The organism is Streptomyces sp. NPDC033178 (genome assembly GCF_055577685.1).
Window position 1 is genome coordinate 125627 of sequence record NZ_JBVIPT010000004.1, and the last position, 229205, is coordinate 354831.

General features: G+C 69.5%; 197 protein-coding genes, 7 tRNA genes and 3 pseudogenes (1 of these 207 cut by a window edge). 115 read left to right on the forward strand and 92 right to left on the reverse strand.

All coding sequences use genetic code 11. The features are described 5' to 3' along the window. The 3 genes and pseudogenes from ACZ5VQ_RS11270 to ACZ5VQ_RS11280 form a co-directional block, all read right to left on the reverse strand. A partial coding sequence (locus ACZ5VQ_RS11270) for a tetratricopeptide repeat protein (protein ID WP_469104679.1) occupies positions 1 to 1762 on the reverse strand: 1762 nt, incomplete at its 3' end. Then, positions 1759 to 2184, reverse strand: coding sequence for a hypothetical protein (locus ACZ5VQ_RS11275; protein ID WP_469104680.1), 426 nt, complete (start codon positions 2182 to 2184; stop codon positions 1759 to 1761). The genes ACZ5VQ_RS11275 and ACZ5VQ_RS11270, both read right to left, overlap by 4 nt. A 1312-nt stretch (positions 2185 to 3496) precedes the next feature. After that, a pseudogene (locus tag ACZ5VQ_RS11280) lies at positions 3497 to 4458 on the reverse strand (IS481 family transposase). A gap of 56 nt (positions 4459 to 4514) precedes the next feature. Here ACZ5VQ_RS11280 and ACZ5VQ_RS11285 point away from each other — a divergent pair. Further along, a pseudogene (locus ACZ5VQ_RS11285) lies at positions 4515 to 5479 on the forward strand (tyrosine-type recombinase/integrase); the annotation flags it as partial. A gap of 77 nt (positions 5480 to 5556) precedes the next feature. On the opposite strand, the gene ACZ5VQ_RS11290 reads toward ACZ5VQ_RS11285, so the two are convergent. Beyond that, positions 5557 to 5629 (reverse strand) — tRNA-Arg (locus ACZ5VQ_RS11290). 231 nt (positions 5630 to 5860) lie between these two features. Next, positions 5861 to 5951: transfer RNA gene (locus tag ACZ5VQ_RS11295), tRNA-Ser, on the reverse strand. Positions 5952 to 6330: 379 nt separating this feature from the next. Between ACZ5VQ_RS11295 and ACZ5VQ_RS11300 the strand changes: the two genes are divergently transcribed. Next, positions 6331 to 6789, forward strand: coding sequence for an SSI family serine proteinase inhibitor (locus ACZ5VQ_RS11300; protein ID WP_469104681.1), 459 nt, complete (start codon positions 6331 to 6333; stop codon positions 6787 to 6789). Positions 6790 to 7067: 278 nt separating this feature from the next. Further along, on the forward strand, positions 7068 to 11732 hold the full coding sequence (locus tag ACZ5VQ_RS11305) for a response regulator (protein WP_469104682.1): 4665 nt from the start codon (positions 7068 to 7070) through the stop codon (positions 11730 to 11732). A gap of 146 nt (positions 11733 to 11878) precedes the next feature. On the opposite strand, the gene ACZ5VQ_RS11310 is transcribed toward ACZ5VQ_RS11305, so the two are convergent. The 8 genes and pseudogenes from ACZ5VQ_RS11310 to ACZ5VQ_RS11345 all read right to left on the reverse strand — a co-directional run bounded on the left by ACZ5VQ_RS11310 (position 11879) and on the right by ACZ5VQ_RS11345 (position 20242). Further along, positions 11879 to 13522 (reverse strand): long-chain fatty acid--CoA ligase, encoded by a 1644-nt coding sequence (locus tag ACZ5VQ_RS11310; RefSeq protein WP_469105005.1) that lies wholly within the window; start codon positions 13520 to 13522, stop codon positions 11879 to 11881. Between the two features lie 179 nt (positions 13523 to 13701). Continuing rightward, a complete protein-coding gene (locus ACZ5VQ_RS11315) occupies positions 13702 to 14247 on the reverse strand; it encodes a SigE family RNA polymerase sigma factor (RefSeq protein WP_362071171.1) in 546 nt (181 codons plus the stop codon). A gap of 366 nt (positions 14248 to 14613) precedes the next feature. Beyond that, positions 14614 to 15786 carry a lipid-transfer protein gene (locus ACZ5VQ_RS11320; protein WP_469104683.1) on the reverse strand — a complete coding sequence of 391 codons (1173 nt, stop codon included), beginning with the start codon at positions 15784 to 15786 and terminating at the stop codon, positions 14614 to 14616. 128 nt (positions 15787 to 15914) lie between these two features. Next, positions 15915 to 16295: pseudogene (locus ACZ5VQ_RS11325) on the reverse strand (MaoC family dehydratase); the annotation flags it as partial. Positions 16296 to 16312: 17 nt separating this feature from the next. Beyond that, positions 16313 to 17374 carry an acyl-CoA dehydrogenase family protein gene (locus tag ACZ5VQ_RS11330; RefSeq protein ID WP_469104684.1) on the reverse strand — a complete coding sequence of 354 codons (1062 nt, stop codon included), beginning with the start codon at positions 17372 to 17374 and terminating at the stop codon, positions 16313 to 16315. Position 17375: 1 nt separating this feature from the next. Then, positions 17376 to 18395, reverse strand: coding sequence for a bifunctional MaoC family dehydratase N-terminal/OB-fold nucleic acid binding domain-containing protein (locus ACZ5VQ_RS11335; RefSeq protein ID WP_469104685.1), 1020 nt, complete (start codon positions 18393 to 18395; stop codon positions 17376 to 17378). Beyond that, a complete protein-coding gene (locus ACZ5VQ_RS11340) occupies positions 18392 to 19690 on the reverse strand; it encodes an acyl-CoA dehydrogenase family protein (RefSeq protein ID WP_469104686.1) in 1299 nt (432 codons plus the stop codon). The genes ACZ5VQ_RS11335 and ACZ5VQ_RS11340 overlap by 4 nt, the downstream gene beginning before the upstream one ends. 240 nt (positions 19691 to 19930) lie before the next feature. Next, a complete protein-coding gene (locus ACZ5VQ_RS11345) occupies positions 19931 to 20242 on the reverse strand; it encodes a hypothetical protein (protein WP_469104687.1) in 312 nt (103 codons plus the stop codon). 383 nt (positions 20243 to 20625) lie between these two features. On the opposite strand from ACZ5VQ_RS11345, the gene ACZ5VQ_RS11350 reads away from it, so the two are divergent. After that, positions 20626 to 21495 (forward strand): bifunctional DNA primase/polymerase, encoded by an 870-nt coding sequence (locus ACZ5VQ_RS11350; protein ID WP_469104688.1) that lies wholly within the window; start codon positions 20626 to 20628, stop codon positions 21493 to 21495. Positions 21496 to 21659: 164 nt separating this feature from the next. Here the strand turns inward: ACZ5VQ_RS11350 and ACZ5VQ_RS11355 are convergent. Together ACZ5VQ_RS11355 and ACZ5VQ_RS11360 are read right to left on the reverse strand one after the other, a co-directional pair. Continuing rightward, a tRNA-Ser gene (locus ACZ5VQ_RS11355) sits at positions 21660 to 21746 on the reverse strand. Positions 21747 to 21787: 41 nt separating this feature from the next. Then, positions 21788 to 23281: a S1C family serine protease gene (locus ACZ5VQ_RS11360; protein WP_469104689.1), complete on the reverse strand. Its 1494-nt coding sequence runs from the start codon at positions 23279 to 23281 to the stop codon at positions 21788 to 21790. A gap of 279 nt (positions 23282 to 23560) precedes the next feature. Here ACZ5VQ_RS11360 and ACZ5VQ_RS11365 point away from each other — a divergent pair, with 279 nt between their 5' ends. From ACZ5VQ_RS11365 to ACZ5VQ_RS11375, 3 genes are all read left to right on the forward strand, one after another. After that, complete coding sequence (locus ACZ5VQ_RS11365; RefSeq protein ID WP_362071219.1) at positions 23561 to 24373, forward strand: glycerophosphodiester phosphodiesterase; 813 nt, start codon at positions 23561 to 23563, stop codon at positions 24371 to 24373. A 208-nt stretch (positions 24374 to 24581) separates the two neighbouring features. Continuing rightward, positions 24582 to 25124: an ATP-binding protein gene (locus ACZ5VQ_RS11370; RefSeq protein WP_469104690.1), complete on the forward strand. Its 543-nt coding sequence runs from the start codon at positions 24582 to 24584 to the stop codon at positions 25122 to 25124. 362 nt (positions 25125 to 25486) lie between these two features. After that, positions 25487 to 26452 (forward strand): DUF5926 family protein, encoded by a 966-nt coding sequence (locus ACZ5VQ_RS11375; protein WP_189841593.1) that lies wholly within the window; start codon positions 25487 to 25489, stop codon positions 26450 to 26452. Positions 26453 to 26695: 243 nt separating this feature from the next. Here the strand turns inward: ACZ5VQ_RS11375 and ACZ5VQ_RS11380 are convergent, their stop codons facing one another. Both ACZ5VQ_RS11380 and ACZ5VQ_RS11385 read right to left on the reverse strand, forming a co-directional pair. Further along, positions 26696 to 27253, reverse strand: a complete 558-nt coding sequence (locus ACZ5VQ_RS11380) for a hypothetical protein (protein ID WP_469104691.1) — start codon at positions 27251 to 27253, stop codon at positions 26696 to 26698. 136 nt (positions 27254 to 27389) lie between these two features. Continuing rightward, entirely contained in the window at positions 27390 to 28055 is a 666-nt protein-coding gene (locus tag ACZ5VQ_RS11385; RefSeq protein WP_469104692.1) for a bifunctional DNA primase/polymerase, read from the reverse strand. A gap of 471 nt (positions 28056 to 28526) precedes the next feature. On the opposite strand from ACZ5VQ_RS11385, the gene ACZ5VQ_RS11390 reads away from it, so the two are divergent. The 4 genes from ACZ5VQ_RS11390 to ACZ5VQ_RS11405 all read left to right on the forward strand — a co-directional run bounded on the left by ACZ5VQ_RS11390 (position 28527) and on the right by ACZ5VQ_RS11405 (position 34592). Then, positions 28527 to 30038 carry a PP2C family protein-serine/threonine phosphatase gene (locus tag ACZ5VQ_RS11390; RefSeq protein ID WP_469105006.1) on the forward strand — a complete coding sequence of 504 codons (1512 nt, stop codon included), beginning with the start codon at positions 28527 to 28529 and terminating at the stop codon, positions 30036 to 30038. A 110-nt stretch (positions 30039 to 30148) separates the two neighbouring features. Further along, positions 30149 to 31636, forward strand: a complete 1488-nt coding sequence (locus tag ACZ5VQ_RS11395) for an aminopeptidase P family protein (RefSeq protein ID WP_469104693.1) — start codon at positions 30149 to 30151, stop codon at positions 31634 to 31636. 164 nt (positions 31637 to 31800) lie between these two features. Continuing rightward, the gene (pdxR, locus tag ACZ5VQ_RS11400; protein ID WP_469104694.1) at positions 31801 to 33168 is read left to right on the forward strand and encodes a MocR-like pyridoxine biosynthesis transcription factor PdxR; all 1368 of its coding nucleotides are present in this window, start codon (positions 31801 to 31803) and stop codon (positions 33166 to 33168) included. A 134-nt stretch (positions 33169 to 33302) separates the two neighbouring features. Next, positions 33303 to 34592, forward strand: coding sequence for an MFS transporter (locus ACZ5VQ_RS11405; protein ID WP_469104695.1), 1290 nt, complete (start codon positions 33303 to 33305; stop codon positions 34590 to 34592). Here the strand turns inward: ACZ5VQ_RS11405 and ACZ5VQ_RS11410 are convergent. From ACZ5VQ_RS11410 to ACZ5VQ_RS11420, 3 genes are all read right to left on the reverse strand, one after another. After that, positions 34567 to 35406, reverse strand: coding sequence for a triphosphoribosyl-dephospho-CoA synthase (locus ACZ5VQ_RS11410; RefSeq protein ID WP_469104696.1), 840 nt, complete (start codon positions 35404 to 35406; stop codon positions 34567 to 34569). The genes ACZ5VQ_RS11405 and ACZ5VQ_RS11410 overlap by 26 nt on opposite strands. 33 nt (positions 35407 to 35439) lie before the next feature. Continuing rightward, a complete protein-coding gene (locus tag ACZ5VQ_RS11415; protein WP_469104697.1) occupies positions 35440 to 36402 on the reverse strand; it encodes an intradiol ring-cleavage dioxygenase in 963 nt (320 codons plus the stop codon). 120 nt (positions 36403 to 36522) lie between these two features. Beyond that, complete coding sequence (locus ACZ5VQ_RS11420; RefSeq protein WP_143643376.1) at positions 36523 to 36978, reverse strand: ATP-binding protein; 456 nt, start codon at positions 36976 to 36978, stop codon at positions 36523 to 36525. A 224-nt stretch (positions 36979 to 37202) separates the two neighbouring features. Here ACZ5VQ_RS11420 and ACZ5VQ_RS11425 point away from each other — a divergent pair, with 224 nt between their 5' ends. The 9 genes from ACZ5VQ_RS11425 (at position 37203) to ACZ5VQ_RS11465 (ending at position 47534) form a co-directional block, all read left to right on the forward strand. Beyond that, positions 37203 to 38033, forward strand: a complete 831-nt coding sequence (locus tag ACZ5VQ_RS11425; RefSeq protein WP_469104698.1) for a hypothetical protein — start codon at positions 37203 to 37205, stop codon at positions 38031 to 38033. A 128-nt stretch (positions 38034 to 38161) separates the two neighbouring features. Further along, on the forward strand, positions 38162 to 38908 hold the full coding sequence (locus ACZ5VQ_RS11430; protein WP_469104699.1) for a YcnI family copper-binding membrane protein: 747 nt from the start codon (positions 38162 to 38164) through the stop codon (positions 38906 to 38908). A 126-nt stretch (positions 38909 to 39034) separates the two neighbouring features. After that, on the forward strand, positions 39035 to 39706 hold the full coding sequence (locus tag ACZ5VQ_RS11435) for an SCO family protein (protein WP_469104700.1): 672 nt from the start codon (positions 39035 to 39037) through the stop codon (positions 39704 to 39706). Next, complete coding sequence (locus ACZ5VQ_RS11440; protein WP_469104701.1) at positions 39703 to 40251, forward strand: copper chaperone PCu(A)C; 549 nt, start codon at positions 39703 to 39705, stop codon at positions 40249 to 40251. Before ACZ5VQ_RS11435 ends, ACZ5VQ_RS11440 begins: the two co-directional genes overlap by 4 nt. Before the next feature lie 14 nt (positions 40252 to 40265). Further along, entirely contained in the window at positions 40266 to 42263 is a 1998-nt protein-coding gene (locus ACZ5VQ_RS11445) for a copper resistance CopC/CopD family protein (protein WP_469104702.1), read from the forward strand. 8 nt (positions 42264 to 42271) lie between these two features. Then, a complete protein-coding gene (gene efeB, locus ACZ5VQ_RS11450; RefSeq protein WP_469104703.1) occupies positions 42272 to 43675 on the forward strand; it encodes an iron uptake transporter deferrochelatase/peroxidase subunit in 1404 nt (467 codons plus the stop codon). A gap of 116 nt (positions 43676 to 43791) precedes the next feature. Next, complete coding sequence (gene pheA, locus ACZ5VQ_RS11455) at positions 43792 to 44724, forward strand: prephenate dehydratase (protein ID WP_469104704.1); 933 nt, start codon at positions 43792 to 43794, stop codon at positions 44722 to 44724. Between the two features lie 669 nt (positions 44725 to 45393). Beyond that, positions 45394 to 46671, forward strand: a complete 1278-nt coding sequence (gene serS / locus ACZ5VQ_RS11460; protein ID WP_469104705.1) for a serine--tRNA ligase — start codon at positions 45394 to 45396, stop codon at positions 46669 to 46671. After that, the gene (locus ACZ5VQ_RS11465) at positions 46668 to 47534 is read left to right on the forward strand and encodes an HAD family hydrolase (RefSeq protein WP_469104706.1); all 867 of its coding nucleotides are present in this window, start codon (positions 46668 to 46670) and stop codon (positions 47532 to 47534) included. The genes serS and ACZ5VQ_RS11465 overlap by 4 nt, the downstream gene beginning before the upstream one ends. A gap of 166 nt (positions 47535 to 47700) precedes the next feature. Here ACZ5VQ_RS11465 and ACZ5VQ_RS11470 read toward each other — a convergent pair. The 6 genes from ACZ5VQ_RS11470 to ACZ5VQ_RS11495 form a co-directional block, all read right to left on the reverse strand. Beyond that, positions 47701 to 47787 (reverse strand) — tRNA-Ser (locus ACZ5VQ_RS11470). Positions 47788 to 48177: 390 nt separating this feature from the next. Continuing rightward, on the reverse strand, positions 48178 to 48441 hold the full coding sequence (locus ACZ5VQ_RS11475) for an SGM_3592 family protein (RefSeq protein ID WP_200397004.1): 264 nt from the start codon (positions 48439 to 48441) through the stop codon (positions 48178 to 48180). A gap of 146 nt (positions 48442 to 48587) precedes the next feature. Then, positions 48588 to 49307, reverse strand: a complete 720-nt coding sequence (locus ACZ5VQ_RS11480; protein ID WP_362071252.1) for an ABC transporter permease — start codon at positions 49305 to 49307, stop codon at positions 48588 to 48590. 10 nt (positions 49308 to 49317) lie between these two features. Further along, positions 49318 to 50229, reverse strand: a complete 912-nt coding sequence (locus ACZ5VQ_RS11485; protein ID WP_189841576.1) for an ABC transporter ATP-binding protein — start codon at positions 50227 to 50229, stop codon at positions 49318 to 49320. Then, positions 50226 to 51161 carry an ABC transporter permease gene (locus ACZ5VQ_RS11490; RefSeq protein ID WP_469104707.1) on the reverse strand — a complete coding sequence of 312 codons (936 nt, stop codon included), beginning with the start codon at positions 51159 to 51161 and terminating at the stop codon, positions 50226 to 50228. Before ACZ5VQ_RS11490 ends, ACZ5VQ_RS11485 begins: the two co-directional genes overlap by 4 nt. Then, on the reverse strand, positions 51151 to 52137 hold the full coding sequence (locus tag ACZ5VQ_RS11495) for an ABC transporter ATP-binding protein (RefSeq protein ID WP_055613974.1): 987 nt from the start codon (positions 52135 to 52137) through the stop codon (positions 51151 to 51153). Before ACZ5VQ_RS11495 ends, ACZ5VQ_RS11490 begins: the two co-directional genes overlap by 11 nt. 350 nt (positions 52138 to 52487) lie before the next feature. Between ACZ5VQ_RS11495 and ACZ5VQ_RS11500 the strand changes: the two genes are divergently transcribed. The 7 genes from ACZ5VQ_RS11500 to ACZ5VQ_RS11530 all read left to right on the forward strand — a co-directional run bounded on the left by ACZ5VQ_RS11500 (position 52488) and on the right by ACZ5VQ_RS11530 (position 59974). Continuing rightward, positions 52488 to 53369 carry a M24 family metallopeptidase gene (locus ACZ5VQ_RS11500; RefSeq protein WP_469104708.1) on the forward strand — a complete coding sequence of 294 codons (882 nt, stop codon included), beginning with the start codon at positions 52488 to 52490 and terminating at the stop codon, positions 53367 to 53369. Beyond that, on the forward strand, positions 53366 to 55120 hold the full coding sequence (locus tag ACZ5VQ_RS11505) for an SDR family oxidoreductase (RefSeq protein ID WP_469104709.1): 1755 nt from the start codon (positions 53366 to 53368) through the stop codon (positions 55118 to 55120). Before ACZ5VQ_RS11500 ends, ACZ5VQ_RS11505 begins: the two co-directional genes overlap by 4 nt. After that, positions 55117 to 56040, forward strand: coding sequence for a metal-dependent hydrolase (locus ACZ5VQ_RS11510; RefSeq protein WP_469104710.1), 924 nt, complete (start codon positions 55117 to 55119; stop codon positions 56038 to 56040). Before ACZ5VQ_RS11505 ends, ACZ5VQ_RS11510 begins: the two co-directional genes overlap by 4 nt. Before the next feature lie 80 nt (positions 56041 to 56120). Next, the gene (locus tag ACZ5VQ_RS11515; protein ID WP_469104711.1) at positions 56121 to 57065 is read left to right on the forward strand and encodes a MerR family transcriptional regulator; all 945 of its coding nucleotides are present in this window, start codon (positions 56121 to 56123) and stop codon (positions 57063 to 57065) included. Between the two features lie 122 nt (positions 57066 to 57187). Then, positions 57188 to 57736, forward strand: a complete 549-nt coding sequence (locus ACZ5VQ_RS11520) for an RNA 2'-phosphotransferase (RefSeq protein ID WP_469104712.1) — start codon at positions 57188 to 57190, stop codon at positions 57734 to 57736. A 222-nt stretch (positions 57737 to 57958) separates the two neighbouring features. Next, positions 57959 to 58873 (forward strand): LLM class flavin-dependent oxidoreductase, encoded by a 915-nt coding sequence (locus ACZ5VQ_RS11525; protein ID WP_469104713.1) that lies wholly within the window; start codon positions 57959 to 57961, stop codon positions 58871 to 58873. A gap of 213 nt (positions 58874 to 59086) precedes the next feature. Continuing rightward, a complete protein-coding gene (locus tag ACZ5VQ_RS11530; protein ID WP_469104714.1) occupies positions 59087 to 59974 on the forward strand; it encodes a Cof-type HAD-IIB family hydrolase in 888 nt (295 codons plus the stop codon). Positions 59975 to 60083: 109 nt separating this feature from the next. Here ACZ5VQ_RS11530 and ACZ5VQ_RS11535 read toward each other — a convergent pair whose 3' ends face one another. From ACZ5VQ_RS11535 to hisC, 6 genes are all read right to left on the reverse strand, one after another. Continuing rightward, on the reverse strand, positions 60084 to 61130 hold the full coding sequence (locus tag ACZ5VQ_RS11535) for a M23 family metallopeptidase (RefSeq protein WP_469104715.1): 1047 nt from the start codon (positions 61128 to 61130) through the stop codon (positions 60084 to 60086). Between the two features lie 170 nt (positions 61131 to 61300). Continuing rightward, complete coding sequence (locus tag ACZ5VQ_RS11540) at positions 61301 to 62962, reverse strand: GAF domain-containing sensor histidine kinase (protein ID WP_469104716.1); 1662 nt, start codon at positions 62960 to 62962, stop codon at positions 61301 to 61303. 178 nt (positions 62963 to 63140) lie between these two features. Beyond that, the gene (cydD, locus tag ACZ5VQ_RS11545; protein ID WP_469104717.1) at positions 63141 to 66641 is read right to left on the reverse strand and encodes a thiol reductant ABC exporter subunit CydD; all 3501 of its coding nucleotides are present in this window, start codon (positions 66639 to 66641) and stop codon (positions 63141 to 63143) included. Positions 66642 to 66742: 101 nt separating this feature from the next. Continuing rightward, entirely contained in the window at positions 66743 to 67747 is a 1005-nt protein-coding gene (gene cydB / locus ACZ5VQ_RS11550; RefSeq protein WP_469104718.1) for a cytochrome d ubiquinol oxidase subunit II, read from the reverse strand. A 20-nt stretch (positions 67748 to 67767) separates the two neighbouring features. Next, positions 67768 to 69276 carry a cytochrome ubiquinol oxidase subunit I gene (locus ACZ5VQ_RS11555; protein ID WP_469104719.1) on the reverse strand — a complete coding sequence of 503 codons (1509 nt, stop codon included), beginning with the start codon at positions 69274 to 69276 and terminating at the stop codon, positions 67768 to 67770. Between the two features lie 270 nt (positions 69277 to 69546). Then, positions 69547 to 70629 carry a histidinol-phosphate transaminase gene (gene hisC / locus ACZ5VQ_RS11560; RefSeq protein WP_362071279.1) on the reverse strand — a complete coding sequence of 361 codons (1083 nt, stop codon included), beginning with the start codon at positions 70627 to 70629 and terminating at the stop codon, positions 69547 to 69549. A 432-nt stretch (positions 70630 to 71061) separates the two neighbouring features. Between hisC and ACZ5VQ_RS11565 the strand changes: the two genes are divergently transcribed. From ACZ5VQ_RS11565 to ACZ5VQ_RS11575, 3 genes are all read left to right on the forward strand, one after another. Next, complete coding sequence (locus ACZ5VQ_RS11565; RefSeq protein WP_469104720.1) at positions 71062 to 72174, forward strand: LacI family DNA-binding transcriptional regulator; 1113 nt, start codon at positions 71062 to 71064, stop codon at positions 72172 to 72174. Positions 72175 to 72371: 197 nt separating this feature from the next. Next, positions 72372 to 73592: a metallophosphoesterase gene (locus ACZ5VQ_RS11570; protein ID WP_469105007.1), complete on the forward strand. Its 1221-nt coding sequence runs from the start codon at positions 72372 to 72374 to the stop codon at positions 73590 to 73592. Positions 73593 to 73775: 183 nt separating this feature from the next. Further along, positions 73776 to 74651, forward strand: a complete 876-nt coding sequence (locus tag ACZ5VQ_RS11575) for a hypothetical protein (RefSeq protein WP_361052168.1) — start codon at positions 73776 to 73778, stop codon at positions 74649 to 74651. A 206-nt stretch (positions 74652 to 74857) separates the two neighbouring features. Here the strand turns inward: ACZ5VQ_RS11575 and ACZ5VQ_RS11580 are convergent, their stop codons facing one another. The 3 genes from ACZ5VQ_RS11580 to ACZ5VQ_RS11590 all read right to left on the reverse strand — a co-directional run bounded on the left by ACZ5VQ_RS11580 (position 74858) and on the right by ACZ5VQ_RS11590 (position 78104). Then, on the reverse strand, positions 74858 to 75604 hold the full coding sequence (locus tag ACZ5VQ_RS11580) for a hypothetical protein (protein ID WP_469104721.1): 747 nt from the start codon (positions 75602 to 75604) through the stop codon (positions 74858 to 74860). A gap of 239 nt (positions 75605 to 75843) precedes the next feature. Further along, a complete protein-coding gene (gene thiC, locus ACZ5VQ_RS11585) occupies positions 75844 to 77691 on the reverse strand; it encodes a phosphomethylpyrimidine synthase ThiC (protein ID WP_469104722.1) in 1848 nt (615 codons plus the stop codon). 167 nt (positions 77692 to 77858) lie between these two features. Next, positions 77859 to 78104 (reverse strand): hypothetical protein, encoded by a 246-nt coding sequence (locus tag ACZ5VQ_RS11590; RefSeq protein WP_469104723.1) that lies wholly within the window; start codon positions 78102 to 78104, stop codon positions 77859 to 77861. A gap of 21 nt (positions 78105 to 78125) precedes the next feature. On the opposite strand from ACZ5VQ_RS11590, the gene ACZ5VQ_RS11595 reads away from it, so the two are divergent. Beyond that, positions 78126 to 79406 (forward strand): YibE/F family protein, encoded by a 1281-nt coding sequence (locus ACZ5VQ_RS11595; RefSeq protein WP_469104724.1) that lies wholly within the window; start codon positions 78126 to 78128, stop codon positions 79404 to 79406. Between the two features lie 234 nt (positions 79407 to 79640). Here the strand turns inward: ACZ5VQ_RS11595 and ACZ5VQ_RS11600 are convergent, their stop codons facing one another. From ACZ5VQ_RS11600 to ACZ5VQ_RS11615, 4 genes are all read right to left on the reverse strand, one after another. Next, positions 79641 to 80081: an SsgA family sporulation/cell division regulator gene (locus tag ACZ5VQ_RS11600; protein WP_055610301.1), complete on the reverse strand. Its 441-nt coding sequence runs from the start codon at positions 80079 to 80081 to the stop codon at positions 79641 to 79643. 99 nt (positions 80082 to 80180) lie between these two features. Beyond that, positions 80181 to 80906 (reverse strand): IclR family transcriptional regulator, encoded by a 726-nt coding sequence (locus ACZ5VQ_RS11605; RefSeq protein ID WP_469105008.1) that lies wholly within the window; start codon positions 80904 to 80906, stop codon positions 80181 to 80183. Positions 80907 to 81198: 292 nt separating this feature from the next. Further along, entirely contained in the window at positions 81199 to 81411 is a 213-nt protein-coding gene (locus ACZ5VQ_RS11610) for a DUF5326 family protein (RefSeq protein ID WP_055610300.1), read from the reverse strand. Between the two features lie 174 nt (positions 81412 to 81585). Next, positions 81586 to 81903 (reverse strand): cupin domain-containing protein, encoded by a 318-nt coding sequence (locus ACZ5VQ_RS11615; protein WP_055610299.1) that lies wholly within the window; start codon positions 81901 to 81903, stop codon positions 81586 to 81588. 60 nt (positions 81904 to 81963) lie between these two features. Here ACZ5VQ_RS11615 and ACZ5VQ_RS11620 point away from each other — a divergent pair, with 60 nt between their 5' ends. The 5 genes from ACZ5VQ_RS11620 to ACZ5VQ_RS11640 all read left to right on the forward strand — a co-directional run bounded on the left by ACZ5VQ_RS11620 (position 81964) and on the right by ACZ5VQ_RS11640 (position 85657). Continuing rightward, positions 81964 to 82341: a phage holin family protein gene (locus ACZ5VQ_RS11620; RefSeq protein WP_200397025.1), complete on the forward strand. Its 378-nt coding sequence runs from the start codon at positions 81964 to 81966 to the stop codon at positions 82339 to 82341. Between the two features lie 8 nt (positions 82342 to 82349). Further along, positions 82350 to 82853, forward strand: a complete 504-nt coding sequence (locus ACZ5VQ_RS11625; RefSeq protein WP_469104725.1) for a low molecular weight protein-tyrosine-phosphatase — start codon at positions 82350 to 82352, stop codon at positions 82851 to 82853. Continuing rightward, on the forward strand, positions 82850 to 83989 hold the full coding sequence (locus tag ACZ5VQ_RS11630; protein WP_469104726.1) for a cystathionine gamma-lyase: 1140 nt from the start codon (positions 82850 to 82852) through the stop codon (positions 83987 to 83989). The genes ACZ5VQ_RS11625 and ACZ5VQ_RS11630 overlap by 4 nt, the downstream gene beginning before the upstream one ends. Positions 83990 to 84202: 213 nt before the next feature. Continuing rightward, a complete protein-coding gene (locus ACZ5VQ_RS11635; RefSeq protein ID WP_469104727.1) occupies positions 84203 to 85108 on the forward strand; it encodes a LysR family transcriptional regulator in 906 nt (301 codons plus the stop codon). A 66-nt stretch (positions 85109 to 85174) separates the two neighbouring features. Next, on the forward strand, positions 85175 to 85657 hold the full coding sequence (locus tag ACZ5VQ_RS11640) for an NUDIX domain-containing protein (protein ID WP_055610294.1): 483 nt from the start codon (positions 85175 to 85177) through the stop codon (positions 85655 to 85657). A gap of 14 nt (positions 85658 to 85671) precedes the next feature. On the opposite strand, the gene ACZ5VQ_RS11645 is transcribed toward ACZ5VQ_RS11640, so the two are convergent. Then, positions 85672 to 87342, reverse strand: coding sequence for a globin domain-containing protein (locus ACZ5VQ_RS11645; protein ID WP_469104728.1), 1671 nt, complete (start codon positions 87340 to 87342; stop codon positions 85672 to 85674). Positions 87343 to 87759: 417 nt separating this feature from the next. Further along, positions 87760 to 88392, reverse strand: coding sequence for an HAD family hydrolase (locus tag ACZ5VQ_RS11650; protein WP_469104729.1), 633 nt, complete (start codon positions 88390 to 88392; stop codon positions 87760 to 87762). 76 nt (positions 88393 to 88468) lie between these two features. On the opposite strand from ACZ5VQ_RS11650, the gene ACZ5VQ_RS11655 reads away from it, so the two are divergent. Continuing rightward, on the forward strand, positions 88469 to 89050 hold the full coding sequence (locus tag ACZ5VQ_RS11655) for a DUF2269 domain-containing protein (protein ID WP_469104730.1): 582 nt from the start codon (positions 88469 to 88471) through the stop codon (positions 89048 to 89050). 5 nt (positions 89051 to 89055) lie between these two features. After that, a complete protein-coding gene (locus ACZ5VQ_RS11660; protein WP_469104731.1) occupies positions 89056 to 89922 on the forward strand; it encodes a GNAT family N-acetyltransferase in 867 nt (288 codons plus the stop codon). A 166-nt stretch (positions 89923 to 90088) separates the two neighbouring features. On the opposite strand, the gene ACZ5VQ_RS11665 is transcribed toward ACZ5VQ_RS11660, so the two are convergent. Together ACZ5VQ_RS11665 and ACZ5VQ_RS11670 are read right to left on the reverse strand one after the other, a co-directional pair. After that, a complete protein-coding gene (locus tag ACZ5VQ_RS11665; RefSeq protein ID WP_362071301.1) occupies positions 90089 to 90505 on the reverse strand; it encodes a GlcG/HbpS family heme-binding protein in 417 nt (138 codons plus the stop codon). A 183-nt stretch (positions 90506 to 90688) separates the two neighbouring features. Beyond that, on the reverse strand, positions 90689 to 91918 hold the full coding sequence (locus ACZ5VQ_RS11670; protein ID WP_469104732.1) for an MFS transporter: 1230 nt from the start codon (positions 91916 to 91918) through the stop codon (positions 90689 to 90691). A gap of 140 nt (positions 91919 to 92058) precedes the next feature. Here ACZ5VQ_RS11670 and ACZ5VQ_RS11675 point away from each other — a divergent pair, with 140 nt between their 5' ends. Continuing rightward, positions 92059 to 92523, forward strand: coding sequence for a MarR family winged helix-turn-helix transcriptional regulator (locus tag ACZ5VQ_RS11675; RefSeq protein WP_362071305.1), 465 nt, complete (start codon positions 92059 to 92061; stop codon positions 92521 to 92523). Between the two features lie 65 nt (positions 92524 to 92588). Next, complete coding sequence (locus ACZ5VQ_RS11680) at positions 92589 to 93041, forward strand: GNAT family N-acetyltransferase (RefSeq protein WP_469104733.1); 453 nt, start codon at positions 92589 to 92591, stop codon at positions 93039 to 93041. 113 nt (positions 93042 to 93154) lie between these two features. Here the strand turns inward: ACZ5VQ_RS11680 and ACZ5VQ_RS11685 are convergent, their stop codons facing one another. Then, positions 93155 to 94540, reverse strand: coding sequence for a serine hydrolase domain-containing protein (locus ACZ5VQ_RS11685; RefSeq protein WP_469104734.1), 1386 nt, complete (start codon positions 94538 to 94540; stop codon positions 93155 to 93157). A gap of 93 nt (positions 94541 to 94633) precedes the next feature. After that, the gene (locus ACZ5VQ_RS11690) at positions 94634 to 95236 is read right to left on the reverse strand and encodes a class I SAM-dependent methyltransferase (RefSeq protein ID WP_469104735.1); all 603 of its coding nucleotides are present in this window, start codon (positions 95234 to 95236) and stop codon (positions 94634 to 94636) included. Positions 95237 to 95368: 132 nt separating this feature from the next. On the opposite strand from ACZ5VQ_RS11690, the gene ACZ5VQ_RS11695 reads away from it, so the two are divergent. Together ACZ5VQ_RS11695 and ACZ5VQ_RS11700 are read left to right on the forward strand one after the other, a co-directional pair. After that, positions 95369 to 95953, forward strand: coding sequence for a helix-turn-helix domain-containing protein (locus ACZ5VQ_RS11695; RefSeq protein ID WP_469104736.1), 585 nt, complete (start codon positions 95369 to 95371; stop codon positions 95951 to 95953). 115 nt (positions 95954 to 96068) lie between these two features. Then, positions 96069 to 96632 (forward strand): dihydrofolate reductase family protein, encoded by a 564-nt coding sequence (locus ACZ5VQ_RS11700; RefSeq protein ID WP_469104737.1) that lies wholly within the window; start codon positions 96069 to 96071, stop codon positions 96630 to 96632. A 61-nt stretch (positions 96633 to 96693) separates the two neighbouring features. On the opposite strand, the gene dnaB is transcribed toward ACZ5VQ_RS11700, so the two are convergent. After that, a complete protein-coding gene (dnaB, locus tag ACZ5VQ_RS11705; RefSeq protein WP_269647072.1) occupies positions 96694 to 98169 on the reverse strand; it encodes a replicative DNA helicase in 1476 nt (491 codons plus the stop codon). 459 nt (positions 98170 to 98628) lie between these two features. On the opposite strand from dnaB, the gene ACZ5VQ_RS11710 reads away from it, so the two are divergent. After that, positions 98629 to 99966: an MATE family efflux transporter gene (locus ACZ5VQ_RS11710; protein WP_469104738.1), complete on the forward strand. Its 1338-nt coding sequence runs from the start codon at positions 98629 to 98631 to the stop codon at positions 99964 to 99966. Between the two features lie 221 nt (positions 99967 to 100187). On the opposite strand, the gene rplI is transcribed toward ACZ5VQ_RS11710, so the two are convergent. The 4 genes from rplI to rpsF all read right to left on the reverse strand — a co-directional run bounded on the left by rplI (position 100188) and on the right by rpsF (position 101931). Beyond that, complete coding sequence (gene rplI, locus ACZ5VQ_RS11715; RefSeq protein ID WP_055610620.1) at positions 100188 to 100634, reverse strand: 50S ribosomal protein L9; 447 nt, start codon at positions 100632 to 100634, stop codon at positions 100188 to 100190. An 18-nt stretch (positions 100635 to 100652) separates the two neighbouring features. After that, on the reverse strand, positions 100653 to 100889 hold the full coding sequence (gene rpsR, locus ACZ5VQ_RS11720; protein ID WP_003949403.1) for a 30S ribosomal protein S18: 237 nt from the start codon (positions 100887 to 100889) through the stop codon (positions 100653 to 100655). A gap of 57 nt (positions 100890 to 100946) precedes the next feature. Next, entirely contained in the window at positions 100947 to 101567 is a 621-nt protein-coding gene (locus ACZ5VQ_RS11725) for a single-stranded DNA-binding protein (RefSeq protein ID WP_362071318.1), read from the reverse strand. Between the two features lie 73 nt (positions 101568 to 101640). Continuing rightward, a complete protein-coding gene (gene rpsF / locus ACZ5VQ_RS11730; protein ID WP_055610618.1) occupies positions 101641 to 101931 on the reverse strand; it encodes a 30S ribosomal protein S6 in 291 nt (96 codons plus the stop codon). A gap of 276 nt (positions 101932 to 102207) precedes the next feature. Between rpsF and ACZ5VQ_RS11735 the strand changes: the two genes are divergently transcribed. The 3 genes from ACZ5VQ_RS11735 to ACZ5VQ_RS11745 all read left to right on the forward strand — a co-directional run bounded on the left by ACZ5VQ_RS11735 (position 102208) and on the right by ACZ5VQ_RS11745 (position 104958). Further along, positions 102208 to 102528, forward strand: a complete 321-nt coding sequence (locus ACZ5VQ_RS11735; protein WP_469104739.1) for a hypothetical protein — start codon at positions 102208 to 102210, stop codon at positions 102526 to 102528. 211 nt (positions 102529 to 102739) lie between these two features. After that, positions 102740 to 103861, forward strand: coding sequence for a peptidoglycan bridge formation glycyltransferase FemX (femX, locus tag ACZ5VQ_RS11740; RefSeq protein ID WP_469104740.1), 1122 nt, complete (start codon positions 102740 to 102742; stop codon positions 103859 to 103861). Between the two features lie 65 nt (positions 103862 to 103926). Further along, complete coding sequence (locus ACZ5VQ_RS11745) at positions 103927 to 104958, forward strand: alanine racemase (protein ID WP_200397045.1); 1032 nt, start codon at positions 103927 to 103929, stop codon at positions 104956 to 104958. Positions 104959 to 105050: 92 nt separating this feature from the next. Here the strand turns inward: ACZ5VQ_RS11745 and ACZ5VQ_RS11750 are convergent, their stop codons facing one another. Together ACZ5VQ_RS11750 and ACZ5VQ_RS11755 are read right to left on the reverse strand one after the other, a co-directional pair. Then, positions 105051 to 106565 (reverse strand): glycosyltransferase family 87 protein, encoded by a 1515-nt coding sequence (locus tag ACZ5VQ_RS11750; protein ID WP_469105009.1) that lies wholly within the window; start codon positions 106563 to 106565, stop codon positions 105051 to 105053. A 131-nt stretch (positions 106566 to 106696) separates the two neighbouring features. Next, positions 106697 to 109393 (reverse strand): transglycosylase domain-containing protein, encoded by a 2697-nt coding sequence (locus ACZ5VQ_RS11755; protein ID WP_469104741.1) that lies wholly within the window; start codon positions 109391 to 109393, stop codon positions 106697 to 106699. A gap of 374 nt (positions 109394 to 109767) precedes the next feature. Between ACZ5VQ_RS11755 and ACZ5VQ_RS11760 the strand changes: the two genes are divergently transcribed. The 4 genes from ACZ5VQ_RS11760 (at position 109768) to ACZ5VQ_RS11775 (ending at position 113536) form a co-directional block, all read left to right on the forward strand. Beyond that, positions 109768 to 110451 carry a PadR family transcriptional regulator gene (locus ACZ5VQ_RS11760; protein ID WP_469104742.1) on the forward strand — a complete coding sequence of 228 codons (684 nt, stop codon included), beginning with the start codon at positions 109768 to 109770 and terminating at the stop codon, positions 110449 to 110451. 44 nt (positions 110452 to 110495) lie between these two features. Continuing rightward, positions 110496 to 111578 carry an inositol-3-phosphate synthase gene (locus ACZ5VQ_RS11765; RefSeq protein WP_055610611.1) on the forward strand — a complete coding sequence of 361 codons (1083 nt, stop codon included), beginning with the start codon at positions 110496 to 110498 and terminating at the stop codon, positions 111576 to 111578. Between the two features lie 78 nt (positions 111579 to 111656). After that, positions 111657 to 112922, forward strand: coding sequence for an MFS transporter (locus ACZ5VQ_RS11770; protein ID WP_469104743.1), 1266 nt, complete (start codon positions 111657 to 111659; stop codon positions 112920 to 112922). 116 nt (positions 112923 to 113038) lie between these two features. Continuing rightward, positions 113039 to 113536 carry an LppU/SCO3897 family protein gene (locus ACZ5VQ_RS11775; RefSeq protein WP_469104744.1) on the forward strand — a complete coding sequence of 166 codons (498 nt, stop codon included), beginning with the start codon at positions 113039 to 113041 and terminating at the stop codon, positions 113534 to 113536. A 111-nt stretch (positions 113537 to 113647) separates the two neighbouring features. Here the strand turns inward: ACZ5VQ_RS11775 and ACZ5VQ_RS11780 are convergent, their stop codons facing one another. Then, positions 113648 to 115114 carry a CCA tRNA nucleotidyltransferase gene (locus tag ACZ5VQ_RS11780; protein ID WP_469104745.1) on the reverse strand — a complete coding sequence of 489 codons (1467 nt, stop codon included), beginning with the start codon at positions 115112 to 115114 and terminating at the stop codon, positions 113648 to 113650. A gap of 234 nt (positions 115115 to 115348) precedes the next feature. Here ACZ5VQ_RS11780 and ACZ5VQ_RS11785 point away from each other — a divergent pair, with 234 nt between their 5' ends. The 7 genes from ACZ5VQ_RS11785 to trxA all read left to right on the forward strand — a co-directional run bounded on the left by ACZ5VQ_RS11785 (position 115349) and on the right by trxA (position 125052). Then, on the forward strand, positions 115349 to 117709 hold the full coding sequence (locus ACZ5VQ_RS11785) for a DUF6049 family protein (protein ID WP_469104746.1): 2361 nt from the start codon (positions 115349 to 115351) through the stop codon (positions 117707 to 117709). 46 nt (positions 117710 to 117755) lie between these two features. Then, a complete protein-coding gene (gene murJ / locus ACZ5VQ_RS11790; RefSeq protein WP_469104747.1) occupies positions 117756 to 119984 on the forward strand; it encodes a murein biosynthesis integral membrane protein MurJ in 2229 nt (742 codons plus the stop codon). Positions 119985 to 120102: 118 nt separating this feature from the next. Continuing rightward, complete coding sequence (locus tag ACZ5VQ_RS11795) at positions 120103 to 121830, forward strand: protein kinase family protein (protein ID WP_383394634.1); 1728 nt, start codon at positions 120103 to 120105, stop codon at positions 121828 to 121830. Positions 121831 to 121857: 27 nt separating this feature from the next. Further along, on the forward strand, positions 121858 to 122571 hold the full coding sequence (gene sigM / locus ACZ5VQ_RS11800; protein WP_362071338.1) for an RNA polymerase sigma factor SigM: 714 nt from the start codon (positions 121858 to 121860) through the stop codon (positions 122569 to 122571). Next, entirely contained in the window at positions 122568 to 123509 is a 942-nt protein-coding gene (locus ACZ5VQ_RS11805; RefSeq protein ID WP_469104748.1) for an anti-sigma factor family protein, read from the forward strand. The genes sigM and ACZ5VQ_RS11805 overlap by 4 nt, the downstream gene beginning before the upstream one ends. A 194-nt stretch (positions 123510 to 123703) precedes the next feature. Beyond that, the gene (gene trxB / locus ACZ5VQ_RS11810; protein WP_362071342.1) at positions 123704 to 124675 is read left to right on the forward strand and encodes a thioredoxin-disulfide reductase; all 972 of its coding nucleotides are present in this window, start codon (positions 123704 to 123706) and stop codon (positions 124673 to 124675) included. Between the two features lie 44 nt (positions 124676 to 124719). Further along, the gene (gene trxA, locus ACZ5VQ_RS11815) at positions 124720 to 125052 is read left to right on the forward strand and encodes a thioredoxin (RefSeq protein ID WP_143641354.1); all 333 of its coding nucleotides are present in this window, start codon (positions 124720 to 124722) and stop codon (positions 125050 to 125052) included. 128 nt (positions 125053 to 125180) lie between these two features. On the opposite strand, the gene ACZ5VQ_RS11820 is transcribed toward trxA, so the two are convergent. The 9 genes from ACZ5VQ_RS11820 to rpmH all read right to left on the reverse strand — a co-directional run bounded on the left by ACZ5VQ_RS11820 (position 125181) and on the right by rpmH (position 132235). Further along, positions 125181 to 125798, reverse strand: a complete 618-nt coding sequence (locus ACZ5VQ_RS11820; protein WP_189841525.1) for a GNAT family N-acetyltransferase — start codon at positions 125796 to 125798, stop codon at positions 125181 to 125183. Positions 125799 to 126124: 326 nt separating this feature from the next. After that, positions 126125 to 127225: a ParB/RepB/Spo0J family partition protein gene (locus tag ACZ5VQ_RS11825; protein WP_469104749.1), complete on the reverse strand. Its 1101-nt coding sequence runs from the start codon at positions 127223 to 127225 to the stop codon at positions 126125 to 126127. Next, positions 127222 to 128295: a ParA family protein gene (locus tag ACZ5VQ_RS11830; protein ID WP_079052842.1), complete on the reverse strand. Its 1074-nt coding sequence runs from the start codon at positions 128293 to 128295 to the stop codon at positions 127222 to 127224. Before ACZ5VQ_RS11830 ends, ACZ5VQ_RS11825 begins: the two co-directional genes overlap by 4 nt. 374 nt (positions 128296 to 128669) lie before the next feature. Further along, complete coding sequence (gene rsmG, locus ACZ5VQ_RS11835) at positions 128670 to 129386, reverse strand: 16S rRNA (guanine(527)-N(7))-methyltransferase RsmG (RefSeq protein WP_362071346.1); 717 nt, start codon at positions 129384 to 129386, stop codon at positions 128670 to 128672. Between the two features lie 138 nt (positions 129387 to 129524). Further along, positions 129525 to 130037 carry a Jag family protein gene (locus tag ACZ5VQ_RS11840; RefSeq protein WP_055611477.1) on the reverse strand — a complete coding sequence of 171 codons (513 nt, stop codon included), beginning with the start codon at positions 130035 to 130037 and terminating at the stop codon, positions 129525 to 129527. A gap of 15 nt (positions 130038 to 130052) precedes the next feature. Continuing rightward, positions 130053 to 131342 (reverse strand): membrane protein insertase YidC, encoded by a 1290-nt coding sequence (gene yidC, locus ACZ5VQ_RS11845; protein WP_469104750.1) that lies wholly within the window; start codon positions 131340 to 131342, stop codon positions 130053 to 130055. Positions 131343 to 131345: 3 nt separating this feature from the next. Continuing rightward, positions 131346 to 131711 (reverse strand): membrane protein insertion efficiency factor YidD, encoded by a 366-nt coding sequence (yidD, locus tag ACZ5VQ_RS11850; RefSeq protein WP_055611475.1) that lies wholly within the window; start codon positions 131709 to 131711, stop codon positions 131346 to 131348. Then, positions 131708 to 132079 (reverse strand): ribonuclease P protein component, encoded by a 372-nt coding sequence (gene rnpA / locus ACZ5VQ_RS11855; RefSeq protein ID WP_189841520.1) that lies wholly within the window; start codon positions 132077 to 132079, stop codon positions 131708 to 131710. The genes yidD and rnpA overlap by 4 nt, the downstream gene beginning before the upstream one ends. A gap of 18 nt (positions 132080 to 132097) precedes the next feature. After that, positions 132098 to 132235, reverse strand: a complete 138-nt coding sequence (gene rpmH / locus ACZ5VQ_RS11860; RefSeq protein ID WP_006381191.1) for a 50S ribosomal protein L34 — start codon at positions 132233 to 132235, stop codon at positions 132098 to 132100. Positions 132236 to 132632: 397 nt separating this feature from the next. Here rpmH and dnaA point away from each other — a divergent pair, with 397 nt between their 5' ends. The 9 genes from dnaA (at position 132633) to ACZ5VQ_RS11905 (ending at position 145574) form a co-directional block, all read left to right on the forward strand. Then, positions 132633 to 134525, forward strand: coding sequence for a chromosomal replication initiator protein DnaA (gene dnaA / locus ACZ5VQ_RS11865; protein WP_469104751.1), 1893 nt, complete (start codon positions 132633 to 132635; stop codon positions 134523 to 134525). Positions 134526 to 135568: 1043 nt separating this feature from the next. Then, positions 135569 to 136699 carry a DNA polymerase III subunit beta gene (dnaN, locus tag ACZ5VQ_RS11870; protein ID WP_055611472.1) on the forward strand — a complete coding sequence of 377 codons (1131 nt, stop codon included), beginning with the start codon at positions 135569 to 135571 and terminating at the stop codon, positions 136697 to 136699. A 128-nt stretch (positions 136700 to 136827) separates the two neighbouring features. Continuing rightward, entirely contained in the window at positions 136828 to 137709 is an 882-nt protein-coding gene (gene gnd / locus ACZ5VQ_RS11875) for a phosphogluconate dehydrogenase (NAD(+)-dependent, decarboxylating) (protein ID WP_469104752.1), read from the forward strand. A gap of 104 nt (positions 137710 to 137813) precedes the next feature. Further along, a complete protein-coding gene (gene recF / locus ACZ5VQ_RS11880; protein ID WP_362071354.1) occupies positions 137814 to 138938 on the forward strand; it encodes a DNA replication/repair protein RecF in 1125 nt (374 codons plus the stop codon). Beyond that, entirely contained in the window at positions 138935 to 139480 is a 546-nt protein-coding gene (locus tag ACZ5VQ_RS11885) for a DciA family protein (protein ID WP_469104753.1), read from the forward strand. The genes recF and ACZ5VQ_RS11885 overlap by 4 nt, the downstream gene beginning before the upstream one ends. A gap of 310 nt (positions 139481 to 139790) precedes the next feature. Beyond that, entirely contained in the window at positions 139791 to 141851 is a 2061-nt protein-coding gene (gene gyrB, locus ACZ5VQ_RS11890) for a DNA topoisomerase (ATP-hydrolyzing) subunit B (RefSeq protein ID WP_469104754.1), read from the forward strand. 42 nt (positions 141852 to 141893) lie between these two features. After that, positions 141894 to 144494, forward strand: coding sequence for a DNA gyrase subunit A (gyrA, locus tag ACZ5VQ_RS11895; protein ID WP_469104755.1), 2601 nt, complete (start codon positions 141894 to 141896; stop codon positions 144492 to 144494). An 18-nt stretch (positions 144495 to 144512) separates the two neighbouring features. After that, a complete protein-coding gene (locus ACZ5VQ_RS11900) occupies positions 144513 to 145310 on the forward strand; it encodes a DUF3566 domain-containing protein (protein ID WP_362071362.1) in 798 nt (265 codons plus the stop codon). Between the two features lie 190 nt (positions 145311 to 145500). Then, positions 145501 to 145574: transfer RNA gene (locus tag ACZ5VQ_RS11905), tRNA-Ile, on the forward strand. A 178-nt stretch (positions 145575 to 145752) separates the two neighbouring features. Here the strand turns inward: ACZ5VQ_RS11905 and ACZ5VQ_RS11910 are convergent. Next, complete coding sequence (locus tag ACZ5VQ_RS11910; RefSeq protein ID WP_469104756.1) at positions 145753 to 146094, reverse strand: DUF6344 domain-containing protein; 342 nt, start codon at positions 146092 to 146094, stop codon at positions 145753 to 145755. Positions 146095 to 146420: 326 nt separating this feature from the next. Between ACZ5VQ_RS11910 and ACZ5VQ_RS11915 the strand changes: the two genes are divergently transcribed. Further along, positions 146421 to 146549 carry a DLW-39 family protein gene (locus ACZ5VQ_RS11915; RefSeq protein WP_003999697.1) on the forward strand — a complete coding sequence of 43 codons (129 nt, stop codon included), beginning with the start codon at positions 146421 to 146423 and terminating at the stop codon, positions 146547 to 146549. A 231-nt stretch (positions 146550 to 146780) separates the two neighbouring features. Beyond that, a complete protein-coding gene (locus ACZ5VQ_RS11920) occupies positions 146781 to 148253 on the forward strand; it encodes a hypothetical protein (protein WP_469104757.1) in 1473 nt (490 codons plus the stop codon). An 82-nt stretch (positions 148254 to 148335) separates the two neighbouring features. Here ACZ5VQ_RS11920 and ACZ5VQ_RS11925 read toward each other — a convergent pair whose 3' ends face one another. After that, positions 148336 to 150120, reverse strand: coding sequence for a serine/threonine-protein kinase (locus tag ACZ5VQ_RS11925; RefSeq protein ID WP_469104758.1), 1785 nt, complete (start codon positions 150118 to 150120; stop codon positions 148336 to 148338). Positions 150121 to 150250: 130 nt separating this feature from the next. Further along, the gene (locus ACZ5VQ_RS11930) at positions 150251 to 150802 is read right to left on the reverse strand and encodes a helix-turn-helix domain-containing protein (RefSeq protein WP_055613072.1); all 552 of its coding nucleotides are present in this window, start codon (positions 150800 to 150802) and stop codon (positions 150251 to 150253) included. Positions 150803 to 150984: 182 nt separating this feature from the next. Between ACZ5VQ_RS11930 and ACZ5VQ_RS11935 the strand changes: the two genes are divergently transcribed. The 4 genes from ACZ5VQ_RS11935 (at position 150985) to ACZ5VQ_RS11950 (ending at position 153444) form a co-directional block, all read left to right on the forward strand. Next, positions 150985 to 151057: transfer RNA gene (locus ACZ5VQ_RS11935), tRNA-Ala, on the forward strand. A gap of 653 nt (positions 151058 to 151710) precedes the next feature. Beyond that, positions 151711 to 151869, forward strand: coding sequence for a hypothetical protein (locus ACZ5VQ_RS11940; protein ID WP_200397072.1), 159 nt, complete (start codon positions 151711 to 151713; stop codon positions 151867 to 151869). Further along, positions 151866 to 152516, forward strand: coding sequence for a sigma-70 family RNA polymerase sigma factor (locus tag ACZ5VQ_RS11945; RefSeq protein WP_469104759.1), 651 nt, complete (start codon positions 151866 to 151868; stop codon positions 152514 to 152516). The genes ACZ5VQ_RS11940 and ACZ5VQ_RS11945 overlap by 4 nt, the downstream gene beginning before the upstream one ends. Further along, on the forward strand, positions 152500 to 153444 hold the full coding sequence (locus tag ACZ5VQ_RS11950) for a hypothetical protein (protein ID WP_469104760.1): 945 nt from the start codon (positions 152500 to 152502) through the stop codon (positions 153442 to 153444). Before ACZ5VQ_RS11945 ends, ACZ5VQ_RS11950 begins: the two co-directional genes overlap by 17 nt. 190 nt (positions 153445 to 153634) lie before the next feature. Here ACZ5VQ_RS11950 and ACZ5VQ_RS11955 read toward each other — a convergent pair whose 3' ends face one another. Next, positions 153635 to 154348, reverse strand: coding sequence for a DUF5324 family protein (locus tag ACZ5VQ_RS11955; RefSeq protein ID WP_469104761.1), 714 nt, complete (start codon positions 154346 to 154348; stop codon positions 153635 to 153637). A 338-nt stretch (positions 154349 to 154686) separates the two neighbouring features. Between ACZ5VQ_RS11955 and ACZ5VQ_RS11960 the strand changes: the two genes are divergently transcribed. Together ACZ5VQ_RS11960 and ACZ5VQ_RS11965 are read left to right on the forward strand one after the other, a co-directional pair. Then, complete coding sequence (locus tag ACZ5VQ_RS11960; RefSeq protein WP_143641373.1) at positions 154687 to 155214, forward strand: peptidylprolyl isomerase; 528 nt, start codon at positions 154687 to 154689, stop codon at positions 155212 to 155214. 142 nt (positions 155215 to 155356) lie between these two features. Next, entirely contained in the window at positions 155357 to 156253 is an 897-nt protein-coding gene (locus tag ACZ5VQ_RS11965) for a rhomboid family intramembrane serine protease (RefSeq protein WP_469104762.1), read from the forward strand. A 392-nt stretch (positions 156254 to 156645) separates the two neighbouring features. On the opposite strand, the gene crgA is transcribed toward ACZ5VQ_RS11965, so the two are convergent. Continuing rightward, positions 156646 to 156900, reverse strand: a complete 255-nt coding sequence (gene crgA, locus ACZ5VQ_RS11970; protein ID WP_189841500.1) for a cell division protein CrgA — start codon at positions 156898 to 156900, stop codon at positions 156646 to 156648. Positions 156901 to 157042: 142 nt separating this feature from the next. Here crgA and ACZ5VQ_RS11975 point away from each other — a divergent pair, with 142 nt between their 5' ends. The 6 genes from ACZ5VQ_RS11975 to ACZ5VQ_RS12000 all read left to right on the forward strand — a co-directional run bounded on the left by ACZ5VQ_RS11975 (position 157043) and on the right by ACZ5VQ_RS12000 (position 161960). Beyond that, positions 157043 to 157822, forward strand: coding sequence for a DUF881 domain-containing protein (locus ACZ5VQ_RS11975; protein ID WP_469104763.1), 780 nt, complete (start codon positions 157043 to 157045; stop codon positions 157820 to 157822). 62 nt (positions 157823 to 157884) lie between these two features. Continuing rightward, positions 157885 to 158604: a class E sortase gene (locus tag ACZ5VQ_RS11980; protein WP_469104764.1), complete on the forward strand. Its 720-nt coding sequence runs from the start codon at positions 157885 to 157887 to the stop codon at positions 158602 to 158604. Positions 158605 to 158620: 16 nt separating this feature from the next. After that, on the forward strand, positions 158621 to 158818 hold the full coding sequence (locus ACZ5VQ_RS11985; RefSeq protein WP_186001365.1) for a hypothetical protein: 198 nt from the start codon (positions 158621 to 158623) through the stop codon (positions 158816 to 158818). Next, positions 158815 to 159453, forward strand: coding sequence for an aminodeoxychorismate/anthranilate synthase component II (locus ACZ5VQ_RS11990; protein ID WP_200397078.1), 639 nt, complete (start codon positions 158815 to 158817; stop codon positions 159451 to 159453). The genes ACZ5VQ_RS11985 and ACZ5VQ_RS11990 overlap by 4 nt, the downstream gene beginning before the upstream one ends. Before the next feature lie 572 nt (positions 159454 to 160025). Further along, on the forward strand, positions 160026 to 161084 hold the full coding sequence (locus tag ACZ5VQ_RS11995; RefSeq protein ID WP_469105010.1) for a class E sortase: 1059 nt from the start codon (positions 160026 to 160028) through the stop codon (positions 161082 to 161084). Between the two features lie 135 nt (positions 161085 to 161219). Then, positions 161220 to 161960: a class E sortase gene (locus ACZ5VQ_RS12000; RefSeq protein WP_362071381.1), complete on the forward strand. Its 741-nt coding sequence runs from the start codon at positions 161220 to 161222 to the stop codon at positions 161958 to 161960. A gap of 211 nt (positions 161961 to 162171) precedes the next feature. On the opposite strand, the gene pknB is transcribed toward ACZ5VQ_RS12000, so the two are convergent. From pknB to ACZ5VQ_RS12030, 6 genes are all read right to left on the reverse strand, one after another. Next, entirely contained in the window at positions 162172 to 164184 is a 2013-nt protein-coding gene (gene pknB, locus ACZ5VQ_RS12005; protein ID WP_469104765.1) for a Stk1 family PASTA domain-containing Ser/Thr kinase, read from the reverse strand. A gap of 169 nt (positions 164185 to 164353) precedes the next feature. After that, positions 164354 to 165844: a peptidoglycan D,D-transpeptidase FtsI family protein gene (locus tag ACZ5VQ_RS12010; RefSeq protein WP_469104766.1), complete on the reverse strand. Its 1491-nt coding sequence runs from the start codon at positions 165842 to 165844 to the stop codon at positions 164354 to 164356. Continuing rightward, positions 165841 to 167280 carry an FtsW/RodA/SpoVE family cell cycle protein gene (locus ACZ5VQ_RS12015; protein WP_359715272.1) on the reverse strand — a complete coding sequence of 480 codons (1440 nt, stop codon included), beginning with the start codon at positions 167278 to 167280 and terminating at the stop codon, positions 165841 to 165843. Before ACZ5VQ_RS12015 ends, ACZ5VQ_RS12010 begins: the two co-directional genes overlap by 4 nt. A gap of 26 nt (positions 167281 to 167306) precedes the next feature. After that, positions 167307 to 168881, reverse strand: a complete 1575-nt coding sequence (locus ACZ5VQ_RS12020) for a Stp1/IreP family PP2C-type Ser/Thr phosphatase (RefSeq protein WP_469105011.1) — start codon at positions 168879 to 168881, stop codon at positions 167307 to 167309. 98 nt (positions 168882 to 168979) lie between these two features. After that, a complete protein-coding gene (locus tag ACZ5VQ_RS12025; protein WP_055613061.1) occupies positions 168980 to 169504 on the reverse strand; it encodes an FHA domain-containing protein FhaB/FipA in 525 nt (174 codons plus the stop codon). A 10-nt stretch (positions 169505 to 169514) separates the two neighbouring features. Beyond that, on the reverse strand, positions 169515 to 170360 hold the full coding sequence (locus tag ACZ5VQ_RS12030; RefSeq protein ID WP_190230799.1) for an FhaA domain-containing protein: 846 nt from the start codon (positions 170358 to 170360) through the stop codon (positions 169515 to 169517). A 513-nt stretch (positions 170361 to 170873) separates the two neighbouring features. On the opposite strand from ACZ5VQ_RS12030, the gene ACZ5VQ_RS12035 reads away from it, so the two are divergent. The 3 genes from ACZ5VQ_RS12035 to ACZ5VQ_RS12045 all read left to right on the forward strand — a co-directional run bounded on the left by ACZ5VQ_RS12035 (position 170874) and on the right by ACZ5VQ_RS12045 (position 172464). Further along, positions 170874 to 170960 (forward strand) — tRNA-Leu (locus ACZ5VQ_RS12035). A 483-nt stretch (positions 170961 to 171443) separates the two neighbouring features. Continuing rightward, positions 171444 to 171677: a hypothetical protein gene (locus tag ACZ5VQ_RS12040; protein WP_469104767.1), complete on the forward strand. Its 234-nt coding sequence runs from the start codon at positions 171444 to 171446 to the stop codon at positions 171675 to 171677. A gap of 106 nt (positions 171678 to 171783) precedes the next feature. Continuing rightward, the gene (locus ACZ5VQ_RS12045; RefSeq protein ID WP_469104768.1) at positions 171784 to 172464 is read left to right on the forward strand and encodes a Rossmann-fold NAD(P)-binding domain-containing protein; all 681 of its coding nucleotides are present in this window, start codon (positions 171784 to 171786) and stop codon (positions 172462 to 172464) included. Between the two features lie 214 nt (positions 172465 to 172678). On the opposite strand, the gene ACZ5VQ_RS12050 is transcribed toward ACZ5VQ_RS12045, so the two are convergent. Next, positions 172679 to 173338 carry an FMN-dependent NADH-azoreductase gene (locus tag ACZ5VQ_RS12050; RefSeq protein ID WP_469104769.1) on the reverse strand — a complete coding sequence of 220 codons (660 nt, stop codon included), beginning with the start codon at positions 173336 to 173338 and terminating at the stop codon, positions 172679 to 172681. Positions 173339 to 173546: 208 nt separating this feature from the next. Between ACZ5VQ_RS12050 and ACZ5VQ_RS12055 the strand changes: the two genes are divergently transcribed. The 4 genes from ACZ5VQ_RS12055 (at position 173547) to ACZ5VQ_RS12070 (ending at position 177376) form a co-directional block, all read left to right on the forward strand. Beyond that, entirely contained in the window at positions 173547 to 173918 is a 372-nt protein-coding gene (locus ACZ5VQ_RS12055) for a winged helix-turn-helix transcriptional regulator (protein WP_055613058.1), read from the forward strand. A gap of 157 nt (positions 173919 to 174075) precedes the next feature. Next, positions 174076 to 175509, forward strand: coding sequence for a DUF2252 domain-containing protein (locus ACZ5VQ_RS12060; RefSeq protein WP_469104770.1), 1434 nt, complete (start codon positions 174076 to 174078; stop codon positions 175507 to 175509). Between the two features lie 611 nt (positions 175510 to 176120). Further along, positions 176121 to 176930 carry a J domain-containing protein gene (locus tag ACZ5VQ_RS12065; RefSeq protein WP_469105012.1) on the forward strand — a complete coding sequence of 270 codons (810 nt, stop codon included), beginning with the start codon at positions 176121 to 176123 and terminating at the stop codon, positions 176928 to 176930. Positions 176931 to 177046: 116 nt separating this feature from the next. Beyond that, the gene (locus ACZ5VQ_RS12070; protein ID WP_200401672.1) at positions 177047 to 177376 is read left to right on the forward strand and encodes a rhodanese-like domain-containing protein; all 330 of its coding nucleotides are present in this window, start codon (positions 177047 to 177049) and stop codon (positions 177374 to 177376) included. Positions 177377 to 177550: 174 nt separating this feature from the next. On the opposite strand, the gene ACZ5VQ_RS12075 is transcribed toward ACZ5VQ_RS12070, so the two are convergent. Continuing rightward, entirely contained in the window at positions 177551 to 178687 is a 1137-nt protein-coding gene (locus ACZ5VQ_RS12075) for an acyl-CoA dehydrogenase family protein (protein ID WP_469104771.1), read from the reverse strand. A 310-nt stretch (positions 178688 to 178997) separates the two neighbouring features. On the opposite strand from ACZ5VQ_RS12075, the gene ACZ5VQ_RS12080 reads away from it, so the two are divergent. The 3 genes from ACZ5VQ_RS12080 to ACZ5VQ_RS12090 are packed head-to-tail and all read left to right on the forward strand — an operon-like array spanning position 178998 to position 182367. After that, entirely contained in the window at positions 178998 to 180044 is a 1047-nt protein-coding gene (locus ACZ5VQ_RS12080; RefSeq protein WP_469104772.1) for a DUF5819 family protein, read from the forward strand. Further along, positions 180041 to 181564: an HTTM domain-containing protein gene (locus ACZ5VQ_RS12085; protein WP_469104773.1), complete on the forward strand. Its 1524-nt coding sequence runs from the start codon at positions 180041 to 180043 to the stop codon at positions 181562 to 181564. The genes ACZ5VQ_RS12080 and ACZ5VQ_RS12085 overlap by 4 nt, the downstream gene beginning before the upstream one ends. Then, on the forward strand, positions 181561 to 182367 hold the full coding sequence (locus ACZ5VQ_RS12090; RefSeq protein WP_469104774.1) for a TrmH family RNA methyltransferase: 807 nt from the start codon (positions 181561 to 181563) through the stop codon (positions 182365 to 182367). The genes ACZ5VQ_RS12085 and ACZ5VQ_RS12090 overlap by 4 nt, the downstream gene beginning before the upstream one ends. Before the next feature lie 91 nt (positions 182368 to 182458). On the opposite strand, the gene paaN is transcribed toward ACZ5VQ_RS12090, so the two are convergent. Then, the gene (paaN, locus tag ACZ5VQ_RS12095; protein ID WP_469104775.1) at positions 182459 to 184150 is read right to left on the reverse strand and encodes a phenylacetic acid degradation protein PaaN; all 1692 of its coding nucleotides are present in this window, start codon (positions 184148 to 184150) and stop codon (positions 182459 to 182461) included. 148 nt (positions 184151 to 184298) lie between these two features. On the opposite strand from paaN, the gene ACZ5VQ_RS12100 reads away from it, so the two are divergent. Next, positions 184299 to 185813, forward strand: coding sequence for a 3-hydroxyacyl-CoA dehydrogenase (locus ACZ5VQ_RS12100; protein WP_469104776.1), 1515 nt, complete (start codon positions 184299 to 184301; stop codon positions 185811 to 185813). Then, complete coding sequence (locus ACZ5VQ_RS12105) at positions 185810 to 186400, forward strand: TetR/AcrR family transcriptional regulator (protein ID WP_362071407.1); 591 nt, start codon at positions 185810 to 185812, stop codon at positions 186398 to 186400. The genes ACZ5VQ_RS12100 and ACZ5VQ_RS12105 overlap by 4 nt, the downstream gene beginning before the upstream one ends. A 36-nt stretch (positions 186401 to 186436) precedes the next feature. Here the strand turns inward: ACZ5VQ_RS12105 and ACZ5VQ_RS12110 are convergent, their stop codons facing one another. Continuing rightward, positions 186437 to 186937 (reverse strand): Lrp/AsnC family transcriptional regulator, encoded by a 501-nt coding sequence (locus ACZ5VQ_RS12110; RefSeq protein ID WP_383393764.1) that lies wholly within the window; start codon positions 186935 to 186937, stop codon positions 186437 to 186439. A gap of 173 nt (positions 186938 to 187110) precedes the next feature. On the opposite strand from ACZ5VQ_RS12110, the gene pdhA (ACZ5VQ_RS12115) reads away from it, so the two are divergent. The 7 genes from pdhA (ACZ5VQ_RS12115) to ACZ5VQ_RS12145 all read left to right on the forward strand — a co-directional run bounded on the left by pdhA (ACZ5VQ_RS12115) (position 187111) and on the right by ACZ5VQ_RS12145 (position 195508). After that, positions 187111 to 188274 carry a pyruvate dehydrogenase (acetyl-transferring) E1 component subunit alpha gene (gene pdhA, locus ACZ5VQ_RS12115; RefSeq protein ID WP_469104777.1) on the forward strand — a complete coding sequence of 388 codons (1164 nt, stop codon included), beginning with the start codon at positions 187111 to 187113 and terminating at the stop codon, positions 188272 to 188274. Next, the gene (locus ACZ5VQ_RS12120; protein ID WP_469104778.1) at positions 188271 to 189275 is read left to right on the forward strand and encodes an alpha-ketoacid dehydrogenase subunit beta; all 1005 of its coding nucleotides are present in this window, start codon (positions 188271 to 188273) and stop codon (positions 189273 to 189275) included. The genes pdhA (ACZ5VQ_RS12115) and ACZ5VQ_RS12120 overlap by 4 nt, the downstream gene beginning before the upstream one ends. Beyond that, positions 189275 to 190825, forward strand: coding sequence for a dihydrolipoamide acetyltransferase family protein (locus ACZ5VQ_RS12125; RefSeq protein WP_469105013.1), 1551 nt, complete (start codon positions 189275 to 189277; stop codon positions 190823 to 190825). The genes ACZ5VQ_RS12120 and ACZ5VQ_RS12125 overlap by 1 nt, the downstream gene beginning before the upstream one ends. Positions 190826 to 191017: 192 nt before the next feature. Continuing rightward, complete coding sequence (locus ACZ5VQ_RS12130) at positions 191018 to 191959, forward strand: NTP transferase domain-containing protein (protein WP_469105014.1); 942 nt, start codon at positions 191018 to 191020, stop codon at positions 191957 to 191959. Then, the gene (locus ACZ5VQ_RS12135) at positions 191956 to 193386 is read left to right on the forward strand and encodes a molybdopterin molybdotransferase MoeA (RefSeq protein WP_469104779.1); all 1431 of its coding nucleotides are present in this window, start codon (positions 191956 to 191958) and stop codon (positions 193384 to 193386) included. Before ACZ5VQ_RS12130 ends, ACZ5VQ_RS12135 begins: the two co-directional genes overlap by 4 nt. Beyond that, the gene (locus ACZ5VQ_RS12140) at positions 193383 to 194480 is read left to right on the forward strand and encodes a potassium channel family protein (RefSeq protein ID WP_200397096.1); all 1098 of its coding nucleotides are present in this window, start codon (positions 193383 to 193385) and stop codon (positions 194478 to 194480) included. Before ACZ5VQ_RS12135 ends, ACZ5VQ_RS12140 begins: the two co-directional genes overlap by 4 nt. A 47-nt stretch (positions 194481 to 194527) precedes the next feature. Then, complete coding sequence (locus ACZ5VQ_RS12145) at positions 194528 to 195508, forward strand: NAD(P)H-quinone oxidoreductase (protein WP_469104780.1); 981 nt, start codon at positions 194528 to 194530, stop codon at positions 195506 to 195508. A gap of 65 nt (positions 195509 to 195573) precedes the next feature. On the opposite strand, the gene ACZ5VQ_RS12150 is transcribed toward ACZ5VQ_RS12145, so the two are convergent. Further along, entirely contained in the window at positions 195574 to 196092 is a 519-nt protein-coding gene (locus ACZ5VQ_RS12150; RefSeq protein ID WP_469104781.1) for a hypothetical protein, read from the reverse strand. A 155-nt stretch (positions 196093 to 196247) separates the two neighbouring features. On the opposite strand from ACZ5VQ_RS12150, the gene ACZ5VQ_RS12155 reads away from it, so the two are divergent. Beyond that, entirely contained in the window at positions 196248 to 196823 is a 576-nt protein-coding gene (locus ACZ5VQ_RS12155; RefSeq protein ID WP_469104782.1) for a PadR family transcriptional regulator, read from the forward strand. A 100-nt stretch (positions 196824 to 196923) separates the two neighbouring features. After that, positions 196924 to 197466: a bacterial proteasome activator family protein gene (locus tag ACZ5VQ_RS12160; protein ID WP_469104783.1), complete on the forward strand. Its 543-nt coding sequence runs from the start codon at positions 196924 to 196926 to the stop codon at positions 197464 to 197466. A 176-nt stretch (positions 197467 to 197642) separates the two neighbouring features. Here ACZ5VQ_RS12160 and ACZ5VQ_RS12165 read toward each other — a convergent pair whose 3' ends face one another. Continuing rightward, positions 197643 to 199289 (reverse strand): protein kinase domain-containing protein, encoded by a 1647-nt coding sequence (locus ACZ5VQ_RS12165; protein WP_469104784.1) that lies wholly within the window; start codon positions 199287 to 199289, stop codon positions 197643 to 197645. A 348-nt stretch (positions 199290 to 199637) separates the two neighbouring features. On the opposite strand from ACZ5VQ_RS12165, the gene ACZ5VQ_RS12170 reads away from it, so the two are divergent. After that, positions 199638 to 201188 (forward strand): protein kinase domain-containing protein, encoded by a 1551-nt coding sequence (locus ACZ5VQ_RS12170; protein WP_469104785.1) that lies wholly within the window; start codon positions 199638 to 199640, stop codon positions 201186 to 201188. A 137-nt stretch (positions 201189 to 201325) separates the two neighbouring features. Here the strand turns inward: ACZ5VQ_RS12170 and ACZ5VQ_RS12175 are convergent, their stop codons facing one another. From ACZ5VQ_RS12175 to ACZ5VQ_RS12185, 3 genes are all read right to left on the reverse strand, one after another. Beyond that, the gene (locus ACZ5VQ_RS12175) at positions 201326 to 202351 is read right to left on the reverse strand and encodes a phosphotransferase (protein WP_469104786.1); all 1026 of its coding nucleotides are present in this window, start codon (positions 202349 to 202351) and stop codon (positions 201326 to 201328) included. A gap of 45 nt (positions 202352 to 202396) precedes the next feature. Continuing rightward, positions 202397 to 202819 (reverse strand): pyridoxamine 5'-phosphate oxidase family protein, encoded by a 423-nt coding sequence (locus ACZ5VQ_RS12180; protein ID WP_469104787.1) that lies wholly within the window; start codon positions 202817 to 202819, stop codon positions 202397 to 202399. 208 nt (positions 202820 to 203027) lie between these two features. Continuing rightward, positions 203028 to 203690, reverse strand: coding sequence for a response regulator (locus tag ACZ5VQ_RS12185; protein ID WP_200397105.1), 663 nt, complete (start codon positions 203688 to 203690; stop codon positions 203028 to 203030). Between the two features lie 378 nt (positions 203691 to 204068). Here ACZ5VQ_RS12185 and pdhA (ACZ5VQ_RS12190) point away from each other — a divergent pair, with 378 nt between their 5' ends. Genes pdhA (ACZ5VQ_RS12190) through ACZ5VQ_RS12200 form a run of 3 tightly spaced genes read left to right on the forward strand, consistent with a single transcriptional unit; the run spans position 204069 to position 207728 of the window. Continuing rightward, positions 204069 to 205235 (forward strand): pyruvate dehydrogenase (acetyl-transferring) E1 component subunit alpha, encoded by a 1167-nt coding sequence (gene pdhA / locus ACZ5VQ_RS12190; protein WP_362071432.1) that lies wholly within the window; start codon positions 204069 to 204071, stop codon positions 205233 to 205235. A gap of 2 nt (positions 205236 to 205237) precedes the next feature. After that, complete coding sequence (locus ACZ5VQ_RS12195; RefSeq protein WP_143641408.1) at positions 205238 to 206218, forward strand: alpha-ketoacid dehydrogenase subunit beta; 981 nt, start codon at positions 205238 to 205240, stop codon at positions 206216 to 206218. A gap of 10 nt (positions 206219 to 206228) precedes the next feature. Further along, complete coding sequence (locus tag ACZ5VQ_RS12200; protein WP_469104788.1) at positions 206229 to 207728, forward strand: dihydrolipoamide acetyltransferase family protein; 1500 nt, start codon at positions 206229 to 206231, stop codon at positions 207726 to 207728. Positions 207729 to 207849: 121 nt separating this feature from the next. Here the strand turns inward: ACZ5VQ_RS12200 and ACZ5VQ_RS12205 are convergent, their stop codons facing one another. Further along, positions 207850 to 208746 carry a D-alanyl-D-alanine carboxypeptidase family protein gene (locus tag ACZ5VQ_RS12205; protein WP_469104789.1) on the reverse strand — a complete coding sequence of 299 codons (897 nt, stop codon included), beginning with the start codon at positions 208744 to 208746 and terminating at the stop codon, positions 207850 to 207852. 283 nt (positions 208747 to 209029) lie between these two features. Here ACZ5VQ_RS12205 and ACZ5VQ_RS12210 point away from each other — a divergent pair, with 283 nt between their 5' ends. Both ACZ5VQ_RS12210 and ACZ5VQ_RS12215 read left to right on the forward strand, forming a co-directional pair. Next, a complete protein-coding gene (locus ACZ5VQ_RS12210; RefSeq protein WP_362071439.1) occupies positions 209030 to 209680 on the forward strand; it encodes a GntR family transcriptional regulator in 651 nt (216 codons plus the stop codon). Further along, positions 209677 to 210987 carry an MFS transporter gene (locus tag ACZ5VQ_RS12215; RefSeq protein WP_362071441.1) on the forward strand — a complete coding sequence of 437 codons (1311 nt, stop codon included), beginning with the start codon at positions 209677 to 209679 and terminating at the stop codon, positions 210985 to 210987. The genes ACZ5VQ_RS12210 and ACZ5VQ_RS12215 overlap by 4 nt, the downstream gene beginning before the upstream one ends. Before the next feature lie 162 nt (positions 210988 to 211149). On the opposite strand, the gene ACZ5VQ_RS12220 is transcribed toward ACZ5VQ_RS12215, so the two are convergent. Then, positions 211150 to 211974, reverse strand: coding sequence for a maleylpyruvate isomerase family mycothiol-dependent enzyme (locus tag ACZ5VQ_RS12220; protein WP_469104790.1), 825 nt, complete (start codon positions 211972 to 211974; stop codon positions 211150 to 211152). A 154-nt stretch (positions 211975 to 212128) separates the two neighbouring features. Here ACZ5VQ_RS12220 and ACZ5VQ_RS12225 point away from each other — a divergent pair, with 154 nt between their 5' ends. Then, positions 212129 to 212923 (forward strand): carbon-nitrogen family hydrolase, encoded by a 795-nt coding sequence (locus ACZ5VQ_RS12225; RefSeq protein WP_469104791.1) that lies wholly within the window; start codon positions 212129 to 212131, stop codon positions 212921 to 212923. A 263-nt stretch (positions 212924 to 213186) separates the two neighbouring features. Here ACZ5VQ_RS12225 and ACZ5VQ_RS12230 read toward each other — a convergent pair whose 3' ends face one another. Together ACZ5VQ_RS12230 and ACZ5VQ_RS12235 are read right to left on the reverse strand one after the other, a co-directional pair. Further along, on the reverse strand, positions 213187 to 213681 hold the full coding sequence (locus ACZ5VQ_RS12230) for an LURP-one-related/scramblase family protein (protein ID WP_469104792.1): 495 nt from the start codon (positions 213679 to 213681) through the stop codon (positions 213187 to 213189). Next, positions 213678 to 214718 (reverse strand): GlxA family transcriptional regulator, encoded by a 1041-nt coding sequence (locus tag ACZ5VQ_RS12235; RefSeq protein ID WP_469104793.1) that lies wholly within the window; start codon positions 214716 to 214718, stop codon positions 213678 to 213680. Before ACZ5VQ_RS12235 ends, ACZ5VQ_RS12230 begins: the two co-directional genes overlap by 4 nt. A 52-nt stretch (positions 214719 to 214770) precedes the next feature. Here ACZ5VQ_RS12235 and ACZ5VQ_RS12240 point away from each other — a divergent pair, with 52 nt between their 5' ends. After that, entirely contained in the window at positions 214771 to 215172 is a 402-nt protein-coding gene (locus tag ACZ5VQ_RS12240) for a cupin domain-containing protein (RefSeq protein ID WP_362071449.1), read from the forward strand. Positions 215173 to 215230: 58 nt separating this feature from the next. Here ACZ5VQ_RS12240 and ACZ5VQ_RS12245 read toward each other — a convergent pair whose 3' ends face one another. The 3 genes from ACZ5VQ_RS12245 to ACZ5VQ_RS12255 all read right to left on the reverse strand — a co-directional run bounded on the left by ACZ5VQ_RS12245 (position 215231) and on the right by ACZ5VQ_RS12255 (position 219056). Then, positions 215231 to 215476, reverse strand: a complete 246-nt coding sequence (locus ACZ5VQ_RS12245; protein ID WP_362071451.1) for a hypothetical protein — start codon at positions 215474 to 215476, stop codon at positions 215231 to 215233. A 157-nt stretch (positions 215477 to 215633) separates the two neighbouring features. After that, positions 215634 to 216932 carry a M18 family aminopeptidase gene (locus ACZ5VQ_RS12250; RefSeq protein WP_469104794.1) on the reverse strand — a complete coding sequence of 433 codons (1299 nt, stop codon included), beginning with the start codon at positions 216930 to 216932 and terminating at the stop codon, positions 215634 to 215636. Positions 216933 to 217229: 297 nt separating this feature from the next. Continuing rightward, the gene (locus ACZ5VQ_RS12255) at positions 217230 to 219056 is read right to left on the reverse strand and encodes an acyl-CoA dehydrogenase (protein WP_469104795.1); all 1827 of its coding nucleotides are present in this window, start codon (positions 219054 to 219056) and stop codon (positions 217230 to 217232) included. 285 nt (positions 219057 to 219341) lie between these two features. Between ACZ5VQ_RS12255 and ACZ5VQ_RS12260 the strand changes: the two genes are divergently transcribed. Continuing rightward, positions 219342 to 219839, forward strand: coding sequence for an SseB family protein (locus tag ACZ5VQ_RS12260; protein WP_055615632.1), 498 nt, complete (start codon positions 219342 to 219344; stop codon positions 219837 to 219839). Positions 219840 to 220069: 230 nt separating this feature from the next. Then, entirely contained in the window at positions 220070 to 221041 is a 972-nt protein-coding gene (locus ACZ5VQ_RS12265; protein WP_307523145.1) for a pirin family protein, read from the forward strand. A 138-nt stretch (positions 221042 to 221179) separates the two neighbouring features. Here ACZ5VQ_RS12265 and ACZ5VQ_RS12270 read toward each other — a convergent pair whose 3' ends face one another. Continuing rightward, a complete protein-coding gene (locus ACZ5VQ_RS12270; RefSeq protein ID WP_469104796.1) occupies positions 221180 to 222556 on the reverse strand; it encodes a cytochrome P450 in 1377 nt (458 codons plus the stop codon). Positions 222557 to 222636: 80 nt separating this feature from the next. Then, positions 222637 to 224823 (reverse strand): SpoIIE family protein phosphatase, encoded by a 2187-nt coding sequence (locus ACZ5VQ_RS12275; protein ID WP_469104797.1) that lies wholly within the window; start codon positions 224821 to 224823, stop codon positions 222637 to 222639. A 178-nt stretch (positions 224824 to 225001) separates the two neighbouring features. Between ACZ5VQ_RS12275 and aspS the strand changes: the two genes are divergently transcribed. After that, complete coding sequence (gene aspS, locus ACZ5VQ_RS12280; RefSeq protein WP_469104798.1) at positions 225002 to 226765, forward strand: aspartate--tRNA ligase; 1764 nt, start codon at positions 225002 to 225004, stop codon at positions 226763 to 226765. 136 nt (positions 226766 to 226901) lie between these two features. Here aspS and ACZ5VQ_RS12285 read toward each other — a convergent pair whose 3' ends face one another. Next, positions 226902 to 227195 (reverse strand): hypothetical protein, encoded by a 294-nt coding sequence (locus ACZ5VQ_RS12285; RefSeq protein WP_469104799.1) that lies wholly within the window; start codon positions 227193 to 227195, stop codon positions 226902 to 226904. Positions 227196 to 227564: 369 nt separating this feature from the next. Between ACZ5VQ_RS12285 and ACZ5VQ_RS12290 the strand changes: the two genes are divergently transcribed. From ACZ5VQ_RS12290 to ACZ5VQ_RS12300, 3 genes are all read left to right on the forward strand, one after another. Continuing rightward, positions 227565 to 227735, forward strand: a complete 171-nt coding sequence (locus ACZ5VQ_RS12290; RefSeq protein WP_469104800.1) for a hypothetical protein — start codon at positions 227565 to 227567, stop codon at positions 227733 to 227735. A 93-nt stretch (positions 227736 to 227828) separates the two neighbouring features. Then, on the forward strand, positions 227829 to 228167 hold the full coding sequence (locus ACZ5VQ_RS12295; RefSeq protein WP_469104801.1) for a hypothetical protein: 339 nt from the start codon (positions 227829 to 227831) through the stop codon (positions 228165 to 228167). Between the two features lies 1 nt (position 228168). Next, a protein-coding gene (locus tag ACZ5VQ_RS12300; protein ID WP_469104802.1) for a B12-binding domain-containing radical SAM protein crosses the window boundary here: on the forward strand, positions 228169 to 229205 show its 5' portion. The gene runs 736 nt beyond the window's last position; 1037 of the gene's 1773 nt are visible here — the first part of the coding sequence; it begins with the start codon at positions 228169 to 228171; its stop codon lies off the right edge, out of view.

Genomic DNA, 229205 nt, shown 5'->3' on the forward strand with positions numbered 1-229205 from the left:
GGACGGCCTCCAGCAGTGGGACGGCGCGTTTGTGATCGCCTGCCGCTTGGTAGGCGGTGGCGAGGTTGTTGCGGCTGTTCAAGGTGTCGGGGTGGGTGTTGTCGAGGACCTGCTCGCGTTGGGCGAGGACGGCCTCCAGCAGTGGGACGGCGCGTTTGTGATCGCCTGCCGCTTGGTAGGCGGTGGCGAGGTTGTTGCGGCTGTTCAAGGTGTCGGGGTGGTTCTCGCCGAGGACCTGCTCGCACTGGGCGAGGGTCGCCTCGTGCAGGGGGATGGCGCGTCGCAGATCGCCCGCCGTCTGGTAGGCGCTCGCGACGTTGTTGCGACTGTTCAAGGTGACATGGTGCGTATTGCCAAGCGCATGCTCGTGTTGGGCGAGGACGGCCTCCAACAGGGGTACGGCGCGTGCAGTGTGGCCCTGCTGGTGGAGTCGTTGCGCAGCGTTCTCATACGCATTGGAAAGTGGGCCGTTGTGGTGTTCGGGTGGTCTGGTGGCGGCGAGGGTGACGAGGTGGGGTGTAAGGGCATCCCACTGGTCTTCGGTTGGAGTGTCCTGGCCTGGCGGCGGGGTCAGGCTGTGGAGGACTGCTTGTTCGGCGCGGTCGCGTCCTTGCAGGTGCCGGGTCGACCGACTGTCGTTGGTTTGCTGCGGGGTGCGTAGGACAATCTGGACCAGACGGTGGAGGCTCAGCGTGGTGCCGGTGTCGGCGACCATGCTGTACGCGGCTAGGGTCCCGGCGGCCTCGGCGATGTCGTCCGGGTCGATGCCGGCCGGGGTGAGCAGGCTGTGGGAGATGTCGTCAGGGGCCAGCCAGGCGGCGGTGTGCAGCAATTCCACAGCCAGCGGATCAGCCGTCTCCAAGGCATGGAGAGTGACGTTCCAGATGCGGGCAAGGGTGCGTTCGGCGTCGCTGCCGTGGGCCGTCTTGGCGAGTTTGGAGTCAAGGCGGCGGCGGTAGGCGTCGAAGCTGATGCCGCGGTTCTGGGCCAGGTAGGCGCTGGCCTGTTTGATCGCGAGAGGGAAGTGCCCCAACTCGACGGCAAGAGCTCGGGCTTCGGCCTGCTGGCGTGTGGTGGGGCTGGCGTCCTTGAAAACAAGTCGGCACAGCAGGTTTGTGGCGTCGTCAGGGGTGAGGTTGCCCAGGTTCAGGGTGGGGGCGCTGTCGGGCCAGCCGGTGGTGCGGCGGCTGGTGGCGAGGTGATGGCCTTGGTGGAGTGCGCCGGTGTAGGGGGTGAGGTCGTCGGGGTTCTCTACGTTGTCGTAGATCAGTAGCCAGTCCGGATGCCATGCAAGCCACTGCATCGCCCACGCCACCTGCCCCACCCGATCGACCGTAGCGGCCCAGCCGGGCACCAGGGTGTGGGTGAGGGTGGTGAGTGAGGTCTCGATCTCGTCGGGGGACGCGCCGTTGATCCACCAGATCAGGGCGTAGTCACCACGGTGGCGGTGGGCATAGTGCAGGGCGAGCGTGCTCTTGCCGATCCCGCCCAGACCATGCACCGCCCCGCTCTGCGTGATCGCACCCTCGCGCCGGCTGCTCAGGATGCGCCGAAGCCGGGCCAGTTCCTCCTCCCGCCCCAGGCAGAGGGCGGCCGGGGGCAGGTTGGAGGTGCCCGGAGCAGCGGATACCTTCTCCGGCGTGTGCAGTACCTCGGCCGGCAGCACGTCGCCGGTGTACGCGTTCCCGATGTGCTGAGCAGCGATCGGCCTCTGCCCGGTCGCCTCGATCCGCAGTCGAGACAGCTCGTCGTCGGTGCTCACGGCCGTGGCGCGGTGTGACCGTCACCGGTGATTGCGTTCCCGATGTGCTGAGCGGCGATCGACCGCTCACCGGACGCAGTAATGGTGACCGAACCGGCAGCCGGAGCTGGCAGCATCGCGGACAGTTCCGCACGCAACTCGGCATCGTCCTGCAACGCCCGTCGAAGCAGCCTGCCCAGCACTGCCGCCGTGTAGGACGCGTCCTGCTCGTCGGCGGCCTCGTCCACCACGCGTTCCAACTCCGCCTGGCCCTCCTCGTCCCGGCGCCGCCATACCGTCCCAAGGATCCGCCGCCCCAACGTGACCGTGGCATCCGCCGCCGCGTCCTCTGCCCGGGTAAGCACAGCTGCCCCGTACGCACCGACCGCGGCCGTCAGATATGGACCCGCCTGCTCGACCAACTGAACGATCTCGGTACTCACTTGTTCCCCCGACCTCTGCGGCTCTGAAAGAGACCAGCGTAGGAAAGCCAGATCCTCTGTGGAGTCAAAACGTCCGAAGCGCTTATAGCGGTTCCACGCACGCCCATCCCCTGCCGATCTGTACCCGCCTCCAGCAAGGTTGGCTGAACGGCTGGGTAAAACTATGACCTGATACGCAACGCAGGTGCCGTCCATAAAGAGTGGACGGAGCCCGAGCACTGAGGATGTTCCTTTGAGTTTTGTCCTCATCCTTATCAGGTCGATCATCGGGAGCTGTCGACGTCGGCCAACCCGTTCTGTGCTTCGGCTGGCTGACCACTGAGGTTCGGTGTCGACCGGCGCCGTTCGTGCTTGTTGGTGTCAGGCTCTGGTGTCAGAAATCGAGGCTTCTGATGCGGCACTGGGTGGTCATGACCGCATGCCGGGCCGCAGCCCTTGCTCAACTCGACTACCGGCCTTGACCAGCCAGCCATAGCCTCACTTCCTGCCAGGCGGCCCGCCCTTCTGCCTCTGGCTCCGCGCCCCACCACCAGGAGAAGGGCGAGTCGCCCGAATCCAGCTCCTCCCGCCACCAATGGACGCTCTCGTTCAGGTGCTGACGGGCGATCGGGCCGTTCTCCATCTCCCAGCGGGCCAGCCACGGAGTAACTGAGGACCCCGCCGTCACGCAGCTCTCGAATACCTCGGCTGCCGAGGTCGGCGGGGATTGCGTCCGCAGGGTCCTGGTCCACCACGCGTCCAGGAAACCCTCGACGGCCTGGGCCTGCGGGCGGGGCCACTGCGGCCAGCCTGCCGCAGCCAGTCCCCGAGCCATGGTCTGGCGTCTTGCCCACCGAACTCGGTACCAGACGACTCAGGCCGACAAGCGGATTGTGAGGGCCAGAACGCTCAAGACGAGGGGCCACCGTCCGCGGCGGATCAGCGGCTCGAACGGCGCGCCAAGAGGTGAGCTCCCCACGCCGCACCGAACAGCCCCAGCGGGACGACCACCCCTCCGAACGCTGCGGCCTCCCAAGATAATCCGCTTCTGAAGCGCAGCACGCACATCAACGCCAACGACACCGGTGGGCAATAGAAGACCACGTATTTGACGTCCCACTCATGCACTTCAACCCCCCGCTGCCGCATAAGGAGCCGAAGCTTCCCACAAGACCGCAACGAACGGCACTAGGTCTGGGAGACGACGCAATGAGTGACCTCAGCCCTAGGGCCTTCTCAACCCACCACTAACCCCCGCTCCCATCCCGTCCGCCGTCGGCCCACACACCGTGGAGCAGGCGTGGTTCAGGGGTGTGCAACTGAAGATCACCGATTACGCCTGGGTCGTGGTCTTCTGCTTGAGGCGTTCGTAGGGGGTCTGGCCGCCGAGGCCGCCGTGGGGGCGATGGTAGTTGTAGTAGTCCTCCCACTCGCGCAGCTTGTCGTTGAAGACCTCGGCGTCGTCGATGATGACGCCGTCGAGGAGCCGGTAGAACTCCTCGGCGTCGATGCGGTGGGAGCGTTCGACCTTCCCGTTCAGTCGCGGTGTGCGGGGCTTGTGATGTAGGTGTGGGCGATGCCCTTGTCCAGGACGTGCCAGTGGAAGGCGGATTGGAACTCGGCGCCGTTGTCGGTCTGGATGACCTCGACCTGGAACGGCAGGCGCTGGATGACGTAGTCCAGGAACTGAATGGCGGTGGCCTGGTTGAGTGTTGGGTAGATGCGCAGCACGCGCAGGCGGGTGCAGTCGTCGATCGCGGTGAACTGGAAGTACTTGTTGCGGCCGCCCCGGCGGCCCTGGGGCATTGAGGCGAGCGGCTCGATGAACTTGACGTCGATCTGGACGCGGTGGCCGGGCAGTTGCTTCTCGTAGCGCTTCCATCTGCGGTCGTGGCGCTTGTAGCGCTGGGAGGCCGGCAGGCGGCCCATGTCGAGGCGGTTGAGGATGCGCCAGACGCCCGACTTGCTGATGGTGACGTCGTGGTACCGCTTGAGGTACATGGCGATCTTCTCTGGGCCGAAGTGGTAGTTCTGCCGGAGGTAGATGATCTTCCCAACCACCTCGACGTGCGTCGCGTTGGGGCAGTGCTTGGGCGCCTTGGAACGGGTGCGCAGGCCCTCGACGCCCTCGGCCTGGTAGCGGCGGTACCAGGTGTAGTACGCCTGTCGGCTGATCCCGAAGTAGCGGCAGGACATGGCGACGTTCCCGGTGACCTCTTCGACGTGGCGTATGACGGCCAGGCGCCGCTTGGCCTCACGGTCAAGCGGCGGGGTGGTAGATATGGACTTCGGCATGTGGATCTCCGTAGTGATCGGAGACCCAGGTGTCAACGATGATCGGCAGTTTTAGATCGTACGTCTCGTACGAGGGGTACGTGCGCCTCTACATCGCCCCGCACCTGGGTTCGAAACGGCTGGACAAGCTGACCGTTCGGGACGTGCGCGAGTGGCTGACCAAGTTGGCGACCGTCTGTCAGTGCTGCGCGCAGGGGAAGGACGCCAAGCGGGAAGCTCCCCGCCGGAGGTGCTGCGCGGTCGGTGACTGCTGCGAGTCGTACCCGTCCCGGCGAGTGATCCAGGGTTCCCGCGATGCTCTGTGGGCCGCGCTCACCCATGCGGTCACCGAAGAGGAGATCAGCAAGGACGTGGCGTCGTTCGTGAAGGTGCCCAAGCCTCGTCGTCGCCGGATCAAGCCGTGGTCCGTTGCTGAGGCGGGCCGGTTCCTTGCCGATGCCGCCGCTCGGGACGATCGCCTCTTCGCGGCCTGGGTCCTCGTGCTGTGCCTCGGGCTCCGCCGTGGCGAGGTCCTGGGTCTGACGTGGAAGTCCGTCGACTTCGAGAGGGGAGAGCTGTACGTCGACCACCAGATCCAGCGCGCGGGCCGGGAGATCCTGCACCGCGAGACCAAGACCGAGGACTCCGACGATTTCCTCCCTCTGCCGGCACTCTGCCTCAAGGCGCTGCGGCTCCGTCGCGCTCAGCAGACCGGCGACCGGAAAGCCGCCGGGAGCTCTGGCAGGGCAGCCATGACCTGATCTTCACCACGAAGTACGGCACACCCATCGAGCCGGGCAACATGACCCGCATGCTCGCCCTGCGGGCTCGTCGCGCCGGACTCCGGGTGATCCCGCTCCGGAACACGCGGCACACATGCAGCTCGCTCCTGGTCGCGCTGAAGGTGCACCCGAAGGTGGCACAGCGCATCCTCCGGCACTCACAGATCGCCATGACGATGGAGGTCTACGCCGAAGCGAGCGAAGAGCAGGTGCGTGCCGCGATCGGCCAGCTGTCCGACGCCATGGGCGGTACCGGTTGACGCGGTTGCTGTACTTCGCTGCTGTACGCCCCTGAAACGCCAAAGGCCCCGGATCTCTCCGGGGCCTTTGACCTGTGTGCACTCGGCAGGATTCGAACCTGCAACCTTCTGATCCGTAGTCAGATGCTCTATCCGTTAAGCTACGAGTGCTTGTGTGTTCTGTTGTGTTCGCTCTTCCTTCCGGGCTTTTCTTCCCGGTCGGCGTTGCGGGAACAACATTACATGACTGGCGGCGTGAGGCGAAATCCGTTTGTCGGACCTGGCCTGACCTGCACAAACGACCCCGAAGCGGCCCTCGGCGAGACCCACGGGACACCCCGGAACGATCAAGGAACGACCGAAGCCCCGGTCAGTGATGACCGGGGCTTTCGGGATCTTCGGCGGAGGCGGAGGGATTTGAACCCTCGATGGGATTTAAGTCCCAAACCGCATTAGCAGTGCGGCGCCATAGACCGGACTAGGCGACGCCTCCAGCACAACCGTCCGCGCGAGCGCGAATGGTGCGTGCAGATGATGACACAGCCGAGCGGGCTGTCACCAATCGCCCCCCACGGTACTAGGCGGAAAGGTCGGAGGGCAAAGCCCATCCCGCGGCGCAACGTCACGGCGCGGACGGCGTTAGAGGAGTGGGGCGCACGCCCCCGGACGACGAGACGGACGAGACAGGCGAGAGACCAGAGACCCGAGAGACCCGAGAGACCCGAGAGACCCGAGAGACCAGAGACCAGAGACCAGAGACAAAAGAACGAGAGACGAGACACCGGAGCCGAACACGGAGGTCGTCCCTCAGGTCCCGCCTGCAGGTCCCCGCCAACAGGTCCCGTCGATCCGCCTCACCCACTGGAGCCCTCATGCTGCGCCGCCTCGCCCTCACCGCCGCCACCTCCGCCGCCGCATCCCTCGCCGCGCTGTCCGCGGCGCCGCCAGCCGCGTACGCCGCGTCGCTTCCCGTCATGCCGCCGCCGGTGAGCGGGGCGGACGACGCCGACCGGCTCACCGTGACCGTGAGCAAGGCGGGCGGCGGCAAGGACGGGACGTTCGAACTGGACTGTCATCCGGTGGGCGGCAGCCACCCCGACGCCCGAGCCGCCTGCGATCAGTTGGACCGGAGGACCACCTGGGGCAAGGACCCCTTCGCACCGGCCTCGCCGGGCGGGATGTGCACGATGCAGTACGGCGGTCCGGCCACCGCGCATGTCACGGGAACCTGGGCCGGACGGCCCGTCGACGCGACGTACGCGCGCACCGATGGTTGCGAGATCGCACGCTGGGACGCGCTCGTGCCGGTGCTTCCGGGGTTCGGATCGTAGGAATGCCCGACTTTGCGGAGTTCGGTGCGTGGGGAACGAAAGGCCGAGCGGACAGAAATCGCACAGCGGGCTCATGGGTCGAGGGGGCGAAACGCACGGTCACAAGTTCTCCGTGCCTTCTGCGTCCGTTCTGCGTCCCCTCTACGTGCGACCTCCCTCTCATCCGGCGCCGCGAGCGCAACCACTGCCCGTAGACTCCCTCGCGTGACACGTCGCGGACCGGTTGGCAAGATGGCATCCGCGGTCGGCAAGGTGCGGTAACAGGGAGGAAGCGTCTCGTGAGCAGCAGGCCATCCCGAGGCGCTGCTCGCCTCGCAGCCATACTCGACGCGCTTCCCGATGCGTTGGTGCTGGTCAACGCCAATGGAACGGTCGTCAACGCCAACACCATCGCCCTGGAGGCCTTCGAGGCCCCGGGCACGGCGCTCGTCGGTCGCGGACTGCTGGATCTGCTGCCGCAGTTCGACTCCCGGTTGATCCCCGGCACGATGCGGCGGCCCGACACCGTCGACGAGAGCGGCCGCACCAGGCCCACCCGGATGATCGCCCGCCGCACCGACGGCAGTGAGTTCCCGGTCGAGGTCACCAGCGCGAACCTGGAGAACGGCCAGCAGGCGTACGACGGTTACGGCTACACCAGCGATGAGCTGCTGATGCTCGTCGTACGCGATCTCTCCGGCACCGTCGACACCGAGGCCGAGCTCGCTCGTTCGCAGCGGCAGACGGAGATGATCCTGCGGGCCGCCGCCGAGGGTGTCGTGGGGACGGACACCGAGGGACGGGTCGTTCTCGTCAATCCGGCCGCCGCTCAGATACTCGGTTTCCGGGCCAGCGACCTGGGCGGGCAGGAACTGCACCCGCTGATGCTGCACTCGCGCGCCGACGGCGAGCCCTTCCCGTACGAGGAGTCGCCGCTCGCCGACACCCTGCGCTCCGGGCGCAAGCACCGGGTGCGCGGGCAGGTCCTGTGGTCCAAGAGCGGTGACAAGGTGCCGGTCGACCTGACCACCGCACCCGTACGGGACGGCGACCAGCTCGTCGGGGCCGTGATGACCTTCACGGACCGCCGGCCGTACGACTCGCTCGCCGAGGAGAAGGACGCCGAGGCCCAGCGGCACCAGGAAGAGCTCGAACGGGCCGCCGAGGAGCACGCGAAGGAGCTGGCGGCACTCCGCGAGGAGCACGGCACGCAGGTCGCCGAGCTGAGTGAGCGGCACGAGGAGGAGCTGGCCGCAGGCGACGACCGGTACGCGGCACTCGCCGAGCGCGAGAAGGACCGGTACGAGGCGCTGGCCGCGCGGCACGAGCAGCTGCTCGCCGTGCTCGGGCGTTCCCTGCGCGGGCCACTGGACCAGCTGCGGACCGAGCTGTCGGTCCTCGCCGCGGACGACGCCGGGCAGTTGTGGCCCGAGGCCAACCAGGTGCTGCACCACCTCTCGGCCGGGTACTCGCGCATCACCACGCTCGTCGACAACGTGCTCGCCTACCAGCGCCTCGACTCCGGGACCGAAGAGGTCACCCGTACGAAAGTGATGCTGGACGCGGTCGTCGCGGCCGGTGTCGACGGGGCGGTCGAGCTGATCGGGCCCGGACGGGTGCAGTTCGCCGTGCACGCGCCGCCCATCGAGGCCGAGGTCGACCCGCAGCGGCTCGCGACCGCGCTCGCGCATCTCGTCGCGGACGTCGCGGGCGTCGACTCCACGGGCAACGCGCCGGTCTCGGCCGGCGGCTACATGGACAACACGGTCGTCGTGGCGGCCGCGCAGCGCGGCGAGGTCGTACGGATCGAGGTGCGCGGGCCGTACACCGGGGGAGACCCGGTGCACGAGCCGATCGTGCGGGGCATCGTGCGCGCGCACGGCGGAGTGCTGCAGACGCACGAGGTTCCCGGAATGAGCGGCAGCGCGTTCGTTCTCGAAGTGCCGATCGGGGGCGGGGCCGGGGCGGTTCCGGCTCCCGGTGCGGGCGCCGGTACGGCCGTGGCCGTGAGTGCGAATGCGGGCGGCGGTGTGGATCCGGGCTCGGCTCCGGGTGGTGGCGGCGTCGGTTCCGCGGTCGCGCTGCCCGAGCAGGCCTCGCCGCAGGGCGGGGGGCGACGGCGGGCCCGGCGGGCTTCCGTCGACGCCTTCCTGGAGAGCGAGGTCGGGCCCTCGACGGAGACGGCCGTGCCCACCGGGCGGCGTAGGCGCGCTGCCGGGGACGACGGCGGGGGCGGGGCTCAGCTCGCGCTTCCCGCTCAGGCCTCGCCCGACGAGGGCGGCGCCGAGGGTTCCGGCGGGACCGGACGGCGACGAGGGCGGCCCAGTCCGGCCGAGGGCGACGGCGTCTCCGAGGGCGCGGTCGTGACCGCCGCCGAGCACGCCGCCGGTGCCGCTGCCACGGGGCTCGGGGAGACCGTGCCTCCGCAGGGCGTGCCCGTGCCCGCCGGTGGACGGCGAGCGCGACGGGACGGCGAACGGCAGGCGCTGCCGGCGGCATTGCCCGCTGCGCCCTCGCCCGCTCCGGACGCGGGTGCCGTCGCGGACGCCAGTGGTGGCGGGCCTCAGCCGACGGGACGGCGTCGGCGTGCGCTGGCCGCCGCGGCCGAGCGTGCGGCGGCGCAGGAGGCGGGGCCGCGCGCGGTGTTCGCGCTCCCGCCGGCCGAGGCGGACCGCTCTCCCGAGTACGCCGCTCAGCAGGCCGAAGCCCACGGCCAGGCAGCCCTCGCCCAAGCACCCGTCGGTCAACCGGCTCTCAGTCAGGCAGCGCTCGGACACGCTCCCGCCCAGGCCGACGACGGACGCCACGACGTGGCGTCGCACAACGCGGCCGACGATCACACGCCGCCCCAGCCTCATCCGCTGCAGGCGCCCAGCGGGCGTCGACGGGCGCGGCAGGCGGCGGGCGAGCTCGATGCGGCCACCGCCACCGGGGCGCCGGGGGTTCCCGGGCAGATGGCCCCCGCGCAGGGTGCTCCCCAGGCCCCGGGTGTGCAGGGTGCGCCCGCCGCGCCGGGGCAGGCCGTGGCCGTCCCGGGGCAGGGGGTTCCCGGGCAGGCGGTTCCCGGGCAGGCGGTTCCTGGACAAGGGGCTCCTGGACAGGGAGCTCCTGGGCAGGGGATGCCCGCGCAACTGGGTCCCGTACAGGGCGTTCCCGGGCAGGCGCTGTCCCTGCCCGGACAGCTGCCCCAGGCTCAGGCTCAGGGCGTACCCGGTGAGGGCATGGCACCGCAGGCTGCTTCCGGGCAGCCCCTGCCCGTCGCCGTACCCGCCCAGGGAATCCCCGGTCAGGGCGCCCCCGCCCAGGCCGGTCCCGTTCCCGGGCAGGCTGTTCCTCCGCAGGGCATGCCGCAACCGGGTGCCCCAGGGCAGGCCCTCCCGCCGCAGGCCGTCCCGGGCCAGGCCACTCCGGCCGGTACTGCGGGAGCCGTCGGCCCCGGCGGAGTCCCGGCAGCGGCTGCGCCCACCCAGGGCACCCAGGCACCCGCGCAGAACGCCCAGCAGCAGCCCCAGATCCCCGCGGACGCGGACGCGGCTGCGGCTGCGGCACAGCAGCCCTGGCCCGGTGCGGCCGACACCTCCGGCGCCGGGGTCCCCGTACAGCAGGAGGCCGGTGCTGCGGGACAGCCCTGGCCGGGTACGGCCGACGGGCCGGTGGCCCCGGAGCCCGCGCCTGCGCCTGCGCCTGCGCCGGAGCAAACCCGTGCCGCCCAGCCGCTTCCCGCCGAGGCCGCGGCGCCTCCCGTCGACCCCAACTCGACACAGGGCCGCGCGTTCAGCGTCCGTACGCTCGGGCAGGGCGTACCGTTCGGGCGCCGTATGACGGACGCGCAGCAGCCCCGGCCGAGTCGGCCCGCGTCCCCGACGCCCCAGCCGATTCCTCAGGCCCAGGCGCAGGCTCCGGCTCAGGTCCAAGCCCAGGCCCAGGCCCAGGCCGCTCCGCAGCCGCAGGCGCCCACGCCTCCCCCGCACTCGACCAACGGCTCGGGGCGGCGTCGTAAGCTCGGCACTCGCCCCGAGCCCGTCGCCGACGTCGCCGAGCAGACGGACACCGCGGCCCGCCCGCACCCGCAGGGCGGCGGAGCCCAGTCCCGGCTGGCCAACACAACCGAGGGCACCGGCCGTTCGTACGCCATAGGAGCACCCGACGAGAACGCCGACGAGGGCCCCGAGCCGCTCGACGGCCCCGGTGGTGCGGTCGAGGTAGCGAACCAGCCCCATCCGCAGCCGATGGACGACGAGATGCCCCCGGAGCCGCTCGACAACCCGCGCCGGCTGCTGGTCTGGCCCGCGCCGGACATCACCACCCAGCAGGCGTTGAGCGACCGCGGCTACCGGCCCGTCATCGTGCACTCGCGCGAGGAGGTCGACGCGCAGATCGCCGCCTTCCCGGCCGCGCTCTTCGTGGATCCGCTCACCGGTCCGATCACGCGCACGGCGCTCCAGTCGCTGCGTCAGGCCGCCGTCGCCGCCGAGGTACCGGTCCTGGTGACGGCGGGCCTCGGCCAGGCGACGCGTGAGGCGGCGTACGGAGCGGACCCGGCCGTACTCCTCAAGGCCCTCGCCCCGCGCGACAGCGAGCAGCACCCGCCGCGCGTCCTGCTCATCGAGGAGCACGCTGAGATCGCCCTGGCACTGACCTCGACGCTGGAGCGGCGCGGGATGCAGGTCGCACGCGCCTCGTCGGACGAGGACGCCGTCACGCTGGCCTCGCAGATGCGGCCGAACCTGGTCGTGATGGACCTGATGCAGGTACGTCGTCGACGTGCCGGAATCGTCGACTGGCTGCGGGCGAACGGCCAGCTCAACCGCACCCCGCTCGTCGTCTACACCGCCGCCGTCGACCCGACCGAACTGCCACGCCTGGCGGCGGGGGAGACGGTGCTGTTCCTCGCGGAGCGCTCGACGAGTACCGAGGTGCAGGGCCGGATCGTGGATCTGCTGGCTCGCATCGGCACGAACTGAGCGCCCTTCCGGCCCAGCGCGGGTGGGTCCGCGAGAAGTGCACGTGCGCATACATGAGTTGGGGCGCTGTTTCACGTGAAACAGCGCCCCAACTCACTTAGTGCATCACATACGGACAGAAGGCCATTGCTCGCCCTCGGTGACCGTCAGATCTGGGTGACGTCCAGCTCGCCCGCCGCGTACTGCCTGCGCAGCACCTTCTTGTCGAACTTGCCCACGCTCGTCTTCGGTACCGACTCGATGATCGTCCAGCGCTCGGGAAGCTGCCACTTGGCGATCTTTCCCTCGCCGGCGAGGAACGACCGCAGGGACTCGAAGTCGGCGCCGGCGCCTTCCTTCAACACGACGGTGGCGAGCGGACGTTCACCCCACTTGTCGTCCGGGACGGCGACGACCGCGGCCTCGGCGACGTCGGGGTGGGCCATGAGCGCGTTCTCCAGGTCGACCGAGGAGATCCACTCTCCGCCGGACTTGATCACGTCCTTGGCGCGGTCGGTGAGGGTCAGGAAGCCGTCGGGGCTGATCGTGCCGACATCGCCGGTCTTGAGCCAGCCGTCCTCGCTGAACTTGTCGGCGGGGCGCAGGACTTCGGCGCCCTGGCCGCCGTAGTACGCGCCCGCGATCCACGGGCCGCGCACCTCCAGCTCACCCGCCGACTCGCCGTCCCACGGCAGCCGCTCGCCACCCGGGCCGGTCAGCCGGGCCTCGACGCTCGCCGGGAAACGGCCCTGCGTGAGGCGGTACGCGAACTCCTCGTCCGTGCCCACCACCTGGGCCGGAGGCCGCGCGATCGTGCCGAGCGGGGAGGTCTCCGTCATGCCCCAGGCGTGGCAGACGCGCATGCCGAGCTCGTCGAAGGCCTTCATCAGGGCGGGGGGACAGGCGGAGCCGCCGATGGTGACCTGGGTCAGCGAACTCACGTCACGCGGCTTGGCCTTGAGTTCCGCGAGCAGGCCCTGCCAGATGGTCGGGACGGCGGCCGCGTGCGTCGGGCGCTGGCTCTCGATCATCTCGGCGAGCGGGGCGGGCTGGAGGAAACGGTCCGGCATCAGCACGTTCACGCCGGTCATGAACATCGCGTGCGGCAGGCCCCAGGCGTTCACATGGAACTGCGGGACGACGACGAGGGAGGTGTCCGCGTCGGTGAGGCCCATGGACTGCGCCATGTTGACCTGCATCGAGTGCAGGTAGATCGACCGGTGGGAGTAGATGACGCCCTTGGGGTCGCCGGTCGTGCCGGACGTGTAGCACATGGCCGCGGCCTGGCGCTCGTCCAGCTCCGGCCAGTCATAGCTCTCCGGCTTGTCGGCGATCAGCTCCTCGTACTCGTGCACCTGGACCGACGCCCCGTCCAGCAGCGAACGGTCGCCGGGGCCGGAGACCACCACGTGCTCGATGGTCTTGAGGTGGGGCAGCAGCGGCGCGAGCAGCGGAAGCAGCGAACCGTTGGCGACGACCACGCGGTCGGCCGCGTGGTTGACGATCCAGACGAGCTGCTCGGGGGGCAGCCGGAGGTTGAGCGTGTGGAGGATCGCACCCATGGCGGGGATCGCGTAGTACGCCTCGACGTGCTCGGCGTTGTTCCACATCAGCGTCGCGACCCGGTCGTCGTCCCGGACTCCGAGGTCGTCACGCAGCGCGTGCGCCAGCCGTGCCGCCCGGCCCCCGATCTCGGCGAACGAGCGCCTCTGCGGCTCTCCCTCACCGGTCCAGGTGATCACCTGAGATGAACCGTGGATCGTCGACCCGTGGGTCAGGATCCTCGAGATCAGCAGCGGTACGTCCTGCATCGTGCTCAGCACGGCGTCCTCCCGGGGGCGACATTGCCTACGCGGTAGTAAGGGTTGGGCTGATTCTGCTCACATACCGCGCGGTATGTCACTACTCCGGGATGATCGATCACGTCACGACGGGATTCCTTGCCCCGACGTGAGCAGTGTGCTTGTCCCGCACCGATCTGCCACACCGATCAGCGCACGGGACCCAGCTCAGGGTCCTCACGAAGCTTGCCCAGCGCACGCGACACGGCCGACTTGACCGTACCGATCGACACTCCCAGCACCTCCGCCGTCTGCGCCTCGCTCAGGTCCTCGTAGTACCTCAGGACGACCATCGCCCGCTGCCGCGCAGGCAACTTCATGATCGCGCGCCACATCGCGTCGTGCAGCGCCTGCTGTTCCGCCGGGTCCCCGGCCGGCGGAGCCTCCGGCTCCGGGAGCTCGTCGCACGCGAACTCGTCGACCTTCCGCTTCCGCCACTGCGACGTCCGCGTGTTCAGCAACGCGCGCCGTACATAGCCGTCGAGGGCCCGGTGGTCCTCGATCCGCTCCCACGCGACATACGTCTTCGTGAGTGCGGTCTGCAGCAGGTCCTCCGCGTCGCTCGGGTTCGCGGTCAGCGAGCGAGCGGTACGCAGCAGCACTGGTTGGCGGGCCTTGACGTACGAGGAGAACGACGGGTACGCAAGGGTCCGCGTCGCCGCATTCGAAGCGCTGGTGCAGACGGTTGTGGTCATGGCTCCACGCTAGGAGCGCCCCCTACTCCAGCGGATCGGCCGCAGGTCCCGAAGCCGTGTCCGCCTCAGGTTGTAGGAGGGGGGCTGGCCCCACCTACTGAAGGTGGACGCCGGGCCCCGGCCCACTGAGGGTTCACCCCTGAGAGACGGCTCCCCAAGCAGTAGCCCGGACCCAGGAATGATGCGGGAGTAGTACGGCCGCACTCCACGTGCCCTACCGGAGGGTACGCCGGGGCGCCCACCGAGCGCGAAAGCGAGCGCCTTGGGCCGCGCTGCGCCCTGGCCCGCCCGCGTACTCCGCCCGGCCTGGACAGGCACCCCGCCCCGCCCGGACGCGCACCGCAGTCATCCACCCCGCTCCCGGAATCAGCCCCGATCGTCCGAGCCCAGGATCAACCCCGAGGTGGGGACCCCCGTGCCCGCCGTCACCAGCACCCGGCGGGCCCCGGGTATCTGGTTCACGGACGTGCCCCGGAGCTGTCGTACGCCTTCCGCCACACCGTTCATCCCGTGCAGGTACGCCTCCCCGAGCTGCCCCCCGTGCGTGTTCAGCGGCAATCGCTCCTCGGCGACGAAGTCCGCGGCCTCGCCCGGCTTGCAGAAGCCGAACTCCTCCAGCTGCGTCAGCACGAACGGTGTGAAGTGGTCGTACAGGATTCCCACGTCTATTCCGGCCGGCGTCAGCCCGGACGTGCGCCAGAGCTGCCGTGCCACCACGCCCATCTCCGGCAGCCCCGTCAGGTCGTCCCGGTAGAAGCTGGTCATCTGCTCCTGCGCGCGTCCCGCGCCCTGGGCGGCCGCGGTGATCACGGCAGGCGGATGCGGCAGGTCACGCGCCCGCTCCACCGAGGTGACCACGAGGGCCTGGCCGCCGTCGGTCTCCTGACAGCAGTCCAGCAGCCGCAGCGGCTCGACGATCCACCGTGACGCGGCATGGTCGGCGAGTGTGATCGGTTTGCCGTGGAAGTACGCTGCCGGATTGGTCGCCGCGTACTTCCGGTCGACGACCGCGACCTGCCCGAACGCCTCGGGCGTCAGGCCGTACGTGTGGAGATAGCGCTGGGCCGCCATCGCCACCCAGGACGCGGGCGTGAGCAGCCCGAACGGCAGTGACCAGCCGAGCGCCGCGCCCTCGGCCGACGGCTCGCGCCGCTGCACCCCCGAACCGAATCTCCGTCCCGACCGCTCGTTGAACGCCCGGTAGCAGACCACCACCTCGGCCACGCCTGTGGCCACGGCGAGAGCCGCCTGCTGGACGGTCGCGCAGGCCGCGCCTCCGCCGTAGTGGATCCGCGAGAAGAAGGACAGCTCGCCCATGCCGACCGCCTGGGCGACGGTGATCTCCGGGCTGGTGTCCATCGTGAACGTCACCATCCCGTCCACGTCGGCCGGTGTGAGCCCCGCGTCGTCGAGCGCGGCCCGCACCGCCTCGACGGCCAGCCGCAGCTCGCTGCGCCCCGAGTCCTTGGAGAACTCCGTGGCCCCGATCCCGACGATCGCCGCCCGCCCGCCGAGCGCGTCCCTCGTCCGTACGCTCATGGCCGGCTCCCCGCCTCTTGGTCCGCGGCGCCCTCGGCCCTCTCGGCTCCCTCAAAGCCCTCAGCGCCCTCTGCACCCTCAGCGCCATCAGCTCCGCTGGCTCCCTCAGCGCCATCGACTCCATCGGCTCCGGGGACAGTGACCGTGACCGTCCCCGTCACATGTCTGCCGATCCCGTTGGCCCCCACCACCCTGACCGTCGCCGTGTCGCCCTCGACCTCCTCCACCGTGCCGGTCAACACCATCGTGTCGCCCGGGTAGTTGGGCGCACCCAGCCTGATCGCGACCCTCCGCAGCACGGAGCGGGGTCCGAACCGGTCCGTGATGTAGCGCCCGACCAGCCCGTTGGTCGTCAGGATGTTCATGAAGATGTCCGGCGAACCCTTCTGCCGCGCGAGCTCCGCGTCGTGGTGCACGTCCTGGTAGTCCCGCGACGCGATGGCACCGGCGACGATGAGCGTGCGGGTGATCTCGATCTCCAGCGGCGGCAGGGCGTCCCCGACCCGCACCGGCCCGGCCTCGGTGTTCATGCGTCCCCCTCTCCGTGCACGATCAACTCCCCCAGTTCCTGGAGCACTTCGCTCCCGCATCCCAGATACGCGTCCAGCTGCCGCCCCCACAGGAAGTGCCGGTGCACGGGGTGGTCGAGGTCGGCTCCCGTACCGCCGTGCAGATGCTGGCCCGCGTGCACCACTCGGGAACCCGCCTCCGACGCCCACCAGGCCGCGGTCAGCGCGTGGGTGGCGTAGTCCAGCCCCTCGTCCCGCCGCCACGCCGCTTCGTAGGCCGTGACCCGTATCGCCTCGGTGTCCATATACGCGTCGGCCGCCCGGAGTTGGACGCCCTGCTTGGTCGCGAGCGGTCTCCCGAACTGCTCGCGGGTGTTGGTGTGTTCGACCGCCCGGGCCACCGAGCCCGCGCACACCCCGGCCTGCAGCCCCGCGAAGGCGGTACGCGCGGTGGCCAGCACGTCGTCGTACGCCCCTCGGCCCGCCACCTCCGCTTCGGGACCGCCCTGCCGCTCACCCAGCCGCTCGCCCGGTGCCCCGTCCAGTGTCAGCCGTCCCGCCGACCAGGGCGCTGTCAGCTCGACGGGCTCGCACCGCGCGTCGGCGGTCCGTACGAGCCACAGGCCGTGCTCGTCGTCGGCGACGAGGACATGCGTGGCATCGCGGAGCCACGGCACCACGGGGACCACACCGCTCAACTCCCCGGATCCGCCCACCCGTACGGCAGCCTCGGGCAGGGCGCCGGTCACGACCACCGACCCGTCCCCGATCGCGGGCAGCAGCCGCTTCCGCTGATCCGCCGAACCGTGGGCCGACACCGCCAGCAGCCCGTACACACAGCTCGCCGCGAACGGGACCTGGGCCGTGGTCCGCCCCTGTTCCTCCAGCAGGAGCACCAGCCCGAGGAGCCCTGTGTCCTCGACGGCGGCCGGCAACCCGGCCTCGCACAACGCCTTCCACAGCTCGGCGTCGCTGCCGGTGCCCGCGGCTGTCAGCCGCTCGTGCGTGGACAGGTCTCCGAAGATCCGCGCGGCCAGATCGCGGGCCGCCGCCTGCTCCTCCGTGGGCGTGAAGTCCATGTCAGCCCCCGCTCCTCTCGACGGCCCGGAAGACCGGCAGCTCCAACTCCTCGTCCACCTGCTCGAACTCCAGCCGAACCGGCATCCCGATCCGCACCCGGTCGTGCGGCACTCCCACCACGTTGCTGATCATCCGCACGCCCTCCGCGAGTTCGATCAGCCCCACCGCATACGGCGGGTCGAAGGCCGGGAAGGGCGGGTGGTGCATCACCACGTACGAGTAGACGGTCCCCTCGCCGCCCGCCTCGACCGTGTCCCAGTCCGGGCAACCGCACGCGTTGCACCCCGGCAGCCAGGGGAAACGCAGCGTCCTGCAGCCGTCGCAGCGCTGTATGAGCAGCCGGTGCCGGGACACGCCCTCCCAGAAGCCGGCGTTGTCGCGATTGACGACGGGGCGGGGCCGCTTGGGCGGTGAGACCTCGGCAGCCACCGCTGTCTTCGGAACCGCGGCCGCCCCCTCCGCCCCTGGAGCACTCCTTCTCCGGACCGCCGGCGCGTACTTCAGGATCCGGAACCGATGTGTCCCCACCGGCCGGCCCCCCACCCGTACGTCCATCCGCGTCGTGACGAAGTACCCCGTGCCCAGCTTGGTCGTCTTGCGCTCGGAGACCGACTCGATCACCGCGTCGAAGGTGATCGCGTCCCCGGGCCGCAGCGGCCGCAGATACTCCTGCGCGCAGTCGGTGGCGACCACCGAGGTGTACCCGGCGTCGTCGAGCAGCCCGAGCAACTCGTCGTACGCCTCGGAACGCCCCGCGTGCCCGGAGAGGCCCCCCATCGTCCACGCCTGGAGCATGGTGGGCGGCGCTGTGGCGTCCGCCCCCGCGTACGCCGGATTCGTGTCTCCCATCGCCTCGCACCAGTGCCGGATCATCGGTTCGTTGACCAGGTCCTTGCCCACACCGCCGACCGCGGCCGCTTGGCCTTCGTACGCCTTCGCCCGCGCGAACACGTCCTCGTGCTCGCCGCCCTCGCCCGAGGCCGCCGCCCCCTCTCCGCCCGGGACCTCCCGCTCGCTCATCGCCGCCCCCTGGTCATCCCGAGCCGCATGGTCGCCACGATCTCTCGCTGCACCTCGCTCACCCCGCCCCCGAACGTGTTGATCTGAGCCGCCCTGTTCATCCGCTCCAGCTCGCCGTCCCCGAACACACCCGGCGATCCGGAACGGACCAGCGCGTCCGATCCGACGATTTCCTGACACATTCGGTACACCGCGACCGCCGATTCGGTTCCCACGACTTTCACGCCGCTCGCATCGCCGGGCGCCAGCCGGCCGGCCCCCACATCCCCCACCAAACGCCAGTTGAGCAGGCGTGTTGCCGCCAGCCGGGCATGCACTTCGGCCAGTCTCGACCGCACCCACGGCTCGTCAACCCTGCGCCGCCCAGTCACCGGATCGGGGGTACTGGCGGCGGCCAGTGCGGCCGCGTAGAAGTCCTCGGCCTGCATGCCGATCGCCGCGAGCGCGACCCGCTCGTGGTTGAGCTGGTTGGTGATGAGCCCCCAGCCGCCGTTCTCCTCACCGACGAGGTTGGCCGCCGGGACCCGGATGCCGTCGTAGTACGTGGCTGTCGTGGTCAGCCCGCCCACCGTCGCGATCGGCGTCCACGAGAACCCGGGGGCTTCGGTGGGCACGAGCAGGATCGAGATCCCCTTGTGCTTCGGCGCGTCGGGGTCCGTTCGGCAGGCGAGCCAGATCCAGTCGGCCTGCTGGGCGTTGGAGGTGAACACCTTCTGCCCGTCGACAAGCCACTCACCGCCGCCATTGCCCGTACTTGCCGCACTCCCGGTACCTCCAGAACTCCCGGCGCCCCCAGGGCCTTTCTCGCTGTCGTCGCGTCCGTCGCCGCCCACCCGCACGGCCCGGGTCCGCAGCGACGCCAGGTCCGTCCCCGCGGACGGCTCGCTGTACCCGATCGCGAACACGAGTTCCCCGCGCAGGATCCGCGGCAGGAAGTAGTCCTTCTGTTCCTCGGTTCCGTACTTCATGAGCGTCGGCCCGACCGTGTTGAGCGTGACCATGGACACCGGGGCGCCCGCCCGGTAGGCCTCGTCGAAGAAGACGAACTGCTCGTCGGCGCCGCGCTCCTGACCCCCGTACGCGACGGGCCAGCCGAGCCCCAGCCACCCGTCGGCGCCGATCCGGCGCAACAGCGCCCGCTGCCGTTCCGAGGCACCCTGCCCACCCGAGGCCGCGTCCGCATCCGCGTCCGAGGCCGATTCCGCGGGCGGCGGTCCGTCCGGCATCAGGTCCCGGAAGTACGTGCGGAGTTCGGCGCGCAGTCGTCGCTGGCGCTCGGTGGGGGCGAGATGCACGACGACGGCCCTCCCGGACCTCGTACGAACAAGGGTTTCTGACTGTCCGTCAGATACGTGTGACTGTCAAGGTCACGGACCTCGACCGCCAGGGTCACGATCGCCCGCCAGGCACATATGCGAAAACGTCTGCGCGGCGGCACCCAAGTGCCGCCGCGCAGACGTGTTACCACCCCACAAAGCACCCCACTGAGGAGGCGTTCGACCGCCGGGGGTCTCCAGTCCCCGACAGCCGCCCGCTCACCAGAGCTCGGTGAAGTTGACGGCGGTGTTCTCGTTCGACTGGTCGATGGCCGTGAACGCGGAACCGTTCACCTGAGCCGTGTTGCTCTGGTTCGAGGCACCGGAGCCGACGGCCTGCTGCTGCGTCGTGGACGACGTCCCGTAGTTGTCGCCACCGACACCGCTGCCGACGACGTTCGCCACGGCCGCGTTCGATCCGCTGTCCGCGAAAGCGCCGTTGTCGGCCGTCGCGACGCCTGAGAAGAGGGCGACGGCGAGCGGCAGGGCTGCCGCGGCGGCGAGAAGGCGGGCGGTACGGATGCTTGCCATGTCTATTCCTCCAGAAGCGGAAGTTCGCACCGGCCAGGACCGGTTGAGTACGGCTTGTTCCGGGGCAGTTGGCCGACCGCCTCGGTGTCTGTCACGACGTCGCGAGACCAGAGTTGCCCACCGAATCCCCGGCGAACCACCCCGGAAGGCACTATTCGCTCGCAAGCGTGAGGACATGTCGATAAACCCCCTCCACGCGACCAAAACCGCAGATCAGGGCGGTGTGGGCGACTCAATCCCATACGCCGCAAGGGACGAAGCGTTCCGGCAGATTTTCAGCCAACCCCGTGGGGCCGGTTTCCACCCCTCCCGGCCCGGCTTTCCTTCACCCCACCCCCGGGGCACCTCTTCCTTTTTTCGAACACTCGTACGAACATGGAGTCATGGCCACCATCGACCGGCAGGCCACGACGCTGGCCCTCGCGCACGCCCTGTCAGCCGCCGAACGCGGACTGGCCGTCATCCCGCTGTCCCGAACCAAACTTCCGGCACTGCGCTCCCCGCACCGCGACGACCCCACGGCCCCGCTCTGCCACGGCGAGTGCGGCCGCTTCGGGCACGGTGTGTACGACGCCTCGATCGACCCCATACGCATCCGAGAGCTCTTCGCCGCCGCCCCCTGGGCCACCGGCTACGGCATCGCCTGCGGGCTGGACCCCCATCACCTGATCGGCATCGACCTCGACACCAAATCGGGTACGGACTCCTCCGCGGCGCTCCGGGAACTGGCCCTGCGCCACCTGTTCACGATCCCCGAGACGGTCGTCGTGCTGACCCCCAGCGGCGGCCGCCACGTCTGGCTGAGCGGTCCGCCCGATGTCGTCGTCCCCAACTCGGCGGGCCGCCTGGCCCCCGGAATCGACATCCGCGGCGCGGGGGGCTACCTCGTGGGCCCCGGCTCACGCACCGAACACGGCGCCTACAGCACGGCCCCGGGCACCGCCCACCTGGCACCCGCCGCCTGCCCGCCATCCCTTCTGCAGCTCCTCCTGCCCCCACCGCGCAACGGCCGCCACGCCGCCCCCGCCTCGGCGGGTCAACACGGCCAGGGCCTCGTCCAGTTCGTCCTCGCCGCCCACGAGGGCCAGCGCAACACGCGCCTCTTCTGGGCCGCCTGCCGCGCCTACGAGAACGGCCTCGGCCCGGACCTCACCGAGGCCCTGGTCGACGCCGCCGTCCGCACCGGCCTCACCGAACGCGAGGCCCGCTCGACCATCACATCGGCATCCCGCATGACGAGGCACCACTCTTAGCCCCGCCGCAACCGAAAACGGCCCCCCTAGGAGCCCAGAAAACCGAGGAGAGCCGAAAAACAACCACTCACGCGCGCGTGCACCCCAAAAACACCTACGCACCGCCAACAACAGCAGGGGCGTCCGGAACCTCTCGGCTCCGGACGCCCCTGCTCCTCGCACTGCGGTGGGTGTGGGATTTGAACCCACGGTCACATCGCTGCGACGACGGTTTTCAAGACCGTTCCCTTAGGCCGCTCGGGCAACCCACCCCGCACCGCTGAGAGATCGGCGCGGGGACAAGACTAACGGGTCAGCTGTCGCCCTCGCGCTGGCCCAGGGTGACTTCGGCCGTCTGCTGCTTGCCGTCGCGGGTGTAGGTGAGTTTGACGGTGTCGCCGGGCTGGTGGGTCCAGATCTCGCCGATGAGGGTGGGGCCGCTGTCGATCACCCGGTCGTCGAGCTTGGTGATGACGTCACCGGGCTTGAGGCCGGCCTTGGCGGCGGGACCGTTCGGCGTGACGGCGTCCGAGCCGCTGGCGCCCTGCTCGGTGATCTTCGCGCCCGTGCCCTCCTCCAGGGAGACCGAGGCGCCGATCACCGGGTAGACGGGCTTGCCGGTCTTGATCAGCTGCTGGGCGACGGTCTTCGCCTGGTTGATCGGGATCGCGAAGCCCAGGCCGATGGAACCGGACTGGCTCGTGCCGCCCAGACCGCCGCTGGAGGACTGGATGGCGGAGTTGATGCCGATGACCGAGCCGTTCGCGTCCAGCAGCGGGCCGCCGGAGTTGCCCGGGTTGATCGAGGCGTCGGTCTGCAGGGCGCTCATGTACGAGGCCTTGCTCTGCGCGCTGCCGTCGCTGGAGGCCACCGGGCGGTTCTTGGCGCTGATGATGCCCGTGGTCACCGTGTTCGACAGGCCGAAGGGCGCGCCGATCGCGATCGTCGAGTCGCCGACGGCGACCTTGTCGGAGTTGCCGAGAGGCAACGGCTTGAGGTCGCTCGGTGCGTTCTTGAGCTTGATGACCGCGACGTCGTAGCCCTGGGCGTGGCCGACCACCTCGGCGTCGTACTTCTTGCCGTTCGAGAAGGTCGCCGAGAGCTTGCCGCTGTCGACCGCCTCCGCCACCACGTGGTTGTTGGTGAGGATGTGGCCCTGGGTGTCGAAGACGAAACCGGTGCCCGTGCCGCCCTCGCCGTTGCTCCCCTCGGCCTCGATGGTGACCGTGCTCGGCAGCGCCGTGGCGGCCACGTTCGCGACCGTGCCCGGGTCACGCTTGAGGTCGCCGCCGCTCTGGGAGGCGGCGACCGTCGTGGAGTCCGTGGAGTTGTCGTTCCGGTCGGCAGCCCAGAAGCCGATGCCACCGCCCACGCCGCCCGCGACCAGCGCGGCCACCAGAACGGCGGCCACCAGACCGCCGCGCCCGCCGGACTTGGGCTTGGGCGCGGGCTGTTGGTACGAGGCGCCCCAGACATCCCCCGAGCCGCCCTCGCCCCCGCTCGCGTACGAGGGTGTGGCCGGCGGCGGAGGCGGCCAGGCACCCGCTTCCGGTGCCGGGCCCGCGGCCTCGGGCGCCCCTGAGGGAACCGGGGGCAACGTGGCCGTCGGCGTGTCTCCTTGGGAAGCGCCCGTCTCCTGGGGGTAGGCCGGACCCTGGGACGGAGCCGTGCCCTGATGGGGGTCCACAGGGTTCGTTCCCCGCGACACCCCCTGCTCCGGCGGCACGGAAGCAGCAGGAGTGTCCACCGGCACAGGAGGTGCAGACGGGGCCGGGGGTACCGCAGTGCCCTCGTTCTCGGTGCTCACAGCTCTTCCTCTCGATCCACGGCTGTTCATTCCGGTCGCGCCCGGTCACGATCACTCACGTGTGTTCATGACTCCACCCGCGTGTGTTCAGGAACCGGCGCGATTCAGCTGTGCATGTGCTTTTGTATGCCGTCAGCTTTTCCCATGGGCCGTCAGGGCACCATAAGCGGTGCCTGTGACTCCGGGATCTTCATTTATATCGGACAGGTCTGACAAAACCGTCGCATGCACCACGCCACCGCTCTGACGCCTACCCACTCGCGATGGCACCATGACGCGGTGACCCACGCACGACAGCACCTGAACCAGGTCGTCGCCCACCGCGGGGCCTCCGAAGAGGCCCCGGAGCACACCCTGGCCGCGTACGAGAAGGCGATCGAGGACGGGGCGGACGCCCTGGAGTGCGATGTACGGCTGACCGCGGACGGACATCTCGTCTGCGTCCACGACCGCCGCGTCAACCGCACCTCCAACGGCCGCGGCGCGGTCTCGGCCCTGGAACTCGCCGACCTCGCCACCCTCGACTTCGGCTCCTGGAAGAACCGCGACGAGGCGCCCGACTGGGAACAGCAGCGACCCCCGTCCTGGGAGCAGCAGTCCGTCCTCACCCTGGAGCGGCTGCTCGAACTCGTCGCCGACGCCGGCCGCCCCGTACAGCTCGCCATCGAGACGAAGCACCCCACGCGCTGGGCGGGCCAGGTCGAGGAGCGCCTGCTTGTACTGCTGAAGCGTTTCGGCCTGGACGCCCCACCCTCGGCCGACGAGTCGCCCGTACGCGTCATGAGTTTCTCGGCGCGCTCGCTGCAGCGCGTCCGCGCCGCGTCCCCGACCCTGCCGACGGTCTATCTCATGCAGTTCGTCTCACCCCGGCTGCGCGACGGACGGCTGCCTGCGGGGGTGCGGATCGCGGGTCCCTCGATGCGCATCGTCCGCAATCACCCGGCGTACATCGAGCGTTTGAAGCGTGCTGGACATCACGTTCACGTGTGGACGGTGAACGAGCCCGAGGATGTCGATCTCTGTGTCGAGCTGGGCGTCGACGCCATCATCACCAACCGCCCGCGCGCGGTGCTCCACCAGCTGGGCCGCTGACCTGGGGCCCTGCGGGGTCCCCCTGCGTGGCTACCCCCACGCCTCGGCCACACCGTCGAATTCAGGCCACGCGATTACAGGGAGTGCTCCGGCGCGTTCGGTCCGTATTCGATCGTTACGAGTGCGTCACTGCACGTGCATTGGCCGGTTTCCGGTCCAGTCCAGAGGGGCATTCACACCGTGGCGTGGGGCAAAGGAGGTCTCGGGGGTGGCGTTGGTGGTGGCACAGGAGGTGCCCACGTCGTCGAGCATGGCCGTACCCCATGGCCCTGCGGGCGTGGGGGAAGCAAGACACCGGATGCGGGCTCAGCTGCGCACCGGCGGTGTGGCGGAAGCGGTCATCGACGATGCCGTACTGATCCTTTCCGAACTATTGAGCAACGCCTGCCGGCACGGCAGGCCGTTGGGTGACGCACTGGCGGGGGACGGCGACGTCCGGGCCGCGTGGCGCGTCGAACCGACCGGCAGGCTCACCGTCGAGGTGACGGACGGCGGCGGTCCGACCCGTCCGGTTCCGGCCACGCCCTCGGTCACCGCGCGCGGCGGTCGCGGGCTGAACATCATCACGGCGCTGGCCGACGACTGGGGCGTTCGCGACGACGCCCGCGGTGAGGTCACGGTGTGGGTGGTCGTGCACAAGGACGCTCACGCCGGACATCGCCGCGACGACTTCGCCGCGCGTGTCACCGCCCCGTCGGTGTCCGCGATACCCGACCTCGACTTCGGCAACGCTTTCGACGGCCTGGACTGAGCCGGACCGAGTTGGACTGAGAACGACCTGGGCGGATCGCGGTCCAAGCCGGGGACGACCTGGACCGAGAACGGTCCGAGCCGAGGATCCGCCGACTCCCCGAACAACTCGAATCCAATCCGTCGGCTCCCCGAACAACTCGAATCCAGGACGACGCGAACCCCGGACGACCCGAACCCAGGACGACCTGGCCCGAAGCGACCCGAAGCAGACGGAAGCAGACGGAAGAACTGGTTCAAGGACGAACCGAATCACCGCTTCCGGGACGACTCGGCACGTTGTCCACAGGGTCCCGTGGCTCCCCGTACGAGCGGCTAGGCTCGCGCCCGTACGAGTCGAGCCGTAACCGGGAGACATCCACGATGGCCAAGAAGCGACCCCAGACGAAGGCCAAGCAGCCTCAGCTGACGGATGGAGAGATCCCGGTCGTCGGGGCGCGGGAGCCCTGCCCATGCAACAGCGGCCGCCGATACAAGGCCTGTCACGGACGGGCCGCCGCGCACGCCGTGACCGAGCTGGTGCACCGCCCCTTCGAAGCACTCGCGGGCGAGGCCGACTGGATCGCGCTGCGCGAGCTGGTGCCCGCGGCCACCGTCGAGCTGCATCTGAAGGAGGCGCTCCCGGAGGGCGTCCCCTCGGTCACGCTGGCGACGGTGCTGCCGATGGCGTGGCCCGCGCTGCGCCGCGAAGACGGCTCTGTTCTGATCGGCCTGCAGAACGACACCGCGTCCGGTGACATCAGCCGCGACCTGGCCGACACCCTGCAGCGCGCGCTCACCGCGGAGCCCGGTACTCCGGTCCAGGGCCGTCGTGCCCCGGCCGACGGACCGCGGCTGCAGGACCTCCTCGACCCCGAAGGCGCGTTCGAGCCAGTTGTGCATCCGGGCTTCGAATTCTGGGTTCCGGACGCGCAGAACGCGACCACGGAGGTGACCGCCTCCCTGGAGCGGGCCAACGCCGCCGCCATCCCGACCGTGAAGCTCGCGGGTGTCGACGCCGCGTACTGGTGCGAGACACCCGACAAGAACCACTTGCGCTGGGTCATGCCGCACCCGGAGGAGCAGCTTCTGGACGCACTCGCCCGGCTGCACGCCGCGGGCCGGTCGAGCCTCGGCGACGGCACCCGTCTCGTGGGCTCCTTCCGTGCCCACGGCCTCACGGTGCCGGTCTGGGACCTGCCGACCGGCGTCACGGCGGAGGATGTCGAGAAGCCGGCCGCCGAGTTCGCCGAGCGGCTCGCCGGCGCGCTGGCCTCGGACGCACCGCTGACCGCGGACGAGCGCCGGGCGCGCGGCGGTCTCACCAACCGGCAGGTCACGCTCAGCTGAGACACAGCCGACGCCCAGGTGGGACTGGCCGACCGGTCAGTCGGCCGACAGGGCCGTCGACCGGGTGACTCCTGTCACAACTCCCCGTTGCGGCAGGGAAGTCGGTGTCCGAATAGCCGAGATCGAATTTGCGAACCGCCGATCTCTTGTTACCGTTCCATTAGCCCGGTTGCTGGTGCATCCCCCGTCGCCAGCAACCGGGTCTTCTCATTTCCGGATTCGGGCTCCCTGTCGACGGAAGCCTCAACGCGCAGTCTGCGCAGGCGAGTTGCTCCCCGAGCGCAGCAACAGCGGCCCCTCGGCCCCCTTCGCGAACTCCACGACCGCCGTGTACGCACCAGCGTCCCCCGCCGTGCGCTCCCGCGGTGTCTCGCACACCCCCGGCTCGTCGTCCGCGCCCACGGCGCAGTGCATCCGTACCGTTCGGTCGGCGGGCCCCATGAGGGTCAGTACGGACGTGAGATCGTCACCGGTCGCGTTGCGGTAGTACGTACGCGCCCAGGTGTCCTCCCCCTGGGTCAGCACACAGGTCTGTGCCTCGATGCCGTCGGGGGAGGCGAGTTCGGGACCGCAGCGGGCGGCCGTGGCGAGGCCCAGCCCGAGCGTCAGGGGGCTCTCAGAGGGCGCGGAACGGGGTTCGGGCGCCTGTGGCGCTCCGGCGCGACCGGCGGCGGCAGCAGGCGCGTCGTCGGAAACACCGGCGCCCGAGGCGCGTGAGCCGTCGTCGGAGGTCCATGAGGTCGCGGAATCCACGTCACCCACAGGTCCCGCGGAGGCCACGGCCAGTGGCAGCGCGGCCATGAGCGCTACCACGCCCGCCAGCGCGATCGGGCGGACTCTTCGAGGGCCAGGGGCTCGTCGTCCCCGGGAGTGACGCAGCATGAAAGGAACATAACGAGCGAGGGCGGGCGCGCGGCTCGCCGCGCGCCCGGTATCCCTACAACTCGGGGGCGCTCACACCCGTACGGGTGAGGGCCTCCACCACCGCGTCCACGACCGCCTCGACATCGGGCACCCAGGGGGCGGCCGAGCCGGGCAGCGGAGCCCGCTCCCAGCGGAGCCGGCCCTGGCCGGTCTCGGACGGGGGCAGCGCCACATAGCCACCCTCTCCGTGGAAGCGCAGCGAGCCCGGGACGTGGTCCTGGGCGTAGAGCAACTCGCCGAGCTGCTCCAGGGAGTACGGCTTCACGAGCAGTGCCCAGCGCGTCGGAGTCGCGATCACGGGGCCGAGGCGCATCCCCATGTGGTCGAGCGCGAGGAGCGCGCGGGACGCGGCGAGCGCCGGCAGGCTCACCGCGCAGGGGGCCTTGTCCCCGGTGGCCAGGATGATCGGCGCCGTAGGCCGGTTCGTCCACCACCAGCGCACCATCCGCTCATCGGTGGTGGCCGCAAGAAGGCCGGGGTCGAAGGGATGGGCACCGGGCACTGTGCATTCCGGGTCGGGGCACGCGCATCGGGCCCGCCCCTGCGGGTCCGCCGCCACTCCCGGGAGTACGGGCCACTGCCATGCGGTCGCGAAGGTCAGGGCCGCGCCGAGCATCTCAGGCTGTCCGCCGTTTCGCTTGGACAGGAGCCTGCGTCGCCTTCCGAGGATCTCGCGCATGAGCGCTCGTTCCTTTCCGTTGCACGCCTGGCAACACCGAGGACCACATCACACCATGTGTCGATCACTTCACTGTGCGTACCTACTGGCGCATCACACCCCGTCAGAGACAAGGGGAACCCCTATGGGCCGAGCGTTTGGCTGCGTCCGCGTCCATACTGCGTCTGGCAAAAGCACGGGCATGGCGTGGGGTGGCGGCGCCTGGCGTTTGCCGTCGCGCGTATTTCTCGCCGCCTCCGCCACGGGAGGATGGGGCACGGTCGTCGGTGGTTAAGACGCCCGGGTCCGTCGCCAGGTTCCGGGACGATCCCAACCACCCCTGGCCTTCACCGAGTACGTACCCATCACGACCGCTGTGACGCTCCGTCGAACAAGGCCAGTCGACCTCAATACGCCGAGACTCGAGTCAGTTTTAAGCCAACTTTGCATTTCCGCAACGGTCCCATGGACACCAGGAATCCCGGCAGGACAATGCTGGACATCCCCTCACGAGTGCGTGTACATGTGGAGACACTGCTAGCGGCGCAGAATGACATGGGGGTTTGCGATGCTATTGAGCAATACGCACCGGTCGGAAAGCCGGACGCCATGAACGCCCCTCACCTCCCGAAAGTGGCCGGAATCGATTCAACGGTTCCATCGCCCACACACACTGTCGCGCCCGCGCCTGCCGCCCCGGGTACCTCTTCGAGCACTTCTCCACACGCCCCCGGGGCCGTTCTCCAGGACAGACTCGCAGGTTGGGTCTCTGATCTCACCACTCTGCACGAACTGACCGAGCGCCTGGCGCGCACCGCCGCGCTGCCGCACGCGCTGCAGGAGCTGTTGCGCGCCGGAGCCGCCCTCGTGGGCGCCCGGCGCGGTCTCGTGGTCCTGGAACCGGGCGACGGACTCGGCCCGGACACCACCATCGGCCTGGGTCTGGCCCGCGCCGATCTCGGCCACATCGAGACCGTCCCGCGCAGCGCCATGTCGTACGGCAAGATCCTCGACGGTCTCCCCGGAGGAGAGGGCGAGATCGCCCAGCCGGACCTGCTCTCCGAGGACGGCCTCGACCCCCGCCACCGCGAGGTCGCCGCCCGCCTCGGCTACGCCGCGAGCTACGCGCTCCCGCTGTCCACGGAGGCGGCGGGCCGCCTGGGCGCCGCCGTGTGGCTGTACGACGAGCCCGCCGAGCCCGTCGAGCGCCAGCGGCACCTGGTGGGCCTGTACGCGCGCTACGCGGCCGAGCACCTGGCCCGGCTGGTGGAACTGGACCGCACGCGCGCGTGCATGGCGACCATCTCCGAGGAACTGCTCCCCTCGCGGCTGCCCCGGGTCTCCGGCGTCCAGCTCGCCGCCCGGCACCGCACGGGGCCGCGCGGCGGCGGCGACTGGTACGACGCGCTGCCGCTGCCCGACGCCGCGCTCGGCCTCGCGGTCGGGTCCGTCACCGGTTCGGGACCCAGCGCGGTCGCCGCGATGGGCCGGCTGCGGGCCTCCCTGAGGGCGTACGCGGTGATGGAGGGCGAGGACCCGGTCGCCGTCCTGTCCGACCTCGAACTGCTGCTGCGGCTGACCGAGCCCGCCCGTTCCGCCACCGCCCTGTTCGCGTACTGCGAGCCCGCGCTGCGCAAGATCACGCTCGCCGGTGCCGGGCACAGCCCGCCGCTGGTGATCGGCGAGCGGCGCACGGAGTACGTGGAGACGTCCCTGTCGGCACCCCTGGGGATGCTCGCCTGCTGGGAGGCGCCGAGTGTGGAGTTCCAGGCCGAGGCCGGAGAGACGGTTCTGCTCTACACGGACGGGCTGCTGCACCGCACCGGCGACCCCATGGACCGTGCCTTCTCGCGGCTGCACGCGGCGGCCGCGTCCGTGCCCAGGGCGCTGCGCACCGACCCCGGCGCGGTCGCCGATCACGTCCTGCGGAGTGTGCTGCCGGACGGACTCGACGTGGCCGACAGCGACGAGGACGTGGTGCTCCTGGCGGCATGCTTCGAGTGAGCGTCCGATCCCTTCGGGCGAGCCCCGCGTGACAGGTCTTCCGGCCCTGGGCGTCCTTCCGTACGACCGTACGATGGAGGGCGTCCAAAGTCGTATCGAGGAGGCAGACCGTGTCGGAGGCGCTCAACCCGGAGACCCCGGAAGCTGTGCTTGACGATGACGCCGACCAGGCGGACGAAGAGAAGCCGCTCAAGCAGCGCAAGAACGGCCTGTACCCGGGCGTGTCCGACGAGCTGGCCGAGAGCATGAAGTCCGGCTGGGCCGACACCGAGTTGCACGGCCTGGAGCCGATCCCGCAGGCCGCGTACACCGCCGCCCGTCGTGCCGCGCTCTCCGCACGCTTCCCGGGCGAGCGCCTGGTGATCCCGGCGGGCAACCTGAAGACCCGCTCGAACGACACGGAGTACCCCTTCCGTGCCTCGGTCGAGTACGCGTACCTGACCGGCAACCTGACCGAGGACGGCGTCCTCGTGCTGGAGCCGGCCACGAACGGCCACAAGGCCACGATCTACCTGCTGCCGCGCTCCGACCGCGAGAACGGCGAGTTCTGGCTCTCCGGCCAGGGCGAGCTGTGGGTCGGCCGCCGCCACTCCCTCACCGAGGCCGAACAGCTGTACGGCATCCCGGCCTCCGACGTCCGTGAGCTCACCGACGCACTGCGCGAGGCGACAGGCCCGGTGCGGGTCGTGCGCGGCTACGACGCCGGCGTCGAGGCGGCGCTCACCGACAAGGTGACCGCCGAGCGCGACGAGGAACTGCGCGTCTTCCTCTCCGAGGCCCGGCTGGTCAAGGACGAGTTCGAGGCCGGTGAACTGCAGAAGGCCGTCGACTCGACGGTCCGCGGTTTCGAGGACGTGGTGAAGGTCCTCGACAAGGCGGAGGCCACGTCCGAGCGCTACATCGAGGGCACGTTCTTCCTGCGCGCGCGGGTCGAGGGCAACGACGTCGGGTACGGCTCCATCTGCGCCGCCGGGTCGCACGCGTGCACGCTGCACTGGGTGCGCAACGACGGCCCCGTGCGCTCCGGTGACCTGCTGCTGCTCGACGCGGGCGTGGAGACCCACACGCTCTACACCGCCGACGTCACGCGCACGCTGCCGATCAACGGCACGTACAGCGAGATCCAGAAGAAGATCTACGACGCCGTGTATGAGGCCCAGGAGGCCGGTATCGCGGCCGTGCAGCCGGGCGGCAAGTACCGCGACTTCCACGACGCCTCGCAGCGCGTGCTGGCCCGGAAGCTGGTCGAGTGGGGGCTCGTCGAGGGCCCCGTGGAGCGCGTTCTGGAGCTGGGGCTGCAGCGGCGCTGGACGCTGCACGGCACCGGTCACATGCTCGGCATGGACGTCCACGACTGCGCCGCCGCGCGGACGGAGACGTACGTGGACGGCACGCTGGAGCCGGGCATGTGCCTGACCGTCGAGCCGGGGCTGTACTTCCAGGCGGACGACCTGACCGTGCCCGAGGAGTACCGGGGCATCGGCGTCCGCATCGAGGACGACATCCTCGTCACGGAGGACGGCAACCGGAACCTGTCCGCCGGGCTGCCTCGCCGGTCGGACGAGGTCGAGGCGTGGATGGCGTCTCTCAAGGGCTGACATTGCTCATGGGCTGACATGACATGGATGGCCGGGTACCAGTGTGGTGCCCGGCCATATGTCTGCGCGCGGTCGGTGGCTGGTCGCGCTCCGGGGTAGCCGCACCATGTCACGGCCCCGCGCCCCTAAAAGAAGGGACGCGTTTCACTGAGGGGGACTTGTCTGTGGACGCGTTCTGGTCCGGCGTCGGTGTCGATCTGCACCTCGAACCCGACGCCGCCGACGGGCGCCGGGCCGGGCTCGAACGGGCGTTGCGCGATGCCGTACGGGACGGGCGGCTGGCGCCCGGGACACGGTTGCCCGCGACACGCCGGCTCGCGGCCGAGCTCGGGATCTCGCGCGGCACGGCCAAGTCGGCGTACGACCAGTTGATCGCCGAGGGGTATCTGACCGCACGGCAGGGGTCCGGCACCCAGGTCGCCCCGCTGCCCACCCCGGCTACGGACGCTCCGGAGGCGACCTCACGCGCGCGTGCACCTCGTTTCGATCTGCGGCCCGGCAGCCCCGACGTCGGTACGTTCCCGGCAGCGGCCTGGCTGCGGGCGCTGCGCCGGGCCATCGCGAGCGCGCCCTCCCTGGCCTACGACTACGGGGACCCGCGCGGCCGGATCGAGCTGCGGACGGCATTGTCCGGGTACCTGGGGCGGGCACGCGGGGTGATCGCCCCGCCCGAGCGGATCGTCGTGACCTCCGGGTACGTGCAGGGACTCGCGCTCCTCACACGCGTGCTGGACACCGGCGTGATCGCCATGGAGGACCCCGGCCTCCCCTTCCACCGGGACGTGGTGCGGCACAACGGCGGAACCGTGGCCCCTGTGGAGGTCGACGAACGGGGCGCCTCGGTACGGGGGTTGGACGACGCGGCGGCCGTCGTCGTCACGCCCGCGCACCAGTACCCGACGGGGGTGACCCTGCACCCGGAGCGGCGGCGTGCGCTCACCGACTGGGCACGCGCGCGTGGAGGGCTGATCGTCGAGGACGACTACGACGGGGAGTTCCGCTACGACCGGCAGCCCGTGGGCGCCCTCCAGGGGATGGCACCCGGACATGTCGTCTACCTGGGGACGGCGTCCAAGACACTCGGGCCCGCGCTGCGGCTCGGCTGGATGGTGCTGCCGCCGCACCTCGTGGACGCGATCGCCGACGCCAAGCTGCACACCGACCACCACACGGAGTCCATCGGCCAGCTGGCCCTCGCCGAAATGATCACCAGCCATGCCTACGACCGGCACGTACGCGCGTGCCGCCTGCGGTACCGGCGGCGACGGGACCAGTTGCTGGCCCGGGTGGGGACGCGGCGCGGTGTACGGGGCATCGCGGCGGGGCTGCACGCGCTGATCGACGTGACCGACGAGGGCGCGGTGCTGGCCCGGGCCGCGGAGGAGGGACTCGCCGTGGGCCACCTCGGGGAGCACTGGCACACGGCGGGCGGCGGACGGCCGCAGGGGCTCGTGGTCGGGTACGGGACGCCTCGGGAGCGGGTCTATCCGGAGGCGTTGGAGGTGTTGGGGCGGGTGCTGGAGGGGGCCTGAGGGGCCGGCCCGGGGCCTTGAGCCGGGATCTTGAGCTGGGGCTTGAGCCGGTGCTTGAGCTCGCTAATTGGGACAATAAAGTGCGTGGATATTGGACCTATTGAGGGTTCCATTCTGCCCGTAGCGTCGTAGTCATGACGAACCGAGTCGCACCCGCCGGAGTCCCCGCGAGGACGAGCCGTGTGATCCCTCCCGCGGGTCCGCAGCGTGTTCTGGCCCTGGCCCAGTTGAGCAACTCCGTCGGGGACGGTGCCTACTACGTCACGTCCGCCCTCTACTTCACGCATGTCGTCGGGCTCGCCCCCGCGCGCGTGGGGCTCGGACTCACTGTCGCGTGGGCGGTCGGGTCGCTGGTGGGCGTGCCCCTGGGACGGCTCGCCGACCGGTGCGGGCCGCGCGGCACGGAGGTACTGCTGGCGCTCGCGACGAGCGTCGCGGTGGCGTCCTTCCTCGTCGTACGCGGCTTCGTGCCGTTCGTGCTCGCGGCGTGCGCGTACGCCTCCGCGCAGTCGGGGCTCGCGGCGGCCCGGCAGGCACTGCTGGCCGGGCTGGTGTCCCGGGAGGAGCGGACGGGGCTGCTCGCGCACCTCCAGTCGACGCTCAACGCCGGTCTCGCGGTGGGAGCGGGGCTCGGCGGACTCGCGCTGCACCTGGGCACGCGGGAGGCCTACCTCGGGGTGTTCGCGCTGGACGCGGTGAGCTTCCTCCTGTGCGCGGCGGTGCTGCTGCGACTGCCCGTCGTGAAGCCGGTGCACACGCGCGTGGCCGACGAAAAGGGACGGGGCGACGCCCTCGGAGTGCTGCGCGATCGCCCGTACGCCCTGGTGACGCTTCTCAACACCGTGCTGTTGCTGCGGATGCCGCTGCTGAGCCTGGGCATCCCGCTGTGGATCGCCGAGCGGACCGAGGCGCCGACCTGGCTGGTGTCCGCACTCTTCGTGCTCAACACCGGTGCGGTGATGCTCTTCCAGGTGCGGATGGCACGCGGGGTGCGGGGGCCGACGTCGGCCACGCGCGCGGTGCGTCGTTCGGGACTCGTGATGCTGGCGTCGTGCGCGGTGTTCGCACTGTCGGCCGGGGTCTCGCCCTGGGTGGCGGTGGCCGTGCTGATGGTCGGCGCGGTGCTCCAGGTCGTCGCCGAGATGCAGCAGTCGGCGGGTTCCTGGCAGCTGTCGTTCGACCTCGCCCCCGCCGACCGGGTGGGCGAGTACCAGGGCTTCTTCGGTACGGGCGTGACGGTGGCGCGGACGGCGGGGCCACTGGTGCTGACGTCGCTGCTCGTGGGGTGGGGGACGCCCGGGTGGCTGCTCCTGGGCGGCCTGATGCTGGCGGCCTCGTACGCGATGGGGCCGGCCGTGCGGTGGGCGACGGACGGCCGGCCCGCCGCCGCACCGGTGGTCAGGCGGCCAGTACCGGTGAACTGACCGTCACCGGCAGCGAGTCCACGAACAGAGCCCCCGCGAGCAGCCCGCTGCTTCCGCGGGGGCTCCACGCGCGCGCGTGGAGGTCGTCGTCGAAGGAGGCGAGTGCCGCGCGGCCCGCCTGCGTGGACGTGCTCCCCGCCGCTATCACCCCGCGGGCGCCCGCCTGGACGTGCCGCAGGCCGTGCGGGCCGGCCGTGTAGAGCAACTCCGTGTCCTGGAGCGTCGACATCACGGTCATCAGGGCGTCGAGCCGGGCGTACGGCTCGGGGACGCCCGCCGAGCGGGCCGTGGCCAGTGCCTCCAACGCCCGCCGTACGTGCGGGAATCCGGCCCTGGCCTCGCCCCTCGCTCCGGCCGCGCCGTACTGCGCGGAGACCGACGAGCCGCGGGAGGGCCGGCGCGGCGCCCGCCGGTCGGGGTGCGCCGCGATCCGCTTGGCTGTCGCGGCCAGGTCGCGCCCGGTGGCGCGGGGTTCCAGGGCCGCCGCGGCGACCAGCAGGCCGAGCACCCACAGGGCTCCGCGGTGACCGCCGCCCGCCAGTGCCACCGAGTGCTCGGTGGAGCGCCCGATCGCGCCGAGCTCCGCCCTCAGTTCCGGTGTCGCCGCGCCGGTGCGGCGGGCGGCCGCCGCCATCGCCGCGAGGCCGGGCGCCAGCGCCTTGGCCGACCAGCGCAGCGAGCAGTGGTCCTCGCCGGTCGTGCGGGCGGCGAGATCGCGCGGGTCGGGCAGTCCGGGCTTGGGCTCCAGCGCCAGATGCCCGGTCAGCGCGGTCACGGCGGCGTGGGCCAGCGTCTCGTCCTCACGGCTGCTCATCGACTTTTCACGTCCTCTCATCGACGTAAACGCTTACGAGGAGGAGTCGGTGGAGGAGGCCGACGCGCTCGGGGCGTCGCTGGGGGCATCGCCGGGCGTGCCGCTCGGGGGCGTACCGCCACCACCGCCGCCGCTGCCCGCGCCCGTGTTCTCGGCGTCCGGGTCGATGCCGAGGGTGATGGATCCCTTGTAGCCCTTGGAGGGGTCCTTCTTGTGGACGGGCTTCAGGGTGAGCAGGCCGCTGGAGGCGCCTCCGCCGTCGTAGACCATGTCGTCGTCGAGCTTGGTCCAGGTGCCTGTGTGCTGCGAGTAGGGCTCCAGCTCGAAGATCTGCTCGGCGACGGCGTCGTCGAAGAAGAGCTGGCCGGTGAAGTTGACCTTGCCGCCCTCGTAGGTGCCGTCCTCCTTCTCGCCGCCGGTGTGCACCTTCACGTGGATGTGGCAGGTCCGCGGCGTGTACCAGCCGGGGACGATCGTCTCGAACTTGACGACCCCGTTGGCGTTGGCGACCTGGTAGCCGCGCAGGTACGTCTTGTCGTCGGCGGTCGAGCCGTCCTCGCTCTCTGCGGGCGCCGAGCCACCGGGGTTGGCCGTCGTGTAGCCGGAGTAGTAGCCCCAGGCGTCGCAGTGCCAGATCTCCACCGCCGCGCCGGCCACCGGGGCGCAGGACTCGGTGGTGTCCTGCACGGTGATGCGCAGGGTCAGCGGGACGCCGCTCTTGCCCTCGGTGATGTCCTTCCGCACGAGAGCGCCGTCCAGGTAGTACGGGCCCTCCGTGACACTGGACATGAGGACACAGGTGCCGCTGCTCGAACCGGCGGACGCGCTCGCGGCGGCCGTCTCCGTGGCCGTCGTCTCCGTGGCTGCGGCGGTCGTCTCGTCGGCGAAGGCGGACTGGTATCCGGCGATCGCGAGCCCGCTGGCCGCGACCGTTCCTCCGGTGACCGCGATCGCGCGGCGCCGGGTGATGGTCGTGTCTTTGTGTGTTCCCGTCATACCGGGAAAGCTAGGGACGCCGCCCGTCAGGGACATGGGGGGCGGCTGTGAGGACCCTGAGAATGCCGGGGAGGCCGAAGTCGGCGGGAAAACAGCCCTCCTAGTGCTGCAGAACGCCTTTTACGTGGCCACCAGCGGCGCGTCCTCGCGCCACTTGAGCATCTTGTCGAAGCTGACCACAGCGCCGCCGCGGCCCGGCTTGTTGCCGATGTGGACGTGGTCGGCGAGCTCCTGGATCAGACAGAGACCCCGGCCGTTCTCGGCGTCGCTGTGGGCGGGCCGGACCGGTGCGCGTCCCCGTCCCGACGGGAACCCGGGTCCGGAGTCGGCCACTTCGATGCGGCACGTCTCGCCGTCCAGATAGGCCGTGACCCGGTAGGCCTCGCCGGACTCCCCGTGGACTGACTCGCCCCCGTGCTCGACGGCGTTGGCGCAAGCCTCGCTCAGCGCGACGGAGAGGTCGTAGGAGATGTCGGGATCCACCCCTGCCGACTCCATCGTGCCGAGCAGCAGGCGCCGGGCGAGCGGCACGCTCGCCGCCTCACGCCGGAGATGGAGGGACCACCAGATGCTCATGCTCCAGCCTCCTGGCCGCGGCTCGACATACCGATACGTATTGCCGCACAGAGCCGGGTGTAAGCGTGCCGTTGACGTGATGCCGCCCATTCGGGGGATGTGCCGGCGCCATCCGCCGGTGTATGTGCGTACTACCAGTACCAGAACGTGACCTTCCGGAACGTACGTCACCTTGTGGACCTGCCGTGTGGAGCGGGTGAGCCCAGTGCGATGATGAGCCCGCCATGACTGCCCCCCACCAGCGCGCGCGCACCGGAGGTGATCTCCGGGTCCTGAGGGCCGCGGTGTTCACCGCGGTCTGTGTCGTGCTGGCCGCGGCCGGTCATGCGATCGTCTCCTGCGCCACGGTTCCCCTGTGGTCGCTGGGAGCCGGATTCCTCGCCGTCTTCGCCGTCGCGGCACCGCTCGCCGGGCGTGAGCGCTCCCTGCCGGGCATCGCCGTGCTGCTCGCGGTCGGCCAGACCGCATTGCACACGCTCTTCGGGCTCGGCCAGCACGGCACGGCGGCGACGGCGGCCACCGGTGCGGACGCCTCGCTCGTGGCCCGGGCCGCCCGGCTGGTGTGCGGCGCGTCCGTCGCGACACTCAGCCCCGCCCAGGCACAGCGGATCCTCGCCGACGCACGGCTGGACACAGTCGGCATGGCCGGAACGGGCGGGACGGGCACGGCTCACGCGGCCCACGAACAGGCGGGCGCCATGGCGTCGGCCGCCGCCGGAACGCCGATGTCGGCGCTGCCGTCGCTGTCCATGTTCCTCGGCCACGTTCTCGCGGCCGCCGCCACCGGATGGCTGCTGCGCCGCGGGGACATCGCGCTGCGGCGCCTCCTGCGCCTCTCGGCGCACGGAGTGGCCGAAGGGGCGCTCGTCTCCCTGCGCGGGGCCCTGGCGCTCGTACGCGCCCTGCTGGCGGGTCTCCCGGGCACGTCCCCCGAGGCGCCGCGCGTACCGCGGGCCACGGAGTACGTGCCACCGGCCGTACCCGCGACCGCTCTTCAGCACTCGGTCGTCCGGCGCGGTCCGCCGGCCCACGGGATTCTCACCCTCGCCGCCTGACGCGACGCACCACTTCTGGACGTATCACTCCCGGGGTGCCGTCGTGCGGCACGCGCGCGTGCCCGCTCTTTCGCACGCGCAACCCCGTTCTGCCACCGAACCAGTGCTGAAAGTGGAGTGTCCCTGCCATGAAGGCTTCCCGTATCGCCGCGACCGGTGCCGTCGCCGCCTCCGCCGTCCTCGTCCTGTCCGGCCCCGCGTTCGCGCACGTCAGTGTGCAGCCCGAGGGCACGGCCGCCAAGGGTGGCTACGCGACCGTCAACTTCAAGGTGCCGAACGAGCGCGACAAGGCCTCGACCACCAAGCTCGAAGTGAACTTCCCGGCCGACCACCCGCTCGCCTCGGTGATGCCGCAGGCCGTCGACGGCTGGACCGTCAAGGTCACCAAGTCCAAGCTCGACAAGCCGCTCGAACTGCACGGCGAGAAGATCAACGAGGCCGTCACCAAGGTCACCTGGACCGCCGACGGCAAGGGCATCCAGCCCGGCTACTTCCAGAAGTTCCCGCTCTCCATCGGCGCGCTGCCCGAGGACACCGACGAGTTGGTGTTCAAGGCGATCCAGACGTACTCCAACAAGGAGGTCGTGCGCTGGATCGAGACCCCGACGAAGGGCGAGGAGGAGCCCGAGACGCCGGCTCCGGTGCTCGCCCTGTCCGCCGCCACGGACGACCACCACGGATCCGCCTCCGCCGCCTCCGACGACTCCGCGGAGGCCGACGACGCGAAGGCCGCCGCCAACACCTCGACCACCGAGGCCGCCTCCTCCGACAGCAGCGACACCACGGCCCGCGTGCTGGGCGTCGTGGGCATCGTCGTCGGCGTGGCGGGCGTGGCGTTCGGCGTGCTCGCCGGTCGTCGGCGTACCACCGCGTAAGCCAAGTCCCACCCATCGAAACCACGGGACGCCCCACCGGGACCCCGGCCGAATCCGTTTTCCGGCCGGGGGTCCGGCCCGCCGCACAGCGGCGACCGGGTGAGGCGTCCCCCCGGAGAATGCACTATGCGCAAGAAGACGTACGCCGCGGCCGCACTGCTCGCCGCGGCCGCCCTGACCCTTTCCGCCTGCGGCAGCGGTGACGACGCCGACAACGCGGTCGCCGAGGTGTCCGAGGAGGCGGGCTCCGACAAGGCCGCGACGGTCCTCGACAAACCGTTCGAGAAGCCGGACCTCGTCCTCACCGACACACACGGCAAGCAGTACGACCTCCGCAAGGAGACCAAGGGCAAGCCGACGCTGATCTACTTCGGCTACACCAACTGCCCCGACGTCTGCCCGCTGACGATGAACAACATCGCCGTCGCCGAGAAGCAGCTGGCCCAGAACAAGCAGCTGTCGCAGGCCCAGAAGAACTCGCTCCGCATCGTGTTCGTCACCACCGACCCGGAGCGGGACACCTCCGCCGCACTCGGCAAGTGGCTCAAGGGCATCGACCCCGACGTCGTCGGCCTGACCGGCTCCTTCGCCACCATCCAGGGCGGTGCCCGGACGCTCGGCATCTCCATCGAGGCGCCGAAGAAGGACAAGAACGGCAAGGTCGTCTCGATGCACGGCACCCAGGTCATCGCCTTCTCCCCGAAGACCGACGGCGGTTACGTGCTGTACGGCGAGGACGCCACCGTCGACGACTACACCAAGGACCTCCCCAAGCTGATCAAGGGCGAGAAGCCGTGACGCGTCGTACGCCGTACGCCAAGGTGTCGACGGGAGCCTCGGCGGCCGCCCTCGTCGTGGCCGCCGCCCTGGCCCTGGCGGGCTGCGGCGACTCGGACTCCGGCTCCTCGGAACCCGAACTGTCCGTCGGCTCGCTCTACATGCCGCAGCCGGTCTCGGACTCCATGGCGGCCGGTTTCCTGGTCGTCGCCAACGCCGGTGGAGCCGACGACAGACTGTCCTCCGTCACCAGTGACATCGCCGGCGAGGTCACCCTCCACGCGACGTCCGGGCAGTCGATGACCGAGGTCAAGAACCTCGACGTCCCCGGTCACGGGAAGCTCGTCCTGGAGAGCGGCGGCAACCACCTCATGTTCGAGAAGCTGAAGCGCAAGCCGAAGGAGGGCGACAAGGTGTCCCTGGAGCTGCACTTCACCAAGTCCGGGCCGATGAAGGTCGAGATGCCGGTGAAGTCCCCCACCTACCGGCCGACGGCGACCACCAAATCGTCCATGCGGTCGTCCTCCAGGTCGTCCACGCAGTCGTCCTCGACGTCTCACCACTGAGGGAGGGACCAACCGTGAGTCAGACCATCGCTCCCCGCGTCCGGACGCTGCTGTTGCTGCTCCTCGCCGTCACCGGCGCGCTCCTCGCCGGGTCCGCGCCCGTCTCCGCGCACGCCGCCCTGACGACGAGCGACCCCCAGCAGGGATCGGTGGTCAAGGAGGCGCCGGCCCAGGTGTCGCTCACCTTCTCCGAGGGTGTCGCGATGTCCGACGGCTCGGTGCGCGTGCTCGACCCCAAGGGCAAGCGCGTCGACACCGGGAAGACCAGCGAGCAGGGCACCAACACGTACTCCGTGAAGCTGCACTCGGGCCTGCCGGACGGCACGTTCACCGTCACCTACCAGGTGGTGTCGGCGGACAGCCACCCCGTCTCCGGCGCCTTCACCTTCTCCATCGGGGCCCCCTCGACGACCTCCGTCTCCGTGTCCGACCAGGAGGCCGGCGGCGGAGTGGTGGGCGGGCTCTACGGCTTCGCGCGCTATCTCTCGTACGCGGGCTTCATCCTGCTCGTCGGCGGCGCGGCCTTCGTGCTGGCCTGCTGGCAGCGGGGCACCGGGGAGCGGTCGGTGCAGCGGCTCGTGGTCTCCGGATGGCTCGCGCTGACCGGGGCCACGCTCGCCATGCTGCTGCTGCGCGGCTCGTACACCGGCTCCGGGAAGGTCGGGGACATCTTCGACCTGACCCTGCTCAGCGATGTACTGCAGACCAAGACGGGCGCGGCACTGGTCTCACGCCTGCTGCTGCTCGCCGCGGGCGCCCTGTTCATCGCCGTGCTCTTCGGAGCGTACGAAAAGCGCGAGGACGACGAGGAGAAGGGCGATCTGACCTTCGGGCTCGCCATCGGCGGGTTCGTCGTGGCGGCAGGTCTGGCCGCGACCTGGGCCATGGCCGAGCACGCCTCGACCGGTATCCAGACCGGAATCTCGATGCCCGTCGACGTGCTGCACCTGCTCGCCGTAGCCGTCTGGCTGGGCGGCCTGTCGACGCTGCTCGTGGCGCTCTACCGCGCGCCGTCCATCGAGCCGGCCGCCGTACGCCGCTTCTCCCGCATCGCGTTCGGCAGTGTGGCCGTGCTGGCCGCCACGGGCATCTACCAGTCGTGGCGACAGCTCGGCTCCTGGTCCGCGTTCACCGGCACGTCGTACGGGCAACTGCTGCTCGTCAAGATCGGCCTGGTGGTCGTCCTCGTCGGCATCGCGTGGATATCGCGGCGCTGGACGGCGCGACTGTCGCAGGCACCGGCCACGAAGGCCGCGAAGACCTCGGCGGCCACGCTGGTCAAGGCCACCGCGAAGACCTCTGCCAAAGCTTCGGCCAAAGCCTCTGCCAAGGCCTCGGCGAAGGCTTCGGCGAAGACCTCCGCGGCGACCTCCGAGGAGGAAGACCGCGAGTCCGAGGACGAGAAGGAGCCGGCCGTCACTCCCGCGGGCAGCGGTGACGGCAAGCGGGCCACCCAACTGGCCCGGCAGCGGGCCGCGGTGGCCACCGCGCGCGAGAAGCGCGTGCGGGACGCCGATCCGGTCCGCTCGGGCCTGCGCCGCTCGGTGCTCGCCGAGGCAGGCGTCGCGGTGGTCCTGCTGGCCGTCACCACAGTGCTGACGTCCACCGAACCCGGGCGCACGGTGGAGGAGGCCGAGGCCGCCACCGCCGCCAGCTCGCAGGAGGCCACCGGGGCACTGGCCGTGGACATCCCGTTCGACACCGGCGGCAAGGACGGCAAGGGTCTCGCACGCGTCGAGATCGACCCGGCCCGCGTCGGCGGCAACGACATGCACGTCTACGTACAGCGGCCGAACGGCAAGGCCTTCGACATCCCCGAGGTCAAAGTCTCCTTCACCCTCAAGGCGAAGGACATCGGGCCGCTGCCCGTGGTCCCCGACCGGATCGCCACCGGACACTGGACGGCGAGCGGGGTACAGATCCCGATGGCGGGCAACTGGGCGATCGCGGTGACGGTCAGGACCTCCGACATCGACCAGGTGACCGTGGACAAGAACGCGCAGATCGGCTGAACGACACCATGGCTGAACAGTCCACTCCGGAGACGTCCTCCCCGGGTGCCCCTGCCGAAGGGGCACCCGGTCAGGGAGGCGTCTCCCAGAAGGCCACTGCCCCGAAGGGCGCTCCCAAGGGGGCCGCTGCCAAGGGGACCTCTTCCGAAAATGCCCCTCCTAGGGGGGCCGTTTCCCAAGAGGCCCCCTCCAAGGGCGTCATTTCGCGGCGCCGCCTGCTCGGTACCGCCGGTGCCACCGGGCTCGCGCTCGGCGCCGCGGGAGGGGCCGCCGGATACGCCGCGGCGCCCTCCGCCGACCGGACCGCGCTCCTCAGCTCGCTCGGCGCGGACGAGGTGATGTTTCACGGGAAACATCAGCCCGGCATCACGACCGCGCTGCAGGCCCGCGGCCACCTGGTCGCCTTCGATCTCGCGGCGGGTGCCGGCCGCAAGGAGGCGGCCGCCCTGCTGCGGCGCTGGTCGACGACGGCCCGGCGGCTGATGGCGGGCGAGGCGTCCGCGAGCGCCGACACGGACGTGGCGCGCGACGCCGGACCCTCGTCCCTCACGGTCACCTTCGGCTTCGGCCACAGCTTCTTCGCCCGTACGGGACTGGAGAAGCAGCGGCCGATCGCCCTCGACCCGCTGCCCGACTTCTCCTCGGACCACCTGGACAAGGCGCGCAGCAACGGCGACCTGTGGGTGCAGATCGGCTCGAACGACGCCCTGGTCGCCTTCCATGCCCTGCGCGCGATCCAGAAGGACGCGGGGCAGGCGGCGAAGGTGCGCTGGCAGATGAACGGCTTCAACCGCTCGCCAGGGGCCACCTCCCAGCCCATGACGGCCCGCAACCTGATGGGGCAGATCGACGGCACGCGCAATCCCAAGCCGTCGGAGTCCGACTTCGACCGGTGGATCTTCGTGCCCGACGCGGGCGACCCGTCGTGGATGGCAGGCGGCTCGTACGCCGTCGTACGCCGTATCCGCATGCTCCTCGACGACTGGGAGAAGCTCTCGGTCAAGGCGCAGGAGGACGTGATCGGGCGGCGGAAGACCACCGGGGCACCGCTCTCCGGCGGCACCGAGACGACCGAGATGGACCTGGAGAAGACCGACGCCGACGGTGGGCTCGTCGTCCCCATCAACGCCCATTCCCGTATCACCCGGCCCGACGAGAACGGCGGCGCCGCGATGCTCCGCAGGCCGTTCTCCTTCCACGACGGCATCGACGCGGACGGCGTCCCGGACGCTGGCCTGCTCTTCGTCTGCTGGCAGGCCGACCCGCTGCGCGGCTTCGTACCGGTGCAGCGCAAGCTCGACCGCGGTGACGCGCTGTCCACGTACATCCGGCACGAGTCGAGCGGCCTGTTCGCGGTGCCGGGCGGGGCAGCGGAGGGGGAGTACGTGGGGCAGAGGTTGCTGGAGGGGTGAGATCTGCTCGCTGGGGCGACTGAGGGAGCCGGGACGGCTGGGACCTGAAGCGGGAGCCGGGACGCCTGGGACCTGAAGCGGGAGCCGGGCCGCGCAAGGCCCATTAGGGTGAGGCCATGCCAGCCAGCTACGCGTATCTCGGCCCCGAGGGCACCTTCACCGAAGTCGCTCTGCGGACTCTTCCGGAGTCGGCCACCCGGCAGCTCATCCCGATGGTGTCCGTGCCCGCCGCGCTCGACGCGGTCCGGGCCGGCGAGGCCGAGGCCGCGTTCGTACCGATCGAGAACTCCGTCGAGGGCGGCATCACCACCACGGTCGACGAACTGGCCGTCGGCGAACCGCTGATGATCTACCGCGAGGTCCTTCTCTCGATCACCTTCGCGCTGCTGGTCCGCCCGGGCACGAAGCTCTCGGAGATCAAGACGGTCAGCGCGCACCCGGCCGCGCAGCCGCAGGTCCGCAACTGGATGAAGAACAACCTCCCGGACGTCATCTGGGAGTCGGCGGCCTCCAACGCGGACGGCGCCCGTCTGGTGCAGGAGGGGCGCTACGACGCGGCCTTCGCGGGCGAGTTCGCGGCGGAGCGGTACGGCCTGGAGGCCCTGGAGACGGGGATCCACGACGCGGAGAACGCGCAGACCCGGTTCGTCCTGGTGGGCAGGCCCGCCCGGCCCGCGGCGCCGACCGGCGCGGACAAGACCTCCGTGGTCATCTGGCAGCGCGACGACCACCCGGGTGCCCTGCTCGAACTCCTCCAGGAGTTCGCCGTCCGCGGGATCAACCTGATGCTGCTGCAGTCCCGGCCGACCGGCGAGGGCATCGGCAACTACTGCTTCGCCATCGACGCCGAGGGTCACATCGCGGACCGCCGCGTCGGCGAGGCACTGATGGGCCTCAAGCGGATCTGTCCGCAGGTGCGGTTCCTCGGCTCGTATCCGCAGGCCGACGTCGACCCCAGGGACGTACGCGCGCCGCGGGCCGGTACGTCGGACAGCGAGTTCGCGGCGGCCTCGGACTGGCTGGCGCGCTGCCAGGACGGCCGGTTCTGAACGGGCTTCGCTGAACGCGGCTCACTGAGCGGGCTTTTCTCACTGCTGCCGAGCGGCCACCCGTTGGCAACCCGGCAGTCACTGGCCGTCCTCCGGGCGGCTTCTCGGGCGGATCTGTCGGCTCCGCCGGCCCGTTTCGGCCGGTCCTACCTGCAGATTGTCTCCATCCACAGAAGTTATCCACAGGCTCGCTTCTCGACCTGGGGACAAGTCGACAACGAAGCGCGACTCAGTCGACAAATCGGCCTACAGCCCACAAGTCCGTCCACAGCCCCATCGGTCACCCTTCGTCCACCCGTTTCTGTTGACCAATCCCATAGAGCGAACCATTTCCACTCGAAAGTGCGTGTAGGGAGGGTTTGGTCCGGGAATTCTTTGCCCTGCGCACAGCTTTGGGAAGGATCACTTCCGATGTCCACAGATCTTTCGCACAGCCTGTGGATAACTTTTCCGGGGTGTGGATTTCTGTGGACAACCCAGTTCTCAAGTCCCGTTCTCCGCAAGGGAATCGAGTCAACCGACTGAATCCCACCTGCCCCGTTCCAGGGAGCGGCTCTCCTTTCATTGACGCCCATTGAAGCGCTTCGCCAATTCCCCCAAAACGTGACAGAAGCGGCAGAACGGAATACCGAGTCGTGAGTCGGAACCCCGCACCGGTAGCCTTGTGGGGTGATTGACCTTCGCCTGCTTCGTGAGGACCCCGACCGTGTTCGCGCCTCCCAGCGCGCCCGTGGAGAGGACGTCGCCGTCGTCGACGCCCTCCTCTCCGCCGACGAGCGGCGCAGGTCGTCCGGCGTCCGCTTCGACGAGCTGCGTTCCGAGCAGAAGGCGCTCGGCAAGCTGATCCCCAAGGCCTCGGCCGACGAGAAGGCCGAGCTGCTGAAGAAGGCCGGCCAGCTCGCCTCCGACGTCAAGACGGCCGACGCCGAGCAGCACGAGGCCGACGAGGAGACCAAGCGCCTCCTCCTCCAGCTCGGCAACCTCGTGCACCCCGACGTCCCGGTCGGCGGCGAGGAGGACTTCGTCGTCCTGGAGACGCACGGGACCATCCGCGACTTCGGTGCCGAGGGCTTCGAGCCCAAGGACCACCTGGAGCTCGGCGAGGCCCTGGGGGCCATCGACGTCGAGCGCGGCGCCAAGGTGTCCGGCTCGCGCTTCTACTACCTGACGGGTGTCGGCGCACTTCTTGAGCTCGCCCTCGTCAACGCGGCGATCGCGCAGGCGACGGAGGCCGGGTTCATCCCGATGCTGACTCCGGCGCTGGTCCGCCCGCGCGCCATGGAGGGCACCGGCTTCCTCGGCCAGGCCGCGGAGAACGTGTACCACCTGGAGAAGGACGACTACTACCTGGTCGGCACCTCCGAGGTCCCGCTCGCGGCGTACCACATGGACGAGATCCTCGACGCCGACAAGCTGCCCCTGCGCTACGCGGGCTTCTCGCCGTGCTTCCGCCGCGAGGCCGGCACGTACGGCAAGGACACGCGGGGCATCTTCCGCGTGCACCAGTTCGACAAGGTCGAGATGTTCTCGTACGTCAACCCCGAGGACGCCGAGAACGAGCACCAGCGGCTCCTGGAGTGGGAGAAGCAGTGGCTGACCGGGCTTGAGCTGCCGTTCCAGGTGATCGACGTGGCGTCGGCCGACCTGGGCGCGTCCGCCTCGCGCAAGTTCGACTGCGAGGCGTGGATCCCGACCCAGGGCAAGTACCGCGAGTTGACGTCGGCCTCGAACTGCGACAGCTTCCAGGCCCGCCGGCTGTCGGTGCGCATGCGTGACGGCAAGAAGGTGCAGCCGCTCGCGACGCTGAACGGCACGCTGTGCGCCGTACCGCGCACGATCGTGGCGATCCTGGAGAACCACCAGCTGGCCGACGGTTCCGTACGGGTTCCCGAGGTGCTGCGTCCGTATCTGGGCGGCCGTGAGGTGCTGGAGCCGATCTCCAAGTGACCGGCACCACTGGGCCGACGGCCCCGACCGGCTCGACCGCGTCAGCCGGGGAGACCGGAAAGACCGAGGCGTTCCCCTACAAGCTCGTCGCGACCGATCTCGACGGAACGTTGCTGCGCTCCGACGACACGGTCTCGGAGCGCACGCGTGAGGCGCTCGCCGCGGCCACCGTGGCGGGCGCCGCTCACCTCGTCGTCACCGGCCGCGCGGTGCCCTGGACGCGCCACATCCTCGACGAACTCGGATACGAGGGACTCGCGGTGTGCGGTCAGGGCGCGCAGCTGTACGACGCCGGGGCGCACCGCCTGCTCACATCGGTGACCCTGGACCGGCAGGTGGCCGGTCTCGCGCTGGCCAAGATCGAGGCGGAGGTCGGCCCGCTGGCCGTCGCCGCGAGCCGCGACGGCATCGACGGGGATGTCCTGATCGGCCCCGGCTACCGGGTGCTGGGCGCGCTGGAGGCCGTCCCGTTCACCGATGTCGCGGAGCTCTGGGCCGCGCCCCTGACCAAGATGTACATCCAGCATCCCGAGCTCACCGACGACGAGCTGACGGCCGCGGCGCGAGCGGCGGCCGGCGGTCTGGTGAGCGTCGTGATGGCGGGCGAGGGCATCGTCGAGATCCTCCCCCTCGGCCTGTCCAAGGCCACGGGCCTTTCCCTGGCGGCCCGCCGCCTGGGCGTGAAGGCCGCCGACACGATCGCCTTCGGCGACATGCCGAACGACATCCCGATGTTCGCGTGGTCGGCCCATGGCGTGGCAATGGCCAACGCCCATGAGGAACTCAAGGCCGTGGCGGACGAGATGACGTCGTCGAACGAGGAGGACGGCATCGCGGTGGTGCTGGAGAGGTTGCTGGGCTAGCGCCACCGCCCGCCCCCGGCGCTGCCGGAGAACCTGCCGGGGAAATCGACTGCAGCACGCGATGAGCCCGCCCCGAAGAGGCGAAAGGGAACGGGCGGCGGGCGGCGGGAAATCTTGCCGCGAAGCGGCGTCTCGAACTCCGCCGAGTCACAGCGACAGCGTCTTGCGGAGGATGCGTGGATCGAACACGCGCGGGGGGTCAACCCCGACCACGGCTTAGCAAGCCGGTGCCTTACCGCTCGGCCAATCCTCCGGGTGGGCGGCCCGCGCCAATGTGCGCGCTCGAAGCGGCCGCCCCGGGCAGCTCCCCGTGTGGGGCGGACTCGACGGAGGGGTAACTACTCCGGAGCCCGCCGGCTGCCCTGCTGGGAGCTCGACGAACTGCTACTGACGGGCATCGTCGCGCTCCTCTCCCGGATCGTGGCGCCGGAGGAACCCGGCGACTTGGACATAACCACTGTGCCCGTACGCCTAGTTGGACGCCACCGAATAAATCACCGGCCGAGCGCGGCGTCCGACGGAAGACGCCAAGCGGAGGACTCCCGGCCGGAGTCTCCCGGCTGGGGGCTCCCGGCGGAAGGCCGGTGGAAGGCCGGCAGAAGGCGACCCGGGGCTATCGGGAGGCGGGCTAGCGGGAGGCGGGCTAGCGGCGACGCCACCTGCGGCGCCGTGCCTTGCTGAAGAACCAGCCCGCGGGCGGCTCGTCGGAGCGCCAGGGCTGCGGGTCGGGTCCGCCGTCGCGCCAGCGGGCCGCGAGCATCCGGGCTCGCGCGGACGGCTCGGCCGTGTCGGCGGACCGTATGAAGTCGTCGTCCAGGACGAGCTCGTCCCAGACGTCCTCGGACGCCCCCTGGCCCTGACCATCGCCGGGACCCTGTCCTTCGCTCCGCGGTGCCTGCGCTGCCATCCCCGTTCCTCCTCGCTGTGCATCCCCTTGAGCAAGTGTGCCGTTCTGCGTGTAAAGCCGATCTCAAGATCAAACGTGGCTCCACGCGCGCGTGCCCCGGAAAGCCGGTCACGCGCACGTGGAGCCGCCCCGACTCCCCGGAGCGGTTACTCCTCACCGGCCAGCGTCAGCGACCGCAGCTTCTGTCCGGCGAACCAGGTGGCGGCGACGGTCACGACGACCAGCAGCACCGTCCCCGTGGTCAGCCCGACGTCCGACGTGACGAGGTCTCCGCCGGACACCTTCTGGGCGACGGCGAGGGACCACTGCTGGACGCTGAGCGTGCGTGCCCCGGAGACCAGCGACCCGAAGAGGGTCTCCCACACGAGGGCGTAGACGAGTCCGAAGACGACCGCGTGCCGCGTGATGGTGCCCAGGAGCAGGAACATCGCTGCGTACGCGATGGAGGCGACCAGCGCGGCCACCGTGTAGGCGACGGCGATCTGCTGGCCGTTGCCGTTGAGGATCATTCCCGCGAGGAACGTCGGGATCGCCGAGAACGCCATGGTGACGGCGATGGCGACGATCAGCTTGGTGAAGATGATCGTGGGGCGTTTTACCGGCTTGGCGAGCAGGTAGACGACCGATCCGTCGTCGATCTCGGGGCCGATCGCACCGGTGCCCGCGATGACACCGATGATGGGCACCATCGTGGCGAGCGCGAACCCGCCGAGGACGTCCGAGGCCACCTGGTCGTCGGCGCCCGTGAAGGCGCGTACGGCCACGGAGATGACGATCAGCAGGGCGGGCAGGGCGCCCAGGATGAGGGCCCGGCGGCGGCCGAGCAGGCCGCGGTAGGTGAGCCGGGCGACTGTGGGGTCGTACATCTTGGGCCTCCTACGCCGCGACGAGATACGAGAAGACGGACTCGAGGGACTCGTCGGACGGCGAGACCGTGAGCAGCCGGATGCCGTGGTCACGGGCCACCCGCGGCAGCAGTGCCGTGAAGCGTGGGAAGTCGACCGCCTGGATGCGCAACGCGCCCTCCTGGAGGTCCACTTCGATGCCGGACGTCGACGGGTCGGCGATCAGCGCGGCCGCCAGGGCGCGGTCGTCGCTGGAACGCACCAGGTAGCGGTGCGGGCGGTCGGTCATCAGGCGGCGGATCCGGCGGAAGTCTCCGCTCGCCGCGTGCCGTCCGGCGACGATCACCTCGATGTGCGAGGCGAGTTGCTCGACCTCTTCGAGGATGTGGGACGAGAAGAGGACCGTACGGCCCTCGTCGCCCATGCGCCGCAGCAGGTCCATGAGCTGCATGCGCTGGCGCGGGTCCATGCCGTTGAAGGGCTCGTCGAGGAGCAGCAGGGACGGGTTGTGGACGAGCGCCGAGGCCATCTTCACGCGCTGACGCATGCCTTTGGAGTACGTGGAGATCTTGCGGTCCTGCGCGTACTCCATCTGGACCGTGGCGAGGGCCCGCTGGGCGGCCTTGTCTCCGAGGCCGTGCAACTCGGCGTTGGCGACGACGAATTCGCGGCCCGTGAGGAAGTCGTACATCGCCTCGCGCTCGGGGACGATGCCGATCTGCTTGTAGATCTGTTCGTTGCGCCAGGTCGCCTGGCCGTCGAGCGTGACGCTGCCCGTGGAGGGGGCCAGGAAGCCGCCCATCATGTTGATGAGGGTGGACTTTCCCGCGCCGTTGGGACCGAGCAGGCCGGTGACGCCGGGGCCGATCGTCATGGTGACGTCGTTGACGGCCACCACGTTGCCGAACCAGCGCGACACGTGGTCGATGGTGAGCGTGGTCACAGTCCGACCTTTCGGTAGCGGCGCATCAGCAGGCCATAGCAGCCGGCGATGAGTCCCAGGGTGACGAGGAGGAAGACGACGCCCTGTCCGGACGAGGGCCCCACCTCGCCCGGGTACGAGGACGATGCGCCGAGGAAGGCGGTCTGTACGCCGTCGATGAGCGTGATGGGTGAGAACAGGCCGAGCCACGGGATCGTCGAGGTGCTGTCCTGCGACTGGGCGATGGCCTGGACGGTGGAGACGGCTCCGTAGGAGATGGTCAGTACGGCGATGACGGCGGCGATGCCGAAGCCGCGCCGGGGCGTGACCGCCGAGATGACCAGGCCGATGCCTGCGAAGAGGAGAGAGAGCAGTGCCACGGAGACGAGCCCTTGTGCGAAACCCTTGGTCTGGTCGGAGAAGTCGAGCTTGGCCAGCAGCGCGCCCACGTACAGCACGAGCAGCGGTGCGGCGGTGAGCATGAACAGTGCCGAGGCCAGCGCCGCGTACTTGGCGCGGACGTAGTCGACGGTCTCGATGGGGCGGGAGAAGTACAGCGGAACGGTCTTGAAGCGCAGGTCCCGGGAGACGGACTGCGGTCCCTGGGAGGCGACGTACAGCCCGATGACGGCCTGCATGATGACCGCGTAGTTCGTGTAGTCGACGGGCAGGTCCTTCGCCTTGGTGGCGACGGCGACCGCGACCATGATCAGCGCGGGGACGCACATCACCACGAAGAGCAGCATCGGCAGCACCTTGGACTTCACCGAGCGGCCGAGGCCGTAGGCGCCGCGCAGGGACTGCGAGTAGAGCGACCGGCGGGCGTACGCGCGGCCCAGGCGCGGGCCGTCGTAGTTGCGGTAGCCGATGTTGTGGATCCGGGTCTGCTCGCCCGGGCGGGCCGGGGCCGTGGCCTGGGCCGAGGTCTGTGCCGGGGGCTGCTCAACCGCCATGGCCGACCGCCTCCTTCCGCTGTTCGTCGCCGCCTTGGAGAGCCTGCTCGTCGCTGTCCTTGAAGACCTCCGAGATGTGGTGCCTGCGCTGCTCCATGCGCACCAGACCGAGGCCCAGGTCGGCCACGACGTCCCGTACGACGTCGTACGTCTCCTCGCCCTCCGCCGTGAGCAGGAGGATGTGGCCCGCGCCGGGCAGTCCGCTGCCGTCGTGGGTGTCGATCCCGCGCGCGTGGAGCACGTCGCGCACCGCGCGGGTGCCGTCCGGGTGCTCGTCGGTGTCGGTGACCTCGATCGCGAGGATCGCCGTGCTCTGCGTGAAGTCCGTGGTGGAGCTGGACCGCAGGAGCTTGCCGCCGTCGACGACCACGACGTGGTCGCAGGTGCGCTCCAGCTCGCCGAGGAGGTGCGAGGTGACCAGGACGGAGATGCCGAAGTCGGTGTGGATACGGCGGATCAGGCCGAGCATCTCGTCACGGCCGACCGGGTCCAGGCCGTTCGTCGGCTCGTCCAGGAAGACCAGCTGCGGGTCGTGGACCAGCGCCTGGGCGAGCTTCACGCGCTGCTTCATGCCCGTCGAGTAACCACCGATGGGGCGGTAGCGCTCCTCGTAGAGGCCGACGTGGCGCAGCGTGTCCGCGGTGCGCTCGCGGGCCGCCGTCGGGGGCAGGCCGGACATGCGCGCCATGTGGACGACGAACTCGGTGGCCGAGACGTCGGGCGGCAGACAGTCGTGCTCCGGCATGTAGCCGACGCGCTCACGGATGTCACCGCCCTTGGTGGCGACATCGAGTCCGAGCACTTCGGCGCGGCCCTCGGTGGCGGGGGACAGACCCAGCAGGATCTTGATCAGTGTGGACTTGCCGGCTCCGTTGGCTCCGACGAGTCCGGTCACACCGGGCCCGACGTCCACGGAGAGCCGGTCAAGAGCGGTCACCCTCGGGAACCGCTTGCTCAGGCTTTCGGTCGCGATCACAGTCACAATTCGAAGGTAGTGGCGCAGACCACAGCGGTCGTCAACCCTGGGAGCTGTATCGGCGTCCCTCTCGGGTATTACGGGCCCGTAGGGGTCCCCCTGAGGTCGAACAACCGGCGGCGGACGGACGGCATCACGCGGGGCCCGTCTCGGCCCGATTGTCCGCATAGGGCCGATCATCCGGCCGGCCGTCAGGCGTCATCAGGTTGGCCTTCCGGGCCGGTTGTCCACATCGGCCCGGTTGTCCACAGGTCGCGTGCACGCCTATTGACGCAGCCTCCAACAATTGTCACATTCATCAGTGTCAAGTTGCGGGCGTGTACGGCAGTCGGCTTGGGACGGACGGTGGCATGACCTCGGCAGTGGCAGCGGCAGCGGCTTCACCAGGGACTTCTTCGGGTAAGGGCGGCGGACTCACCGCGGAACTGCGGGGGTTCAGAGAGGTACAGCGGCTCGCGTACGAGTGCGCGGAGGCGGTCGCGGCGCAGCTGAAGCCGGGCGTGACCGAGCGCGACGCGGCGCGGATGCAGCGCGAGTGGCTGCGCGAGCGCGGCGTACGCGACTGGTTCCATCTGCCCTTCGCCTGGTTCGGGGACCGTACGGCGTTCGTGGACTTCCGGATCCCGCTGCAGTTCTTCCCCACGAACCGGCGCCTGGAGGCGGGGATGCCGTTCATCCTCGACATGGCACCGGTCTTCAAGGGCTTCACCGCGGACATCGGGTACTCCGGCTCGCTGGGGCCCAACCCGCTGCAGGACAAGCTCCTCGCCGACCTGGAGGCCCACCGCGAGCTGATCCTGCGCGAGGTGCGCGAGCGGCGCCCACTGCGCGAGATCTACCAGGACGTGGACCGCCTCATGGTCCGCCAGGGCTATGCGAACCGACACCGGGCGTATCCCTTCGGGGTGATCGCGCACAAGGTCGACCGGGTCAGGGAGCGGCGCTGGTCACCGAAGCTGTTCGGGTTCGGCACGCAGTCGCTCAAGGGCCTGGCGAGCGACGCGATCCACGGCCACCGAGACGGCTGGTCCCCGCTGTGGTCGCCGTACAGGTTCTCCGACCACCCTCCCCGGCCAGGCCTGTGGGCGGTCGAGCCGCACCTCGGATTCCGGGGTACGGGCGCGAAGTTCGAGGAGATCCTCGTGGTCACCGACTCCAAGGACCCCGAGCAGAGCGCCTTCTGGCTGGACGACGATCTGCCGCACGTGCGGCGCTGGGCGGAGGACAAGTGACGCTTGAGGGTTCGCGCGAGCGCTGGGTGCGTACGGGCGGGGTCGAGCTGTGCGTCGCCGAGCTGGGCGATCCGGCACAGCCCACGGTGATGCTCGTGCACGGCTATCCGGACTCCAAGGAGGTGTGGTCCGAGGTCGCCGCACGCCTGGCCGGGCACTTCCATGTCGTGCTGTACGACGTGCGCGGCCACGGCCGGTCGACGGCGCCGCAGCCGCTGCGCGGCGGGTTCACCCTGGAGAAGCTGACGGACGACTTCCTGGCGGTCGCGGGCGGGGTCAGCCCGGACCGTCCGGTCCACCTGGTGGGCCACGACTGGGGCTCGGTCCAGGCCTGGGAGTTCACCACGGTCAAACGCACCGAGGGACGGATCGCCTCCTTCACGTCGATGTCGGGGCCGTCCCTCGACCACTTCGGACACTGGATCAAGAAGCGCGTGTCCCGCCCGACGCCCCGGAGAATCGGCCAACTGCTCGGCCAGGGCGCCAAGTCCTGGTACGTGTACCTGCTGCACACCCCGGTACTGCCCGAACTCGCCTGGCGCGGCCCCCTCGGCAAGCAGTGGCCCAAGATCCTGCGGCGGCTGGAGAAGGTCCGCGGGGGCGACTATCCGACCCCGTCCCTGCCCACGGACGCCGCACACGGCGCCTGGCTGTACCGGGACAACGTACGGGCCCGGCTGCGCAGGCCACGCGCCGACGCGTACGCACACGCGCCCGTGCAGCTCATCACGCCGCTCGGGGACGTGTTCCTCTCGGAGAAGCTCTACGACGAGCTGGAGCTGTGGGCCCCGCAGTTGACGCGCCGCACGCTCCCGGCCAAGCACTGGATCCCGCGTACCCGGCCGGACCAACTGGCCGCCTGGATCACCGAGTTCGTGACGACCACCGAGGGCGGGAGGACCGCATCGGCGGCGACCGGCCCGTACGCCGACCGCTTCGGCGGGCAGTTGGTGCTGGTCACCGGCGCGGGCAGCGGTATCGGGCGGGCCACCGCCTTCGCGTTCGCCGAGGCCGGCGCGCGCGTGGTGGCCGTCGACCGGGACGCGGAGAGCGCGGCCCGCACCGCGGAGCTGTCCCGGCTCATCGGCGCCCCTCAAGCCTGGGCCGAGACGGTCGACGTCTCCGACGAGCAGGCCATGGAGAAGCTCGCCGAGAAGGTCGCCGCGGAGTACGGGGTGGTCGACGTCCTGGTGAACAACGCCGGGATCGGGCTGTCCGGCTCGTTCCTCGACACCACCGCGGAGGACTGGCGCAACGTCCTCGACGTCAACCTGTGGGGCGTGATCCACGGCTGCCGGCTCTTCGGGAAGCAGATGGCCGAGCGCGGACAGGGCGGTCACATCGTCAACACCGCGTCGGCGGCCGCGTATCTGCCCTCCCGGACGCTGCCCGCCTACAGCACCTCGAAGGCGGCGGTGCTGATGCTCAGCGAGTGCCTGCGCGCCGAGCTGGCCGGGCAGGGCATCGGAGTCACGGCGATCTGCCCGGGCTTCATCAACACGAACATCACGTCGACCGCGCGTTTCACAGGGGTCGACGCCGTCGAGGAGAAGCGGCGCCAGAAGAAGTCCGCGCGGCTGTACGGGCTGCGCAACTACCCGCCGGAGAAGGTCGCCGAGGCCGTGCTGCGCGCGGTCGTCCGCAACCAGGCCGTGGTGCCCGTCACCGCGGAGGCACGCGGTGGCCGCCTCATGTCCCGCTTCACGCCGAGAGCGCTGCGCGCGATCGCACGAATGGAGCCACCCCTGTGACCGATGAAGGCACCACCGTGAGCGACCACTACCCGATCACGCCACGGCGGGTGTCCTTCGACTGGGAGGAGACCCCGCTCCACTGGATACCGGACGAGCCGACCGCGACCCACGTCATCAACGTGCTGCACCTGCTGCTGCCGGCGGGGGAGCGGTGGTTCGTGAAGGTCTTCAAGGAGGGCCTTCCGCTGGTCCGCGACCCCAAACTCCTCAAGGACGTCAAGGGGTTCATGGGCCAGGAGGCGACACACAGCGTGCAGCACTCGTACGTGCTGGACCACCTCGCCGCACAGGACCTCGACACGGCCGCGTACACGAAGCACGTCGACTACCTCTTCCAGAAGATCCTCGGCGAGACCCCGCCGCTCGGCGCACCGATACCGGAGCCGGAGTGGCTGCGCTTCCGGCTCTCGGTGATCGCGGCGATCGAGCAGTTCACGGCCGTCCTGGGCGACTGGGTGCTGGCCGCCGAGGGACTCGACCGCGCCGGGGGCGACGAGGTCATGCTCGACCTGCTGCGCTGGCACGGCGCGGAGGAGGTGGAGCACCGCGCGGTCGCCTTCGACATGTACCAGCACTGCGGCGGCGAGGGCCTTCCCCGGTACGCGCGCAGGGTCGCCGGCATGGCCGTCACGGCCCCCGTGATGCTGTACATGTGGGCGTGGGGCGCGGCCTACCTCATACGTCACGACCCGCGGCTGGCCGGGCGGCTGCGCTACTCGCTCGGGGAGCACAACCGGGCGGTGCGCAAAGGGCTGCTGCCCACGTGGAAGGAGCTCGGCTCCGCCGTACCGCGCTATCTGCGGCGCTCGTACCATCCCTCGCAGGAGGGCTCGATGCGCAGGGCGGTCGAGTATCTGGCGCGGTCACCCGCGGCCAGGACGGCGGCGGGGGCGATCGGCAGAGCCGCGATCGGGTAGCGGCATGGGGTCGGCGGCAGCGGGTGGCGGTATCGGGTGGTGCTATCGGGTGGTGACGAGGACTCGGGAAGGCAGGGACCGTGGACGACGAGCCGGCCGGCGTCGCGTACCGGATCGAGGACCTGGCGCACCACAGCGGTGCCACGGTCCGGACGATCCGTGCCTACCAGGACCGCGGGCTGCTCCCCCGGCCCGAGAGGCGCGGCCGCGCCAACGTGTACTCGGACACCCATCTGGCCCGGCTGCGGCAGATCGCCGACCTCCTGGACCGCGGCTACACACTGGCCTCGATCAAGGAACTCCTGGAGGCCTGGGACGCGGGCCGGGGCCTCGGCGGTGTGCTCGGCCTGGTCGCGGAGGTCGACGGGCCGTGGACGGACGAGGAGGCGGTCCGTATCTCGCGGGCCGAGCTCGACGAGCGGTTCGGCGGCCACCCGGACGACACCGCGGTGGCCGACGCCGTCGAGCTCGGGGTGCTCGAACGCGTTCCGGGCAGCGAGGACACGTTCCTCGTGCCGAGCCCCCAAGAGCTGGCCGTGGCCGCCGAGTTGTACGAGGCTGGCGTCCCACTGTCCGCGATCTCGGGCCATCTGCGGGAGTTGAGGGGCCAGGTGGAGCACATCGCCTCGCGCTTCCTGGAGTTCACCAGCGAGCACGTATTCGCCCGCTATCTCGGCGAGCACCCGCCGACGGACGCGGACGCCGCCGAAGCGGCCGCGCTCGTACGACGGCTGCGGCCACTCGCACGCCAGACGGTGGACGCCGAACTCGCCCGGGCGATGCGGATGTTCGCCAACCGTCATCTGCGCCGGCACCTCGGTGCGGAGCAGTCCCCGGCGCCTGCGGACGAGACGCGTTCCGTGGCCGTCCCCGCGGAGACAATGGCCGCTGTGGAGCGGCTCGTCGGCGCGGAGCAGGCGGCCGAATTCATCGCCGTGGCCGCCGAACGGGAGGTCAGGGCCCGTGCCTTGGACGCACTCGCCGCAAATCATGCCGACCTCAGGAAAGTTGACGAACCGTCGTAAAGTGCCGGCGAGTTGTCCACAGATTCTCCAACTGGCCCTGTGGATAACGCACTTGGCTGTGGATCAAACCTCCAGGTCAAAATCAAATGCGTGACGAGCGTCTCGCCAGGCACTCTGGCGGGATGGACGAAAGACGCACCGTGAAGGTGTCGAAGTATCTCTCGAAGCACCTGCGGCATCAGCCCGAGCGGATCGGGCTCACGCTCGACGAGGGCGGCTGGGTCGAGATCGAAACGCTCATGGCCGCAGCGGCGGCACACGGCTTCCGGTTCACCCGGGACGAGCTCGACCACGTGGTCGCGAACAACGACAAGCGGCGCTTCGCGATCGAGGGCTCGCGGATCCGCGCCAGCCAGGGCCACTCCGTCGAGGTCGACCTGGGCCTGGCGGCGGCGACCCCGCCCGCGTACCTCTACCACGGGACCGTCGCGCACAGCCTGGACGCGATCCGCGCCGAGGGGCTGCGGCCGATGAACCGGCACGACGTGCACCTCTCGCCCGACCGCGAGACCGCGACCCGTGTCGGCGCCCGCCGCGGCCGTCCCGTCGTGCTCTCCGTGGACGCGGCCGCCATGCACCGCGACGGCCACGAGTTCCGGGTGAGCGCCAACGGGGTCTGGCTCACGGCCGCCGTACCTCCGCGCTACCTGCGGTTCCCGGCCCCGCACTGACGGGCCTGGCCCTGGCCTGTCCCGCGGGCCGGCCCGCAGGACCCATCGCAGCCAGCTTGCCCGGGTCCATCCCCCGTGGGCTTGCCCAGAGCCATCGGCGCGGGCTCGCCCGGGCTCGTCCGCTGCAGCCTTGCCCGGGCCCATCCGCTGCGAGCTGGCCGGGCCCGGCCCCGCTCACGGCCGTTTGGGGCGTGCCACGCGGCTGCGCTTAGGCTCTGAGGCATGAGTCTGCGCCTGAGCACCGTGATCCTGCCGTACCTCCGCTGGCACGAGGGAGGGCGTTCCGCATGGCAGCGCGCCGAGCAGCTCGGGTTCCACACCGCGTTCACGTACGACCATCTGTCGTGGCGAACGTTCCGCGAGGGGCCCTGGTACGGGGCCGTACCGACGCTCACCGCCGCCGCGGGAGCCACCGACCGGCTGCGCCTCGGCACGCTGGTGACCTCCCCGAACTTCCGGCATCCGGTGACCCTCGCCAAGGAACTGATCGCACTGGACGACATCGCCGGTGGCCGGATCACGCTGGGCATCGGCGCGGGCGGCTCCGGCTTCGACGCCACGACGCTGCTGAAGAGCGGCGAGGAGCCGTGGACGCCGCGTGAGCGGGCCGACCGCTTCGGCGAGTTCGTACCGCTGCTCGACCGGCTGCTCACCGAGAACTCCGTTTCGTACGACGGCACGTTCTATTCGGCGCGCGAGGCCTACAACATTCCCGGCTGCGTCCAGCGCCCCCGGCTGCCCTTCGCGGTGGCCGCCACCGGGCCGCGCGGGCTGAAGCTCGCCGCCCGGCACGGGCAGGCGTGGGTGACGACCGGCGACCCGAAGCTGTTCGAGACGGGCACGCCCGAGCAGTCGGTTCAGGCCATTCGCGGCCAGGTCGAGAAGCTGGCCACCGCGTGCGAGGCGGTCGGCCGCGATGTGAACGAGCTCGACAAGGTCCTGCTCACCGGCTTCACCCCGGACCGCGCGCGTCCGCTGGAGTCCCTCGACGCGTTCGTCGACTTCGCGGGCCGGCACATGGAGCTGGGCTTCACCGACATCGTGATCCACTGGCCCGTCCCGGACTACCCGGACTTCGCCGCGGACGAGAAGACCTTCGAGCACATCGCGATGGAGGCGGTCGGACAACTCGGCTGAGGCCCTGTCCGGCGCTTGGCTCCGGCGCCTCGTTCCCGAAGCTCGCTACCGAGGCGCTGACCGGGCGCTCGGGCGGCCGCTCGGGCGGCCGCTTCGACGGTCCTTCACCGGGTTCCCTCCAGGATGACCGCACCGCACCCCCTGAACGACAAAGGTGCAGGTGAAGGCAGGCGTCACTCAAGTGTGCGGACCGCCGCACGCCCGTGCGCGCATATGCGGGAGAATGAGGAAGTGACCTCAGCGACCCGACGGCCCGGGAACCCGGCCTCCACTCTCCCGCCCCGGCTGATCGCCACAGATCTCGACGGCACCCTGCTGCGCGACGACAAGTCCGTCTCGCCGCGCACGATCGCCGCCCTGGCCGCCGCCGAGGAGGCAGGCATCGAGGTCTTCTTCGTGACCGGGCGGCCCGCCCGCTGGATGGACGTCGTCAGCGACCACGTCCACGGTCATGGCCTCGCCATCTGCGGGAACGGCGCCGCCGTCGTCGACCTGCACGGCGGCCCCGGCGCCCACCGCTTCGTCAAGGTCAGGGAGCTGGCGCGGGAGAACGCGCTCGACGCGGTACGGCTGCTCCGTGACGCCGCGCCGGGCACGGTGTTCGCCATCGAGCAGACGTACGGTTTCTACCAGGAGCCGGGGTATCCGAAGCTGCACATGGAGACCCCGGACACCCTCGCGCCCGCCGAGAAGCTCCTGGCGCCGGACGCACCCGGTGCCGATGAGCCCGTGCTCAAGATCCTCGCCTTCCACCACGAGATCGCCCCGGACGACTTCCTCATGACGGCCCGCCTGGCCATCGGAGACCGGGCCAACGTCACCCGCTCCAGCCCGAGCGCGCTCCTGGAGATCAGCGGGCCCGGAGTCTCGAAGGCCAGCACGCTCGCCCTGTGCTGCGCCGAGCGCGGTATCTCGCACGAGGAGGTCGTCGCCTTCGGCGACATGCCCAACGACGTGGAGATGCTCACCTGGGCGGGCACGTCGTACGCGATGGGCAACGCCCACCCCGACGTGATCGCGGCAGCCTCCGGTCGTACGGTCGCCAACAACGAGGACGGGGTGGCCGTCGTGATCGAGCGGATGCTCGCGGAACGCCGGTAGCCGGTCGGACACTCGCCGAGCGCCAGTGGCCGAGCCGGCACTCGCAGGGCGCCGGTAAGGGACGGCGTCCTGGCGCCTGCCCCTTACCGCCCCTCTCCTGGACCTCGATCTACAGCCGAACCCCTCGCGTGGCCAGCCACTCCCGCGGATCGACGCCCGATCCCAGCTGAGGCGTCAGGCGTACCTCGAAGTGCAGATGCGGGCCGGTCGAGTTGCCCGTCGTGCCCGACTGACCGACCCACTGTCCCGCGGCCACCCGCTCTCCCTGTTCCACGGTGACGGCGGCCAGGTGGGCGTACTGGGTGTAGTAGCCCCCCGCGTGTTTCACCACGACCTCGATCCCGAACGCGCCGCCGCACGACACCTTCACCACCCGCCCCGCGCCCACCGACCGCACCGGCGTGCCGATGTCCACCGCGAAGTCCTGCCCGGTGTGCCGGCTCGCCCAGCGATCACCGCCGCTGCCGAAGCCCGAGGAGAGTTCGTACGTCTCCACGGGCGCGACCCATGGCTGGACGAAGCCCGTTCGCGGCTGGTCGAGCCGGACGGCGCCACGGCACGCGCCGGCCGCGACCGCGGCGTCCGCCTGCCCCTGGAGCGTCCACTGCGCCTCTTCCAGCTTCTTCTCGATACCCCGCTTGATCTCGGCGAGTTCGCCGTTGCGCCGCTCCAGCACCTGCCAGGCCGACGCCGCCTTCTCCTCGTCGGCGGCCAGCCGGGCCTCGGCCCTGCGGCTCTTGGTGACGGCGTTGTTGACCGCGAGATCCGCCTGCCAGACGGCACGCTGACCGCGCATCAGTTCCTCGGGGCTGTCCGCGAGCAGCATCTGCGCGGTGTGCGGGAGCCCGCCGCCGCTGCGGTACTGGGCACGCGCGATCCGGCCGAGGTCGCCGTGCAGCGCGGCGATGTCCTTTCGCTCACGCGTGAGGAGCCGCTCAAGACGCTGCGCCCGGCCCCGCTGCACCTCGGCCTCCCGGCGCCCCGTCTCGTACTGCTGCGTCGCCAGCGAAGCCTCCTCGTACAGCCGCACCACCTCGGCGCTCAGGCCGCCCGGGGTGTCGGCGTCTCCCGTGGCCGACGTGGGCCGGGCAACCAGGACGGCCAGCGCGCACAGCAGCACGGGGACGATCAGGGGACGGCGACGACGTGAGCGCATGACATCGATCGTGTCGCGCTCAAGCGGCTCCGGTCCTGTTCAAGTCGTACACCTGGGGGACCGGTTGTCACGGATGGACCACTCCACTGAGCCGAACAGGGGCCTGGTCGAGGGAACTTCGGCGGGTCGCTTGCGCGGCTGCCCGAACCGGCCGAACGCACCGGGTTCATTCAGTACGGCGCCTCCCACACCACCGACGCGCCACCGCCGTTCTCCCCGCTGCCCGGCCCGTACCAACTGTCCCCGCCCAACGACTCCGCCCGTCGCGCCAGGTTCTTGAGCCCGCTGCGCCGCCCGCCCTCGGGGATGCCGACGCCGTCGTCCGTGACGGTCAGCCGTACGCCGGGCCGCCCGTCCGGCAGTCGTACGGTCGCGTCCACGGTGACGTCGATACGGGACGCCCCCGCGTGCCGGAAGGCGTTGGACAGGGCCTCGCGGAGGGCCGCGATGAGGTTCTTGGCCGTGAGTTCGCCGACCACCATGTCGACGGGGCCGACGAAGTGGTGCGACGGCCTGAAGCCGAGCGGCACGGCCGCCATGCTGATCTCGCGCATGACGCGTGTCCGCAGCCCTGTCGGCGCCTCGGCCGGTTCCTGCTGAAGCGCGAAGATGGCGGTGCGGATCTCCTGGATGGTGACGTCGAGTTCGTCGACCGCCTTGCCAACGCCCTGCCGCACCTCGGGCGCTACGGACCTCCGCTGTGCGCTCTCCAGCATCATCCCGGTGGTGAACAGCCGCTGAATGACGAGATCGTGCAGGTCACGGGCGATCCGGTCGCGGTCCTCATAGACCGCGAGCCGCTCCCGATCCCGCTGCGCCTCCGCCATCATCAGTGCCAGAGCGGCCTGCGAGGCGAACCGCGTCGCCAGGTTGCGCTCGGTCTCCGAGAACGGCCGCGCGCCCTCCGAGCGCGCCATGACAAGGGTTCCCAGAACCCGGCCGCCGCTCTGGAGAGGCAGGAGCATCGTCGGCCCGTAGCCGCCGGAGAGGTCGCTGAGCATGCGCGGGTCGGTTGCCGCGTGCTCGACGAACACGGCTTCTCCCGCGAGGAGTTCGCCCACGACCTCGTTATCGGCCGGCACGACCAGCCCCAGTGCCTTCGACGGCCGCTCGGACGCCACGGCGACGATCTCCAGACCGCCCTCGGCCGCGGGCAGCAGTACGAGTCCGGCAGCCGAGTCGGAGAGCCGGCGAGCCTGTTCCGCGACCACCTGCAGGGCCTCGTCGGCGTCCCCGCCGGACAGGAGCGCGGTCGTGACGGCCACGGATCCGTCGATCCAGCGCTCGCGCTGCTTGGCGGCCTCGTACAGACGCGCGTTCCCGATGGCGATGCCCGCCTCCCCGGCCAGCACACGCAGCATGTCGAGGTCGTGGTCGTCGAACGGCCCTCCGCCGCGCTTCTCGGCCAGGTAGAGGTTGCCGAAGATCTCCCCCTGCACACGGATGGGCACCCCTAGGAAGCCACGCATCCGTGGATGGTGCTCCGGGAACCCACACGACCGGGGGTCTTCCGTCGGCTCCGCGAGCCGCACGGGTTCGGGATCGCGGAGGAGTGCCCCGAGCAGCCCTTCGTGCCCGTCCGGGAACCGCCCGATCAGCCGGGCCGTCTCCCCATCGACCCCCTGGTACACGAACTCGGCCAGCCCGTTTCCGTCCTCCGCCGCCACGCCGATCGCCGCGTACCGCGCGTCGGCCAGATCCGCCGCGGTCCCACAGATCCGCTCCAACGTGGACCGCAGCTCAAGCCCACTCCCCACGGACCGCATCGCTTCCAGCAACCGCGGCACATCGTCGGAATCCGGGGCACCACCGAGGCTCGGCACGACTGGCATACACAGAGCCTAATTAGTCCCTTTTGCGAAGGAAAGCCGAAGCCTTCGAGCCAGGACCACGGCCATCCGCTTCGAGGGGCGATCGGGCTCACTCACAACGGGCACAACCGCCCGCTTTCAGGGGCGCGGGGAACTGCGCGATCAGCCTCCGCGGCCGACCCACCACCGCAACCAACCCTCACCGCACACCGACCAGCCGCTCCGTCCGGCTCTCCCGCTCGAACATCCCCCGCAACGCCCCCTCCGCACGCACCAACTCCCCGTACGCCCCCCGCTGCACCACACACCCGTCATCCAGCACGATCACCTCGTCGACCGCCTCAAGCCCCGCCAGCCGATGCGTGATCAACAACGTCGTACGCCCCTCGGTCGCGGCCAGCAGATCGGCGGTGAGCGCGTCCGCGGTCGCCAGATCAAGATGCTCCGCGGGCTCGTCGAGAACGAGCACGGGAAAGTCCGCGAGCAACGCCCGCGCCAGAGCGAGCCGCTGCCGCTGCCCCCCGGACAACCGCGCCCCGTGCTCCCCGATCAACGTGTCGAGTCCGTCGGGCAGCCCGTCGACCCAGTCGAGCAACCGCACCCGTCCCAGCACGTCCCGCAGTGCGGAATCGGTGGCGTCCTTCCGAGCGAGCAGCAGGTTCTCCCGTACCGAACTGTCGAAGAGATGGGCGTCCTGCGCACACAGCCCGACCAGCCGCCGTACGTCGTCACTGTCCATGCCGTACGCGTCGACGCCGCCCAGCGTGTACGTCCCCGCACCCGCGTCCAGGAACCGCAGCAACACCTGGGCGAGGGTCGTCTTGCCCGCCCCTGACGTCCCCACCACAGCGGTGCGACGTCCGCGTTCGAGCGTCAGGTCGACCCCGGCGAGCGCATCCCGCCCCTGTCCGGCGTGACGGGCGACCAGGCTCTTCACCACGACGGGGAACGGCGTCTCGGGCGCCTCCAGCGGCCGCTCCGGTTCGCGTACGGGCTCGGGCGCGTCCAGCACCTCGTACACGCGCTCCGCGCTCTTGCGCACCCGCTGGCGGTACTGGACCGCGAGCGGCAGCCCCAGGACGGCCTCGAAGGCGGCGAGCGGGGTGAGGACGACGACGGCCATCGCCACGCCGCTGAGCCGTCCGTCGAGGACCGCCTGGGCGCCGACGAGGGCGGTGGCCGCGACGGTGAGTCCGGAGACCAGCGCGATGAGCCCGTCGCCGAGCGCGGTGGCGGTAGCGGCACGCGAGGCGATACGGGTCAGCTCGCCGTCGGCCCGCCGCACCTCGGCGGTACGCGCGGGCAGCGCACCCGCGACCGTCAACTCGGCGGTCCCCGTGAGGAGATCGGCCACCCGGGTCGCCAGTACTCCGCGTGCCGGGGCCAGCCGGCGCTCCGCACGGCGTGCGACGGCACCGGTCACCAGCGGGACGCCCACCCCGGCGGCCAGCAGCCCGAGTGCGAGGGCAACTCCGGCCTCCGGCAGCAGCCAGGCCGTGAACCCGACGGAGCCGGCGGACACGACGGCCGCGGCCGCGGCGGGCAGCAGCCAGCGGAGCCAGTAGTCCTGCAACGCGTCGACGTCGGCGACAAGTCGCGAGAGCAGATCACCGCGACGAGCGGTACGCAGCCCGGCGGGCGCGAGCCGTTCGAGGCGCCGGTACACGGCGACCCGGGTGTCCGCGAGCATCCTCAGCACCGCGTCGTGCGACACGAGCCGCTCGGCGTACCGGAAGACGGCCCGTCCGATTCCGAACGCCCGCGTGGCCGTCACGGCGACCATCAGATAGAGCACGGGCGGCTGCTGGGAGGCCCTGGAGATCAGCCAGCCGGAGGTGGCCATGAGGCCGACGGCACTGCCTAGCGCGAGACTGCCGAGCAGGAGCGCAAGCACCAGGCGCCCGCGCCGAGGCCCGGCCATGGCACGCACACGCGTCAGGACGCCTTGCCGCCTCTCCGGCCGCAGGGCCGCCTCTTCCTCGCGACCCGCGGGCACCGCGGCCACCACGTCGGTCCGAAGCTCCTTACCGCCGCCGGAGCTCACGGAACCGTCCACCGCGACGGGCGCCTCCGGATCCAGTCGCACCACCCGGTCCGCCACGTCCAGCAGCGCAGGCCGGTGGACGACGAGCAGCACGGTCCGCCCCACGGCCAGGCGCCTGACCGCCTCCACGACCTCGGCCTCGGTCGCCCCGTCCAGCGAGGCCGTCGGCTCGTCGAGCAGCAGCACCGGCCGGTCCGCGAGGAACGCCCGTGCCAGAGCGAGCCGTTGACGCTGACCGGCGGAGAGCCCGGCACCTTCCTCACCCAGTACCGTCCGTACGCCGTCAGGCAGCGCGTCCACGAATTCAAGAGCCCCGGCATCGGCCAGCGCCCGCCGCACCGCGGAGTCGTCGGCGTCCGGCCGCGCCAGCCGTACGTTCTCGACGACGGACCCGGCATACAGATGAGGCCGCTGCGGCACCCACGCGACCTGTGAACGCCACTCCTCCAGGGAGGTCTCGGTGAGATCAGCTCCCCCGACACGCACCCGCCCCGAGGTGGGTGCCACGAATCCCAACAGCACGTTCAGAAGCGTCGACTTGCCCACTCCGCTGGGTCCGACGAGTGCCACCGTCTCCCCGGGGTCCACCACGAAGGACACGTCGGACACCGCGTCCGAGGACCGCCCGGGGTACCGGACCGTCACTCCTTCGAAGCGCACCCCTCCGGAGGACGACACCGCGCCGGTCCCGGACGTCGGCTCCGGTGTCTCCAGGACCTCGAAGATCTCTTCGGCGGCGGACAGCCCTTCCGCCGCCGCGTGATACTGCGCCCCCACCTGCCGCAGCGGCAGATAGGCCTCGGGCGCGAGAACGAGGACGACCAGACCGTCGTACAACGCCATCTCGCCGTGGACGAGCCGCATTCCGATGGTCACCGCGACCAGGGCCACCGAGATCGTGGCGAGCAGTTCCAGCGCGAAGGACGAGATGAAGGCGATCCGCAGGGTGCGCATGGTCGCCTGCCGGTAGTCCCCGGTGATCCGGCGGATCGAGTCGGCCTGCGCCTTGGCCCGCCCGAACACCTTGAGCGTGGGCAGTCCCGCGACCACGTCCAGGAAGTGGCCCGATAGCCGTGACAGCAGCCGCCACTGGCGGTCCATCTGAGACTGGGTGACCCAGCCGATGAGCATCATGAAGATCGGAATGAGCGGCAGGGTGCCGACGATGATCGCCGCCGACACCCAGTCCTCGGTGACGATCCGCGCGAGCACCGCCACCGGCACGACCACCGCGAGCCCCAACTGCGGGAGATAGCGCGAGAAGTAGTCGTCCAGCGCGTCGACCCCGCGGGTGGCGAGCGCGACCAGCGAACCGGTCCGCTGCCCGCTGAGCCAGCCGGGGCCGAGCGCACCGGCACGCTCCAGCAGCCGCCTCCGCAGCTCCGACTTGACCGCCGCGCTCGCCCGGTGTGCGGCGAGTTCGGTGAGCCAGGAGACACACGCCCTGCCGACCGCGACCGCCGCCAACAACAGGAGCGGCGTGCGCAGTTCGGCAACCGACAGTTCGTGCTGGAAGGCACCGACCACCACTTCGGCGATGAGCATCGCCTGGGCGATGACCAGCCCCGCCCCCACAACTCCCAGACCGACAACGGCGATCAGGAACAGGCGGGTGGCGCGGGCGTATCGCAGCAGTCGCGGGTCGATCGGTTTCACGTGAAACACACCCTTGGGTCAAGCAGGCGTGTTTCACGTGAAACACACCCTCTTCTCATTGGGCATGTTTCACGTGAAACATGCCCATGGATTCATCGGTGCTAGTGCGCGGCCTCGGCGATGTGCTGCGTACCGATCCGCTTGCGGAACACCCAGTACGTCCAACCCTGGTAGAGCATCACCACCGGCGTCGCGATGACCGCACACCAGGTCATGATCTTCAGCGTGTACGGGCTGGACGAGGCGTTGGTCACCGTCAGGCTCCACTCGTCATTGAGCGAGGACGGCATGACGTTCGGGAAGAGCGACAGGAACAGCATCGCGACGGCGGCGATGATGGTGAGGCCCGACAGCGCGAACGCCCAGCCCTCGCGCCCCATCTGGTTCGCCCCGATCGCCGCGACCAGAGCGACGACGGCCACAACCAGCGCGACCAGGCTCTTGCCGTCACCGTTGTCGGCCTGGGTCCAGAGCAGGAAGGCCAGCGCGAGCACAGCCGTCACCAGACCGAGCCCGAGCGCCAGCTTCCTGGCCCGCTCGCGAATGTCACCCAGGGTCTTGAGCGCCGCGAACACCGCCCCGTGGAAGGTGAACAGCGACAGCGTCACCAGGCCGCCCAGGATGGCGTACGGGTTGAACAGGTCCCAGAGGTTGCCCACGTACTCGAAGTCCTGGTCGATCTTCACGCCCCGGACGATGTTGCCGAAGGCCACGCCCCACAGGAACGCCGGGAGCAGCGAGGTCCAGAAGATCGCGTTCTCCCAGTTGCGCTGCCACTGCTCCTCGGGCCGCTTCGCCCGGTACTCGAAGGCGACGCCGCGCACGATCAGGCAGACCAGGATGAGCAGCAGCGGCAGGTAGAAGCCGGAGAAGAGCGTGGCGTACCACTCGGGGAAGGCGGCGAAGGTCGCACCGCCCGCCGAGAGCAGCCACACCTCGTTGCCGTCCCAGACCGGCCCGATGGTGTTGATCAGCACCCGCTTCTCGGTCCGGTCCCGGGCGAGCAGCTTGGTGAGGACGCCGATCCCGAAGTCGAAGCCCTCCAGGAAGAAGTAGCCGGTCCACAGGACGGCGATGAGGACGAACCAGACGTCGTGAAGTTCCATGACTCAGCAGCTCCCTGGGCCTAGTACGAGAAGGCCATCGGCTTGTCGGCGTCCCGGGGGTCGCCGCCGATCTTCGTGGGCGGATTGAGGTCGGCCTCCGTGAGCTCGGGCGGACCGGCCTTGACGTACTTCACGAGCAGCTTGACCTCGATGACGGCGAGGATCGCGTAGAGCGTGGTGAAGACGATCATCGAGGTGAGGATCTCGCCCTGCGAGACGCCGGGGGAGACCGCGTCGCGGGTCTGGAGCACGCCGTAGACGACCCAGGGCTGACGGCCCATCTCGGTGAAGATCCAGCCCCACGAGTTGGCGATCAGCGGGAATCCCAGGGTCAGGATCGCGATGCGCCAGTACCACTTGGTGAGCGTCGGGCCGAGAGCCTTGTTCTTGAAGAGCACCAAGTGCGGCACTTCGTCGTCGCCGACCCGCAGATGCCGCCCCAGCATGAACTTCTTCCTGGTCAGCCAGAGTCCGGCCAGACCGATGGCGAAGGACGTCATGCCGAAGCCGATCATCCAGCGGAATCCCCAGTAGGCGACGGGGATGTTGGGCCGGTAGTCGCCGGGCCCGAACCGCTCCTGCTCGGACTTGTTGACGTCGTTGATGCCGGGGACGTACGAGGTGAAGTCGTCCTTGGCGAGGAAGGACAGGAGTCCCGGGATCTCTATGGCGACCTTGTTGTGGCCGGCCTCGACGTCCCCGTAGGCGAAGACGGAGAAGGGAGCGGGGGCCTCGCCGTCCCACAGCGCCTCGGCCGCGGCCATCTTCATCGGCTGCTGCTCGTACATGATCTTGCCGAGGGTGTCACCGCTGAGCGCGGTGAGCATGCCGCCGGCGACGACGGTGACCAGGCCGAGGCGCAGCGAGGTCTTCATCACGGGGATGTGCTTCTTGCGGACCAGGTGGAAGGCGGCGATGCCGACCATGAAGGCGCCACCCGTGAGGAAGGCCGCGGAGAGGGTGTGGAAGGCCTGCGCGAGCGCGGTGTTCTGGGTCAGTACCAGCCAGAAGTCGGTGAGTTCGGCACGGCCCTTCTGCTCGTTGATCCGGTAGCCGACGGGGTGCTGCATCCACGAGTTGGCCGCAAGGATGAAGTACGCCGACAGGATCGTGCCGATCGAGACCATCCAGATGCAGGCGAGGTGGATCTTCTTGGGCAGTTTGTCCCAGCCGAAGATCCACAGGCCGATGAAGGTGGACTCGAAGAAGAAGGCGATCAGCGCCTCGAAGGCGAGGGGGGCACCGAAGACGTCACCGACGAAGCGCGAGTAGTCGGACCAGTTCATGCCGAACTGGAACTCCTGCACGATGCCCGTGACGACGCCCATCGCGATGTTGATCAGGAAGAGCTTGCCCCAGAACTTGGTGGCCTTGAGGTACTTCTCGTTCTCCGTCCGCACCCAAGCGGTCTGCAGGCCGGCGGTGAGCGCGGCGAGCGAGATCGTGAGGGGGACGAAGAGGAAGTGGTAGACGGTGGTGATGCCGAACTGCCATCGCGCCAGCGTCTCCGGCGCCAAAGCCAATTCCACGTCGTCATCTCCTTACATCGCCGAGTTTCGGCGTCAGTTTGTCCCGCTTGTCGAAGACATCACGGGATCAACTGGGACACGCTTGTGAACGCGTTCACATTCACAAGCAATTATGACGCATGGCAGTTCGAGGGTTGACACGCGGGGGGTGCCGGATCGGTCACACCGGTCTTCGGACCGACAGGACCGGCACGGCGGACAGGCTCGACCGCCGGTCGGCACACACCCACCGACCGGCACCAACATCAGCTCCGGCACCCCACCGACCGGCTAGAGCTCCTTGCGGAACGCCTCGGTCGTCTTGAGGAAGATGTCGTTCGCCTCGGTCTCGCCCACCGTGACCCGGACCCCTTCGCCGGCGAACGGCCGCACGACGACCCCCGCCTGCTCGCAGGCCGAGGCGAAGTCGAGCGTGCGCTCACCGAGCCGCAGCCACACGAAGTTGGCCTGGGTCTCGGGCACCGTCCAGCCCTGCCCGCGCAGCGTCTCGACCACACGGGCGCGCTCGGACACCAGCGAACCCACCCGGCCGAGCAGCTCGTCCTCGGCCCGCAGCGAGGCGACCGCCGCGTCCTGCGCGAGCTGGCTCACGCCGAAGGGCACGGCCGTCTTGCGCAGCGCCGCCGCCACCGGCTCATGGGCGATCGCGAAGCCGACCCGCAACCCGGCCAGCCCGTACGCCTTGGAGAACGTCCGCAGCACGCACACGTTCGGACGCTCGCGGTAGAGCTCGACGCCGTCCGGCACCTCGGAATCGCGGATGAACTCCCGGTACGCCTCGTCGAGGACCACGAGGACATCGCTCGGCACCCGGTCGAGGAACCGTTCCAGCTCGGCCCGGCGCACCACGGTGCCCGTGGGGTTGTTGGGGTTGCAGACGAAAATCAGCCGGGTCCGCTCGGTGATCGCGTCCGCCATCGCGTCGAGGTCGTGCACGTCTCCGGGCGTCAGCGGCACCTTCACCGACGTCGCCCCGCTGATCTGGGTGATGATCGGATACGCCTCGAAGGACCGCCAGGCGTAGATCACCTCGTCGCCCGGCCCCGAGGTCGCCTGCAGCAGCTGCTGGGCGACACCGACCGAACCGGTGCCCGTGGCCAGATGCGCGAGCGGCACACCGAAGCGGTCCGCCAGCTCGTTCATCAGCCCCGTACAGGCCATGTCGGGGTAGCGGTTGAAGGCGCCGGCCGCCGAGACCACGCTCTCCATCACGCCGGGCAGCGGCGGGTAGGGGTTCTCGTTGGAGGACAGCTTGTACGCCACCGGGCCGTCCGCGGCCGCGGCGGGCTTCCCCGGCTTGTAGGTGGGGATACCCTCCAGCTCGGCACGCAGCTTCGGGCTCGTCTCGCTCACCGCACTCCTCCTCGTGACCGTCACCGGCTCATGACCACCACCGGCTACCAATACTCCTCACCTTAAGAGGATTCGGCTCCGCTGCGTATGGCCCGGGGCCGACCGCATCGGCGGCGCCCGGCAGCCGCGTACGCACTCCCGGGCATCACCGCCCGAAGGCGTACGAAAGAGGGGGCGCGCCACTCACCGGAGCACGCGCCGGTGGCTCGCGCCGTGGCGCGCATCCCTCGTGAAGGTGAGTTGAGACCTCTTCGAAACATGGCCCATTTGGCAGGCCCATGCGCGCCGACAAGTGACGTCCTGCCATTGAATCGGTCAACTCCCTTCTCTTCCAAGGGACTTGTCTGCTGATGACCATGCAGAAACGTGCCTGTCAACGCGTGCATATGCGTCCGCACTACCCCACCTCATGAGCCCTACTATCGGCTCGCCATGACAGCAGCAGGGAAGCACCAGGTGAGCCGGTCGGATACCTCCCGCCGAGGAAGCCGGCCGGGCCGGGCGGGCATCAGAGACGTGGCCGCGGCCGCGGGAGTGTCCATCACGACCGTGTCCGACGCGCTCAACGGCAAGGGGCGGCTCCCGGACGCCACCCGACGCCATGTCCGCGAGGTCGCCGACCGGCTGGGCTATCGCCCCTCCGCCGCGGCCCGAACCCTCCGTACCGGCAAGTCCGGCCTCATCGGCCTGACTGTGACGACCTACGGGGATGAACCTTTCACCTTCACGGAGTTCGCGTACTTCGCGGAGATGGCCAGAGCCGCCACCTCGGCCGCGCTCGCCCGGGGCTACGCCCTGGTCATCCTCCCCGCGACCTCGCGCCACGACGTGTGGTCGAACGTGGCCCTGGACGGGACGGTCGTTATCGACCCCTCCGACCACGACCCTGTCGTCAGCGAACTGGTCCGCCAGGGCTTACCGGTCGTCTCCGACGGCCGCCCGGCCGGCTCGCTGCCGGTGACCGCCTGGGTGGACAACGACCACGAGGCCGCGGTCCTGGGCATCCTCGACCACCTGGCCGACGCCGGCGCCCGCCGGATCGGCCTCCTCACGGGGACGACCACGGACACGTACACACATCTGTCCACGACCGCGTACCTGCGTTGGTGCGAGCGCGTGGGCCAGGATCCGGTGTACGAGGCCTATCCCGCGCACGATCCGTGCGCGGGGGCCGTCGCCGCCGACCGGCTCCTCGCCCGGCCCGACCGGCCGGACGCCGTCTACGGGCTGTTCGACCCGAACGGCACCGACCTCCTCGCGGCGGCCCGCCGCTACGGACTGCGCGTACCGGAGGACCTGCTGCTCGTGTGCTGCAGCGAGTCCACCGTGTACGCCAACACCGAGCCGCCCGTCACGACACTCTCGCTCAAACCGCGCCGCATCGGCACGGCCGTGGTCCAGCTCCTCATCGACGCGATCGAGGGGGTCGAATCGGACCAACCGGTCGAGCAGGTGATACCGACCGAGCTGATCGTGCGGACGTCATCGCAGCGACGGCCGCCCCGGACGACCGTCAGCCCGCCCCGATCACCGGAGGAGGGATGACCTCCGGATGACCTACGGGTAAATCTGACGCGGAAAGCCCCTCCCAATTCGGGAGAAAACCACGGTGAACTGGGGTTCTGCTCCGATTCACCACCCCTGGGTCATCACATGGCGCGATCCGCATTCCTATGATGGGCGGACGACACCGCGGGCCGCTGCGACCAGGCAGTCCGACGCGGTGCAGATGCGGCGCGATGGTGGTGGAGGGGTCGATGACTCAGGGGGCCGGTCAGGGACCCGAGATGCGTACGCCGACGGTGCGCGACTTCCGCGTGCCGGCGTACGTCCACGAGGCCGGTCCGTACACGCAGTCCCCCGGCCCGTACCCGCAGTCCGGCGAGGTGTACGACCAGGCCGCCGAGCCGTACGACCAGGCCCGGGACCAGTCCGCCGGCCCCTACGCCGAGGGCTCGCGGCAGTACGGCCGACCCGGCCCCTATGCGCAGCAGGCGCCTCCCGGCGAGGGCGCCGGACCGGTCGGCGAGCCGGAGGGCTACACACCGACGCAGCGCGATCTGCCCGTCATCAACCGCGGTGACACCGTTCAGGTACCGGTCGAGCCCGAGGCCGCCGGACCGGTCGTCCAGCCCGCCGAAGGGCCGGGACCGCTGTACGTCGTCGGTGACGTCCACGGCTACCTCGACGAGCTCGTCGCCGCGCTGCGCGAGAAGGGCCTCATCGACATCGACGGCAGCTGGGCCGCGGGGACCTCGCGGCTCTGGTTCCTCGGTGACTTCACCGACCGCGGGCCCGACGGCATCGGCGTCATCGACCTCGTGATGCGGCTGTCCGCGGAGGCCGCCGCGGCCGGGGGCTACTGCAAGGCGCTGATGGGCAACCACGAGCTGCTGCTGCTCGGCGCCAAGCGGTTCGGTGACACCCCCGTCAACTCCGGGGCCGGAACGGCCACCTTCCAGGCCGCCTGGCTGCTGAACGGCGGCCAGAAGACCGACATGGAGCGCCTCCAGGACCACCATCTGCAGTGGATGGCCCGCCTCGACGCCATGGAGATGGCCGACGGGCACCTTCTGGTGCACTCCGACACCACCGCCTATCTCGACTACGGCGACTCCATCGAAGCGGTCAACGACACCGTCCGCGAAACGCTCACCCGCAATGACGCGGACGAGTGCTGGGACGTCTTCCGCAAGTTCACCAAGCGCTTCGCGTTCCGCGACGACGGCGGTGCGCAGGCGGTGCGCTCCTTGCTGGACATGTACGGCGGTTCACGCATCGTGCATGGTCACAGCCCCATTCCGTATCTCCTGGGAGAGGTCGGCTCGGAGGAAGGGGAGGATTCCCCGAACCCCGTCGTCGAAAAGCCGCACGTGTACGCCGACGGGCTCGCCATCGCGATGGACGGCGGCGTGACCATGGCCGGAAAGCTGCTGGTCCAGCAACTTCCCCTGGATAGCTGAGCGTTCATCGGGCAGGCGTCCCACTACGGAGGACAAGCGCAACGCAGGGGCAAATTCTGGAAACCCCCTGTCACCGTGTGCCGTCACCGCTCTACCATCGGCTTATCCGTAGCAGGCTCCCCTCCGTTTCTGCCCGACGGCTCGTCAGCATGCCGAGCCCCAAGCCCTACGGAGCATCGGGGGATGCACATGAACAGCGTTCCGCAGCACCTGCTGAGCGAGGACCGCCAAGAGTACGAGCGGATCCTCGATGAGGCGCTGCGCTCCGCACCACACCGTCCGGAACTCGCCGCTGTCGGTCAGCGGCTCAACCCCGAACAACTGCGCACGATGGCGCTCAACGCCACCGCTCTCATCACGGCGGCCGCGGCGACCGAGTACCAGCACTACGTGAAGGTCCGCGAGGAACTGCGCCAGCCGGCGCCGTCCACCCCTCCCGTCCGCGAAGGGTCCACCAGCAGCACCACGGATCCGGCCACGGGCGCGGTCGGGCTCGCCACCACCATGGGGGAGGTCGCCGAGACCGCCGGGGCGGGTGCCGCGGCGGTCGTCGCCGTGCTCGCTCCCGTACTCGCCGGCACCGCCGCGGCGATCTTCCTGCTCGTCGGCTACATCCTGAAGATGCTCGACCCCCAGCCGGGCATCGCCCAGACCCTCCTCACCACCGGGTGGGTCTTCGGAGCCATCACGGCCGTCACGATCCTGGTGGCCGCGGTCGGTCTCCTGCTCGCCGCCCTGCGCAACGGCGCCAGTTCACTCCAGGCCGACGCGCACGGCGAACGCAGCGAAGAGGTGAACCGGGCCAGGGAAGCCTGGCACGACGCCCTTCTGGAGCGCGGCATCATGCCGTTCCTCAGGGAGGCCCTCGCCGACCCGGGCACGGCCGCTCTCGGCCGTACGAAGCCGTCGGCGCCGATCAGCCGGATGCCCCAACTCGGCTACAACCGGCCAGGTTTCAGCAGCCCGGACGGCGGCCCGACAGCGGGACCCCGCCCCAGCTTCTCCAGCCCGGACTTCAGCAGCCCCGACTTCGGGGGGCCGGAGCACCAGCCGGAGTAGCCCCGCCCTCGCCCGGGCCCGGCCCTGAGCGGGGCCGGCAACCGGGCGCGGCCAGGCGGAGTGGGGCCCGACCGGCCGCGGCGTCGCGGGCACTACGCCCGCGGCAGCGGCGTTCCGGCAGGTGCCGCCTTCGTGCCGTGCCTCCGTGCCGTACCTTCGTGCCGTGCCCTCGTAGCGCGCCTTCGTGCCGTGCCTGCATTCCTCTGCTACATGCGTCGCACGATCTGTGCGGTCGCTCGTTCGACCGGTGTCCGGTTGTAGACATGCACCAGGGCGAGGTGGAAGAGCGCCGGTGCGAGTGGGGCCCACCGGTGAACGCGGTCGGCACGCAGCATGTACTTGACCACGGTCGCGGGGCGGAACGGCACGTAGTCGATGGTCTGGTGTTCCCATCGGTCCGCGACTCCCCTGCTCATACGTGTCTGCAGGCCCTCGCTGGTCAGGTCCTTCGGCCTTGCGTAGAAGTGGGCACTCCAGTGGCGCTTGTCGGTGTCGAGGACGAAGGCGAGCAGTTCCAGTGAGTACTCGTGAGGTTCCAGGGACAGTTCCTCGCGCATGCCCCGCCGGGCCACCGCGTGCAGGTCGGGGGCGCTCCTTCCGGACGAGTCGATGTGCCGTGACATGCCCTCGTTGACCGAGGAGTTCCAGACTCCCGGCGCCATACGGACCCGGTCGCTTCTCTGGCTCACGACCATCATGTCGTCGGCGGTCACCACCGCGACGTTCACGGCGAAGCTGCACTGCAGGAACCCGGGTGCCGACAGCGGATCGTCCGGGTCGAGATAGCGGGACCGCGGAGTTGTTCCGTCGGGCAGACGCCGGTCGAGCTGTTGAGCCGCCAGAAAGGTGAAGTAGTCCGTCGGACGCAGCCGGAGATGTACTTCGGGGTGCTCGTCGAGAGCGGTCCGGGGGACACGTCGAGCGATTCGACCGCGTAGCGAGGACCGTTCCACATCGGTGTCCGGCCCTCTGCCCGCCCACGCGTGTTCTCTTCCTCGAGCTCGGTCCGCCAGCCGGCCATGTCCGAAGGCAGCTCGATCTCCTCGTCGAGTACCTGGATATAGACGGATTCAGCGGATATGGATGACTCTCCGTCCCCTTCCACGATCAGGGCCGAGGTGTGGAGTGGCCCCAGGGAGGCCCCGGCCGGGATGGCCGGGACCTCGGAGAAGGAGTCGTACAGCGCGCCGGATCAGTCGGCCATGGGCAGGTACACCCTGTTCCCGCTCGCCGCGAACTCCTTCGACTTCTGGAGCATCCCCTCGGCGACCTCCTCGGCCGTCGCCCCCGCAGCCGCCGTGCCGCCGAACTGCTCGGTGATGCTGTGGCTGATCTTCATCGAGCAGAACTTCGGCCCGCACATGGAGCAGAAGTGCGCTGTCTTGGCGGGCTCGGCCGGGAGGGTCTCGTCGTGGAACTCCCGGGCCGTGTCGGGGTCGAGGGCCAGGTTGAACTGGTCCTCCCAGCGGAACTCGAAGCGGGCGTCCGACAACGCGTCGTCCCACTCCTGTGCGCCCGGGTGTCCCTTGGCGAGGTCCGCCGCATGGGCCGCGATCTTGTAGGTGATGACGCCCGTCTTGACGTCGTCACGGTTGGGCAGGCCCAAGTGTTCCTTGGGCGTGACGTAGCAGAGCATGGCCGTGCCCCACCAGGCGATCATCGCGGCACCGATGCCGGAGGTGATGTGGTCGTACGCCGGCGCGACGTCCGTCGTCAGCGGGCCGAGCGTATAGAACGGAGCTTCATCACAGATCTCCTGCTGAAGGTCGATGTTCTCCTTGATCTTGTGCATCGGGACATGCCCCGGGCCCTCGATCATGGTCTGTACGTTGAAACGCTTCGCGACCCTGTTGAGTTCCCCGAGCGTCCTCAACTCCGCGAACTGTGCTGCATCGTTGGCGTCCGCGATCGAACCGGGCCGGAGCCCGTCGCCCAGCGAGTACGTGACGTCGTACGCCGCGAGGATCTCGCAGAGTTCCTCGAAGTTCTCGTACAGGAACGACTCCTTGTGGTGCGCCAGGCACCAGGCCGCCATGATCGAGCCGCCGCGCGAGACGATGCCGGTCTTGCGGTTCGCGGTCAGCGGGACGAACGGCAGCCGCACGCCCGCGTGGACGGTCATGTAGTCCACGCCCTGCTCGGCCTGCTCGACGACCGTGTCCTTGTAGATCTCCCAGGTCAGCTCCTCGGCCCTCCCGTCGACCTTCTCCAGCGCCTGGTAGAGCGGGACCGTGCCGATGGGGACAGGGGAGTTCCGCAGCACCCACTCCCGCGTGGTGTGGATGTTACGACCGGTGGACAGGTCCATGACCGTGTCTGCGCCCCAACGGGTCGCCCAGGTCATCTTCTCGACCTCCTCCTCGATGGAGGAGGTGACCGCGGAGTTGCCGATGTTGGCGTTGACCTTCACCAGGAACCGCTTGCCGATGATCATCGGCTCGATCTCGGGATGGTTGACGTTGGCCGGCAGCACGGCCCGGCCCGCCGCGATCTCCTCGCGGACGACCTCGGGAGAAACGTTCTCCCGGATGGCCACGTACTCCATCTCCGGTGTGACCTCGCCCCGCCTGGCGTACGCGAGTTGCGTCACCGCCTGTCCGTCACGGCTGCGCCGGGGCAGGCGCGGGCGCCCCGGGAAGACCGCGTCGAGGTTGCGCAGTCCGCCGCGCGGCGAGGTGTGCTTGATCCCGTCGTCCTCGGGGCGGACGGGGCGGCCCGCGTACTCCTCGGTGTCGCCGCGAGCGATGATCCAGTTGGCCCGGAGGGCCCCGAGGCCCCTGCGGACGTCGGTGTCGACGGTCGGATCGGTGTACGGGCCGGAGGTGTCGTACAGAGTGACCGACTGCCCGTTGGTGAGGTGCACCTGACGGACCGGCACCCGCAGGTCGGGGCGCGAACCCTCGACATACGCCTTGTGCCAGCCGATGGACTTCCCGACCTCGCCGTTCTCGGGCGAAGCAGTCACTCCACCGCTCTCGGCCGAGGCGAACGCCCCGTCCGTCAGGCTGGAGGCAGGCGTGCGTACGTCCTTGTTGGTCATGAGACCTACTCCCTACGCCGGCATTACCCGGTAACAGGTTCGGCGGTCGACGCAGCGATTTTCCGTCCGGCGATGTTCCACGTGAAACATCGCGTCTACGGAGGTCAGCGCCCTCTCAGCCCGGTGCTCCGAGCTCCCGCGTGTGCAAAGGTGCCTCCACGCTAGCGTCAGATGTGGCGCGGTGAACAGTGGGCCCGGGCTGTTCTTGCGATGATCGGTCGGTGACCACGACGCAGCAGCCACCACTCCCGCCGTCCGAACCGCCCCACGGACACGGCCACGACGGCCATGGGCACGGCGGTGGACCCGGGCACGGACCCCACGGCCCCGGAGGGGGCGGCGGCGGAGACCGGCCCGGCGGTGGCGACGGTGGCGGTCCGGGTGGTGGCGGGCACGGCCACTCGCACAGTCACGGACCGGCAGCGCCTGTCTCCATGCATCTGCGCAAGGTCATCGCGGCCGTGCTGATCCCCTTCGCGGCGGCGGTCATCGTCGGCCTCGTGGTGCTCTGGCCCGGCGGCGCCCCGGGGCACGAGCGCACCGGTGTCGGCTTCGACCGGCAGACCCAGCAGGCCACGGTGACCAAGGTCGACAAGGTCGACTGCAAGTCGGTGAACGCCTCGGGGGAGACGCCGACCGGCGACACGTCGACCGCCGAGGGCTCGTCGGCGCAGCAACAGGCGACCGGCAGCTGCAAGAAGGCGACGGTCCGGGTCGACACCGGCAAGGACAAGGGCCGTACGTTCACGGAGATCGTTCAGCCGGACTCCTCGCGTCAGCTGAAGCAGGGCCAGGAGGTGATCGTCGCCTATGCGCCGGACGCCCCCAAGGAGCTCCAGTACTCGGTCACCGACGTGAACCGCAAGCTCCCGATGACGCTGCTCGCCGGGATCTTCGCCGTCGCCGTGGTCGTCGTGGGCCGGATGCGCGGCGTCATGGCACTGGTCGCGCTGGCCGCCAGCTTCCTCATCCTGACGTTCTTCATCCTCCCCGCAATCCTGCAGGGCTCGAACCCCCTGGTCGTGGCCGTGGTCGGGGCGAGCGCCATCATGCTGATCGCGCTCTACCTGTGCCATGGACTGTCGGCCCGTACGTCGGTGGCGGTGCTCGGCACCCTGCTCTCCCTGTTGCTGATCGGGCTGCTCGGCTCGCTGTTCATCGACTGGGCCGCGCTGACCGGCAACACGGACGACAACACCGGTCTGATCCACGGGCTGTACCCGTCCATCGACATGAGCGGCCTGCTGCTCGCGGGCATCATCATCGGCTCGCTGGGTGTCCTCGACGACGTGACGGTGACGCAGACGTCGGCGGTCTGGGAGCTGCACGAGGCCAATCCGACGATGGGCTGGCGCGGGCTGTACCGCGCGGGCATCCGCATCGGCCGCGATCACATCGCGTCGGTCGTCAACACGCTCGTCCTCGCCTATGCGGGCGCCGCGCTGCCGCTGCTGCTGCTCTTCTCCATCGCGCAGAGCAGCGTGGGTACGGTGGCCAACAGCGAGTTGGTCGCCGAGGAGATCGTGCGCACGCTCGTCGGGTCGATCGGACTGGTCGCTTCCGTGCCGGTGACGACGGTTCTCGCCGCCCTGGTCGTCTCGGCGGACCGCCCGGGCCCCGCCGCCCCGGCACAACAGGAACAGCCGCAACCGCAGCCCCAGTCGGGCGCCAGGGCACCTCTGCGCGGCGGGAGCGGCCGCCGCCGCAAGCACTGAAGCCGGCCCCCTGCCGGATCCGGTTGCCGAGAGTTGAGCGCTGAGCACTGAGCGCTGAGCGCTGAGCGCTGAGAGACGAGAGCTGCGAGCTGCGAGCTGCGAAGAAGCGTTACGGCAACCCGCACACAAGCCGTATGACGTACGGTCGGCGCCGGGTGGGATGAGCCCGCGTCACACCTCTACGGGACGACGTACGGCGAGGCAGCGTCACGCCTGCCCCAGACCCGTATCGCGTCACCCGGCGCTCTGTTCCTCCGCCAGGATGCGGTTCAGCGCCTCGTCGAGGTGTGTGTCGAAGTCCGCGAGGGAACGCTCCTGGCCCAGCGGCACCAGCCTGTCCGTACGGTCGAGGAACGCCAGCAACGGCGCCGTCCCGCAGCGGAACAGCGCGTGGTCGCCGCCCACCTGAAGCCGGATCAGCACATCGCCGAACCCCTCGGTGTCGGCAGGAGCGATGTGCACGTCACCGTCCCCACAGGCCCGGCCCACCCCGTCGATCAGCAGCTCACGGCCGAAGGCCCAGGTCACCGGGGCATCACCGGGCAGGTGGAAGGTCAGCCGCACGGCATAGGGATCACAGGTCTCGTAGCGCAGCTCCACCGGGATGCGAAAGGAGAGCTCCTCCGAGACGACGAAGCTCATCATGACCTCTGCCTGTACTACCGACTCGCGCATCGCCTACCCCGTCGTTCGCCTTCGACTGGCCGGGAATCATCCACCTGACACTGCTGGCATCTTGCTGAACGTACACACCAGATCACAAGGAGTGAGTTTTCAGATGCTGATAGAGAGCGAGAGTGTCCCCAGCAGCCTGCCGATCTCGCTCTGCAATCGGCGTGCCGCGGGCAGCAGTCGGTCGGCCTGGTGGGCCGGCAGAGAAATGGCGATCGTGGCCGCAGTACTGCCCACAGTGATCGGAATCGCGGCGCAGACCGTACCCAGCGCGTACTCCTGACGCTCGATCACGGGCTGCATTCGTCGCGCGGATTCGAGGCGTCGCAACAGAGTTCGATCGTCACGCACCGTATATGGCGTGATGGACCGAACGGGGTAGCGGTCGACGTGGTCCCGCCGGGCCTCCTCGTCGAGCTGGGACAGCAGACACTGGCCGATCGCGTGCGCGTGACCCGTCTCGCGGAAGTCGGCCCACTCTTCGACGGCGGGATTGGCCGGGGTGTCGGCGACGCACTGGACCTCGATCTCACCGTCGCGGTAGAGCGCGTAGTACACGGGCACGCCGATCGAATCACGGCACTGCGCGAGTGCGTCGGCAACCATGCTGCGACGTTTCTGCTGGGCCCCGCTGCTGCTCAGCCGCTCGACCGCCTCGCCGAGGAAGAACAGGCCCTTTTCCCGGCGCAGATAACCCTCGTGGGCCAGCGTGCGCAACAGGTGGTACGCCGTGGGCAGGGCGAGCCCGGCCTCACGGGCGAGCTGCTTCGCGGGCGCCCCGTGTTCATGGCGGGCGACGGACTCCAGGAGACGCATCGCACGCTGCACGGATCCGATGAGGGTCGTGGGATGCGGCTCGGACGAAGGGACGTGCGGTCCTGCGGATGCGGTGTCAACCGTGGCCAAGGGTTACTCCCGAAGCGCGTGGGGGGGCCGCCCGTGCGGGGATAACACGGGAGGGATCGGAGCGCCGCTCGCGGGAATCAACCCCGCGTCGAATTCCGGACTTTAACCGTCTGCCACCGCTCGCAGACGGCCTGTGCCAAAACTTCCCTCGCCCGAGGGAACGGCCCGTTCCTGTTACCGCCGGCCGGTTGCCGACCGGCGGGTCTCCCCTTGCCTACCAGTCGCTCCTCGACGAGGAGCTCGACATGAACTTCCGTACGACGTAGATCAGTCCGCCGACCAACGCCACGAAGACCAGCAGCTTGAAGAGCAGGCCGATCACGAACCCGACGACGCTCGCTATCAGGCCGCCGAACACGACCAGGGCGATGACCGGCACCGCGACCCACTTAATCCACCACGGCATACCCGCGAAGATCTCTCGCATCGCCCTTGTTCCTTGTCTCTCTGCCCGTTTCCGAGTGCTGTCCCAGCCCGCTCCCGATGGGTGACGGGTCTTGGATGTCCTGCCCTCGATGCTAGGCGCGGCAGGGGTGCCGACGGGGACCTCGCACCCCTTGTCCTCCCCTGAACGTTCCCCTAGGGAACCCTGAGGCGGAGGTCAGCTCTCCGGCGGAGAGAAGACCACCACAACCCGCAGATCCTCGCTGATGTGGTGGAATTTGTGGGCCACCCCCGCGGGCACGTAGACGACGCTGCCGCGTGCCACCTGGGTCGTCTCCATGCCGACGGTGATCGCTGCGCGGCCGCTGACGACGAAGTACACCTCGTCCTGGCGGTGGGGCTGCTGAGGGTCCTGGGTGCCCGCGTCCAGCGCGTACAGGCCGACGGACATGTTCTTCTCACGCAGGAACTGCAGGTACGCGCCGTCGTTGGCGGCGCGCTCCGCCTCCAGTTCGTCCAGCCGGAATGCCTTCATCGCCCTTGTCCGCCCTTGCCCCGCTGCTCGTGGTCGATCTCGTCTGTCACGATCAGACACATGAAGAATTTCGTAGTCAAGACGATCGCCAACGCGGGCGCCCTGGCCGTCGCCGTGTGGCTGCTCGACAAGATCACCCTGTCCGGTGACAGCACGGGCAAGGAGATCGGCACGCTGCTGCTCGTCGCACTGGTCTTCGGCCTGGTCAACTTCCTGGTCAAGCCGATCGTGCAGGTGCTGACGTTCCCGCTGTTCATTCTCACGCTCGGCCTGATCACGCTGGTGATCAACGCCCTGATGCTGCTGCTCACCTCGTGGCTGGCGGACAAGCTCGACCTGAGCTTCCACGTCGAGGGCTTCTGGACCGCCGTCCTGGGCGGCCTGATCATCTCCATCGTCTCCTGGGCGCTGAACGTCGTCCTCCCCGACAAGGACTGAGCGACCTGATGCCCTATCGCGTGTGCTTCGTCTGCACCGGCAACATCTGCCGCTCCCCGATGGCCGAATCCGTCTTCCGAGCGCGGGTGGCGGAGGCCGGGCTGGGCGGCCTGGTCGAAGTGGACAGCGCCGGCACCGGCGGCTGGCACGAGGGCGACGGCGCCGACCCGCGCACCGTCTCCGTCCTGGAAGCAGGCGGTTACGAAGGCGGCCATGCGGCCCGCCAGTTCCACGCCGACTGGTTCGCCGGGCTCGACCTGGTCATAGCCCTCGACGCCGGCCACCTGAGGGCCCTGCGCCGCCTCGCCCCCACCGAGTCGGACGCCGCGAAGGTGCGGCTGCTGCGTTCGTACGACCCTGCCGTCGCGTCGGCCTCGGGAGTCGACCTCGACGTACCGGACCCCTACTACGGGGGCCTGGACGGCTTCGAGGAGTGTCTTGAGATGGTGGAAGCGGCGAGCCCCGGCCTGCTCGCCGCGGTACGGGAGCAAGTGGAGGGACAGGCGGCATGACAGATTCCGTTACGGGAGCCGGTGACGGCACACGCGCGGTGCGGGCGGGGCTGCCCGAGCCCGTCAAGCACGAGCCGACCCTCCCGGGGCCGGTGTTCGCCGCCCACTTCCATCTGCCGGGCGACCCCACGGGCCCGTACACCTACGGCCGCGACGAGAACCCGACCTGGACGCACCTGGAGCGCGCCATCGGCGAGCTGGAGGCGCCGGGGCGCGACGACGTCGAAACGCTCGTCTTCGCCTCCGGCATGGCCGCCATCTCGTCCGTCCTCTTCTCCCAGCTGAGCGCCGGCGACACGGTCGTGCTGCCCGACGACGGCTACCAGGTGCTGCCGCTCGTACGCGCGCAGCTGGAGGCGTACGGAATCGAGGTGCGCACGGCCCCGACCGGCGGCGACGCCCAGCTCGACGTCCTCGACGGCGCGAAGCTGCTGTGGATCGAGACCCCGTCGAACCCGGGGCTCGACGTGTGCGACGTACGGCGGCTCGTCGAGGCGGCACACACGCGTGGCTGTCTGGTCGCCGTCGACAACACCCTGGCGACCCCGCTCGGGCAGCGCCCGCTGGAACTGGGCGCCGACTTCTCCGTGGCCAGCGGCACCAAGCAGCTCACCGGGCACGGCGACATCCTCCTGGGGTACGTCACCGGTGGCGACGCCGCGGCGATGGCCTCCGTACGGCGCTGGCGCAAGATCGTCGGGGCGATTCCGGGGCCCATGGAGGCGTGGCTCGCGCACCGCTCTCTCGCGACGCTCCACCTGCGCGTGGACCGGCAGAACGCCAATGCCCTGGTGATCGCCGAGGCCCTGCGCGACCGGAACGAGGAGCTCGGGGTCCGCTATCCGGGGCTGTCCGGCGACCCGTCGCACAAGATCGCCTCGCAGCAGATGCGGCGCTTCGGCTGCGTGGTGTCGTTCACGCTGCCCACGCGCGCGCGTGCCGACCGTTTTCTCGACGCGCTGCTGCTGGTGGACGACGCGACCAGCTTCGGCGGCGTGCGGTCGACGGCCGAGCGGCGCGGCCGCTGGGGCGGTGACGCGGTGCCGGAGGGCTTCATCCGTTTCTCGGCCGGTGCCGAGGATCCTCAGGACCTCGTGGCCGATGTGCTGCGCGCACTCGACGAGTCCTCGCGGTGAACACTTTCTGATTCACCGGTCAGTAGCGGGCACATACGGCGGACGGTCCGAGCCTCCCCCCTCGTGGCTCGGACCGTCCCGGTTCTGCGCGCGAAGAACCGCGCGAACAAGGCTAGTTGACTCTGTGTCAGTGTCCAATCACAGTAGCGACAGAGACCTATCGACATATTTATAGTTGGGGGCTTCCGGGGAGCTGGAGAGAGAAGGGACGCCATGGATCTGGCCTTGCTGCGTACCTTCGTGACCGTGCACCGGGCCGGCTCCTTCACCCGCGCGGCCGCTCTGCTGGGCCTCTCGCAGCCTGCCGTCACCTCCCAGATCCGAACCCTCGAACGACAGCTGGGACGCCCTCTCTTCCTGCGTCAGGCCCGTGGAGTGACCCCTACGACCATGGGCGACGAACTCGCGCACAAGGCGGCACCCCATCTCGACGCCCTGGTGGAGATCACCGAGACCGGCCTCGACGAGGACTCCTCCGTACGCACGCTCCATCTCGCCGGCCCGCCGGAGTTCACCGCCGAACGCGCCCTGCCCGCGCTCACCGAGCTGACCGGGGACGACGGCCAGGGCTTCGCGCTGCGTGCCTCCTTCGGAAATGCGGAGGAGACGCTGGAGGGGCTTGCCGCCGGGCATCACGATCTGGCCATCAGTACGGCCCGCCCGCGCGGCGCCCTACTCACCGCGACTCCGCTCTGCGACGAGGAGCACGTCCTGGTCGCCGCCCCGCGCTGGGCCGACCGCCTCGGCTCCGGCTCGTTATGCCACCGGGGCGAGCCCTCCCTCAAGAACTTCCCCGTGGTGGAGGTGCACGAGTCTCTGCCGTTCGTCGCCCGTTACTGGGCCTCCGTCTTCGACTCCCGCCCGGCCGCCTCGGGCACCGTCATCGTCCCCGACCTGCGCGCTGTCCTCGCCTGCGCGACCACCGGCGCCGGGCTCGCGGTGTTACCGCGCTATCTGTGCGCACCGGCTCTGGAGCGGGGAGACGTCGTCGCACTGACCGAACCCGCGGTGCCTCCGCTTCGTACGTACTTCCTGGTGGTGCGCACCGGCACATTGGCCATGCCCCATATTGCGCGGGCGCACGAGTGGCTCATGCACGCCGCCATAGACTGGTCATGACCAAGATGCATCACCTCGTCAAGAGGGCGATGTTTCACGTGGAACCAACTGGGCCACATTTCTCCCATGACCGTCCGACCCGTGGTCAAGCGCACCGCCCGGGCCGTCCTACTGGACGGCAATGACCTGGTCCTCATCAAGCGGACCAAGCCCGGCGTCGATCCCTACTGGCTGACGCCCGGCGGCGGGGTCGAGCCGGAGGACACGACCGTCGTCGACGCACTCCATCGTGAGGTGCACGAGGAACTCGGCGCCAAGATCACCGATGTGGTGCCCTGCTTCGTCGACACCGTCGAGCACATCGGCGAGGACGCCGGCACGACCGGCGTGAAGGTCCAGCACTTCTTCGTCTGCCGCCTGGAATCCATGGACCCCTCGCTGCGCCATGGCCCCGAGATCGACGAACCCTGCGGAGAGTACGAGATCGTGCGGATCCCCTTCACTCGCGTGGGCATCGCTTCCGTCCATCTCGTACCGCTGTCGCTGCGGCACTATCTCGACGGGAACATCGAGGGCGTACGGGCGATGCACGCACCCGATCTGGGCTGACGGCCGGCTCGGAATCAGTCTCCGGTCACTACGAGTTCTTCCACCGCGTCGTGGCGAATCCGTTCCGACGGGATGCCGATGTCCCTGAGTGCGTCGACGCCGCTGCGGATCATGCCGGGCGGGCCCGACAGATAGGCGTCGTACTCGTTCCACGGCCCGTACTCGCGTACGGCGTCGGGGAGGTTCAGATGCCCGTGCTGATCGACTACCGGGCGCACCGCGAGCCAGGGGTGGCTCTGCTGGAGCCGGAGCATCGTGTCGATGTCGTACAGGTCGTGATCGGTGCGTGCTCCGTAGAACACCTCGACCGGGCGCCGCTCGCCGTGCTCGGCGACGTCCTCGACCAGGGCCTTTATCGGCGCTATGCCGGTACCGCCGCCCAGGCAGAGCAGGCCCCTGTCGGTGGTGTGGTCGACGGTCATCGAGCCGGCCGGGGGGCCGAGCCGGACGACGTCGCCCGGTCGGGCGCGGTGGACCAGAGCGTTGGAGACCCAGCCCGCCGGAATCGCCTTCACGTGGAACGACAGCAGTCCGTCGGATCGGGGTGCCGATGCGAACGAGTAGTGCCGCCAGATCCGCGGCCACCAGGGGGTCTCCAGGCTCGCGTACTGCCCGGCGAGGAACGGGTACGGCTGGTCGGGACGGACCGTGACGACGGCGACGTCCGGGGTCCTGAGGTCGTGCGAGATCACCTCGCCGTGCCACCAGGCCGGGGCCCGCAGTTCGTCCGCGGCCGCGGCGTCGATCATGACCTGCGAGATCGTCGTGTACGCCCGCACCCAGGCAGCCTCGGTCTCCCTGTCCCATACCGACGCGGCGAACCGGCTGAGCGAGCCGATCAGGCACTCGCCGACGGCTGGGTAGTGCTCGGGGCGGGTGCCGTACTTGCGGTGGCCACGACCGAGGTTCTTCAGATACGCGACCAGGACCTCGGTGTTGTCGATGTGCTCGGCCGCGGTCAGCAGTGCCCGCAGGAGCCGGTCCCGCTGAGTGTCCATCGCGGCGGGGAAGAGCTGGCGCAGCTCCGGGTGCCGCACGAAGAGCAGCGCGTAGAAGTACGAGGTGACCTTGTCGGCGACGGGGCCCACCTCGGCCATGGTCCGGCGGATGAGGACGGCGTCGGGGGAGGCGGCCTGTGCGGGGGCGGGAACGGCCACGGCGGCGGGTGCAGGGGCGGGGCGCTGGTCGGGAACGCGGGGTGCGTGGTCGGGTCCGGGCGGGGCGGGGGGACCGGTGTGGGCCTGGGGGGCGGGTGTCGCCTCGTACGTCGCGGCCGGCGTCCCGGTCGGCCCGACAGGAGCAGCTCCGGCATGAGCGGCCCCGGCGTGGGGAGCGTCGGCATAGGGAGCGTCGGCGGGCACGGACCTGGCGACGGTGGGGTCGGCGTAGGCGTGGCCGCCGTCAGGGGAGCCCGCGTGGCGGCCGTGCGTGTCCGTGGCTCCGGTGTCGGCTCGTTCGGTGTCGGAGACGGTCTCGTCAGTCGGGGGTATTCGTTGCCGCGTCGTGGTGTCAGTGCCCGTCGCGGGCCTGCCGACGGGGCGCAACGCGGCCAGGCGGTGGCCCTCGGGCGCCTCCTGCTCGCCGCCCGCGGGCGGCTCCGGCGGCTTGTGCGGCGTGAACCAGCCGCCCCCGCCACTACCCCCTGAAGTGCCGTTGTCGGCCGACGTGGTGGTCGGAGCGTCCATGCTGTGCCTCGCCTCGAACATCTTTCGGTCGGTCTGCGCACTTCCTCGATCGGAAGATGCCTGCTTTCCCCCGCAGACTGCTTGCTTTCCCCGTTCCGCCCCGTCGCTCCATGGCGGCCACATTGAACCTCGGAATCCCGCACCCTACGGACAAGTAAGCCGAGAGTGTGACATTGGCCGCACTAACGCCATCGCAGCATCTCACCCTGTGCCAACACCCCGGCCGTGTAACCGGAAATGCGGTCTTCGATCTCTCTGTCCCGTTAGGCTGCATTGCCCTTTGTCCGCCCCGGCGGGATGCACGGACATCACACCGGACACGAACCGGAGTCGACCATACCGGCCGCCGTCCGGCACACAAGTCCCCTCTTCCCCACGTCGGTAATGGAAGGGGGACCGGACCGTCGATTCCTTCAATTACCGGGCAGGGCGCACCAATTCATAGGCATCCCGCAGATCCCGCCCCACGTAGGAGTGGGTGGCGAGACCTTCCAGATGCAGATCCGCATTGACGGCGACGGATACCGGAACCACCCCGAACAGGTCCCTGTCCGACATCGAGTCGCCGTACGCGACGCAGTCGGCCCTCGTCACCCCGAACTCCGCGCAGAGCCGGTCCGCGATCCGTACCTTGGCCGCCGCGCTCAGGATCCCGACGGGATCCACCGGCTCGGTGAACGGCACTGCGGGAAAGCGTGATCCGTACGCCGCATGCGCGCCCCAGCCCGTCAGCCGCTCGACGAAGAAGGAGGGTGAGAGCGAGACAACGGCGCAGTAGTCGCCGCTCCCCCTGATCTCCGCCCAGACGTCCTGGATGCCCTCCAGCCACGGCGCACTCGCGAAAGCGGTCGCCACATGCGCCTCGGTGAGATCTCTCCAGAGGGCGTGTACCTGCGTCGCGTACTCCGGCGGGCCTATGAGCCCCGCTCCGATCGCCTCGTCGAGTGCCACGGTCTCGGCTTCCAGGCCGAGCTGCCGGGAGATCTCCACGGGCGCCGAGGTGCCGTGCAGCAAGGTCCCGTCCAGATCGAAGAGATGAAGTCTCGCCATGTACGCCGAGGCTAGTACGTGGAGTTACTCCCGCCGGCAGACGTACTCTCCGCTCCCGCCCGGCACGGTGTTTCACGTGAAACCAAGCCGCCCCGCACGCCGGGCCACCCTCGTCGTCCATGTAGCCGCCTCCGCTGGCTGGCTCGGGCTCACGCTCGGGCTGCTCGCTCTGGGGATCACCGCGACCACCACAGGGTCCGCGGTAACCGTGGAGGCCTCCGTCCGCGCCATGAAGCTGTTCGCCGACTGGCTCCTGCTCCCTCTCGCGTTCCTCACACTCGTGAGTGGTCTGGTGCTGTCCCTGGGCACGCCGTGGGGACTGGCGAGGCACCGCTGGGTCTACATCAAGTTCTGGCTGACCCTGGCCACGACCACCGCCACGGTCTTCGCACTGCGCCCTGGGGTCGGTTCCGCCGTCACGGCTGTTGCTGCAGGTGGTCCGCTGCCTGACGCCGGTGACGTGCTGTTCGGGCCGATCGTCTCGCTGTCCGCCTATCTCTTCATGACAGTGATCTCGGTCCTCAAGCCCTGGGGACTGACCCGGCGTGGACGGAGGCTGCGTGAGCAGAAGTCAGCCGCGCAGAAGCCGCGCGGGCAAAAGATCAGTGCGGCTGCCCGGAAACCGGTGGACGCCGAGCGGGCATCTCAGACAGCCTGACCTGCGTGTCGACTCCTTTCCCCGCCTTCCAGCCCATCCGCCGTCTGACCCCACGCGATCTCTCCGCCTGCGCCGATCTGTCCGAGAACCGCGGCTGGCCCCGCGAGGAACACAAGTGGGGCCTCCTGCTCACGGCCGGCACGGGTTACGGCATCGACGACCCCGACGGGGGCCTCGTCACCGCCTGCGTCGTGACCTCGTACGGACCCCAGGACCGCCCCGCCCTGGCCGCGATCGGCATGGTGCTGGTCGCCGAGCGGCACGCCCGCCAGGGCGTCGGACGCAGGCTGATGCGGCACGTCGTCGCCGAGCTGGGCACCACACCGGTGACACTGCACGCGACGCCGTACGGGCGCCCTCTCTACGAGGAGCTGGGGTTCAAGACCACCGGACGCGTCGAGATGGTCCGCGGCCACTTCGTCCCGGGCGGCCCTGAGTCCGAGGTCGCCACGCGTGCGGCCACCGCCGAGGACCTCACCGCGATCCTCCGGCTCGACGAAGAGGTCTTCGGTACCGACCGCACGCACATGATCACGCGCCTGCCCGCCTTCGCCGACCAGCTGCGTGTCGCCGAGGAGGACGGCCGGGTCATCGGCTACGCGGCCGCCTGGCCCAACCTGGACAACCATGTCGTGGGTCCGCTGATCGCCCGGGACACCGAGACGGCCAAGGCGCTCATCGCCTCACTGGCCGCCCACGTAGACGGGCCTTTGCGCACCGACATCGACGTACGGCACGAGGAGTTGCTGGCGTGGGTGAAGGAACGCGGGCTCGCCTCCCTGAGTTTCAACGCAGTCATGACGTACGGCAACGCGGAGTTGCCGGGCGACTGGACGCGGCGGTTCGCTCCGCTCACGGTGGCGGCGGGCTGACGGGCCGACGGGCCGAGGGTGAGCTCGTCCGACATCTGAGAGCTCGGCGGCTGAGAGCTCCGCGGTTGCCGGCTGGGCGGTCGAGAGCCGGCGGCCAACAGAAACCCCGCCCCATCCGGGACGGGCGTTTCTGCGTTTCCTGGCGCTACGGCGCTCAGGAACACTCCTAGGCGAGCGTCTTCAGCGCGGCGGTGGCGAAGCCGTGGTCCTGCTCCGGCGCGCCGCCGCCGACTCCGATCGCGCCGATCAGACGGCCGTCGCGGTGGACCGGGACACCGCCCGCGATGAAGAGCAGCGGACGGTCGAGGGCGGTGGGCAGGGTGTGGAAGAGGCCACCCGGCTGCACGGCGTCGACGAGGTCGGCGGTGGGGGTGTCCAGCTGCAGTGCCGTGTAGGCCTTGCGGGTGCTGGTCTCACCGGAGATCAGCACGGCCCGGTCGTCGCGCCGGAAGGCGAGCAGGTGGCCGCCCGCGTCGAGGACGGTGACGCTGACCGTCACATCGGCGGCTTCCGCGGCGCGGCGGGCGGCCGTGACGAGAGCCTCGGCGTCCTGAATGGTCAGCGGGGTGACGGTGGTGCTCATGAGCTTGTTCTCCTTGATGAGTGGTGCTGTGTGGGGGTGGCGGTTTCGCCGGGTGGTGGCGTGTGGGGATAGCGGTCTGCTGAGGCGCAGGTGAAGGCTTGCTCGGGCTTCGGTCGGCCACCGGGACAGCCCTGGCCCGGTGGCCGACCACACCAGGGCGGATACGACCGCCCAGGCATCGGGTCAGTGGTGAACAGCGGCCTTCTGCTGCGCGGACTCCGTCGACGCTGCCCCGGTGACGACCAGACCGTCGCCGGTGTTGGCGGCGTCGGTCCGGCGCTCCAGAGCGGCCGAGAGGACGGCGAGCACGAGGGCTGCGGCGGCGAGGACGGCGCCGACCCAGTTGGGGGCGGTGTAGCCGAGGCCGGCCGCGATGACGAGGCCGCCGAGCCAGGCGGAGAGGGCGTTGCCGAGGTTGAAGGCGCCGATGTTCACGGCGGAGGCGAGCGTCGGGGCGCCGTGCGCCTGGTCGAGCACCCGCTTCTGGAGCGGCGGCACGGTGGCGAACCCGAGGGCACCGATCAGCGCGATGGTCACGGCCGCCGCGATCTTGTTGTGCGCGGTGAGCGTGAAGAGGGCGAGTACGACCGCGAGGGCGCCCAGGGAGACGTACAGCATCGGCATCAGGGCGCGGTCCGCGAACTTGCCGCCGACGAGGTTGCCGCCGACCATGCCGAGGCCGAAGAGGACGAGCAGCCAGGTGACGGAGCCGTCGGCGAAGCCACCCACGTGCGTCATCATCGGCGCGATGTAGGTGATCGCCGCGAAGACTCCGCCGAAGCCGAGCACGGTCATCGCCATCGCGAGCAGCACCTGGACGTTCTTGAACGCGGCCAGCTCGTGGCGCAGGCGCACGCCTTCCGGCCTGGGCATGTCGGGGACGAGCCTGGCGATGCCCGCCAGGCCGAGGACACCCAGGGCCGCGACGATCGTGAACGTCACACGCCAGCCGGCCGACTGGCCGATGAGGGTCCCCAGCGGTACGCCGACGACGTTGGCGACAGTGAGGCCCGTGAACATCATCGAGATGGCGCCGGCCTTCTTGTCGGGCGCGACGAGGTCTGCGGCGACGACGGCACCGATGCCGAAGAAGGCACCGTGCGCGAGTGAGGCGACCACGCGGCCGATCAGCATCACGGAGAAGTTGGGAGCGACGGCGGAAAGCAGGTTGCCGACGATGAAGAGCCCCATCAGGAGCATCAGCATCCGCTTGCGGGACACCTTGGTGCCGAGGACGGTCATGAGGGGCGCACCGAACATGACGCCGAGCGCGTAGCCGGTCACGAGGAAGCCCGCGGTGGGGATGGAGACACCGAAGTCACCGGCGACCTCGGGCAGCAAGCCCATGATCACGAACTCGGTGGTTCCGATTCCGAAGGCCCCGATCGCGAGGGCAAGAAGCGCGAGAGGCATGGGGGAGACCCTTCCCAGACGATTGCAGGAGCGCTTTACGTGCGTTGACAATACTTGCAGACGCCGACTAAATGCAAGCGCGGACTATTGCGGCGGTGCTCTATCCTGGTCTCAGCCGCTCCGGTACGGAGGAGAACGCCATGACAGCGACGGACCCCGCGCTCACCGCCCTCGCCCAGGGCTGGTGCGCCCTCTCCCTGCTGCACGGGAGGATCGAGGCGCACATCGAACGGGCCCTGCAGACCAAGCACGACCTGAGCGTGCGCGAGTACTCGCTCCTCGACGTCCTCAGCCGTCAGCACGACGGTGACGGCGGCCATCTCCAGATGAAGCAGGTCGCCGACGCGGTCGTCCTCAGCCAGAGCGCCACCACGCGGCTGGTGACCCGCCTGGAGGACCGCGGGCTGCTCTCGCGCTACCTGTGCCCGACCGACCGCCGTGGCATCTACACGAACGTCAGCGAGGCGGGCCTCAAGCTCCTCGACGAAGCCCGGCCCACCAACGACGCCGCCCTGCGCGAGGCACTCGACGCGGCGGCCATGAATCCCGAGCTGGCTCCGCTGGTCCGCGTCGTCGAGTCGGCGAGCGTGCCGACGCCCGCGTAGCGAGTGCGACTGCGCTGCCCGCTGGGACGCGTCAGTCTCGGGGCACGCCTGCGTAGGGTGCTGCCATGGGAGATCTTGAGATACGACCGGCCGTCCCGGACGACATCCCTGCCATCGTCGCGATGCTCGCCGACGACCCTCTGGGGGCGCAGCGCGAGTCACTGGACGACCTGAGCCCTTATCTGGCCGCCCTGGAACGCCTGAGCGACGATCCGAACCAGCATCTGGTCGTCGCCGTGCGCGAGGGCCGCGTCGTAGGCACGCTCCAACTCACGATCATTCCGGGACTGTCCCGCAAGGGTGCGACCCGCTCGATCATCGAAGGCGTACGCGTCCATGCCGACGAGCGCGGCAGCGGCCTGGGCACCCGCTTCATCGAGTGGGCGGTCGACCGTTCCCGGAGCGAGGGCTGCCAGTTGGTGCAGCTGACCTCCGACGTCAGTCGCACCGACGCTCACCGGTTCTACGAACGGCTCGGCTTCACGGCATCCCACGTCGGGTTCAAACTGCAGCTCTGAGGTGGGCGGATCCCGGCCGTCGAGTCGGTGCACAGGTCCGCGGGCGGCGAGGGGCGCCCTGTTTCACGTGAAACATCACGCCCCTCCCATGCAGCCCATCCATCACAGGGCGACTAACGGATCCCGCGCCACCCCTCAGGATCCACACCACCCGGCACGGAAGCCCCCTCCTCGTACGGCTGCCGCGTGAACACGAACGACCCGAGGTCCAAGTGGCTGACCGACCCGTCAGGGCGCTGTACGGCACTCAGGGCCTCGCCCGCGTAGTAGCCGTCGAGTCCCGTCCAGGTTCCGTCTCCGTTGGCCCGGAAACGCGAACGCCGGCCGTTGCCGGACAGCGGCCCGAGCGAGACACCTCCGTCGTCCGTAAGGCGCAGCGCGAAGGCATGCGTTCCCCAGTACCAGGGCCCCGCCAACTCCAGCACGGAATGGTCGGCCTCGGGCAGCGGCCGCCACGGCTCGGGGATCCGAGGCTCGGCCTCGGCGACGATACGTACGAGATCGGCGGCGACCGTGAACACCGGCGGACCGGAGGTGCAGTTGGCGAGCACGACGGCGGCCAGGTCGTCCTCGACGCTGATCATGAGACCGGCGAGAAAGCCGGGGAGAGAACCGGAGTGCCCCACCAGCATCCGACCGTCCCGGTACTGGACCTGCATACCGAGGCCGTACGCGCTGCCGGCCGCCACCTCATCGGCTTCGGCCGGCGCGGCGGGCGTGCGCATCTCCTGTACGGACTCGGCGCTCAGAACCCGGTCGTCGCCCTTGGCCAGGAAGGCCGAGAAGCGGGCCAAGTCGCCCGTGGTCGACCAGAGTTGACCCGCCGGTGCCATCCGGCCCAGGTCCTCGATGGGCTCCGGCAGCATCACGTCCGCCCAGGGATGCACGGCCCAGCCGCCGGCGTGCGGTGCTTGAGGCTCCGCACCCGTGCGGTTCAGCCCCAGCGGTTCGAGCACCTCGTTCCGTAGGGCCTCCTCCCACGGGACGCCCCTCAGCTCCTCCACCAGCGCGCCCAGCAACGTATAGCCGGGGTTCGAGTAGTGGAAGCGCCGTCCGACGGGATGCCGGTGCGGCTGTTCGCCCAGCACGTCGGCGATCTCGGGACGCAGCGATCCAGGGGTGCGCTCCCACCAGGGGGAGGGCGATTCGGCCGCCAATCCGCTTGTGTGGGCGAGGAGTTCGGCGATCGTCGCCTCCCCCGCGCCGGTGCCCGGAAGATGCTTCTCCAGCGGATCCCCCAGGTCCAGGGCCCCTTCGTCGCGTAGCCGCAGCACCAGGACGGCGGTGAACGTCTTGGTGATCGAACCGATCCTGTACTGCACGTTCTCGTCCGGCCCGTGCCCGTGCACCGAGGTGCGGGAACCGTGCCACACCGCCTCTCCACCCCTGACGACCGCCGCCACCAGCGACGGCGCCCGTCCTTCGGCCTGAGCGGTGGCGATTCGGTGCAGCAGGGCCCGGCGCGTGGCGGGAAGCAGTTCTTCCACAGGTGTCGTCATGGCCCAAGTCCATCTGCCGCGGCGTCCCGCGTCGAGCGCATTTGAGCGCGACGCAGGATCTCGTGCGCCCGCCGCGGGATCTCACGGCCTCCGTCACCGCAAGCGCTGCGCGCGCAGGACGGTGTCGTGGGTGTGGTGGGTGCCAACCGGTGCGGGAGCGGTTCGCGGGCGGGTTTCGTTGATCAGGACAGTCCAGTCGCGGTCGAGGAGTTCGGCGATGTCGTCGGGTTGGTAGTAGTCGCCGGGGTCGAAACCCTGCTCCGGACGTGGGGACAGGTCGGCGAGGTCGTGGCTGGCGAAGAGCAGGGTGCCGCCGGGTGCGACGGCGTTGAGCAGACCGCGCAGCGCGGTGTGATCCGGCTGGAGGGCGAGCGGGAAGTACTGGACGGACACCAGGTCGAACGCGTCGGCCGGGGGTGGCGTGACGTTCAGGTCGGCCCGCGTCCAGACCACACGGCCCGCGACGTCCGCGGCAGCGGTGGCGGCGCGCTGCAGGGCGGTCACCGAGACGTCGACCGCGGTGACCTGCCAGCCGTGTCGGGCCAGCCAGAGGGCGTCGGCACCTTCACCGCATCCGACGTCGAGCGCCTGCCCCGGCGGCAGGTCGGTGACCTCGGTGACAAGCACTCCGTTGGGGTCGCCGCTGAAGACCTGGTCGCGGCTGCGATACATCTCGTCCCAGAACTGTGCGTCCATCGTCCGTGCCTCGCCTAGTGGGTCGGATGCCATGGCGCCGGTCGCCCGTGGCCTGCCATCAACCTGTCCCCGCCCATGACGAACCGACAAAGTTCTTTGCGAGAACTGCAAAGCCGTGGGCACAGTGAGCGCATGAGCGACGAGTTCAACACCGTGCTGGCCGCGGTCGGGCCGCGGCTGCGCGAGTTGCGGCGCCGCAGCGGGGCCACCCTGACCGCGCTGTCGGAGACCACCGGTATTCCGGTGAGCACCCTGTCCCGGCTTGAGTCCGGGCACCGCAAGCCGGGCCTGGAACTGCTGTTGCCCCTGGCCAAGGCCTATCGGATGCCGCTCGACGAACTCGTCGGCGCCGCGGCCCGCCTCGACCCCCGGGTATACCCGCAGCCGTTCACCCGCAACGGCATGACCGTCATCCCGCTGACCCGCAAACCCGGCGGTCTACAGGCGTTCAAACAGATCCTCCCCGCGGGCCCGACCGACCGAGAACCCGATCCGCGCTCGCACGAGGGGTACCACTGGCTGTACGTCCTCAACGGACGACTGCGCCTCGTGCTCGCCGACCAGGACCTCGTCCTCACCACGGGCGAGGTCGCCGAATTCGACACCCACCTCCCGCACTGGTTCGGCAACGCCGACGAGCGGCCGGTGGAGTTCCTGAGCATCCTCGGCCCTCAAGGCGAGCGCTTCCACATCAGGGCCCGTTACCGACGCGACTGACCGCTGCGCCCTCACCGCTGTCCGGACGGACGACGATGTAGGGTCTCGCCGCCGATGAGTTTCCCGCGCCGCGCCGGTCTGTACGCGTGAGACCGACTCACGGAAGGCTGGCGCCATGCGGAAACTGATCTACGGCATGAACCTGTCCCTGGACGGCTACATCGCCGCGCCCGGCGACGACATCGGCTGGGGCGTGCCGAGCGACGAGCTGTTCCAGTTCTGGTCCGACCAGTTGCCGGCGACCGACCTGACGCTGTACGGGCGCAAGCTGTGGCAGACGATGAGCTCCCACTGGCCGACCGGCGACCAGCAGCCCAACGCCACCCCGGCGGAGATCGAGTTCGCGCGCCGCTGGCGGGGCATGTCGAAGGTGGTGTTCTCCTCGACGATCGACAAGGTCGACTGGAACACCCGCCTGGTCACCGGCGACGCGGTCGCCGAGATCACCCGGCTCAAGGCCGAGGACGGCGGCCCGATGGACATCGGCGGCGCGACGCTCGCCGGGGCGGCCATGCGGGCCGGGCTGATCGACGAGTACGTGCTGGCCACCGCGCCAGTCCTGGTGGGCAGCGGCACGCCGTTCTTCACCGCGCTGGACAACTGGGTGAACCTGAACCTGGTGGAGACGCGGACGCTTCCCTGCGGCGTGATCCTGACCAGGTACGAGACGAGGCGCTGAGCAGCAGCACCCACGCGCGCGTGAGATTACGACATCAGCCGCGAGGCCTACAGGACGACGATCAGGTCTGTGCCATGTCCACGAAGCGGGAGTAGTGGCCCTGGAAGGCGACCGTGATCGTGGCCGTCGGGCCGTTACGGTGCTTGCCCACGATGATGTCCGCCTCGCCGGCGCGCGGCGACTCCTTCTCGTACGCGTCCTCGCGGTGGAGCAGGATCACCATGTCCGCGTCCTGCTCGATCGACCCGGATTCACGCAGGTCGGAGACCATGGGCTTCTTGTCCGTGCGCTGCTCGGGACCACGGTTCAGCTGTGACAGCGCGATCACCGGCAGCTCAAGCTCCTTGGCAAGCAGCTTGAGGTTTCGCGACATGTCGGAGACCTCCTGCTGTCGGCTCTCGGACCGCTTGCCGCCCGACTGCATCAGCTGCAGATAGTCGATGACCACGAGCTTCAGATCGGCGCGCTGCTTGAGGCGACGGCACTTGGCGCGGATCTCCATCATCGACAGGTTCGGAGAGTCGTCGATGTAGAGCGGAGCGGCCGAGACGTCCGGCATCCGGCGCGCGAGCCGGGTCCAGTCCTCGTCGGTCATCGTCCCGGAACGCATGTGGTGCAGGGCCACACGTGCCTCGGCAGACAGCAGACGCATCGCGATCTCGTTGCGGCCCATTTCGAGCGAGAAGATCACGCTCGGCATGTTGTGCTTGATCGAGCAGGCCCGTGCGAAGTCCAGCGCCAGCGTCGACTTACCCATGGCGGGACGGGCGGCGATGATGATCATCTGGCCCGGGTGCAGGCCGTTGGTGAGCTGGTCGAGGTCGGTGAAGCCCGTCGGCACACCGGTCATCTCCCCCGACCGCGAACCGATCGCCTCGATCTCGTCGAGCGCGCCCTCCATGATGTCGCCGAGAGGCAGATAGTCCTCGGTGGTGCGCTGTTCGGTGACCGCGTAGATCTCGGCCTGGGCGCTGTTGACGATCTCGTCCACATCGCCGTCGGCCGCGTACCCCATCTGCGTGATGCGTGTGCCGGCCTCGACCAGGCGGCGCAGCACCGCCCGCTCGTGGACGATCTCCGCGTAGTACTCGGCGTTCGCCGCCGTCGGAACCGTCTGGACCAGGGTGTGCAGATACGAGGCGCCGCCGACCTTGGTGATCTCGCCGCGCTTGGTGAGCTCGGCGGCGACCGTGATCGGGTCGGCCGGCTCGCCCTTCGCATAGAGGTCGAGGATCGAGCCGTAGATGGTCTCGTGCGCCGGCCGGTAGAAGTCGTGGCCCTTGAGCACCTCGACAACGTCGGCGATGGCGTCCTTCGAGAGCAGCATGCCGCCGAGAACGGACTGCTCGGCGTCCAGATCCTGCGGCGGCACTCGCTCGAATGCCGAACCTCCGCCGTCCCAGGCTCCGTTGTCCGGACCGCGGTCATGTTGGTCGTCTCTGCCCCGGCCACCGTCGCGGCGCTGGCGGGAGGCGGGCAGACGATCGCTGGGACCGCTGTCGGCCCACGGATCGTCCAAGGGCTCGGAAATACTCACCGGGCCACCTCCTCCCGTCCGCCGAGCGGACCTCGCCGTGCCCCTCATTCCTACGGCACGACACTGACAAATGAGATGCCCAACTCCGGTTCTGACGCGTCGGTTTTGTGAGGTTTCCGAGGACGGAGAAGCGAGCCGGTGCCGCACCACGGTAGGCCCGCGGGCACCGTCAGCCAATCTGGTTATCCACAGGCCATGTGGACGACGGCCCCGATGCTGTGGAGAACCTGGCAAAACCTGTGCACGACCCGGTGGACAGGCCTGTGAACAAGCACTCAGCATCATTTCCACAACCACCCTGACCTGCAGATATCCCGTCCACCGGCTGTGCAGAAGAAAAACTTTCCCGGCCGGATCAAGATCGATGCGAATGGCGCGCGACAGCGCATCTCGCGAGATCGCAGGTAAGGGTCATTGGATACTTGCATCTCTTACCTGTGGAAGATTAGATTGATGCGCATGACACAGGCTCCCGCGGCACCCAAGGCCGCCCGGCGTCGGCACGACCGAGAGATCGTCGCGCTGGCCGTTCCGGCCTTCGGCGCACTCATAGCCGAGCCTCTTTTCCTCATGGTCGACACCGCGATCGTCGGACATCTCGGCACCGCACAACTCGCCGGTCTCGGTATCGCCTCGGCTCTCCTCGTCACAGCCGTGAGCATCTTCGTCTTCCTCGCATACGCCACCACGGCCGCCGTCGCCCGACGGGTCGGGGCGGGCGATCTCCAGGCCGCGATCCGCCAGGGCATGGACGGCATCTGGCTGGCCCTGCTGCTCGGCGCCGCCGTCATCGCCGTCGTCCTGCCCACCGCGCCCGCTCTGGTGGAACTCTTCGGTGCCTCTGACACCGCCGCCCCCTACGCCACCACCTATCTGCGCATCTCGGCCCTCGGCATCCCCGCGATGCTCGTCGTCCTCGCGGCCACCGGTGTCCTACGTGGTCTGCAGGACACAAAGACACCCCTCTACGTCGCCATCGCGGGCTTCGTTGCCAACGGTGCCCTCAACGCAGGCCTCGTCTACGGCGCCGACCTCGGTATCGCAGGCTCCGCCTGGGGAACCGTCATGGCCCAGTACGGCATGGCCGCTGTGTACCTCCTCGTGGTGATCCGCGGAGCACGGAAGCACGGGGCATCTCTACGGCCCGACGCCGCCGGGATACGTGCCTGCGCCCAGGCCGGCGCACCGTTGCTGGTCCGCACCCTCTCGTTGCGCGCGATCCTGATGATCGCCACCGCCGTCGCCGCCCGCCTCGGAGACGCCGATGTCGCCGCGCACCAGATCATCCTGTCGCTGTGGAGCCTGCTCGCCTTCGCCCTCGACGCCATCGCCATCGCGGGTCAGGCCATCATCGGCCGCTATCTCGGCGCCGGGGACGCCAAGGGAGCCCGGGAGGCCTGCCGCCGCATGGTGGAGTGGGGCATCGCCGTCGGCGTCGTGCTCGGTGGGCTGGTGATCCTCAGCCGTCCGCTGTTTCTGCCGCTCTTCACCAGCGACTCGGTCGTCCATGACACCGCGCTGCCCGCCCTGCTCATGGTGGCGCTCTCACAGCCGATCTGCGGGATCGTCTTCGTCCTGGACGGCGTGCTGATGGGCGCGGGGGACGGCCTGTATCTCGCATGGGCCATGATCCTCACCCTGGCGGTCTTCGCTCCGGTGGCGCTGCTCGTGCCCGTATTCGGCGGCGGACTGACCGCGGTCTGGGGGGCGATGACCCTCATGATGACCGTACGGATGCTGACCCTGTGGCTGCGCACACGCTCGGGGCGTTGGATCGTCACAGGCGCCACGCGCTGAGCAAACCCGCTCCGGCGTCGCGGAAGTACGTGAGGTCGCTCTGTTTCACGTGAAACAACGAGCATTCCGCACCGTTTCTCGATGACGGATTCGCTTTGTTTCACGTGAAACACCCGCCGCCCGTGAGTCCCGCCGAAGGTGCTCCGTTCCCGGAAGCCCAGGAAAACAGTGAGGGCCGCACCTTTGGGGTGCGGCCCTCACATGTACTGCTGGCGCACCGCTTACGCGGCGACGACCTCGATGTTGACCTTGGCGGCAACCTCGGGGTGCAGACGCACGGACGTCTCGTGAGCGCCCAGCGTCTTGATCGGCGAGCCCAGCTCGATGCGGCGCTTGTCGACGTCGGGGCCACCGGAAGCCTTGATCGCCGAGGCGACGTCAGCCGGGGTGACGGAACCGAAGAGACGACCGGCGTCGCCGGAGCGAACGGCAAGACGGACCTTCACACCTTCGAGGCGGGCCTTGATCTCGTTGGCCTGCTCGATGGTCTGGATCTCGTGGATCTTGCGAGCACGACGGATCTGCTCGACGTCCTTCTCGCCACCCTTGGTCCAACGGATCGCGAAGTTCCGCGGGATCAGGTAGTTGCGAGCGTAGCCGTCCTTGACGTCGACGACGTCGCCCGCGGCGCCGAGGCCAGAGACCTCGTGGGTGAGGATGATCTTCATGTTTCGGTCACCCTTCCCTTATCGCGCGGTGGAGGTGTAGGGCAGCAGCGCCATCTCACGGCTGTTCTTCACAGCCGTGGCGACGTCACGCTGGTGCTGCGTGCAGTTGCCGGTCACGCGGCGGGCACGGATCTTGCCGCGGTCGGAAATGAACTTCCGCAGCATGTTCGTGTCCTTGTAGTCCACGTACGTGACCTTGTCCTTGCAGAATGCGCAGACCTTCTTCTTAGGCTTGCGCACAGGCGGCTTCGCCATGTGTGTTTCTCCTGTTTGATCAAGAAGTGTGGGTACGGCCCACCCTCAGCCCTTGGGCTAGAAGGGGGGCTCGTCCGAGTAGCCGCCGCCGGAGCCGCCGGCAGCACCGCCGGAGCTTCCGCCCCAGCCGCCACCGCCGCCGCCCTGCTGGCCGCCGCCTGCAGGAGCACCGGTCGCCCAGGGGTCCTCGGCGGGAGCTCCGCCGCCGCCCTGCTGCTGACCGCCGCCGGGGCCTCCGCCCCAGCCGCCACCGCCACCGCCGCCGCCCTGCTGGCCGCCGCCGAAGCCACCGCCACCCTGGCCGCCACGACCACCGGGGGTCTTGGTGACCTTGGCAGTCGCATAGCGCAGCGAGGGGCCGATCTCGTCAACCTCGAGCTCCACAACCGTCCGCTTCTCGCCCTGCTGGGTCTCGTACGAACGCTGTCGCAGTCGTCCCTGAGCGACGACGCGCATACCACGCGTCAGCGATTCGGCGACGTTCTCTGCGGCCTGACGCCAGATCGACGCGCGGAGGAACAGCGCGTCGCCGTCCTTCCACTCGTTGGTCTGGCGGTCGAACGTTCGAGGCGTCGACGCGATCGTGAAGTTCGCGACGGCCGCACCGGACGGGGTGAAGCGCAGCTCGGGGTCGTCGGTTAGGTTTCCGACGACGGTGATGACGGTCTCGCCTGCCATTGGGGGAACCTCTCGGCGGTTTTGCTGCGGGCTTGCTGCTACTCGAATCCCAAGAGCCGCTGAACTAGGAAGTTCAGTGGGTCTCGGGACGGAGGACCTTGGTCCGGAGGACCGACTCGTTCAGGTTCATCTGGCGGTCGAGCTCCTTGACGACCGCAGGCTCGGCCTGCAGGTCGATGACCGAGTAGATGCCCTCGGGCTTCTTCTTGATCTCGTACGAGAGACGACGACGGCCCCAGGTGTCGACCTTCTCGACCTTTCCGTTGCCCTCACGGACTACGGAGAGGAAGTTTTCGATCAGGGGGGCGACAGCGCGCTCCTCGAGATCGGGGTCGAGGATGACCATCATTTCGTAGTGACGCATGTGGAACCCACCTCCTTTGGACTCAACGGCCACGGTCGTTCCGTGGCAGGAGGGTTGTGATGCGTACGCAACGCTATCGGCCGCCACTGACAATCGGGCCACCGATCAGCGAACTGAGCGGGGGGATCGTGTCGTGGCCTGGGCAGACACCGGTGCAGACGGTACAGACTACCTGCACACCGGCTTGCGGTTGAAATCCGGGGCCCGAGACCGTCAATCTGTACACATCGGGTGTGTATGGCGCTACGATGCGCCGCCTTCCGCAGGAGGTTCCACATGGCACAGGCATTGCGACCCAACTCCAAGACCGTCGGTTCCCTGTTCGCCACCGACCACAAGCCCCATCCGCTCCAGGACACCCTGCTCGCCGTGACACTCGTCCTAGGAGTGACGGCCTTCGTCAGCGCGATGTTCCACAGCCTCCATCTGCTCAGCTCGTGGACGGGGCTGGTGGGAATCCTGACCGGGGCGGCCGGACAGTTCGTCTCCGTGACGACCCGGGAGCGTTTCGGGCTGATCCTGGGTCTCGGTGCCTCCGGCGTCGGATTCTTCCTCGGCATGGCGCACGGCGGCCTCTTCGGCGGCGTCATCGGCTGACCGGCGCCCCGGCTCTCGGGAGCCGGCGGCCCACGGTCTTTCCAACCCCGGCCCCGCGGCCGGGCAACACCTCCGGGTGCCCCGGCCACGTATTGGTCGGGGCGCAGGTTCCATACGGCCAGACGAGGCGCTCGCAGGGCGCAGTAGGCTTCGGCGCGAGAGCCGGAGCCCCTGTACCCATGGGGACACACCAGCCCGAGGAGCGCCCCGAATGAGCCTGACCCTGAGGACCATCAGCCGTGAGCAGCATCTGGCGTACATCCAGAGTCTGCCCGCGGCTAGCCACATGCAGGTCCCGGCCTGGGCAGACGTCAAGGCAGAGTGGCGCTCCGAGAGCCTCGGATGGTTCGACAACAGGTCCGGCGAGATCGTCGGGGCGGGTCTCGTGCTGTACCGCCAGCTGCCCAAGATCAAGCGCTACCTCGCCTATCTGCCCGAGGGCCCGGTCATCAACTGGTTCGCGCCGAATCTGACCGACTGGCTGGATCCGATGCTCGCGCACCTCAAGCAGCAGGGCGCCTTCTCCGTGAAGATGGGCCCACCGGTGATCATCCGGCGCTGGGAGGCCGCTTCGATCAAGAAGGGCATCCAGGACCCGGACGTGAAGCGCCTGCGCGACATCGAGGCGGACTTCATCGAGCCGCGCGCCTTCGAAGTCGCCGACAAGCTGCGGCGCATGGGCTGGCAGCAGGGCGAGGACGGCGGGGCGGGCTTCGGCGACGTGCAGCCCCGCTACGTCTACCAGGTGCCGTTGGCCAACCGGTCGCTGGAGGACGTCCACAAGGGCTTCAACCAGCTCTGGCGGCGCAACATCAAGAAGGCCGAGAAGGCCGGCGTCGAGGTCGTCCAGGGCGGTTACCAGGACCTGGAGGAGTGGCAGCGCCTCTACGAGATCACGGCGCTGCGCGACCACTTCCGGCCCCGACCGCTCTCGTACTTCCAGCGCATGTGGACGGCTCTCAACACCGAGGACCCCAACCGCATGCGGCTGTACTTCGCCCGGCACGAGGGCGTGAACCTGTCCGCCGCGACGATGCTGGTCGTCGGCGGGCACGTCTGGTACTCCTACGGGGCCTCCGACAACATCGGACGTGAGGTCCGGCCCTCGAACGCGATGCAGTGGCGGATGCTGCGCGACGCCTACGCGCTCGGCGCCACCGTCTACGACCTGCGCGGCATCTCCGACTCGCTGGACGAGACCGATCACCTCTTCGGCCTCATCCAGTTCAAGGTGGGCACCGGTGGGCAGGCCGCCGAATACCTCGGTGAGTGGGACTTCCCGCTCAACAAACTGCTCCACAAGGCGCTCGACATCTACATGTCGCGCCGCTGACGTACCAGAATTCGCCTTCATACCTCTGATACACCGCTGCCACGAGAAAGGTTCCAGGTCCGGCCATGGCGCTCACGCTCTACGTCGACACCGCACGCTGGCGGGCGCACCACAAGCACGTGTCCGAGCAGTTCCCGGGGCTCGTCCCGGTCTGCAAGGGCAACGGCTACGGCTTCGGCCACGAGCGGCTCGCGGACGAGGCCACTCGCATGGGCTCCGACGTCCTGGCCGTGGGCACGACGTACGAGGCCGCGCGGATCAAGGACTGGTTCGGCGGCGACCTGCTCGTGCTGACGCCGTTCAGACGGGGCGAGGAGCCCGTACCGCTGCCCGACCGGGTCATCCGCTCCGTGTCGTCGGTCGACGGCGTCTACGGCCTCGTGGGCGCCCGCGTCGTCATCGAGGTCATGTCCTCCATGAAGCGGCACGGTGTGAGCGAGCAGGACCTGCCCCAGCTCCACGCCGCCATAGAGAACGTGCGCCTCGAGGGCTTCGCGATCCACCTGCCCCTGGACCGCACCGACGGCTCGGACGCCGTCGAGGAGGTCATCGGCTGGATGGACCGGCTGCGCGCGGCCCGGCTGCCGCTGCACACCATGTTCGTCAGCCACCTCAAGGCCGAGGAACTCGCCCGGCTGCAGCAGCAGTTCCCGCAGACACGCTTCCGCGCCCGCATCGGCACACGGCTGTGGTTGGGGGATCACGAGGCGACCGAGTACCGCGGAGCCGTGCTGGACGTCACGCCCGTCTCCAAGGGTGACCGTTTCGGTTACCGCCAGCAGAAGGTCGCCTCGGACGGCTGGCTGGTGGTCGTGGCGGGCGGTACGTCACACGGAGTGGGTCTGGAGGCCCCGAAGGCCCTGCACGGCGTCATGCCGCGCGCCAAGGGCGTCGCCAGGGCCGGCCTCGCCACGGTCAACCGCAACCTCTCACCCTTCGTCTGGGGCGCCAAGCAGCGCTGGTTCGCGGAGCCCCCGCACATGCAGGTCTCGATCCTCTTCGTGCCCTCGGACGCCCCGGAGCCGAAGGTCGGCGAGGAACTGGTGGCCCATCTGCGGCACACCACCACTCAGTTCGACCGCATCGTCGAGCGCTGACAGCGGGGGACGCCAAGACCCGCGCACAGACGAAAGGCCGTACACGGACTCCGTGTACGGCCTTTTACGTGGCACACCCATGCCCTGTTCGCTCAGGGCGAACACGGCTTCGTCGGTTCGTCGTCGGTGCCCCACTCCACGTACGGACCGTCGAAGTGTGCCGCGTGCCGCGGCGGGTGGGCCGCCGCTCCCAGGACGAAGACGTCCTGCGCCCCGTCGAGCACGCCACCGGACGGGTCGTCGTCACCGGACCGGCGCACCACGTCCCGCTCCGGCATGAAGATGTCGCGCACGATCACCGCGCACAGATACAGCGTCCCCAACAGGTGTACGGCGATGGCCAGTTGGTACCCCTCTTGCGGCAGTCCCTTGTGGGCGTCTCCGCTGGTCGTGTACGCGAGGTACATCCAGATGCCGAGGAAGTACGCCACCTCGCACGCCTGCCAGATCAGGAAGTCCCGCCACTTCGGGCGGGCCAGCACGGCGAGGGGCACCAGCCACAGCACGTACTGCGGCGAGTAGACCTTGTTGGTGAGGATGAAGGCCGCGACGATCAGGAACGCCAGCTGGGCGAAGCGCGGCCGGCGCGGAGCGGTCAGCGCGAGGGCTGCGACACCCACGCAGGAGATCAGCATCAGCACCGTGGCGAAGGTGTTGACCGTGTCGGTGTCGAACGGGGTCTCCATGCGCTGGGACAGGATCAGCCAGAAGGAGCCGAAGTCGACGCCACGTTCCTGGCTGAACGTGTAGAACTTCGACCAGCCCTCGGGCGCGAGCAGCATGACCGGAAGGTTCACGACCAGCCAGGAGCCGGCGGCACCGAGCAGCGCCATACCGAACTCCCGCCACCTGCCCGCGCGCCAGCACAGTACGAGCAGCGGCCCGAGCAGCAGCGCGGGATAGAGCTTGGCGGCCGTGGCGAGCCCCAGCAGGACTCCGAAGGCAAGGGGGCGGCTCCGCGCCCACATCAGCATCGCGGCGGCCGTCAGAGCGACGGCCAGCAGGTCCCAGTTGATCGTGGCGGTCAGCGCGAAGGCAGGCGCCAGAGCGACCAGCAGTCCGTCCCAGGGGCGCCGCCGGTGGGTGCGGGTCACGCAGACGGCGATGACGGCCGCGCACGCCATCAGCATCCCGGCGTTGACCATCCAGTAGACCTGCTCCTGGTCCTGGATGCTGCCGCTGCCCGGCGTCAGCCACGAGGCGACCTCCATGAACACTCCGGTCAGCACCGGGTATTCGAGGTACTCCATGTCGCCTTCGAGCTTGTCGAAGTACGGCACCAGCCCGTCGGCGAAGCCCCGCCCCTGGTAGAGGTGCGGGATGTCCGAGTAGCAGGCATGCGTGTACTGCGAGCTGGCCCCGAAGAACCAGGCGCCGTCATAGCAGGGCAGTTTCTGCACCATGCCGAGGGCGAACATGCCGATCGCGACGAGCGCGATGACCCGCACGGGAGTCCACCAGGACGTCCCGAGCAGCGCGCGCCGCCCGAGAGGACCACCGAACAGTTCACTGCCGGTCGCGGCGACCGGGTCCTCCTTGGTCGGCCGCACCAGATCTGGCTCGTGCACGCTCGCGCGCGTCGTTTCTGCACTGGGCATGCCGCACATCCTGCCGTACGCGCCTAGGAATACGCCGAGGGCCGTCGCACCGAGTCGGTGCGACAGCCCTCGTTTCACGTGAAACACCTCACTGCGGATGTTTCACGTGAAACACCCCGTGGAGGCAGCTATCCGGTTGATCATCCGAAGATGCCGCCATTGCCATTACCTCTGGTATTGCCTGGATCCTCGGATTCCGTGGGTGAGGACGTCACCCCGCCGTCTGTGCCGCCCGTATCGGTTCCACCCGTTTCAGTCCCGCCGGTGTCCTCGCATTCGAAGGTGCCGAAGGGGCCACAGGTCTCGCTCGCGGAGGGCGAGGGAGTGGTCTCCGTCTCGCTGGGCTCCGTACTGGGCTCGGGCTGCTCCTCTTCGGACTCAGTGGGCGTGGGGGTCACGCTCGGGGTCGGAAGGTCGTTGACCACCTCACCGATGGGCTCGGCCTCCGGGAAGTCCTCGGGCGTCGTGCCCTTGAGCGCCTGCTCCATGTAGTCGTGCCAGACCTCGGCCGGGAACGAGGCACCGTGGATGGTCTTCTGGCCACCCGTGCCGTACATCTCCAGGAACGGACGACTCTTCTTGGTCTCGTCGTCGTCCATGCGGTACATGCTGACCGCGGTCGACAACTGCGGCGTGTACCCGACGAACCAGGCGGACTTGTTGCCGTCCGTCGTACCGGTCTTACCGGCCACCTCGCGGCCGTCGAGCTGAGCCGAGGTACCGGTTCCGTCCTCGACGACGGTCTTCAGGACGTCGGTGACGTTGTCGGCGACCTGCTCGGTGAAGGCTTCCTTGGTCGCGGACTTGTGCTTCCACACGCTGCCCCCCTCGTACTCGACCTCCTTGACCGAGAACGGGTCGTTCTGCTTCCCGCTGGTCGCGAACGTCGCGTACGAGCCGGCCATGCGGATCGCGCTGGGGTCGGAGATGCCGATGGAGAAGGACGGGAAGGTGGTACCCGTCAGGCTGTTCGGCCTGAGTCCGGCGTTTTCTGCCGCCTTCTTCACCTTGTCCAGACCGACGTCCATACCGAGCTGCACGAAAGCGGAGTTCGCCGAGACCCTCATGGCTTCACGCAGGTCGATCTGGTAGTTCGGCGGAGTGCCGTACGACGCGTCGTCGTCGTTGGTCTGGAGCCACTCCTTGCCCTTGTCGTTCTTCCAGATACTGCCGTCGTACGTCTTGATCTTGAGTTTGTTCTTGCCGCTGTAGAAGCTGTCCGGCGAGACCTTGGTGCGTTCGTCCTGCGCCTGGGACTCCCCGAGGTCGGGGTCGCGTTTGCCGTCCTGCATGGCGGCCGCCAGGACGAACGGCTTGAACGTCGAACCGACCGCGGCACCGGTCTCGTCGGCGTTGTTGGTGAAGTGCTTGGTCGCGGACTCACCGCCGTAGATGGCGACGATGGCTCCGTCCTTCGGGTCCACGGAGGCCCCGCCGAACTGGACGTGTGTGTCGGTCTTCGGCCGACGCTTCACGTCGAGGTTCTCCTTGCGGACCTTCTTCACGGCCTTCTCGAGGTCGTCGACCTTCTTCTTGTCGAAGGTCGTGTGGATCTCGTAGCCGCCCTGCCGGAGCTGCTCCTCGGTGATGTCGGTGTTGTTGATGACGTAGCCCTTGGCAAGGTCTACGAGATAGCCGATCTGACCGCCCAGCTCAGAGCTGGACCGCGGGTTCTGGAGTTTGGGGAGCTCCGTGTACTTGGCCCGCTCGGTGGCCGACAGATGCCCGTCCTTGACCATCTCGTTGAGGATCCAGGTCCAGCGGTCCGTGGCCCGCCTGGTGTTGGCCTCTTGCGTGGCCGACGGGTCGATCGCCGTCGCTCCCGCGGGGTCGTAGTACGTGGCGCCCTTCAGAACGGCGGCGAGCAAGGCGCACTCGCTCGCGTTGAGGTTTGTCGCGTCCTTGCCGAAGTACGAGCGAGCGGCCGCCTGGAGGCCATAGGAGGTGCGGCCGTAGTAGGCGGTGTTCAGGTACCCCGCCATGACCTCCTCCTTGGGCTCGGTGCGGCCCACCTTGATGGAGACGAGCAGTTCCTTGAACTTCCGGGACACCGTCTGCGACTGGTCGTTCAGCATCGCGTTCTTCACATACTGCTGGGTGATCGTCGAGCCGCCCTGCGTCTCGCCGCCCTTGGCCATGTTGAAGAGCGCGCGGCCGATACCCACGGGGTCGATGCCCTTGTCGGTCTCGAACTTCTTGTTCTCCGCCGACATGACGGCGTACCGCATCGCCTTGGGGATCTGCTCGTACTTGATGTTCTGGCGGTTGGTCTCACCGCCCGTGGACACCATCGGCTTGTTGTTGGCCCAGTAGTAGACGTTGTTCTGCGCCTTCGCGGCCGCCGCGACGTCCGGCACGCCCACCATGGCGTACGCGATGCCCGCCACGGCCATCAGACTGCCGCAGAAGCCGATGAACGTACCCGTCACGAGCTTCCACGAGGGCACCCAACGTGCCCAGCCGTACTTGCCCGCACGTGGATAGTCGATGATCCGCTTCTTGTCGGGCTCGGGCCCGCGCCCTCTGCCCCGCCCAGGGCCGTTCGGGCCACCGGGACCACCACGCCGGCCGCCACCACCGTGGCCGCCGCGCCCCGCCCCGTCGGCGGCTCTGCGCCTGCCACCGCTGGTGCTGCTGCTTCTCTGTGCCGCCCGCCGGGCCTCGGCACGGCTGCCGAACGGGCGATCCTCACCTCCCGAGTCATAGGAGTCGGAAGGCGACCCGGTGGCGCTTCGCGGCGCCGCACGGCGGCCGGAGGACGACCCGGTCTGGCCGCGTCGGGCCGCGGCACGTCCGCCGCCCTGCGGCTGCGGCGGTTTGCGACGGTGCTCGCTCATCGAACGATTACTCCTCGGGCAGGCGCACCTGAGCGCGCCTGGAAACGGCGGCTGGTTTCCGGTCCCCCCGAAGTACGGATGCGGTCGTTCTTACATTCATCCGTACTGCACCGAGGACGAGGACGTCCCCATGCGTCACTCGGTTCCCGGTGGTTTGCATGGCGCACAGACTACGCACCGTCAAAACCTGCCTAGCACCGAAGTTCATCCCAAATCAGGCAACTTGCTTCCTACGAATCGGTGATGTGACCCCGTTCACGATGCCCCCTCTTGCCGCATGCCGCGGACCGATCTATCGTTCCGATGTATCGAGTCGATACATCAGCTCGGCATAAAGACCGTCACGGCAAGACCGCGGCAGAGAGGAGGCGACGATGAGCCGGCGTTCCGGAATCCTCGAGTTCGCCGTCCTCGGCCTGCTCCGCGAGTCCCCGATGCACGGCTATGAGCTGCGCAAACGCCTCAACACGTCACTGGGTGTGTTCCGTGCGTTCAGCTACGGGACTCTCTACCCCTGCCTCAAGACGCTGGTCGCCAACGGCTGGTTGATCGAGGAGCCGGGGAGCACCCCCGAGGACGCGCTCGCGGCGCCACTCTCAGGGCGTCGCGCCAAGATCGTCTATCGGTTGACGGCCGAAGGTAAGGAGCATTTCGAGGACCTGCTCTCACAGACGGGTCCCGACGCGTACGAGGACGAGCACTTCGCCGCTCGCTTCGCCTTCTTCGGCCAGACGTCACGGGACGTACGGATGCGGGTCCTCGAAGGCCGCCGCAGCCGTCTCGAGGAGCGCCTGGAGAAGATGCGTGCCTCTCTGGCACGCACCCGGGAGCGACTCGACGACTACACCCTTGAGCTCCAGCGCCACGGAATGGAGTCCGTGGAGCGCGAAGTGCGCTGGCTGAACGAGCTCATCGAGAGCGAGCGGGCCGGACGGGACCAGCAGCGTCCCAGATCGGACGGCTCCGCTCAGCAGGACAGCACATCTGGGGAGTCGGGCGGCCTGCCCCGGCCCGGGGACACTCCCGGGCCGGATCCGTCCGATGACACTGCCACGTGAAGTCCCCTCAGGGCTTCACCGAGTACACACAGGGAGCAACCGGAATGGGTTCGGTTCGCGTAGCCATCGTCGGCGTGGGCAACTGCGCCGCCTCGCTGGTCCAGGGCGTCGAGTACTACAAGGATGCCGATCCGGCGTCCAAGGTGCCCGGCCTGATGCACGTCCAGTTCGGCGACTACCACGTGGGTGACGTCGAGTTCGTCGCCGCCTTCGACGTCGACGCGAAGAAGGTCGGCCTCGACCTCTCGGACGCCATCGGTGCCAGCGAGAACAACACCATCAAGATCTGCGACGTCCCGAGCAAGGGCGTCACGGTCCAGCGCGGTCACACCTACGACGGTCTCGGCAAGTACTACCGCGAGACCATCGAGGAGTCCGCCGAGGCGCCGGTCGACATCGTCCAGATCCTCAAGGACAAGCAGGTCGACGTCCTCGTCTGCTACCTGCCCGTCGGTTCCGAGGACGCGGCGAAGTTCTACGCCCAGGCCGCCATCGACGCCAAGGTCGCCTTCGTCAACGCCCTTCCGGTCTTCATCGCCGGCACCAAGGAGTGGGCGGACAAGTTCACCGAGGCCGGCGTCCCGATCGTCGGTGACGACATCAAGTCGCAGGTCGGCGCCACCATCACGCACCGCGTGATGGCGAAGCTGTTCGAGGACCGCGGTGTCCGCCTTGAGCGCACGATGCAGCTCAACGTCGGCGGCAACATGGACTTCAAGAACATGCTGGAGCGCGACCGCCTCGAGTCCAAGAAGATCTCGAAGACGCAGGCCGTCACCTCGCAGATCCCCGACCGTGACATGGGGGCGAAGAACGTCCACATCGGCCCCTCGGACTACGTGGCCTGGCTCGACGACCGCAAGTGGGCGTACGTCCGCCTTGAGGGCCGTGCCTTCGGTGACGTCCCGCTGAACCTGGAGTACAAGCTCGAGGTCTGGGACTCCCCGAACTCCGCGGGTGTCATCATCGACGCCCTGCGTGCCGCGAAGATCGCCAAGGACCGTGGCATCGGCGGTCCGATCCTGTCCGCGTCGAGCTACTTCATGAAGTCGCCGCCGGTCCAGTACTTCGACGACGAGGCCTACGACAACGTCGAGAAGTTCATCAAGGGCGAGGTTGAGCGCTAAAACGCTTGATATGCCGCTCTGTTGAGGGTCCCCGGGTCGCAAGCCCGGGGACCCTCCTCGTATGTGAGGCTGTGCCCCATGGCTGTCGTGCGTGACCTGCGCGTCCTCCTGCGCTTCGGGAACTTCCGGCGTCTGCTCGCCGTCCGGCTGTTGTCGCAGGGTGCCGACGGCGTCTATCAGGTCGCGCTCGCCACATATGTCGTCTTCTCACCGGAGAAGCAGACCTCCGCGGCGGCGATCGCCTCGGCAATGGCGGTCCTGCTGCTCCCGTACTCCCTCGTCGGCCCCTTCGCCGGCGTCCTGCTGGACCGCTGGCGCCGCCGCCAGGTCTTCCTGTACGGGAACCTGCTGCGGGCGGCGCTGGCCGCTCTGACGGCCGTCCTCATGCTGAGCGGCGTGCCGGACTGGCTCTTCTACGCATCCGCTCTGTGCGTGACCGCGGTCAACCGGTTCGTCCTGGCAGGCCTGTCCGCCGCACTGCCCCGCGTCGTCGACTCCGAGCGCCTGGTGATGGCCAACTCCCTGTCGCCCACGGCCGGAACGCTCGCCGCGACCGTGGGCGGCGGTCTCGCCTTCGTCGTCCGCCTGGTCGCCTCGGACTCCGATGCGGCGGTCGTTCTCGTCGGAGCGGCCCTCTACGTGTGCTCCGCGCTCGCCTCGCTGCGCCTGACACCGGACCTTCTGGGCCCCGACCGGGAGTTGGTGCATCCACGGTTGAAGGCAGCACTGGCCGGCACGGCACACGGCCTGACGTCAGGCGTACGCCATCTGGCCGAGCCCGCACGACGGGAGGCCGCCCGGGCCCTGGCCGCGATGACGCTGATGCGGTTCTGCTACGGCGCCTTGACGGTCATGGTGCTGATGCTCTGCCGGTACGCCTGGTCGTCGGGCTCGGACGACGACGGGCTCGCCCTCCTGGGCCTGGCCGTGGGGATCTCCGGAGCGGGCTTCTTCGCCGCGGCGGTGCTGACTCCGGCGGCGGTCGGCCGACTGGGGCCCAACGGCTGGATCATCGCCTGTGCCGGATCCGCCGCGGTCCTGGAGCCGGCGCTCGGGCTGCCGTTCGCCGAAATCCCCATACTGGTCGCGGCCTTCGTCCTGGGTCTGACCACCCAGGGCGCGAAGATCGCCACGGACACCGTGGTCCAGTCGTCCGTCGACGACGGTTTCCGTGGCCGGATCTTCGCCGTCTACGACGTCCTGTTCAACGTGGCCTTCGTCGGCGCCGCCGCAGTGGCCGCGCTGATGCTGCCTCCTGACGGTCGCTCAGTCCAGCTGGTGGTCACGGTGGCCGTTATCTACGGGGCAGTTGCTGTGGCTATGGCCCGCTTTGAACGGCAGTAAGTGTCACATCAATGACACAGAGCCACTGTGGGCTACAGAGTTGTCAGTGGCGGCCGGTAGCTTACGTGCGTCTTATTTCACGCCACGCGCTCCTACGTCCGAGGGGGACCCTCAAAGTGACCACTCCGCCGCCCCAAGGCCAGAACCCGTTCGCACCGGGGCAGCCGCCCCAGGGCCAGAACCCCTACGGGCAGCCCCCGAGTGGGAACCCGTACGGCCAGCCGCAGCCCGGAGACCCCCAGCAGTCCCCGTACTTCAACCAGGGTGCGCCGGTTCCGCCGCCGGCTCCGGCGCGTAGCGGCTTCAAGAAGTACCTGCGGTTCATCATCCCCGTGGCCGTGCTCTCCATAGCTGCCGGTACCTACTTCTTCGGCGGCGACGACGCTACGAAGCTCACGGCCGGAGACTGCCTGCGCAACACGGGCTCCGACTCCAACGCCACGGTCGAGAAGCTCGACTGCAGTGACTCGAAGGCCACGCACAAGGTTCTGGCGAAGAAGGACGGCTCCAGCCTGGCGCAGCTCGCCTGCCAGTCCGTCCAGGGCACCACTGCTGCTCTCTCCTGGCAGGAGGGGTCCGACTCCTTCGTGCTCTGCCTGGCAGACAACAAGTAGGAGCGGTGCGGACACGAGGGGCGTTGTTTCACGTGAAACAACGCCCCTCGACATGTCCGGCTTCAGGAGCGCGAGTCATGTTTCACGTGAAACATGACTCGCCGCGCGTCCTCAGTTCTGTTCGGCCCACCACTCCTTGAGCGCCGACACCGCTGCGTCGTACTCCATCGGCCCGTTCTCCAGACGCAGTTCCAGCAGGAACTTGTAGGCCTGCCCGATGGCCGGGCCGGGCGCGACACCCAGGATCTCCATGATCTGGTTTCCGTCGAGGTCGGGCCGGATCGAGTCCAGCTCCTCCTGCTCCTGGAGCTGGGCGATGCGCTCCTCCAGGCCGTCGTACGCGCGAGAAAGGGCGGTGGCCTTGCGCTTGTTGCGCGTCGTGCAGTCCGAGCGGGTCAGCTTGTGGAGGCGGTCAAGGAGCGGGCCCGCGTCACGCACGTACCGGCGGACCGCGGAGTCCGTCCACTCCCCGGTGCCGTAGCCGTGGAAGCGCAGGTGCAGCTCGACCAGACGCGAGACGTCCTTCACGAGCTCGTTGGAGTACTTGAGCTCGGTCATCCGCTTCTTGGTCATCTTGGCACCCACCACCTCGTGATGGTGGAAGGAGACCCGCCCGTCCGTCTCGAAGCGACGCGTCCGCGGCTTCCCGATGTCATGCAGCAGTGCGGCCAGGCGCAGCGTGAGGTCGGGGCCGTTCTCCTCCAGCGCCATCGCCTGCTCCAGGACGATCAGCGTGTGGTCGTAGACGTCCTTGTGCCGGTGGTGCTCATCCCGCTCCAGGCGCAGGGCGGGCAGCTCGGGCAGCACCCGGTCGGCGAGCCCGGTGTCGACGAGGAGTGTCAGTCCCTTCCGCGGGTGCGCGGACAGGACCAGCTTGTTCAGCTCGTCACGCACGCGCTCGGAGGAGACGATCTCGATGCGCTCGGCCATGGCCTTCATCGCCGCGACGACGTCCGGTGCCACCTCGAAGTCGAGCTGCGCGGCGAACCGCGCGGCCCGCATCATCCGCAGCGGGTCGTCGGAGAAGGAGGCCTCGGGTGTGCTCGGAGTCCGCAGAACACGCGCGGCAAGATCGTCGAGCCCGCCGTGCGGATCGATGAACTCCTTCTCGGGGAGCGCCACGGCCATCGCGTTCACCGTGAAGTCACGGCGTACCAGATCTTCCTCGATGGAGTCGCCGTACGAGACCTCGGGCTTGCGCGAGGTCCTGTCGTACGCCTCCGAGCGGTACGTCGTCACCTCGATCTGGAAGCTCTGGTCGACGTCTCCGACGCGGGCGTCCTTCTGACCACCGACCGTGCCGAAGGCGATCCCGACCTCCCACACGGCGTCCGCCCAGGGCCGCATGATCTTCAGTACGTCCTCGGGCCGGGCATCGGTTGTGAAGTCCAGGTCGTTGCCGAGCCGGCCGAGGAGGGCGTCCCGGACCGAGCCGCCGACCAGGGCGAGGGAGAACCCGGCCTCATGGAAACGGCGGGCGAGCTCATCGGCGACGGGGGACACCCGCAGCAGTTCGCTCACCGCGCGGCTCTGCACCTGGTTCAGGGCACTGGGATTGTCTTCGTTGGCGTTCGGCACAACAGAAAAGGGTACGTGGCTCGGACCCCCGCGGGCGCCTCCATTAAACGTGCACCGGCACCTTCCCCTGTCTCTCCGGGAACCTCGCCACTGATAGGCGGACATAGCGGGACAGTGCGGTCTCGTCTCCGATCTTGTGGACCGGACCGCGGCACTTCCCCTCAGCGCGCATCGTTACCATGCGTGGACGCACATTCCGACGACCACTGACGACGACGAGGGACGGGCGAGCGCGTGGCCGAGGCGGCAGACTTCCAGGGGATGACTCCCTCACCTGCCCGCCGCTGGCTGCGGCGCACCGGGGCGCTGCTGGCCGCGGCTCCCCTGCTGGCCGGCCTCTGCCAGCTGCCCGTGGCGCCGTCCGCGTACGCAGCCGAGCACAGCGCCGCAGCGGAGGTCTCCGGTTCCCGTACGGTCGGTGTCTCTCTGGACACGCTGAGCCCTCGTGTGCCCTCCGACGGGGACACGCTCACCGTCTCCGGCAGGATCGTCAACAAGGGCAAGCAGACGATCACCGACGCGCACGTCGGTCTCCGGGTGGGCCCGACGATGAACGGCCGCTCGGCGATCGACAGCGCCGCACAGAGCAACCCGTACGCGGGTACGGACGTCGGCGGCAAGTACGTCGCGAAGTTCTCCAAGCTGGCGCCGGGTGTCCCGCAGACCTTCAGCATCTCCGTCCCCACCGACAAGCTGCCCCTCAGCTCCGACGGCGTCTACCAGCTCGGTGTCACGCTCACCGGCCGGACGGCCGCCGCGGCGTACGACCAGATCCTCGGGATCGAGCGGACCTTCCTGCCGTGGCAGCCCGACGCGGCGGACACGAAGACCCGGACCACATACCTCTGGCCGCTCATCTCGACCTCCCACATGACGGCCGAGACGGGTTCGAACGAGCAGCAGACCCCCGTCTTCAAGGACGACGACCTGGCCGCGGAGCTCGCCCCCGGCGGACGCCTGCAGCAGCTCCTCGCGCTCGGCAAGAACCTCGACGTCACGTGGGTCGTCGACCCGGATCTGCTGGCGTCCGTCGACGCGATGACCCGCAGCTACCGCGTCCAGGTGAACGGCTCCAGCACGACGACCACGGCGGGCACGCACCAGGCGGTGGCCAAACAGTGGCTCTCCGAGCTGGAGAAGACGGTGGAGAACGAGGAAGTCGTCGCCCTTCCGTTCGCCGACCCTGATCTGGCGTCGCTGGCCCACAACGGAAAGACCGCGACCGGGTCGCTCAGCCGTCTCAAGGACGCCACCACGGTGGCCGCGACGACGGTGGAGTCGATTCTCCACGTGACGCCCAGCACGGACTACGCCTGGCCTGCGAACGGCGCGATCGACCCCTCGATCGTCAAGGTCGCCACCTCGGCCGGGGCCGACACGGTGATCTCCCGCGGCGACAGCCTGAAGGAGACCGGAAGCCTGCCGTACACGCCTTCCGCGGCGCGTCCGATCGGCGGCGGCACCACCGCGGTGGTCGCGGACGCCCGTCTGTCGACGGCTTTCCAGGGCGACATGACAGTGGCGGGCAACGCCACGCTCGCCGTGCAGAAGTTCCTCGCCCAGAGCCTGATGTTCTCGCTCCAGGTCCCGGACAAGCAGCGCAGCGTCGTGGTCGCCCCGCAGCGCATGCCGACCTCCAGCCAGGCCCAGGCGATGGCACAGGCACTGAAGGCGCTCCAGGACGGAAACTGGTCGCAGTCGGCGGACCTGTCCGCGGCCACCAAGGCCAAGCCGGACTCGGGCGCCACCACGCGGGTCCCGTCGGCGGGGTCGTACCCGAAGTCGCTGCGCAACCAGGAACTGCCGCAGACCGCCTTCGAGCAGATCGAGCGCACGCAGGACAACCTCGACAGCTTCCAGGTGATCCTCGCGGACAAGTCCCGCGTGGCCACCCCCTTCGGACGGGCCATGGACCGGTCGATGTCCACGTCCTGGCGCGGCCGCAGCACCGATGCGACGCTCTACCGCGACGGTGTCGAGGCGTACCTCACACGGCTCACCGAGAGCGTCGGACTGATCAAGAAGTCCGAGGCGAAGCTGTCGGGCCGCAGCGCCACGATCCCCGTGACGGTGCAGAACAATCTCGTCCAGGGTGTCGACCACCTGACACTGCGCCTGACCTCGACCCAGCCGAGCCGCCTCAGCATCGGCGACGGCGCCTACGACGAACAGCCGGTCACGGTCTCGGGCGGACACAGCCAGTCGGTGAAGTTCACCACCAACGCCCACGCCAACGGCCGGGCGGGAGTCGTCGCCCAGCTGTTCACGGAGGACGGCCGGCCGTACGGTCCCGAAGTCGCCTTCGACGTGAAGGTCACCGAGATCACCGCCACGGTGATGCTGGTCATCGCCGGTGGTGTCCTGCTGCTCGTGCTCGCCGGATTCCGGATGTACACCCAGCGCAAGCGCGCGGCCGCCCGCCAGGCCACGCAGGAATCCGAGAACGCCCGAGCGGACGGCGAGGACGACGACGCGCCCGAAGCATCCGAAGCCGAGTCGAGGGCACACGAGCCGGAGCACCCGAGTGACCCTTCACCGGACACCGCAGCGGAAATCACGGACCCGTCCGGCACTGGTGAGAGAGTGGACCGTTGAGCGATGTCGCGGCCGGTGGGCCCGGGGACGATGAGGTGGGGTAACCATGAACGCGCCGTACGACGGTGACCGCGGTCAGGGCGCGGGCGGCTCCGGCCACCCCGACGACCCGCCGCAGGGCCCGCCGGAGCCCGGCGAGGTGCCTCAGCAACCCGCACCCGACGTGTACCTCCAGGATGCCTACGCCCAGGATCCCTACCGGGCGCAGGATCTCGCCGCCCAGGACCCTGTCACCGAGGCGCTCTACGACCGCGCCGCGCATCCCCCGCCGCCGCCCGGCACCTACCAGCCGCAGCCCCCGCTCTACGCTCAGCCGCCCCAGTCCCCGTACGCCCCCGACCCGCGCGTGTGGGCCCAGACCCCGGCCCCGGAGCCGGAGGGCCCCACGCAGTACCTGCCGTACGGCGACGACCCCCGCACGACCCAGTTCGTGGGCGTCGACGACCTGGTGACCCAGGCCGGCGAGCAGCGCCACGAGCCGGACGCCTTCGCTCATCTCTTCCGGGACCAGCAGCAGGGCGGCGCATACCCGCCCGCGGGGGGTCCGCCCAGCGTGCCCTCTCCGACGCCTGAACCCGCTCCGGCTGCCGAGCCGCCTTCGACACCCCCGCCCACACCTGCGCCGGCGGCCGCGAAGAAGTCCGGTGGCCGGGCGTCCGGTCTGCTGAAGTCCAGTGCGGTCATGGCGGCGGGCACCATGGTGTCCCGCCTCACCGGCTTCATCCGCTCCGCGCTGATCGTCGCGGCGCTGGGCGTCGGCCTCCTCGGCGACACCTTCCAGGTCGCCTACCAGCTGCCGACGATGATCTACATCCTGACGGTCGGCGGCGGCCTCAACTCCGTCTTCGTACCGCAGCTGGTGCGCGCCATGAAGGACGACGAGGACGGTGGTGAGGCGTTCGCCAACCGGCTGCTGACCCTCGTCGTCGTGGTTCTCGGCGCGCTCACCGCGCTCGCGGTGCTCGCCGCTCCCCTGCTGGTCCGCATGCTGTCGACGCGTGTCGCGAGCGATGCCGCGGCCAGCGACGTCGCCGTCACCTTCGCCCGGTACTTCCTGCCCACGATCTTCTTCATGGGCATCCACGTGGTGATGGGCCAGATCCTGAACGCGCGCGGAAAGTTCGGCGCGATGATGTGGACACCGGTCCTCAACAACGTCGTCATCATCGTGACGCTCGGGCTGTTCATCTGGGTGTACGGCACCGCGGAGAACTCCGGCATGGAAGCCGCGACCATCCCGCCGGAGGGCGAGCGGCTGCTCGGCATCGGTGTCCTGCTCGGCCTCGTCGTCCAGGCCCTCGCGATGATCCCGTACCTCCGGGAGACCGGATTCCGGCTGCGACTGCGCTTCGACTGGAAGGGCCACGGGCTCGGCAAGGCCGCGATGCTCGCCAAGTGGACGGTGCTCTTCGTCCTCGCCAACCAGGCCGGCGCGATCGTCGTGACCCAGCTGTCCACCGCGGCGGGCGACGACTCACCGGTCAGCGGCACCGGCTTCGCGGCCTACGCCAACGCCCAGCTCATCTGGGGCCTCCCGCAGGCCATCATCACGGTCTCCCTGATGGCCGCCCTGCTGCCGCGCCTCTCACGTTCGGCCCATGAGGGCGACAGCGGCGCGGTCCGCGACGACATCTCCCAGGGTCTGCGTACGACCGCCGTGGCGATCGTGCCGATCTCCTTCGGCTTCGTCGCGCTCGGCATCCCGATGTGCACGCTGATGTTCGGTGCCTCCGGGACCAGCGAGGCGACGAACATGGGCTACATGCTGATGGCCTTCGGCCTGGGCCTGATCCCGTACTCCGTGCAGTACGTCGTGCTGCGCGCCTTCTACGCGTACGAGGACACCCGGACCCCCTTCTACAACACGGTCATCGTGGCCGCCGTCAACGCCGGGGCGTCGGCGCTCTGTTTCTTCCTGCTTCCCCCGCGCTGGGCGGTAGCGGGCATGGCCGCGTCGTACGGTCTTGCCTACGCGATCGGCGTCGGCGTCGCGTGGAGCCGACTGCGGAAGCGGCTGGGCGGCGACCTGGACGGTGGCCGGGTCCTGCGCACATACGCACGGCTCGGTATCGCGTCGGTGCCGGCCGCACTGCTCAGTGGTGCGGCCTGCTACGGAATCGGCCACACACTGGGACAGGGCGTCGGCGGCTCGTTCGCCTCCCTGCTCGGCGGTGGTGTCGTACTGCTCGGTGTCTTCTACGTCGCGGCGCGGCGGATGCGCATCGAGGAGCTGAACGGAATGGTCGGCATGGTCCGCGGGCGCCTTGGGCGCTGAGACGGGGGTAGGCGCACAACCATCGTGCGCGACCGCGTGTCGTGCATAGGGGCGGACTGTGGGCACAATTGGCTTTGGCGTCGGACAGCGCGCAATGGATGGGGAGGCAGGAACGACGGTGGCGGAACGGAGCACGGCTGCCGTCGACGTGGCAGACAACAGCGGCGACGAGCCGCTGACCGCGAAGGCGGACCAGTCCACGGCCGACGGGGTGGCCCAGAACCGGGAGCGGGACACGGACAGCTCGGAGAGCGAAGAGGAACAGGGGAGCGGGGGGAACGAGAGCCCTGGCAGGACCTCGCCGCCCGAGCTGCACAGCGGTCACAAACTCGCCAGACGCTACCGACTGGAAGAGTGCGTCACCCGTCTGGACGGTTTCAGCAGTTGGCGTGCGGTGGACGAGAAACTCCGCCGCGCCGTCGGTGTGCACTTGCTGCCCGCCGACCATCCACGAGCGCGCTCCGTCCTGGCGGCGGCCCGTTCCTCCGCCCTGTTGGGCGATCCCCGGTTCGTCCAGGTCCTGGACGCGGTCGAGGAGAACGACCTCGTCTATGTGGTGCACGAGTGGCTGCCGGATGCCACGGAGCTGACAGCGCTCCTGGCCGCCGGCCCTCTGGAGGTCCACGAGGCGTACCAGATGGTCAGCCAGGTCTCCCAGGCGATGGCCGCCGCACACCGTGAGGGGCTGGCGCATCTGAAGTTGACCCCTGGCGCCGTGCTGCGCACCTCGTCCGGGCAGTGGCGCATCCGCGGCCTCGCCGTGAACGCGGCGCTGCGCGGCATCAGCTCCGACACCCCACAGCGCACCGACACGGAGGCGATCGGCGCGCTGCTGTACGCCACGCTCACCCAGCGCTGGCCGTACGAGGACGACGCCTACGGCCTCTCCGGACTGCCCAAGGGCGTGGGCCTCATCGCTCCCGACCAGGTACGTGCAGGTGTGCACCGGGGCCTTTCGGAGCTCGCCATGCGCGCGCTCGTCAACGACGGCGCGACCGCTTCCCGCCAGGAGCCTCCGTGCACCACGCCGGAGGAGCTGGTGAAGGCGGTCGGCGAGATGCCTCGCATCCGGCCGCCGGAGCCCGCGTTCACAGCGCCGCCTGACTACCAGCGCACGACGTACCAGCAGGGCAACTACGGCCGCCCCTCGTCCCACCCGGGGGCCACCCAGCCGGTACCGACTCCCCTGCCTCCGCTGCAGACCCGTACCGGCAAGGCCCTCAAGTGGGCGGTGTCCGCCCTTCTGATCGCCGCGCTGGGTCTCGGCAGCTGGCAGCTCGCGGACGCGCTCATGGACCGCGGGAAGTCCGACGACACCGGCAACACCCGGACGACGGACGAGAACGACAAGAGCGGCGAGAACGCGAAGCCGGTCAAGCCGATCACCATCCAGGGCGCCGAGGAGTACGTCGCGAAGGGTTCGGCCCAGGCGGCGGGGGACGTGGCCAAGACCTACGACGGCGACAGCTCGACGTACTGGCGGAGCAAGAGCTTCCTGGACGGTCCGGAGATGAACCCGGCGTTCAAGCCCGGCGTCGGCATCGTCTACGACCTCGGCTCGAAGCAGGAGATCTCGGCCGCCTCGATAGGTCTGAGGTTCGGCGGCAACCACACGACGGTCTCGCTGTACGCGACGGATTCCATGAGCTCCTCGACGTCGCTGAGCTCCATGCAGAAGATCGGAACCCTGACCACGAGCGGGACGACCGCCAAGGTGAAGGCCGACAAGAAAGTGAAGACCCAGTACGTGTTGGTGTGGTTCACTGCGCTGCCGTACGCGCCCGGTGACCAGTTCAGCGACGCCGGGTACAAGCAGGCCGTCACCGATGTGAAGTTCACCGGCTGAGCATCCACCGGAGGGGGAGGGGGTTCGATGGCGGACGGCGCCGGATTCAGCGAAGTGAGCGATCAGGACCTCCTCACCCGTCATGTGGAGGGCGATCCCGATGCCTTCGGCGAGATCGTGCGGCGTCACCGTGATCGGCTCTGGGCGGTGGCGCTGCGGACGCTGGGCGACCGCGAGGAGGCCGCTGACGCCGTCCAGGACGCCCTCGTCTCCGCCTATCGGGCCGCCCACACCTTCCGGGGCCAGTCGGCCGTCACAACGTGGCTGCACCGGATCACGGTGAACGCCTGCCTGGACCGCGCGCGCAAGGCGGCTTCCAGGAAGACGTCCCCGGTGGACGACACGGAACGGCTCGAACAGCTCCTGGAGCCGCACGAGTCGGCCTCCGCTCCGGCCGAGCGCAACGATCTGCACCGTGAGCTGTTGGAGGCGCTGGGCACTCTGCCCCCCGACCAGCGGGCGGCCCTCGTCCTGGTGGACATGCAGGGCTACCCCGTGGCGGAGGCCGCCAGCCTGCTCGATGTGCCGACCGGCACGGTCAAGAGCCGCTGCGCCCGTGGCAGAGCCAGACTCCTCCCACTGCTCAAACACCTGCGTACGGACAGCGGGAGCGACAGAGCGAGCAAGAAGTCGGGTGAGGGACGGAACCGCACGCAGGGGGCATCCGTCCCACCCGCAGCGGGAGAACACGATGGACCAAGCGATTCAGCTGCTGTGAAGGGCGGAGGTGGGCGAGCGTGACATCCACGACCGACACGGCCGGGCACCCGGACGTCGAGGAGATCTCCGACCTCACCGAAGGTCTGCTCCCTCCCACCCGTACGGCAGACGTGCGACGGCATCTGGACGACTGCACGCTCTGCGCCGACGTGTACGACTCGCTGGAGGAGATCCGCGGCCTGCTCGGCACGCTGCCGGGCCCGCCTCGCATGCCCGACGATGTCGCGGGCCGTATCGACGCCGCTCTCTCTGCTGAGGCCCTGCTGAATGCCACGGTTCCCGAAGACGACTCCGCAGGCGCCCTCGCGTCCGTCGGCGCTTCGCGCCCCCTGCCCGATGAGGGCGACGACGACGGCTGGCATGTTTCACGTGAAACATCGACTGCGGCAGACCGTCCCGCGGGACGCCCCCGCGCCGCCACCGGCCCGGGCCGCATGAACCGGCCGCGTCGTGCACGCCGCAGGACTGCGGTGCTGAGCGCCATGTTCACGGCCGCTGCGCTGGGACTCGGCGGTCTGCTGTTCCAGTCGCTGGGCAACAACGCCTCCGACAATGACTCCCCGTCGGCGTCCCCCGAGCAGAGCGACTCCGCGAATACCTTCGCCGAGGGCAAGCTCAAGGGACAGGTCGCGGATCTCCTGGACAAGGCCGACAAGAAGAAGGACGGCGGCCCTCGCACCTCCAACCCGCACGGCACTCAGTCCACTGAGGAGCCGCACATCTTCAACACGCCCTCGGTCTCGGTTCCCGGGTGCATCACACAGGGAATCGGTCGAGACGCGGAACCGCTCGCCTTCAAGGAAGGTTCCTACAAGGGCAAGGAGGCGTATCTCGTGGTGTTGCCCGACGCCTCCGACACCACACGCGTCACGGCCTACGTCGTGGACTCCGCCTGTGTGGACAAGCCGTCGATCGCCGCCGGCAAGGTTTTGCTGGAGCACTCCTACGCGCGGAGCTGAGCAAGCCGGGCTCCGCCGCGGACCGTCCTGAGCACCTCTGCGCCATCCTTGACGTCCCCGCGCGGTGACGCGTCTTCGTGTGCCCGGACACAGTGGGAATGCGCGCCCCTTAGGATCCGTTGGGTGGGGTGAGAGTTCTGAGAGAGGCTCCCACCAGTCGTACGAAGCAGTCTCCAGAGACGAGGAATCAAGCCGTGAGCGACGTCCGAAACGTGATCATCATCGGCTCCGGGCCCGCCGGCTACACGGCGGCGCTCTACACTGCGCGCGCGTCGCTTAAGCCGCTGGTGTTCGAGGGCGCCGTCACCGCAGGCGGTGCGCTGATGAACACCACCGAGGTGGAGAACTTCCCCGGCTTCCAGGACGGCGTCATGGGCCCCGAGCTCATGGACAACATGCGTGCGCAGTCCGAGCGTTTCGGTGCCGAGCTGGTGCCGGACGACATCGTCGCGGTCGACCTCAGCGGTGAGATCAAGACCGTCACGGACACGGCGGGCACCGTGCACCGGGCGAAGGCGATCATCGTCGCCACGGGCTCACAGCACCGCAAGCTGGGTCTGCCCAAGGAGGACGCCCTCTCCGGACGCGGCGTCTCCTGGTGCGCGACCTGTGACGGCTTCTTCTTCAAGGACCAGGACATCGCCGTGATCGGTGGCGGCGACACCGCCATGGAGGAAGCGACCTTCCTCTCCCGGTTCGCCAAGTCCGTAACGATCGTCCACCGCCGCGACACCCTGCGCGCCTCCAAGGCGATGCAGGAGCGTGCCTTCGCCGACCCGAAGATCAAGTTCGTATGGGACAGCGAGGTCGCCGAGATCCAGGGCGACCAGAAGCTCTCCGGCCTGAAGCTCCGGAACCTCAAGACCGGCGAGACGTCCGAGCTGCCCGTCACCGGCCTGTTCATCGCGATCGGTCACGACCCGCGCACCGAGCTCTTCAAGGGCCAGCTCGACCTGGACGGGGAGGGCTACCTCAAGGTCGAGGCACCCTCGACCCGGACCAACCTGACGGGTGTCTTCGGCGCCGGCGACGTCGTCGACCACACCTACCGCCAGGCGATCACAGCGGCCGGCACCGGCTGCTCCGCCGCCCTCGACGCCGAGCGCTTCCTCTCCGCCCTCGCGGACGGCGAGGCCGCCGCGGAGCCCGAGAAGACCGCTGTCTGACCCTCCATCCCGCCCCACCGCACCAACCAGTTAAGGAGCCCGCCGTGGCCGGCACCCTCAAGCACGTGACCGACGATTCCTTCGAGCAGGACGTTCTCAAGAGCGACAAGCCCGTTCTGGTGGACTTCTGGGCCGCCTGGTGCGGTCCGTGCCGCCAGATCGCTCCGTCCCTTGAGGCGATCGCCGCCGAGTACGGCGACAAGATCGAGGTCGTCAAGCTCAACATCGACGAGAACCCGGGTACGGCCGCCAAGTACGGCGTCATGTCCATCCCGACCCTGAACGTCTACCAGGGTGGCGAGGTCGCCAAGACCATCGTCGGTGCCAAGCCGAAGGCCGCGATCGTGCGGGACCTCGAGGACTTCATCGCCGAGTAGGTCAACGTGCCGCCTGCTGCAGGCGGCGATGTTTCACGTGAAACACGGATGGGCCAACCCCGACGGGTTGGCCCATCCGCATGTATGGCCAATGACGCAGGCGCCTCGCCGGCAGACCCGAGAGCGCCCTACAGCGGACGCAGCACCGGCTCCTTCTGTACCGCCCCCAGCAACCGGTCGAGCGCCAACTCCACGTCTTCCTTCCAGGAGAGCGTCGTACGCAGCTCCAGGCGCAGTCGCGGGTACGTCGGGTGCGGCCGGACCGTCTTGAATCCCACGGCCAGGAGATGGTCGGCGGGCAGGACACAGGCCGGCTCCTTCCAACGGGCGTCCCCGAAGGCCTCAATCGCCTTGAAGCCTCGCCGGAGCAGATCCTTGGCGACCGTCTGCACCATCACACGTCCCAGTCCCTGCCCCTGGAAGCCCGGGGTGATGAAGGCCGTCATCAGCTGGACCGCATCAGGGGAGACCGGGCTCGTGGGGAAGGCCGTCGCCCGCGGGACGTAAGCGGGCGGCGCGTAGAGCACGAAGCCCGCCGGTACGTCATCCACATACACGACGCGGCCGCAGGATCCCCATTCGAGCAAGACGGCGGAGATCCACGCCTCTTTCTCCAGCTCGGGTGTTCCTGCCTTTACCGCGGCCTGACCGCTGACTGGGTCCAACTCCCAGAAGACACACGCGCGACAGCGCTTGGGAAGGTCCTGAAGGTTGTCCAGCGTGAGCGGTGCGAGCCGGCGCCCCATGAAGGCAGTTCCTCACTTTCCTCGCTCGCAGCGTCGCGAGCGGCTGTCAGAGCGCTCCGTTCCCTGAGCAGGCTGCCGACGAACCCGCCGACCGCGCCGAGCCCCAGGCCCGCGCTCACCAGTCCGGTCCGGCTCACCGTTCGCATGGCCCCTCGCCTCCCCACAAAAGGTGCTGCCAGGTGAATGCGCCATACCCGAACGCATCGTATCCACGATGCGATTCCATCGATACCGCCTGAAAGCAAAGAGCGGGCCGTGTCCGGTGTATACCGGACACGGCCCGCTCTTCGGGTCGGCCGGTCGAACTCGACCGGCCGACCCAGGCCTCAGGCTTCCGTCTCCTCGGAGTCGTCGTCCAGGAGGCTCTTCTGCAGAACCGGTCCCTCCCCCGGGGCGAGGGAGCCGAGGATCCGCTCAAGGTCGTCCATCGAGGCGAACTCGACGGTGATCTTGCCCTTCTTCTGGCCGAGGTCCACCTTCACCCGAGTCTCGAAGCGGTCCGAGAGACGGGTCGCAAGGTCGCTCAGCGCCGGGGAGAGCCGTGTGCCGGCCCGCGGCCCCTTGGAGCGTGCGGCCGACTGCGGCCGCGAGCCCATGAGCGTGACGATCTCCTCGACCGCTCGCACCGAAAGACCCTCGGCCACAATCCGGTGAGCCAGGCGGTCCTGCTCCTCCGAGTCGTCCACGGAGAGCAGGGCTCGCGCATGTCCGGCGGAGAGCACTCCGGCGGCCACGCGGCGCTGGACCGACGGCGACAGCTTCAGCAGACGCAGGGTGTTGGAGACCTGCGGGCGTGAACGGCCGATCCGGTCGGCCAGCTGGTCGTGCGTGCAGTTGAAGTCCTTGAGCAGCTGGTCGTAGGCGGCAGCCTCTTCCAGCGGGTTCAGCTGAGCACGGTGCAGGTTCTCCAGGAGCGCGTCCAGGAGAAGCTTCTCGTCGTCCGTGGCCCGCACGATTGCCGGGATGGCGTCGAGACCAGCTTCACGGCAGGCCCGCCAGCGCCGCTCGCCCATGATGAGCTCGTAGCGCGACGGACCCAGCTGCCGTACGACGACCGGCTGGAGAAGGCCGACCTCCTTGATGGAGGTGACGAGTTCAGCGAGAGCGTCCTCGTCGAAGACCTCACGGGGCTGACGCGGGTTCGGGGTGATGGAGTCGAGAGGCAGCTCGGCGAAGTATGCGCCGACGGGAGCCGACGGAGGAGCCTCTCCGAATACCGACGGCTCCTCTGTTTCATGTGAAACATGGGCCGACGGAAGTGCGGCCACCTTGGCCGCCGCCACCCCGCGCTCTGCGGTGAGCACGGGCACGGCTCCCGGTGAGGTGGACGCGCCGCTCACGGCGGGTGGTGCCGCCTTCTCTCCTGTCGGTGCAGCCGGGATCAGTGCGCCGAGACCACGGCCCAACCCCCTCCGTCGCTCGCTCACTGGATCCCCTCCACCATGCTCTGTTCGTTGTGTGCGCCCATGTGGGCATGCTGCGCGTCGTACGCGACACCGACTCCACGCAGCGCGATCTCTCGTGCCGCCTCAAGGTAGGAGAGGGCACCGCTCGACCCCGGGTCGTAGGTCAGTACCGTCTGACCGTAACTGGGGGCCTCGGAGATACGGACCGAGCGCGGAATGCTCGTCCGCAGCACCTCGTCGCCGAAGTGGCTGCGCACCTCGTCGGCGACCTGGGACGCGAGGCGGGTCCGGCCGTCGTACATGGTGAGCAGGATCGTCGATACATGGAGGTTGGGGTTGAGGTGCCCCCGCACCAGATCGACGTTGCGCAGCAGCTGGCCCAGGCCCTCCAGCGCGTAGTACTCGCACTGAATCGGGATGAGGACCTCGGCACCGGCCACGAGAGCGTTGACCGTCAGGAGACCCAGCGAGGGCGGGCAGTCGATGAGGATGTAGTCCAGCGGCTGCTCGTACGCCTGGATCGCCCGCTCCAGCCGGCTCTCTCGTGCCACCAGGGACACCAGCTCGATCTCCGCACCGGCGAGATCGATCGTGGCAGGTGCACAGAAGAGACCCTCGACATCAGGTACTGGCTGAACAACCTCGGAGAGTGGCTTGCTGTCGATCAACACGTCGTAGATCGAAGGAACTTCGGCGTGATGGTCAATGCCCAGCGCGGTGGAGGCATTGCCCTGAGGATCGAGGTCGACCACCAGGACGCGCCCACCATGCAGAGCAAGCGAAGCGGCAAGGTTGACCGTGGTCGTGGTCTTGCCCACCCCGCCCTTCTGGTTGGCGACCACCATCACGCGGGTTTGGTCAGGCCGTGGGAGGCCCTCACCGGCGCGGCCAAGAGCCTCCACCGCCAGTTGGGCAGCACGACCGATGGGAGTGTCGTCCATCGGGGGCGGTGTTTCACGTGAAACATCCTCCCCCATCGACTCGGTACGGGGACCGGGGACCGGATCGGTCATCGGTCCCGCGATGTTGGCGTCGGACCGCAAGGATTCACTCTCCTCGACTTCAGGCTCGCAATGAACAGAGCCTCCCATGCCTTCGGGGTCGTGAACCAGCGAGGCCCGTTGTTCTGTGGAGAAATCCACCTCTGTGGACAACTCCGTGCCCTCTCCGGGGGGCGCGTGGCCGCCAGGAGAAGGTCTTTTTCTGAAGGATCCCAGGGATCCAAGAGGGTTTCGGTCGCGGGGTTCGGCCGCGGCGCGGCCGCGACTGATGATGCCGTGCAGCAGTGAGCGACGTTTCACGTGAAACACGATGCACAGCGCGCGCGACCGCGACCGCGCGACACTCCGGCATGCGTAGGTTTGGCAGCTTGTGTGGAGTACGTCTCGTCGTCAGGACGGATCAGTCAACGAGCCTCCGACCCGACAACACGCATCCCGAATGAGTCAAAATCCTCAGAACTCGGTCATCGGCGCCTTCGGGTCCGCCCCGTCCGTGCCGCCTTCGCCCGCTTGGCCGCGAAGCGCACGCCGCCGGGACTCTCCCCGACCTCAACCCGTACCACCGTGGCGAGAGGATCCACCACACCTTCACCGACGTGAAGCACGGAGATGTCCACCGCGCCCAGCTTGCTCAGGGCGGCCCCGGCGTTCTTGACCTCTTCCTCCGCGGTGTCGCCCTTGAGGAGGAGCATCTCGCCGTAAGGGCGCAGCAGTGGCACCCCCCAGGCCGCGAGGCGGTCCAAGGGCGCCACGGCCCGCGCCGTCACCACGTGGACGGGAGGCAGCTTCCCAAGGACCTCCTCGGCGCGCCCACGGACGACGGTGACGTGGTCGAGACCGAGCAGCTCGACAACCTCGGTGAGAAAGTTCGTCCGGCGCAGCAGGGGCTCAAGGAGCGTGATCTTCAAGTCCGGGCGGACGAGGGCAAGCGGGATACCAGGCAGTCCGGCGCCGGAACCGACATCGCACACCGTCACGCTCTCGGGAACGACCTCCGAGAGCACCGCACAGTTCAACAGGTGCCGTTCCCAGAGGCGAGGCACTTCACGGGGGCCGATCAGCCCCCGCTGCACTCCGGCGTCCGCCAGCAGTTCCGCGTAACGAACCGCGTCTGCGAAGCGATCGCCGAATACCGCCCGGGCCTGCTCGGGCGCAGGGGGAAGCTCCGCTGCCTCCGTCACGGGGAACCGTCCTTCCGTACCGCTTGAGCGCACTGCGCGCTGACTACCAGGACTATCAGGAACCATCGGGGACTATCAGGCTGACAAAGTTCGGCCCCGCCTGCGAACACAGACGGGGCCGGAGAACGACGTGCTGGATCAGGCGGGGAGCACGACGACGAAGCGCTGCGGCTCCTCGCCCTCGGACTCACTGCGCAGGCCCGCGGCCTTGACCGCGTCGTGCACCACCTTGCGCTCGAAGGGGGTCATCGCCTTCATCTTCACGGGCTCACCGGAGCTCCTGACCTCGGCCGCGGCCTTCGCGCCCAGCTCGGAGAGTTCCTCGCGCTTCTTGGCCCGGTAACCCGCGATGTCCAGCATCAGCCGGCTGCGGTCCCCGGTCTCCCGGTGCACGGCCAGCCGCGTGAGTTCCTGGAGAGCCTCCAGGACCTCGCCGTCGCGACCGACCAGCTTCTGCAGGTCACGGCCGCTGGAGTCGCTGATGATCGAGACCGCCGCGCGATCGGCCTCGACATCCATGTCGATGTCGCCGTCGAGATCGGCGATGTCCAGCAGACCCTCGAGGTAGTCGGCCGCGATCTCGCCCTCCTGCTCCAGGCGGGTCAGGGTGTCGCCACCCTCAGGGGCAGCGGAGGTGGTGCCTTCCGTCACGGGATGGACTCCTTCTTACTTCTTGGACGGGGACTTGGGCCGCTGCGGGCCCTTGCGCTGTCCGGACTGGGCCTTGCTGCGGGTGCCACCGGACGCGGACTTGCCGCCCGCCGACTTGGGGCCGGGCTTGGCGTCCTCAGGTTCGTCGGACTTGCTGAGCGAGGTCTTCGGCGCGGACTCGTCCGTCGCCTTGGAACCGCCCTGGGCAGCGGACGACTGGCGCTGGGACTTGCTCTGCCGCTTGGGCTGCTGGCGCTTGGGAGCGGCGCCGCCCGTCCCCGGGGTGCCGTCCTCGGTCTCGACCACCGTCGAGGCCTCGCTCTTCACCACCGTGCCGTCGGCCTGTGCCGCCAGGCCCGCCTTGCTCAGGCCGTTGATGAACTTGCGCTCGGAATCGTTGCGGTCGCGGCCCTTGGCCACGATGGCCTTGACGATGGCCTTCTCACCGCGGCCGCGCGTCTTGCCGTGGTGCGTGACGCGCTTGTGCAGGCGCTCCAGGTAGGAGGCCTGAGCCTTGGAACCGGGCGTCGGGTTGTTGTGGATGACGTACATCTGCTGGCCCATGGTCCACACGTTGGTGGTCAGCCAGTAGACGAGGACACCGACGGGGAAGTTGATACCGAAGACGGCGAACATGATCGGGAAGACGTACATCAGCATCTTCTGCTGCTGCATGAACGGCGTCTTCACCGTCGTGTCGACGTTCTTCGTCATCAGCTGGCGCTGCGTGTAGAACTGCGAGAACGACATCAGGACGATCATGATCGCCGTGACGACGCGCACGTCGGTGATCGAGGAGCCCAGTTCCTGGACCTTGGCGCTGCTGTCCGTGAACTTCGAGGCCAGCGGAGCCCCGAAGATGTGCGCCTTCTGCGCGCTCTCCAGCAGCCGGTCGTTGATCACGCCGATGGTGTCGTTCGACGCGATGCTGTTGAGCACGTGGTACAGGGCGAAGAAGAACGGGGACTGCGCCAGGATGGGAAGGCACGAGGAGAGCGGGTTGGTGCCCGTCTCCTTGTACAGCTTCATCATCTCTTCGGACTGACGCTGCTTGTCGTTCTTGTAGCGCTCCTGGATCTTCTTCATCTCGGGCTGGAGCGTCTGCATCGCCCGGGTCGCCTTGATCTGCTTCACGAAGAGCGGGATCAGGCAGATACGGATCAGGATCACCAGGGACACGATGGACAAGCCCCAGGCCCAGCCCGTGTCGGGGCCGAAGACGGCGCCGTACACCGAGTGGAACTGGACGATGACCCAGGAAACGGGTGTCGTGATGAAGCTGAAAATACTGGCAATCGTGTCCACTAATCAGGCTCCTTGAGCATGGGACGGGGTCTCGGCGGCCGGGCTTGAGGGATGGTTGGACATACCGTGCCCCTCGGTGGCCGGTTCGGCGGCGGAGGTCCCGCCCTTGCGTGCACGCCAGGCGTTACGCAGCATTTCGTGCCACCGCGGACGCTTGCGCGGCGGGACATGGTCCACACCGCCCAGCGACCACGGATTGCACCGCAGGATGCGCCAGGCGGTGAGTGCCGTTCCCTTGATCGCACCGTGCCGGTCGATGGCTTGGTACCCGTAGTGGGAACACGACGGGTAGTACTTGCACACCGGCCCGAGCAACGGACTGATGGTCCACTGGTACAGCTTGATGAGAGCCAGCAGCGGGTACTTCATCGCGCGCCCCCTCCCAGTAGCCGCTCCAAGGCGGCGTCCAGGTCTCGGGCCAGCTGTGCATGGTCGGCGTCACCCGCACCGGGCAGCGCTCGTACGACTACCAGGCTACCGGGGGTCAGCAGAGCCACTCGGTCACGCATCAGATGGCGAAGCCGGCGCTTCACCTTGTTGCGTACGACAGCCCCGCCCACTGCTTTGCTGACAACGAAACCCGCACGCGTCGGGGGAGCGCTCTCCCTAGGCGCGTGCGGGTCGGTTGCACCGCTACGTAGATGAACGACGAGAAGCGGGCGTCCGGCCCGGCGTCCTCGGCGTACCGCGGTCGCGAAGTCCTCGCGCCGCCTCAGCCGATGCTCGGTAGGCAGCACGTCATGACCTGTTGGTGATCAGGCGGACAGGCTGGCGCGACCCTTGCCACGACGGTTCGCGAGAATCGCTCGGCCGGCGCGGGTGCGCATCCGCAGGCGGAAGCCGTGGGTCTTGGCGCGACGACGGTTGTTCGGCTGGAAGGTGCGCTTGCTCACTCGGGGGCTCCAGAAGAAATCGGTAGTTTCGGGGTGCCGTCTTGGCTGTCACCGTGCGCCCACGAGTAGCTCGCTTACGCCCGAGTGCACCGCTTCCCGATCACTCTTCGCGATCTGTGCCCATCGGAGGCAGGCGGCAGCAGCCATCGACAACTCGACCTGGTTACGGTACGCGCGGCTACGCCATCCGGTCAAACCAGCGCTGCCCGGGAGACACTATCCACAGCCTGGGGACAACAACTTGAACCGCATGGGTCGCCCTGACTACCGTGGCTGGACTCCGGTTCGTTCCCTTCTCCCTGCTCCATCTGATTCGTGCCGCCCGCCCCACCCTCAGTTCCAACCCAACCCGTCCCAGGAATCACACGTTCGTGGGACCCGTGAGAGAGCGTGCCCTGTGGCTGACGTACCTGCCGATCTTGCCGCAGTGTGGCCACGAGTATTGGAGCAACTTCTCGGTGAGGGGCGTGGGCAGGGTGTCGAGACGAAGGACGAGCACTGGATCAAGCGCTGCCAGCCGCTGGCGCTCGTAGCGGACACCGCGCTGCTCGCGGTCCCCAACGAGTTCGCGAAGGGTGTCCTGGAGGGACGCCTGGCGCCCATCGTCAGCGAGAGCCTGAGCCGCGAGTGCGGCCGCCCGATCCGTATCGCGATCACCGTCGACGACTCCGTCGGCGAGACCCCTGCCCCGCCGACGCCGCCCGCCCAGTCGCAGCAGCGCTACGACGAGCCCGAGCGGCCCCCCGCGCAGGACCGCGACGGATACCGGGGATACGGCCGCCACCGTGCGAACGACCACATGGACGACCACCCGCAGGGCCGCCCCGACCAGCAACCACCCCGCGGTGACCAGCTCCCGACCGCCCGCCCCGCGTACCCCGACTATCAGCGCCCCGATCCCGGCGCCTGGCCGCGGCCCTCGCAGGACGACTACGGCTGGCAGCAGCAGCGGCTCGGCTTCCCGGACCGGGATCCGTACGCGTCGCCCTCCCAGGACTACCGGCAGCAGCCACCGGACCGCTCTCCCTACGAACAGCAGCGCTCCGACTACGAGCAGCAGCGGCCCGGCTACGACCAGCCGCGCTCCGACTACGACCAGCGCCAGGATCGCCGCGACCGCCGACCGGAGCCGCCGTCGCAGCCCGGGACCGGGCATGTCCACCGCGGTGGCCCCGTCGGCTCCTCGCTGCCCGCCTCCAGTGGTGCCCCGGGTCCGCTGGCCGCGCAGCCGGCGCCCGCGGCCGGTCCCGGAGAGCCCACCGCGCGCCTCAACCCGAAGTACCTCTTCGACACGTTCGTCATCGGCGCCTCGAACCGTTTCGCGCACGCCGCCGCGGTCGCCGTCGCCGAAGCACCTGCGAAGGCGTACAACCCCCTCTTCATCTACGGGGAGTCGGGACTCGGCAAGACGCACCTGCTGCACGCGATCGGGCACTACGCGCGCAGCCTCTACCCGGGCACGCGCGTGCGGTACGTGAGCTCGGAGGAGTTCACCAACGAGTTCATCAACTCGATCCGCGACGGCAAGGGCGACAGCTTCCGCAAGCGGTACCGCGAGATGGACATCCTGCTCGTCGACGACATCCAGTTCCTGGCGGACAAGGAGTCGACGCAGGAGGAGTTCTTCCACACCTTCAACACGCTTCACAACGCGAACAAGCAGATCGTGCTCTCCAGCGACCGGCCGCCCAAGCAGCTGGTGACCCTGGAAGACCGGCTGCGGAACCGTTTCGAGTGGGGCCTGATCACCGACGTCCAGCCGCCCGAGCTGGAGACCCGTATCGCCATCCTCCGCAAGAAGGCGGTGCAGGAGCAGCTCAACGCCCCGCCCGAGGTGCTGGAGTTCATCGCGTCCCGGATCTCGCGGAACATCCGTGAGCTGGAGGGGGCGCTGATCCGGGTGACGGCGTTCGCGTCGCTCAACCGTCAGCCCGTGGACCTCGGCCTGACGGAGATCGTCCTCAAGGACCTGATCCCGGGCGGCGAGGACTCGGCCCCGGAGATCACGGCGACGGCCATCATGGCGGCGACCGCCGACTACTTCGGTCTCACGGTGGACGACCTGTGCGGCTCCTCGCGGAGCCGCGTGCTGGTGACGGCACGGCAGATCGCCATGTACCTGTGCCGCGAGCTCACCGACCTCTCCCTGCCGAAGATCGGCGCGCAGTTCGGCGGCCGCGACCACACGACCGTCATGCACGCCGACCGGAAGATCCGCGCGCTGATGGCCGAGCGCCGCTCCATCTACAACCAGGTCACCGAGCTCACGAACCGCATCAAGAACGGCTGACAGCAGCGGCTGTACGTCGCTGAAGGCGCCCCGGGACACGCTCCCGAGGGCGCCTTTCGTCGTTCCGGCGCCCGCTCGATGGGTTGCCCGATGCCCGCTCGATGGCGTTCCGGAGGCGTGCCCGGCATCGTCCGGACGCTTCCGAAGGCGGCTTCCACCGCTCCCACACGCCTCCTGAGGGCCCCTCGCGCTGCCCTCAGCCGCCCTCGTACGCCCTTCCCGGCCGCGCCCGGAGTGGCTCCGCCGACACCCGAAGACCATCCGTTGTTCGAATACGCACCCTGGTTACGGCCGCCCTCCACAGATTCGGGGACTTTCTCGCGTCCACATCCTGGGGACTGCGAAGTTGTCCAGATCGTGTCCACAGGGTGTGCTGCTGAAAGAGCATCAGACCAGGTCAGCCGGTTGTGGATTCGTGGACGAACGATCTCCACAGACTGTGGACGACGAGATGATCCACAGGGTGTGCAGAAAGTTGTCCACCGGCAGCCCACAGGCTGGGGGCGGTTGTCCCCAGCGATCCTCGGCTTCTCCACACCGCTGTCCACTGTTCGGCAACGTGACGCGCCTCCTCACCGTGTCGAGTGAAAGGCGTCACACGAAGGTGCCGGGTTGGGCTGTGGGGAACGTGGGTAAAGCTGGGGACGGCGCTGGGGAGAAGTGGCCCCTGCCTGTGCATCGGGTGTGCAGAACTTTTCCCCGTCCACAGAAGACGCCTGTTTTCCACCGCCTCCGCCCACAGGGCCAGTGGACAAAAAACCGACTCTGACCTGCGAATACGGGGTTATCCACGGTATCCACAGCCCCTACTACTACTCCCAACTAGAAAGAGTCTGGGAATCGATTCGAAGTGGGGGCTGTGCACAACTCGCGCTCGGCGCCTCAGCTGCCGCTCGGAACGACTTGACCCCGAGGGGCACCGACTGTCAGTGCGGTGCGTCAGACTGTTCCCCGGTGTCCTTCCCACGACCGGGCTGAGCGACACCGAGTCAGACGACGAGGCAGCAGGGCGAGAGCGCCGGCAACAGACGGAGGCGGCAACGGTGAAGATCCGGGTGGAACGCGACGTACTCGCGGAGGCAGTGGCCTGGGCGGCACGCAGCCTCCCGGCCCGTCCGCCGGCGCCTGTGCTCGCCGGCCTTCTGCTGAAGGCGGAGGAAGGCGCGCTGAGCCTCTCCAGCTTCGACTACGAGGTCTCGGCACGGGTCTCCGTGGACGCCGAGATCGACGAGGAAGGCACGGTGCTCGTCTCCGGCCGCCTGCTCGCCGACATCTGCCGCGCTCTCCCCAACCGGCCGGTGGAGATTTCCACAGACGGTGTACGGGCGACCGTGGTCTGCGGCTCCTCGCGCTTCACCCTGCACACACTGCCTGTGGAGGAGTACCCGGCACTGCCGCAGATGCCGTCGGCGACCGGCACCGTCCCCGGTGAGGTCTTCGCCTCCGCCGCGGCCCAGGTGGCCATCGCCGCGGGCCGCGACGACACGCTGCCCGTCCTCACCGGTGTGCGCATCGAGATCGAGGGCGACACGGTCACGCTGGCGTCCACCGACCGCTACCGCTTCGCCGTCCGCGAGTTCCTGTGGAAGCCGGAGAACCCCGAGGCGTCCGCGGTGGCCCTGGTGCCCGCCAAGACGCTCCTGGACACCGCCAAGGCCCTCACAAGCGGCGACAGCGTCATCCTGGCGCTCTCCGGCTCCGGCGCAGGCGAGGGTCTGATCGGTTTCGAGGGTGCGGGACGGCGGACGACCACACGTCTGCTGGAGGGCGACCTCCCGAAGTACCGCTCGCTGTTCCCGACGGAGTTCAACTCCATCGCCGTGATCGAGACCGCCCCCTTCGTGGAGGCCGTCAAGCGCGTGGCCCTGGTCGCCGAGCGGAACACCCCGGTGCGGCTCTCCTTCGAGCAGGGCGTGCTGATCCTGGAGGCAGGCTCCAGCGACGACGCACAGGCTGTGGAAAGGGTCGATGCCCAGCTGGAGGGCGACGACGTCTCGATCGCCTTCAACCCCACGTTCCTGCTCGACGGCCTGAGCGCCATCGACTCCCCGGTGGCGCAGCTCTCCTTCACGACGTCCACCAAGCCGGCGCTCCTGAGCGGCAAGCCCGCCTTGGACGCGGAGGCGGACGAGGCGTACAAGTACCTGATCATGCCGGTGCGGCTCAGCGGCTGACGAAGGCCGCAGGTGGGGGCGTACGTCTGAGCGGCTATGCCCACAGGTGTGCAGGAGCGTCCGGGTTTAGGCTCGGACGCAGGTACGAAAGTGCCCTCCTGCCACATCGCTAGTGAAGGAACAACCTGATGGAGCTCGGTCTCGTCGGCCTCGGCAAGATGGGCGGCAACATGCGCGAGCGCATTCGCCGCGCAGGCCACACCGTCATCGGATACGACCGCAATCCGGCCGTCGCCGATGTCCACAGCCTTGAGGAGCTTGTGGGCAAGCTCAAGGGTCCGCGTGTGGTGTGGGTGATGGTCCCGGCCGGTACGGCGACCCAGTCGACGGTCGACGAGCTCGCCGAGCTCTTGGAGCCCGGCGACGTCGTCGTGGACGGCGGCAACTCGCGCTGGACGGACGACGAGAAGCACGCCGGGGAGCTGGCGGCCAAGGGCATCGGCTTCGTCGACTGCGGCGTCTCGGGAGGTGTCTGGGGCCTGCAGAACGGCTACGCGCTGATGTACGGCGGCGACGCCGAGAACATCGCCAAGGTCCAGCCGGTCTTCGACGCCCTCAAGCCCGAGGGGGACGCCGGCGTCGGCGCCGTCCACGCGGGCAGGGTGGGCGCGGGCCACTTCTCGAAGATGGTCCACAACGGCATCGAGTACGCGATGATGCAGGCCTACGCCGAGGGCTGGGAGCTCCTGGAGAAGGTCGACTCGGTCACCGACGTGCGCGAGGTCTTCCGTTCCTGGCAGGAGGGCACCGTCATCCGCTCCTGGCTGCTCGACCTCGCGGTCAACGCGCTGGACGAGGACGAGCACCTGGAGAAGCTGCGCGGCTACGCACAGGACTCCGGCGAGGGCCGGTGGACGGTGGAAGCCGCCATCGACCACGCGGTGCCGCTGCCCGCGATCACCGCGTCGCTGTTCGCGCGGTTCTCGTCCAGGCAGGACGACTCCCCGCAGATGAAGATGGTCGCGGCGCTGCGGAACCAGTTCGGCGGCCACGCGGTCGAGAAGAAGTGAACCCGCCGAAGTGAGGTCGAAGTGAATCGGTCGGGTAGCCGGAAGAAGTAGTCCACAGGTCCGCACCGCGGATCCACAGCCCTGGGGGAGGTCGGCGAACGACCATGCACGTCACGCATCTGTCGCTGGCCGACTTCCGCTCGTACGCCCGGGTCGAGGTCCCGCTCGACCCGGGCGTCACCGCGTTCGTGGGGCCCAACGGACAGGGCAAGACCAATCTCGTCGAGGCGGTCGGCTATCTCGCCACCCTCGGCAGCCACCGCGTCTCGTCCGATGCGCCCCTGGTGCGGATGGGCGCCGACCGGGCGATCATCCGGGCCAACGTCCGGCAGGGCGAGCGTCAGCAACTCGTCGAGCTGGAGCTGAACCCCGGCAAGGCCAACCGCGCCCGCATCAACAGATCCTCGCAGGTCAGACCCCGTGACGTCCTCGGCATCGTACGGACCGTGCTGTTCGCGCCCGAGGATCTCGCGCTGGTCAAGGGCGATCCGGGCGAGCGTCGGCGCTTCCTCGACGAGCTGATCACCGCGCGCTCCCCGCGCATGGCGGGCGTGCGCTCGGACTACGACCGCGTCCTCAGGCAGCGCAACACGCTCCTGAAGTCGGCCGCGCTGGCTCGTCGCCACGGCGGCCGCACGATGGACCTGTCCACACTCGACGTCTGGGACCAGCACCTCGCGCGCGTGGGTGCCGAACTGCTCGCCCAGCGCCTCGACCTGGTCGCCGCGATCCAGCCGCTGGCGGACAAGGCGTACGAGCAGCTGGCGCCCGGCGGCGGTCCCGTGGCCCTGGAGTACAAGCCCTCCTCGCCCGAGATCACCGGCCACGCGCGCGAGGAGCTGTACGAGCAGCTGATGGCCGCGATGGTGGAGACGCGGAAGTCGGAGATCGAGCGGGGCGTCACCCTGGTCGGACCGCATCGCGACGAACTACTGCTCAAACTTGGCGAGCTGCCCGCGAAGGGATACGCGTCACACGGCGAGTCCTGGTCGTACGCGCTGTCGCTGCGTCTGGCCTCGTACGACCTGCTGCGGGCCGAGGGCAACGAGCCGGTGCTGGTCCTCGACGACGTGTTCGCCGAGCTGGACACCCGTCGCCGCGAACGCCTCGCCGAGCTGGTCGCCCCGGGCGAGCAGGTGCTGGTGACGGCCGCGGTCGACGACGACGTACCCGGCGTACTGACAGGGACACGGTTCACCGTGTCCGGGGGCACGGTGGAGCGCGTATGAGCGAGAACACACCGGAGTCGAAGCCCGAGCCGGCGAAGGCACCCGAACCCTCCGGCGTCGACCTCGCGCGCGTGGCCCTGCGCGCCGCGAAGGAACAGGCACGCGCGCGTGGGGACGCGGCGCGGCAGAAGAAGCAGGCACGGCGCGGCGGTCTGCGCTCCGGCGCGCACGCCGACGGGCGTGACCCGATGGCGCTCGGCTCCGCCATCAACCGGCTCATCACCGAGCGCGGCTGGGAGGCCCCGGCCGCCGTCGGCGGTGTCATGGGCCGCTGGCCGCAGATCGTCGGCGACGACCTGGCCAACCACTGCGTACCGGAGAAGTACGACGAGGACGAGCGCGTGCTGATCGTGCGGTGCGACTCGACGGCCTGGGCGACCAACCTGCGGCTGCTCGCTCCGCAGCTGGTCGCACGCCTGAACGAGGACCTCGGGCACGGCACGGTGAGGCTGATCAAGGTGCTCGGCCCCGGGGGTCCCGTCCAGCGTTTCGGCCCCTTGCGCGCGCCTGGCAGCACGGGCCCCGGTGACACCTACGGGTGAGCCAGACCGGACGGTATGCCGTTCGTAGCGGGGGGTTGACACCTCGAAGCGCTGAGTGGCGCTCTGCGCCTCTTTGAGCCCGGGTCCGCATATGGGGAGTCGGTGGAGACCGGTTCAGGGCGGCACATGCGGACTCAGGTACCGGCAAACCCCCATCACTGTCGGCGCTACCGGTAGACTGGAGGCTAATCCCGCCCCACTTGTGGGACGCACCGAGCAACGCTGACTAAGGCTTACCAACGCAACACGCCGCAGCCGCTCCGGCCACCCGCCGGGAGCTTGGCTTGTGCTGTGCCAGAAAGGGCGCTTCGTGGCCGATTCCGGCAACCCCAACGAGAACATCCCGTCCATCGACGCCGGCGCGAACGGCGGGGCAACCACCTCGAACGGCGAGGTCACGGCCTCGTACGACGCCAGCGCCATCACCGTCCTCGAGGGTCTGGACGCGGTCCGCAAGCGACCCGGCATGTACATCGGCTCGACCGGTGAGCGTGGTCTTCATCACCTTGTGTACGAGGTGGTCGACAACTCCGTCGACGAGGCGCTGGCCGGGCACGCCGACACGATCGCGGTCACGATCCTCCCCGACGGCGGCGTCCGCGTCGTCGACAACGGCCGCGGCATCCCGGTGGGCATCGTCGCCTCCGAGGGAAAGCCCGCCGTAGAGGTCGTGCTGACCGTGCTGCACGCGGGCGGCAAGTTCGGCGGCGGCGGCTACGCGGTCTCCGGCGGTCTGCACGGCGTGGGCGTCTCTGTCGTGAACGCGCTGTCCACCAAGGTGGCCGTCGAGATCAGGACCGACGGACACCGCTGGACGCAGGACTACAAGCTGGGCGTGCCGACAGCTCCGCTGGCCCAGCACGAGGCCATCGACGAGACCGGCACGTCGGTCACCTTCTGGGCCGACGGGGACATCTTCGAGACCACGGACTACTCCTTCGAGACGCTCTCGCGGCGCTTCCAGGAGATGGCGTTCCTCAACAAGGGTTTGACGATCAAACTCACTGATGAGCGCGACTCGGCGAAGGCCACGGTGGGCGCCGACGAGGCGGGTGCGGACGAGCCCGAAGAGGTCAAGACCGTCACGTACCACTACGAAGGCGGCATCGTCGACTTCGTGACGTACCTCAACTCCCGCAAGGGCGAGGTCGTCCACCCCACCGTGATCGACATCGAGGCCGAGGACAAGGAGCGCATGCTCTCCCTCGAGGTCGCGATGCAGTGGAACGGCGGTTACAGCGAGGGTGTGTACTCCTTCGCCAACACCATCCACACCCACGAGGGCGGTACGCACGAGGAGGGCTTCCGTGCGGCGCTCACCGGTCTCATCAACCGGTACGCGCGCGACAAGAAGCTGCTGCGCGAGAAGGACGACAACCTCACGGGCGACGACATCCGCGAGGGTCTGACGGCGATCATCTCGATCAAGCTCGGCGAGCCGCAGTTCGAGGGCCAGACCAAGACCAAGCTGGGCAACACCGAGGCCAAGACTTTCGTCCAGAAGGTCGTCCACGAGCACATCAGCGACTGGCTGGACCGCAACCCGAACGAGGCCGCGGACATCATCCGCAAGTCCATCCAGGCGGCCACCGCGCGCGTGGCGGCCCGCAAGGCCCGTGACCTCACCCGTCGCAAGGGGCTCCTGGAGACGGCGTCGCTGCCCGGCAAGCTGAGCGACTGCCAGTCGAACGACCCCACCAAGTGCGAGATCTTCATCGTCGAGGGCGACTCCGCCGGCGGCTCGGCCAAGTCCGGCCGGAACCCGGAGTACCAGGCGATCCTCCCGATCCGGGGAAAGATCCTCAACGTCGAGAAGGCGCGGATCGACAAGATCCTGCAGAACCAGGAGATCCAGGCACTGATCTCCGCCTTCGGCACCGGAGTCCACGAGGACTTCGACATCGCCAAGCTCCGCTATCACAAGATCATCCTGATGGCGGACGCCGACGTCGACGGACAGCACATCAACACCCTGCTGCTGACCTTCCTGTTCCGCTTCATGCGGCCACTGGTCGAGGCCGGACACGTGTTCCTGTCGCGTCCGCCGCTCTACAAGATCAAGTGGGGCCGGGACGACTTCGAGTACGCGTACTCGGACCGTGAGCGCGACGCCCTGATCGAGCTCGGCCGCCAGGCGGGCAAGCGCGTCAGGGAAGACTCGATCCAGCGCTTCAAGGGTCTCGGTGAGATGAACGCCGAGGAACTGCGCATCACGACGATGGACCAGGAGCACCGCGTTCTCGGGCAGGTCACGCTCGACGACGCCGCCCAGGCCGACGACCTGTTCTCGGTCCTGATGGGCGAGGACGTCGAGGCACGCCGCGCGTTCATCCAGCGCAACGCCAAGGACGTCCGCTTCCTCGACATCTGAGTCGGTCTCAGCTGACCGCACCAGAAAGGATCTTCACCAGCAATGACCGACGAGACACCTCTTTCCCCCACTGGTCCGATCACCCCTGAAGAGGGCGAGATCGCCCTGCGTGTCGAGCCCGTCGGGCTCGAGACCGAGATGCAGCGCTCGTACCTCGACTACGCGATGTCCGTCATCGTGTCGCGTGCGCTGCCCGACGTACGGGACGGTCTCAAGCCCGTCCACCGCCGCGTCCTGTACGCGATGTACGACGGCGGCTACCGGCCCGAGAAGGGCTTCTACAAATGCGCCCGCGTCGTCGGCGACGTCATGGGCACCTACCACCCGCACGGCGACTCCTCGATCTACGACGCGCTGGTCCGACTCGCGCAGCCGTGGTCGATGCGGATGCCGCTGGTGGACTCCAACGGCAACTTCGGCTCTCCCGGCAACGACCCGGCCGCCGCCATGCGGTACACCGAGTGCAAGCTGAAGCCGCTGTCCATGGAGATGGTCCGTGACATCGACGAGGACACCGTCGACTTCACGGACAACTACGACGGCCGCAACCAGGAGCCGACGGTTCTGCCGGCGCGCTTCCCGAACCTGCTGATCAACGGCTCGGCGGGCATCGCGGTCGGCATGGCGACCAACATCCCGCCGCACAACCTGCGCGAGGTCGCGTCCGGCGCCCAGTGGTACCTGGAGAACCCGGAGGCCTCGCACGAGGAGCTCCTGGACGCCCTGATCGAGCGCATCAAGGGCCCCGATTTCCCGAGTGGCGCCCTTGTGGTGGGCCGTAAGGGCATCGAGGAGGCGTACCGCACGGGCCGTGGCTCCATCACGATGCGCGCGGTCGTCGACGTCGAGGAGATCCAGAACCGCCAGTGCCTGGTGGTCACCGAACTCCCCTACCAGGTCAACCCCGACAACCTCGCGCAGAAGATCGCCGACCTGGTGAAGGACGGCAAGGTCGGCGGCATCGCGGACGTCCGCGACGAGACCTCGTCCCGTACGGGCCAGCGCCTCGTCATCGTCCTGAAGCGGGACGCGGTCGCCAAGGTCGTGCTGAACAACCTCTACAAGCACACCGACCTGCAGACGAACTTCGGCGCGAACATGCTGGCGCTGGTCGACGGAGTGCCGCGCACGCTGTCGCTCGACGCGTTCATCCGCCACTGGGTGGCGCACCAGGTCGAGGTCATCGTCCGCCGTACGCGCTTCCGGCTGCGCAAGGCCGAGGAGCGCGCGCACATCCTGCGTGGCCTCCTGAAGGCCCTGGACGCCATCGACGAGGTCATCGCGCTGATCCGGCGCAGTGACACCGTGGAGATCGCGCGAGAGGGCCTCATGGGCCTCCTGGAGATCGACGAGATCCAGGCCAACGCCATCCTCGAGATGCAGCTGCGCCGACTGGCTGCTCTGGAGCGCCAGAAGATCGTCTCCGAGCACGACGAGCTCCAGGCGAAGATCCGCGAGTACAACGCGATCCTGGCCTCGCCGGTGCGTCAGCGCGGCATCATCAGCGAGGAACTGGCCGCGATCGTCGAGAAGTTCGGCGACGACCGCCGGTCCAAGCTGGTCCCCTTCGACGGCGACATGTCCATGGAGGACCTGATCGCCGAAGAGGACATCGTCGTCACCATCTCGCGCGGCGGCTACGTCAAGCGCACCAAGACGGACGACTACCGCTCCCAGAAGCGCGGCGGCAAGGGCGTACGCGGCACGAAGCTCAAGGAAGACGACATCGTCGACCACTTCTTCGTGTCGACGACGCACCACTGGCTGCTGTTCTTCACCAACAAGGGCCGCGTCTACCGCGCGAAGGCGTACGAACTCCCGGACGCCGGACGTGACGCGCGTGGACAGCACGTCGCCAACCTGCTGGCATTCCAGCCGGACGAGGCGATCGCCGAGATCCTCGCGATCCGCGACTACGAGGCGGCGCCCTATCTGGTGCTCGCCACGAAGGGCGGACTTGTGAAGAAGACGCCCTTGAAGGATTACGATTCACCGCGTTCGGGCGGCGTCATCGCGATCAACCTCCGTGAAACAGAGGACGGTTCCGACGACGAACTGATCGGTGCCGAACTGGTTTCGGCAGAGGATGATCTGCTTCTGATCAGCAGGAAGGCCCAATCGATCAGGTTCACGGCGACGGATGACGCATTGCGTCCCATGGGCCGTGCGACCTCGGGTGTCAAGGGCATGAGCTTCCGTGAGGGAGACCGACTGCTCTCGATGAATGTTGTTCGACCCGGTACGTTCGTGTTCACTGCCACAGACGGTGGGTACGCGAAGCGGACCGCTGTTGACGAGTACCGCGTCCAGGGTCGCGGTGGCCTGGGCATCAAGGCCGCCAAGATCGTCGAGGACCGCGGCTCGCTCGTCGGCGCGCTGGTGGTCGAGGGGACCGATGAGATCCTCGCCATCACGCTGTCGGGCGGTGTGATTCGTACGCGAGTCAACGAGGTCAGGGAGACGGGCCGTGACACCATGGGCGTCCAACTGATCAACCTGGGCAAGCGCGATGCCGTCGTCGGTATCGCTCGAAACGCCGAGGCCGGTCGCGAGGCCGAGGAAGTCGACGGCGCGGTCGACGACTCGGACGAGGTCGAGACGGTCGCCGGTACGGACGAGGGCGAGCAGTCCTCGGACGAGTAGCGCGAGGAGTGAGTCATCGTGAGCGGAGCCACGGGCGCCGGTTCTACCGGTACGGAAAAGGACGGCGGCCGTGGCCCCGCCACTGAGTCGACCGACTCCCATGACTCTCATGGATCCCAGGGGGGAACTGTGACGGAAACCAGAGGCCCGCAGACGCCGCAGTACGCGGCGGGCGCGGCCCCAGGCTCGCCGGTGCCTCCGGGCCCGGCGCCTTCCCCGGGGCCGGGACCAGCCCCGGGCCCGGCGGCTCCGGTGGGCCACGCGCCTCCCGTGGGCCAGCCTGCTCCTGTGGGCGCGGCGCCACCGCCTCCGGGATCGCCGCTGCCGGGGGAACGGCACCCGCAGCAGACCGCTCAGCCGTACCACCCGCCGCAGGCCTACCCGGCTCAGCAGGCGGCCACCGGCGCTGTCCGCAGGCCGCGCACCGGGGCCCGTACGACACCGCGCACGCGCAAGGCTCGTCTGCGGGTGGCCAAGGCCGACCCGTGGTCGGTGATGAAGGTCAGCTTCCTGCTCTCCATCGCGCTCGGCATCTGCACGATCGTCGCGGCCGCAGTCCTGTGGATGGTCATGGACGCCATGGGTGTCTTCTCCACGGTGGGCGGCACGATCTCCGAGGCCACCGGCTCGAACGAGTCCAACGGCTTCGACCTGCAGTCCTTCCTGTCGTTGCCGCGTGTGCTCATCTTCACGTCGATCATCGCGGTCATCGATGTCGTCCTCGCCACCGCGCTCGCCACCCTCGGAGCGTTCATCTACAACCTCTCCGCGGGCTTCGTCGGCGGTATCGAGCTGACGCTCGCCGAGGACGAGTAAAACGTTGTCGTAACCGCTTCCTGCTTGGAGCGCATCCCTTGTCGGGGATGCGCTCTCACGCTCTCCGGGGATGCGTTGTCACGTTGTCCGGGCAGGCTGGAGCGGGGCTCGGATACCGATTTTGGGACTGACCCCGTCGTGCGCTAATCTTCAGAGGTCAGCGCGCGGGACATACACCGCAGAGCGCGGCGGGGCTATAGCTCAGTTGGTTAGAGCGCATCCCTGATAAGGATGAGGCCACAGGTTCAAATCCTGTTAGCCCCACACTGCGAAGGCCCCCAACCAGTCCTGGTTGGGGGTCTTGTCGTGTGCCCGGTGTGTACGCAAGTTCGCCCCGGACGTGAGGTGTGTGAAAGGTAATCGGGGGACGTAAACGAGGTCTACGTAGAGGCCGAATTACGTGAAGAGGGTCTACGCAGGGGCCTGTTCGTCGGCGCTCGGCCTACGTCCGGTCGGTGCAGGGAGCGGCGGAGTCCGCCGCGGGCTCCTCCTCGTCGGAGGTCTCGTCCGTGTCCGCCGGCGCGCGGTGGCGGCAGCTCGGCGAGGAGCCGTGGGCCTCGGCGCGGATGCGTTGCTTCATGGTGGGGGGCAGGGAGCGGGCGTACGCCCACGCCCAGGCGGCCGTCGTCGGGAGCGTCACGGTCGCGGTGCTGTTGCGCGGGCTCTCCGGCTGCTGTACCGGTGTGGCCGCGCCCGCCGTCGTGACGAGTCCGAGCGTCGTGCACAGTGCGATGAAGGCGGTGATGACCGCGTTCCACAGCTTCATGACCCTGATCTTGGCCATGGCCCCTCACTTTCGGGTTGGGCGATTTGCGTACTTTCCTCATGATGTGTATGGCGGCCGTGAAGTGGTGGACCTGCGCTCGTGGCGCGTCGATCTTCCGATGAACACCACCCGGATGGACCCAAGAAGCAAGAAAAGCGATGAAGAGCAGCAAAAGTCACAGTGTGTGGTGACTGTTCACGTTCCGGAGGGAGGGCCGTCGTCCGGTTCTACTGCTGTGTGCCGTGCGGGAGTTGGCGGTCGGCGCAGGTCACCGATCGGTATCGGCCGGTGTGTATAGTCGGGCGGCAGAAGTCCCCTACGCCAAGGAAAGACGAGGTCGCGCGGTGAAGAAGCTTCTCCTGGTCGCACTGGCCGCCATCGGCGGGCTCCTCGTGTACCGCCAGATCCAGGCGGATCGCGCCGAGCAGGATCTGTGGACGGAGGCGACCGACTCCGTGCCCACGGGTTCGTGAGTATCGACGACAGTCTCAGTACAGACCCCGGCCGCCTCGCGGTCGGGGTTTTGTGTTGACGGGGCAAGACCGGGGCGGGCCCGGGACACAGCGTCGTGGACGTCACAGGAAGCGCTTGCGTGGCCGAACAAGGGGTGGCGCGGCGGCCGGAGGGGCAGGATGGTCGAGGCTTCACGGACGTCCGGGACAGCGTCGGGACAGCACCGACACCGGTCCGCGGACGCCCGGTGAGTGACGATCCGGTGCTACGGCGAGGGGTGGCGCGTGATGGGGCGGCGCACGGGACGGTGGCGCGGCCGTACGGTCCTGGCCGGGGCGGCGGCGCTGTTCTCGGCCGTGGCCTCGGCGGGACAGGCGACGGCGGCCGGCACTCCCCCTCCGTACCGCTTCGCCGCCGGCGCCGAGCGGGTCGAGGGCGCGACGGCACCTGCTGATGCCGTACGGCTGGCACCCGGCGCGACCTATCGGAGCTCCGTCGGCAACGAAGGGAAGCTCTACTACGGGCTGCGGCTCGACGCCGTGTCCACGGCCTATGTGTCGGTCACCGCCGTCCCCAAGGCGGGAACGAAGGCCGTGTACTCGGACGGCATCAAGGTGTCCCTGCAGGACCCCAACGGCAACAAGTGCTTCTCCGGGGATGCCGGTGCCGCCAGGTTCGGGCCCACCGAGAGCCCACGGCCGATCACCGCCTGGGCCTCGCGCAGGGCCGGCCCCGGCGCGTACACGTGCAAGAGCGCGGGGGCGTACTCCGTGCTCGTCGAGCGCATCAGCGGTGCCGGCTCCTCGCCGGACGACTGGGAGCTGGAGCTTCGGTACGTGTCGGAGCCCGCGCTGAAGAAGGCCGCTGCGACCACCGCCCCCGAGGTGTGGGACTCCGCCTCTCCGCAAGCGGTCGACGGCCTTCCCAGGACTCGTAGGGGTGGTACGAGCTTCAACGAGGCACGTTCCCTGGGACAGGGCGTCTGGAAGGACGGGATCCAGGCCGGGCAGACGCTCTTCTACCGCGTTCCCGTCGACTGGGGGCAACAGCTCTACGCCACCGCCGAACTGGGCCCAGCGAGCGGCGACGGGTTCCTGGGCAACGCCCTCGGCCTGTCGCTCTACAACCCGGTGCGTGCCTTCGTGGACGACGCGGGCACCGGATACGACGGCAGGGCGAAGTCGGCCACGCTGGAACCGCTGCCCCCGGTCGCCTACGAGAACCGGTACGACGTCGACGACCAGGTGAGCGGAATGCGGTTCGCGGGCTGGTACTACCTGGCCGTGCACCTCAGTGCGGAGATGGCCGGCAAGTTCGGGGACGGGCCGTTCGACCTGACCCTGCGTGTGCGGGTGAGCGGTACGGCCGGGGCACCGGCGGCGTACGACGGAACCGCCGCGCCGCCCGATGTGTTCGACGTGACAGCGGGGGACAAGGCCGCGGCGTCGAACGGCGCTGCGGCTACCGGCGGTGACGGGGGACCGGACGGGAACACCGCTATGAAGGCGGTGGCCGCGGGCGGGATCGGCGCGGGGACCGTGCTCGTGTTGGGGCTCGCCGTGTGGACCGTGGTCGCACGGAGGCGGGCGGCGGCCGGCGCGGGAGCAGCGGGGGTGCCGGGGGCGCCGGGCGGTGGAGGTCCCGGGGAGGGAACAGCGCCTGTGCCGTCCGTTGGGGGCGTGGACGCGCGGTCGCGGGAGTACGGGCCGCCGCGAGCCTGGTAGTCGACGTAGTCCACGGGTGGTTCGCGGTCCGGCTGCCACGGTGGCTGGCGGTCCGGCTACCACGGGTGCCTCCCGGTCCGGCTCAGATCTGCGTCAGTGCCCAGAACCCGACCGCGAAACAGGCCAGCGCGAGCAGGAGCACCGGAACAGTCACCATCGCGGGCGGCCCAGGCCGCCGTTGCGCCCGCCTGGCGCGATGCCGCGCGACGGGCTGCGGCTGAGGTGGAACCCGAACGTCTTGAGCGGTGTATGAAGCAGTAGAGGCGAATTCGTGCGGCTGGGTCGGCGACACGGGGGTCGTGGCCGAGGGGTGAGCAGCCGAAGGGTGCGGAGAGCGGGGGGAGAGCATGTGAGTGGATTCGTACGGCAGCGACGGGGAGTGCGGGGAGTACGCAGGGTTCGGGAGCGCGAGCGACGTGGGGGGAGTGGGGGGCTGCTCGGGCTGTGGTTGCGCCTGCGCTTGTGCCTGAGGGTGGGGCTGCGGCTGAGAGCTGGGCTGTGGCTGATGCTGCTGTACGGGGGAGGTACTGGTCCGGGGCGGAGGCGGGGGCGGCAGGGGGAAGCCGCCGGTGTCCGACACCGCGGGGGACTGCGGGGGGACGGGCGCGGTCGAGGGCGGTGGTGGTACGTCGCCGGGGGTGGGACGGGACGGTACGGCGCCGGTGTGGGGGTGGGGAGGAACAGCGCCTGCGGGAGGCATCGGAGGGACGGCACCCGTGCGCGTCTGGGGCCAGGCCGTATCAGTGTGGGCGTCTGGAGACACGCCACCGGGGAGGACTTCGGGAGACGTGCTCGGTTGTGGGGATACGACTCCTGCGGGAGCCTCGGACGGAGCGGTGCCCGCGGATTGCACCGGACGGCCCTCCGTGGCTGTCCGAGCGCCCGGAGACGCGGCACCGGACTGCTGAGACGGCGTCGCCGTGTCCGGGCCCTGCCGCTGAGACGCGGTGTCATGAGCCTGGGCGCCCCCGGACGCTGCACTGGTCGTCAGAGGGCCCTGAGGGCCGAACTCGGCGGGAAGCGGGCCGAGTTGGTCGAAGATCTCGATCAGCTCGTCGTCGGGGCCGGGCTCAGGGAGGAGCTCCCTGGCCGCGGCGAGGGCCTTGCGCGCCCCCGTGGAGGTCCGGAACCGCGCCTGTGGGTCCGGTTGGAGCAGAGAGGCCACGATCTGCCACAGCGGCTCGGGAATCCCCTTCGGGACGCCCGGTGTGCCGTGGGCCGTGAAGTGGTCGACCAGCGCCTTGGCATCGGGCTTGGCACCCTCCAGGAGATAGAGGGCGACCAGACCCACCGCGAAGAGGTCGGCGGGGAAGTCGGGCTCCGCACCGAGCAGCTGCTCGGGCGCGAAGTAACCGGGCGTCCCCACCACGTAGTTGGTCTCCGTCAGGCGGGGCTCGCCCAGCCGCATCGAGATGCCGAAGTCGGACAGCCGCAGCCGCGGACGGCCCGTTCCGGTCGCTTCGAGGAGGATGTTGGCGGGTTTGATGTCCCGGTGCACGACCCCCTCCGCGTGCACCGCGGCGAGCCCCGCCAGCAGCTGGTCGAGCAGGGTGCAGACGAACGCCGGCGGCAGGGGACCGTAGTCCCCGATCAGGTGGACCAGCGAACCGCCGCCGACGAGGTCCATGGTGAAGAGGACCTTGTCGTCGTCGGCGGCCCAACTGGCGGGCGCGAGCACATGGGGGTGGTCGATCCGCAGTGCCTGCTCCCGCACGAAGCGCAGCAGCGAGTGCGCGTCGCTCTGCTGGAGCACCTTGGCGGCCACATACCGACGCCGCCGGTGGTCCCAGGCGCGCCAGACAGCACCGACTCCCCCGCGTCCGATCGGGTCGACCAGTTCGTACCGGCCGGCGAAGACCTCACCCATGGTCGTGCGTCGCTCCCCCTCCGGCGGTCGGTACGGCGGCCTGTCCGAGGTGCCCGGCTGCCTGGTCTCCGGTGACCGGCAGGCCCAACAGGACTGCGGCTACCGGGTGTTCGGCGGCCGGGCGGTGTGCTCAGCTCTGGTGGGACTGGTAATGGGCGACCGCGTCCGAGGTGCGGCCGGCTCCGTACACCCGGAGGAACTCTGCCAGTTCCGGGTGGGTCGGGGCGAGAGTGTCGGCTGCTTCGATGATGTCCCCCGCGGCAGCGACCGAACGCAGCAGTGACTGGATCTCGCGCACCACACGCTTGACCGTGGGCGCACCCCCCGAACTGGTCGTCGACTGCGTGGTGTTGCTGAGCACCGAGCCCCCTTGCGACTTCTTGATCTCGTCCATGCGCTCGGTGGCCTCGGCAGCGCTCACACTGCCGTCCGCCACCTGCCCCGCGAGGTCCTGCAGCAGTTGTACGCGCTGGACCACCGCAGGGTTCCCGATCTTGGCGCGCTGGCCGCTCATCAGCTGCGACAGCATGGGCGCCGACAGGCCGAGCACTCCGGCGAGGCGTGCCTGATTGAGCCCCAGATCATCTATGAGCCTACGGAAGAGCGCCCCCAACGGCTCCCCGTACCAGTTCCGCTGCAGCTCCCGGGCTCTTGCGGTTGCTTCCTGCTGTGCGGCGTCCATTCGCGTCTCCCCATCGCTTCCCCAAGTACCGTGGTTCGCTGTAGCGAACCACGTCGAGCATCTTACGGAGAGTGGTCGTTCGCGGGGACCCCCAATCTTTTTGCGGGATACCCGGGGTGACCCGGTACTCTGGTCTGCGGCGCTGCTCAGAAGGGGATCCTTCTGGCAGATGCCTCCCTTCCGGGGCCTTAGCTCAGTTGGTAGAGCGCTGTCTTTGCATGGCAGATGTCAGGGGTTCGACTCCCCTAGGCTCCACACGATGAACCCCCTCTCACCTGCTTATTCGCAGGTCAGAGGGGGTTTTCTTGTGCCGTGGGGTGTGTGGGCGGACGGATGTGGATCTGCGTCTCGTGGGACTCGTGGGGCGTCCCGGCCGTCATGCGGGGGCGGCATGAGCACCGCCCGCCCTCGTCCGTCGAGCCATTCGGCCGCACACCCTTCAGGGGCGGTTTCGCGCCGGGACGGGCTCATCAACGGGTGTGAGGCGGCCGGGAATTGCCCGTCTGTCCTGTGGTGACGTGGCCTCGTCAAGCCTGCCGGCTCTGCTCCCCGCGGGCGCCGGAGCGCCACAGGGGGTGCGCGCGGTGACGTGCGTCACAAGACGACAGTAGTGATGTTTGCGATTGTTTGTGCAAAGGGATGCCCGGTTTCGGGGCGTCGCGGTCGCTGCGCAGGTGGCTGAGGTGGCGTGAGGGTGGCGCGTAGAAGTCGTGAAGGCTTGCGTGAGCTGCTGTGAACGAAGATGCGTAATCAGAAAGCTGCGCTCCGTTAAGAAAGTCTGTGCGGGTGTTGCACGACTGGCCCGTTGCAAACGTCATCGTGAACGGAGGGCGTAGAACAGGCGCCCTCCCGAGGCCGCCAGAAACGCCACGAGGCCTCGCCTTCTGTAAGGAGAGGCAAAACCGCACGTGAATCTGGACGTTGCCGACGATGTGATCCTGGCGGTTCTCGCCCTGCGGGTGTTCGGCCGTGACGTGCTCGGTCTGCTGCGCCGCGTGGCCGCGGCCGGAGTCCGGGCCGGCATCAGCGAGATGCGGCGCGAGAGCGGTACGGAGGGACAGCCGTGAGCCAGGAACTTCCCCGAACCACGACCGGCGCCCGGCCGATGAGGAAACTGCCGCTGGATTTCGAGGCATTCCACCGGATGTACCGGCCGATCTACGTCCACTGGGCGGAGATCCGGCTGGGCAGCAGGGCCGATGCCGAGGAGGCCGTAGACGCGGCCTTCGAGAAGTTACTCAGGGCCTGGTCCACCGTCCTGACCAAGGAGAATCCCACCGCGTACGCCTGGCGCGTGCTGAGGCACACCACCATCGACTTCTCCAGGGCCCGGGACCGCCGTCCCGCTCTCATGGGCGAGGCCGCCTTCGAGACGGTGGCGCTCAGTCAGGCGGTGGACCCCATAGGCCAGTTCGAGGAGAGCCTCAGTCTCTACGAGGCGATCGGACAACTGCCGCCACGTCAGATGGACGTCATGCTCCTGCAGTTCGGCCAGGGCTTCACCGTGGAGGAGGTGGCGGCCGCACTCGGGATCACCCCGGCCGGCGTACGCTCCACCGTCCGCCACGCCAGGCGACGGCTGGAGCATGCGTACGGCGTCAAGAGGCGACTTGACGCCACGCGGCACGAGAGCGCCACACAGGGCGACGGCGACCGCGATGGCTTCGCGCGGAGCGAGAGCGCGGAAGGGCATGCCGATGACATCGCACATTGACGAGCTGCTCGCACGCGCCAGGCTGCGCCGCGAGCCCTACACCGAGGCCGACATCGACGCGGCCGCGGCCCGCCTGGCCGTCCGAGCGGCGGCGCGGCGGGACACGCCCGAGGAACGCCGCTGTTCCACGCGCCACGCCCACAACGTCTCGGAGCCGGCCGGCGCAGGCCCGGTCTCTGAGAGCGGCCGCGGCAGGAATCCGGGCGGGAGGGCGGCGGCCGACGGGACCCCGGCCGACGAACGCTCCCCAGGCAGAGGACAGGCCTGCGAGGGATCGGTGGACGAAACCTCGGCCGCCGACGATCTCCAGACGCTCTGCGAGACCGTGATCACCCACACCGGAGCCCTCGCCGACCTCCGGATCTTTCTCGCCCGGGCACTGCCCGAACCGTCCGGGGCCCGCGTTCTGGGGTGCATGCTGCAGCTCTCCGAGCGCGAGGAGTCCGCCCGTTTCTGGTGGCAGTACGCCGCCGGGGCCGGCGACCCCGCGGCCAGCTACTGCCTCTATCTGCACCACCGGGCCCTGGGCGAGCACGGAGCAGCCGACTGGTGGCACACCCAGCACACCCGGACCGACACCGTGGCTGACGAGGAGGCCGGACCCGAGGTCGAGATCACCACCACGTTGCGCATCCTCCGCGCGCTCAAGCCGGACGACTCGCCCGTGCCGGAACCGGTCAACGCCGTCCTGCACTACGTGCCCGCGGCCGTCGCCTATGTGGATGACGACCTGGATCTCCCCCTCCCCGACCCCGACTTCACCGACCGCGTCAGAGCTCTCACGGCCCTCACGGCCACGGCCCCCGCCTCTACGGCTCCTGTCGCACCGGTGGTCGGCGCTTCGGCGGAAGCCCCCCGCCGCACACGCAAGCGCAAGCCTCTGCCGGAACGCAGGCGCCCGCGCCGCACCGCACCCGGCTCCACGTAAAGCCCGGCCCACCCAAGGACCGCGCCACCTAAGGACCGCTCCGCCTAGGCCCGGCCCCACGCAGGGCCGGTTTCACGTGAAACGAGAATCGGGGCTGGTTCCACGTGAAACATCGTGGGGGCAGGAGGCGCCGGGCCTCCTGCCCCCACGATGTGACGTCCTACGGCGGGATGTCCTACGGCCGGCCGCGTCAGCCGCGGTCCTTGTGCTCCTCAGCCTCAGCCTCGGCCTGCTTGGCCTGGACTTCGGGGTCGAGGTCGTCCTGACCGCTGCCGTCGACCGAGGTCAGGTGGCCACCCTCCGGGACCTCCGTGGCGGCGGGCGGTTCGACCAGCCAGTCGGGGTTGGCCTGCTTGTCCCACCACTTCCAGGCGGCGAAGGCGCCACCGGCCAGGATGCCCAGCACGGCGAGGCCCTTGGCGAGGCGGCCGACCCTGGCCCGCCGCTCCTGCTTACGGACCAGCTTCTCGACCTGCTTGGCCGAGACCTGACCGCGCAGGGCCGCCAGCGCCGCCACACTGCGGGACGTGGCCTCATCGCGGACGGGGCCGGCCGCGACCCTGGCCTGCTCGATCCTCGGCCGGGAGTAGTCCGCCGCCTGCCGTGCGGCCTTGCGGGTGCGGACAGCTGCCTCGTGGGCGGCCTGGTCGACCTTCGGCGGCACATGGGTCCGCGCCTGCTCAAGACGCGGGGCGAGATGGGCGTCGTACTGCGTGCGTGCCTGTTCAGCGGCCTGGAGAGCTGCGGCCGACACCTTCGGCGCGAGCTTGACGCGTGCTTCGTGCGCATACTGCGTGGCGCGGTCCCTGGTCGTGTCGGCGTAGGGCGCCACCACTTCCGCGGCGTGCCGCACGCTGTCCTTTGCCGACTCGGCCGCTGCGCGCACGCTGTCCTTGCGGGTCACGGGATCCTCCTCCTCGGTGGCGTACATGGGGGCTTGGGGCCACCCCCCAGCAAGTCACAGTTCACCTTTCCACCCTTATCCGGATCATGCCTGCCGGAGAGCTCCGGGGCATGCGAGGGCGGGCATCCGGGTCATGAGAGCCGACTCCGGGCGTACTCGGGGCAATAACTGATCAATACGGTGCAACGGGAGCTTGCCACGACAATGTCACGGATCCATGGACTGTGCGCCGCTTTGGTACGAAGCGGTTGAAGCGGTCGGGAGCGGCGGTGACGGAGGACCTGGGGCGCGGTCCGTGCGAGGATCGGGGAGTCACAAAGGACAACGGAAGGCAGATCGTGGCTGAGCAGCTTTACGCCACCCTGAAGACCAATCACGGCGACATCGAAGTGCGGCTCCTGCCGAACCACGCGCCCAAGACGGTCCGGAACTTCGTCGAGCTCGCCAAGGGCGAGCGTGAGTGGACCAACCCGGCCACGGGTGCGAAGTCCACGGACAAGCTCTACGACGGCACGGTCTTCCACCGGGTGATCAGCGGATTCATGATTCAGGGCGGTGACCCGCTGGGCAACGGCACCGGCGGTCCCGGCTACGAGTTCGAGGACGAGTTCCACCCGGACCTCGGCTTCGACAAGCCGTACCTGCTGGCCATGGCGAACGCCGGCCCGGGCACCAACGGCTCCCAGTTCTTCATCACCGTCTCCCCGACGGCCTGGCTGACCCGGAAGCACACCATCTTCGGCGAGGTGAGCGACGGCGCCAGCCAGAAGGTCGTGGACGCCATCGCCTCCGCGCAGACCAACCCGCGCACCGACCGCCCGGTCAGCGACGTGGTCATCGAGTCGGTCGTCATCGAGACCCGCTGAACCGAGGCCCCGGAGGGATCGAGCCCTCTCGGAGGAAACCGAGAGAGGTCTCCCGCAGGGAACCAAACGCCCCGCCCATCCGTAAGGATGAGCGGGGCGGTGCGTTGCGTACCAAATGCGTACAGAGGATGAGGGGATCCCGATGGACCAGGCGCCAGGCAGCCCGCAGGAACCACAGGGTGCCGCGAGCCTGCCCACCTGCTACCGGCACCCGGACCGGGAGACCGGCATCCGCTGCACGCGCTGCGAGCGTCCCATCTGCCCCGAGTGCATGGTCAGCGCCTCGGTCGGCTTCCAGTGCCCGGAATGCGTGCGGAACGGTTCCGGGACGGGCCATGCCCCCAACGCCGCGCAGCCCCGCACCCTCGCCGGCGGCACGGTCGCCGCGGATCCCCGGCTGATCACCAAGATCCTCGTCGGGCTCAATCTCGCCGTCTTCCTGGTCCAGCTCTCCGTGGGCGACCGCTTCACCGACAGCTTCGACCTCATCGGCCGGGCCTTTGTGCCGATCCTCGGAAGCGTCGAGGGCGTCGCGGAGGGGCAGTGGTACCGGCTGGTCACGGCGATGTTCCTGCACGGCAGCTATATCCACATCGCTTTCAACCTGCTCAGCCTGTGGTGGATCGGCGGCCCTCTGGAGTCGGCCCTCGGCCGCGCCCGGTATATCGCCCTGTACGCGGTGTCCGGCCTCGCCGGAAGTGCGCTCACGTATCTGATCGCCGAGCCGAACCAGCCGTCGCTCGGCGCCTCCGGCGCGATCTTCGGCCTGTTCGGTGCGACCGCCATCCTCATGCGGCGGCTCAACTACGACATGCGCCCGGTGATCGCCCTGCTGGTGATCAACCTGATCTTCACCTTCGGGTGGAGCAACATCGCCTGGGAGGCCCACATCGGCGGCCTCGTCGGCGGTGTGGTGATCGGCTACGCCATGGTGCACGCGCCCCGTGAGCGGCGCGCGCTGATCCAGTACGGCGTGTGTGCGCTGGTGCTGATCGCGGTTGTGGTCATGACACTGGTAAGGACCGGCCAGCTCACCTGAGCCGAGCCGCTGGCCCACCCGAGCCGAAGAGCCCGGCCCGCCTGAGCCGAACCGCTCGGCTCGTCCGAGAGTCAAGGCCGACCCGCCTGAGAATCCCTTGGAAGCCCAGGTTGTCCACAGACCGTGGCGGATCTTGTGCATGCTGTGTAAGAACAAGTGTGCCCCCTGTCCCTGACCTGGGTTTCCCCAGGCGGGACAGGGGGCGAACGCACTTGCGGATACCGGTAGGTCAGTCACACCGGCGTCAACACCGGATGGGTTATCCACAGATCTTCAGACCTATCCACACTGTGGAAACCCTTGTGGATAACTCAGTGGACAACTTGGGCCACGGCTTGCGGGCACAGGCTTGGAGAAGCCCTGGTACAGGCTTCCGACACCTTATGGCCGCGTTACTTCCACTGCGTGGAAACGCCGAATCCCGCCGCGATGAAGCCGAAGCCCACCACGATGTTCCAGTTGCCCAACGCGTCGACCGGCAGTGAACCGTCCGTCACGTAGAACACGACGATCCAGGCGAGGCCGATGAGGAACATGGCCAGCATGACCGGGGCGACCCAGGCACGACTGTTCAGCTTGATGTTGGTCGCCTGCTTCGCCGGGGGCGGCGTGTAGTCGGCCTTCTTGCGGATACGTGACTTCGGCACGAGGGTCTCTCCTGTCGATGCGCTGCGTGGCCGCGCAGGGAACGTGGGCTGGCTCCGGGGCAGCGTACAAGGGGACTCTTAGCGCTCCCCCGGGCGTCCGTTAGCGTAGTGCTTCCGCGGCGCCGAAGGAGATAAGGGTACGTTGAGCAATTCTGCCGACTCTCCCCAGCCAGGTTCCAGCCCTGGCACAATCCGGCGTTTCCGGCCGGTGCGGGTGCTGACCGTGGCCGTGTTCGCCCTGGCCGGGCTGATCTTCTTCACCAGCTTCAACACGGCCAAGGGCACCAATATCCGTACGGACGCCTCGCTGCTGAAGCTCTCCGACCTGATTCAGGAGCGCAGCCACAAGAACGGGCAGCTCGACGAGAGCAACGGATCGCTGCGTGAGGACGTCGAGTCGCTCGCTGAGCGGGACAACGGCAGTACGAAGGCGGAGGAGGCCAAGCTCGCCGCCCTGGAGAAGAACGCGGGCACCCAGAAGCTCAAGGGCGAGGCCCTCACGGTCACCCTCAACGACGCGCCCCCGAACGCCACCGCCAAGCTCCCGGGCTACCCCGAGCCGCAGCCCGACTACCTGGTCATCCACCAGCAGGACCTCCAGGCCGTGGTGAACGCCCTGTGGCAGGGCGGCGCCAAGGGCATCAAGGTCATGGACCAGCGGCTGATCTCCACCTCCGCCGTCCGCTGCGTGGGCAACACCCTGATCCTCCAGGGCCGCGTCTACTCGCCCCCGTACAAGATCCAGGCGGTCGGTGACCCGGAGAAGCTCCAGAAGGCCCTCTCGGCGTCCAAGGCGATCCAGAACTACATGGTGTACGTCAACGTCTACGGGCTCGGCTGGAAAGTCGACGAGGACGGGACCGTGACTCTTCCCGGCTATTCGGGCACAGTGGATCTCCACTACGCGAAGCCTGTGGAGTAGCAGCCCGTGGGGTAAGAGCCCATGGAGTAGTGGAGCCGCTGCCGCTGGGGGACCTTGTGTCGGTGCGAGTGGTCGTCAGGACGTTCAGCGAGCTGTGCATCACCGTCGGCACCGTGATCGTGCTCTTCGTGGTGTACGTGCTGTTCTGGACGGGTGTGAAGGCCGACACCGCGATGGACGACCAGATCGCTCAGCTCCAGGAGCAGTGGTCGAAGGGATCCGTGGCAGCCGGGCCCGAGGAGCCGAGGTCCACGGCGACGGGCGCTCCCGGCACCAGCACCGGAACGAGCCCCGAGGAGCCGACGCCGTACAGGGACGGCAAGCCCTTCGCTGTGATGTACATCCCGCGGCTTGGTTTCACGTGGAACAAGCCCGTGCTCGAAGGCACGAGGACGAACACCCTCAAGAAGGGTCTCGGCCACTACGCGAGCACCGCACAGCTCGGACAGCCGGGGAACTTCGCCGTCGCCGGCCACCGGCGCACGTACGGGGACCCGTTCAAGGATTTCCCCAGGCTGCGGCCGGGTGACTCGGTGGTGCTGACCGACGGGACGACCTGGTTCACGTATCGCATCGACACAAAGCCCTACAAAACATTGCCCAGTGACATAGCGGTCATTGACCCCGTACCGAAGAAGTCGGGGTACACGCGTGCGGGCCGCTATCTGACGCTGACGACCTGTGAGCCGGAATGGGGCCACAGCCACCGGCTGATCGTCTGGGCACATCTTGACTCGACCCAGCCTGTAGAGGCTGGGAAACCGGAGGCCCTACGCCGTTAGTCTGGTCTGGTACGGCGTGAGTCTGGTGCCGTGGCGCGACGGAAGGGACGGCATGTACGGCTTTATCTGGCGGCATCTGCCGGGGAACACGTGGATCAAGGCACTGATCTCCCTGGTGCTGGTCCTCGCGGCGGTCTACGTGCTCTTCCAGTACGTCTTCCCGTGGGCCGAACCGCTGCTGCCCTTCAACGATGTGACGGTGGACAACCAGTGAGCGCGCGGATTCTCGTCGTCGACAACTACGACAGCTTCGTCTTCAACCTGGTCCAGTACCTGTACCAGCTGGGCGCCCAGTGCGAGGTCCTGCGCAACGACGAGGTGTCGGCGCTGCACGCACAGGACGGCTTCGACGGCGTACTGCTGTCGCCCGGCCCCGGCACGCCCGAAGAGGCCGGCGTCTGCGTCGACATGGTCCGGCACTGCGCCGAGACCGGCATCCCCGTCTTCGGCGTCTGCCTCGGGATGCAGTCGATGCAGGTGGCGTACGGCGGCGTGGTGGACCGCGCGCCCGAGCTGCTGCACGGCAAGACCTCGCTCGTCGAGCACGAGGGCAGGGGGGTGTTCGCGGGGCTTCCGTCGCCCTTCACCGCCACCCGCTACCACTCGCTGGCCGCCGAGCCGAAGACCGTCCCTGTCGAGCTGGAGGTCACGGCCCGTACGCACGACGGAATCATCATGGGGCTCAGGCACCGTGAACTCCTGGTCGAGGGTGTGCAGTTCCACCCCGAGTCCGTGCTGACCGAGCACGGTCACCGCATGCTGGCCAACTGGCTGGTGGAGTGCGGGGACCAGGGAGCCGTCGCCAGATCGGTCGGGCTCGCCCCGGTGGTGGGCAGGGCCACGGCGTGACCGCCCTGCGCCCCGAGCGCGACAGTGCCGCCCCGTACGGCGAGGACGCCGTGTACGGGGGCGCTGAGGCGTTCGAGGCGCCGGGTGCCTTCGAGGGGGCGGCGGCCTTCGACCCGTCCCGCGACTTCGGGGCACCGAATGCCGATGCCCGGCCGAGCGGTGCGATGCGGGCCGCCGTCGACGGGCTCGCCGACCCGCTCAGCGACCCTCTGCCGGGCCAGCGGCCTCCCGCGGCGCCCGAGCAGGAGTGGTACGACCCCCAGGGGTATCCGCGGGACTGGAGCGCCGGGCAGACCGCCTCCTCGTACGCGGAGCCGGTACGCAGCGGGCACGCGGACCCCACGCACGCCTACGCCGAACCGCGGCAGCCGTCGTCGTATGCCGGGCCGCAGCAACAGCCGCAACAGCCGCAGCAGCCGTACGAGCCCCAGAGGTCGTACGAGCCGCCGCAGCGCCCGTACGGGGAGGAGCAGCGACCCTCTTATGGAGGGGCGCCGCAGACTTCGTACGAAGGGACATACGCCCAGCCCGACCCGCTGAGTCCGACGAGCCCTCTGAGCTCCACAGGCCCGATGGGCGCTGCAGGCTCCCTGAGCTCGACGGGCCCGATGAGCCCGGTGAGCTCTCCGGCTCCGGCGTACTCCGCTCCGTACGAGCAGCAGCCCCTCGTCGACGACGAGACGGTCGGGCTGCGCATAGCCGATGTCGTCGAGTCCATACCGGGGACTCCGACGCGTGCGGACGGGCCCGCTGGGCGCGCCGTACCGCCCACAGGGGCCGCAGGCGGCGTGGGAGCCCCGGGTGGCGGTCGTGCGGCCCGTCGCAAGGCCTCCAGGAGCCATGGGCGGCATGGTGGGGCCGGTGGGGCACACGAGGGGCAGGAGGCCCAGGAGAGCCGGGCGGCGGCCGGGGCGCCTCTCTCCCGCATGGAGGCGCGGCGTGCGGCGCGGGCGAGGAAGCCGGGCGCGGCCGTGATGGCCAGCCGGGCGATCGGCGAGGTGTTCATCACCACCGGTGTACTGATGCTGCTGTTCGTGACGTACCAGCTGTGGTGGACGAACGTCCGGGCGCACGCGCAGGCGGGCAACGAGGCGAGCAGCCTCCAGGACGACTGGGCCAACGGCAAGCGCAACCCGGGGGCGTTCGAGCCGGGCCAGGGCTTCGCCCTCCTGCACATCCCGAAGCTCGATGTGGTCGTGCCGATAGCGGAGGGCACCGACAAGAAGCGGGTGCTGGACCGCGGCATGGTCGGCCACTATGCCGAGGAGGGCGTGAAGACGGCGATGCCGGACGCCAAGACGGGCAACTTCGGTCTTGCCGGGCATCGCAACACCCATGGCGAACCGTTCCGGTACATCAACCGCCTGAAGCCGGGCGACCCGATCGTCGTGGAGACGCAGGACAAGTACTTCGTGTACAAGATGGCGTCGATCCTGCCGGTGACGTCGCCGAGCAACACGGCCGTCCTGGACGCGATCCCCAAGGGCGCGGGCTTCACCAAGGCGGGCCGCTACATCACTCTCACCACCTGCACCCCGGAATTCACCAGCAAGTACCGGATGATCGTCTGGGGCACGATGGTCGAGGAACGATCGCGCGACAAGGGCAAACCGGACGCTCTCGTCGACTGAGACACCCGGGCGACCGGCGACCCCACGCTTCACGACCTCCCAAGCCTCACAATGTCCCAAGCTTCATCCCGAGCGTCAGAACATCCGAGCTTCACGACCTTCCAAGATTCCTGAGAGACCAGACGGGGCAACGCAGTGGCAGCGACGACCGACCACGAAGAGCACACGGACGCCCGGGCGTCCTCGCCCGCGCCGCGGCGCCGTGGCGGCGGCCGGATCGCGGCGGCCGTCAGCGTCTTCGGCGAACTCCTCATCACGGCGGGTCTGATCCTCGGCCTGTTCGTCGCCTACTCGCTGTGGTGGACGAACGTCGTGGCGGACCGCGAGGCCGACAAGCAGGGCGACAAGGTGCGCGACCACTGGGCGGAGGACCGCGGCCCGGTCGGTCTGGACACCAAGGACGGCATCGGTTTCCTGCACGTCCCGGCGATGAAGAACGGCGAGGTGCTGGTCAAGAAGGGCACCTCCACGAAGTCCCTCAACAACGGCATCGCCGGCTACTACACCGACCCCGTCAAGTCCGCCCTTCCGCAGGACAAGAAGGGCAACTTCTCACTGGCCGCCCACCGCGACGGCCACGGTGCCAAGTTCCACAACATCGACAAGCTCAAGAAGGGCGACGCGATCGTCTTCGAGACCAAGGACGACTGGTACGTCTACAAGGTCTACGCGACCCTTCCCGAGACGTCGAAGTTCAACGTCAAGGTCCTCGCGCCCGTCCCCAAGGAATCGGGCAGGCAGAAGGCCGGCCGCTACATCACACTCACGACCTGCACGCCCGTCTACACGTCCCGCTACCGGTACGTCGTGTGGGGCGAACTGGACCGCGTGGAGAAGGTCAACGACGAGCGGACCCCGCCGCCGGAGCTGCGCTGAGCGCTCCTCGGGATGCGCGGTGATGACCCGCGAGCCCTGTCAGCTGGTCGCACCCGCGGCAGAGCCGCACATCGCTACAGCCCCGCGCCGCTGACGGGCGCGATCCCGCACCGAACCTCGCAGGGACCATGCAATGGGGGCCTGTACTGCTCGACCGAGCAGTACAGGCCCCCATTCGCGTCGACCAGCGATCCGCGTCCGGCCGTCCGGGTCAGTCCTCCTCGCGGAAGGCCGCTCCGTTGGCGCCTGAGATGAGGCCGCCGTTGCCGTTGCCGCCGTTGTTCTGCTGCCCGGCGTCGATCGTTCCGAGGTTGACCCTGTCCCCGGCCTTCACCTGCTGGCCCTCCTGCGGGTTGCTGGCGAGGACGATGGAGTTGTCGTCCTGCGACCCCTGGACGTTGCCGAGCTGAAGGTTGTTCTGTGCGAGAACCTGCTTGGCCTGGGCGAGGGTCATCTGGGTCACCTTCGGCATGGCGAACTCCTCTTCCTCCGCCGCCTTGCCGATCTGGATGGTCACCGTGGAGCCCGGGTCGGCCGGGGAGTTGGCCGTGGGCGATGTGGCGACGACCTTGCCGACGAGGTTGTCGTCGTCGGTCTCCACGTCGGTGCAGTTGCCCGTGAGGTCGTTCTGCTCCATCCGCGCCTTGGCGTCGTCACAGCTCAGGCCGCTGACGTCCGGAACGGTGGACTGTTCCTTCTCCTTGGCGACGGTGAGGGTGATCGTGGAGCCCTTCTCCACCTCGTCGCCCGCCGTCGGGTCCTGTTCGAGGACCGTTCCGGGCGTCTCGCTGGACTCCTTGGACTCCGTCTTGACCGTGAAGCCGTACTTGTCGTCCTCGAGCTTTTCCGTGGCCTCGTCGACCGGGTCGTCGATGACGTTCGGTACCGCGACCTTCGGCGCCCCCGTCGACACGGTCAGCGTGATCGTGTCGCCCTTCTTGACCTGGGTCTCCGCCCTCGGAGTCTGGGCGCAGACACTGTTCTTCGGGGTGTCCTCGCAGGGCTTGGAGTCGATCTTCAGCTCCAGCTCGCGGTTGGTCGCCAACTTCTCGGCCTCGGACTGGGTCTTGTTCACGAAGTTCGGCGCCGGGAACGCTTCGTCGCCTGCCCCGCCCTGTCCGGTGAACGCCCACTTGCCGATGAGGATCGCGCCGACCAGCACGAGCAGACCCGCGACGACCAGCAGGATCGTCGAGGTGTTGTTCTTCTTCTGCTGGCGTCGGCGCCCGGCACGGTCGTCGTAGCCGAAGCCGCCGTCGTCCGGATTCATCGGGGGCAGCATCGACGTGGCCTGCGCGTCAGTGGAGCGCAGAGCGGTGGTGGGCCGGTCGTCCGGGTAGCCGCCGTAGCCCACGGAGCCCATGGCCGCCGTGGCCGCGACGGGCTGGCCGTCGAGGCAGGCCTCGATGTCGACGCGCATCTCGTCGGCGGACTGGTAGCGGTAGTCCGGGTCCTTGGTGAGCGCCTTCAGGACGATGGCGTCCATCTCGGGCGTGATCTCGGGGTCGAAGACGCTGGGCGCCTGCGGCTCCTCGCGCACGTGCTGGTACGCGACCGCGACCGGGGAGTCCCCGATGAACGGGGGGCGGACCGTCAGGAGCTCGTACAGCAGACAGCCCGCGGAGTACAGGTCGGAGCGGGCGTCGACCTGCTCGCCCTTCGCCTGCTCCGGGGACAGGTACTGCGCGGTTCCTATGACCGCCGAGGTCTGCGTCATCGTCATGCCGGAGTCGCCCATGGCGCGGGCGATGCCGAAGTCCATGACCTTGACCTGGCCGTTGCGCGTCAGCATGACGTTCGCCGGCTTGATGTCGCGGTGGACGATTCCGTTGCGGTGCGAGTACTCGAGCGCCTGGAGGATGCCGATGGTCATCTCCATGGCGCGCTCGGGCAGCAGCTTGCGCCCGGAGTGCAGCAGCTCTCTCAGCGTGGACCCGTCGACGTACTCCATCACGATGTACGGGATGGAGATGCCCTCGATGTAGTCCTCACCCGTGTCGTACACGGCGACGATCGCGGGATGGTTGAGCGAGGCGGCCGACTGGGCCTCCCGGCGGAACCGGGCCTGGAATGACGGATCGCGCGCGAGGTCCGCTCGCAGCGTCTTCACCGCCACCGTGCGGCCGAGCCGGGTGTCATGGGCGAGGTGTACCTCCGCCATGCCACCACGGCCGAGCACGTGGCCCAGCTCGTACCGGCCGCCGAGGCGACGCGGCTCTTCCATAGCTACCTACCAGCCCTCTCCGACGGTCCTGACCACACCACGTGTGGTCCGGCGGTGTGCTGTCCGGGCATACCGTACCCGGCTCGCCTTGACTGACCTGGCCACAACCGTCACCCGATACAGGACCGGTATCGCAACGTGCACCGATGTGAAGGGGACGTGAGCGGGGTCACTTCTTGCTGTCGATGACTGCCTTCATCACGTCCTTCGCAATCGGTGCCGCGAGACCGCCGCCGGAGATGTCGTCACGGTTGGCACTCTCGTCCTCGACGACCACGGCGACGGCGACCGGGGAGCTGCCGTCGTCGAGCTTCGCGTACGAGATGAACCAGGCGTACGGGTTCTCGCTGTTGTCGACACCACGCTGGGCGGTACCGGTCTTGCCGCCGACGGTGACGCCGTCATCGTTGATCTGGCCCTTGGTGCCGGTGCCCTCCTTGACGACCGTCTCCATCATCGACTGAAGGATCTGGGCGTTCTTCTCGGAGAGCGGCTCGCTCATCTCGGAGGGCTCGGTCTGCTCGATGACGTCGAGGCTCGGCGCCTGGAGCTTGTCGACCATGTACGGCTTCATGAGCGTGCCGTCGTTGGCGATGGCCGAGGCCACCATGGCCATCTGCAGCGGCGTCGTGGCCGTCTCGAACTGGCCGATCGAGCTGAGCGCGGTCTGCGGCCTGTCCATCTTCTCTGGGAAGTTGGAGGCGCTGGAGCGGATCGGGATGAACTGCTCCTCGTTGAAGCCGAACTTCTTGGCCGTCTCCAGCATGTCCTCCTTGCCGACGTCGACGCCCAGCTTGCCGAAGACGGTGTTGCAGGAGACGCGCAGCGCCTCGCGCAGCGTCGCGTTCTTGCAGGGGATGTTCCCCTCGTTCTTCAGCTCGGTGGTGCTGTCCGGCAGGGTGTACGGCAGTGGCGAGTCGGTCTTCTCGTCGGCGCTGTCGACGATGCCGTGCTCCAGCGCCGCCGCGGCCGTGACCACCTTGAAGGTCGACCCGGGCGGGTAGATCTCGCGCAGCGCCCGGTTCTGCATCGGGTCGTCGGGGTTGTTCTTCTTCTGGAGCTTGTTCCAGGCCTCGCCGTCGACCTTGGTGGAGTTCCCGGCGAACGTCGAGGGGTCGTACGAGGGGGTGGAGGCCAGGGCCAGGATCGCGCCGGTCTCCGGGTCGATCGCGGCGACGGCACCCTTGCCCTGCTTCAGCAGACCCTTGTACGCGGCCTTCTGCGCGGCGGCGTTGAGCGTGGTGACGACGTTGCCGCCCTCCTGCTTCTTGCCGGTGATCATGTCGAGGGTGCGGCGGAAGAAGAGCCGGTCGTCGTTGCCGGTGAGGATGCCGTCCTCGATGCTCTCCAGCTGCGTGGCGCCGAACGCCTGCGAGGCGTAGCCCGTGACGGGGGCCCACATCGCGCCGTCCTTGTAGGTGCGCTTGTACTCGAAGTCGTTGAAGTCGTCGCCGCTCGTCTTCGTGGACCCGGTGATCGGGTTGCCGTCGACGATGATGTCGCCGCGCGGTGTGGCATAGCGCGCTATGGCGACGCGGCGGTTCTTCGTGTCCTTCTTCAGCGTGTCGGCCTGGACGTACTGGATCCAGTTGTCGCGGATGAGCAGCGCGAGGACGAGGAGCCCGCAGAAGATCGCGATCCGGCGCAGGGGCTTGTTCACGGTCGGACCACCTGGGTCATCTCGGCGTCGGGGTTGGGCGCGGGGGCCGGCGCGGGGCGGCGGGCGGTGTCGCTGATTCTGATCAGGATGCCGATGAGGGCCCAGTTGGCGATGACGGAGGAACCGCCGTACGCCAGGAAGGGCATCGTCATACCGGTCAGCGGGATCAGGCCCATGACGCCGCCGGCGACGACGAAGACCTGAAGGGCGAAGGCGCCGGACAGGCCGACGGCGAGGAGCTTGCCGAACGGGTCGCGGGCCGCGAGCGCCGTACGGACACCGCGCTCCACGATCAGGCCGTACATCAGCAGGATCGCCATCACGCCGGCCAGGCCCAGCTCCTCGCCGAAGGTGGCGAGGATGAAGTCGGAGTTGGCGGCGAAGCCGATGAGGTCGGAGTTGCCCTGGCCGAGTCCGGTGCCGAGGGTGCCACCGGAGCCGAAGGCCCACAGGGCCTGCATCGACTGCTCGGTGTGGCCCAGGACGCCTTCCTGGCTCAGCTCGTACTCGCGCATCGGGTCGAGCCAGGCCTGGACGCGCTGCTGGACGTGCGACTCGAAGGAGGCGACACCGACGGCGCCGGCCGCGGACATCAGCAGACCGAACACGATCCAGCTGGTCCGCTCGGTGGCGACGTACAGCATGATCACGAACATGCCGAAGAACAGCAGCGAGGTACCGAGGTCGGTCTCGAAGATCAGGATCAGGATGGAGAGCGCCCAGATGACGACGATCGGGCCGAGGTCCCGCCCGCGCGGCAGGTAGAGCCCCATGAAGCGGCGGCTGGCCAGGGCCAGGGCGTCGCGTTTCACCATGAGATAGCCGGCGAAGAAGACCGCCAGGGCGATTTTCGCGAACTCACCGGGCTGGATGGTGCCGAGGCCGGGAATCTTGATCCAGATCCTCGCGCCGAAGACGTTCACGCCGAGGCCGGGGACAAGCGGGAGGAGCAGCAGGATCACTGCGGCGACCATGGAGATGTAGGTGTAGCGCTGCAGGACGCGGTGGTCCTTGAGGAAGATCAGCACGACCACGAACAGGGCGACGCCCAGCGCGGAGTTCAGCAGCTGGCGGGGGGCCGCCTCGAAGAAGTTGTCGCTCTGCTGCAGTCGTTGCGACTGGTCCAGGCGCCAGACCACCACCAGCCCGATGCCGTTGAGCAGCGTGGCCAGCGGCAGCAGCAGCGGGTCCGCGTACGGGGCGAACTTCCGCACGACGAGATGGCCGACGCCCGCGAGCAGGCCGAGGCCGAGGCCGTAGCTCAGCAGCCCGGGCGGCACCGAGTCGTTCATGGCCAGACCGACGTTGGCGTATGCGAACACCGGGATGACCACGGCGAACACCAGCAGCGCGAGCTCGGTGTTACGTCGGCTCGGTGCTCCGATCGAGCCGATCGTTGACGTGTGATGCGTCGACGGGTTGGAAGTGCTGCTCATCGTGTGACAGGGCCCCTCACGGCTGCTTACTGCTTACCGCACAGCGAGACCAGCTTCTGCTCTTCGTCGGAGAGGCTGGGGCCGGGTGTGGGAGTGGGTGCGGTCGTGGACTTGGACGGGTCGGGCGATGCTGCACCGGACCCCGACGGGGTCGGCGTAGGTGTCGCCTTGGACGCGGCAGAGGTCCGTGTGGTTCCCGTGACACCGCCGGCCTCGCCCTCACCGGTCTTCGCGTTCTCCTTGCTGTCCGCCTCGCGGCGCTCGGCGTCCTTCTTGCACGCGGACGCCTGGGTGGCCAGCTCCTCGATCTTCGAGCGGGCGTCGGTCAGACCGCCCTCGGCGATCGTGGCCTTGACCTGCTTCTGCTGGTACGGCGGCAGGTACTTGAGTTCGATCTCGGGGTGATCCTTCTCCACCTTCGAGAGCGAGACCCAGGCCAGGTCCTGGCTGATCCCCTGGTACAGCGCGACGTGCTCGTCGTTGGCGCCGACGTAGTACTGAGTCTGCGTCCAGCGGTAGCCGCCGTACAGTCCGCCGCCGATGACACCGAGCGCGAGGGCGATGTAGAGAGATCTCTTCAGCCACTTCCGCCCGGAGCGCGGTTTGACGAAGTCGTCGTCCGAGTAGCCGCCGAAACCGCCGGTGGGTACGTAGCCGGTGGTGTCGCCGCTGCCGGGCGGGCCGAACTCTCCGCCGCCGCCCTGCCCGGGCACCTGCCGGCCGAGGTTGGAGGCGCGGCCGGCGGGCGTCTGCATGGCGCCGTTGTCGTGCAGCTGGTGCTGGTTCTCGGCGACCGCGCCCACGACGACGGGGGTGTCGGAGAGCTGCCCCGCGAGGGTGTCCCCGCCGTCGATGTCGAGGACGTCGGCCACGATGACCGTGATGTTGTCGGGGCCACCGCCGCGCAGCGCGAGCTCGATCAGCTGCTGCACCGTCTCCTGCGGGCCCTGGTAGCTGGCGAGGGTGTCCTCCATCGTCTGATGGGAGACGACCCCGGACAGCCCGTCGGAGCAGATCAGGTACCGGTCGCCGGCGCGGACCTCACGGATGGAGAGGTCCGGCTCGACATGGTCGCCACTGCCCAGCGCGCGCATCAGCAGGGAGCGCTGCGGGTGGGTGGTGGCCTCCTCCTCCGTGATGCGGCCCTCGTCGACGAGGCGCTGCACCCACGTGTGGTCCTGCGTGATCTGCGTCAGCACGCCGTCCCGCAGCAGATACGCGCGGGAGTCACCGACGTGTACGAGGCCGAGCCGCTGCCCGGTCCACAGAAGCGCGGTGAGGGTCGTCCCCATGCCTTCGAGCTGGGGGTCCTCCTCGACCATCATCCTGAGCTGGTCGTTGGCGCGCTGAACGGCCGTCCCGAGCGAGGTGAGGATGTCGGAGCCCGGCACGTCGTCGTCGAGCGCGACGATGGTGGAGATGACCTCGGAGGAGGCCACCTCACCGGCGGCCTGTCCACCCATTCCGTCCGCGATCGCGAGCAGCCGCGGACCGGCGTAGCCGGAGTCCTCGTTGCCCTCGCGGATCATGCCTTTGTGCGATCCGGCGGCGAAGCGCAGTGACAGACTCATGCGCACCTCGCCCGTCGGCTCCGGGTACATCCGCACGGTGCCCACCCTCCGGTCGGGAGCGCGCCGGGGTCCGTCGTGTGGACCGCCGCTGCCCGCTCGCTCCGCTCGCGCTCATTCATGACGTAGCACTACTTCCGCAGCTCGATGACGGTCTTGCCGATGCGGATCGGCGCGCCCAGCGGGATCGGCGTGGGAGTCGTCAGTCGGTTCCGGTCGAGATACGTGCCGTTGGTGGACCCGAGGTCTTCGACGATCCACTGGCCGTCACGGTCCGGGTAGATCCTGGCATGCCTGCTGGACGCGTAGTCGTCGTCCAGCACGATGGTGCTGTCGTGTGCACGTCCCAGGGTGATGGTCTGCCCCTGCAGCGCGACCGTCGTGCCCGTGAGGATGCCCTCGGAGACGACCAGCTTGGTGGGGGCGCCACGGCGCTGACGGCCGCCGCCGCTCGGTGGTGCCGCCTGCTGGCGCTGCTGCGGCGGCGCGGCTTGGCGCGCGGCCTGCTGCGGTCGGTTGGCGTCCCTGCGCGAGCCGCGCTGTGTGACGCGCGTTCCGAACAGGTCGCTGCGGATGACCTGCACGGCCACGATCACGAACAGCCACAGTACGGCCAGGAAACCCAGCCGCATGACCGTGAGGGTCAGCTCTGACATTGCCCCCGCTTCACCCTTCGGCTTGCCGGTAAATGATGGTGGTGCTGCCCACGACGATCCGCGAGCCGTCGCGGAGCGTAGCGCGGGTGGTGTGCTGCCCGTCCACCACGATGCCGTTGGTGGACCCGAGATCCTGGACAGTCGAGGGCGTTCCGGTCCGGATCTCACAGTGCCGGCGCGAGACGCCGGGGTCGTCGATCCGCACGTCGGCTTCGGTGCTGCGGCCCAGCACCAGCGTCGGGCGGGAGATCTGATGGCGGGTGCCGTTGATCTCGATCCAGTGCCGCGTACGTCCACCCGGCTGCGGGGCCGCGGCGGGCCGCTGGCCCGCGGGTGCGGCGCCCGGACGGCCGCCGGGGGGCGGCGCGGCAGGCATGGGGGGAGCGGCCGCGGGCGGGTAGCCGTAGCCACCTGCCTGGCCGCGGGCTGCCGCCGGGGGCGGGCCCGCGGGTGCGCGCTCGGGAGTGGCCTGCTGGTTGGCGGAGGAGGCGAGCGTACGGCTGCGGACCCGGTACAGGCCCGTGTCCAGGTCGTCCGCCTTCTCCAGATGGACCTTGATGGTGCCCATGAAGGTGTAGCGCTGCTGCTTGGCGTAGTCGCGCACCATGCCGGCGAGCTCGTCACCGAGCTGGCCGGAGTAGGGGCTGAGCCGCTCGAAGTCGGGCGTGCTCAGCTCCACGATGAAGTCGTTCGGGACGACGGTCCGGTCGCGGTTCCAGATCGTGGCGTTGTTGTCGCACTCGCGCTGGAGCGCTCCTGCGATCTCCACGGGCTGGACCTCGGACTTGAACACCTTGGCGAAGGTGCCGTTGACCAGACCTTCGAGACGTTGCTCGAACTTCTTCAGGACTCCCATGGGGCACCTCCTCCGTCGTCGTTGCCCTGGTACTGCTTACTGATCGTATCCACGCGCCGGGAAATCGGCTGGTTCCCCCTGTCGGCCCGGTCGACAGAAGTCGACGCCCACTGAAGTCCCCTCCCGAGGTTCCCTCCGAAGCCCCTCTTCGAACTCCCCCCGGGCACTCCGTATGAGAAGGATCGTAGAGGTGGCGCACCCACAGTGTCCCGCACCCGACTGTGGACCCCGGCCCCCTCCTGGGGAGATGGCCTGGACCGGTACGAGGTTGATACGTGAACCGGTTCTCGTTGATACGTGGAGGGTGGGGACGGAGGGATCCGGGGTGCCGTCCGAGGCGGTCCCGCAGGTGATGCGGGGGTGAAGCGGGGCTGATGGCGGGCCGACGCGGAGGTCCGCTGCCCTGCCGCCGGCCCTCGGAAACGGATGTGAATCCACCCCATCCAGCGTGCTAATCTTCTGCATGTCGGCAGGCGCTCACCCACTCGGTGAGAGACGGACGACACACCCAATGCGCGGGTGGCGGAATAGGCAGACGCGCTGGATTCAGGTTCCAGTGCCCGCAAGGGCGTGGGGGTTCAACTCCCCCCTCGCGCACCACAGGAGACCGGGTCTCCACCAGAACGAAAGTTCCGGTGGAGGCCCGTTCTTCGTTCCCCGGGACGTGCACACACAGTTCCCCAGGACGTGCACACACAGCCCCTGCGCCCCGGCCGACGACATGACGGGGCAGGCCCCCGGCGGTGAGGTATCTCACGGTCGGGGGCCTGCTTCGTATGGGCTGGGTCTTTGCTGGGGCAGGGCCGGGGAGGCGTCGCGCGGCGGGTCGATCCGGCCGGGCGACTGTCCGCCGGGTGCCAGGCTGGTCGCCCGGTCCGCCTGCTGGCACCCAGGCAGGGTCGAAGAAACGAATCCGCAGGTCAGCGCATCATTTCGTGATCAATCGGGCCGGTGCGTGCATCGACCCGATGCGGAACAACTCGCCTCAGTCGTTGTCTCGTTGTGGAAAGGCGTGTGCGCATCTGTATGTCAACGGGGTGCGCCGGGTGAGGCAGTGCCACCACATCACGAAGTGAGCCGTTCATGATTGATCAGCAGGCGGGCCGGGACCGGGCTCGGGATGTGCGACTGCGGTGGGCCGGGGTCGCGGCGTTCGCCGGGGGGCTGGTGGTGACGCTGGTCTTCTTCGGCTTCTTCCCCGGGCTCCCGCATGTCATCGACTGGGGGGCGATCGTCGTCGCCGTCCTTGTCGGGGCGCTCGTCCGGTGGGGTTGTCAGGCCTGGATGAAGAAGAAACAGGACAGCGCGAGTCGGTGAGGCAGCAGCATCCTTGGCGGGATTGAGTCCCTTCGGCCCTGCTGCGTGCGGCTAGTGCGGGCAGGGCCTAGGGTGCCGGTCCGGCTGAGTGGTGGGAGTGGGCTCTGTGAAGGTGATCCTCTTTGGGGCGACCGGGATGGTCGGGCAAGGGGTTTTGCGGGAATGTCTGCGGGACTCGGGCGTCGAGAGTGTGCTGGTGGTCGGGCGGTCGGCGGTAGGGGTCTCGCATCCGAAGCTGCGGGAGGTCGTGCGGGCCGATCTCATGGATCTCGGCGGGCTCGAGGGTGAGCTCTCCGGGTACGACGCCTGCTTCTTCTGCCTCGGGGTTTCGTCGGCGGGTATGAAGGAGGACGCGTACCGGAAGGTCACGTACCACCTCACGCTAGAGGTGGCGCGTTCGCTCGGCCGCTGGAATCCCGGGCTGACCTTCTGTTACGTGTCCGGGCAGGGGACCGACGGCTCCGCGCAGGGGCGTGTGATGTGGGCGCGGGTCAAGGGGGAGACAGAGAACGCGCTGCTCGCCCTGGACGGTGTGGAGGCGTACATGTTCCGGCCGGGGCTCATCCAGCCGCTGCACGGAATCCGGTCGAAGACCCGGGTGTACCGGGTGATGTACGCGTTGACCGGGCCCCTGCTGCCCGTCCTTCGGAAGCTGGCGCCCCGGCGGATCACCACGACCGAACAGGTGGGCCTGGCGATGATCGCGGTGGCCCGGGACGGGGCGGCGGAGCGGGTGCTGGAGACGGACGGGATCAACCGGGCAGCGGCAGCGGCGGCCGCCGCGTAGGGGCGACTTCCGTCGGGATGTGGCTCCCTGGGACCGAGAGGCGGACCCAGGGGGAAAGTGGGTCTCCTAGGGATACCCATCAGTGAAAGTGCCCTCTCCGTAGAGGGTGAAAAACGGTCGTGCGGCGTCGCTTCGGGCACATTGGGCGCCGCACGACCGGGGCGCGTGGTCACGTGGTGTGTACTCACGCTGTGCGTGCTCACGTGGTGAAGTGTCAGGCCGCCTTGGACGTGAGCTGGTCGGCGAGGGTCCTGGCCTTGTCGGCCGCCTCCTGCAGGGACTTGGCGCGGGAGGCCTCGAAAAGCGGGACCAGCTCGGCCATCGCCGGGTTGTGCGGGGCCATCGTGAGCTCCGGGACGATGAATTCGAGGTCCAGGGCAAGCATGTCCTTGAGGACGGCCTCCAGGTAGTTCTGCACGTACTCGTAGCCCGCGCGCGGGGTGCCCGGCGCATAGGAGCCGCCGCGGCTGGCGACGACGGTGACCGGGGTGCCCTTGGCGGACGGGGTGTCGCCCGCGGTACGGCCGAAGAGGATCACGTTGTCCAGCCACGCCTTGAGGGTCGACGGGATCGAGAAGTTGTACATGGGCGCGCCGATCAGCACGGCGTCCGCCTGCTCCAGCTCCTCGATGAACTTCACCCGCTCTGCGAAGGCGGCGGCCTGCTCCGGGGTGTGCTCCGACGGATCGGCGAAGCCGGCGCTGTGGGCGTCGGCGGTGATGTGCGGCACGGGATTCAGGGAGAGGTCGCGGTAGAGCACCGTGCCCTCCGGGTGCTGCTCCTCCCAGGCCTTGCGGAAGGCGTCCGTGACGGCGCGGGACGCCGAGGCGGGACCTGGGAAGACGGACGAGTCCAGGTGCAAGAGGGTGGCCATGAGTTCTCCAGTGAGGGTGGTTCGGCGTGGTTCGGCGATGTGGTCCGACGGAGCGTTGTCCGACGGGTGCGCCGAGGGAGCGCTGTGCCCTTGGCAGTCCGGGCACGGTGCGGCCCGTCGACATGGACTGCGTTTTTGTTCGTGACTATGAATAACATAGGTACTTACTTTTTTTCATCCCCTCATGAAGGGCCAGTACCCTGAAGGCATGGCGGTCCAGGAAAACCACGACGCTGCGTCGTGCAGGCGGGTGGACAACGGCATCACCCAGGTCTTCCAGGTGCTCGGAAAGCGCTGGACGGGCCCGATCGTGGCCGTGCTCCTGCCCGCCCCCGTCCACTTCGCCGACCTGCGCCGTGCCATCCCCGGCATCAGCGAGCGCATGCTCTCCGACCGGCTCACCGAGCTGGCGACGGTCGGACTGGTGGTGCGCGAGGTCGACGACGGGCCGCCGCTGCGGGTCTCCTACCGGCTGACGGAGGCGGGGGCGGCGTTGGAGCCCGCGCTGGGGGAGCTGGGCGCGTGGGCGAAGACGTATCTGGCCGAGGACGGTCGCTGCCAGGAGCAGTTCCGGAGGTAGCACCAGCACCGCCTGCGAGCTGTCTTCGGCACGGAGCCGACGCTGAGCTGGGGTGTTTTCCACAGACGCGGAGTTGTCCACAGGGGCTCACAAGGATCGGCGCCCGGCGGTACGGTCGTCTCGAAATTGATGTTCGTGCGCGGGGGAGGCGGTTCGGGTGAGCGAGACCGGTGGTGTGGTGGCCGGGGCGGCAAGGGTTCCGGCGGTGCGCGGGTTCGCGCGACCGTCCGGGGAGGGCCCGGCCAAGGGGCAGGGTTCGCCCAAGGAGGAGGGCAAGGCGCTGCGGGCCGGCGTCCCGCGCAGTGCGCACGCCTCCCTGGACACGAACGGCGACCGCCCGGACGCGGTGACGGCGGTCGACGCGTCAAACCGCGGCCGGATCTCCGAGCTCACGCCGATACGGGTCGGCCGGATGGCGGCCACCCCCTTCGCCTTCCTGCGCGGTTCGGCCGGACTCATGGCCTACGACCTGGCGCGTACGCCGCTGACCGGTATCGGCGCCCAGATCTGCGGCGACGCGCACGCGGCGAACTTCGGTCTGTACGGGGACGCGCGCGGCGGCCTCGTCATAGACCTGAACGACTTCGACGAAACGGTCCACGGACCGTGGGAGTGGGACCTGAAGCGGCTCACGACCTCGCTCGTGCTCGCCGCCCGGGAGGCGGGGGCCGACGAGGACACCTGCCGCAAGGCGGCGTACTTCGCGACCGGTTCGTACCGGCGCACCATGCGGCTGCTCGCCAAGCTCCCGGTCCTGGACGCGTGGAACGCCATCGCGGACGAGGAGTTGGTCTCGCACGCCGACGCCCACGACCTGCTCGGCACGCTGGAGCGGGTCTCGGAGAAGGCCCGTGGCAACACCAGTGGGCGGTTCGCGGCCAAGTCGACGGAGGTCGTGGAGGGCGGCGGGCGCCGCTTCGTCGACGCCCCGCCGGTGCTGCGGCGCGTGCCGGACGCGGAGGCCGCCGGGGTCGCGCGGTCGCTGGAGGAGTATCTGGCCACGCTCTCCGAGGACCGTCTCCCGCTCCTCGCTCGGTACGCGGTGCACGACGTTGCGTTCCGCGTGGTCGGCACGGGCAGCGTGGGCACGCGCTCGTACGTCGTGCTGCTCCTCGACCACCGCGGTGAGGCCCTCGTCCTCCAGGTGAAGGAGGCCCGTACGTCCGTCCTGGTGCCGCACCTGGCGACGGCCGGCCTCGCGGTGCCCGAGGTCGAGCACGAGGGCCGCCGGGTCGTCCTCGGCCAGAAGCGGATGCAGGTCGTCAGCGACATCCTCCTCGGCTGGACGTCGGTCGAGGGGCGCCCTTTCCAGGTCCGGCAGTTCCGCAACCGCAAGGGCAGTGTCGATCCCGCGGCGCTGGCCGCGGACCAGATAGACGACTACGCCCGGATGACGGGGGCCCTGTTGGCACGGGCGCACGCGCACAGCGCGGATCCGCGGCTCATCGCGGGGTACTGCGGCAAGAGCGAGGAACTGGACGAGGCGGTCGCCACCTTCTCGGTGGCCTACGCGGACCGCACCGAGGCCGATCACGCGGAGCTGGTGGCGGCCGTGCGGGCGGGGCGGATCGTGGGAGAGCTGGGGGTCTGACGGGGCGGGCGGCGAAGGGCCCGGGAAGGCGTGCGGGGAAGGCACCTGGCCAGGCGATTCGAATAGGTGGCTGAACCGTGGCCTAGGCTGGGCGGGTGACGACCCCGGAAGCTGATCAGCCCCCGTCCGAGCCTCTCGCGGAACCGGGCTCGGGTGAGCCGCGCGCCGAGAAGGTGCCGTCTGCCGAGTCGGACACCGAGGGGGCCGCCGAGCCGTCTGCCGATGCCTCCACCGAGGCATCCGTTGAGGCAGCTGCCGAGTCGGGCGCCGAGCCGTCGGCTGAGGCGTCTGCCGGGTCGGGTGCCGGATCGGGTTCTGACGTGCCGTTGTCGGACGTGGCCGGAAGCAGTGGGGTCGGAGGCGACGCGTCTTCGGACGGTTCCCTGGCGGGTGACCGGACGGCCGACGCCGCAGCGGTGGACGACTCAGCGGTGGATGACCCAGCTGTGGACGACCCAGCGGTGGGTGACGGGACCGTGGGTGACGAGACCGTGGTCGGCTCGACAGCGGACGACGAGTCGGTGGCCGGTTCGGCCGCGGGCGAAGGGTCGGTGGGTGGTTCGGCCGGGGGTGACGCGGCGGCAGGAGGCTCGAAGGCCGGTGACGCGACCGTGGGTGACGCCGGAGGAGAGGGTCAGGCGCGGCCCGAGGCGCGGCTGGAGCGGGCCGTTCGGGCGGCCGAGCAGGCGTTGATCGAGTTCGAGATCGCGGTGGAGACGTTCCGGGTCGAGGTGGAGAACTTCTCCAGGCTGCACCACCAGAAGCTCGGGCCGATGTACTCGCGGCTCGACGAGCTGGACGCGCAGATCGCCGAGGCGCGGGCCGCGAGCACCGGTGACCCGGAGGACGTACGCAAGGCGCAGGAGGCACGGGCCCGCGTCATGCCGATGCCGGGGATCGAGGAGTTGTTCCACGACTGGCTCGACTCGGACGGGCTGTCCCCTGAGGCTTCGGCCATGCTGACCGATCAGCCGGTGCGGCCGCCGCAGCGGGTCCGGCCGAGCGACGAGGCCCGAAAGCTCTACCGGGAGCTGGTCCGCAAGGCGCACCCCGACCTGGCGCAGGACGACACGGAGCGCGCGCGGCGCGACGAGTTCATCTCCCGGGTCAACGCGGCGTACGGCCGTGGGGACGAGTCTCTGCTCCGGGAGCTGTCCGAGGAGTGGGCCGCAGGACCCGTGTCCGAGGAGTGGCGCCCGAGCCGCAGCGAGGAGCTCTACGCCCGGCTCGAATGGCTCGCCCAGCGCAAGGAACTGCTCGCCCTCGTCGCCCGCGACCTGGAGGAGAGCGCGATCGGCGCGATGCTCAAGATCGCGCCGGACGACCCCGACCGGCTGCTGGAGGAGATCGCCGAGCAGCTGCTGGCGCAGGTGAGCGCGCGGGAGGCCGAGCTGGCGGGCCTGCTCGGCAGCGGGGCCTGAGGACGGGCTTCCGGTGACGTCGGTCCTGGGACCAGTGGCGTCCCGTCCGCGTACACCGGGCCGAGTTACGGAGCGGCCCGGTCGGGTAGCGTCGGGGCATGAGTTTCGGAGCTGGTGTGCCCACGGTCGAGGTCTCGGATCTCGCGGACGGTGACTTCCTGCTGGACGTCCGGGAGGACGACGAGTGGCAGGCGGGTCACGCCGAAGGGGCGCTGCACATTCCCATCAGTGACTTCGTCGCACGCTACGGCGAGCTGACCGAGGCGGCCCCGCAGGACGGCAGGGTCCATGTGATCTGCCGCTCCGGGGGCCGTTCCGCACAGGTCGCGATGTACCTGGTCCAGCAGGGCATCGACGCGGTGAACGTCGACGGCGGCATGCAGGTCTGGGCGGCCGCGGGCCGTCCTGTGGTGAACGCGGAGGGGCAGTCGGGGTTCGTGCTCTAGCCGCCTCGGGGCGGCCGGGTTCCCGGCCGCCCGCCCGCTTGCTTCAAGGCCGCCTGCCTGTCTCAAGGCCCCGCCTGTCTCAAGGCCCTGGCTCACTCCAGAGCCTCGCGCTCATCCCAGAGGCCTCGGGTTCGTCCCCCGGGTCTCGGGTTCACCCCCCCCCGGGCCTCGCGCTCAGCCCAAGGGATGCGCAGCCAGCAGGTCGCCCAGTGTCTCCTCGTGGGCTGCCGCCGGGCCGAGTGAGAGTTCCAGGTGCTTGGCCCAGGCGTGGTACCGGTGCAGGGGATAGTCGGTGTCCGCGCCGATGCCACCGTGCAGATGCTGCGCGGTCTGCACTACACGGCGTACGCCCTCGGAGGCCCAGATCTTGGCGACGGCGATGTCACCCGACGCGGGGAGCGCCCCGCCCGCGCCCGAGCTGATCCGCCACGCGGCCTGCCAGAGGGTCGCCTCCATCGCGCGCAGGTCGATGTAGCGGTCGGCGGCCTGCACGGCCACGGCCTGGAACGTGGCGACCGGGAACCCGAACTGCTCCCGCTTGCCGGTGTATTCGCTCGTCATCCCGAGCACTCCTTCACCCAGCCCGAGCGCCAGCGCGCACGTCCCGGTGGCGAGCAGGTCGCGCAGCGACTCCCAGGCTCCGTCGGCGTCGATGACGTCACGGGCGGGAACGCGTACGGAATCCAGCCGGAGTTCGCCGAGCCGCTCGCCCGTTGTCGAGAACTGCTCGGCGAGCAGCACGCCTTCGCGGACGCGGGGGACAAGGGCGAGCACGGAGCGGCCCGAGTCGCTGCTCAGCGCGGGTACGAGGACGAAGTCGGCGTTCTGCGCCCAGGGGACGGCCGTCTGCATCCCGTCCAGCACCCACAGGTCGCCCTCCGGCCGTGCGGTCACGGCGAGTTCGGCGCCGTCGTGGCCGGTGCGTCCGTTCGCGGCGACCGTCAGGACCAGCTCACCCCGGCCGGCCCGGGCGAGCAGGTCCGCCTTCAACTCCTCGCCGCCGTACGTCTGCACGGTCACGGCGGCCGCGGTGCTTTCCAGCAACGGCACCCGCGCGAGCACCTTCGCGGACTCGCGCAGCACGAGGCAGAGCGCGACGGCGTCCAGGCCCGCGCCGCCGTGGCGGGCGTCGAGCAGCAGGCTCAGCAGGTCCGCGTCGGCGAGTTTCGCCCACAGGGCGCGGTCGAAGTCGTCCGCGACGGCCCCGGCGGTGAGTGCGGGACTCGGCACACCGTCCGGCGCGACCCCCGCGAACACCGCCCTCGCCGCTTCCACGGCCGCCTGCTGCTCCTCGCTGAAGGTGAAGTCCACGGCCTTGTCCTTCCGGCGGATCCGTTGATCTGGCGGAGCGTCAAGATAGAACAGGTTCTACAAGAAGGGAACGGTGCGGGCGGGTCGGTCCGGCGGACCGCCGGAGGGCTGCCGGCCGACAGGCCGACCGATCGGTCGGTGTGTTCGATTCGGGGAGGAGCGAGGGTCGTAAGGTGTCAACCGCTGTGGATAACCTCGTGGCCTCTGTGACCCATGGGACTGTGCTGGGCGGGCGGGCCTGAGTACCGTGCCGGTGCGACTGTCGCGGGACGGGCGACAGGAATCGGACAGACTTCGGGAACGGGGCGGAATGGACGCGTACGACAAGGGCTCGAACGCCCGGCCCGTGCCGGGCGAGCCCGCGGCCGCCGTCCCCGACAGCCTTCCGCCGGAGGGCCACGAGACCTCGGACGGTCACCAGACCGCAGACGATCACGGGAACTCGGACGCCCACGGCACCCCGGACAGTCCTGAGCCCCCCGACAGCCATGGCTCGCCAGCCGGGCAGAAGCCCTCCGGCGAGGCTCTCACCCGGATCCCCCAGCAGCACGGCGACCAGCAGCACGGCGATCAGCAACGCGACGACCAGCAATACGGCGACCGGTACGGCGACAGGCAGGACGACGACGAGCGGTACGACGACACGGCCCTCGCCGGTCCCCCGCTCCCCCCTCCCACCGGCATCGCCGCCCTCTCCCTCCCCTTCCAGATCGCCGCGGCGCTCGCGCTCGCTGTGGTCGCGGTCGCCGCCTGTGTGCACGTCGGCATGGTCTTCCTGCATGTCGCGCCGTCGAACACGGTCACCAAGCAGCACGGGCAGGCGATCGACGAGTGGATCTACCCCGAGTTCGAGCAGAACTGGAAGCTCTTCGCGCCCAACCCGCTGCAACAGAACATCGCGGTCCAGGTCCGTGCCGAGGTGCGGGCCGCGGACGGTGACATCAGGACGACCCGCTGGTACGACCTCTCCGCGCTGGACGGTGCCGCCATCGACGGCAATCTGCTGCCCAGCCACACGCAGCAGAACGAGCTGCGCCGGGCCTGGGACTTCTTCGTGGCCACGCACGACAACGCGAACCGTCCGAACGGCCTGCGCGGGGCCCTCTCCGAGAAGTACCTGCGCCGCATCGTGGTCCTGCGCCTCGACCGTGAGCAGGCCGGCGGCCGGGGCGCGGCCGTGCAACAGGTCCAGGTCCGCTCCCGTACGACCAATGTGCCGCCTCCGAAGTGGAGCCAGGAGCAGGTGTCCGACAAGCCCATCGTCCGCGAGCTGCCCTGGTGGCCGGTCTCGGAGGCCGACCGGCCGGCCGGGACGCGGCCCGCGGAGTCCACGGGGACGGAGGCGAGCGCCCGATGAGCGACCTCGGCCACGGCCCGACGGGCAACCACGACCCCGGGCCCACCCCGCCGGGCAACCATGATCGCCCGGGCAACCGTGATCGCGGCCCCACACCGACCGGCGCCCCAACCGGCACTCCGGCGAGCACCCCCGATCACCACCAGGCGAGAACCTCAGACCACCACCAGGCGCACAGCCTCGGTCGTGACCAGGCGAGCAGCCTCGGCCAGGACCGGACGCGCGACCTCGGCCGTGAGCGGCTTGCCGGCCGGATAAGCAGGTTCGACCGGAAGCACCGCGTCGACCGGACCCTCGCGCACGCCATCACGCGCGTCACCGGCGAGGCGCTCGGCCCGTACCAGAGCGCCGTGATCCGCATAGGCTTCGCCGGTACCTGGCTGCTGTTCCTGCTGCGGGAGTTCCCGCACCGCGAGGAGATGTACGGGCCCGACGGCCCCTGGAGCTGGGATCTCGCCCAGCAGCTCATCGCGAGCAACCACGCCTTCACGGCCCTGATGTGGGCCGACGGCCAGGTCTGGTTCGGGATCGTCTACGCGTTCGCCGTACTGTCCAGCCTTCTGCTGATGCTCGGCTGGCGCACCCGGACCATGTCCGTGCTCTTCATGGTCGGCGTGCTGTCCCTGCAGAACCGCAGCATCTTCATGGGGGACGGCGGCGACAACGTCATCCACCTCATGGCGATCTACCTCGTGCTCACGCGCTGCGGCCGCGTCTGGTCGCTGGACGAGCGGCGGGAGCGCCGGGCCCGGGACGCACGCGCGCGTGGAGCGTGGCCGGGCCCGGACAGGGTCGGTCCCGCCCTCTGGACGGTGCTCGGCCTCGTCCTGGCCGCGGCCACACTCGTGGGGAAGGTCGACGGCGGCTTTCTCGGCGGCTGGCTGACCGTCTACTGGGGGATGTGGGCCGTACAGGGCCTGTGGTGGCTGGCCGGACGGTACGGCCGGAGCGTCCAGCCGCGCATCCTCCTCGACGTGGTCGCCAACCTCGTCCACAACGCCGCCCTCTTCGTGATCATGGCCGAGGCGTGTCTGATCTACGCGACCGCCGGCTGGTACAAGATCCAGGGTTCGCGCTGGCAGGACGGCACCGCCGTCTACTACCCCCTCCACCTGGACTACTTCTCCCCCTGGCCGGCCCTCTCCGATCTGCTGTCCGCCAGCGGTGTGCTGATGTTGCTCGTGACGTACGGGACGGTGATCGTGCAGGTCGCCTTCCCCTTCACGCTGTTCAACCGGCGGGTGAAGAACGTTCTGCTTGCCGCCATGATGACCGAGCACGCCGTGATCGCCGTCGTGCTGGGCCTGCCGTTCTTCTCGCTCGCGATGATCGCCGCCGACGCCGTGTTCCTGCCGACGTCCTTCCTGCGCCGCGTGGGCGGATGGGCGGCACGCGCGCGTGGAGGGCTGTTTTCGCGTCTGGGCCGTACGCGTACGCTCCCGGGGCCCCGCAAGGAGCCCCCGAGCACCCCGGAGACGGCCGAGACGGCCGAGCACCCGCACGTAGGCTTCACCGCATGACGGACGACCCCCGCGACCTCGATTCCGTCGACCCGCGCGACTCCGAGCCACGAGACCTCGACCCACGCGACCCCGACCCCGTGAGCGCCTGGCGTCGGCTCGCCGGCACCTCCGTGCTGCTCGACGGCTTCCACGCCCTCAAGCACGCCGTGCGCTTCCGGGCCGAGATCCCGGTGGCGGTCACCGCCGACCGACAGGCCACGCTCGCCCTCGCCGACGACCTGGCCCCGGACGTACGGGACACACTGGACGTCCTCCTGACGGAGGTCCCGCAGGCCGCGTACGAAGCCCTCGTCCCGCGCCCGCACCCCACCGCCGTGGCCGCCCTGGCGGTACGTCCCGAACGCGCCGCCAACCTGCGGGCGCTGGCCCGCACGCCACGCAGCGCGCCCGTGGTCGTCCTCGACCAGCCGCGCAACCTCGGCAACGCGGGCGCCGTGATCCGGCTCGCGGCCGGCTTCGGCGCGACGGGGGTCGTCACCACCGGCACGCTCGATCCGTGGCATCCCACGGTGGTGCGCGCCGGGGCGGGCCTGCACTTCGCCACGGCCGTCGAGCGGCTGACCGTGGACGAACTGCCGGCCGGGCCGGTGTTCGCCCTCGACCCCGAGGGCGAGGACATCCGGGCGCTGAAGCTCCCGGACGACGCGGTTCTCGCCTTCGGCTCCGAGCGCAGCGGACTGTCCGGTGAACTGCGTGCCCGCACGGACCACTTGGTCTCGCTGCCGATGCGGCCCCAGGTCTCCAGCTACAACCTCGCCACCAGCGTGGCGATGACGCTGTTCCACTGGAGTGCCTCGTAGGCATGGGGCGCCCCATCAGGGGCGCGGGGAACTGCGCGACCAGCCACAACGGTCCGCAGTTGCAGGACGTCCCGCGCCCTCGGCGACATCCTCACGCCTCCCGGCGAACCTCCACCACGCGGAACCGGTTGGCCACGAACGCCCCGTCGCACAGTGCGGCGTTCGCCGCCGGGTTTCCGCCGGACCCGTGGAAGTCCGAGAACGCGGCGGTCTGGTTGACGTAGACCCCGCCGGTCAGGTTGAGCGAGAGCTGGGCGCACTCCTCCAGGCAGGCTTCCTGGACGGCTTCCTCGACCTCCTCGGAGGTCGTGTACGCGCCCACCGTCATCGCGCCCTTGTTGGCGATGGTCCGCCGCAGCAGTGCCACGGCGTCCGCCGCCGAGTCGACCGCTACCGCGAAGGAGACGGGGCCGAAGCACTCGTTCATGAACGCGGCTTGGTCGTCCGGCTTGGCGCCGTCCAGCTTCACGATCACCGGGGTGCGCACGACCGCGTCGGGGAAGTCGGGGTTGGCGATCTCCCGTGAGGCGAGGGCGACTTCGCCGAGACCGGCGGCCGCCTCCAGGCGGGCCTTCACGTCGGGGTTCACGATCGCGCCCAGCAGGCCGTTCGCTCGGGCGTCGTCCCCGAGGAGTCCGCCGACCGACTTCGCGAGGTCGGCGACCACCTCGTCGTACGTCCTGGGGCCCTCCTCCGTACGGATGCCGTCGCGGGGGATGAGGAGGTTCTGCGGGGTCGTGCACATCTGGCCGCTGTAGAGGGACAAGGAGAAGGCGAGGTTCGACAGCATTCCCTTGTAGTTGTCGGTCGACTCCACGAGCACCGTGTTGACGCCGGCCTTCTCCGTGTAGACCTGCGCCTGGCGGGCGTTGGCCTCCAGCCAGTCGCCGAACGCCGTCGAGCCGGTGTAGTCGATGATCCGGATCTCCGGGCGTGTCGCCAGGGTCTTGGCGATGCCCTCGCCCGGGCGCTCGGCGGCCAGCGCCACCAGGTTCGGGTCGAAGCCGGCCTCGGCGAGCACCTCGCGGGCCACCTGGACGGTGAGCGCGAGCGGCAGCACCGCGCGCGGGTGGGGCTTCACGAGGACCGCGTTGCCCGTGGCCAGGGAGGCGAACAGGCCCGGATAGCCGTTCCACGTCGGGAAGGTGTTGCAGCCGATCACCAGCGCGATGCCGCGCGGCACCGGTGTGAACCGCTTGGTCAGCGCGATCGGGTCGCGCTTGCCCTGGGGCTTCGTCCACTCGGCGTTGTCGGGGGTGCGGACCTGCTCCACGTACGCGTACGCCACCGCCTCCAGGCCGCGGTCCTGCGCGTGCGGGCCGCCCGCCTGGAACGCCATCATGAAGGCCTGGCCGCTGGTGTGCATGACCGCGTGCGCGAACTCGTGGGTGCGGTCGCTGATCCGCTTGAGGATCTCCAGGCACACCACCGCGCGCATCTCCGCGCCGGTGTCGCGCCACGTGCGCTGCCCCGCGCGCATGGCGGGCAGCAGGGTGTCGATGTCCGCGTGCGGGTACGTGATCCCCAGCTCGATTCCGTACGGCGAGACCTCGCCGCCCACCCAGTCGTCGGTGCCGGGCTGGCCGAGGTCGAGGCGGCCGCCCAGGAGGGCGTCGAAGGCGGCCTTGCCCGCTGCCGCGTCCAGGCTGCCGTTCTCCCCGTACGCCTTGGGGTGCTCGGGGTGTGGCGACCAGTACGCGCGCGTGCGGATCGCTTCCAGCGCCTGGTCGAGGGTGGGCCGGTGCTGTTCGATCAGCTGATGCGCGGTGAGTTCGGCGGCCATGAGGGACCAACTCCTCGTCTCATGAGCTCTGCGTCGAGCTCACGACCTGGGCAGAAACGGGCGGACAGAGTTAGAGTAACCGAACGATCGGTCGGGACAAGGGGGTCCGCTGAACCTGTGGACAACCCCGTGCGGGAGGATCGCGAGCATGACAGCACTCGACCTCGCCGGCCCCGTGGCCGTCGTCGGTACCGGCACCATGGGCCAGGGCATCGCCCAGGTCGCGCTCGTCGCGGGCCACCCCGTACGGCTGTACGACGCCGTGCCGGGCCGTGCCGGGGCCGCGGCCGACGCGATCGCCGCCCGCCTCGACCGGCTCGTCGAGAAGGACCGGCTGACCGGCGCCGAACGGGACGCCGCCCGCGCGCGTCTGCGCCCCGCCGAGACCCTCGCCGACCTCGCCGACTCCGGGCTGGTCGTCGAAGCCGTCCTGGAGCGCCTGGACGTCAAACAGCAGCTGTTGCGCGAGCTGGAGGACGTCGTCGACGACGACTGTCTGCTCGCCACCAACACCTCCTCCCTGTCGGTGACCGCGATCGGCGGTGCCCTGCGCAATCCCGGCCGTTTCGTGGGGCTGCACTTCTTCAACCCGGCGCCGCTGCTGCCCCTCGTGGAGGTCGTCTCCGGGTTCGTGACCGACGTCACGTCGGCCACGCGCGCGTACGAGATGGCCCGCGCCTGGGGGAAGACCCCGGTCGCCTGCGCCGATACCCCGGGCTTCATCGTCAACCGCATCGCGCGGCCCTTCTACGCCGAGGCCTTCGCGGTCTACGAGGCCCAGGCCGCCGACCCCGCCACGATCGACGCGGTCCTGCGCGAGTCGGGCGGCTTCCGGATGGGCGCCTTCGAACTGACCGACCTCATCGGCCAGGACGTCAACGAGTCCGTCACGCGCTCCGTGTGGGAGGCCTTCTTCCAGGACGTGCGGTTCACGCCCTCGCTGGCCCAGCGCAGGCTCGTCGAGTCGGGCCGCCACGGCCGCAAGTCGGGGCACGGCTGGTACGACTACGGGGACGAGGGCGAGCGTCCCGATCCGCACACCGCGGAGAAGGTCCAGCCGCCCGCGTACGTCGTCGCCGAGGGCGATCTGGGCCCCGCGTCCGAGTTGCTCGCGCTGATCCGCGAGGCGGGCATCCAGGTCCGCGAGGACGAGGAGGACCACGGCACCCGGCTGGTGCTGCCGAGCGGCGGCCAGCTGGCCCTCGCGGACGGCCAGACCGCCGTCGAGTTCCGTGACGTCGTCTACTTCGACCTCGCGCTCGACTACCGCCGGGCGACCCGGATCGCCCTGTCCCACTCGCAGGACACCCAGACGCAGACCCTCGCCGAGGCCACCGGGCTCTTCCAGGCGCTCGGCAAGGACGTCAGCGTCATCGGGGACGTGCCCGGCCTGATCGTCGCCCGCACGGTGGCCCGCATCGTCGACCTGGCGCACGACGCCGTCGCCAAGGGAGTGGCCACCGAGGAGGACATCGACACGGCGATGCGCCTGGGCGTCAACTACCCCCTGGGGCCCTTCGAATGGAGCCGCAGGCTGGGCAGGAGCTGGGCCTACGACGTCCTGGACGACCTGCACATGCGCGACCCCTCGGGGCGTTACGCACCGTCCCTCGCGCTCTACCGCCATGCGTACGCCTCGGAGAAGCGGGAGGGCACCCCATGACCACGGCCAAGCGCGACACGTACACCCCGGAGACGCTGCTCTCCGTGGCCGTGCGGGTCTTCAACGAGCGCGGCTACGACGGCACCTCCATGGAGCACCTCTCCAAGGCGGCGGGCATCTCCAAGTCGTCGATCTACCACCACGTCACGGGCAAGGAGGAGCTGCTGCGCCGGGCCGTCAGCCGGGCGCTCGACGGCCTCTTCGGGATCCTCGACGAGGAGCACGCGCGCGTGGGGCGTGCCGTGGAGCGCCTGGAGTACGTCACCCGGCGCATGGTCGAGGTCCTCACCGCCGAGCTGCCGTACGTGACGCTGCTGCTGCGCGTACGCGGCAACACCGACGCCGAGCGATGGGCCCTGGAGCGGCGCCGGGACTTCGACCACCGGGTGGCCGAGCTCCTGAGGGCCGCGGCCCTCGACGGGGACGTACGCGTCGACGTGGAGTTCCGGCTCGCGACGCGGCTCGTCTTCGGGATGATCAACTCGATCGTGGAGTGGTACCGCCCCGACGGGCGGGGCATGGGCGAGCGCGAGGTCGCCGACGCGGTGGTGCGGCTGGTCTTCGGGGGGCTCCGGCAGGAGGACTGAGGCACCGGAAGAGCCCGAAGCCTCCAAAGGCGCAGGTCACCCCTGCGGCTCCAGGTCCTCCTCCTCGAACACCAGCAGCGTCCTTGTGCTGAGCACCTCGGGGATGGCCTGGAGCCGGGTGAGCACCAGCTCGCGCAGCGCCCTGTTGTCGGGCGTGTGCACCAGGAGGAGGACGTCGAAGTCCCCGCCCACCAGCGCGATGTGGGAGGCCCCCGGGAGTGCCGTCAGCTGCTCGCGCACGGTGCGCCAGGAGTTCTGCACGATCTTGAGGGTGATGTACGCCGAGGTGCTGTGCCCCGCGCGCTCGTGGTTGACGCGGGCGCCGAAGCCGCGGATCACGCCGTCCTCGATGAGGCGGTTGATGCGCGCGTAGGCGTTCGCGCGCGACACGTGGACGCGCTCGGCCACGGACCGTATCGAGGCGCGGCCGTCCGCCTGGAGCATCTGGAGGATGTCCTGATCGATGGCGTCCAGCGGACGCGGCGGCGGCAGGGAGGATCCCGCCTCCGGCCCCTCGGCCATTTGTTCAGGTGCCATGTCCCCCCGCCTCCCTACCATGGACGTACTGCGTCCATCTCAGGCTGTGGAGAACCGTTTGTCCACAGCCTGGAGGTGCCTGTAGCCAAAATGTGCCGACGACCGAACAATCGGTAGGTGAGGCGCGTCACTCTCGGCACGCCTCTCGAAGCCGCCCACGAGGAGGTGCCGACATGACGGTCATGGAGCAGCGAGGCGCGTACCGGCCGACCCCGCCACCCGCCTGGCAGCCCCGCACCGACCCCGCGCCGCTGCTGCCCGACGCGCTGCCCCACCGCGTCCTCGGCACCGAGGCGGCCGAGCGGGTCGACCCGGAGCTCCTGCGCCGGCTGTACGCGCAGCTGGTGCGCGGCCGCCGTTACAACGCCCAGGCCACGGCCCTCACCAAGCAGGGCCGCCTCGCCGTCTACCCCTCCTCCACCGGCCAGGAGGCCTGCGAGGTCGCCGCCGCGCTGGTCCTCGAAGAGCGCGACTGGCTCTTCCCCAGCTACCGCGACACGCTCGCCGCCGTCGCCCGTGGCCTCGACCCCGTCCAGGCGCTGACCCTGCTGCGCGGCGACTGGCACACCGGCTACGACCCGCGCGAGCACCGGATCGCGCCCCTTTGCACACCGCTCGCGACCCAGCTCCCGCACGCCGTGGGCCTCGCGCACGCCGCCCGCCTCAAGGGCGACGACGTGGTCGCGCTGGCCCTGGTCGGCGACGGCGGCACCAGCGAGGGCGACTTCCACGAGGCACTGAACTTCGCCGCCGTCTGGCAGGCCCCGGTCGTCTTCCTCGTACAGAACAACGGCTTCGCGATCTCCGTCCCGCTCGCCAAGCAGACCGCGGCCCCGTCGCTGGCCCACAAGGCCGTCGGCTACGGGATGCCCGGCCGGCTGGTCGACGGCAACGACGCGGCCGCCGTGCACGAGGTCCTCAGCGACGCCGTCGCCCACGCGCGCGCGGGTGGCGGTCCCACGCTCGTGGAGGCGGTCACGTACCGCATGGAGGCGCACACGAACGCCGACGACGACAAGCGCTACCGCGGCGACTGGGAGGTCGAGGCCTGGCGCGCGCACGACCCGATCGCCCTCCTGGAGCACGAGCTGACCGAGCGCGGGCTCCTTGACGAGGCCGGGATGCGCGCCGCGCGCGAGGACGCCGAGGCGATGGCCGCGGACCTGCGCGCGCGCATGAACCAGGACCCGGCGCTCGACCCCATGGACCTCTTCGCCCACGTCTACACCCAGCCCACGACACAACTCCTGGAACAGGAGGCGCAGTTGCGGGCCGAGCTGGACGCCGAGGCGCGCCACCACGAGAACGAGCACGAGTCGGAAGGAACGGCCCGATGACCACCGTCGCGCTGAAGCCGGCCACCATGGCGCAGGCCCTCGGGCGCGCCCTGCGGGACGCCATGGCCGACGACCCGACCGTGCACGTCATGGGCGAGGACGTCGGCACCCTCGGCGGCGTCTTCCGCGTCACCGACGGGCTCGCCAAGGAGTTCGGCGAGGACCGTGTCACGGACACACCGCTCGCCGAGGCGGGCATCCTCGGCACGGCCGTCGGCATGGCCATGTACGGGCTCAGGCCGGTCGTGGAGATGCAGTTCGACGCCTTCGCCTACCCGGCTTTCGAGCAGCTGATCTCGCACGTGGCCCGGATGCGCAACCGCACGCGCGGGGCGATGCCCCTGCCCATCACCGTGCGCGTGCCCTACGGGGGTGGCATCGGTGGCGTCGAGCACCACAGCGACTCCTCCGAGGCGTACTACATCGCGACCCCGGGCCTCCATGTCGTCACCCCCGCGACGGTCGCCGACGCGTACGGGCTGCTGCGCGCCGCCATCGCCTCCGACGACCCGGTGGTCTTCCTGGAACCCAAGCGCCTGTACTGGTCGAAGGACACCTGGAACCCCGACGAGCCGCAGGTGGTGGACCCGATCGGCCGCGCGGTCGTGCGGCGCCACGGCCGCAGCGCCACGCTCATCACGTACGGGCCGTCGGTGCCCGTCTGCATGGAGGCCGCCGAGGCGGCGCGGGCCGAGGGCTGGGACCTCGAAGTCGTCGACCTGCGCTCCCTGGTGCCGTTCGACGACGAGACGGTCTCCGCGTCCGTACGACGCACCGGGCGGGCCGTCGTCGTGCACGAGTCGGGCGGTTTCGGCGGGCCCGGCGGGGAGATCGCCGCGCGGGTCACCGAGCGGTGCTTCCACTACCTGGAGGCGCCGGTGCTGCGCGTGGCCGGGTTCGACATCCCGTATCCGCCGCCGATGCTGGAGCGCCACCATCTGCCCGGCGTCGACCGGATCCTGGACGCGGTGGCGCGGCTGCAGTGGGAGGCACAGAGCTGATGGCCCAGGTCCTGGAATTCAAGCTGCCCGACCTCGGTGAGGGGCTCACCGAGGCCGAGATCGTCCGCTGGCTCGTCCAGGTCGGTGACGTCGTCGCCGTGGACCAGCCGGTCGTCGAGGTCGAGACGGCCAAGGCGATGGTCGAGGTCCCCTGCCCGTACGGCGGCGTGGTCACGGCCCGCTACGGCGAAGAGGGCACCGAACTGCCCGTCGGCTCCCCGCTGCTGACGGTCGCGGTGGGGGCACCGGCCTCCGGCGCACCGGCTTCCGGCCCACTTGATTCCGGCCCACTCGTTTCCGACTCCGTGGACGAGGACGAGGGCTCCGGAAACGTACTTGTGGGCTACGGCACGCAGGCGCCTCCGGCGCGGCGCGGACGGCTGCGGCCGCCGGGGGCCGGGGCGGCTCCGGGGCGGCGGTCACCGGGTTCGTCCGAGGGCGGGCCGGGCTCAGGCCGGCATGGCAGCGCCGGAGCTGGGGCCGGGGCCGGATCGGCTGGAAGCCGCCGTGCAGGGCTCCCCGACGCCGACCTGGCCGTCTCGGCCGCGCCCGCCGCGTCCGGCACGGCCGCCCGCCGTCCCGTACGGGACGAGGAGCCGGTCGGGGACGGGACCGGTGCCGATGCGGCGCGCCGGGCCGACGGTCCCGTGCCGGTGATCTCGCCGCTCGTGCGCAGGCTGGCACGGGAGAACGGGCTCGACCTGCGGGAACTGGCGGGCTCGGGTCCTGACGGGCTGATCACGCGCGCGGACGTCGAGCACGCCGCGCGGGCCGCCGCGTCGGCCCCGACCGCCGCGCGACCACCACAGGCCGCGGCGCCCGCGCCCGCACCGGCGCAGTCGCCCACAGCCACGCACGCGCGTGGCACCCGTATCCCGCTCAGGGGCGTCCGCGGTGCCGTCGCCGACAAGCTCTCCCGGAGCCGGCGCGAGATCCCCGACGCGACCTGCTGGGTCGACGCCGACGCCACGGAACTGATGCACGCACGCGTGCGGATGAACGAGGCCGGCGGGCCGAAGATCTCCCTCCTCGCCCTCCTCGCCCGTATCTGCACCGCCGCGCTGGCCCGTTTCCCCGAGCTCAACTCGACGGTCGACATGGAAGCCCGGGAGGTCGTCCGGCTCGACGCGGTGCACCTCGGGTTCGCCGCGCAGACCGAGCGCGGGCTCGTCGTGCCGGTGGTGAAGGACGCGCACACGCGGGACGCGGAGTCCCTGAGCGCGGAGTTCGCCCGGCTCACCGAGGCGGCACGCACCGGGACGCTCACACCGGCGGAACTCACCGGCGGGACCTTCACGTTGAACAACTACGGAGTGTTCGGCGTCGACGGCTCCACACCGATCATCAACCACCCCGAGGCGGCCATGCTCGGCGTCGGCCGGATCGTCCCCAAGCCCTGGGTGCACGAGGGCGAGCTGGCGGTGCGGCAGGTCGTGCAGCTCTCGCTCACCTTCGACCACCGGGTGTGCGACGGCGGCACGGCGGGCGGATTCCTCCGGTATGTGGCGGACTGCGTGGAACAGCCGGCGGTCCTGCTGCGGACCCTGTAACCCCCTCGGCCCGCACGACCTCGTCACCACCCCCGTCCACATGCTGTGCGCGGGGGTGGAAATGATCCATCGGGCGCTCATACTCGGGGGGTGACCGCGTACGAGCGTCCCAGCGCACCCGGTTCCGTCGGCGCACCCGGTTCCTCCATCGGGCCCGGTTCCTCCGGCGCACTCGGTGCGGACGGCCGGGACATGGACGGCCACGACGCCGTCGTGCTCGCCGGCGGCTCTGCCCGCCGCCTCGGCGGGGCGGACAAGCCCGGCGTTCGCGTGGGCGGCCGCGCGCTGCTCGACCGCGTCCTGGCCGCCTGCTCCGGCGCGGCCACCACCGTGGTCGTCGCGGAGCCCCGGCCCACCGCGCGTCCGGTGGAGTGGGCGCGCGAGGACCCGCCCGGCGCGGGCCCGCTGGCCGCCCTCGACGCCGGCCTTGGACACACCACCGCCGCGTACGTCGTGGTGCTCTCCGCCGACCTGCCGTTCCTGGACGGGGGGACGGTCGAGCGGCTGCTGACCGCTCTTCAGGAGGCAGGCACGGAGGGCGTGTTGCTCACCGACTCCGGCGGCCGCGACCAGCCGCTGGTGGCCGCGTACCGGAGTGCGGCGCTGCGCCGCGAGCTGGCTGCCCTCCGCGCCGAGCACGGCGAACTGACCGGGCTGCCGCTGCGCCGGCTCACCGGTGCGCTCGAACTGACCCGTATCACCGACCCCGTCGCGTCCTTCGACTGCGACACCTGGGACGACATCGCCGCCGCCCGGGCACGTATCAGGGAGCATGGGCACGTGTTGGATGAATGGATTACCGCAGTCAAGGACGAGCTCGGCATCGACCTGGACGTCGACACCGGCACCCTGCTCGACCTCGCCCGCGACGCCGCGCACGGCGTGGCCCGCCCGGCGGCACCGCTGACCACGTTCCTCGTGGGGTACGCGGCCGCACAGGCCAAGGGGGGCCCCGAGGCGGTCGCGGAGGCCGCCCGCAAGGCGACCGCACTGGCGCTGCGCTGGGCGGCGGAGGCCGATGACGGCACCGCACCACCCCCTACGGCCCCGTCCGGCAGCGGAACCGGCACCGGCACCGGCAGCGGGACCGGCGCCGGGACAGCCGCTCCCGAAGCCCGCCCGGACGCCGGATGACCGCCCCGGGGCAGTACGAGGAGGTCGACCTCGACGATCTCGACGTCGAGGAAGCCCTCGCCCTGGTCAAGGAAGGCGGTGCCCAGGTGCCCGACGGTTCCGGAGCCACTGGAGGTTCCCCCGCCGTGCCCCAGCCGTCACCGCGGGACGGGAACCGCGAGCACGGGGAACACGCCGCCGACGGAACCGCCGACGGGCCCTCCCGCGCCCACACGGCCAAGCACGGCCACCACAGGGCGACCCCCTGGCCCGAGGCACGCGCCCTCGCCGGGCAGGCCCCCCGCCGGCCGGACGTCCCCGTCTCCGTATCCCTCGACGCCGCGCTGGGCCTCGTCCTCGCCGCTCCCCTCGCCGCCCTCACGGACCTCCCGTCGTTCGACACCTCAGCGATGGACGGCTGGGCCGTCGCCGGGCCGGGGCCCTGGGACGTCCGGGCCGAAAGAGTCCTCGCGGGTCATGCCGAGCCCGAGCCCCTCACCGACGGAGAGGCCGTCCGTATCGCGACCGGCGCGCGGATCCCGCAGGACGTCACCGCGGTGATCCGCAGCGAGCACGGCCGCACCGACGAGAAGGAACGGCTCCACGCGACCCGGGAGGTCGTGCCCGGGCAGGACATCCGTCCCCGGGGCCAGGAGTGCCGCTCCGGCGATCCCCTGCTGCAGCGCGGCACGGTGGTCACCCCGGCCGTGCTCGGGCTCGCCGCGGCCGCCGGATACGACACCGTCTCGGCCCTCCCCCGGCCCCGTGCCGAAGTCCTCGTCCTCGGCGACGAGTTGCTCACCGAGGGCCTGCCCCACGACGGACTGATCCGGGACGCGCTCGGCCCGATGCTGCCGTCCTGGCTGCGCGCGCTCGGCGCGGACGTCATCGCCGTACGCAGGCTCGGCGACGACGCCGAAGCCCTCCGCAAGGCCCTGAAGAACTCCGACGCCGACCTCGTCATCACGACCGGCGGCACCGCCGCGGGCCCCGTCGACCACGTGCACCCCACCCTGCGCCGCATCGGCGCCGAACTCCTGGTGGACGGCGTCAAGGTGCGGCCCGGCCACCCCATGCTCCTGGCCCGCACCAAGGAGAACCAGCACCTCGTCGGCCTCCCCGGGAACCCCCTCGCCGCCGTCTCCGGCCTGCTCACGCTCGCCGAACCCCTGCTGCGCACCCTCGCGGGACGCGCGGCCCCGGAGACATACACGCTGCCCCTGAAGGAGACCGTGCACGGCCATCCGTACGACACCCGGCTGATCCCCGTCGTCCTGCGCGAGGACCGGGCCGTGCCGCTGCACTACAACGGACCGGCCATGCTGCGGGGCATCGCCGTGGCCGACGCGCTCGCGGTCGTGCCGCCCGGCGGGGCGCGCCCCGGCCAGGAGCTGGAGATTCTCGACCTGCCCTGGGCCACGGCCGGGATCGGGGTGTGTTTCACGTGAAACTTCCGGGCCAGGACGCGATCGCCCGTCACGCGGACGAACGCATCGTCACCCGCCGGGTGAAGCTGCCTCGCCGACGGGTGGAACATCCGTTGAGGCAGGTCGCCAAACGGGTCACCATCGCGCTGCTGGTGCTGGTCGGCACCGCCCTCATCGTCTACGCCGACCACGACGGCTACAACGACAACTCCGACGGCTCGGTCGACCTGCTCGACGCCTTCTACTACGCGACCGTCACGCTCTCCACCACCGGATACGGCGACATCACCCCCGTCAGTGACGCCGCCCGGTTCACCAATATCTTCGTGATCACGCCCTTGCGCGTGATGTTCCTGATCATCCTGGTCGGCACCACTCTCGAGGTCCTCACCGAACGCACCCGGGAGGAGTGGCGACTGAACCGCTGGAGGACTGCTTTGAGGGAGCACACCGTTGTCATCGGGTTCGGCACGAAAGGCCGCTCGGCGATTCAGACCGTGTGCGCGACGGGGCTGAAGAAGGAGCAGGTCGTGGTCGTCGACCCCAACTTCAAGGTGATCGACGCGGCGACGGCGGACGGGTACGCGGGCGTGGTCGGCGACGCCACCCGCAGTGACGTACTGATCCGCGCCGAGGTCCAGCGGGCCCGGCAGATCATCATCGCGACCCAGCGCGACGACACCGCCGTGCTCGTCACGCTGACGGCCCGGCAGCTCAACCGTGGGGCGAAGATCGTGGCCGCCGTGCGCGAGGAGGAGAACGCGCCGCTGCTCAAGCAGTCCGGTGCCGACGCCGTCATCACCAGCGCCAGCGCGGCGGGCCGCCTCCTCGGTCTCTCCGTGCTCAGCCCCAGCGCGGGCATGGTCATGGAGGACCTCATCCAGCAGGGCAGCGGCCTCGACATCGTCGAACGCCCCGTCATAAAGGCCGAGGTGGGCAAGGGCGCCCGCGAGACCGAGGACCTGGTGGTGAGCGTCGTACGAGGACACCGGGTCCTCGGATACGACGATCCCGCCATCGGCAAGCTGCAGTTGACGGACCGTCTGATCACCATCGTCCGGGTCACCCCGCACACCCAGGTCGCACCGGACATGAGGCCACTGAGGCAGGACTAGAGGCAGGACTAGCGGCAGGGCCGGAGGCCCGGAGTAGCCTCGCCCGCATGCGAGCGATCACTATTCCTGAACCTGGTGGGCCCGAGGCGCTGGTGTGGGACGAGGTCCCGGATCCGGTGCCCGGCGAGGGCGAAGTGCTGGTCGAGGTGGCGGCGAGCGCGGTGAACCGTGCCGATCTGCTGCAGCGGCAGGGGTTCTACGATCCGCCGCCCGGCGCGTCCCCGTATCCCGGTCTCGAATGCTCCGGGCGGATCGCGGCGGTCGGTGCCGGTGTGTCGGGGTGGGCCGTCGGGGACGAGGTGTGCGCGTTGCTCTCCGGCGGCGGGTACGCCGAGAAGGTGGCCGTGCCGGCCGGGCAGCTGCTGCCGGTGCCCGAGGGGGTCGGGCTCGACAAGGCGGCCGCGCTGCCCGAGGTGGCCTGCACGGTCTGGTCCAACGTCTTCATGATCGCCCACCTCCGCCCCGGCGAGACGCTCCTGGTGCACGGCGGAGCGAGCGGCATCGGCACCATGGCGATCCAGCTGGCCAAGGCCGTCGGCGCGAAGGTCGCCGTCACCGCGGGCAGCAAGGAGAAGCTGGACTTCTGCGCCGAGCTCGGCGCGGACGTGCTGATCAACTACCGCGAGCAGGACTTCGTCGAGGAGATCAAGGGCGCCACCGACGGGGCGGGCGCCGACGTCATCCTCGACAACATGGGCGCCAAGTACCTGGACCGCAACGTCCAGGCCCTCGCGGCCAACGGACGGCTCGCGATCATCGGCATGCAGGGCGGCATCAAGGGCGAGCTGAACATCGCGATGCTTCTGGGCAAGCGCGGCGCCGTCACAGCGACCTCGCTGCGCGCCCGTCCCGCCGGGGAGAAGGCGGCGATCGTCGCGGCCGTACGGGAGCACGTCTGGCCGCTGGTCTCCGCAGGTCACGTGCGTCCGGTGGTCGACCGCGAGCTGCCGATGAGCGACGCGGCCGCGGCGCACCGGGTGCTGGAGGAGAGCGGGAACATCGGGAAGGTGCTGCTCACGCTCCCGTAAGACTCGACGGCCGGGCCTCAGCTGGGCCGGGGCGGGGCGAGGCCGCGGTCCGGCCCGGTCCCGCCTCAGCCCCGCCGTACGCGCAGTGCGACGAACGCGAGGCCGAGGCCCAGACCGATGAGGACCAGTCCGCTGCCGAGGGGCAGGACCCGCAGGACGGGTTCCGAGGCGCGTACACGGCGGTCGGCGGCCTGCTCGGCATCGACGGGCTCCTGGGACCGCGGCGCGGTGTTCCCGGGCGTCTCGGGGGCGACAGCTCCCTCAGACTGCTCGCCGTCGGCTGGACCGTCCGGGTGACCGACCCCGGTGTCCTCGTCCCGCGCCTCCTCCGGCGCTTCCTCCCGAGTCCCGTCCTGGGCCTCGTACTGCGCTTCCTCTTCCTCTTCCTCTGTCTCCTCCTCCGTCGGCGCGGGTGACCGGCCCGGCCGCTCGCGTCCCTCTCCGGCCCGGCTGCCGGCCCGTGACTCGCCGGGCGCGGGTTCGTAGGAGGAGACGTGGGGGACGGCGTACGACATCGGAGCGGGGCCTGCCAGCAGGACCAGCAGCAGGCCGGTCACGTGCAGGGGGCGGAGCCATGGAGCCACGTCGGTGACCCCCTCCTGGTGCGGAGGAACCAAGATCGACGGCACCAGAGTCACACGGGGCGCCCGCCCCGGCATCTCGGCCGTCCGGGTGCGGAAGCGGTCACCTTCAGTGACACCCTTGGCGCGCACAGATGTACGGGGTACAGATACCCGTTATGTCGATACGTCACGGTCTGCTGGCGCTTCTGGAGCGTGGGCCCCGCTACGGTTCGCGGCTGCGCACCGAGTTCGAGGCGCGCACCGGCTCCACCTGGCCGCTGAACATCGGGCAGGTCTACACGACGCTGGGCCGGCTGGAGCGGGACGGTCTGGTCGTTCAGCAGGGCGCTGACGAGGCAGGACACGTGCTGTACGCGCTGACGGACGAGGGCCGGGTCGAGCTGCGGTCCTGGTTCACGCGTCCCGTGGAGCGCACGAACCTGCCGCGCGACGAGCTGGCGATCAAGCTGGCCATGGCGGTCGGGGCGCCGGGGACCGACATACGGGCGATCGTGGAGACACAGCGGCGGTATCTGTCGGAGGCGATGCACACGTACACCCGGCTGCGGGCGCAGGCACTCGCGGAGGGCCCCGGGCACCGGGACGAGGTGGCCCGGCTGCTCGTCCTGGAGCATCTCGTCTTCCGTGCCGAGGCCGAGATGCGGTGGCTCGACCACTGTGAGGCCCGGCTGCTGCGGCTCGCGGAGGCGGCGGCCACGGATCCGCCTCAGCCGCCGGCGCCGCCGGTCTGACGCTCGGCTCCCGTACGTACGTGCCGGTGCGTACATGGTGGATCACGCCCGGGAGGGGGCACCAGGGTGATGAAGTGTGCGAGTGCGAGAGAATGGCGGCATGGAGATGCCGAGGAGCGAAAGGTCGCCGGAGAACCCCCAGATCCTGGTCGTTGGCCAGGACGGGATGGCTCTCGGCGGCGGAGGAGACGAGGACTCCCGTGAGGTCCCGGTGACGGAGATGGTGGAGCAGCCCGCCAAGGTCATGCGCATCGGGAGCATGATCAAGCAGCTGCTGGAGGAGGTGCGTGCGGCACCTCTGGACGAGGCGAGCCGGGTCAGGCTCAAGGAGATCCACGCCAGCTCGGTCAAGGAGCTGGAGGACGGGCTCGCGCCCGATCTCGTCGAGGAGCTGGAGCGGCTGTCCCTGCCGTTCACGGACGACGGCATCCCCTCCGACGCCGAACTGCGGATCGCGCAGGCCCAGTTGGTCGGCTGGCTGGAGGGGCTCTTCCACGGGATCCAGACCACCCTGTTCGCCCAGCAGATGGCGGCCCGCGCCCAGCTGGAGTCGATGCGCCGGGCGCTTCCGCCGGGTGTGGGCGGCGGCGAGGACGACGACGATCCGCGTGCGAGCGGCCGTGTCGGGGGTCCGTACCTGTAACTGCGGTCCGTATCCGAACGTGCACCCGTAACTCCCAACTCCCACAACTCCCACAACTCCCATCACTTCGAACAGCGCGCGGACGAAAGGGGCCCGGCAGAAATGCCGGGCCCCTTCGCGTGTCCGAACGGTCTTGACGGTCTTCGCGGTCTTCGCGTGTCCGAACGGTCAAGGAATCAGGCGGGGTTGCCCGTCGACACATAGAGCTGGATCTTGGGCATGCTCTTGGGGTCGACGTCCGCGTCCGCGGCGGGGATCTGGCTCATGACCGTGTCCTGGCCGTAGGCGTTCTCGTCGACCGGCTGGCTCTCGTACTGCCAGCCCGCCGCCTGCAGGCACGCCTTCACCGAGTCCATGTTCTTGAACTTGAAGTCCGGGACCTTGATCTTGTCGGCGTCGTTGTACGACTCCTCGGGCTCCGTGCACTCGGTCTTCTCGATCTTCTTCGTGGTGTCCGGCCCCTTGTGCCCGGCCACCTCGGACGCCGACGCCGACGCGCTGGATTCCGTACCGCCCTTGTCGTCGTCGCCCCCGCCGCCCAGCTGCAGCGCGGCGATCAGCCCGCCGACGGCGGCCAGCGCGACGACGATCGAGCCCACGATCACCGGCATGTTGCTCTTGCGGCCGCCACCGGAGGCGGGCGCCGAGGGCTGCTGCGGCGCGATCGTGTACGGCGGCGGGGTCGAGTAGCCCTGCTGCGGGGAGTACGCGGCGGTCTGGGCCGGCGTCTGGTAGGCGCCTTGCTGCGGATAGCCGTACGAAGAAGGGGCGGGCGTAGACGTGTGCGCCGGGGTCGGCGGGCCGTAGGCGCCCGGCTGGTACGGCGTCTGTACGTTCCCCTGCGGAGCCTGGGCCGACTGGTCGACCGGCGGGAACACCGCGGAGCCGACACCGGCGCCGCTCGACGTCTGGGCGCCCGGCACGATGCTCGGCGGTGCGGCCTGGAACGACTGGGCCACCCGCAGGCACTCGTCGCGCATCGACTCGGCGCTGAGGAAACGCTCGTTGGGGTTCTTCTTCAGGGCGCGGGTGATCAGCGCGTCCACGGCCGGCGGCAGCGAGCGGTTGACCGAGGAGGCCAGGACGGGCTCCTCCTGGACGTGCGCATACGCTATGGCCAGCGGCGAGTCCGCCTCGAACGGCAGCCGCCCGGTGACCAGCTGGAACAGCATGATGCCGACCGAGTACAGGTCCGAGCGAGCGTCCACGCCCCGGCCGAGGGCCTGCTCCGGCGAGAGGTACTGCGGGGTGCCGACGACCATGCCGGTCTGCGTCATCGACGTGACACCGGACTGCATGGCGCGGGCGATGCCGAAGTCCATCACCTTGACGACGTTCCGCTTCGTCATCATCACGTTGCCCGGCTTGATGTCGCGGTGGACCAGGCCCATCTCGTGGCTGATCTCCAGCGCCGCCAGCACGTCCGCGGTGATCTTCAGGGCCTTGTCGGCGGGCATGGCCCCGAACTGGGCGATGTCCTGGTCGAGGACCGAGCCGAGCGGGCGGCCCTCGACGTACTCCATGACGATGTACGGAGTCGTCGCCCCGTCGAGGTCGTCCTCGCCGGTGTCGAAGACCGAGACGATGTTCGTGTGCGTGAGCTTGGCCACCGACTGGGCCTCGCGGCGGAAGCGCTCGCGGAAGGCCTGCTCACGGCCGAGCTCGGTGTGCAGTGTCTTGATCGCGACCTGTCGGTCGAGCACCGAGTCGTACGCGAGATGGACCGAGGCCATGCCGCCCTCGCCGAGCAGGTCGCGCAGTTGGTAGCGCCCGCCGGCGACCGAACGCCCCGCGTACCGGCCGTGTGCGCCGTCCTGGCTCATGTCTCTGCGTCCCCCATCGGCGTGCCCCGTCACGCGGGCCGAAGCTGCTGATGTGGCCCCCGAGGCGGTGATCCTTAGTGTTATTCCCGGCCAAGTCTGCCGGAGGGCACTGACACGTCAAGCTCGGTGCCCGTTCCGTGACCGTACGCGAAAGAAGAGTCGCGGAAGCGTTACAGGTGCCGTACGGCCGGTACACAGAATTTGCACCCGCGGACCGGCTGTGGGTTTCATGGCCGGTCCATCTCGGGTCGGCCGCTCACGCGGAGGCTGTAGCGTGGCCCGACGGAGACCGTAACAACCACCGCGCGTACTTTCGACCGGTGCGGACAGAAACGACGGCGAGGACTGATGGCACAGCAGCAGCGCGCTCAGGGCCCGTCCGACCCCGAGGCGACTGGCGGCGGTATGTCAGATGCGCCGGAGTTGTGGGGTAACGGCGGGCTGGTCGGCGACGGCCGGTATCGGCTGACCCACAGACTCGGCCGGGGCGGCATGGCCGAGGTGTTCGCCGCCGAGGACGTCCGGCTGGGGCGCACGGTCGCGGTCAAGCTGCTCCGCTCCGACCTGGCCGAGGACCCCGTGTCCAAGGCGCGGTTCACGCGCGAGGCACAGTCGGTGGCCGGGCTCAACCACCACGCGGTGGTGGCGGTCTACGACTCCGGCGAGGACGTGGTCGGACACCAGGTCGTCCCGTACATCGTGATGGAGCTCGTCGAGGGCCGCACGATCCGTGACCTGCTGCTCAACGCCGAGGCGCCCGGGCCCGAGCAGGCACTCATCATCGTCTCCGGAGTGCTGGAAGCGCTCGCTTATTCGCATCAGCACGGCATCGTGCACCGCGACATCAAGCCCGCGAACGTGATCATCACCAACACCGGTGCGGTCAAGGTGATGGACTTCGGCATCGCGCGCGCCCTGCACGGCGCCCAGTCGACAATGACTCAAACCGGCATGGTCATGGGTACGCCCCAGTACCTCTCGCCGGAGCAGGCGCTCGGCAAGGCGGTCGACCACCGGAGCGACCTGTACGCGACGGGCTGCCTCCTCTACGAACTTCTCGCGCTGCGGCCGCCGTTCACCGGTGAGACCCCGCTGTCGGTGGTCTACCAGCACGTCCAGGACATCCCGGTGCCCCCTTCCGAGGTCTCGGACGCGGCGCCGCCGGAGCTGGACGGCCTGGTCATGCGCTCCCTCGCGAAGGAGCCGGACGACCGGTTCCAGACCGCCGAGGAGATGCGCGGGCTCACCCAGTACGGGCTGCAGATGCTGTACGACCAGGGCGGCCACACCGGGACCTGGAACACCGGTCCCGTGGACATGCACGAGGCCGTGAACACCCCGGCGATGGGCCTCGCGGGCTCCGCCGGGCTGCCGCACCCCGGCGACTCGGGCACTACCCAGATCCCGTCACCGATGCTGCCGCCCGGCCGTGGCGGAGGCGGCGACGACGGAGGTTTCGAGGGACACGGCAACCGGGGCAGCGGCCGCGGCAAGCTCTGGATCCTGGCGGTCCTCGCGGTGGTCGCGATCGCGGCGGGGGTCGCGCTGGCGCTGCAGAACGGCAACGGCGACGGCGGCGGGGGCAGCACGACGCAGTCGCCGACCACCTCGCAGACCGAGAAGGAATCGACACCGAGCGAGAGCACGTCCGACGAGCCCACGGACGAGTCCACGGACCAGGACACCGGCACGGGCGGCAACACGGACTTCTCGCCGTCGTACACACCATCGCCGAGCAACACCCCCTCGCCCTCGAAGACCGAGCCGACGGATCCGGAGACGACTCCGACGGACGATCCGACGCCGACGGACCCGGAGACGACTCCGACGGACGACCCGACACCGTCGGGCGAGCCGACGGGCGACGTCGGTGACGTGGAAGGCGTGACCGGCGGCTGACCCGGCCCCTCCGCAACACCCTTCACGCGCGCGTGGAACCCGGAATCGGGTTCCACGCGCGCGTGCCGTTTCACGGGCCCCACGGCTGAGACGACCGAATCGAGCGAGATGGCTGGGGCGGTTGAGTCGGTTCGGCTTCACCCCACGAACGCCTCGCACACCGCGTCGTACTCCCGCGTCCACCACACCGCCAGCGCGGAGGCCGCGGGGAACTGCGTGTCGGCGCGGGTGTCCCCGCGCTCGTAGTGCCAGCGCAGTATCCAGAAGTCGTTCAGCCGCTCCCACCACACGCGGTGCACGGCGGCCGAGAGCTCGGAGGGGGTGGCCCGCGCGGAGCGCCGGTACGCGCGCGCGTAGGCCCGTACCTTCGTCAGGTCGAGCGTGCCGGCGGGGCGTACGAAGAAGATCACCGCGGCGCGCACCGCCTCCTCGGCCTGAGGCTGGACGCCGAGCCGGTCCCAGTCGACGATCGCGGCGGGGGTGTCTCCCCGGTAGAGCACGTTGAAGGGGTGGAAATCCCCGTGCACCCAGCCCACCGAGCCGCCCTGCGGGGGCCGCCGGTCCGCGTGCCGTTCCAGGAGGGCGCGCCGCTCCAGGAGACGGTGGCGGGCCAGTTCGTCGAAGGCGTCGGCCGGGTGGTGGCGGCGTACGCGGGCGAGCAGGTCGTCGATGAGGGCGAAGGTGTCGGCGAGGTCGGCGCTCTCCGCACGCTCCTCGGACCGCCGTGGCGGCATCACCCGCTCCAGGGACGCGTGTACGACACCCAAGAGCGCCCCCAGGCGCCGGCACTGCTCCGTGGTGAGCTGGGCCCCGCTGCGGTGGCGTCCGTCGATCCAGGGGTGCAGCGCGTACGCGTGGCCGCCGATGACGGCGACCGTGCGGCCGTCGGTGCCGGTCAGCGGCGGGGCCACCGGGACGCCGAGGTCGGCGAGGCGCTGGGTCGCGCGGTGCTGGCGGGCGATCGCGGCGGGGTCGGCTGTCTCGGGGTCGAAATGGTGCTTGAGGAAGTACCGGCCCTGGGTGGTGGCGAGGCGGTAGCCGCGGTTGAGCAGCCCCTGGTCGACGGGTTCGCAGGCCAGCGGGACCCCGGCGGCGTAGCGCCGCAGCAGGGCGCCCAGAGGGGGTGCGGGGGAGAGGGCGGGCGAAACAGATGAGCGCGGCACGCGCCAGATGTTAGGGCACCGGAGAGGCCGTTGACCTCGGGCTTGTCACGGACAGTGCCGGTGTGCAAGCTCCAGGCCACCGTCCGTCGAGTGCACGGTGACGAACTCCGGTGTGACCTCCAGGTACACGGGCTCGAAGGGCGCGTCGTCCACGCGGCGTGGGGCCGGGCCGAAGAGCGCGAGCTGGGCGGCGGTCGGCTCGACGGTCTCGCACACGCCGACGACCTGGACGGACCAGTGGCCCTCGCCCGCGCGCGGGGAGCCCAGGTTGTCCGCGCCGTACGCGACGACGCCTCCCGCGCACGCCCGGTGGTGGCCGTACCCCTTGTGCATCCGCAGCAGGACACGGCCGCCCACCACGATGTGGCGGGCGGTGGCCAGGAAGGGCAGCGCGCGCATGCTGGCCGCCAGGCGGCCGTGCTCGACGCGGCCGAGCAGTCCGGCGGCGAGCTGTTCGTCGGTCGGCATGCCTCTCAATGTGCGGCACCGCGGGAGACGGATAAAGGGGCGCCCGACCCTCCGCGCAGGGACATAAGTCCCGAATAAGGGACCTGTACGGAGCACTGGACGGCGTCCACGGAGCGCTGATCGGTCTCTACGGAGAGCACGGAAAACCCGGCGCGGCCTACGAAGAGGACGAAAACCCAAACACGGCCCTACGGAGAGCGTGGAAAACTCAGCGCTCCTTCTCCGCCTGCATCCGGGCCACATAGGCGGCCGCCTGCGCACGCCGCTCCATGCCGAGTTTGGACAGCAGGCTGGAGACGTAGTTCTTGATCGTCTTCTCGGCGAGATGGAGCCGCTCGCCGATCACGCGATTGGTGAGCCCCTCGCCGATCAGGTCGAGGATCCTGCGCTCCTGGTCGGTGAGGCTCGCGAGTCGTGTGTCGCCCTTGGCGCTGCCTCCGCCGCGCAGCCGCTCCAGCACGCGGGCGGTGGCCTCCGGGTCGAGCAGGGACTTGCCGGCGGCGACGTCACGGACCGCCGAGAGCAGTTCCTCGCCGCGGATCGCCTTGAGTACGTAGCCCGAGGCGCCCGCCATGATCGCGTCGAAGAGGGCCTCGTCGTCGGCGTAGGACGTCAGCATCAGGCATTTGATGCTTTCGTCCCGGGAGCGGATCTCGCGGCACACCTCGACCCCGCTGCCGTCCGGCAGGCGTACGTCGAGGACGGCGACGTCCGGGTGGGTGGCCGGAATTCGCACCAGTGCGTCGGCCGCCGTACCCGCCTCGCCGACCACTTCGAAGTCGTCCTCCACCGAGAGCAACTCGTGCACACCCCGGCGGACCACCTCATGGTCGTCGAGAAGAAATACAGTGATTTTTCCTTCTTCGCGCACGGAGTCAGTCTCACACACGATCTTTCCGACCGCCCCGGTCGGACTCTTCCCGTCCCAGGGGTGACCGGGATAACGTGCCGGTGTTCCGGCCCCCTGCCAGGCTGTAACCAGTGCTCTGACCAGCGACTGTTCCGGATCGGCGCCAAGTACTTGGTAGCCCGAGTGGAAAGTACTCGGAAATCCAAGCAAAAACGCAGGTCAGGAGGGGTTTCACAGAAATGTGGAGCACTGGGTAACGTGCTATGTGCAGGGCGCTCGCCGGGGCACCTGTCACGCCTGTTCCCGGCCGAGCACCCACCCCGTGCGCGGGTACGGAGATCAGGCGAGCCGCACTGGTCACCCGGCAACCCCGGGGGCCGGACCGACGGAGGAGCACACGTGACCGTGGAGAGCACTGCCGCGCGCAAGCCGCGACGCAGCGCCGGTACCAAGCGCACCGCTGCGAAGAAGCCGCCGGGCGCCCAGCCCGAGCTCGTACAGCTGCTGACGCCCGAGGGCAAGCGCGTCAAGAATGGCGAATATGACGCGTACGTAGCCGACATCACCCCCGAAGAGCTCCGCGGCCTGTACCGCGACATGGTGCTCACCCGCCGCTTCGACGCCGAGGCCACCTCCCTGCAGCGTCAGGGCGAGCTGGGCCTGTGGGCCTCGCTGCTCGGCCAGGAGGCCGCCCAGATCGGCTCCGGACGGGCCACCCGCGAGGACGACTACGTCTTCCCGACCTACCGTGAGCACGGTGTGGCCTGGTGCCGCGGGGTCGACCCGACCAACCTCCTCGGCATGTTCCGCGGCGTGAACAACGGCGGCTGGGATCCGAACAGCAACAACTTCCACCTCTACACGATCGTCATCGGCTCGCAGACGCTGCACGCCACTGGCTACGCCATGGGTGTGGCCAAGGACGGCGCCGACTCGGCCGTGATCGCGTACTTCGGGGACGGCGCCTCCAGCCAGGGCGACGTCGCTGAATCGTTCACCTTCTCCGCGGTCTACAACGCTCCCGTCGTGTTCTTCTGCCAGAACAACCAGTGGGCCATCTCCGAGCCCACCGAGCGCCAGACCCGCGTGCCGCTCTACCAGCGCGCGCAGGGCTACGGCTTCCCGGGCGTCCGCGTCGACGGCAACGACGTCCTCGCCTGCCTCGCCGTCACCAAGTGGGCGCTGGAGCGGGCTCGCCGAGGTGAGGGGCCCACCCTCGTCGAGGCGTACACGTACCGCATGGGTGCCCACACCACGTCCGACGACCCGACCAAGTACCGGGCCGACGAGGAGCGCGAGGCGTGGGAGGCGAAGGACCCGATCCAGCGCATGCGCACGTACCTGGAGGCTTCAAACCACGCGGACGAGGGATTCTTCGCGGAACTTGAGGCCGAGAGCGAGGCGTTGGGAAGGCGAGTGCGCGAAGTGGTCCGCGCCATGCCGGACCCGGACCACTTCGCCATCTTCGAGAACGTGTACGCGGACGGGCACGCGCTCGTCGACGAGGAGCGGGCCCAGTTCGCCGCCTACCAGGCGTCGTTCGCCGATGAAGGGGAGGGCAAGTAGCGATGACCGCGGAAAAGATGGCATTGGCCAAGGCGATCAACGAATCGCTGCGCACGGCCCTCGACGCCGACCCCAAGGTTCTGATCATGGGCGAGGACGTCGGCAAGCTCGGCGGTGTGTTCCGGGTGACCGACGGCCTGCAGAAGGACTTCGGCGAGGAGCGGGTCATCGACACCCCGCTCGCCGAGTCGGGCATCGTCGGCACGGCGATCGGCCTTGCGCTGCGCGGCTACCGCCCGGTGGTGGAGATCCAGTTCGACGGCTTCGTCTTCCCCGCCTACGACCAGATCGTCACGCAGCTCGCGAAGATGCACGCGCGGGCGCTTGGCAAGATCAAGCTCCCCGTCGTGATCCGCATTCCGTACGGCGGCGGCATCGGCGCGGTCGAACACCACTCCGAGTCCCCGGAGGCGCTGTTCGCGCACGTCGCGGGCCTCAAGGTGGTCTCCCCGTCGAACGCCTCCGACGCGTACTGGATGATGCAGCAGGCCATCCAGAGCGACGACCCGGTGATCTTCTTCGAGCCGAAGCGGCGCTACTGGGACAAGTCCGAGGTGAACCGGGAGGCGATCCCCGGCCCGCTGCACAAGGCCCGCGTGGTGCGCGAGGGCAGCGACCTCACACTGGCCGCGTACGGCCCGATGGTGAAGGTCTGCCAGGAGGTCGCGGCCGCCGCCCAGGAGGAGGGCAAGTCCCTCGAAGTGGTGGACCTGCGGTCCATGTCCCCCATCGACTTCGACTCCATCCAGGCCTCGGTCGAGAAGACCCGCCGCCTGGTCGTGGTCCACGAGGCACCGGTGTTCCTGGGGACGGGCGCGGAGATCGCGGCCCGGATCACGGAGCGGTGCTTCTACCACCTGGAGGCACCCGTGCTGAGGGTCGGCGGCTATCACGCGCCGTACCCGCCGGCACGGCTGGAGGAGGAGTACCTGCCGGGCCTGGACCGGGTGCTCGACGCCGTCGACCGCTCGCTGGCGTACTGAGGAGAGGGTCGTGACGACGATGACTGAGACTGCCTCGGGACTTCGCGAGTTCAAGATGCCCGACGTGGGCGAGGGTCTGACCGAGGCCGAGATCCTCAAGTGGTACGTCAAGGCCGGCGACACGGTCACCGACGGCCAGGTGGTGTGCGAGGTCGAGACCGCCAAGGCCGCCGTCGAGCTGCCGATTCCCTTCGACGGGGTGGTGCACGAGCTGCGCTTCCCCGAGGGGACGACGGTGGACGTCGGCCAGGTGATCATCGCGGTCGACGTGAACGGGGGAGCCGCTCCGGCCGCGCCGCCGGCCGAGGCGCAGGCCCCGGCCGGGTCGACTCCGGCTGCTCCCGCCGCTCCCGCCGCTCCGGCGGCTCCCGCCGGGCGGACCGACGCCCTTCCGGAGAAGCCCGCGGCTTCCGAGGAGAAGCCCAAGCCCGCGGGCCGCACGCCGGTCCTCGTCGGGTACGGGGTCTCGGAGTCCTCCACGAAGCGCCGCCCCCGCAGGGGAGTTCCGGCCCAGCAGCCCGAGGCCGCCGCGGCGAAGGTGGCCGTCCAGAGCGAGCTGAACGGGCACGGGCACGCGGCTCCGGCGGCACGCCCGCTCGCCAAGCCGCCGGTGCGCAAGCTCGCCAAGGACCTCGGCGTCGACCTGGCGACGGTCACGCCGTCCGGTCCCGACGGGATCATCACGCGCGAGGACGTGCACGCGGCGGTCGCCCCGGCCGCTCCCGTTCAGGAGACCCCGGCCGCGGCAGTGCCCGCGTCGGCGCCCGCTCCCAGCCGGGCTCCGGCTCCGGTCGCCACGTACGACGGCGCCCGTGAGACCCGTATCCCGGTCAAGGGTGTCCGCAAGGCCACGGCTCAGGCCATGGTGGGCTCGGCGTTCACCGCGCCGCACGTCACCGAGTTCGTCACGGTGGACGTGACGCGCACGATGAAGCTGGTCGAGGAGCTCAAGCAGGACAAGGAGCTCCAGGGGCTGCGGGTCAATCCGCTGCTGCTGATCGCCAAGGCCCTGCTGGTCGCCATCAAGCGCCACCCGGAGGTCAACGCCTCGTGGGACGAGGCCAACCAGGAGATCGTCCAGAAGCACTATGTGAACCTGGGCATCGCCGCCGCCACGCCCCGCGGCCTGATCGTCCCGAACATCAAGGACGCTCACGCCAAGACCCTGCCCCAGCTCGCCGAATCACTCGGGGACCTGGTCGCCACCGCCCGCGACGGCAAGACGTCACCGGCGGCGATGCAGGGCGGCACGGTGACGATCACGAACGTCGGTGTGTTCGGCGTCGACACCGGCACGCCGATTCTCAACCCCGGCGAGTCCGCGATCCTCGCCGTCGGATCGATCAAGCTCCAGCCGTGGGTCCACAAGGGCAAGGTCAAGCCCCGGCAGGTCACCACGCTCGCGCTCTCCTTCGACCACCGCCTGGTGGACGGGGAGCTCGGCTCCAAGGTGCTGGCGGATGTGGCGGCGATCCTGGAACAGCCCAAGCGGTTGATTACTTGGGGGTAGTGGTTCGGCTGCGGGTGGGTGGGGGCTGGTCGAGCAGCCCCCCCCGCGCCCCTAAAAGACCGCGCGGTTCCCCGCGCCCCTTTTCAGGGGCGCGGGGAACCGCGCAGTGAAAGCGGCCCGGCTACTTCTTGAAGGCGTAGTCCATCAGCTTCTTCGCGTCCGACTCGCGGGCCGAGATCGACGACGAGGCAAGCACCGTGCCGATCACCGTCTTCCCGTTGCGGGTCGCGGCGAAGACCAGGCAGTACTTGGCCTCGGGGCCGGAGCCGGTCTTCACGCCGATGGCGCCGCTGTAGCTGCTGAGCAGACCGTTGGTGTTGGTCCACGCCGCCATCGTGCGGGTGCCGCCGGTCTTCGTCACGGTCTTCGCCGTGTACTTCTTCGTCTTCACGATCGCGCGGAAGTTGGCGCTCTTCATCGCGCTGCTGGCGATCTTCGTCAGATCGCGCGGCGTCGAGTAGTTCGAGCCGTTGCCGATCCCGTCGAACGAGTCGAACTTGGTGTTCGTCAGGCCGAGGTCCTTGGCCTGCTTGTTCATCTTGCCGATGAACGACTTCACGCGGGCGGCACGCGTCGAGCCGGCGCCGAACTTGTCGGCGAGCGCGTACGCGGCGTCGCAGCCGGACGGCAGCATCAGCCCGTACAGCAGCTGGCGGACGGTGACCTTGTCGCCGACGATCAGGCGGGCCGACGAGGCGTTCTTGGAGACGATGTAGTCGCTGTACGCCTTCTGGATGGTGACCTTGGCGTCCAGGTTGAGGTTCGGCTGCGACAGCACGACCTTCGCGGTCATGATCTTCGTCGTGGAGCCGGTGGAACGGCGGGTGTCCGCGGCCTTGGTGTAGAGCGTCTTGGCCGTGCCGTTGTTCATCACGTAGCCGCCCTTGGCGACGACCGTGGGGGTCGCGAGGGCCTGCGCGGGCGCCGCGGTGAGGGCTCCGGTCGCGAGCACGGCTCCGGTGGTGACGACCACTGCGGCAGCTCTGCGAAATCGTGCGCCCTTTATGACGGTTATCAAGTCGATTACCCCGATTAGGTTGAAGGCACCGAAGGTGCCAAATGCCCCAGGATGGCGGTCACTTGAGAGTGGCGCCTTCTCGTGTGACATGTGAGTAGCACAAAAGGATGTGCGGTTCCTGAACTGGGGTGCCCTTTTTTACCGGCCACTTGCCCAGCCACTTGCCCAGCCGCTCGCCCGGCCGCTCGTTCGGCCCGTCACCTTGCCCCTCGCGCGGCTTGCCGCTCGTCCGAATCCTGGACGGCCCGCGACCTTGCGTACGTGTTGTATCTATGATGTCGCCATGTCTTTGGCAGTGAAGCAACCGCCCGCCGCCGAACGCGTCTACGCGCACGTCAAGCAGGCTGTGCTGGACCGTCGTTACGAGGGCGGGACCCTGCTCACCGAGGGCGAACTGGCCGACGCGGTCGGGGTCTCACGCACTCCCGTGCGCGAGGCGCTGCTCAAGCTGGAGGTCGAGGGCCTGATCCGGCTCTACCCGAAGAAGGGCGCCCTCGTGCTGCCCGTCTCCGCACAGGAGATCGCGGACGTCGTGGAGACCCGGCAGCTCGTCGAGGAGCACGCGATCCGCAAGGCGGTCCCGGCCTCCCCCGCGCTGATCGAGCGCCTCACCGAACTCCTCGCGAAGCAGAAGGAGCAGGCCGCCGCCGGAGACCTGTCCGGAGCCGCCGTCACCGACCGCTGCTTCCACGCCGAGATCGTCCGCAGTGGTGGCAACCAGATCCTCTCCCGCCTCTACGACCAGCTGCGCGACCGCCAGTTGAGGATGGGCGTCGCCGTGATGCACGCCCACCCGGACCGGATCACCAAGACGCTCACCGAGCACCAGGAGATCCTCGACGCACTGCGCTCCGGCGACGCGGAGGCGGCCGTCTCCCTGGTCCACCGCCACGTCAGCTGGTTCTCCAACCTGGCGCGGGGGGACGTCCGATGAGCTCGTCCTCCTCCTCGGCGCTCACCCTCCCCGGTGATCCGCCCGGCGGCCGCCGCGCGGTCACGGTCTGGTCGGTCGGCGTCTCCGTCTACTTCGTCGCGGTCATCTTCCGTACGTCGCTGGGAGTGGCCGGCCTCGACGCCGCCGACCGTTTCCACGTCAACGCCTCCGCGCTCTCGACCTTCTCGATCCTGCAGCTCCTCGTCTACGCGGGCATGCAGATACCGGTCGGCCTGATGGTCGACCGGCTCGGCACCAAGAAGGTGCTGACCCTCGGCGTCGTCCTGTTCACGATCGGGCAGCTGGGCTTTGCGCTCTCGCCCTCGTACGGGATGGCGCTGGCCTCGCGCGCGCTGCTCGGGTGCGGTGACGCGATGACGTTCATCAGCGTGCTGCGTCTCGGCTCGCGCTGGTTCCCGGCCCGGCGCGGGCCGATGGTCGCGCAGCTCGCGGGGCTCGTCGGCATGGCGGGCAACCTGGTCTCGACGCTTGTCATCGCCCGGCTGCTGCACGGCGTCGGCTGGACGGCCGCCTTCGCGGGCAGCTCGGTCGCCGGTGTGGTCGTCCTCGTCCTGATGCTGCTGTTCCTGAAGGACCACCCCGAGGGACACGAGCCGGAGCCGTTCCCGCACCGCGGAGCCGCGTACGTACGCCGTCAGATCGCGGCGTCCTGGCGGGAGCCCGGCACCCGGCTCGGGCTGTGGGTGCACTTCACGACGCAGTTCCCGGCGATGGTGTTCCTGCTGCTGTGGGGGCTGCCGTTCCTCGTAGAGGCCCAGGGCCTGTCACGGGCGGCGGCCGGGGAACTTCTCACGCTGGTCGTGCTCTCCAACATGCTCATCGGCCTCGTGTACGGGCAGATCGTCGCCCGGCACCATGCGGCGCGGCTGCCGCTGGCGCTCGGCACGGTGCTTTCGACGGCCGTCGTGTGGGGGGCGACGCTTGCCTATCCGGCCGACCGTGCGCCGATGTGGCTGCTGATCGTGCTGTGCGTGGTTCTCGGGGCGTGCGGGCCCGCGTCGATGCTCGGGTTCGACTTCGCGCGGCCCGCGAATCCGCCGGAGCGTCAGGGGACGGCCTCCGGTATCACCAACATGGGCGGTTTCGTCGCTTCCATGACGACGTTGTTCGCGATCGGGGTGCTGCTGGATGCCACCGGGGGCGACTACTCGGTCGCGTTCTCCGTGGTGTTCGTTCTGCAGGCGTTCGGGGTCAGTCAGATATTGCGGTTGAGGAAGCAGGCGGCTCGGCGCGAGCGGGAGAGGCTCGTGGCGAGCCGGGTGGAGACGGTGCACGTTCCGGCGTAGCCCGGCTGGGGGCGGGGGGTGAGGCGGGGTGGGTTTTCTCGCCCCCGCCGCCCCTTCCCGTCCCGAACCTGGGGCTCCGCCCCAGACCCCGCTCCTCAAACGCCGGAGGGGCTGGGATTGACGCCGGAGGGGCTGGAATGGCGCCAGGTGAGCCCCCGAAGGTCAGGGTGTGACCGCGAAGTTCCTCAGGATTGCCGCTGTCAGTTCCGGGTCGCCCTCGGTCTTGAGGCGGTCTGCCACCGCTTCCGGGGTTACGCGGCCGCAGGCCAGGCGGAAGTAGGTTTCCCAGTCGAGGGTGAGGGTGGCGGCCGGGCCGAGGGAGGGGGCGCCGTCTATTGAGCCGGTGCCCTCCGCGTCGACGCGGACCGTGCGCAGGAATTCGAGAGGGCCGTGCACGTCGAAGACGACCGCCGAGTTCGGTGGGGCGCCGGCGTCCTTGGCGACGACCTTCGGGAGCCTGCTGAGCAGTACGTCGCGGGCGACGTACGCGCCGGGGGAGTCGAGGTTGCCCGGCCGGCCGAGGGCGGTGCGCAGATCCTGCTCGTGCACCCAGAGGTCGTACGCCCGGTTGCGCATGGACTCTTCGAGCGTGACCTCGGTGCCGAGCGGGCCGCGGACGAGGGCGTCCGGCTGCCGTGACTCGTTCCGCAGCTGGCGGTTGCGGCGGATGATCGTGTACTCCAGCTCGGAGGTCATCTCCGGGGCGGTGTGGTGACGGCGTACGTCGACCTGCATCTCCATGTACCGCTGGTGTTCGTTCGTCACGTGGTACAGGTCGCGGGGGAGCGTGTGGATCGGCCGGGGGTCGCCCAGCATCTCGCAGTCGAGGCCGATGACATGCGAGACGAGGTCGCGCACCGACCAGCCGGGGCATGGAGTCCGCCGGTTCCATTCCCCCTCCACCAGCGGCGACACCAGGTCGGATATCGCGTCGATGGAGTGGGTCCAGGCGTCGGCGTAGGACTGAAGGCTGGGATGCAGACTCACGGAACGGGACCCCTCGGGCGGTTGGACGCGGGCAGTGCACAGTCAGCGGGTGTCTTGGGACGCTAAGTTACGCTGCTGTGAGGCACCCCGGCAGTGCTTTCGTGTGACGATCGTAGGCCCGTATCAAAGGCTCGAATGCCAGGACGGTGGTAGTGTGCGCGCCTCCCTGCTCCAGATCGCTGTGGACGAGGGCGAATCGATCGACTCCCGCAGGGAGCGTGTCGCCTCGCTGGTACGGGAACAGGCCGGTGCCGACCTGGTCGTGCTGCCCGAACTGTGGACGACGGGGGCCTTCGCCTTCGAGTCGTTCGGTGCCGAGGCGGAGCCGCTCGAAGGGCCCACGTACGACGTGATGGCCAAAGCGGCGAGCGACGCGGGTGTGTGGTTGCACGCGGGTTCGATTCCCGAGCGGGATCCTGAGGGGCCGCTCTACAACACGTCCCTCGTCTTCTCCCCCGCCGGTGAACTGGCCGCCGTCTATCGGAAGATCCATCGGTTCGGTTTCGACAAGGGTGAGGCCGTGTTGATGGGGGCGGGGGCGGAGCTGGTGACGGTTCGGCTGCCCGGGACTGTCGTTGGGCTCGCCACCTGTTATGACCTTCGCTTTCCCGAGCTGTTCCGCGGTCTCGTCGACGCGGGCGCCGAGACCCTGGTGATTCCGGCGGGCTGGCCGGAGCGTCGCAGGGCGCACTGGACGCTGCTGGCCCGGGCGCGGGCGGTCGAGAACCAGGCGTTCGTGCTCGCCTGTGGAACGGCCGGGACGCATGCGGGGGTTCCGCAGGCCGGTCACTCGATCGTGGTCGATCCGTGGGGCGAGGTGCTGGCGGAGGCGGGTGCGGGTGAGGAGGTCCTCTCCGTGGAGTTCGATCCCGCGAGGGTCGGTACGACTCGGGGGCAGTTTCCTGTGCTGAGGGATCGGGTGCTGGGGGTTGAGCGTCCTCGCGGGTGAGCCGCTCGGCGGTCGCCGGCGACGAGTCCTTTTCGCCCCCGCCGCCCTTACCCGTCCCGTCCCTGGGGGCTGCGCCCCCAGACCCCCCTATCGGCCTGAACGGCCTCGTCCTCAAACGCCGGACGGGCTGAAAATTAGCCTCTCCGGCGTTTGAGGAGCGGGGGTTCGGGGGCTGGCCCCCGAAAGGGACGATGGGGGTCCCCCCGCTCGAGCGAAGCCGAGAGTGGGGGAAGGTAGGGGCGGCGGGGGCGAGGAAAAGTGGGTCAGTCCGAGTCCCGTTCCCTCTCCGCCAGGTGGATCACGCATACCGCCACCGCGATCAGCAGGGCCGGGTCCGCGTCGTCGCGTACGACCTCCACGCCGTAGGTCTCCCGGACCCGCAGCCACCGGCGGGAGATGTGGGCGAGGAGTTCGCCGTCGTACTCGACGACGAACTCCCGGTCGAGGATCTTGCCGCTGACGTCGAGCTCGGTCCCGTCGGCGAGGGCGACGCGGTAGTGGTTGCGGAGGAGGGACAGCCGCTTGCGGCGGATGGTCGCCAGCGGCTCGCCGCCCCGCTCGACGACCATCGTGTCCCGCAGGGCGAGCATCTTCTTGTGGATGTCGATCAGCACCTGCCCCTGCGCGTCCTTCAGCTCGAAGGTGTCCCGCAGCCGCATCGCCTTGCCGTCGACGAGGAAGGCCTTGTGGCCGTGCTCGTCCTCGATCCAGTAGTCGTCACCGATGCCCAGGAGCCGGTCGCGCACGAGGAATTTCATGCTCTTAGCGGTTCCCCGGCAGCTGGTCCGAAACGCCGTCGGTAGGCCGACGGGCTGAGCCCGGTCTCGCGGCGCAGCCGCGCCCGCAGGTTGGCGGCGGTGCCGAGACCGCTGCGTTCCGCGACGATGTCCAGTCGTTCCTCGCCGCGTTCGATGAGCCGGCAGGCCAGCGCCACCCGTTCGCCCGTCAGCCACGCCAGTGGGGTCGTGCCCAGCTGGGCACGGAAGCGGCGGTGGAGCGTGGCGGGCGACACGGCCGCGTGCGTCGCGAGGTCCGCGACCGTCAGCGGTTCGCCGATCCGGGCCTGCGCCCAGGCCAGCAGCGGCGCCAGCGACTCGTCCCGTACGTCGGGCAGCGGGCGTTCGACGAACTGCCGCTGCCCGCCGTCGCGATGGGCGGCGAAGACGAGCCGCCGGGACACGGCGTTCGCGATCTCGGCGCCGTGGTCGCGGCGCACGATGTGCAGCCCGAGGTCGAGCGCGGCCGCGCTGCCCGCCGCGGTCAGCACGTCCCCCTCGTCGACGAAGAGCACGTCCGGCTCCAGGAGGACCTTCGGGTGGAGCTCCCGGAAGAGGTCGGCCCAGCGCCAGTGGGTGGTGGCCCGGCGCCCGTCCAGGATTCCGGCCTCGGCGAGCGCGAAGCTCCCGGTGCACAGGCTCACGACACGGGCCCCGCGGGAGTGGGTGCGCCGGACGGCGTCGAGTACGGCCTCGCCGCGCGGCACGACGTTGTCGGGGCGGCCGGGGACGACAAGGGTGTCAGCGCCGTCCACCGCGTCGAGCCCGGGCACCCCGCTCAGCGTGAAGAAGCCGTGGTTCATCCGGACCCCGGGGGTGGGTGTGCACAGGGTCAGCTCGTACAGCGGCTCGGGGAGGCCCAGTTCGGGCCGTGGCAGGCCGAACAGCTCGGTCGCGACGCCGACTTCGAAGGGGTTGGTGCCCTCGTCGACGATCACGGCGACGCGGTGCGGCCGGCGTCCCGGAGCCGGGGGCCGATGCGGAGTCGGAGACGGGTGCTGCGAGGATCCTTGCGGCATGTGCGATTTCTAGCACTCGTACGCCCGGGCCGTCCCGCCGCACGATGAACCCATGGCCCAGAACAGCGAACCCGTCTCCCTCGCCGCCGCGCTCGCCTCCTTCGATGACCTGTGGAGCCCGCGCATCGTCACCGCCGTCAACGACTACGACGTACGCCTCGCGAAGGTCGAGGGCGAGCACGTCTGGCACACCCACGACCACACCGACGAGTTCTTCCTGGTGGTGGAGGGCGAACTGCGCATCGCCCTGCGCGAGTCCGGCGGTGAGCGCACGGTGGTCCTGCCCCAGGGCTCGCTCTTCACGGTCCCGCGGGGCACCGAGCACAAGCCGAGTTCACCCTCCGGCGCGGCGATCCTCGTCATCGAGCCCACCGGCACGCTGTCGGTCGGGGACCGCCACGAGGAGGTCCCCGACCATGTGGACGCCACCACCGGGCACGTGCTGAACAGCTGATTCCTACGGTGGTCGGATGCCGGAGCCGTCGGCGGTCAGATGCTGCGGCCGTCGGTGATCAGGCGCCGTAACCGTCGCTGTACCCGCCGCGGTTGCGCTGGTCCTCGGTGACCACCGGTGTGGTGGGGGGCACCACGACCCGGCGCCGCTTGGCGATGCTGCTGAACGTCGCCACACCGATCAGACCGACGATCATGAAGATGATGCCGACCAGGTCGAGGTTGACCCCCTGCATGTCCCAGTCGGTCGCGAACGTGAGGATCGCTCCTGCGGCGATCAGAATGATGCACCCGCCCAGGCCCATGGGTGTCGCCTCCTGTTTGAAACACAGTTCGTTCCGGGCCCGGAGACCGTGCGGTTCCCAGGCCCGGGGCGAGTACCCGGACCCGGTCCCTCCATGCAGGGGAGACCTCCGCGGCCCGCCCCGCGGAACGCGCCCACCCTTCCCGACACCCCGCCGGTTACCCCTCCAGGAACCCCACCAGCGAGTTCGCCAGCAGGAACGGGTCGGTGGCGCCGCAGAGTTCGCGGGCGCTGTGCATCGAGAGGATGGCCACGCCGATGTCGACCGTCTTGATGCCGTGGCGGGCCGCGGTGATGGGGCCGATGGTGGTGCCGCAGGGCATGGAGTTGTTGGAGACGAAGGTCTGGAAGGGCACGTCGGCCTTCTCGCAGGCGGCGGCCCACACGGCGCGGCCCGAACCGTCAGTCGCGTAGCGGTTGTTGACGTTCACCTTGAGGATCGGGCCGCCGCCCGCGCGCGGGTGGTGCGTCGGGTCGTGGCGCTCGGCGTAGTTCGGGTGCACGGCGTGACCCGTGTCGGAGGAGAGGCAGACCGTGCCGGCGAAGGCGCGGGCCCTGTCCTCGTACGAGCCGCCGCGCGCGAACACCGAACGCTCCAGCACGCTGCCGAGGAGCGGCCCGTCCGCTCCGGTGTCCGACTGCGAGCCGTTCTCCTCGTGGTCGAACGCCGCGAGGACCGGGATGTAGGAAAGGGTTTCGTCGGCCGTCGCCACGGCCGCCAGCGCCGCCGTACCGGCGTGCACGGACAGCAGGTTGTCCATGCGCGGGCCCGCGAGCAGCTCCTTGTCGCGGCCCAGGTAGGCGGGCGGTTCGATGGAGTGCACCATCAGGTCCCAGCCGGTGGTCTCGCCCTCGGCCAGCCCCGACTCCTCCTCCAGGTAGCGGATCAGGTCGCCGTCGCGCACGTCGTTGCCCAGGCCCCAGATGGGCTGCAGATGCCGCTGCTTGTCGAGCTTGAGGCCGTCCGAGGTGACGGACCGGTCCAGATGGATGGCGAGCTGGGGCACGCGCAGCAGCGGCCGGTCGATGTTCACCAGGCGCGTCGAGCCGTCCCGGAGCGAGAGCCGTCCGGCGAGGCCCAGGTCCCGGTCGAGCCAGGAGTTGAGCAGCGGTCCGCCGTAGACCTCGACCGCGACCTGACGCCAGCCGTGCGCACCGCTGTCCGGGCGCGGTTTCACCCGCAGGTTGGGGGAGTCGGTGTGCGCCCCGACGATGCGGAAGGCGGTGTGCGGCTCGGCGCCCTCCGGCACGTACCAGGCGACGATCGCGCCCCCGCGCAGCACGTACTTCCCACCGCTCGTCCCGTCCCACGCGTCGGTCTCCGCGACCTGCCGGAAGCCCGCCTTCTCCAGCCGCTCGGCGGCGTTCGCCACCGCGTGGTACGGGGACGGGCTCGCCGCCAGGAAGGACATGAGGTCGTCGGTGTGTCCGCGGTCGAAGCGGGGCGGTGTGCGCATGGGTTCACCTTAACGACGTGAGAAGGCCCGTTCCCGGGGATGGGAACGGGCCCTCGTGAGGGGTGTGTACAGACCGTGGGACGGGTGGGGATGATCCGCCGCGAAGGCGGCGGAAGGCGGCGGACCACGCTCCCGCGGGCGCCGCCCGGACGCCTCGAAAGGCGGCCGGGCGGCGGCCGACAGACGCTCGGCCCTCGGTCGACAGACGCTCGGCCCTCGGTCGGCAGATGCTCAGGCCTCGGCCGGAAACCGCTCACGCCTCGGTCGGCGGACGCTTGAGCCTCGGGCGGAAGCCGCTTAGAAGGCGGCCTCGTCCAGCTCCATCAGGTCCAGCTCGACGCCCTCGGCGAGCTTGCGCGCACCGGTGACGCCCGGCAGGACGTTCGCCGCGAAGAACTTCGCCGCGGCGATCTTGCCGGAGTAGAAGGGCCGGTCCTTCGCCGAGGCCGTCTCCAGCTTCTCGGCGGCGACGGCGGCACCCTTCAGGAGCAGGTAGCCGACGACCACGTCACCCGACGCCATCAGCAGGCGGGTGCTGTTCAGCCCGACCTTGTAGATGTTCTTGACGTCCTGCTCGGTCGCCGCGAGGTCGGTGAGCATCAGGCCGACGATGGCCTCCAGCTCGACGGCCGCCTTGGCGAGGTGCTCGCGGGCGCCGGACAGCTCCTCGCCGCCGGTGCCGAGCGCCAGGAACTTCTTGATGTCCTCGGCGAGGGAGTTGAGCGCGGCGCCCTGGTTGCGGACGATCTTCCGGAAGAAGAAGTCCTGGCCCTGGATCGCGGTCGTGCCCTCGTACAGCGTGTCGATCTTGGCGTCGCGGATGTACTGCTCGATCGGGTACTCCTGGAGGAACCCGGAGCCGCCGAAGGTCTGCAGGGACTGGGCGAGCTGCTCGTAGCCCTTCTCGGAGCCGTAGCCCTTCACGATCGGCAGGAGCAGGTCGTTGAGGGCCTCAAGGGCGGACGCGTCCTCGCCCTCGGCCTCCTTGACCTGGATCTCGTCCTGGAGCGCGGCGGTGTGCAGCACCAGGGCGCGCATGCCCTCCGCGTACGCCTTCTGCGTCATCAGCGAGCGGCGCACGTCCGGGTGGTGCGTGATGGTGACCTTGGGCGCGGTCTTGTCCATGAACTGCGCGAGGTCGGGGCCCTGGACGCGCTCCTTGGCGTACTCCAGAGCGTTCAGGTAGCCCGTCGACAGCGTCGAGATGGCCTTCGTGCCGACCATCATGCGGGCGAACTCGATGATGCGGAACATCTGGCGGATGCCGTCGTGCTTGTCGCCGATGAGCCAGCCCTTGGCCGGGTGGCGGTCGCCGAACGTCATCTCGCAGGTGTTGGAGGCCTTGAGGCCCATCTTGTGCTCGACGTTCGTCGCGTAGGCGCCGTTGCGCTCACCCAGCTCGCCGGTCTCGAAGTCGAACTCGTACTTCGGGACGAGGAAGAGGGACAGGCCCTTGGTGCCGGGTCCGGCGCCCTCGGGACGCGCGAGCACGTAGTGGAGGATGTTCTCCGACATGTCGTGCTCACCGGACGTGATGAAGCGCTTGACACCCTCGATGTGCCAGGAGCCGTCCTCCTGCTCGACCGCCTTGGTGCGGCCCGCGCCCACGTCCGAGCCGGCGTCCGGCTCGGTGAGCACCATGGTGGAGCCCCACTGCTTGTCCACGGCGATCTTCGCGATGTGCTTCTGGACCTCGTTGCCCTCGTCGAAGAGGATGCCCGCGAAGGCGGGGCCGGAGGAGTACATCCACACGGCGGGGTTGGCGCCGAGCACCAGCTCCGCGTACGCCCAGATCAGGGAGCGGGGGGCGGTGGTGCCGCCGATCTCCTCGGGCAGGCCGAGCCGCCAGTACTCGGAGTCCATGAAGGCCTGGTAGGACTTCCTGAAGGACGCCGGGACGGGCGCCGTGTTGGTCTCCGGGTCGAAGACCGGGGGGTTGCGGTCGGCGTCCGCGAAGGACTCCGCCAGCTCGTTCTCCGAGAGGCGGGTCAGCTCTTCGAGGATGCTCTTGGCGGTCTCGGTGTCCATCTCCGCGAACGGGCCGGTGCCGTACAGCTTGTCGCGCCCGAGCACCTCGAAGAGGTTGAACTCGATGTCGCGGAGATTCGACTTGTAGTGGCCCATGGCGACGGCTCCGTTAAGGGATCGGGGAGGTGGTGAGTCCTCGGTGACGAGTCCTCGCACCTGGTTCGAGTCTTTCGAGTCTGGTGCGCATCTGGTTCACGTACCAACTAGTAGCTACGATGATGCTACCCGTCGGTAATAAGAATCAACCCCTGATTGCCCAAGTGTGAGCAGGGTCTACGTTTCGGGGTCCACCTTCGGGTGGGAGTGCACGGGTCCGCCACCTGTTCGAGGAAATCCGCCGGGGGCGACCGGGCGGCCCGCCCCGCAAGTACTCTTGCCCCCATGTACGGCTACGACCAGAACGTGGGACCGGGGCAGCAGCAGTACGCGCAGTCCCAGCCGCCGCCGCAGCAGCAGATGCCCGGTGGTGTCGGCGGGGTCGGCGGATACGGCCAGCAGCCTCCGCTCTACCCCGAGCCGTCACCGCCGTCACTCGCCGATGCGGTGCGCGCGTTCACCACGGGGTCGCTGACCCCCGAGGACTTCCAGCAGGTCTTCGCCACCTCCAAGGTCTACTGCCCGCGCGGTGACAACCCCGGATTCCTGGCGCTGCACAACACCCAGCAGCCCGTGATCCCGATGTTCACCTCGCTCAAGGAGCTGCGCCGGTACGCCGGCAAGGAGTCCAAGTACTTCGTGGTCATCGGCGCCGAGGTGATCGACCTGCTCCCCACCGGCTACGGCTTCGTCCTCGACATGGAGGGCGAGCACCGCATCGTCTTCGACGCGAAGGCGGTCGAACAGATGGTCGACTTCGCCATGCGCCGGATGTACGGCTGACCGCGACTGCTCCACAGGCGGCCCACAGACACCGCCCCAGGCGGACGGCAAGCGCGTACTGCCCCGTACGACTCGCCCGTATGACCGGCCCGTACGTCCGGCTCGTACAACCGGCCCGCACGACCCGCTCCACATGTGACGCCCGGAGGGAATGCCCTCCGGGCGTTCTGCGTTCCAGGTGGCAGAAAGTTCGAGATTCAACTAAACTTCGAGCACAAGGAGGTACCGACATGCCTGCAGTGACCGTCGAGAACCCGCTGACCCTGCCCCGTGTGGCCGCGTCGACCGAGGCCGTGGCACGTCCTGTGCTCGCCGTGACCACCGCGCCGAGCGGATTCGAGGGTGAGGGCTTCCCGGTCCGCCGCGCGTTCGCCGGGATCAACTACCGCCATCTCGACCCGTTCATCATGATGGACCAGATGGGTGAGGTGGAGTACGCGCCGGGCGAGCCCAAGGGCACCCCCTGGCACCCCCACCGCGGCTTCGAGACCGTGACCTACATCATCGACGGCGTCTTCGACCACCAGGACTCGAACGGTGGCGGCGGCACCATCACCAACGGCGACACCCAGTGGATGACCGCGGGCTCGGGCCTTCTGCACATCGAGGCCCCGCCGGAGGCGCTCGTCGTGTCGGGCGGTCTCTTCCACGGGCTCCAGCTGTGGGTGAACCTGCCGGCCAAGGACAAGATGATGGCGCCGCGCTACCAGGACATCCGCGGCGGCTCGGTCCAGCTGCTCAGCACGCCCGACGGCGGTGCGCTCCTGCGTGTCATCGCCGGTGAGCTGGACGGCCACCAGGGTCCCGGCATCACGCACACGCCGATCACCATGATCCACGCGACCGTGACGCCCGGCGCCGAGCTCACGCTCCCGTGGCGCGAGGACTTCAACGCCCTCGCGTACGTGATGGCGGGCCGCGGCAGTGTCGGTACGGACCGTCGCCCGGTCCACACCGGGCAGACGACCGTCTTCGGCGCGGGTTCCTCGCTGACCGTCCGTGCGGACGAGAAGCAGGACGCCAACACCCCGGACCTGGAGGTCGTCATCCTCGGCGGCCAGCCGATCCGGGAGCCGATGGCACACTACGGCCCGTTCGTGATGAACACCCGCGAGGAGCTGCAGCAGGCCTTCGACGACTTCCAGAAGGGCCGCCTCGGCACGATCCCGGCGGTGCACGGGATGACGGAGGGCGGGCTGTAGTCGCCCGTTCGACGCGCCGGGCACGCGATCGGCCCGCGGGTCCGGTACCGCGCGAGAAGGCTCGAAGCCGCAGGTTCGTCTTGTGACTTCGGGCCTTTTTCGTTGCGTGCGGTCAGCCGCGGGTTTCGTTGTGCGCGGTCAGCCGCGAGCCCGTAGCCGTACGCGTGCGGGACCCGTCGCCTGGAGGGTGATTCCCGCTGTCAGCGGGACCTGCGTGTCCACCGCCTCCAGTTCGTACGAGCGCAGCAGGGCCGCCAGGGCCAGTACGGACTCCAGCATCGAGAAGTGCTGGCCGATGCAGGCGCGCGGGCCGCCGCCGAAGGGGAACCAGGCGTAGCGGTGGCGGGCCGCCTCCCGCTCGGGGGTGAAGCGGTCGGGGTCGAAGCGCTCCGGGTCGTCCCACAAGTCCGGGTGGCGGTGGGTGACCCAGGGCAGGGCCAGGACGTCCGCGCCCGCCGGGATCAGGTGCCCGTCGACCTCCGCAGCCTCGACGGACCGGCGGCCGACCACCGGAGCGGCCGGGTACAGCCGCATGGACTCCTTCAGCACCCTTGTCAGATACGGGAGTTCGTCGAGGTCGGCGGCCGAGGGCGCCCGCCCCGACGGCAGCCGGTCGGCCTCCTCGTGGGCCCGCTTCTGGGCCTCGGGGTGACAGGCGAGGAGATGGAGCGCGAAGGCCATGGACGTGGCGGTCGTCTCGTGGCCCGCCACCAGGAAGACCAGCACTTGGTCGCGGAGTTCGGCCGCGTCGAGGCTGCCGTCCTCCTCGCTGCTCGCCCGGGACAGCAACGAGAGCAGGTCGTCGCCCTCGGCGGAGGCGGTTCCGGCCGTCGCGTCGGCCGCCCTGCGCTCCGCGATGATCCGGTCGCAGACCGCGTACACCGCCTGGGACGCCGCTTCGGCCCGGCGGTTGGACGGGAGGGGCCAGGAGCGCGGCGGGTTGACGGGGGAGAAGCCGCGCCGCGTCACGTACTCGCTGACCACCGGGAAGTTGTCGTGGATGACGTCGACCGCGGCCTCGACGTCCGCGCCGAACAGGATGCGGGAGACCGTGCGCAGCGCGAGCCGGTCCATCTCCCGCACCACGTCGACCACTCCGTCGGCCGCGTCCCGCCAGCGCTCGACCGTGCCGTCGGCCTCCAGCGTCACCGCCGTGGCGTAGCTGTCCACCTGCCGTTTGGTGAACAGCGGCTGGATCAGGCGGCGTTGGCGCAGGTAGTCGGCGTCCTGCGCGGTGAGCAGGCCGTTGCCGGCGGACTGCCTCAGCTCCTCGTAGAACTGGTTGTCCTTGCGGAAGTTGGCCGCCTGCGAGGCCAGGATCTGCTGCACGCCCTCCGGGGAGAAGACGCAGTGCAGCACAGTGCGGGCTCCCGGCGGGCCCGCGGAGAGACGCACCACGTCGCCGTGGTCCCGCCGGGCGCGGAGGAAGACGTCCAGTGAATCGCGCCGGAGGTCGAGTGCCGAGCCGAGCAGGGGGAGGCCTTTGGGCCCTGGTATCTCAGTGATGGCGGCCATGGTTCGCATCATTCCGCACGGGCCCCCGGACAGGTCTCCCTTTTCAGCCCTCCCGGAGCGCCGCCCCGCCTGACGCATGGTCAGGTGGAGCCGTGCAGCCCCTGCTTCCGGAATCCGCCCGGCTCCTCTCCGCCCGGCCCCTCCTCGTAGAGCTCGAACCAGATGCTCTTGCCCTCGCCCCGCGGGTCCACCCCCCACGCGTCCGCGAGCAGTTCCATCATCATCAGGCCCCGCCCGGAGGAGGCCAGTTCGCCGGGATGCCGCTTGTGGGGCAGGTCGTCGCTCCCGTCGGTCACCTGGATCCGTATCCGGCGGGCCCCCGCCCCGCCCGTCATCTCGGCGACGAGCAACGCGTCCGCGTCGGTGTGGACGAGGACGTTGGTGATCATCTCGGAGACCAGCAGGACCGCCGAGTCGACCTGGTCGGCGGAGGCCCAGTCGTGCAGGAACTCCCGCAGCTGCTGCCGGGCTCCCGCGACCCGCTCGTGCTCGGTCTGTGCGACGGTCACCATGGTCCGGCGTACGGAGGGCCGCTCGGTCACGGTGTCGCCGAAGCCGCGGCTCTCCCCCGCCCTGTTCAGCAGCAGCACCGCTATGTCGTCCTCGCGGCGGTCCACCAGCGGCCCGGTCGTGTGGTGCGAGGAGGGCCCGTGCACGGCCTGGACCAGCGCGTCGGCGAGCTCCTCCATGTCGCCGTCGTGGCTCTCCAGGATCTTGCGGATCCGCCGCCAGCCGGTGTCCAGGTCGTGCCCGCCGGTCTCGATGAGCCCGTCCGTGCAGATCAGCATGGTCTCGCCGGGCTCCAGGACGAGCCGCGTCGTCGGATAGTCGGCGTCCGGATCGATGCCGAGCGGCAGCCCGCCCGCGGTCGGCCGCGTCAGCACCGTCCCGTCGGCCATGCGTATCGCCGGGTCCGGATGCCCGGCCCTGGCTATCTCCAGGACCCCGCTCTCCGGATCGACCTCCACGTACAGGCAGGTCGCGAAGCGCAGGTCGGCGACCTCCTCGTCGTACGTGATCCCGTACAGGAAGCGTGAGGCGCGGGAGAGGACCGCGTCCGGGCGGTGTCCCTCGGAGGCGTACGCCCGCAGTGCGATCCGGAGCTGGCCCATCAGTCCGGCGGCGCGTACGTCATGGCCCTGGACGTCGCCGATGACAAGCGCGAAGCGGCCGCCGCCGGGGCTCGTCCGGGAGGTGCCGCCGGGCAGCGGGATCATGTCGTACCAGTCGCCGCCCACCTGGAGTCCGCCGCCGGTGGGCACATACCGGGCCGCGACGCTCATGCCCGGGATCTGCGGCCCCAGGGTGGGCAGCATCGAGCGCTGCAGGCCGTCCGTGAGCTCCCGCTCGGACTCGGCGACCCCGGCCCGCGAGAGGGCCTGCGCCAGCATCCGCGCCACCGTCGTCAGCACGGAACGCTCGTCGGGCGTGAACGTGACGGGGTACGTGAAGGCCGCCAGCCACGCGCCCATCGTGCGCCCCGCGAACGTGAGCGGCAGGAACGCCCAGGACTGGCGGTCGAAGCGCTGGGCGAGCGGCCAGGCGGCCGGATAGCGGTCGCGGTAGTGGTCGGGCGAGGAGAGATAGACGGCACGGCCGGTGCGGACGACCTCCGCGGCCGGATAGTCCGTGTCCAGCGGCATCTGGGTGAACGGCTCCTCGTCCCCGGGGCTGTGCCCGTGGTGGCCGATGACCGTCAGCCGGTCGCCCTCCGCGCCGAAGACCGCGAGCCCGTCCGGCGAGAAACCGGGCATCGACAGGCCTGCCGCGACCCGCAGCACCTCCGCCGTGGACCGCGCCTCGGCCAGCGCCCGCCCCGCGTCCAGCAGGAACGCCTCCCGCGAGCGTCTCCAGTCACCCGTGACCGGCGTACGCGCGGCGGAGCCCGGCTGCGGCTCGGTGACCTCCTGCATGGTGCCGATCAGCTGGTACGACCCGGTGCCCGGGTCGATCGACGGCTTGGAGCGGCTGCGTACGGTACGGATCACATGGCCGTGCTCGTCCATGACCCTCAGCCGCAGCTCGGCGAGTGTGCCCTCGGCGGCGGCGAGCTGGACGACCCCGTTGACCTCGTTCCAGTCGACGGGGTGGAAACGGGCGCGTACACCTGCCTCCGTGAGCACGGTCGGCTCTGCGGGCAGGCCGAGGAGCCGGGCGGCCTCGGCGTCGAGGGTGACCTTCCCGGCGGCGTCGTCCCACCTCCACAGGCCGGTGGCGAGGGTGGCGAGGACGTCCCCCACTGAGGGAAGGGGATCACCGATGCGCATTGCCCCACTGTATGAAGAGGTGAACGAAAGCTGCCACCGAGGCAGGTGAGGGGCGCGTGGGCGCTGAGCGGCAGCCGGTGGCGGAACTATTGCGAACAGCGATCTTGGGTCGGCCGGTAGGCTTGCGGTGTTTCACGTGAAACAACGCCCCCGACCGCGAAGACTGGATGAAACGACGATGCATCGGTACAGGTCCCATACCTGCGGCGAGCTCCGCGCCTCTGACGTCGGCACCGACGTCCGGCTGAGCGGCTGGCTGCACAATCGCCGAGACCTGGGCGGCATCCTCTTCATCGATCTGCGCGACCACTACGGCATCACGCAGCTCGTAGCCCGCCCCGGCACCCCCGCGTACGAGGCCCTGGACAAGCTCTCCAAGGAGTCCACGGTCCGTATCGACGGCAAGGTCGTCTCGCGCGGCACGGAGAACGTGAACGCGGAGCTGCCGACCGGTGAGGTCGAGGTCGAGGTCGGCGAGGTCGAGCTGCTCGGCGCGGCCGCCCCGCTGCCCTTCACGATCAACGCCGAGGACGGTGTGAACGAGGAGCGGCGTCTGGAGTACCGCTTCCTCGACCTGCGCCGCGAGCGCATGCACCGCAACATCCTGCTGCGTACGTCGGTCATCTCCGCCATCCGTCACAAGATGACGGCGCTGGGCTTCAACGAGATGGCGACCCCGATCCTCAGCGCCACCTCCCCCGAGGGCGCGCGCGACTTCGTGGTCCCGTCCCGTCTGAACCCGGGCAGGTTCTACGCCCTCCCCCAGGCGCCGCAGCAGTTCAAGCAGCTGCTGATGATCTCGGGCTTCGACCGGTACTTCCAGATCGCGCCCTGCTTCCGTGACGAGGACGCGCGTGCGGACCGTTCGCCGGGCGAGTTCTACCAGCTCGACGTGGAGATGTCCTTCGTCGAGCAGGAGGACGTGTTCCAGCCCATCGAGAAGCTCATGACCGAGCTGTTCGAGGAGTTCGGCAAGGGCCGTCACGTGACGTCCCCGTTCCCGCGCATCCCGTTCCGCGAGTCGATGCTGAAGTACGGCTCGGACAAGCCGGACCTGCGGGCCCAGCTGGAGCTCGTCGACATCACCGACGTCTTCGAGGGCTCGGAGTTCAAGGCCTTCGCGGGCAAGCACGTACGGGCCCTGCCGGTGCCGGACGTGGCCGCGCAGTCCCGCAAGTTCTTCGACCAGCTCGGCGACTACGCGGTCTCGCAGGGCGCGAAGGGCCTGGCCTGGGTGCGGGTGGCCGAGGACGGTTCGCTGACGGGCCCGATCGCGAAGTTCCTCACCGAGGAGAACGTCGCCGAGCTGACGAAGCGCCTGTCGCTCGCGGCCGGCCACGCCGTCTTCTTCGGTGCGGGCGAGTTCGACGAGGTCTCGAAGATCATGGGCGCGGTCCGCGTCGAGGCCGCCAAGCGCGCCGGGCACTTCGAGGACGGCGTCTTCCGGTTCTGCTGGATCGTCGACTTCCCCATGTACGAGAAGGACGAGGAGACCGGGAAGATCGACTTCTCGCACAACCCGTTCTCGATGCCGCAGGGCGGTCTGGAGGCCCTGGAGACCCAGGACCCGCTGGACATCCTCGGCTGGCAGTACGACATCGTCTGCAACGGCGTCGAGCTGTCCTCCGGCGCCATCCGGAACCACGAGCCGGACATCATGCTCAAGGCCTTCGAGATCGCGGGCTACGACCGTGAGACCGTCGAGGAGCAGTTCGCGGGCATGCTCCGCGCCTTCCGCTTCGGCGCCCCGCCGCACGGCGGCATCGCCCCGGGCGTCGACCGCATCGTGATGCTCCTCGCCGACGAGCCGAACATCCGGGAGACCATCGCGTTCCCGCTGAACGGCAACGCGCAGGACCTGATGATGGGCGCGCCGACGGAGCTGGACGAGACGCGACTGCGGGAGCTGCACCTCTCGGTGCGCAAGCCGCAGCCGAAGTAGGGCCCTGCGGGCCCCGCTCTCCTCAGGTTCGGCTTGCGGGCCCGGCTCTCGGGTCGGGCCCGCGGGGCGCTCCGCGGGAGGGCGCTGTTTCGTCTGCGGGGCCGTTGTGGCTGGTTGCGCAGTTCCCCGCGCCCCTTCAGGGGCGCCCCTCGTCCGGAGTGTCATCGCGGTCCGGCAGGGGCGGGAGTCGCAGGTCGTCCGGTACCGGCCCCTCGTCGTGGCCGCGGGCGTAGCGGTGTATGCGTACCTGGAGGTTCATGCGCCGGGACTCCTTGCTGAGGCGGCGTCGCTCGCGTCGGCCGGCTTCGTCGTCGTTCAGCTCGTTGTACCGTCGGCGGGTCTCCCAGAACGAGCGCTCCTGGGCGGCCGCCGCCTCCCCGGGCGTGACGTCCTCCGGGTCCTCCCGGCTCTCGCCGGATTCGTCTGTCATGTGACACAGAGTGGCATGAAGTGGCGATCACGGAGAGTGAATTCCCGGATGCCGCCATGTGGGTGACGAAGATCCTTCTCGCGCCGTAGAGATCCGGACAGCGCGGGTGTGCCACGGCCGCGATCTTCCCGGGAGTGTCGTGCTTCCTCCCTGGTCGGCGCCACCTTGCGCGACTTGCTCCCGCAGAAAACGCGCCCCGTTTCACGCTCCTCAACTCTCCCTCGCGCGACGTCACTTACTGGCCATTTGCCTGTTTGACGACAAAGCGCCCCGGCCCACACGCTCCTTGGGCACGCGGTCTCCCTGTTGCTCAGGGTGACTCCGGATGGGCCCCAGGCTGCCCGGGGCCGGACGAGAGGAAGACCAACGATGGCCCGTAGCGCGGAGAAGCAGCAGAAGCCGGCCCGCAAGTCGCTGACCGAGCGCACCCACGACGAGCTGGAGATCGCAGGGTTCGACGAGGTCGAGACCCCCGAGGCGGACATCGTCAGCCTCGGCGGCGCCAGCTACACCAAGATGCTCGGCAAGATCTACGCCTGACCGCTCCCCTTCCTGACCGCTCCCCTTGGGGCTCCGGTGTGCGATGCGCCGGAGCCCCGAGATCCGTCGCGCCGGACCCCGGAGAGCCCGTCGATGCTGCGCATCACCTCGGAACTGCCCTACTTGGATCAGGCAGGTCATGTCTACGTGCCGCTCGCCGGACCGGCACGGTCCTGTCTGAAGCTCAACCGTCACGCCTCCCGCATCTGGCGCGAGGCCCTGCGCCGCCCCGTGGACCTCGACACCCTGCCCGAGCCCGACCGCGACTTCCTCCTCGGCCTCACCCGGAACGGCGTCCTGCGCGCCGCGCCCGCACCGGCATCCGCGACAAGGCCTGCGCCCGCGTCGGCACCCACGACACGGCGCGCATCCACGTCAGGGCCGGCGTCAGCCTCAGTGCCCGCGCCCGCGTCCCCGTCCGAGGGAGCCTGAGATGGGCACGCTGACACGGCCGGCCATCGCCTTCGTCAACCCCTCGGTCGGCTTCTCGGACCGCCGCAAGTCCAAGCCGATCGGGCTGGCCTACATCATGGCCCACCTGGAGAAAGCCGGATTCCCCAGCGCGGGCTTCGACTTCGGGGACTCCGAGGACGACGCCGTCGAACTCGCCGCGCACTACGGCCTCGACCGCTTCGACGTCGTCGGATTCTCCGTCTACAACGAGTCGTTCCGCGCGGCGATCGCCATGGCCGAGTGGATCAAGAACCGTAGACCGGAGTGCCTGATCGTCCTCGGCGGCCCGCATGCCACCGCCGTGCACGAACACATCATGCGCCGCTACCTCTGCGTCGACGTCGTGGTCCGGCGAGAGGGAGAGGAGGCGATGCTCGATCTCGTACGCGGCCTGGACGTGGGCGGGGATGGGGATGCGAGCGGTGGTGTGGACGCCCGGGCCGGGCAGGCCGGGCAGGCCGGGCTGACCGGGATCAAGGGAACCACCTGGCGGGCGCCCGACGGCGGCGGCCTCCTGGTCAACGAGGACCGGGACTTCGTCCCCGACCTCGACCAGATCCCGTTCCCCGACGCCGAGTTCACCTCGCACTCCGGCTACCCCGACCTCACGTACTACGACGAGGTGCAGGGCCGGCTGAAGGCCGCGCTGACGATCTGCAGCAGCCGCAGCTGCCCGTACAACTGCTCCTTCTGCGGTGTGCTCACCATCGGCCGCAAGTACCGCTCGCGCGAGGCGGAACGCGTCGTCGCCGAACTGCTCCACTTCCGCGCGCGGCACGGCGTCAACTACGAGCACGTGTACTTCAGCGACGCCAACTTCTTCGTGTCGCCGACCCGTGCCCTGGAGGTCGCCGAGGCGCTGTACGAGGCCGATCCGCAGGTCACGTTCAGCTTCGGCACCCGGGTCAACCAGATCCTCAAGGCCGCCGAGGTGCTGCCCCGGCTCAAGGAGTGCGGGCTGCGGTTCATCGAGCTCGGCATCGAGTCCGCCTCGGAACCGGTCCTCGAACGGCTCGC

Bases quoted from the DNA above. Each gene is read 5' to 3' on its own strand.
- efeB (WP_469104703.1), top strand. From the start codon at position 42,272: ATGGCTGAACAGTCCACTCCGGAGACGTCCTCCCCGGGTGCCCCTGCC.
- ACZ5VQ_RS12015 (WP_359715272.1), bottom strand. From the start codon at position 167,280: ATGAGCAGCACTTCCAACCCGTCGACGCATCACACGTCAACGATCGGC.
- ACZ5VQ_RS11700 (WP_469104737.1), top strand. From the start codon at position 96,069: ATGCGGAAACTGATCTACGGCATGAACCTGTCCCTGGACGGCTACATC.
- ACZ5VQ_RS12245 (WP_362071451.1), bottom strand. From the start codon at position 215,476: ATGGGCCTGGGCGGGTGCATCATTCTGATCGCCGCAGGAGCGATCCTC.
- ACZ5VQ_RS11625 (WP_469104725.1), top strand. From the start codon at position 82,350: ATGCCCTATCGCGTGTGCTTCGTCTGCACCGGCAACATCTGCCGCTCC.
- ACZ5VQ_RS11420 (WP_143643376.1), bottom strand. From the start codon at position 36,978: ATGAGCATCTGGTGGTCCCTCCATCTCCGGCGTGAGGCGGCGAGCGTG.
- ACZ5VQ_RS12040 (WP_469104767.1), top strand. From the start codon at position 171,444: ATGATTGATCAGCAGGCGGGCCGGGACCGGGCTCGGGATGTGCGACTG.
- ACZ5VQ_RS11425 (WP_469104698.1), top strand. From the start codon at position 37,203: ATGACTGCCCCCCACCAGCGCGCGCGCACCGGAGGTGATCTCCGGGTC.
- ACZ5VQ_RS11610 (WP_055610300.1), bottom strand. From the start codon at position 81,411: ATGCGAGAGATCTTCGCGGGTATGCCGTGGTGGATTAAGTGGGTCGCG.
- ACZ5VQ_RS12160 (WP_469104783.1), top strand. From the start codon at position 196,924: ATGGAGATGCCGAGGAGCGAAAGGTCGCCGGAGAACCCCCAGATCCTG.
- ACZ5VQ_RS11415 (WP_469104697.1), bottom strand. From the start codon at position 36,402: ATGACGGGAACACACAAAGACACGACCATCACCCGGCGCCGCGCGATC.
- ACZ5VQ_RS12055 (WP_055613058.1), top strand. From the start codon at position 173,547: ATGGCGGTCCAGGAAAACCACGACGCTGCGTCGTGCAGGCGGGTGGAC.
- ACZ5VQ_RS11770 (WP_469104743.1), top strand. From the start codon at position 111,657: ATGGCTGTCGTGCGTGACCTGCGCGTCCTCCTGCGCTTCGGGAACTTC.
- aspS (WP_469104798.1), top strand. From the start codon at position 225,002: ATGCATCGGTACAGGTCCCATACCTGCGGCGAGCTCCGCGCCTCTGAC.
- ACZ5VQ_RS12235 (WP_469104793.1), bottom strand. From the start codon at position 214,718: ATGCCGCAAGGATCCTCGCAGCACCCGTCTCCGACTCCGCATCGGCCC.
- rpsR (WP_003949403.1), bottom strand. From the start codon at position 100,889: ATGGCGAAGCCGCCTGTGCGCAAGCCTAAGAAGAAGGTCTGCGCATTC.
- ACZ5VQ_RS11670 (WP_469104732.1), bottom strand. From the start codon at position 91,918: ATGCCTCTCGCGCTTCTTGCCCTCGCGATCGGGGCCTTCGGAATCGGA.
- ACZ5VQ_RS12210 (WP_362071439.1), top strand. From the start codon at position 209,030: ATGTCTTTGGCAGTGAAGCAACCGCCCGCCGCCGAACGCGTCTACGCG.
- ACZ5VQ_RS11320 (WP_469104683.1), bottom strand. From the start codon at position 15,786: ATGAGCGTACGGACGAGGGACGCGCTCGGCGGGCGGGCGGCGATCGTC.
- pdhA (WP_469104777.1), top strand. From the start codon at position 187,111: ATGACGGTCATGGAGCAGCGAGGCGCGTACCGGCCGACCCCGCCACCC.
- ACZ5VQ_RS12105 (WP_362071407.1), top strand. From the start codon at position 185,810: ATGACCACGGCCAAGCGCGACACGTACACCCCGGAGACGCTGCTCTCC.
- ACZ5VQ_RS11490 (WP_469104707.1), bottom strand. From the start codon at position 51,161: ATGGCGGTTGAGCAGCCCCCGGCACAGACCTCGGCCCAGGCCACGGCC.
- ACZ5VQ_RS12145 (WP_469104780.1), top strand. From the start codon at position 194,528: ATGCGAGCGATCACTATTCCTGAACCTGGTGGGCCCGAGGCGCTGGTG.
- gnd (WP_469104752.1), top strand. From the start codon at position 136,828: ATGGAGCTCGGTCTCGTCGGCCTCGGCAAGATGGGCGGCAACATGCGC.
- ACZ5VQ_RS12290 (WP_469104800.1), top strand. From the start codon at position 227,565: ATGGCCCGTAGCGCGGAGAAGCAGCAGAAGCCGGCCCGCAAGTCGCTG.
- ACZ5VQ_RS12230 (WP_469104792.1), bottom strand. From the start codon at position 213,681: ATGAAATTCCTCGTGCGCGACCGGCTCCTGGGCATCGGTGACGACTAC.
- ACZ5VQ_RS11910 (WP_469104756.1), bottom strand. From the start codon at position 146,094: ATGGCCAAGATCAGGGTCATGAAGCTGTGGAACGCGGTCATCACCGCC.
- yidD (WP_055611475.1), bottom strand. From the start codon at position 131,711: ATGAAGTACCCGCTGCTGGCTCTCATCAAGCTGTACCAGTGGACCATC.
- murJ (WP_469104747.1), top strand. From the start codon at position 117,756: ATGAACGCGCCGTACGACGGTGACCGCGGTCAGGGCGCGGGCGGCTCC.
- ACZ5VQ_RS11885 (WP_469104753.1), top strand. From the start codon at position 138,935: ATGAGCGAGAACACACCGGAGTCGAAGCCCGAGCCGGCGAAGGCACCC.
- pknB (WP_469104765.1), bottom strand. From the start codon at position 164,184: ATGGAAGAGCCGCGTCGCCTCGGCGGCCGGTACGAGCTGGGCCACGTG.
- ACZ5VQ_RS11925 (WP_469104758.1), bottom strand. From the start codon at position 150,120: ATGGGTGAGGTCTTCGCCGGCCGGTACGAACTGGTCGACCCGATCGGA.
- ACZ5VQ_RS11995 (WP_469105010.1), top strand. From the start codon at position 160,026: ATGGGCGCTGCAGGCTCCCTGAGCTCGACGGGCCCGATGAGCCCGGTG.
- gyrA (WP_469104755.1), top strand. From the start codon at position 141,894: ATGACCGACGAGACACCTCTTTCCCCCACTGGTCCGATCACCCCTGAA.
- ACZ5VQ_RS11745 (WP_200397045.1), top strand. From the start codon at position 103,927: ATGGCGCTCACGCTCTACGTCGACACCGCACGCTGGCGGGCGCACCAC.
- ACZ5VQ_RS11685 (WP_469104734.1), bottom strand. From the start codon at position 94,540: ATGACGACACCTGTGGAAGAACTGCTTCCCGCCACGCGCCGGGCCCTG.
- ACZ5VQ_RS12170 (WP_469104785.1), top strand. From the start codon at position 199,638: ATGGCACAGCAGCAGCGCGCTCAGGGCCCGTCCGACCCCGAGGCGACT.
- ACZ5VQ_RS11310 (WP_469105005.1), bottom strand. From the start codon at position 13,522: ATGCAGGACGTACCGCTGCTGATCTCGAGGATCCTGACCCACGGGTCG.
- ACZ5VQ_RS11375 (WP_189841593.1), top strand. From the start codon at position 25,487: ATGGCCAAGAAGCGACCCCAGACGAAGGCCAAGCAGCCTCAGCTGACG.
- pheA (WP_469104704.1), top strand. From the start codon at position 43,792: ATGCCAGCCAGCTACGCGTATCTCGGCCCCGAGGGCACCTTCACCGAA.
- ACZ5VQ_RS11430 (WP_469104699.1), top strand. From the start codon at position 38,162: ATGAAGGCTTCCCGTATCGCCGCGACCGGTGCCGTCGCCGCCTCCGCC.
- ACZ5VQ_RS11480 (WP_362071252.1), bottom strand. From the start codon at position 49,307: ATGTACGACCCCACAGTCGCCCGGCTCACCTACCGCGGCCTGCTCGGC.
- ACZ5VQ_RS12165 (WP_469104784.1), bottom strand. From the start codon at position 199,289: ATGAGCCAGGACGGCGCACACGGCCGGTACGCGGGGCGTTCGGTCGCC.
- ACZ5VQ_RS12295 (WP_469104801.1), top strand. From the start codon at position 227,829: ATGCTGCGCATCACCTCGGAACTGCCCTACTTGGATCAGGCAGGTCAT.
- ACZ5VQ_RS11350 (WP_469104688.1), top strand. From the start codon at position 20,626: ATGGCCACCATCGACCGGCAGGCCACGACGCTGGCCCTCGCGCACGCC.
- ACZ5VQ_RS12195 (WP_143641408.1), top strand. From the start codon at position 205,238: ATGACCGCGGAAAAGATGGCATTGGCCAAGGCGATCAACGAATCGCTG.
- ACZ5VQ_RS11965 (WP_469104762.1), top strand. From the start codon at position 155,357: ATGGACCAGGCGCCAGGCAGCCCGCAGGAACCACAGGGTGCCGCGAGC.
- ACZ5VQ_RS12275 (WP_469104797.1), bottom strand. From the start codon at position 224,823: ATGCGCATCGGTGATCCCCTTCCCTCAGTGGGGGACGTCCTCGCCACC.
- ACZ5VQ_RS12250 (WP_469104794.1), bottom strand. From the start codon at position 216,932: ATGCGCACACCGCCCCGCTTCGACCGCGGACACACCGACGACCTCATG.
- rpsF (WP_055610618.1), bottom strand. From the start codon at position 101,931: ATGCGTCACTACGAAATGATGGTCATCCTCGACCCCGATCTCGAGGAG.
- ACZ5VQ_RS11530 (WP_469104714.1), top strand. From the start codon at position 59,087: ATGCGGGAGAATGAGGAAGTGACCTCAGCGACCCGACGGCCCGGGAAC.
- ACZ5VQ_RS12215 (WP_362071441.1), top strand. From the start codon at position 209,677: ATGAGCTCGTCCTCCTCCTCGGCGCTCACCCTCCCCGGTGATCCGCCC.
- ACZ5VQ_RS11565 (WP_469104720.1), top strand. From the start codon at position 71,062: ATGACAGCAGCAGGGAAGCACCAGGTGAGCCGGTCGGATACCTCCCGC.
- femX (WP_469104740.1), top strand. From the start codon at position 102,740: ATGAGCCTGACCCTGAGGACCATCAGCCGTGAGCAGCATCTGGCGTAC.
- ACZ5VQ_RS11390 (WP_469105006.1), top strand. From the start codon at position 28,527: ATGCTGGACATCCCCTCACGAGTGCGTGTACATGTGGAGACACTGCTA.
- ACZ5VQ_RS11635 (WP_469104727.1), top strand. From the start codon at position 84,203: ATGGATCTGGCCTTGCTGCGTACCTTCGTGACCGTGCACCGGGCCGGC.
- ACZ5VQ_RS12260 (WP_055615632.1), top strand. From the start codon at position 219,342: ATGTACGGCTACGACCAGAACGTGGGACCGGGGCAGCAGCAGTACGCG.
- ACZ5VQ_RS11620 (WP_200397025.1), top strand. From the start codon at position 81,964: ATGAAGAATTTCGTAGTCAAGACGATCGCCAACGCGGGCGCCCTGGCC.
- ACZ5VQ_RS11830 (WP_079052842.1), bottom strand. From the start codon at position 128,295: ATGGGAGGCTCTGTTCATTGCGAGCCTGAAGTCGAGGAGAGTGAATCC.
- ACZ5VQ_RS12265 (WP_307523145.1), top strand. From the start codon at position 220,070: ATGCCTGCAGTGACCGTCGAGAACCCGCTGACCCTGCCCCGTGTGGCC.
- ACZ5VQ_RS11735 (WP_469104739.1), top strand. From the start codon at position 102,208: ATGGCACAGGCATTGCGACCCAACTCCAAGACCGTCGGTTCCCTGTTC.
- ACZ5VQ_RS12025 (WP_055613061.1), bottom strand. From the start codon at position 169,504: ATGTCAGAGCTGACCCTCACGGTCATGCGGCTGGGTTTCCTGGCCGTA.
- ACZ5VQ_RS12020 (WP_469105011.1), bottom strand. From the start codon at position 168,881: ATGTACCCGGAGCCGACGGGCGAGGTGCGCATGAGTCTGTCACTGCGC.
- ACZ5VQ_RS12080 (WP_469104772.1), top strand. From the start codon at position 178,998: ATGGACGCGTACGACAAGGGCTCGAACGCCCGGCCCGTGCCGGGCGAG.
- ACZ5VQ_RS11695 (WP_469104736.1), top strand. From the start codon at position 95,369: ATGAGCGACGAGTTCAACACCGTGCTGGCCGCGGTCGGGCCGCGGCTG.
- ACZ5VQ_RS12135 (WP_469104779.1), top strand. From the start codon at position 191,956: ATGACCGCCCCGGGGCAGTACGAGGAGGTCGACCTCGACGATCTCGAC.
- ACZ5VQ_RS11710 (WP_469104738.1), top strand. From the start codon at position 98,629: ATGACACAGGCTCCCGCGGCACCCAAGGCCGCCCGGCGTCGGCACGAC.
- ACZ5VQ_RS11525 (WP_469104713.1), top strand. From the start codon at position 57,959: ATGAGTCTGCGCCTGAGCACCGTGATCCTGCCGTACCTCCGCTGGCAC.
- ACZ5VQ_RS11665 (WP_362071301.1), bottom strand. From the start codon at position 90,505: ATGAGCACCACCGTCACCCCGCTGACCATTCAGGACGCCGAGGCTCTC.
- ACZ5VQ_RS12030 (WP_190230799.1), bottom strand. From the start codon at position 170,360: ATGGGAGTCCTGAAGAAGTTCGAGCAACGTCTCGAAGGTCTGGTCAAC.
- ACZ5VQ_RS11640 (WP_055610294.1), top strand. From the start codon at position 85,175: ATGACCGTCCGACCCGTGGTCAAGCGCACCGCCCGGGCCGTCCTACTG.
- ACZ5VQ_RS11405 (WP_469104695.1), top strand. From the start codon at position 33,303: ATGACGAACCGAGTCGCACCCGCCGGAGTCCCCGCGAGGACGAGCCGT.
- rplI (WP_055610620.1), bottom strand. From the start codon at position 100,634: ATGAAGATCATCCTCACCCACGAGGTCTCTGGCCTCGGCGCCGCGGGC.
- ACZ5VQ_RS12240 (WP_362071449.1), top strand. From the start codon at position 214,771: ATGGCCCAGAACAGCGAACCCGTCTCCCTCGCCGCCGCGCTCGCCTCC.
- ACZ5VQ_RS11950 (WP_469104760.1), top strand. From the start codon at position 152,500: ATGACATCGCACATTGACGAGCTGCTCGCACGCGCCAGGCTGCGCCGC.
- ACZ5VQ_RS12120 (WP_469104778.1), top strand. From the start codon at position 188,271: ATGACCACCGTCGCGCTGAAGCCGGCCACCATGGCGCAGGCCCTCGGG.
- ACZ5VQ_RS11330 (WP_469104684.1), bottom strand. From the start codon at position 17,374: ATGGACTTCACGCCCACGGAGGAGCAGGCGGCGGCCCGCGATCTGGCC.
- ACZ5VQ_RS11760 (WP_469104742.1), top strand. From the start codon at position 109,768: ATGAGCCGGCGTTCCGGAATCCTCGAGTTCGCCGTCCTCGGCCTGCTC.
- ACZ5VQ_RS11630 (WP_469104726.1), top strand. From the start codon at position 82,850: ATGACAGATTCCGTTACGGGAGCCGGTGACGGCACACGCGCGGTGCGG.
- ACZ5VQ_RS11475 (WP_200397004.1), bottom strand. From the start codon at position 48,441: ATGGCAGCGCAGGCACCGCGGAGCGAAGGACAGGGTCCCGGCGATGGT.
- thiC (WP_469104722.1), bottom strand. From the start codon at position 77,691: ATGACCAACAAGGACGTACGCACGCCTGCCTCCAGCCTGACGGACGGG.
- ACZ5VQ_RS11680 (WP_469104733.1), top strand. From the start codon at position 92,589: ATGGGAGATCTTGAGATACGACCGGCCGTCCCGGACGACATCCCTGCC.
- ACZ5VQ_RS11750 (WP_469105009.1), bottom strand. From the start codon at position 106,565: ATGTGCGGCATGCCCAGTGCAGAAACGACGCGCGCGAGCGTGCACGAG.
- ACZ5VQ_RS11930 (WP_055613072.1), bottom strand. From the start codon at position 150,802: ATGGACGCCGCACAGCAGGAAGCAACCGCAAGAGCCCGGGAGCTGCAG.
- ACZ5VQ_RS11600 (WP_055610301.1), bottom strand. From the start codon at position 80,081: ATGCGCGAGTCGGTAGTACAGGCAGAGGTCATGATGAGCTTCGTCGTC.
- ACZ5VQ_RS11385 (WP_469104692.1), bottom strand. From the start codon at position 28,055: ATGCGCGAGATCCTCGGAAGGCGACGCAGGCTCCTGTCCAAGCGAAAC.
- ACZ5VQ_RS12110 (WP_383393764.1), bottom strand. From the start codon at position 186,937: ATGGCACCTGAACAAATGGCCGAGGGGCCGGAGGCGGGATCCTCCCTG.
- ACZ5VQ_RS12090 (WP_469104774.1), top strand. From the start codon at position 181,561: ATGACGGACGACCCCCGCGACCTCGATTCCGTCGACCCGCGCGACTCC.
- sigM (WP_362071338.1), top strand. From the start codon at position 121,858: ATGGCGGACGGCGCCGGATTCAGCGAAGTGAGCGATCAGGACCTCCTC.
- ACZ5VQ_RS12130 (WP_469105014.1), top strand. From the start codon at position 191,018: ATGGACGGCCACGACGCCGTCGTGCTCGCCGGCGGCTCTGCCCGCCGC.
- ACZ5VQ_RS11535 (WP_469104715.1), bottom strand. From the start codon at position 61,130: ATGCGCTCACGTCGTCGCCGTCCCCTGATCGTCCCCGTGCTGCTGTGC.
- ACZ5VQ_RS11725 (WP_362071318.1), bottom strand. From the start codon at position 101,567: ATGGCAGGCGAGACCGTCATCACCGTCGTCGGAAACCTAACCGACGAC.
- ACZ5VQ_RS11645 (WP_469104728.1), bottom strand. From the start codon at position 87,342: ATGGACGCTCCGACCACCACGTCGGCCGACAACGGCACTTCAGGGGGT.
- ACZ5VQ_RS11595 (WP_469104724.1), top strand. From the start codon at position 78,126: ATGCATCTGCGCAAGGTCATCGCGGCCGTGCTGATCCCCTTCGCGGCG.
- ACZ5VQ_RS11575 (WP_361052168.1), top strand. From the start codon at position 73,776: ATGCACATGAACAGCGTTCCGCAGCACCTGCTGAGCGAGGACCGCCAA.
- ACZ5VQ_RS11315 (WP_362071171.1), bottom strand. From the start codon at position 14,247: ATGACCACAACCGTCTGCACCAGCGCTTCGAATGCGGCGACGCGGACC.
- ACZ5VQ_RS11755 (WP_469104741.1), bottom strand. From the start codon at position 109,393: ATGAGCGAGCACCGTCGCAAACCGCCGCAGCCGCAGGGCGGCGGACGT.
- ACZ5VQ_RS11690 (WP_469104735.1), bottom strand. From the start codon at position 95,236: ATGGACGCACAGTTCTGGGACGAGATGTATCGCAGCCGCGACCAGGTC.
- ACZ5VQ_RS12255 (WP_469104795.1), bottom strand. From the start codon at position 219,056: ATGGGCCACTACAAGTCGAATCTCCGCGACATCGAGTTCAACCTCTTC.
- ACZ5VQ_RS12270 (WP_469104796.1), bottom strand. From the start codon at position 222,556: ATGGCCGCCATCACTGAGATACCAGGGCCCAAAGGCCTCCCCCTGCTC.
- ACZ5VQ_RS11765 (WP_055610611.1), top strand. From the start codon at position 110,496: ATGGGTTCGGTTCGCGTAGCCATCGTCGGCGTGGGCAACTGCGCCGCC.
- ACZ5VQ_RS11540 (WP_469104716.1), bottom strand. From the start codon at position 62,962: ATGCCAGTCGTGCCGAGCCTCGGTGGTGCCCCGGATTCCGACGATGTG.
- ACZ5VQ_RS12285 (WP_469104799.1), bottom strand. From the start codon at position 227,195: ATGACAGACGAATCCGGCGAGAGCCGGGAGGACCCGGAGGACGTCACG.
- paaN (WP_469104775.1), bottom strand. From the start codon at position 184,150: ATGGCCGCCGAACTCACCGCGCATCAGCTGATCGAACAGCACCGGCCC.
- ACZ5VQ_RS11500 (WP_469104708.1), top strand. From the start codon at position 52,488: ATGACCTCGGCAGTGGCAGCGGCAGCGGCTTCACCAGGGACTTCTTCG.
- ACZ5VQ_RS11820 (WP_189841525.1), bottom strand. From the start codon at position 125,798: ATGGGGCGCCGGCTCGCACCGCTCACGCTGGACAACCTTCAGGACCTT.
- ACZ5VQ_RS11615 (WP_055610299.1), bottom strand. From the start codon at position 81,903: ATGAAGGCATTCCGGCTGGACGAACTGGAGGCGGAGCGCGCCGCCAAC.
- ACZ5VQ_RS12100 (WP_469104776.1), top strand. From the start codon at position 184,299: ATGACAGCACTCGACCTCGCCGGCCCCGTGGCCGTCGTCGGTACCGGC.
- ACZ5VQ_RS12050 (WP_469104769.1), bottom strand. From the start codon at position 173,338: ATGGCCACCCTCTTGCACCTGGACTCGTCCGTCTTCCCAGGTCCCGCC.
- ACZ5VQ_RS12155 (WP_469104782.1), top strand. From the start codon at position 196,248: ATGTCGATACGTCACGGTCTGCTGGCGCTTCTGGAGCGTGGGCCCCGC.
- ACZ5VQ_RS11345 (WP_469104687.1), bottom strand. From the start codon at position 20,242: ATGGCAAGCATCCGTACCGCCCGCCTTCTCGCCGCCGCGGCAGCCCTG.
- cydB (WP_469104718.1), bottom strand. From the start codon at position 67,747: ATGGAACTTCACGACGTCTGGTTCGTCCTCATCGCCGTCCTGTGGACC.
- ACZ5VQ_RS12125 (WP_469105013.1), top strand. From the start codon at position 189,275: ATGGCCCAGGTCCTGGAATTCAAGCTGCCCGACCTCGGTGAGGGGCTC.
- ACZ5VQ_RS11300 (WP_469104681.1), top strand. From the start codon at position 6,331: ATGCTGCGCCGCCTCGCCCTCACCGCCGCCACCTCCGCCGCCGCATCC.
- ACZ5VQ_RS11650 (WP_469104729.1), bottom strand. From the start codon at position 88,392: ATGGCGAGACTTCATCTCTTCGATCTGGACGGGACCTTGCTGCACGGC.
- ACZ5VQ_RS11520 (WP_469104712.1), top strand. From the start codon at position 57,188: ATGGACGAAAGACGCACCGTGAAGGTGTCGAAGTATCTCTCGAAGCAC.
- ACZ5VQ_RS11435 (WP_469104700.1), top strand. From the start codon at position 39,035: ATGCGCAAGAAGACGTACGCCGCGGCCGCACTGCTCGCCGCGGCCGCC.
- ACZ5VQ_RS12085 (WP_469104773.1), top strand. From the start codon at position 180,041: ATGAGCGACCTCGGCCACGGCCCGACGGGCAACCACGACCCCGGGCCC.
- ACZ5VQ_RS11410 (WP_469104696.1), bottom strand. From the start codon at position 35,406: ATGAGCAGCCGTGAGGACGAGACGCTGGCCCACGCCGCCGTGACCGCG.
- ACZ5VQ_RS11675 (WP_362071305.1), top strand. From the start codon at position 92,059: ATGACAGCGACGGACCCCGCGCTCACCGCCCTCGCCCAGGGCTGGTGC.
- ACZ5VQ_RS11380 (WP_469104691.1), bottom strand. From the start codon at position 27,253: ATGGCCGCGCTGCCACTGGCCGTGGCCTCCGCGGGACCTGTGGGTGAC.
- ACZ5VQ_RS12180 (WP_469104787.1), bottom strand. From the start codon at position 202,819: ATGCCGACCGACGAACAGCTCGCCGCCGGACTGCTCGGCCGCGTCGAG.
- recF (WP_362071354.1), top strand. From the start codon at position 137,814: ATGCACGTCACGCATCTGTCGCTGGCCGACTTCCGCTCGTACGCCCGG.
- ACZ5VQ_RS11335 (WP_469104685.1), bottom strand. From the start codon at position 18,395: ATGAGCGAGCGGGAGGTCCCGGGCGGAGAGGGGGCGGCGGCCTCGGGC.